This window comes from Anabaena sp. EIM26 (assembly GCF_057568715.1).
In genome coordinates this window covers 2585858-2816543 of the sequence record NZ_CM172472.1, presented here as the reverse complement: position 1 = coordinate 2816543, position 230686 = coordinate 2585858, and the positions used below count along the sequence as shown (strand labels likewise).

General features: G+C 38.4%; 199 protein-coding genes, 4 tRNA genes and 2 pseudogenes (1 of these 205 only partly in view). 99 read left to right on the top strand and 106 right to left on the bottom strand.

Annotation, left to right across the window (positions count from 1 at the left end):
- Positions 1-266: 266 nt before the first annotated feature.
- The gene (locus AC012T_RS12245) at positions 267-4130 is read right to left on the bottom strand and encodes a HEAT repeat domain-containing protein (RefSeq protein WP_487066086.1); all 3864 of its coding nucleotides are present in this window, start codon (positions 4128-4130) and stop codon (positions 267-269) included.
- A gap of 856 nt (positions 4131-4986) precedes the next feature.
- Between AC012T_RS12245 and AC012T_RS12240 the strand changes: the two genes are divergently transcribed.
- From AC012T_RS12240 to murD, 3 genes are all read left to right on the top strand, one after another.
- Complete coding sequence (locus AC012T_RS12240; RefSeq protein ID WP_487066084.1) at positions 4987-5415, top strand: hypothetical protein; 429 nt, start codon at positions 4987-4989, stop codon at positions 5413-5415.
- 480 nt (positions 5416-5895) lie between these two features.
- Positions 5896-8046, top strand: coding sequence for a glycine--tRNA ligase subunit beta (gene glyS / locus AC012T_RS12235; protein ID WP_487066082.1), 2151 nt, complete (start codon positions 5896-5898; stop codon positions 8044-8046).
- Positions 8047-8126: 80 nt separating this feature from the next.
- Entirely contained in the window at positions 8127-9578 is a 1452-nt protein-coding gene (gene murD, locus AC012T_RS12230) for a UDP-N-acetylmuramoyl-L-alanine--D-glutamate ligase (protein WP_487066080.1), read from the top strand.
- Positions 9579-9940: 362 nt separating this feature from the next.
- Here murD and AC012T_RS12225 read toward each other — a convergent pair.
- Positions 9941-10096 (bottom strand): annotated as a pseudogene (locus AC012T_RS12225) (formylglycine-generating enzyme family protein); the annotation flags it as partial.
- 476 nt (positions 10097-10572) lie between these two features.
- On the bottom strand, positions 10573-12231 hold the full coding sequence (locus AC012T_RS12220) for an alpha/beta hydrolase (RefSeq protein ID WP_487066078.1): 1659 nt from the start codon (positions 12229-12231) through the stop codon (positions 10573-10575).
- 248 nt (positions 12232-12479) lie between these two features.
- Here AC012T_RS12220 and AC012T_RS12215 point away from each other — a divergent pair, with 248 nt between their 5' ends.
- A complete protein-coding gene (locus AC012T_RS12215) occupies positions 12480-12917 on the top strand; it encodes a hypothetical protein (RefSeq protein ID WP_487066076.1) in 438 nt (145 codons plus the stop codon).
- Here the strand turns inward: AC012T_RS12215 and AC012T_RS12210 are convergent.
- Positions 12914-13930: a M28 family peptidase gene (locus AC012T_RS12210; RefSeq protein WP_487066074.1), complete on the bottom strand. Its 1017-nt coding sequence runs from the start codon at positions 13928-13930 to the stop codon at positions 12914-12916. The two genes, AC012T_RS12215 and AC012T_RS12210, sit on opposite strands and share 4 nt — an antisense overlap.
- A gap of 142 nt (positions 13931-14072) precedes the next feature.
- On the opposite strand from AC012T_RS12210, the gene AC012T_RS12205 reads away from it, so the two are divergent.
- Both AC012T_RS12205 and AC012T_RS12200 read left to right on the top strand, forming a co-directional pair.
- Entirely contained in the window at positions 14073-15293 is a 1221-nt protein-coding gene (locus AC012T_RS12205) for an urease accessory protein UreH domain-containing protein (RefSeq protein WP_487066072.1), read from the top strand.
- A 280-nt stretch (positions 15294-15573) separates the two neighbouring features.
- Positions 15574-16134, top strand: coding sequence for a hypothetical protein (locus tag AC012T_RS12200; RefSeq protein ID WP_487066070.1), 561 nt, complete (start codon positions 15574-15576; stop codon positions 16132-16134).
- Positions 16135-16187: 53 nt separating this feature from the next.
- Here AC012T_RS12200 and galE read toward each other — a convergent pair whose 3' ends face one another.
- Entirely contained in the window at positions 16188-17186 is a 999-nt protein-coding gene (galE, locus tag AC012T_RS12195; protein ID WP_487066068.1) for a UDP-glucose 4-epimerase GalE, read from the bottom strand.
- 468 nt (positions 17187-17654) lie between these two features.
- Between galE and fraI the strand changes: the two genes are divergently transcribed.
- Entirely contained in the window at positions 17655-18287 is a 633-nt protein-coding gene (gene fraI, locus AC012T_RS12190; protein ID WP_487066066.1) for a septal nanopore formation protein FraI, read from the top strand.
- 171 nt (positions 18288-18458) lie between these two features.
- Here the strand turns inward: fraI and AC012T_RS12185 are convergent, their stop codons facing one another.
- Positions 18459-18599 (bottom strand): hypothetical protein, encoded by a 141-nt coding sequence (locus AC012T_RS12185; protein ID WP_487066064.1) that lies wholly within the window; start codon positions 18597-18599, stop codon positions 18459-18461.
- Between the two features lie 29 nt (positions 18600-18628).
- On the opposite strand from AC012T_RS12185, the gene AC012T_RS12180 reads away from it, so the two are divergent.
- Positions 18629-20380: an ABC transporter ATP-binding protein gene (locus tag AC012T_RS12180; protein ID WP_487066062.1), complete on the top strand. Its 1752-nt coding sequence runs from the start codon at positions 18629-18631 to the stop codon at positions 20378-20380.
- 106 nt (positions 20381-20486) lie between these two features.
- Here AC012T_RS12180 and AC012T_RS12175 read toward each other — a convergent pair whose 3' ends face one another.
- The 10 genes from AC012T_RS12175 to AC012T_RS12130 form a co-directional block, all read right to left on the bottom strand.
- Positions 20487-22676, bottom strand: coding sequence for a lytic transglycosylase domain-containing protein (locus AC012T_RS12175; RefSeq protein WP_487066060.1), 2190 nt, complete (start codon positions 22674-22676; stop codon positions 20487-20489).
- A gap of 377 nt (positions 22677-23053) precedes the next feature.
- Entirely contained in the window at positions 23054-23545 is a 492-nt protein-coding gene (locus AC012T_RS12170; RefSeq protein WP_487066058.1) for a hypothetical protein, read from the bottom strand.
- 272 nt (positions 23546-23817) lie between these two features.
- Complete coding sequence (locus AC012T_RS12165; protein ID WP_487066056.1) at positions 23818-24402, bottom strand: hypothetical protein; 585 nt, start codon at positions 24400-24402, stop codon at positions 23818-23820.
- A 145-nt stretch (positions 24403-24547) separates the two neighbouring features.
- On the bottom strand, positions 24548-26689 hold the full coding sequence (locus AC012T_RS12160) for an NHLP bacteriocin export ABC transporter permease/ATPase subunit (RefSeq protein WP_487066054.1): 2142 nt from the start codon (positions 26687-26689) through the stop codon (positions 24548-24550).
- Positions 26690-26760: 71 nt separating this feature from the next.
- Positions 26761-28884: an NHLP family bacteriocin export ABC transporter peptidase/permease/ATPase subunit gene (locus AC012T_RS12155; RefSeq protein ID WP_487066052.1), complete on the bottom strand. Its 2124-nt coding sequence runs from the start codon at positions 28882-28884 to the stop codon at positions 26761-26763.
- Positions 28885-29263: 379 nt separating this feature from the next.
- The gene (locus AC012T_RS12150) at positions 29264-29425 is read right to left on the bottom strand and encodes a hypothetical protein (RefSeq protein WP_487066050.1); all 162 of its coding nucleotides are present in this window, start codon (positions 29423-29425) and stop codon (positions 29264-29266) included.
- Between the two features lie 298 nt (positions 29426-29723).
- Entirely contained in the window at positions 29724-29933 is a 210-nt protein-coding gene (locus AC012T_RS12145) for a hypothetical protein (protein WP_487066048.1), read from the bottom strand.
- A gap of 238 nt (positions 29934-30171) precedes the next feature.
- Positions 30172-31620 carry an NHLP bacteriocin system secretion protein gene (locus AC012T_RS12140; protein WP_487066046.1) on the bottom strand — a complete coding sequence of 483 codons (1449 nt, stop codon included), beginning with the start codon at positions 31618-31620 and terminating at the stop codon, positions 30172-30174.
- Between the two features lie 135 nt (positions 31621-31755).
- On the bottom strand, positions 31756-33015 hold the full coding sequence (locus AC012T_RS12135) for an FAD-dependent hydroxylase (protein ID WP_487066044.1): 1260 nt from the start codon (positions 33013-33015) through the stop codon (positions 31756-31758).
- Positions 33016-33320: 305 nt separating this feature from the next.
- Positions 33321-34079: a YebC/PmpR family DNA-binding transcriptional regulator gene (locus AC012T_RS12130; RefSeq protein ID WP_487066042.1), complete on the bottom strand. Its 759-nt coding sequence runs from the start codon at positions 34077-34079 to the stop codon at positions 33321-33323.
- 144 nt (positions 34080-34223) lie between these two features.
- Between AC012T_RS12130 and AC012T_RS12125 the strand changes: the two genes are divergently transcribed.
- From AC012T_RS12125 to AC012T_RS12055, 15 genes are all read left to right on the top strand, one after another.
- A complete protein-coding gene (locus tag AC012T_RS12125) occupies positions 34224-35606 on the top strand; it encodes an ABC transporter substrate-binding protein (protein WP_487066040.1) in 1383 nt (460 codons plus the stop codon).
- 148 nt (positions 35607-35754) lie between these two features.
- A complete protein-coding gene (locus tag AC012T_RS12120; protein WP_487066038.1) occupies positions 35755-36492 on the top strand; it encodes a TIGR04255 family protein in 738 nt (245 codons plus the stop codon).
- Positions 36492-36773, top strand: a complete 282-nt coding sequence (locus AC012T_RS12115) for a hypothetical protein (RefSeq protein WP_487066036.1) — start codon at positions 36492-36494, stop codon at positions 36771-36773. Before AC012T_RS12120 ends, AC012T_RS12115 begins: the two co-directional genes overlap by 1 nt.
- Entirely contained in the window at positions 36770-37306 is a 537-nt protein-coding gene (locus AC012T_RS12110) for a hypothetical protein (protein ID WP_487066034.1), read from the top strand. The genes AC012T_RS12115 and AC012T_RS12110 overlap by 4 nt, the downstream gene beginning before the upstream one ends.
- A gap of 267 nt (positions 37307-37573) precedes the next feature.
- The gene (gene ffh, locus AC012T_RS12105) at positions 37574-39022 is read left to right on the top strand and encodes a signal recognition particle protein (RefSeq protein WP_487066032.1); all 1449 of its coding nucleotides are present in this window, start codon (positions 37574-37576) and stop codon (positions 39020-39022) included.
- Positions 39023-39470: 448 nt separating this feature from the next.
- Entirely contained in the window at positions 39471-39731 is a 261-nt protein-coding gene (rpsP, locus tag AC012T_RS12100) for a 30S ribosomal protein S16 (RefSeq protein WP_015214383.1), read from the top strand.
- Between the two features lie 7 nt (positions 39732-39738).
- Positions 39739-40125, top strand: coding sequence for a KH domain-containing protein (locus AC012T_RS12095; RefSeq protein WP_438890133.1), 387 nt, complete (start codon positions 39739-39741; stop codon positions 40123-40125).
- A gap of 319 nt (positions 40126-40444) precedes the next feature.
- Positions 40445-41398: a PhoH family protein gene (locus tag AC012T_RS12090; RefSeq protein WP_487066029.1), complete on the top strand. Its 954-nt coding sequence runs from the start codon at positions 40445-40447 to the stop codon at positions 41396-41398.
- A gap of 39 nt (positions 41399-41437) precedes the next feature.
- A complete protein-coding gene (locus AC012T_RS12085) occupies positions 41438-41845 on the top strand; it encodes a ChuX/HutX family heme-like substrate-binding protein (protein ID WP_487066027.1) in 408 nt (135 codons plus the stop codon).
- A gap of 334 nt (positions 41846-42179) precedes the next feature.
- A complete protein-coding gene (locus AC012T_RS12080) occupies positions 42180-43157 on the top strand; it encodes a hypothetical protein (RefSeq protein WP_487066025.1) in 978 nt (325 codons plus the stop codon).
- A 48-nt stretch (positions 43158-43205) separates the two neighbouring features.
- A complete protein-coding gene (locus tag AC012T_RS12075; protein ID WP_487066023.1) occupies positions 43206-44006 on the top strand; it encodes a DUF6816 family protein in 801 nt (266 codons plus the stop codon).
- A gap of 88 nt (positions 44007-44094) precedes the next feature.
- The gene (locus tag AC012T_RS12070) at positions 44095-45915 is read left to right on the top strand and encodes an ABC transporter ATP-binding protein (RefSeq protein WP_487066021.1); all 1821 of its coding nucleotides are present in this window, start codon (positions 44095-44097) and stop codon (positions 45913-45915) included.
- A 112-nt stretch (positions 45916-46027) separates the two neighbouring features.
- Positions 46028-46113, top strand: a tRNA-Tyr gene (locus AC012T_RS12065).
- Positions 46114-46206: 93 nt separating this feature from the next.
- Positions 46207-46278, top strand: a tRNA-Thr gene (locus tag AC012T_RS12060).
- A 547-nt stretch (positions 46279-46825) separates the two neighbouring features.
- On the top strand, positions 46826-47173 hold the full coding sequence (locus AC012T_RS12055; protein ID WP_487066019.1) for a KGK domain-containing protein: 348 nt from the start codon (positions 46826-46828) through the stop codon (positions 47171-47173).
- 203 nt (positions 47174-47376) lie between these two features.
- Here AC012T_RS12055 and AC012T_RS12050 read toward each other — a convergent pair whose 3' ends face one another.
- Positions 47377-49782 carry a VapE domain-containing protein gene (locus AC012T_RS12050; RefSeq protein WP_487066017.1) on the bottom strand — a complete coding sequence of 802 codons (2406 nt, stop codon included), beginning with the start codon at positions 49780-49782 and terminating at the stop codon, positions 47377-47379.
- 327 nt (positions 49783-50109) lie between these two features.
- A complete protein-coding gene (locus AC012T_RS12045; protein WP_487066015.1) occupies positions 50110-50409 on the bottom strand; it encodes a hypothetical protein in 300 nt (99 codons plus the stop codon).
- 439 nt (positions 50410-50848) lie between these two features.
- On the opposite strand from AC012T_RS12045, the gene AC012T_RS12040 reads away from it, so the two are divergent.
- On the top strand, positions 50849-51052 hold the full coding sequence (locus tag AC012T_RS12040) for a hypothetical protein (RefSeq protein WP_487066013.1): 204 nt from the start codon (positions 50849-50851) through the stop codon (positions 51050-51052).
- Positions 51053-51278: 226 nt separating this feature from the next.
- On the opposite strand, the gene AC012T_RS12035 is transcribed toward AC012T_RS12040, so the two are convergent.
- Both AC012T_RS12035 and AC012T_RS12030 read right to left on the bottom strand, forming a co-directional pair.
- Positions 51279-52472 carry a tyrosine-type recombinase/integrase gene (locus AC012T_RS12035; RefSeq protein ID WP_487066011.1) on the bottom strand — a complete coding sequence of 398 codons (1194 nt, stop codon included), beginning with the start codon at positions 52470-52472 and terminating at the stop codon, positions 51279-51281.
- A gap of 433 nt (positions 52473-52905) precedes the next feature.
- On the bottom strand, positions 52906-54165 hold the full coding sequence (locus tag AC012T_RS12030; protein ID WP_487066009.1) for a glycosyltransferase family protein: 1260 nt from the start codon (positions 54163-54165) through the stop codon (positions 52906-52908).
- Between the two features lie 442 nt (positions 54166-54607).
- On the opposite strand from AC012T_RS12030, the gene AC012T_RS12025 reads away from it, so the two are divergent.
- On the top strand, positions 54608-55015 hold the full coding sequence (locus AC012T_RS12025; RefSeq protein ID WP_487066007.1) for a DUF29 domain-containing protein: 408 nt from the start codon (positions 54608-54610) through the stop codon (positions 55013-55015).
- On the opposite strand, the gene AC012T_RS12020 is transcribed toward AC012T_RS12025, so the two are convergent.
- The 3 genes from AC012T_RS12020 to AC012T_RS12010 all read right to left on the bottom strand — a co-directional run bounded on the left by AC012T_RS12020 (position 54984) and on the right by AC012T_RS12010 (position 57890).
- Complete coding sequence (locus AC012T_RS12020) at positions 54984-55583, bottom strand: hypothetical protein (RefSeq protein ID WP_487066005.1); 600 nt, start codon at positions 55581-55583, stop codon at positions 54984-54986. The two genes, AC012T_RS12025 and AC012T_RS12020, sit on opposite strands and share 32 nt — an antisense overlap.
- Positions 55573-55782: a hypothetical protein gene (locus AC012T_RS12015; RefSeq protein ID WP_487066003.1), complete on the bottom strand. Its 210-nt coding sequence runs from the start codon at positions 55780-55782 to the stop codon at positions 55573-55575. The genes AC012T_RS12020 and AC012T_RS12015 overlap by 11 nt, the downstream gene beginning before the upstream one ends.
- Positions 55783-55910: 128 nt before the next feature.
- The gene (locus tag AC012T_RS12010) at positions 55911-57890 is read right to left on the bottom strand and encodes a DEAD/DEAH box helicase (protein ID WP_487066001.1); all 1980 of its coding nucleotides are present in this window, start codon (positions 57888-57890) and stop codon (positions 55911-55913) included.
- A 182-nt stretch (positions 57891-58072) separates the two neighbouring features.
- Between AC012T_RS12010 and AC012T_RS12005 the strand changes: the two genes are divergently transcribed.
- Positions 58073-58393 (top strand): hypothetical protein, encoded by a 321-nt coding sequence (locus tag AC012T_RS12005; protein WP_487065999.1) that lies wholly within the window; start codon positions 58073-58075, stop codon positions 58391-58393.
- Complete coding sequence (locus tag AC012T_RS12000) at positions 58386-58853, top strand: type II toxin-antitoxin system YhaV family toxin (RefSeq protein ID WP_487065997.1); 468 nt, start codon at positions 58386-58388, stop codon at positions 58851-58853. Before AC012T_RS12005 ends, AC012T_RS12000 begins: the two co-directional genes overlap by 8 nt.
- A gap of 103 nt (positions 58854-58956) precedes the next feature.
- On the opposite strand, the gene pruA is transcribed toward AC012T_RS12000, so the two are convergent.
- Positions 58957-61935 (bottom strand): L-glutamate gamma-semialdehyde dehydrogenase, encoded by a 2979-nt coding sequence (gene pruA / locus AC012T_RS11995; protein ID WP_487065995.1) that lies wholly within the window; start codon positions 61933-61935, stop codon positions 58957-58959.
- Positions 61936-62010: 75 nt separating this feature from the next.
- On the opposite strand from pruA, the gene AC012T_RS11990 reads away from it, so the two are divergent.
- From AC012T_RS11990 to AC012T_RS11975, 4 genes are all read left to right on the top strand, one after another.
- On the top strand, positions 62011-62139 hold the full coding sequence (locus AC012T_RS11990; RefSeq protein WP_487065993.1) for a hypothetical protein: 129 nt from the start codon (positions 62011-62013) through the stop codon (positions 62137-62139).
- A gap of 226 nt (positions 62140-62365) precedes the next feature.
- Positions 62366-63394, top strand: coding sequence for a molybdopterin-dependent oxidoreductase (locus AC012T_RS11985; RefSeq protein ID WP_487065991.1), 1029 nt, complete (start codon positions 62366-62368; stop codon positions 63392-63394).
- Positions 63391-64863 carry an adenylate/guanylate cyclase domain-containing protein gene (locus AC012T_RS11980; RefSeq protein ID WP_487065989.1) on the top strand — a complete coding sequence of 491 codons (1473 nt, stop codon included), beginning with the start codon at positions 63391-63393 and terminating at the stop codon, positions 64861-64863. Before AC012T_RS11985 ends, AC012T_RS11980 begins: the two co-directional genes overlap by 4 nt.
- Positions 64864-64956: 93 nt before the next feature.
- Complete coding sequence (locus tag AC012T_RS11975) at positions 64957-65163, top strand: hypothetical protein (protein ID WP_487065987.1); 207 nt, start codon at positions 64957-64959, stop codon at positions 65161-65163.
- 78 nt (positions 65164-65241) lie between these two features.
- On the opposite strand, the gene AC012T_RS11970 is transcribed toward AC012T_RS11975, so the two are convergent.
- The 5 genes from AC012T_RS11970 to AC012T_RS11950 form a co-directional block, all read right to left on the bottom strand.
- The gene (locus AC012T_RS11970; protein WP_487065985.1) at positions 65242-65610 is read right to left on the bottom strand and encodes a pentapeptide repeat-containing protein; all 369 of its coding nucleotides are present in this window, start codon (positions 65608-65610) and stop codon (positions 65242-65244) included.
- A gap of 953 nt (positions 65611-66563) precedes the next feature.
- Entirely contained in the window at positions 66564-68138 is a 1575-nt protein-coding gene (locus tag AC012T_RS11965) for a hydantoinase B/oxoprolinase family protein (protein WP_487065983.1), read from the bottom strand.
- 147 nt (positions 68139-68285) lie between these two features.
- On the bottom strand, positions 68286-68987 hold the full coding sequence (locus tag AC012T_RS11960; protein ID WP_487065981.1) for a Uma2 family endonuclease: 702 nt from the start codon (positions 68985-68987) through the stop codon (positions 68286-68288).
- 61 nt (positions 68988-69048) lie between these two features.
- Positions 69049-71145 carry a hydantoinase/oxoprolinase family protein gene (locus AC012T_RS11955; RefSeq protein ID WP_487065979.1) on the bottom strand — a complete coding sequence of 699 codons (2097 nt, stop codon included), beginning with the start codon at positions 71143-71145 and terminating at the stop codon, positions 69049-69051.
- A gap of 28 nt (positions 71146-71173) precedes the next feature.
- Positions 71174-72193, bottom strand: a complete 1020-nt coding sequence (locus AC012T_RS11950; RefSeq protein ID WP_487065977.1) for a S66 peptidase family protein — start codon at positions 72191-72193, stop codon at positions 71174-71176.
- Positions 72194-72544: 351 nt separating this feature from the next.
- Here AC012T_RS11950 and AC012T_RS11945 point away from each other — a divergent pair, with 351 nt between their 5' ends.
- From AC012T_RS11945 to AC012T_RS11930, 4 genes are all read left to right on the top strand, one after another.
- Positions 72545-72826 (top strand): hypothetical protein, encoded by a 282-nt coding sequence (locus tag AC012T_RS11945; protein ID WP_323361249.1) that lies wholly within the window; start codon positions 72545-72547, stop codon positions 72824-72826.
- Positions 72827-73127: 301 nt separating this feature from the next.
- A complete protein-coding gene (locus AC012T_RS11940) occupies positions 73128-73493 on the top strand; it encodes a Lin0512 family protein (RefSeq protein ID WP_487065975.1) in 366 nt (121 codons plus the stop codon).
- A 136-nt stretch (positions 73494-73629) separates the two neighbouring features.
- Positions 73630-73968 carry a hypothetical protein gene (locus AC012T_RS11935; RefSeq protein WP_487065973.1) on the top strand — a complete coding sequence of 113 codons (339 nt, stop codon included), beginning with the start codon at positions 73630-73632 and terminating at the stop codon, positions 73966-73968.
- A gap of 541 nt (positions 73969-74509) precedes the next feature.
- Complete coding sequence (locus tag AC012T_RS11930) at positions 74510-75037, top strand: hypothetical protein (RefSeq protein ID WP_487065971.1); 528 nt, start codon at positions 74510-74512, stop codon at positions 75035-75037.
- Between the two features lie 166 nt (positions 75038-75203).
- Here the strand turns inward: AC012T_RS11930 and AC012T_RS11925 are convergent, their stop codons facing one another.
- Positions 75204-76100 carry a bile acid:sodium symporter family protein gene (locus AC012T_RS11925; protein WP_487065969.1) on the bottom strand — a complete coding sequence of 299 codons (897 nt, stop codon included), beginning with the start codon at positions 76098-76100 and terminating at the stop codon, positions 75204-75206.
- Positions 76101-76277: 177 nt separating this feature from the next.
- Between AC012T_RS11925 and AC012T_RS11920 the strand changes: the two genes are divergently transcribed.
- The 3 genes from AC012T_RS11920 to AC012T_RS11910 all read left to right on the top strand — a co-directional run bounded on the left by AC012T_RS11920 (position 76278) and on the right by AC012T_RS11910 (position 78811).
- Positions 76278-76640, top strand: a complete 363-nt coding sequence (locus AC012T_RS11920; protein ID WP_487065967.1) for a hypothetical protein — start codon at positions 76278-76280, stop codon at positions 76638-76640.
- A gap of 70 nt (positions 76641-76710) precedes the next feature.
- Entirely contained in the window at positions 76711-77781 is a 1071-nt protein-coding gene (galK, locus tag AC012T_RS11915; protein WP_487065965.1) for a galactokinase, read from the top strand.
- Between the two features lie 160 nt (positions 77782-77941).
- Positions 77942-78811: a DUF5895 domain-containing protein gene (locus AC012T_RS11910; RefSeq protein WP_487065963.1), complete on the top strand. Its 870-nt coding sequence runs from the start codon at positions 77942-77944 to the stop codon at positions 78809-78811.
- Between the two features lie 143 nt (positions 78812-78954).
- Here AC012T_RS11910 and mltA read toward each other — a convergent pair whose 3' ends face one another.
- The 6 genes from mltA to AC012T_RS11880 all read right to left on the bottom strand — a co-directional run bounded on the left by mltA (position 78955) and on the right by AC012T_RS11880 (position 86718).
- Positions 78955-80166 (bottom strand): murein transglycosylase A, encoded by a 1212-nt coding sequence (gene mltA / locus AC012T_RS11905; protein WP_487066557.1) that lies wholly within the window; start codon positions 80164-80166, stop codon positions 78955-78957.
- Entirely contained in the window at positions 80166-80414 is a 249-nt protein-coding gene (locus AC012T_RS11900; protein ID WP_015214059.1) for a hypothetical protein, read from the bottom strand. The genes mltA and AC012T_RS11900 overlap by 1 nt, the downstream gene beginning before the upstream one ends.
- Before the next feature lie 221 nt (positions 80415-80635).
- Entirely contained in the window at positions 80636-81403 is a 768-nt protein-coding gene (locus tag AC012T_RS11895; RefSeq protein ID WP_487065961.1) for a hypothetical protein, read from the bottom strand.
- Positions 81404-82148: 745 nt separating this feature from the next.
- A complete protein-coding gene (locus AC012T_RS11890; RefSeq protein ID WP_487065959.1) occupies positions 82149-84881 on the bottom strand; it encodes a GAF domain-containing sensor histidine kinase in 2733 nt (910 codons plus the stop codon).
- A gap of 287 nt (positions 84882-85168) precedes the next feature.
- Entirely contained in the window at positions 85169-85642 is a 474-nt protein-coding gene (gene ybiA / locus AC012T_RS11885; RefSeq protein ID WP_487065957.1) for a riboflavin biosynthesis intermediates N-glycosidase, read from the bottom strand.
- 137 nt (positions 85643-85779) lie between these two features.
- Positions 85780-86718, bottom strand: coding sequence for a phosphoribulokinase (locus AC012T_RS11880; RefSeq protein ID WP_487065955.1), 939 nt, complete (start codon positions 86716-86718; stop codon positions 85780-85782).
- Between the two features lie 419 nt (positions 86719-87137).
- Here AC012T_RS11880 and AC012T_RS11875 point away from each other — a divergent pair, with 419 nt between their 5' ends.
- Positions 87138-87800, top strand: coding sequence for a class I SAM-dependent methyltransferase (locus tag AC012T_RS11875; RefSeq protein ID WP_487065953.1), 663 nt, complete (start codon positions 87138-87140; stop codon positions 87798-87800).
- A 186-nt stretch (positions 87801-87986) separates the two neighbouring features.
- On the opposite strand, the gene trhO is transcribed toward AC012T_RS11875, so the two are convergent.
- The gene (trhO, locus tag AC012T_RS11870; protein WP_487065951.1) at positions 87987-88883 is read right to left on the bottom strand and encodes an oxygen-dependent tRNA uridine(34) hydroxylase TrhO; all 897 of its coding nucleotides are present in this window, start codon (positions 88881-88883) and stop codon (positions 87987-87989) included.
- Positions 88884-88906: 23 nt separating this feature from the next.
- The gene (locus AC012T_RS11865) at positions 88907-89539 is read right to left on the bottom strand and encodes a class I SAM-dependent methyltransferase (RefSeq protein WP_487065949.1); all 633 of its coding nucleotides are present in this window, start codon (positions 89537-89539) and stop codon (positions 88907-88909) included.
- 70 nt (positions 89540-89609) lie between these two features.
- Here AC012T_RS11865 and AC012T_RS11860 point away from each other — a divergent pair, with 70 nt between their 5' ends.
- Positions 89610-91022, top strand: coding sequence for a lysophospholipid acyltransferase family protein (locus AC012T_RS11860; RefSeq protein WP_487065947.1), 1413 nt, complete (start codon positions 89610-89612; stop codon positions 91020-91022).
- Between the two features lie 544 nt (positions 91023-91566).
- Complete coding sequence (locus AC012T_RS11855; RefSeq protein ID WP_487065945.1) at positions 91567-91917, top strand: hypothetical protein; 351 nt, start codon at positions 91567-91569, stop codon at positions 91915-91917.
- A gap of 88 nt (positions 91918-92005) precedes the next feature.
- Here the strand turns inward: AC012T_RS11855 and AC012T_RS11850 are convergent, their stop codons facing one another.
- Positions 92006-92992, bottom strand: coding sequence for a cyanophycin synthetase (locus AC012T_RS11850; protein WP_487065943.1), 987 nt, complete (start codon positions 92990-92992; stop codon positions 92006-92008).
- Between the two features lie 582 nt (positions 92993-93574).
- Here AC012T_RS11850 and AC012T_RS11845 point away from each other — a divergent pair.
- On the top strand, positions 93575-93811 hold the full coding sequence (locus AC012T_RS11845) for a hypothetical protein (RefSeq protein ID WP_487065941.1): 237 nt from the start codon (positions 93575-93577) through the stop codon (positions 93809-93811).
- Positions 93812-93945: 134 nt separating this feature from the next.
- On the opposite strand, the gene AC012T_RS11840 is transcribed toward AC012T_RS11845, so the two are convergent.
- The gene (locus AC012T_RS11840; protein WP_487065939.1) at positions 93946-94620 is read right to left on the bottom strand and encodes a 5'-methylthioadenosine/S-adenosylhomocysteine nucleosidase family protein; all 675 of its coding nucleotides are present in this window, start codon (positions 94618-94620) and stop codon (positions 93946-93948) included.
- Between the two features lie 37 nt (positions 94621-94657).
- Here AC012T_RS11840 and AC012T_RS11835 point away from each other — a divergent pair, with 37 nt between their 5' ends.
- Complete coding sequence (locus AC012T_RS11835; RefSeq protein ID WP_487065937.1) at positions 94658-96385, top strand: asparagine synthetase B family protein; 1728 nt, start codon at positions 94658-94660, stop codon at positions 96383-96385.
- Here AC012T_RS11835 and AC012T_RS11830 read toward each other — a convergent pair.
- From AC012T_RS11830 to AC012T_RS11755, 16 genes and pseudogenes are all read right to left on the bottom strand, one after another.
- Entirely contained in the window at positions 96382-97695 is a 1314-nt protein-coding gene (locus AC012T_RS11830) for a toprim domain-containing protein (RefSeq protein WP_487065935.1), read from the bottom strand. The genes AC012T_RS11835 and AC012T_RS11830 overlap by 4 nt on opposite strands.
- A 42-nt stretch (positions 97696-97737) precedes the next feature.
- The gene (locus tag AC012T_RS11825) at positions 97738-99039 is read right to left on the bottom strand and encodes a toprim domain-containing protein (RefSeq protein WP_487065933.1); all 1302 of its coding nucleotides are present in this window, start codon (positions 99037-99039) and stop codon (positions 97738-97740) included.
- 8 nt (positions 99040-99047) lie between these two features.
- Positions 99048-100262, bottom strand: coding sequence for a diaminopimelate decarboxylase family protein (locus AC012T_RS11820; protein ID WP_487065931.1), 1215 nt, complete (start codon positions 100260-100262; stop codon positions 99048-99050).
- Positions 100232-101980, bottom strand: coding sequence for an asparagine synthetase B family protein (locus AC012T_RS11815; protein WP_487065929.1), 1749 nt, complete (start codon positions 101978-101980; stop codon positions 100232-100234). Before AC012T_RS11815 ends, AC012T_RS11820 begins: the two co-directional genes overlap by 31 nt.
- 2 nt (positions 101981-101982) lie before the next feature.
- On the bottom strand, positions 101983-102600 hold the full coding sequence (locus AC012T_RS11810) for a DUF3859 domain-containing protein (RefSeq protein WP_487065927.1): 618 nt from the start codon (positions 102598-102600) through the stop codon (positions 101983-101985).
- 168 nt (positions 102601-102768) lie between these two features.
- Positions 102769-103530 carry a phycobilisome rod-core linker protein CpcG4 gene (gene cpcG4 / locus AC012T_RS11805; RefSeq protein ID WP_487065925.1) on the bottom strand — a complete coding sequence of 254 codons (762 nt, stop codon included), beginning with the start codon at positions 103528-103530 and terminating at the stop codon, positions 102769-102771.
- A 122-nt stretch (positions 103531-103652) separates the two neighbouring features.
- On the bottom strand, positions 103653-104396 hold the full coding sequence (cpcG2, locus tag AC012T_RS11800; protein WP_487065923.1) for a phycobilisome rod-core linker protein CpcG2: 744 nt from the start codon (positions 104394-104396) through the stop codon (positions 103653-103655).
- Between the two features lie 35 nt (positions 104397-104431).
- On the bottom strand, positions 104432-104845 hold the full coding sequence (locus AC012T_RS11795; protein ID WP_487066790.1) for a hypothetical protein: 414 nt from the start codon (positions 104843-104845) through the stop codon (positions 104432-104434).
- Positions 104846-105270, bottom strand: a pseudogene (locus AC012T_RS11790) (phycobilisome rod-core linker polypeptide); the annotation flags it as partial.
- 37 nt (positions 105271-105307) lie between these two features.
- A complete protein-coding gene (gene cpcF / locus AC012T_RS11785) occupies positions 105308-105910 on the bottom strand; it encodes a C-phycocyanin alpha-cysteine-84 phycocyanobilin lyase subunit CpcF (RefSeq protein WP_487065921.1) in 603 nt (200 codons plus the stop codon).
- Between the two features lie 81 nt (positions 105911-105991).
- The gene (gene cpcE / locus AC012T_RS11780; RefSeq protein WP_487065919.1) at positions 105992-106822 is read right to left on the bottom strand and encodes a C-phycocyanin alpha-cysteine-84 phycocyanobilin lyase subunit CpcE; all 831 of its coding nucleotides are present in this window, start codon (positions 106820-106822) and stop codon (positions 105992-105994) included.
- Between the two features lie 11 nt (positions 106823-106833).
- On the bottom strand, positions 106834-107079 hold the full coding sequence (gene cpcD, locus AC012T_RS11775) for a rod-capping linker protein CpcD (RefSeq protein ID WP_487065917.1): 246 nt from the start codon (positions 107077-107079) through the stop codon (positions 106834-106836).
- Positions 107080-107129: 50 nt separating this feature from the next.
- The gene (locus AC012T_RS11770; protein ID WP_015214034.1) at positions 107130-107990 is read right to left on the bottom strand and encodes a phycobilisome linker polypeptide; all 861 of its coding nucleotides are present in this window, start codon (positions 107988-107990) and stop codon (positions 107130-107132) included.
- Between the two features lie 213 nt (positions 107991-108203).
- A complete protein-coding gene (gene cpcA, locus AC012T_RS11765) occupies positions 108204-108692 on the bottom strand; it encodes a C-phycocyanin subunit alpha (RefSeq protein ID WP_487065915.1) in 489 nt (162 codons plus the stop codon).
- Positions 108693-108778: 86 nt separating this feature from the next.
- Positions 108779-109300: a C-phycocyanin subunit beta gene (gene cpcB / locus AC012T_RS11760; protein ID WP_438889415.1), complete on the bottom strand. Its 522-nt coding sequence runs from the start codon at positions 109298-109300 to the stop codon at positions 108779-108781.
- Between the two features lie 701 nt (positions 109301-110001).
- Positions 110002-110922 carry an RluA family pseudouridine synthase gene (locus AC012T_RS11755; RefSeq protein WP_487065913.1) on the bottom strand — a complete coding sequence of 307 codons (921 nt, stop codon included), beginning with the start codon at positions 110920-110922 and terminating at the stop codon, positions 110002-110004.
- Between the two features lie 1056 nt (positions 110923-111978).
- On the opposite strand from AC012T_RS11755, the gene AC012T_RS11750 reads away from it, so the two are divergent.
- The gene (locus AC012T_RS11750; RefSeq protein WP_487065911.1) at positions 111979-113004 is read left to right on the top strand and encodes a response regulator; all 1026 of its coding nucleotides are present in this window, start codon (positions 111979-111981) and stop codon (positions 113002-113004) included.
- A 17-nt stretch (positions 113005-113021) separates the two neighbouring features.
- On the opposite strand, the gene cobA is transcribed toward AC012T_RS11750, so the two are convergent.
- Together cobA and AC012T_RS11740 are read right to left on the bottom strand one after the other, a co-directional pair.
- A complete protein-coding gene (gene cobA, locus AC012T_RS11745) occupies positions 113022-113768 on the bottom strand; it encodes a uroporphyrinogen-III C-methyltransferase (RefSeq protein ID WP_487065909.1) in 747 nt (248 codons plus the stop codon).
- Entirely contained in the window at positions 113761-114492 is a 732-nt protein-coding gene (locus AC012T_RS11740; RefSeq protein WP_487065907.1) for a sirohydrochlorin chelatase, read from the bottom strand. Before AC012T_RS11740 ends, cobA begins: the two co-directional genes overlap by 8 nt.
- Positions 114493-114503: 11 nt before the next feature.
- Between AC012T_RS11740 and AC012T_RS11735 the strand changes: the two genes are divergently transcribed.
- Complete coding sequence (locus AC012T_RS11735; RefSeq protein ID WP_487065905.1) at positions 114504-114692, top strand: hypothetical protein; 189 nt, start codon at positions 114504-114506, stop codon at positions 114690-114692.
- Between the two features lie 176 nt (positions 114693-114868).
- On the opposite strand, the gene AC012T_RS11730 is transcribed toward AC012T_RS11735, so the two are convergent.
- A complete protein-coding gene (locus AC012T_RS11730) occupies positions 114869-115480 on the bottom strand; it encodes a TetR/AcrR family transcriptional regulator (RefSeq protein ID WP_487065903.1) in 612 nt (203 codons plus the stop codon).
- A 76-nt stretch (positions 115481-115556) separates the two neighbouring features.
- Between AC012T_RS11730 and AC012T_RS11725 the strand changes: the two genes are divergently transcribed.
- Positions 115557-116009 carry an acyl-CoA thioesterase gene (locus tag AC012T_RS11725; protein ID WP_487065901.1) on the top strand — a complete coding sequence of 151 codons (453 nt, stop codon included), beginning with the start codon at positions 115557-115559 and terminating at the stop codon, positions 116007-116009.
- Between the two features lie 18 nt (positions 116010-116027).
- Positions 116028-116162 (top strand): hypothetical protein, encoded by a 135-nt coding sequence (locus AC012T_RS11720; protein ID WP_487065899.1) that lies wholly within the window; start codon positions 116028-116030, stop codon positions 116160-116162.
- Between the two features lie 12 nt (positions 116163-116174).
- Here the strand turns inward: AC012T_RS11720 and AC012T_RS11715 are convergent, their stop codons facing one another.
- A complete protein-coding gene (locus AC012T_RS11715; RefSeq protein WP_487066555.1) occupies positions 116175-117692 on the bottom strand; it encodes a protein kinase domain-containing protein in 1518 nt (505 codons plus the stop codon).
- A 53-nt stretch (positions 117693-117745) separates the two neighbouring features.
- Positions 117746-118126: a DUF4359 domain-containing protein gene (locus AC012T_RS11710; protein WP_487065897.1), complete on the bottom strand. Its 381-nt coding sequence runs from the start codon at positions 118124-118126 to the stop codon at positions 117746-117748.
- A gap of 118 nt (positions 118127-118244) precedes the next feature.
- On the opposite strand from AC012T_RS11710, the gene AC012T_RS11705 reads away from it, so the two are divergent.
- Together AC012T_RS11705 and AC012T_RS11700 are read left to right on the top strand one after the other, a co-directional pair.
- Positions 118245-118318: transfer RNA gene (locus tag AC012T_RS11705), tRNA-His, on the top strand.
- A gap of 778 nt (positions 118319-119096) precedes the next feature.
- Complete coding sequence (locus AC012T_RS11700) at positions 119097-121517, top strand: sucrose synthase (RefSeq protein ID WP_487065895.1); 2421 nt, start codon at positions 119097-119099, stop codon at positions 121515-121517.
- Between the two features lie 36 nt (positions 121518-121553).
- On the opposite strand, the gene AC012T_RS11695 is transcribed toward AC012T_RS11700, so the two are convergent.
- Together AC012T_RS11695 and cax are read right to left on the bottom strand one after the other, a co-directional pair.
- A complete protein-coding gene (locus tag AC012T_RS11695) occupies positions 121554-122102 on the bottom strand; it encodes a peptidoglycan-binding domain-containing protein (protein WP_487065893.1) in 549 nt (182 codons plus the stop codon).
- 205 nt (positions 122103-122307) lie between these two features.
- Entirely contained in the window at positions 122308-123426 is a 1119-nt protein-coding gene (gene cax, locus AC012T_RS11690; protein WP_487065891.1) for a calcium/proton exchanger, read from the bottom strand.
- 475 nt (positions 123427-123901) lie between these two features.
- Between cax and AC012T_RS11685 the strand changes: the two genes are divergently transcribed.
- A complete protein-coding gene (locus tag AC012T_RS11685) occupies positions 123902-126601 on the top strand; it encodes a DUF3536 domain-containing protein (protein ID WP_487065889.1) in 2700 nt (899 codons plus the stop codon).
- A 1122-nt stretch (positions 126602-127723) separates the two neighbouring features.
- A complete protein-coding gene (locus AC012T_RS11680) occupies positions 127724-128638 on the top strand; it encodes a DUF4344 domain-containing metallopeptidase (RefSeq protein WP_487065887.1) in 915 nt (304 codons plus the stop codon).
- Between the two features lie 185 nt (positions 128639-128823).
- On the opposite strand, the gene AC012T_RS11675 is transcribed toward AC012T_RS11680, so the two are convergent.
- On the bottom strand, positions 128824-129612 hold the full coding sequence (locus AC012T_RS11675; RefSeq protein WP_487065885.1) for a DUF1868 domain-containing protein: 789 nt from the start codon (positions 129610-129612) through the stop codon (positions 128824-128826).
- Between the two features lie 91 nt (positions 129613-129703).
- Here AC012T_RS11675 and holA point away from each other — a divergent pair, with 91 nt between their 5' ends.
- On the top strand, positions 129704-130693 hold the full coding sequence (gene holA, locus AC012T_RS11670; RefSeq protein WP_487065883.1) for a DNA polymerase III subunit delta: 990 nt from the start codon (positions 129704-129706) through the stop codon (positions 130691-130693).
- 145 nt (positions 130694-130838) lie between these two features.
- Positions 130839-131333, top strand: a complete 495-nt coding sequence (locus AC012T_RS11665) for a DUF4168 domain-containing protein (RefSeq protein ID WP_487065881.1) — start codon at positions 130839-130841, stop codon at positions 131331-131333.
- A 527-nt stretch (positions 131334-131860) separates the two neighbouring features.
- On the opposite strand, the gene AC012T_RS11660 is transcribed toward AC012T_RS11665, so the two are convergent.
- Positions 131861-133855, bottom strand: coding sequence for a BamA/TamA family outer membrane protein (locus AC012T_RS11660; protein ID WP_487065879.1), 1995 nt, complete (start codon positions 133853-133855; stop codon positions 131861-131863).
- A gap of 548 nt (positions 133856-134403) precedes the next feature.
- On the opposite strand from AC012T_RS11660, the gene AC012T_RS11655 reads away from it, so the two are divergent.
- On the top strand, positions 134404-135744 hold the full coding sequence (locus AC012T_RS11655; protein ID WP_487065877.1) for a lipid-A-disaccharide synthase-related protein: 1341 nt from the start codon (positions 134404-134406) through the stop codon (positions 135742-135744).
- Positions 135745-135746: 2 nt separating this feature from the next.
- Here AC012T_RS11655 and AC012T_RS11650 read toward each other — a convergent pair whose 3' ends face one another.
- Positions 135747-136469 carry a response regulator transcription factor gene (locus AC012T_RS11650; protein WP_015214012.1) on the bottom strand — a complete coding sequence of 241 codons (723 nt, stop codon included), beginning with the start codon at positions 136467-136469 and terminating at the stop codon, positions 135747-135749.
- Between the two features lie 604 nt (positions 136470-137073).
- On the opposite strand from AC012T_RS11650, the gene AC012T_RS11645 reads away from it, so the two are divergent.
- From AC012T_RS11645 to AC012T_RS11635, 3 genes are all read left to right on the top strand, one after another.
- Positions 137074-137220: a hypothetical protein gene (locus AC012T_RS11645; RefSeq protein ID WP_487065875.1), complete on the top strand. Its 147-nt coding sequence runs from the start codon at positions 137074-137076 to the stop codon at positions 137218-137220.
- Positions 137221-137520: 300 nt separating this feature from the next.
- On the top strand, positions 137521-138870 hold the full coding sequence (locus AC012T_RS11640) for a sensor histidine kinase (RefSeq protein ID WP_487065873.1): 1350 nt from the start codon (positions 137521-137523) through the stop codon (positions 138868-138870).
- 36 nt (positions 138871-138906) lie between these two features.
- Positions 138907-140031, top strand: coding sequence for a sensor histidine kinase (locus AC012T_RS11635; protein WP_487065871.1), 1125 nt, complete (start codon positions 138907-138909; stop codon positions 140029-140031).
- A 12-nt stretch (positions 140032-140043) separates the two neighbouring features.
- On the opposite strand, the gene AC012T_RS11630 is transcribed toward AC012T_RS11635, so the two are convergent.
- On the bottom strand, positions 140044-140502 hold the full coding sequence (locus AC012T_RS11630) for a response regulator (protein WP_487065869.1): 459 nt from the start codon (positions 140500-140502) through the stop codon (positions 140044-140046).
- 1088 nt (positions 140503-141590) lie between these two features.
- On the opposite strand from AC012T_RS11630, the gene AC012T_RS11625 reads away from it, so the two are divergent.
- The 8 genes from AC012T_RS11625 to AC012T_RS11590 all read left to right on the top strand — a co-directional run bounded on the left by AC012T_RS11625 (position 141591) and on the right by AC012T_RS11590 (position 149388).
- Positions 141591-142796, top strand: a complete 1206-nt coding sequence (locus AC012T_RS11625; RefSeq protein WP_487065867.1) for an AAA family ATPase — start codon at positions 141591-141593, stop codon at positions 142794-142796.
- Positions 142797-142912: 116 nt separating this feature from the next.
- A complete protein-coding gene (locus AC012T_RS11620; protein WP_487065865.1) occupies positions 142913-143404 on the top strand; it encodes a Spy/CpxP family protein refolding chaperone in 492 nt (163 codons plus the stop codon).
- A 4-nt stretch (positions 143405-143408) separates the two neighbouring features.
- Positions 143409-145034, top strand: a complete 1626-nt coding sequence (locus tag AC012T_RS11615; RefSeq protein ID WP_487065863.1) for a DUF1800 domain-containing protein — start codon at positions 143409-143411, stop codon at positions 145032-145034.
- 45 nt (positions 145035-145079) lie between these two features.
- A complete protein-coding gene (locus tag AC012T_RS11610) occupies positions 145080-146306 on the top strand; it encodes a DUF1501 domain-containing protein (RefSeq protein WP_487065861.1) in 1227 nt (408 codons plus the stop codon).
- Between the two features lie 225 nt (positions 146307-146531).
- Positions 146532-147833, top strand: coding sequence for an amino acid permease (locus tag AC012T_RS11605; protein WP_487065859.1), 1302 nt, complete (start codon positions 146532-146534; stop codon positions 147831-147833).
- A 34-nt stretch (positions 147834-147867) separates the two neighbouring features.
- Positions 147868-148281, top strand: a complete 414-nt coding sequence (locus AC012T_RS11600) for a hypothetical protein (protein WP_487065857.1) — start codon at positions 147868-147870, stop codon at positions 148279-148281.
- A gap of 209 nt (positions 148282-148490) precedes the next feature.
- Positions 148491-149036, top strand: coding sequence for an RNA 2'-phosphotransferase (locus AC012T_RS11595; RefSeq protein ID WP_487065855.1), 546 nt, complete (start codon positions 148491-148493; stop codon positions 149034-149036).
- Positions 149037-149115: 79 nt separating this feature from the next.
- A complete protein-coding gene (locus AC012T_RS11590; protein WP_438892092.1) occupies positions 149116-149388 on the top strand; it encodes a GlsB/YeaQ/YmgE family stress response membrane protein in 273 nt (90 codons plus the stop codon).
- 107 nt (positions 149389-149495) lie between these two features.
- On the opposite strand, the gene AC012T_RS11585 is transcribed toward AC012T_RS11590, so the two are convergent.
- The 4 genes from AC012T_RS11585 to AC012T_RS11570 form a co-directional block, all read right to left on the bottom strand.
- Entirely contained in the window at positions 149496-150263 is a 768-nt protein-coding gene (locus AC012T_RS11585; protein ID WP_487065853.1) for a ChaB family protein, read from the bottom strand.
- Between the two features lie 37 nt (positions 150264-150300).
- On the bottom strand, positions 150301-150837 hold the full coding sequence (locus tag AC012T_RS11580) for a Dps family protein (RefSeq protein ID WP_487065851.1): 537 nt from the start codon (positions 150835-150837) through the stop codon (positions 150301-150303).
- A gap of 203 nt (positions 150838-151040) precedes the next feature.
- On the bottom strand, positions 151041-151406 hold the full coding sequence (locus tag AC012T_RS11575; protein WP_487065849.1) for a hypothetical protein: 366 nt from the start codon (positions 151404-151406) through the stop codon (positions 151041-151043).
- A 201-nt stretch (positions 151407-151607) separates the two neighbouring features.
- Positions 151608-151730 (bottom strand): hypothetical protein, encoded by a 123-nt coding sequence (locus AC012T_RS11570; RefSeq protein WP_487065847.1) that lies wholly within the window; start codon positions 151728-151730, stop codon positions 151608-151610.
- A gap of 224 nt (positions 151731-151954) precedes the next feature.
- Between AC012T_RS11570 and AC012T_RS11565 the strand changes: the two genes are divergently transcribed.
- On the top strand, positions 151955-152806 hold the full coding sequence (locus AC012T_RS11565; protein ID WP_487065845.1) for a polysaccharide deacetylase family protein: 852 nt from the start codon (positions 151955-151957) through the stop codon (positions 152804-152806).
- A 532-nt stretch (positions 152807-153338) separates the two neighbouring features.
- Positions 153339-154199 (top strand): polysaccharide deacetylase family protein, encoded by an 861-nt coding sequence (locus AC012T_RS11560; protein ID WP_487065843.1) that lies wholly within the window; start codon positions 153339-153341, stop codon positions 154197-154199.
- Here the strand turns inward: AC012T_RS11560 and AC012T_RS11555 are convergent.
- From AC012T_RS11555 to AC012T_RS11545, 3 genes are all read right to left on the bottom strand, one after another.
- The gene (locus AC012T_RS11555; protein ID WP_487065841.1) at positions 154180-154575 is read right to left on the bottom strand and encodes an alr0857 family protein; all 396 of its coding nucleotides are present in this window, start codon (positions 154573-154575) and stop codon (positions 154180-154182) included. The two genes, AC012T_RS11560 and AC012T_RS11555, sit on opposite strands and share 20 nt — an antisense overlap.
- A gap of 16 nt (positions 154576-154591) precedes the next feature.
- Positions 154592-155110 carry an HNH endonuclease gene (locus AC012T_RS11550; RefSeq protein ID WP_487065839.1) on the bottom strand — a complete coding sequence of 173 codons (519 nt, stop codon included), beginning with the start codon at positions 155108-155110 and terminating at the stop codon, positions 154592-154594.
- Between the two features lie 84 nt (positions 155111-155194).
- On the bottom strand, positions 155195-155428 hold the full coding sequence (locus AC012T_RS11545; RefSeq protein WP_487065837.1) for a hypothetical protein: 234 nt from the start codon (positions 155426-155428) through the stop codon (positions 155195-155197).
- Positions 155429-155511: 83 nt separating this feature from the next.
- Here AC012T_RS11545 and AC012T_RS11540 point away from each other — a divergent pair, with 83 nt between their 5' ends.
- Positions 155512-155847, top strand: coding sequence for a ribbon-helix-helix domain-containing protein (locus AC012T_RS11540; RefSeq protein WP_438892100.1), 336 nt, complete (start codon positions 155512-155514; stop codon positions 155845-155847).
- Between the two features lie 685 nt (positions 155848-156532).
- Positions 156533-158560, top strand: a complete 2028-nt coding sequence (locus tag AC012T_RS11535; RefSeq protein ID WP_487065835.1) for a GAF domain-containing sensor histidine kinase — start codon at positions 156533-156535, stop codon at positions 158558-158560.
- 56 nt (positions 158561-158616) lie between these two features.
- Here the strand turns inward: AC012T_RS11535 and AC012T_RS11530 are convergent, their stop codons facing one another.
- The 3 genes from AC012T_RS11530 to AC012T_RS11520 form a co-directional block, all read right to left on the bottom strand.
- Positions 158617-160290 carry an ABC1 kinase family protein gene (locus tag AC012T_RS11530; RefSeq protein WP_487065833.1) on the bottom strand — a complete coding sequence of 558 codons (1674 nt, stop codon included), beginning with the start codon at positions 160288-160290 and terminating at the stop codon, positions 158617-158619.
- A 200-nt stretch (positions 160291-160490) separates the two neighbouring features.
- Positions 160491-160616, bottom strand: coding sequence for a hypothetical protein (locus tag AC012T_RS11525; protein ID WP_487065831.1), 126 nt, complete (start codon positions 160614-160616; stop codon positions 160491-160493).
- A 406-nt stretch (positions 160617-161022) separates the two neighbouring features.
- A tRNA-Glu gene (locus AC012T_RS11520) sits at positions 161023-161095 on the bottom strand.
- A 339-nt stretch (positions 161096-161434) separates the two neighbouring features.
- Between AC012T_RS11520 and AC012T_RS11515 the strand changes: the two genes are divergently transcribed.
- Positions 161435-163366 (top strand): cation:proton antiporter, encoded by a 1932-nt coding sequence (locus AC012T_RS11515; protein WP_487065829.1) that lies wholly within the window; start codon positions 161435-161437, stop codon positions 163364-163366.
- Here the strand turns inward: AC012T_RS11515 and AC012T_RS11510 are convergent.
- Positions 163318-163968: a cytochrome b N-terminal domain-containing protein gene (locus AC012T_RS11510; RefSeq protein ID WP_487065827.1), complete on the bottom strand. Its 651-nt coding sequence runs from the start codon at positions 163966-163968 to the stop codon at positions 163318-163320. The genes AC012T_RS11515 and AC012T_RS11510 overlap by 49 nt on opposite strands.
- 351 nt (positions 163969-164319) lie before the next feature.
- On the opposite strand from AC012T_RS11510, the gene AC012T_RS11505 reads away from it, so the two are divergent.
- Complete coding sequence (locus AC012T_RS11505; RefSeq protein ID WP_487065825.1) at positions 164320-165735, top strand: energy transducer TonB family protein; 1416 nt, start codon at positions 164320-164322, stop codon at positions 165733-165735.
- Between the two features lie 86 nt (positions 165736-165821).
- On the opposite strand, the gene petJ is transcribed toward AC012T_RS11505, so the two are convergent.
- The 6 genes from petJ to AC012T_RS11475 form a co-directional block, all read right to left on the bottom strand.
- Positions 165822-166196, bottom strand: a complete 375-nt coding sequence (petJ, locus tag AC012T_RS11500; protein ID WP_487065823.1) for a cytochrome c6 PetJ — start codon at positions 166194-166196, stop codon at positions 165822-165824.
- A 282-nt stretch (positions 166197-166478) separates the two neighbouring features.
- Positions 166479-166898: a plastocyanin gene (gene petE / locus AC012T_RS11495; protein WP_487065821.1), complete on the bottom strand. Its 420-nt coding sequence runs from the start codon at positions 166896-166898 to the stop codon at positions 166479-166481.
- Positions 166899-167183: 285 nt separating this feature from the next.
- Positions 167184-167675 carry a photosystem II cytochrome c-550 gene (psbV, locus tag AC012T_RS11490; RefSeq protein ID WP_487065819.1) on the bottom strand — a complete coding sequence of 164 codons (492 nt, stop codon included), beginning with the start codon at positions 167673-167675 and terminating at the stop codon, positions 167184-167186.
- Positions 167676-168011: 336 nt separating this feature from the next.
- Entirely contained in the window at positions 168012-168848 is an 837-nt protein-coding gene (locus AC012T_RS11485) for a carbohydrate ABC transporter permease (RefSeq protein WP_487065817.1), read from the bottom strand.
- A complete protein-coding gene (locus AC012T_RS11480) occupies positions 168845-169753 on the bottom strand; it encodes a carbohydrate ABC transporter permease (RefSeq protein WP_487065815.1) in 909 nt (302 codons plus the stop codon). The genes AC012T_RS11485 and AC012T_RS11480 overlap by 4 nt, the downstream gene beginning before the upstream one ends.
- Before the next feature lie 326 nt (positions 169754-170079).
- Positions 170080-170280: a type II toxin-antitoxin system VapC family toxin gene (locus AC012T_RS11475; RefSeq protein ID WP_487065813.1), complete on the bottom strand. Its 201-nt coding sequence runs from the start codon at positions 170278-170280 to the stop codon at positions 170080-170082.
- A gap of 367 nt (positions 170281-170647) precedes the next feature.
- On the opposite strand from AC012T_RS11475, the gene AC012T_RS11470 reads away from it, so the two are divergent.
- Positions 170648-171895, top strand: a complete 1248-nt coding sequence (locus AC012T_RS11470; protein ID WP_487065811.1) for an ISL3 family transposase — start codon at positions 170648-170650, stop codon at positions 171893-171895.
- 134 nt (positions 171896-172029) lie between these two features.
- Here AC012T_RS11470 and AC012T_RS11465 read toward each other — a convergent pair whose 3' ends face one another.
- The 4 genes from AC012T_RS11465 to AC012T_RS11450 all read right to left on the bottom strand — a co-directional run bounded on the left by AC012T_RS11465 (position 172030) and on the right by AC012T_RS11450 (position 177313).
- The gene (locus AC012T_RS11465; RefSeq protein WP_487065809.1) at positions 172030-174711 is read right to left on the bottom strand and encodes a CHAT domain-containing protein; all 2682 of its coding nucleotides are present in this window, start codon (positions 174709-174711) and stop codon (positions 172030-172032) included.
- Between the two features lie 27 nt (positions 174712-174738).
- The gene (locus AC012T_RS11460; protein ID WP_487065807.1) at positions 174739-175206 is read right to left on the bottom strand and encodes a hypothetical protein; all 468 of its coding nucleotides are present in this window, start codon (positions 175204-175206) and stop codon (positions 174739-174741) included.
- A gap of 60 nt (positions 175207-175266) precedes the next feature.
- The gene (locus AC012T_RS11455; protein WP_487065805.1) at positions 175267-175962 is read right to left on the bottom strand and encodes a hypothetical protein; all 696 of its coding nucleotides are present in this window, start codon (positions 175960-175962) and stop codon (positions 175267-175269) included.
- Between the two features lie 109 nt (positions 175963-176071).
- Complete coding sequence (locus AC012T_RS11450) at positions 176072-177313, bottom strand: ABC transporter substrate-binding protein (RefSeq protein ID WP_487065803.1); 1242 nt, start codon at positions 177311-177313, stop codon at positions 176072-176074.
- 158 nt (positions 177314-177471) lie between these two features.
- Between AC012T_RS11450 and AC012T_RS11445 the strand changes: the two genes are divergently transcribed.
- The gene (locus AC012T_RS11445; RefSeq protein ID WP_487065801.1) at positions 177472-178869 is read left to right on the top strand and encodes an MFS transporter; all 1398 of its coding nucleotides are present in this window, start codon (positions 177472-177474) and stop codon (positions 178867-178869) included.
- Between the two features lie 90 nt (positions 178870-178959).
- On the opposite strand, the gene accD is transcribed toward AC012T_RS11445, so the two are convergent.
- Complete coding sequence (accD, locus tag AC012T_RS11440) at positions 178960-179910, bottom strand: acetyl-CoA carboxylase, carboxyltransferase subunit beta (protein WP_487065799.1); 951 nt, start codon at positions 179908-179910, stop codon at positions 178960-178962.
- A gap of 184 nt (positions 179911-180094) precedes the next feature.
- Here accD and AC012T_RS11435 point away from each other — a divergent pair, with 184 nt between their 5' ends.
- Complete coding sequence (locus tag AC012T_RS11435) at positions 180095-180292, top strand: hypothetical protein (RefSeq protein WP_487065797.1); 198 nt, start codon at positions 180095-180097, stop codon at positions 180290-180292.
- A 72-nt stretch (positions 180293-180364) separates the two neighbouring features.
- Here the strand turns inward: AC012T_RS11435 and AC012T_RS11430 are convergent, their stop codons facing one another.
- The 3 genes from AC012T_RS11430 to leuB form a co-directional block, all read right to left on the bottom strand.
- On the bottom strand, positions 180365-181186 hold the full coding sequence (locus AC012T_RS11430; protein ID WP_487065795.1) for a prepilin peptidase: 822 nt from the start codon (positions 181184-181186) through the stop codon (positions 180365-180367).
- 87 nt (positions 181187-181273) lie between these two features.
- Positions 181274-181534 carry a hypothetical protein gene (locus AC012T_RS11425; RefSeq protein WP_487065793.1) on the bottom strand — a complete coding sequence of 87 codons (261 nt, stop codon included), beginning with the start codon at positions 181532-181534 and terminating at the stop codon, positions 181274-181276.
- A gap of 91 nt (positions 181535-181625) precedes the next feature.
- Positions 181626-182714, bottom strand: a complete 1089-nt coding sequence (gene leuB, locus AC012T_RS11420; protein WP_487065791.1) for a 3-isopropylmalate dehydrogenase — start codon at positions 182712-182714, stop codon at positions 181626-181628.
- A 218-nt stretch (positions 182715-182932) separates the two neighbouring features.
- Between leuB and AC012T_RS11415 the strand changes: the two genes are divergently transcribed.
- The 4 genes from AC012T_RS11415 to AC012T_RS11400 all read left to right on the top strand — a co-directional run bounded on the left by AC012T_RS11415 (position 182933) and on the right by AC012T_RS11400 (position 189385).
- Positions 182933-183787, top strand: coding sequence for a mechanosensitive ion channel family protein (locus AC012T_RS11415; protein ID WP_487065789.1), 855 nt, complete (start codon positions 182933-182935; stop codon positions 183785-183787).
- Positions 183788-184987: 1200 nt separating this feature from the next.
- Complete coding sequence (locus AC012T_RS11410; protein WP_487065787.1) at positions 184988-186247, top strand: calcium-binding protein; 1260 nt, start codon at positions 184988-184990, stop codon at positions 186245-186247.
- 330 nt (positions 186248-186577) lie between these two features.
- Positions 186578-187528 carry an ABC transporter ATP-binding protein gene (locus tag AC012T_RS11405; protein WP_487065785.1) on the top strand — a complete coding sequence of 317 codons (951 nt, stop codon included), beginning with the start codon at positions 186578-186580 and terminating at the stop codon, positions 187526-187528.
- A gap of 42 nt (positions 187529-187570) precedes the next feature.
- On the top strand, positions 187571-189385 hold the full coding sequence (locus AC012T_RS11400) for an ABC transporter permease (RefSeq protein ID WP_487065783.1): 1815 nt from the start codon (positions 187571-187573) through the stop codon (positions 189383-189385).
- A 217-nt stretch (positions 189386-189602) separates the two neighbouring features.
- Here the strand turns inward: AC012T_RS11400 and AC012T_RS11395 are convergent, their stop codons facing one another.
- Entirely contained in the window at positions 189603-190415 is an 813-nt protein-coding gene (locus tag AC012T_RS11395; RefSeq protein ID WP_487065781.1) for a pentapeptide repeat-containing protein, read from the bottom strand.
- Positions 190416-190576: 161 nt separating this feature from the next.
- Here AC012T_RS11395 and AC012T_RS11390 point away from each other — a divergent pair, with 161 nt between their 5' ends.
- On the top strand, positions 190577-191572 hold the full coding sequence (locus tag AC012T_RS11390; RefSeq protein ID WP_487065779.1) for a phosphodiester glycosidase family protein: 996 nt from the start codon (positions 190577-190579) through the stop codon (positions 191570-191572).
- A 575-nt stretch (positions 191573-192147) separates the two neighbouring features.
- Positions 192148-193317 carry a formate-dependent phosphoribosylglycinamide formyltransferase gene (gene purT / locus AC012T_RS11385; protein WP_487065777.1) on the top strand — a complete coding sequence of 390 codons (1170 nt, stop codon included), beginning with the start codon at positions 192148-192150 and terminating at the stop codon, positions 193315-193317.
- Positions 193318-193360: 43 nt separating this feature from the next.
- On the opposite strand, the gene AC012T_RS11380 is transcribed toward purT, so the two are convergent.
- The 3 genes from AC012T_RS11380 to crtH all read right to left on the bottom strand — a co-directional run bounded on the left by AC012T_RS11380 (position 193361) and on the right by crtH (position 196778).
- Complete coding sequence (locus AC012T_RS11380; protein ID WP_487065775.1) at positions 193361-193609, bottom strand: four helix bundle protein; 249 nt, start codon at positions 193607-193609, stop codon at positions 193361-193363.
- 91 nt (positions 193610-193700) lie between these two features.
- On the bottom strand, positions 193701-195110 hold the full coding sequence (locus AC012T_RS11375) for a serine hydrolase (protein ID WP_487065773.1): 1410 nt from the start codon (positions 195108-195110) through the stop codon (positions 193701-193703).
- Between the two features lie 168 nt (positions 195111-195278).
- Positions 195279-196778 (bottom strand): carotenoid isomerase, encoded by a 1500-nt coding sequence (crtH, locus tag AC012T_RS11370; RefSeq protein ID WP_487065771.1) that lies wholly within the window; start codon positions 196776-196778, stop codon positions 195279-195281.
- Positions 196779-197206: 428 nt separating this feature from the next.
- Between crtH and upp the strand changes: the two genes are divergently transcribed.
- The 3 genes from upp (at position 197207) to AC012T_RS11355 (ending at position 198661) form a co-directional block, all read left to right on the top strand.
- A complete protein-coding gene (gene upp / locus AC012T_RS11365) occupies positions 197207-197857 on the top strand; it encodes a uracil phosphoribosyltransferase (RefSeq protein ID WP_487065769.1) in 651 nt (216 codons plus the stop codon).
- Positions 197858-197927: 70 nt separating this feature from the next.
- Positions 197928-198275, top strand: coding sequence for a ssl2009 family thylakoid membrane protein (locus AC012T_RS11360; RefSeq protein ID WP_487065767.1), 348 nt, complete (start codon positions 197928-197930; stop codon positions 198273-198275).
- Between the two features lie 131 nt (positions 198276-198406).
- Positions 198407-198661, top strand: a complete 255-nt coding sequence (locus tag AC012T_RS11355) for a YggT family protein (RefSeq protein ID WP_323310547.1) — start codon at positions 198407-198409, stop codon at positions 198659-198661.
- Positions 198662-198839: 178 nt separating this feature from the next.
- Here the strand turns inward: AC012T_RS11355 and AC012T_RS11350 are convergent, their stop codons facing one another.
- The gene (locus AC012T_RS11350) at positions 198840-199271 is read right to left on the bottom strand and encodes a biotin carboxylase (protein ID WP_487066553.1); all 432 of its coding nucleotides are present in this window, start codon (positions 199269-199271) and stop codon (positions 198840-198842) included.
- A 138-nt stretch (positions 199272-199409) separates the two neighbouring features.
- Here AC012T_RS11350 and AC012T_RS11345 point away from each other — a divergent pair, with 138 nt between their 5' ends.
- The 4 genes from AC012T_RS11345 to AC012T_RS11330 all read left to right on the top strand — a co-directional run bounded on the left by AC012T_RS11345 (position 199410) and on the right by AC012T_RS11330 (position 201473).
- Complete coding sequence (locus AC012T_RS11345; RefSeq protein ID WP_487065765.1) at positions 199410-200021, top strand: hypothetical protein; 612 nt, start codon at positions 199410-199412, stop codon at positions 200019-200021.
- A gap of 195 nt (positions 200022-200216) precedes the next feature.
- Complete coding sequence (locus AC012T_RS11340; RefSeq protein ID WP_487065763.1) at positions 200217-200399, top strand: CsbD family protein; 183 nt, start codon at positions 200217-200219, stop codon at positions 200397-200399.
- Positions 200400-200469: 70 nt separating this feature from the next.
- Complete coding sequence (locus AC012T_RS11335; RefSeq protein ID WP_487065761.1) at positions 200470-200910, top strand: hypothetical protein; 441 nt, start codon at positions 200470-200472, stop codon at positions 200908-200910.
- Between the two features lie 41 nt (positions 200911-200951).
- Positions 200952-201473, top strand: coding sequence for a hypothetical protein (locus AC012T_RS11330; protein ID WP_487065759.1), 522 nt, complete (start codon positions 200952-200954; stop codon positions 201471-201473).
- 201 nt (positions 201474-201674) lie between these two features.
- On the opposite strand, the gene AC012T_RS11325 is transcribed toward AC012T_RS11330, so the two are convergent.
- Both AC012T_RS11325 and pgeF read right to left on the bottom strand, forming a co-directional pair.
- Positions 201675-202790, bottom strand: a complete 1116-nt coding sequence (locus tag AC012T_RS11325) for a ferrochelatase (protein WP_487065757.1) — start codon at positions 202788-202790, stop codon at positions 201675-201677.
- Between the two features lie 351 nt (positions 202791-203141).
- On the bottom strand, positions 203142-203930 hold the full coding sequence (gene pgeF / locus AC012T_RS11320; protein WP_487065755.1) for a peptidoglycan editing factor PgeF: 789 nt from the start codon (positions 203928-203930) through the stop codon (positions 203142-203144).
- A gap of 65 nt (positions 203931-203995) precedes the next feature.
- Between pgeF and AC012T_RS11315 the strand changes: the two genes are divergently transcribed.
- Both AC012T_RS11315 and AC012T_RS11310 read left to right on the top strand, forming a co-directional pair.
- Complete coding sequence (locus AC012T_RS11315; protein WP_487065753.1) at positions 203996-204820, top strand: biotin--[acetyl-CoA-carboxylase] ligase; 825 nt, start codon at positions 203996-203998, stop codon at positions 204818-204820.
- A gap of 38 nt (positions 204821-204858) precedes the next feature.
- A complete protein-coding gene (locus AC012T_RS11310; protein ID WP_487065751.1) occupies positions 204859-206514 on the top strand; it encodes a M23 family metallopeptidase in 1656 nt (551 codons plus the stop codon).
- Between the two features lie 97 nt (positions 206515-206611).
- Here AC012T_RS11310 and AC012T_RS11305 read toward each other — a convergent pair whose 3' ends face one another.
- Complete coding sequence (locus AC012T_RS11305; RefSeq protein WP_487065749.1) at positions 206612-207268, bottom strand: riboflavin synthase; 657 nt, start codon at positions 207266-207268, stop codon at positions 206612-206614.
- A gap of 344 nt (positions 207269-207612) precedes the next feature.
- Between AC012T_RS11305 and AC012T_RS11300 the strand changes: the two genes are divergently transcribed.
- The 3 genes from AC012T_RS11300 to trpD all read left to right on the top strand — a co-directional run bounded on the left by AC012T_RS11300 (position 207613) and on the right by trpD (position 210675).
- The gene (locus AC012T_RS11300) at positions 207613-208110 is read left to right on the top strand and encodes a bifunctional nuclease family protein (RefSeq protein ID WP_015213953.1); all 498 of its coding nucleotides are present in this window, start codon (positions 207613-207615) and stop codon (positions 208108-208110) included.
- Between the two features lie 278 nt (positions 208111-208388).
- Entirely contained in the window at positions 208389-209519 is a 1131-nt protein-coding gene (locus AC012T_RS11295) for an aldo/keto reductase (protein WP_487065747.1), read from the top strand.
- A 97-nt stretch (positions 209520-209616) separates the two neighbouring features.
- Positions 209617-210675 carry an anthranilate phosphoribosyltransferase gene (gene trpD, locus AC012T_RS11290; protein ID WP_487065745.1) on the top strand — a complete coding sequence of 353 codons (1059 nt, stop codon included), beginning with the start codon at positions 209617-209619 and terminating at the stop codon, positions 210673-210675.
- On the opposite strand, the gene AC012T_RS11285 is transcribed toward trpD, so the two are convergent.
- From AC012T_RS11285 to rplU, 3 genes are all read right to left on the bottom strand, one after another.
- On the bottom strand, positions 210605-211660 hold the full coding sequence (locus AC012T_RS11285) for a retropepsin-like aspartic protease family protein (protein ID WP_487065743.1): 1056 nt from the start codon (positions 211658-211660) through the stop codon (positions 210605-210607). The genes trpD and AC012T_RS11285 overlap by 71 nt on opposite strands.
- A 251-nt stretch (positions 211661-211911) precedes the next feature.
- Positions 211912-212190 carry a 50S ribosomal protein L27 gene (gene rpmA, locus AC012T_RS11280; protein WP_323313981.1) on the bottom strand — a complete coding sequence of 93 codons (279 nt, stop codon included), beginning with the start codon at positions 212188-212190 and terminating at the stop codon, positions 211912-211914.
- 31 nt (positions 212191-212221) lie between these two features.
- Positions 212222-212632 carry a 50S ribosomal protein L21 gene (gene rplU, locus AC012T_RS11275; RefSeq protein ID WP_487065741.1) on the bottom strand — a complete coding sequence of 137 codons (411 nt, stop codon included), beginning with the start codon at positions 212630-212632 and terminating at the stop codon, positions 212222-212224.
- Positions 212633-213272: 640 nt separating this feature from the next.
- Here rplU and AC012T_RS11270 point away from each other — a divergent pair.
- From AC012T_RS11270 to AC012T_RS11245, 6 genes are all read left to right on the top strand, one after another.
- Complete coding sequence (locus AC012T_RS11270; RefSeq protein WP_487065739.1) at positions 213273-214364, top strand: nucleotidyltransferase domain-containing protein; 1092 nt, start codon at positions 213273-213275, stop codon at positions 214362-214364.
- Positions 214365-214521: 157 nt separating this feature from the next.
- Positions 214522-215784, top strand: a complete 1263-nt coding sequence (locus tag AC012T_RS11265; RefSeq protein WP_487065737.1) for a proton extrusion protein PcxA — start codon at positions 214522-214524, stop codon at positions 215782-215784.
- A gap of 565 nt (positions 215785-216349) precedes the next feature.
- Entirely contained in the window at positions 216350-217636 is a 1287-nt protein-coding gene (locus AC012T_RS11260) for a hypothetical protein (RefSeq protein ID WP_487065735.1), read from the top strand.
- A gap of 455 nt (positions 217637-218091) precedes the next feature.
- Positions 218092-227544, top strand: coding sequence for an Ig-like domain-containing protein (locus AC012T_RS11255; RefSeq protein WP_487065733.1), 9453 nt, complete (start codon positions 218092-218094; stop codon positions 227542-227544).
- A gap of 5 nt (positions 227545-227549) precedes the next feature.
- Positions 227550-228395: a leucine-rich repeat domain-containing protein gene (locus tag AC012T_RS11250; RefSeq protein WP_487065731.1), complete on the top strand. Its 846-nt coding sequence runs from the start codon at positions 227550-227552 to the stop codon at positions 228393-228395.
- Positions 228396-228416: 21 nt separating this feature from the next.
- Positions 228417-228713 carry a DUF5076 domain-containing protein gene (locus tag AC012T_RS11245; RefSeq protein ID WP_487065729.1) on the top strand — a complete coding sequence of 99 codons (297 nt, stop codon included), beginning with the start codon at positions 228417-228419 and terminating at the stop codon, positions 228711-228713.
- Here the strand turns inward: AC012T_RS11245 and AC012T_RS11240 are convergent.
- Positions 228695-229114, bottom strand: coding sequence for a hypothetical protein (locus AC012T_RS11240; RefSeq protein ID WP_487065727.1), 420 nt, complete (start codon positions 229112-229114; stop codon positions 228695-228697). The two genes, AC012T_RS11245 and AC012T_RS11240, sit on opposite strands and share 19 nt — an antisense overlap.
- Before the next feature lie 6 nt (positions 229115-229120).
- On the opposite strand from AC012T_RS11240, the gene AC012T_RS11235 reads away from it, so the two are divergent.
- The gene (locus AC012T_RS11235) at positions 229121-229699 is read left to right on the top strand and encodes a Uma2 family endonuclease (protein ID WP_487065725.1); all 579 of its coding nucleotides are present in this window, start codon (positions 229121-229123) and stop codon (positions 229697-229699) included.
- Between the two features lie 264 nt (positions 229700-229963).
- On the opposite strand, the gene AC012T_RS11230 is transcribed toward AC012T_RS11235, so the two are convergent.
- Entirely contained in the window at positions 229964-230428 is a 465-nt protein-coding gene (locus tag AC012T_RS11230) for a tellurite resistance TerB family protein (protein ID WP_487065723.1), read from the bottom strand.
- A gap of 221 nt (positions 230429-230649) precedes the next feature.
- Positions 230650-230686: the end of a biosynthetic-type acetolactate synthase large subunit gene (ilvB, locus tag AC012T_RS11225; protein WP_487065721.1), read on the bottom strand. The gene runs 1856 nt beyond the window's last position; the window shows 37 of its 1893 coding nt (coding positions 1857-1893); its start codon lies off the right edge, out of view; its stop codon occupies positions 230650-230652.

Here is a 230686-nt window from a genome sequence, read left to right as displayed (position 1 = left end):
ATAGATTAGACTTGATTGCAAATCTTATTTTTCATGTTTCCAAAAAAACTATATTAAATCAAGGCTTTTACCTCAATTATCTGGACATAAATAGATTAATTATGTCTGGGAATATTCTGAATGAAAGCGGTGTTTTTACGAAAGTGAGATGCTTCCATTGGGCAGGGGGTTAAATATTTGAATCAGCGGTAAATAAGATGAAGCGTGGCAGACGTAATGACTTTAGTTATGTCTGATAAGATAACCTTTAGCACTGTAGAATAGTATTACCCCAATTCCTCTAACCAAGTTTGAATGACTCCTAATAAATTATCCTGTTGAGGCGCAAAACCTCTCAAGGGATATGCTATTGGTGTATCGGTAATCAAGGCGATTTTCAACCAGTCATTCTGTAATTGCTGACAGAAATTAATTAATTCTGGGTGAGGATTGATGTTACAGAAAATGAGGGCAATTTTATCTGTATTTAGATGTTCTCTCAGGGGTTGGAGTTGGTTTTCTAAGTCGAATATATCTTCAATGCTGTTGGCTTTTTGTTTGGGAAAGATTTCGCCATAAATTTTGATTAATATACCTTTGGCTATGGCTTTTTCTGCGGTTTTACCTTCCAGGTTAGCAGCATTGAGGGGGATGGGATAGGTGGTGGAGGTGGGTTGCAGTTGCTTTAATTGGGTATAAATATCGGTGTATTGTTGTTCGAGTTGGTTAAGGGTGGTGGTGTCGGTTGCGTGCCATGCTTGGTAGAATTGGGGATAGGTGAGGTTTTTGGCACATTGCCAGAGGATTGTGAACCAGTTTTCGTAGAGGTCATGATTGTTTTTATAAACTTCATTGGTGAGATGTTTCTTTAAAAATGAGACTGTCATGAAATAGTTATTTTCAGTTTTTATAATTTTGTCTAAAATCTTAGCAACTTTCGTCATATATATCTGATAGAAATCTTCATCCTGAGTGTTATGAAATAGCTGAAATATCTCTGAGATTAAAGTAGCAATCGCCTGTTCATTTTCTACTGCTATTTCTCTTAAAGTCTCAGCAACTCGCTGACGGATAGATTCATTCTGAGTGTCATGAAATAGCCCTGAGATTCCAGTAGCTACTATAAAAAAGGAGGTTAAAGCAGCGATCGCCTGTTCATTTCCTACTGCTATCCTTACTAAACTAACAGCAACACCCCAATGGATAGATTCATCCTGAGTGTCTGTAAGGAGAGAGATTAAAGCAGCGATCGCCTGTTCATTCCCTACTGCTATCTCTCCTAAAATATGAGCAACATTCCAACGGATAGATTCATCCTGAGTGGTATTAAGAAGGGAGATTAAAACAGCGATCGCCTGTTCATTCCCTACTGCTATCTCTCCTAAAATATGAGCAACATTCCAACGGATAGATTCATCCTGAGTGGTATTAAGAAGGGAGATTAAAACAGCGATCACTTGTTCATTCCCTATTGCTATCCTTCCTAAACTACAAGCAACACAAAAACGGATAGATTCATCCTGAGTGTCTATAAGGAGTTTGATTAAAGCAGCGATCGCCGGTTCATTCCCTACATCTATCTTTCCTAGACTTTCAGCAACACAAAAACGGATAGATTCATTCTGAGTGTCTGTAAGGAGTTTGATTAAAGAAGCGATCGCTTGTTCATCCCCTACAGCTATCTCTCCTAAACTCTCAGCAACTTTCCAACGGATAAATTTATCTTGAGTGTCATTAAGAATAGAGATTAAAGCAGCAATCACTGCTTCATTCCCTACTGCTATCTTTCCTAAACTTTCAGCAACTTTCCAACAGGTAACTTTATCCTGAGTGTCATTAAGAATAGAGATTAAAGCAGCGATTGCTTGTTCATTTCCTACTGCTATCTCTCCTAAAATCTCAGCAACTCTCCAACGGATATATTCATACTGATTGTCTGTAAGGAGTTTGATTAAAGCAGCGATCACTTGTTCATTTCCTACTGCTATCTTTCCTAAAATCTTATCAACACTCATACAGATATATTCATCCTGAGTGTCTGTAAGGAGTTTGATTAAAGCAGCAATTGCTTGTTCATTACCTACTGCTATCTTTCCTAAACTCTCAGCAACACTCCCACGAATATCACGAATATATTTAGCCTGAGTATCTGTAAGGAGTTTGATTAAAGCCGGAATTACTCTTTCTATATCAATCAATGATAAAGTTTTTTTTGCATCTTCTGAAATAGAATCAATAAAAATTTGCCATTCTTGTTTTTCCATATTAAAATCACCAAATCCCCATTTGATAATTTTATCTACAATTTCATCAGCAAGGGAACAACTTTTAAACTCAACAATGGCTATACCCGCTTTACAGTAAGCTTGATACCTGTAAAAATTATCTACACTATCTGCAAAATTAACTAATGCTTGGATCAACTCTTCCTTTTTATGATCAATATTTTCTCTTCCTATCCACAATAAAAATATCTCATCCCATTCATTTTCAAAAATACGATATTTCTTACCCTCAACAGGTTTATCAACATGATTTTTAGGTAGAAAATAATCCCTATCGTCAATCACACAAGCTGCAAAATATTCTGCAAAACTCAGGTGAAAGAAAGCATAAACCCTTTCATCAGTTTTTTGATCACGATAAACCCAATTTAACCAACCTAACTTTTCTGCTAATGCAAACTCCTCTAAACTCATGACATCTTTAATCACAGACTCCTTGAGACTGATTTGTTCATCAATCATCCTTAAAGCCAATTTTCCCAAGGCCTGATTTAACTGTTTTCTTTGCGCTGCTGTAGTGCCAAATTCCCCTTTTTTCCATTCATAAGTTGCATCAACAAAACGCTGATACAAATTAGCTTTAGTTTCCGGTAATTCCCCTTGCAAAAAATACCAACTCTGACACAATATTGCCAACCGCAAAGGGTTTTTGACTAAATCAAAAATGCGGCTGTGTTGGGGTGCGGTTAACTTTTGCTGTAACTGTTCCCCTAACTCCGGTTTTTTCTCCTTTTCATACCACTGCTGAATAAAATCTCTCACCTGGACATTACTAAAAGCTAGAGTGCGATAGTAGTCAAAATTAGCTATGGGGTTAGGTTGCCAAACATTGAGACGACAGGTGAGAATTACCCTTGTCCAAATTAACCATCCTTCTAATTGGCTATTGAGTTGGGATAAAGGTGAGTTTTCGGTGGTTTTCATCTCATCCACCCCATCCAACAGCAACCACACTCGCTTATCCTTAAACTGTTGCTGGAAATCTGCCTCTAAAGCGGGTGTAACGGTAATTTGGGAGGGAATAAACTCTAAAGCCTCTTCTAGCCAAGTATGCAGTAAATAGTCTTTTAGGGTTCTATTGTCTAAGCGACTGAGACTAATAAAAATAGGGCTAGGGTAATCAGAATTATCGGCTAAATATTCGGCAATTTTGCTTAACCAAGTGGTTTTTCCTGCCCCTGGTTCTCCAATAATGGCTAAATTTTTGGTTTGCTGGCCAATTACTTCATCAATAAATTGCTTATATTCGTATTGTTTGGTAATTTCTTCTGATTTTAATTCATATTGCTGCATACCCTCATCAGCATCGGGAAAGGGTGTTTCTTCTTTACGTCGTGAGGGTTTGGGTTGAATTAAGCCTAATTCTACAAAGATTTCTATTTCGTGTTTTAATTCGGTGATTTGTCGTCTTAATCGTTGTTGATGTTGCTGCTTTTGTAGCATTTTCTGGCAAACTTCGCGCCAGTTGATTTGTAGTGTTTCGGGTTGGGGTTCAGGTTGATTATTTTGGGTTTGTTGTTGTGCAAGCCATTCAGGATATTTCTCTTCCCAAAGCCATTTATAAGCCTGTTTCCAAGGCTCATTTCCTTTTTGTGGTCTACCTTTTTTTGATTCTATAACGCATTTGTTTTGTTGAAGAATAGGGTAAATATTATTTTTTAATTCATCTTTAATCTTTTGATCTTTAACCTCAATTTTATTTTTAAAAATAATTTTATTGGCAAGTTTCTCATCATTATCAATACTATAGTTGTTCGGGTCAAACCTAACTATAAATATTTGATGTGTATCTCCAGTAAATTCAAATTTCATGGACATCTCTTGCAGAAATTTTTGTTTGAATGTCGTTTCTTCTAGGGATATCATAAATTACGCTTGTTGATTAATTATTTATGGCAATTTTAGTATTCTCAATTAGCTTTATAATACGCCGGGGAATCAATTCCCAGCCTAATAGCCAAAGTCCGTTAAAACGGACTATAAATTTTTATTTATATGTAGGGGTTTAGCATTGCTAAACCCCTATCCATTAAGGCTTTTTGTGTACAGAATTTATATGGCTACACCACACAAGCTATCAAAAATCAAATATAGGAATGCTGTATTTCCAAAATAACATCATCAATCATAATGGGCAAGATTTTTATTAAATTCTAGTAAATTCTTTTTTTTGGATATTTATTTTCTATTTTTTATTTGATTTTATATAAATAATCAAGCAAAAAAACAATAGCGGGAAGTTATAATGGATATCTTTACTCTTCTTTTAACAGTTCTAATCACTTGGGCAATTGAGAAGTCTGCGGATGAGGTTCTATTTTGGGTGATGAAAAAGATAAAAGAAAAATCCTCCGATAATAACCAGGATAACCAGCAATAAAACTTTTCTAACTCATTATTTAGGTGTGATTTGATTGTGGCAATTCTTTACTAGTTAATTTAGAGGGAATAAAAGCAATCATCCAAATCACATTTTTAGCTTTTGATTTCTCTAATTGAGACACACAGTAAGGTGGGTTAATTTTACCCACCATTTATCTCGTATTTTTCCTAATAAAACTGTCAAAAGCATTGATAATGAAATCCATAATTCTTATTATTTTATATTTCATCTAATTCAAAGCTGATTAGGTTGCGTTTTATTGCTGAGATTTGTAGTTTATGAAAATGATTATATAATAATGTGTCTAAAGTTATACTACTTCTAGAGTGGTAATCAATTATGCAAATTAAAGGAATAAGCATTGCTTTAGTTCTGGGTCTTTCTTTGCCCATAGTCGCAGATATTGCCATCCAGAATCAAGCTGTGGCTGGTCTCGCTTTTCCAGATGGAGAATTTTTTGCAGAAAAGGGTCAATCACACACTTGGCATTTAACTCTTTGGGAAGAAAAAGGTAATTATTATTACAAAAATTTAAACCTGAAAACAGGCAAAAAACTTTGTTTAGTTGGTGCTAGAGCATCTGGTACTAAAGCTCGTCCTGTCTTCACCTGGACTAATGGCAAATTTAAATATCAAGTTGCCTGGCAAACTACCCAATCCGATTTGGTACGATTACAGGTAATAAATCCTGCTGGTCAGATGATTTTAAATGAACTTCTGATCCGTCAGCCTGGTGAATTTGAAGATCCCAATGCTACTAAATGTTAGAAGATATTTAGAGGTTGTTTGAAAAGTCTAATTTATTACAGCCCTGGCGACTAGAAGTCGCGGCTATACAAACTAAACCCGCGCAGGCGGGTTAAAAAGACCACCTTTTCATCAGTAGTAGCGTACAGCCTACGGCATCGGAGTAATATTATACTAAAAACGGGTTAAAAGTGTCATTCTGAACGCAGTGAAGAATCTCCGAGATACTTCGCTGCACTACGTTACGCTCAGTATGACATAAGTCCAGATTTCACCCGTTTGCAGTATATATTCGCCCAAAAATTTTCAAACATTCTCTTAGATATAGGCGTGAAAGACAATGTAGAGCGGAGAATCCCGATACATGGAACGTCTCTACATTTTTTCCACCAGATGTCTATTGGAAAAAAGAAAATTCTGCCGAATCAGTTGTACATCGGATACTTCAGCCTGATGGCAAGGTACACTGTTGGAATTGACTGATAAAGTTAAGAGTGACCTATGCCTGCGTTTTTATTAGAAGTTGGAACAGAAGAACTACCTGCAAGCTTTCTTAGTAATGCTATTGTACAATGGCGATCGCGCATTCCCCAAACTCTGGAAGCTAACAGCCTTACATATCAAGCTTTTGAAGTTTATGGAACTCCTCGCAGATTAGCAGTTTTAATCACTGGTTTACCATCTCAACAACCAGATAAAGAAGAAGAAATCAAAGGGCCACCCGCACAAGCAGCCTTTAAAGATGGTCAACCCACTCCCGCAGCAGTCGGTTTTGCTAAAAAACAAGGTGTGGAAGTTGCAGCTTTTGAAATTCGTCCCACGGAAAAAGGTGATTTTGTCTTTATCCAGAAAAAGACTCCCGGCCGTCCAATAGCAGAAATTTTGACAGAACTGGTTCCCCAGTGGATTTGGAATTTAGAAGGAAAGCGGTTAATGCGGTGGGGACATGGAGATGCTAAATTTTCCCGTCCGATTCGCTGGTTGGTGACTTTGTTAGATGGGGATATTTTGCCGTTAGAATTAGAAAATGGCGGTAAAACTGTCAAGAGTAATAGAATATCTCAAGCACATCGCGTTTTACATCCAGAACCTGTAACCATTTCCCACGCGACAGAATATGTAAATACTCTCCGTTCTGCTTTTGTGAATGTTGTCCCAGAAGAACGGGAAAATATCATCAAAGAACAAGTAACAACAGCAGCACAAAAGTTAGGCGGATATACACCAATTTATCCAGATTTATTAGCAGAAGTCATCAATCTTGTTGAATCTCCTAGCGCAGTTATCGGTAAATTTGAAGATGAATTTCTCCAATTACCAACTGAAGTAATTACTACAGTCATGGTAAATCATCAGCGTTATTTCCCTATTTTTAAAACTGCTGATAGCAAAGAGTTATTACCCAATTTTATCACTACTTCTAACGGTGATCCTGCTAAATCAGATATTATCGCCGTCGGTAATGAAAGAGTCATTCGAGCGCGTTTAGCTGATGGTAGATTTTTCTATGAAGCTGATTTAGCTAAACCATTAGAAAGCTTTTTACCTCAATTGGAAAAAGTCACTTTTCAAGAAGATTTAGGTTCAGTGCGGGCGAAAATTGACAGAGTTGTTAATATTGCTAATCTCATCTCTCAACAATTGCAATTAGGAGAAAGTGAAAGCGAGAAAATCAAAAGAGCAGCATTATTGTGTAAGGCTGATTTAGTCACACAAATGGTGTATGAATTCCCAGAATTACAGGGAATTATGGGAGAAAAATATGCTTTAGCTAGTGGGGAAAATGTAGAAGTTGCCACAGCAATAATTGAGCATTATTTACCCAAAAATGCTGATGATATTTTACCCCAAACCCTCACAGGTCAAATTGTCGGTTTAGCTGATAGATTAGATACATTAATCAGTATCTTTGGCTTAGGCTTAATCCCCACAGGTTCATCCGATCCTTTTGCATTACGTCGCGCTGCCAATGCCATAGTTAATATTACATGGTTTGCGAATTTGCAGATTAATTTAGAAAAGCTATTAGAGCAAATAGCTATACATTTTGCTACCACATTTAATAAAGATGCAAAATCTTTAATTTCTACATTACGGGAATTTTTCCTGCAACGGATTCGCACCTTATTACAAGAAGAAAAGCAGATTGATTATGATTTGGTAAATGCAGTTTTGGGAGAAAATGACCCAGAATACACAGAAAGAGCATTGCAGGATTTATTAGATGTACGCGATCGCGCTCTCTACTTGCAACAAATCCGCAAAGACGGTACTTTAGATAAAATCTACGAAACCGTCAACCGTTCTACACGTCTAGCAGCACAAGGTGATTTAGACTTCCAGCAGCTAGAACCCCAGTCTTTAATTAACCCCGAATTATTCCAAAAATCCTCTGAATCTGCATTCTACAATGCTCTGATTGAGTTAGTACCCGAAACCCAAGCAGCACAACAAAACCGTGATTACCTACGATTAGTAGCCGCACTGGAGAAAATTGCTCCCACAGTAAGTAAATTCTTTGATGGTGAAGATAGCGTATTAGTCATGGACTCCAATCCTGAGATTAAGCGAAATCGGTTAAATTTACTGGGATTACTTCGCAATCATGCTCGTGTCATAGCCGACTTTGGTGCGATCGTAAAAAATCTGTAGCAAAAATCAACAAAAACAGGTGTAATTTTTGCTAATTAACGCTACTATAGGGTAGCTTAACCAGGGATGCTACACAGTCTATGCCAGAAGCTATAGTTATTGGATTGGGAAAGTCCGGTGTTGCTGCGGCAAGATTGTTGAAACAGGAAGGCTGGGAGGTGGAGTTAAATGATAGTAGCACCTCCCCGACCCTCCTCAAACAACAACAAGAACTTGCCATTGAAAAAATTCCCGTTAAATTAGGTCACACCCCAGACCTAAATAATACTCATTTACCCAAATTAATAGTTGTTAGTCCCGGTGTCCCTTGGGATATTCCTATCTTAGTCAAAGCACGAGACTTAGGGATTGAAACCATTGGGGAAATGGAACTAGCTTGGCGAAATTTACAAAATATTCCTTGGGTGGGAATTACTGGTACAAACGGTAAAACTACCACCACAGCCTTAACTGCTGCCATTTTTCAAGCCGCCGGATTTAACGCTCCTGCCTGTGGTAACATCGGTTTGGCAGCTTGTGAAGTAGCTTTAGCCAACACGAGTATTGAAGGCGACGACCAAAACCCAATCCAAAATCCAAAATCTAAAATCCAAAATCGTTATGATTGGATAATTGGTGAACTTAGCAGTTATCAAATAGAGTCTTCCGTCACTCTTTCCCCCCGCATTGGTATCTGGACAACCTTCACACCAGATCATTTAGCGCGTCATAAAACTCTAGAAAATTACTACAATATCAAAGCCAAGCTATTAAAAAATTCTCAGTTGCAAATATTCAACGGAGATGATGCCTATTTAAGTAAAATAGGATTAAGTGATTGGCCGAATGCTTATTGGACAAGTGTGAAAGGTAAAGATTTTTTAATTGGTGAAAAAGGCTTTTATATAGAAAATGGTTGGGTAATAGAAAAGTTAAGTTCCACCTCTGCACCCACACCAATTGTAGAAGTTTCAGCTTTGCGAATGGTAGGAGAACATAACCAACAAAATCTCCTTATGTCAGTAGCGGCAGCAAGATTAGCAGGAATTAATATTGATGCAATTTCCCATGCAGTGCGTGAATTTCCTGGTGTTCCTCATCGTTTAGAACATATCTGCACCTGGGAAGGTATTGATTTTATTAATGATAGCAAAGCGACTAATTATGATGCTGCCGAAGTTGGTTTATCATCTGTAAAAAGTCCCGCAATTTTAATTGCTGGTGGTGAAGCTAAAGCAGGTGATGATACTGGTTGGTTAGCCAAAATTCAGGAGAAAGCAGCTGCTGTTGTACTTATTGGTAATGCTGCACCAGCATTTGCTCAACGTCTGCAAGAGGTAGGATATACTAACTTTGAAATTTTGGAAACAATGGAAAAAGCTGTACCCAAATCCGCAGAATTAGCAAAACTCCATCAAGCATCTGTAGTCTTGTTGTCTCCCGCTTGTGCAAGTTTTGACCAATATCCAAATTTTGAAATACGCGGCGATCATTTCCGGCAATTATGTCTTATTGAACAGAATTCAGGAGTCAGGAGTCAGGAATCAGAATAATGTCGGGAAGTGCTGTATAGCAATAGTATTTGAGTTTTGAAACAATCTAAATATTTGTAGGGTGTGTTAGGCAAAGCCGTAACGCACCATCAATCAAACCCACATTCCGTAGGCAAAATTATAAAATATTTATTTAGAGCATGTTTGAAAAGTTTAGGGACGTATAATTTGTCATTCTGTTGGCGTTCACGTAGTGTGCCGTAGGCATAGCGTGGCGTTAGCCATGTGGAGTCTTACGCAACGAAGAATCTGGAGTTTAGCCCACATACTGAGATGCTTCGTTCCTCAGCATGACATGGAAGGAGACTTTTCAAACAACCTCTTAAACCCAAAAAACATTTTTCCCCAAAAAATTTTCTCACATAATGAAATGCTGTGTTAGTTCCGGCTCGACAGGCATATTCCCATTCAGCTTCACTAGGTAAACGATACTCTCTTTTAGTATGTTTTGATAAGCGATCGCAAAACTCAACTGCATTTTTCCAAGAAACAGACTCTACAGGACGGTTATTGCCTTTTTCGCATTTTTAGATCACCAATTTTGTTAAATATTATTTAAGCGCACATTTAGCAGGTAATTTAAGACAAAAAATAATATCGGTGACAAGTAAGGAACTGTAAAATTATTTTTTGTCTATCTGTGAGTTGAATCGAAGATTTAATCCCAACACACGTCACAAAAACTATGCTCTTCATACAGATTTAAACGTTACAGCTATATATAAAGATAGATGAATTATCTATCTTATAAATGATTAAATTTGGCAGAGTCTTTCACTTCTGTGATTAAGGTTTGGCACAACACCAAGCCTTTTTTATACTTTTACTATATCAAACTATAAAGTAAATTGAGCAGTACTTTCGTTCAAAATTAGCCTTGATTGTACTCCTTAAGGAGGATGCTTAAATTACTGAGAGTTTATACACTAGGATATATTTTACCCTGAGTGAAGTCTTGGCTTGGTTTCCCTTCCAAGCCTTTTTATTTTTCTAACTATCTTTTCATCAACCCCATTGCATCCATAGGAATTTGTCTGACTATACTAAATGGAAACAGAGTAGTTGAGGAAATTTGAGCATATTCTGGAGTCAAAAATTCCGCATATTTACTAGCTTCTGGTGTTAACTGTGCTGCCATCGCTAGAGTCACAATTTTCACAAATTTCCGCACATCAGTTGCTTGCTCACCCTTAATTTCTCGACTTGAAAATGGTGTATTTGGTTCTACCTGCTGATTTAAATTGGTATCAGGATCAATAACACTCAAATGTGTAGCACCAACAGCACCAGCAAACCATTTAGGAGTCTGAATTTTAGCAAAGCCTATGACCTGTTCGGTTAAAGGTGGAGTAATTTTATCTGCGGAACTTGCTAAAACGAGGGTGGGAATTTGTACTTTTGTTAAACCAGTTTCACCAAATAATAAAGAAGTGGCTGGATTAAGTGCAACTATTTGTTTAATTCTGGGATCTTGTAATTGATAGCTTTTCTCTGGTAATTCTTTAGCTACACACAGAAAACCTTCAACTATACTCAATTTAGCCGATTTCTGTTCACAGCTTTGTTTGAGGCTTTCAATTTGGAATTCACCACCAGCTAGTGCTAAAGCTGTAGTACCACCAAAAGAGTAACCGACAACCATGACTTTATCTGTTGCAAGTTTCCCTTGGAGTGGGTTATTAGCAGTTTTGTTGATTTTTTCTAATTCATCGACAACAAAACTAATATCACGAGGTCTGTCTAAAAATTCTTGAGGTTTTAGCAACTGGGTTTTATTTTTAGCTGCTAATTCACTGCTAGTTTTATTACTACCAGGATGTTCTAAGGCTGCGACTACATAACCGTGGGATGCGAGATGTTGTGCTAAATAACGCAAATCAGAGCGGGTTGAGCCAAAACCGTGAGAAAAGACAATTACGGGTTTATCGGTATTTGCGGAATTTGGCCAATAAACGTCTACGGTAATATTACGATTGCGCTTGTCGTCATTTAAATTTAAATTGAGAAGTTGAACTTGGCTACTTCCAGTTTGTTGAGGGTCAAGGAAATAAGATGATTTTAGATTACTGGGGGCATTTGGGGGAGCCATAGCCAGCATAAACATTTGAGTCCGCAGAAAAGCCATATTTAAGCTTTTTGCCACATTTAAAGCCTGTGGTACATCAATTTCTAGGCTTTTACTGGGATAAGCAGCAATAAAACTGAGTACAGATAGACCTTGAGGCGAATTAGCACCTAAAATCAATCCCGATCTCAGTGCTTGAACACCAGCCTTATCTTTGCGGCTGATACCGACAGAAATGTCATTGAGAACGGTGCTACCGATTTGAGTATTAAGTAATCTAGTCAGGGTGATGACATTTAGCGGTATTCTTGCTCTCAATCCCCCTACCAAAAATCGGCGTTGTTGTTCTGATAGTCTTTTGGTATAAGTTCCTAAACTAGCGGGTAATTCTCCAATTTCTACCGACTTTTTTAAGTCAGCTAAAGAAGCAGATTCTTCTAATGCTCCATACCGGACAACAACTGTATCTGCTGCTTGCGCTGAAGTGTTTGTTCCTAATAATGGCATGAATGCGATTGCTACCGCAGGTATCGCGCTAAATACACTTGCAACTAGCTTGCTATTTTTCCAACTGTTTCCTGTCAACATTTTTAAACTGCACTTCTACTTAGAGGATTGTAGCTGGTTTTGGTGTGTTTGACCACTATACTTTTGAAAAATATGAAATAAAATAATTGATATATAGCGATCCTATTTGAGTTGAGAACTGATTGATGGGGGCAAGGAATAGGGACTAGGGAAAACAAATCATTCATACATCATTTAGGATTGATATATTATGCCATTATTCTGATTTATCTCCACACAATTTCTATTTCCAAAACTCATTTAAATTTATGCGTAGTCCCTTTATATATGGTTCTATTTTTCTGCTTTCTTGCTTAATTGTTATTATTTGGTGGCCTATAAATGATTCTCCTTGTAGCCTTGTCGATATGCTGAAGTTTAAAAAAACAAATTTTCAAGTTCAAGCAACTCAGGTTGTTGTTAAACCTTGGCTGGGTAAACATCATATATACGCAATATTTAAGGTTCCTGATGAGTACAAAGACAGCAGATTTTTACTCAATGTTCCAGGTAATCGTCAATATTGTTCTAAACCTTTTGGGCATAGCCAAAATTATGATGATGTTTTTGCAGAACCAGGAACTCATTTAATTAAGCACTATATTAGAACTCGTACTGCTGTCAAAATGATTTTTCAAGGTTTGTATTCTGAGCTTAATAATCCCAAAAATTGGACTTTGATATTTCCTAAAATCAAGGTTAATTAAGTTGCTGGTTGAGTTGTTAAAACACCGGATTTTTCCAACAACTTATTAGTTGCATTGACTATAATTTGTGCCGAACCTGTGAAAAAAGCGCGATCAATGTTTTTTGGTAAATCACTTGGTTGGTGGTAATTAGGACTACGCAAATTAGCAGTATCTGTCACTAAAACAGCACCTATACCTTGATACCAAAATGGTGCATGATCACTGCGAAGGGTATCTGGTGTTAATAAGCCTTTAAAGGGTATGGGTAATGTCAGCACTGCGGGTAGATTTTGATTAGTGCTGTTAAAAGCATTTAATAAAGGTAAATGTTCCATATCACCAACTACTGCTAGAAAATCACCTTTATCACTAGGTGGAGTTACAGGTAATCCAGTCGGGTATTGCTGACACCCAGGAGTGTAACAAGCATAACCTACCATATCCATAACAATTACACCTTGGATATTTTTTAACCGTGCTGCTTTGCTCACAAAAGCTTGACTACCTAAAAGTCCTGTTTCTTCTTTGTCAAAAAAAGCTAACTGCAATGTTCTAGGTGCGGCATAATCTGCAAAAAGCCTAGCAACTTCTAATACTACAGCTACACCAGTGGAGTTATCATCTGCACCAGGAGAAAATTCAACTGTATCATAATGAGCAGCGATGAGAATTGCACCAGCGGCTTTGTCAGTTCCTTGTTTTTGGGCAAAAATATTTACACCAGTGGGAAATTTTTCTATTTGGGGTTTCCAGCCAAATTTTCGCAATTGGGTTGTAATATAAGTGCGGGAGTGCGATCGCTCTTTTGAACTAAAACGCTGAAAATTTAACTTCTGAATATGTGTCCAAAGTTGATCAGCCGACACCAATTGCATAGAAGTATTATTTTGTTGTTCTGGCTGTACTTGGGGCTTTTCTATGGGTGTATTGTCAACGATAGGTAAAGTCTCAGGTTGCTGGAAAAAACTGCTAATACCCATCACAACTATTGCACCCGATATCACCAAAAGCAGCCAAAGCCATTTTTTCATGATGATTATTCATGTCTTCCAGACTAAGATAGCGCAACACTTAGTTTGACAGCGTGTCTTTTGACAAAATGACAAATTCACTCTATATTCCCACTCTAGAAAATTTCTGATTTTTCAGAACTCAGGACTCAGGACTTTATTTATGTTAGATTTGCTGTTGATCACAATCCTGGGATTCCTGGGGAGTTTTGGACATTGCTTTGGAATGTGTGGCCCCTTAGCAGTTGCATTTTCCCTTTCCCATCAACAAGAAACTCAGGGTTGGCAACAGCAATTAAAATTTCATACCTTGCTCAACTTAGGACGAATGTTGAGTTATGCTCTAGTAGGTGCGGGTATTGGCGCATTAGGTTCTGTATTAGTCGAAGGTGGACAATTAGCAGGTATTGGTAGCGATTTCCGCCGCTGGATAGCAATTGTTACAGGTTTAATGTTGATTTGGTTCGGTTTAGGACAAGTCAAACCAGATCTATTACCGAGTATTCCCTTATTACACCCCCTATTAAAAGGTAGTTTACATAACCGTTTGAGTGCAGGTATGGTGAAGCTATCTTTACACACAAAATGGTGGACACCAGCCTTATTAGGGATGACATGGGGTTTAATGCCTTGCGGTTTTTTATACGCTGCTCAAATTAAAGCTGCGGCAACAGGTAATTTATGGCATGGTGCAATTACCATGTTAGCTTTTGGCTTAGGAACCCTACCGACGATGTTGGGAGTAGGTGTTTCGACTTCTTTAATGAGTAAAGATCGCCGTAGTCAGTTATTTCGTTTGGGTGGTTGTGTGACATTAATCATCGGTGCAATTACCTTATTGCGGACTGGTGACACAATGGTAGACTACAGTGGACACGCTGCCCTGATATGCTTAATTCTGGCGTTAATTGCTCGTCCCATCAGCAACCTTTGGGCATCACCTATGCGCTATCGTCGTGCTTTAGGAGTGGGGGCTTTTGTGTTGTCGGGAGTACATACTATCCACATGATAGAACACTCCCTAGAATGGAATTTTGCAGCTTTCTGGTTTTTGCCGCCAGAATTTCAATGGGGAATGGGTGCAGGTGCGGTGGCGTTGGTATTAATGATGCCTGCGGCTTGTACAAGTTTTGATTTTCTGCAAAAGTATTTAGGTAAGCATTGGCGACAAATTCATCTTTTGAGCGTTCCCGCTTTGTTATTAAGTGCCATTCATGCAGTATTGATTGGTTCTCATTACCTGGGTGCTTTAAGATTGACTTGGGAGAATAAATTAGCAGCTTTGCTACTAGGAATTATTACTCTTTGTGTGTTGTTAGTGCGATCGCATTATTTTTGGTCAAAGTCCAGTATAGAAAAATTATATGTCCCCCCAAAAAAATAAAGGTGACTGGGGACTGGGGATCTCACAAGGGTAGGTGTTTAATATGAACTGTGAAGGCAGGACTAGGAAGACAAGCAGGTATTGTAGACAAGGAAGATTTTATACGGATAATGGTCTGTTGACGGTCTATTCTTGTTGCTAATCATACAGAGTTTGTCCAGTTTTCCTCCCTTGTCACCTTGTCAGTCTTGTCTCCTAAGTCTTGCCCTCACGACAATCTAAAAAACCTACACCTGTGAGGAATTGAGGACTAGGTAATGGTTTTTACCAATCACGGATTATGAATTACGAATTATTATTTCTGCCCAGTGCTTCTGCCCATACGGTAAAAATAGCAGGTGATGTTGGTGGTACTATCCACATTGAACCCAATGATAACCCCCGTGCTGGTGAACCGGCTCAAACATGGTTTGCTCTCACCCGCAAAGGTGGTAAAGTGCTACCGCTGAAAGAGTGTAATTGCCAGTTGGCTATTTATGCCGAACCGCATACACCAGGAGAACCTGCACTGCTTGAACCTGTTTTGAAACCTGTGCAAGCTGAACGGTATCAAGGCATACCCGGCGCAGAAATTACTTTTCCCAAACCAGGGATTTATGAATTGCAACTGCAAGGTAAACCAGTCACAGAAGCGAATTTTCGACCTTTTGAGTTAAAGTTTCAAGTTACTGTGGCCGCAGGTAAGGCTGTAGCAGCACCACAATCTGTACAAAATGTAGCTGAGACTAATCAACAGCAAAGTACGGCTATAGGATTCATACAGCCTATAATTATCCTGGCAATTACCCTGCTATCTTTAGGTATTGTAATTTTCTTAGTTAAAGCACTAAAAAGAGAGTAATTCCTCAATACTCGGTACTCAATACTCAGTACTCAGTACTCAATACTCGGTACTCACTGATGCCTTTTTTGATGCCAGTTCCAGGCATGAGCGACAATATCTTTAATATCAGGATACTGAGGTTGCCAGCCTAAGATGTTTTTAGCTTTCTCGCTTGTGCCAATGAGAACAGGAGAATCACCGGGACGGCGATCGCATTTTTGCACAGGTATAACCTTTCCTATAACACCCTCAGCAGCAACAATCACCTCTCTAACTGAGAAGCCATTACCATTACCCAAATTGAAAACCTCACTATCTCCACCTTGGAGTAGATATTCCAAACCTAAAATATGAGCATCAGCTAAATCAGTAACATGGATATAATCACGAATGCAAGTACCGTCTGCGGTATCGTAATCAGTACCGAAAATTGAAATTGATTCCCGCTTACCTAAAGCAGTCTGCAACACCAAAGGAATTAGATGAGTTTCTGGATTATGATCCTCACCCAATAATCCATTGGGATCAGCACCAGCTGCATTAAAGTAGCGGAAACACACTGATTTTAAACCGTAAGCCACATCAAAATCCGAGAGAATCCTTTCTACCATCAGCTTAGTAGCGCCATAGGGATTGATAGGATTTTGAGAATGCTCTTCGGTGAGAGGGATAAATTTTGGTACTCCATAGGTAGCACAAGTGGAGGAAAAGACAAATTTTTTAATAGAGGCAGCCAGCATCGCCTCTAAGAGTGTCAAAGTACCTAAAACGTTATTTCGGTAGTATTTAGCAGGATTGGTCACTGATTCGCCCACATAAGTATAGGCAGAAAAGTGCATAACTGCTTCAATATTATGAGTTTTAAAGAGATTATCTAACAGGGGGCGATCTTCTATATCACCTTCAATCAGTTCTACCTGCAAAACCTTTTCTACTAAATCCCGATGCCCATACACCAGATTATCAAGGATGACTACCTGATAGCCAGCTTGCACCAGAGCCAGCACTGCATGAGAACCAATATAACCTGCTCCCCCCGTCACCAAAATGGTAGGTTTTCCCGGCGACATAATTTTTCCTTTCAACGAGTTGACAACGACTACCCAATCAATTTAGTTTACCGAAATAGTGCTGAGTACCGAGTACCGAGTAATGAGTGGGAACCCTATTTAGAACTCAGCACAAATAGGTCTAAAGCCCCTGAATCCATTCATAGAAGAAGGAAAAATATTTATTTTGAGATTATTGCACGAGAAATAATGCTTCCTTGTTTCAATCCCATAACTTTAGTTATGGGGTTACTCAGTACTCGATACTCAGTACTCGGTACTCCTGAATGGTGCTACCTTACTCTTACGAAAAATTCTAAATAATACACTCAGTGTCAAAAAATTGCACTAAAATCACTACGACGGCAGTTTGTGTGTGTGAGGGTTAAGTTATTTTTAAGTCACTTAGCAATTACAGTTTGACGATAAAATCAATCTACTTCTCACCTCCTCTAGACCTGCCGCACCAGAAAATTAGAGAGTTAATCTATGTTTCAATTACTAAGCCGGGTCTTGCTATGGATGCTCATTGCCGCTGTTGTCTTTTCTTTGTTTCAAAAATTTTACCCAACAGTAGACTATTTTGGACGATTTGTTTTATTGGTTGTAGTGGTAGTTTTAATTGTGGCATTTTTAAATCCCAATGAATCAGGGCCTGTAGCTTCCTTGTGGCGCTTTATATCTTTTCCACTCAAGCCTCTGGGAGCTTCGGTATTAATGTTGATTTTCGCTGCTCAAAAAATCAAAGGAGGTGGAATAGACAAGCCGGGAGGACTCTTGGTGGGTTGGGCGCTGACAATTTTGCTGTTATCTAGTACACCAGCTATTGCTTACTTTTTATTGAGGTCTCCAATTGCGGCAATGGCTCCTCCTAGCACATTAGTAGCTATGGGGCCAGCAGCTAATGTTGCTAATAACATCTCCGATGTGATGGGAAATGGCATTATATCGGTGGGAAATATGAAAATCCCTGCCTATCTACTACAAAATCCCGCAGCTATTGAAAGACGCGGATTACTTGTAGAAGATTTTGTACCTCAGGCGGAAACCTTGCAACTCACAACCCAAGTTTGGGAAAGTTATCTGAATCAGGTATACATTTTCTTGCGTGGTCGTTCTTAAGCAGGAGGAAGAAAAATTTTGGATTTTGGATTTTGGCTGGAACTATCTCAAGATTTCCTTTAATCCAAAAATCCTCATTAACAAAGTAACCGGGGCTTGTCAATAGTGACTCTGAACGGAAAACGATGAACAGGAAACAGGTAAGAATTTTACCAATTACCAATTACCAGCCTAAACTAGATAACTAGCAACTGAAGTTAGTGGTGAAGATTCCTTTGACATTCTCCGGGCTAAAGCTACGGAGATTCTTCGTTCAACGAGTAAAGTCCGAGATACGGAACTACGTTGCTTTCCCTCAAGGGTTTTTGGCATATTCTTTATAAAGTTGCAAAATTGCTTGAATGTCACAATCTCGACGGCTTGCTAAACTCGCTGCTTACCTACGTCCCCATTGGCAGGACACGACATTAGGCATTATTGCTTTATTGTCTGTTAATGGGCTGGGTGTTTATATCCCTTTGCTGATTCGCTCTGGGGTTGACCAACTTTCGACAACCTTTAGTTTGGATCAAATACTACGTTATGCAGTAATAATCATCTTGCTCAGTTCAGCAATGTGGCTGATGCGTATGGCTTCCCGCATCTGGATTTTTGGTGTGGGTCGTCAGGTAGAATTTGAACTGAAACAGCGAATTTTTGAACATTTACTCAAACTCGAACCGGCTTATTTTGCCATTAATACTCCTGGTGATTTAATTAATCGAGCTACGAGTGATGTGGACAATATCAGACGGTTGTTGGGTTTTGCGGTATTGAGTTTGGCAAATACTTTCTTTGCTTATGCTCTAACGCTGCCAGTGATGCTGTCAATTAGTGTGGATCTGACGTTAGCTTCTCTGGCAGTTTATCCGTTTATGTTCTTCTTGGTGCATCTGTTTAGCGATCGCTTACGCAAACAACAAGCGGCTGTACAGGAACAGCTTTCAGAAATTAGTGAGCTAATCCAAGAAGATATTAGCGGCATTTCTTTGATTAAAATCTACGCTCAAGAAGAAAACGAGCGTCGCGCTTTCCAAAGGAAAAATCAGGCTCTATTGACTGCTAACCTCACATTGGCAAAAACTAGAAATACTCTCTTTCCTCTCATTGGTGGTTTGGCTAATATCAGTTCCCTCATCATCATTTGGTTGGGAACTATGCGGATATCTGCTGGAACTCTAGCTGTGGGAGATTTTTTGGCGCTATTAATTTATGTAGAACGTCTAGTTTTCCCCACCGCTTTACTAGGATTCACAATTACTACCTACCAACGAGGTGAGGTGAGTATTGACCGTCTGGAGTCGATTCTGAGTGTGAAACCAAAAATTCAAGATCCACCAGATGCTGTAAATCTTTCAGCAAGTAAAGTCAAAGGGGAAGTGACAGCCAAAAATCTCACTTATACCTACCCAGGTGCTAATATTCCAGCTTTAGATCATGTCAACTTTACTATTGCTCCTGGGGAAATTGTGGCCATTGTCGGTGCAATTGGTTCTGGAAAATCAACGTTGGCTAATGCTTTGCCTCGGTTGTTAGATATTGAAGCGGGGCAATTGTTTTTGGATGGTTTGGATATTACTAAAATAACTTTAAATGATTTACGGGGTGCGATCGCTTATGTACCTCAAGATAGTTTTTTGTTTAGCACCACCATTCAAAATAATATCCGCTACGGCGACCCCCTCAGTGAACATCAAGATGTGGAAGCAGTAGCAAATCTTGCCCAAATCGAGGCAGAAATTAACAATTTTCCCCAGCAATATGAAACAATCGTCGGCGAGAGAGGAATCACTCTTTCAGGTGGTCAGCGGCAACGTACAGCCCTAGCTAGAGCCATGTTGATTGATGCCCCAGTCTTGATATTAGATGATGCCCTCTCCAGCGTTGATAATCAAACAGCTACACAAATTCTCAAAAATCTATCTAGTGGTACTCAACAAAAAACAGTAATTTTCATTACCCATCAACTTTCAGCCGCTGCCACATCTGACCGAATTTTGGTCATGGACAAGGGCAAAATTGTCCAAGTAGGTAATCACATGGAACTTGTAGAACAACCAGGTCTATACCAAAAATTGTGGAGTCAGCATCAAGTTGAGGAGTTATTGCATTAGGGAGTTGGTGAGTACCGAGTATTGAGTACCGAGTATTGAGTATTGAGTATTGAGTAAGAATTTTCTCTCCCTGCCTCCTGCCTCCTGCCTCCTGCCTCCTGCTCCCTTACTGTGTTGGTAATTTCGGATGTGTGGCTGAATATTTAGAAACTAAAGCAGAAATCGAGGGGTTATACAGTCGTAGATAATTCCAGTAATTACCAAAAACTTGGCGGACGTAATTTTTGGTTTCGTCAAAAGGAATTTCTTCGACAAACTCATCTGGATCTTGTTTGGGTATAGTTCGCAGCCATTTAGCCACATTACCTGGGCCAGCATTGTAACTAGCGATCGCTAACATGGAGTTATTACCATATTGCTGATGGGTATGATCTAAATACCACGTACCCAGCATCACGTTATCATTCGGGTTTTCCAAATCAATCGTTTTCATATCCACATTGATTTGCGGTGCTATCCATGCCGCTGTACTGGGCATTACCTGCATTAAACCAGTCGCACCCACTACAGACTTAATTTTCGGCTGAAACATCGACTCTTGCCGCATTAAAGCCGTAACTAGCAGAGGATTAAGTTGCCGTGTATTTGACCATTTTTCAATTTCCTGGAGATAGGGAAAAGGATAACGAGCTTGCCAGTATATTTTCTGCTGGCTTAAAGCCTCATATTCGGCTTTTTGGGCTGGTGTTTTCCAATCCTCTAATTTAGAAATTTTGGCAATACCAATCAGATTTTCTCCCTCTGCCAACCGCATTAACCCTTCAGTAAATTGTTCAGCTACACTAGGTTCAGATTTATTCAAAAATTCTGTTTCCCACTGCAACCAAGCATCACGATCTTGACCGAGTAAATACAATTCTTTGAAGGTTTCCGAACCCGCTGTGGGTACAGGACGCTGAGGGGTGACAATTTGTGGTTTCAGCAGCCGTAGGTTATTAAAATCACCTACATCCAAACCCAAAATGCTTGCAGAACGCCATGCGTAATAAGATTGAGGAAATTGACTGAGTACATACTCATATGCAGCGCGAGCTTCTTGCTGTTTCCCTAGTATAGTTGCCCATTTGCCTACCCAAAAACCGGCCCTAGGAGCCAAAATACTGGTAGGATTTTCGGTGGTAATTGGTTGCGCCCATTGCCATGCGCCTGTGTAATCTTGGGCTTTAGCTTTACTTAAAGCGATTTTCCAGCGATATTCTGCTGCTTCGTTAGAAGTGCTGTACTTACCTAATAGTAATTTCCAAGTTGCGTTTGCTGACTGGTTATCTTTCAGAGTTTCCTGTAATTTAGCTTTTTGTACCAGTGCTGTTGGTGCTTGTTCAGGAAATTTATTAATGATTTGATCAAGATAGGGTATTGCAGCTTTCCCTGGGGCTATTTCTGCTAGTCTGAGCAGAGCGGTTCCTGTTTCTGTCGCTGTAGGAAATTGTTGTACCTGTTGTTTATAGAGAGCAACTGCTTTGTCTCGTTCTTTATTTAACTGTACACCTCTGGCGATGCGATAGAGGTTACGGGCTGTTTTGGGTGCTTTAGTATAAGCGGTAGCTGCCTTGGTAAATTGATTATTATCCCAGTAGGCTGAACCAATTAGTTCCCACTCAGCGGGTGTAAGTTGAGACTGTTTAAGCAGCGGATCTAAAATACCGACAATTCCCGGTTTATCAGAGGCATATTTAGCCAAGATTAATCTTAATTTAGGCTGATTGGGATTATCTTGTAAGCGTTTGCGGATAATTTCCCAGGTGAGGGGATGGGAAGGAAATTGTGCGATCGCTGTATCATTGAGTTTTGGTAGCCCAATTAAATATATGGCTTTTACTGCTGCCGCTTCCTGGGGATAATCTTTCAATACTTTTCGCCGCAGATCCGAAGCCTTACCTTTCTCCCCCAGCATATCCTCTGCCTGGGCTTGTTTGAGCAAAATATATGGTGCTAAAGCAGGATATTCTTTTTCCAGTCCTGTCAGTAAACTCAGAGCTTTTTTCCCTTGGTCAGTTTCAATGTAATCACTGGCCAAAAGATAACGGGCCCGTTCCCTATCTGGTGAACTTCCTGTTTGAGCAATTTCCTCTAGTTTAGCTGCCCGCTCTGGTAATAATTGAGACACCAAGCTAAATACAGGTGACTTAGCTTGATTACCCTCAAATAGTTTCTCAGGCTGACTCTGACTTAATTTCAACCATTGACTCAGGGTTTTTCCAGCTTGCGGGGCTGATACCATACCCCCGACTAAAAAGGCACATAATCCTGCACCAGCAATCAGATAAATTTGCTTGTTTTGTAGTTTCTTCAGCATGGATACCCGCTGTTCGTAGCGTCTCAAAGAGAAAGTTTCTAATCAATTTTCTGCAACTTTAACACTACTAGCGCGAAATGTTATCACTTTTGAGTTACAAATTTGAGCTTTTTTGAGAAAAAACGTCAATCAATTTTGGATTTACGTTAGCGAAGCGTACGCAGCGCAGCGAGTATTTTGGATTTTGGATTGACTCCAGCCTAAAGTGTGTAGCTTGAGGATTTTAGATTGGCTATTTTGGATTAATTCTGCCCTGAAGGGGCGGGGCTTGTACCGAAAATTCCCAATCCAAAATCTAAAATCCAAAATCTAAAATTTTTTGGTCAGGAGTCAGAAATCAGGAGAATTTTCAAATCAGGAATTAACTCGTTCTTAATTTAACAGTTGGTATTGGGAATATCTATATTGAATATAGATTTATTGCTTTGGCTGCTGGTAGGATAAAAAATAATATCCCGGTTCAAAACTCGCAGATGACTAATTAACACTTCTATAGGGTTTATCCCCCGATTCATTAACCAAATTGACCAACCAATCAGTTTCAGAGTATTGAAAAATGATGTGCGAGTTAACCATTCGTGAAATGCAACACGAGCCTCATCTAAAAGAGCATCATACTCTGCTATGATTTCTGTATCATGGAACATTGGCGAATTAATACCATGAATTCCACTTACCTGATGTTTTCCCATTTTAATTCTTGGTAAACAGGAAACTTCAAGATGATATAAATCATGGAAACAAAGTAAATCATCATGTATGTGTATAAGCCTACCTCCTATTTTTACACGTTCTTTGCTGATGCAACCTAACATTTTTTTGACTGATAAATCTATCCAAATTTGCGAAGGAGGAATAAGTTTGTCCATAGAGAGATGACAATTTATTTTAGTTTGGGTAATTAGTAGGTTTTTTAGGTTGTTAAGCTATAGATTAACAGCAATAATTTGTAAGTTCTCAAAATAATACGCTTGATATCCAGCAAAGTTATCTATAACTATGCCAAAAATATCTTGTGTTATCAAATATAATTTATTCCAAATTCCAAAGATGTCAAGCCTATATACAACATCAAAAAATCCAGAAAAATAATTTTAAATTGTAATTATACGCAATAATAATCCAGAAACTAAGATATTTTTTACTTTGATAATAAATTAAACGAATCACAAAAACCACCAATACTCTTAACTAAATATTTTTGCTTATTTTTACTAGTTTCTACACTGACTTGATATAGTCTCTTGTCAACTAAAAATATTCTTTGTTTAACAATCAAATCACCAGGTTTAGTATAGTTAACTTCTCTGCCTGAATATTTACCTAAACTAATTTTTTCTTCACTGATTAAGGTACTTTTTGAATTCTGTAAGGCTGTTTTTTTACCAGTATTTATAGCTTCTTCTACAAGATTATTCCGCTTCAGTAGTTCGATATAATCATCTGGATAGTCAATATAAGCAACTGTATATTTAACATCATCCTGTGGACGCTCTACAGTAAATACATTTACTTCCACGATGCCATTTTTAGTCTTGATTTTTTGTTTAGTTTCTGTGGGTTTACCAGGCATTAAAATACTAAAGTTACCTTCTGGAGAAGAAAATATTTTCCATATGGACTGAGCTATTATTAACGGCTGATTAGCTGATACAGTTTGTGTGATTGTGTATCCACTGAATAAAACAAATACTGCAAGAGAGTAATGTAAGAATCGGGCTTTCATAAGACTTAATGATTTATTGTATGGAATGCCAATACTATTTCTTATAGCTTAATTTTATACCAAAATTATACATTTAGATAGATGAAATTTTTACTAAACGTACTATGGTGATTTTTAGAATCTCCCGCTACACCATTTAAGCGGGTCAAGTCATCTGTCGTGTCATCAAATCAGCAAATAAGCCCTCCACCGCCGCTAAATCCTCAAAATTCCCCTGCTGTACTATTTTCCCAGATTGCAATACATAAATCCTATCTGCATGACGAATGGTACTCAAGCGATGGGCAATCACCACACGAGTTACTCCCAATTGTTCTAAAGTGTGAGTAACGATCGCTTGGGTACGATTATCCAATGCAGATGTCGCTTCGTCAAACAACAAAATCTGCGGCTTATGTACCAAAGCACGGGCAATAAACAACCTCTGTCGCTGTCCCCCGGAAAGATTGTTGCCCCCTTCGGAAATAATAGTATGTATCCCCATCGGCATAGCTTGAATATCATCGGCTAATCCAGCCATCTGCAACGCTGTCCAGGCTTGATCTTGGGTGACAATTGCGCCCCCAGCAATATTCTCCCAAATTGAACCACTCATAATTCGGCCATTTTGCAGCACTACTCCTAACTGTCGCCGCACCGCGACAATATCCAATCCTGATAAATCTCTACCGTCATAGGATATTATTCCCTCTACTGGAGTTTCAAATCCCAACAGCAATCTCACAATAGTGGATTTGCCACTTCCCGATGCTCCGACAATGGCAATAAACTCACCAGCTTGGGCTTCCAGGGTGATATTATCTAAAACTAAAGCACTATCCGAGCGGTAGCGAAAGCAAACTTGGTTTAATTTTAGTTGACCGGAAAGCCTTCCAGGATGGAATTTGTGAGCGTCAACTTCTGGCTTTGTTTGCAAAATAGGTTGGGCGCGTTCCCACAAAATTGTGATATCCAAGATATCAATCAAGGTGTTGCTTAATCCCGTGGCGCTGGTGATAAATGTACCAAAAGCGGTATTAAACGCCAGAAATGTGCCAGTAGATAATCCTGTTTCTCTCGCAGACTGTCCTATTAAAGATACACTCAAGCCAAACAGCAGCATTGAACTGATTACTGGCAGCATAAAATTAAAAGCGGTGAGTATATCTTCCATTAACTGGGTACTTAACATCAGTTTTACCTGCTGAGTGTATTTTTTTGCCCAATAGGCAAATGCCTCTGATTCAGCAGCCGCAACTCGCAATTTTGAGACTCCACCAATTAACTGCACCGTCAGTCCAAAGATTTCTCCCGAAAGCTGTTGGAGGGGACGAATTTTTTTGCGGGTAATCATACCCGATACAGTAGTAATAATCACTGCTACTAACGCTACTGCGATCGCTACTAAGGCTAGAGGGAAACTATAAATTAACAACAGTCCCAGATTTAGCAGGGAGAATAAACTGGTAAATAGCGATCGCAAAATACTCCCACTAAGTCGATTGCGAATTTCAGTAACTGCTGAGACCCGATTGTGTAAATCTCCTGTGGAATATTGGCTAAAAAAGGCGGGTTTCAGCTTCAGCAGTCGATCCCAAACAGCAGCTTGAGTATCAAAACTAACTTTGGTTTGCAATCTGAGGATGACAAAACTTTGAGCTAATTGGAATATCATCACCCCAAAACTACTCGCTAACAACCCTAAACCCATCTGAATTAATAACTTGTGGTTCGCGTCAGGTATTGCATAGTCAATAAGAATACCTGTGATCTGTGGCGTAAACATTCCCAACAAAGTGGCAATTACTCCCACCCAGAAGATTTTTAGCAAGTCTGAGGTACTACCTCTCAGAGAAAATTGCAGAATATCCAGGACTGTAATTTCTTTGTCTGGTAAAGGACGATAAAAGGTGTAGGCAATGGGGGCTAGGTTGGCAGCAATGTGGCGATTGACAAGGGTGCGTGTCAATTCTACCGGGTCTAGTATTTCATACTTGGTAGCTTTAACGGGTAGGAGAGCAACAGGAATATTTTCTTCTTCAGTAAAAGCCAGAAGAGTACCACAATCTGTTTTCCACCAGTTGGGGGTGAGAGTGACTCGACGAGTGCGGAAACCAGAAGCGCGGGCAATTCCCTCTAGGGTTTCATGGACTCCGTTAAGATTTTCGGATTTCGCGGCAGGAAGAATGTGGATACCCAATGCTTTCCCCACTGCACCCGCAGCAATAAGTAGGGGAGTTTCTCCTTGGGGAAGGTTAACAGTGGGATTAAGGATTGAAGCTAGTTCTTGTAGGGCTTTTTCTGTCATGGGACATGGAGTTTTACCATGTTCTCAATTTTACTAGATTGGAGAAAGTTAGCAGATTATAGCAAATGCCGCTAACTTTCTTCTGAACGAATTAAACGCTGATAAACTCCCCCTTGTTGCCATAATTCTTCATGAGTTCCGCGCTGCACCACCTGACCCGCTTCCAAAACAATAATTTCATCACAATCTCGAATGGTACTCAAGCGGTGTGCCACCAAAATACAACTACAGTTGCGCTGATGCAGATTTTCCACAATAATTTGTTCTGTCTGGGTATCCAAAGCCGAAGTCGCCTCATCCATCACCAAAATTGCCGGATTTTTCACCAAAGCGCGGGCAATTTCTAACCGTTGGCGCTGTCCTCCACTTAAATTTATACCCCCTTCCCGCAATTCCCCGTCGTATCCCCCTGGAATTGCTATCACAGTTTCATGAATAGCCGCATCCTTACAGGCTTTGATTAATTGCTCATCTGGAACTTTAGCATTCCATAAAGTCAAATTATCCCGTATTGTACCCCCAAACAGAAAGATATCCTGCTCCACTAATGATAGGGAACTTGCCAAAACTTCTCGTGGAATTTGACTTCTGGGAGTTCCATCTAAGAGAATCTCCCCCTCCCACGGTTGATAAAGTCCACAGATGAGTTTAGCGAGGGTAGATTTTCCCGAACCACTCGCACCTACCAAAGCTACTTTTTGCCCTGGTTGCAAAGATAGACTAAAATTCTCAATCAATGGTGGATCAACATAAGAATAGCCAAAGGTGATATTCCGTAACTCTATATAACCCTTTAAATTTTGGATTTTGGATTTTGGATTTTGGATTTCTTTCTTTGTCTCCACTTCTGGATCTAGGGAATTACCTAACACATCATCTAAACGATTTAAATCTCCTTCTAATTCCTGGAGGGTAGTACCGAGATTTACCAGGGTATTAACAGGTTGCTGAAAACTTAGCATTAAGCTTTGAAAAGCCACCAACATCCCGATGCTGAGGTTTCCATCCATGACTCGCCAACCCCCAAGCACTAAGATAAACATTGAGGTTAAAGAGGTGAGTAATATTGGCAAAACCCCTAATATCTGATTTGAAACTTCTAACTCTTGCTGGGCGCTAACGGCTTTGGCATAATATCCAGACCATCGGGTAAAGAAATCCGATTCCAATGCTGATGCTTTCAATGTTTCCATACTCTGAAGCGCCGCAATACTGACTCCATCGGCTTTCCCCCAATCTTGCACTAAGCGCATATTTGCATCTGCCCGATATCTACCTACCCATTGCAAAGCCAACCCGTTGATAGCTGCAAAACAGATACCAATTAAGGTCAGTACTCCGTCATAGGTAAACATCACCACAGCGTAGAATAATATCATTACTGCATCAATGACTGTGGTTGCCAATTGCCCAGAAAGGATCTGAGCCACTTTATTATTTAAACTGGCACGATTGCTGACTTCTCCGCCATATCTTTGGGCATAAAATCTCACAGGTAATCTCAGGATATGCCACATGAAGCGCGTGGACATTCCTACAGCTAGTTTAATCCTCAGTTTTCGTAAATAGCGCAGTCGCAGCAGGGTCAGCAGTCCTTGCAATAAGGTGGTGAGGAACATTCCTAAAATCAGAGGACGTAGCCATTCAGTGCGATTTTCCACCAGCACCTGATCTACAAATATCTGACTGAAAACGGGAATTACTAAACCGGGTAGTACGAGTAAAAATCCTGCCAAAATACAATATAAAATGGCTCCAAGTGAATTTTGCAAGCGATCGCTCAATGAGAGGATAATGCTAGGTTTGCGTCCTCCTTTGAGGAAGTCTGCACCCGGTTCCATCACCAGCACCACCCCAGTAAACCCCTGATCAAATTCCTCCCAATCAACTCTGCGGGGGCCTGTAGCGGGGTCATTGAGGAACACCCAATTTTTACTCAATCCTTCTACAACTAGAAAGTGGTTGAAGTTCCAAAAAACGATGTAAGGGGGAGATAATTCTCGCAGTTGTTCTAATTCAGCTTTGAAACCTCCGGCTTCCATTCCGTAGCGTTGGGCAGCAAGAATGATATTCGAGGCTTTGCTTCCATCACGGGAAACTCCGCACTCAATCCGCAGTTCGGCTAAAGGAACAATGCGATCGTAGTAAGCAAGTATAATAGCTAAGGAAGCCGCACCGCATTCGACCGCTTCCATTTGTAAAACAGTAGGAGTTCTGATACGCACTTTTGGGCGGTATAACAGTTAAGTTCAATTCATCGTATCAAAAATATTGCGGTTTCAGGCAGAGAAAATTATCACTCAGAATTCATACGTATCCCTAGAGAAAATGCCACAGGACATAGAAAAGGGTTTTTGACCTTTTGGAACGCTCTGCGGCTAAGTACTTATTCAGGCAATAAATCTTGATCAGAGTTCTCCAATTAAAAAAAATATCCCAAAATTTCTTAAGGGCAAGATGCCCATCCCACAAGATTGGATCATCTTTTTTGTGGAGTTCTCTAAAAGACTGTATTGCTCATGTGTTAAAGTTTTATACAACATTGATTCAACAACGGATAATTGATAAAACTATTTAAACTGCGCGAGTAAAACCACTGTTATCGTTAGGATCAGGATTAGTGTATTGAGTACGGAAGCCACCAGCAACTTGTTGAAGATTGCTGTCGTCGATTTGATTCAACAATGTAGACGCTTGCTCTAATTTGCTTGATTTTTGGGTTTTTTGTAGTTTCATTTTTTGGTTCCTTAATTGTTGCAGAATGAACATTTCTCATTCCTGTGTTTTTCTTCAAATAAGAAAAGGCTGTTTTCGGAAAAGACTGAAACTCTTATTGTTATTAACTTTCAAAAGCTGTGAGCAATTTTTCCAGAGTCGATGCCATCCCTTGATAAGGTATGACAACGACTAGATGTTGCAGATACACTGGTGTATATAGTCAGTTAATGCCTGCCTAAAAATTACTCCAGATTTATTGTTTTCACGGTTAAACTTCCGAGCCGTGTAAGTATGCAATTATACTGTTTGTAGACAGTTAGACTTGATTTTTGTAGATAGTTAGACTTGATTTCCACAATCCGTCAGATGACGTGCAAGTAGTAGTAGTTTGTCCTGCTACCGTCGTATCGCGTGTACAAGTAATGACGACACTACCACCGTTAACTTGATGTAAATCGTCGATTTGATTTAACAATGTAGATGCTTGCTCTAATTTGCTTAACTTTTTGGTTTTTTGTAGTTTCATTTTTTGGTTCCTTAATTGTTACAGAATGAACATCTCTCATTCCTGTCTTTTCCTTCAAATACGAGAATGCTGTTTTCGGAAAAACTGAAAATTTTATTAGTAAAATGTTAAATTTTCTGCATCATTTCTTATACAAATTAAGGTTTCTGGGATTTTTTGCCTAGATTTTGCATATCAGGTGCTGAAGAACCGTATTTAGAGCTTTTACAAGTTTTACCACTCAAGAGAATTAAAGGCTTCAATTAATTCCACTCCACTCTTTTAAAATTGGTAGTAAAAAGGTGATTGGTGCTGTTTCTTCTACCGTGACTTTAGCTGTAACCGTTGTCCCCAATGTTAATTTAGTATTCGGACCATTTGAGGATGACCATTGATAACCACTAACGGTATTGGGGTTAAGATTCAACTTGGCCATGACTTCAATTTTGCCACCTTCAGATCCAATTAACTTATTAACTACTTCTGAATTACCAACTACAGAAGTTGCTCCTTCTCGTGTAATTGGTAATGGAGAAACAGCAATAACTTCACCAACAATACTGCCAAATCTTTCCCGTTTGATAGTATCTGGCGTGACTAAAATTTTCATTCCTGGTTGAATTTGTTTACCATCTTCAACTGCAAAATAAATCACACCAGATTCTAAACCTTCATTTTTTTGACCTGCCATTTGCATCGTTCCTAAGCGGGTTCCTGGTTCAACAACCTGCCCAGTAGTAGCAGTAATTTCCACAATACAACCTGCGTGTGAACTTTTTATTTGACTATTATCAGTAACCCTTTGTTCTAGTTGAGCAATTTCTCGTTGCACATCTTGGAGTTCTTTTTCTCTGGTTTGAGTATTTTCTAAATTATCTTGTTCTATTCGTTTATCGCGAGTTGCTAATTCCTCTAATTCGGCTTGAAATTTAGTAATTTCATTGAGATTATTGAGATACTTTTGCTGAGTTTCTACTTCTTGCAGTTGTAATTGTTGTAATTGTGATTGAATGTTGGTGACAGATTGCAAGGCTTGACGATAATCTTGTTCTGCTTGCAGCAAAGTGTCTTGAGAAATAGCGCCAACTTGGATTAGCTGTTGTCGATTTTGTAGTCTCGTGGCAAAAATTGGAGATAATTGTTGAGCATCACGCAATTGTTGTTGTAAGCTATTACGCTGTTGTTTAATTGATATCAACCCTTGTTTTTGCAACATAGGAGTTAGAGCTTGAGAATTTTGTAATTGTTGCTGTAAGCTAATTCGTTGAGATGCGATCGCTTCTTTTTCCAAACTAGTCCTTTGCATTCTTACCAAACGAGTTTCTAAATTTTGTTGTCGCAACTGAGTTAATTTTCCCCGTCGTTGTTGGAGTTGTTTTCGCTCTTGGGATGGGTCAACTGTTGCCAATACTTCATCTTTTTTGACACATTGTCCATCTCGAATATTCAGAGCTTGTAACTGCCCAGAAATTGGTGATTGAAATTGCAGAATTCGTCGGGGATTAATCAGCACACCCTGGCCTGTTACCGTCATGGGTAGCCTGCCAAATACACTCCAGAGCAAACCCACACTCACTAGAATCCCTAACATACCCAATGGTAGCCAATCTTGTGGTTTGACGACCTGCACAACCCGATCTAGCTGTTCTGGGGAAGATAGGCGTTCTAAGGATTTTTTTCGGAATAGGTGTTCTTTGTTAATAGCCAAAATTATTGCGTAAGAATTCAGGAGTCAGGAGCGGAGCCGGTTAGAATGCTTAGGAAATAAGGAGTCTAGTTTAAGTGGTCTAATTGAACTAAGAATCCCCGTGTTTTTATACCGAGGAGTGTCAATTAGTAATATTTACCGCTTTGCTAATTCTGGAGTTTTCCCTTTTAATCCAATCATTAATTTGAGCGCAAATATTTTTAGCATTGGAATTCGCTGCATTAACCATAAACCCAAACGTCGGATAATTACCACTGGTAAGAAGTTATTAGAAAATACTCGATCTAATAAATCAGTGAAACCTAAAATTGTGAGATTTTCGTTTTTTCTCCAGTGTTCATATTTTTTGAGAACCTGGATATTACCAATATCTTCACCTGCTTGGTGTGCTGTTTGAATGACTTCGGCTAAAGCTGCTGCGTCACGAATACCTAAGTTTAAACCTTGTCCACCGACGGGGTGACAGTTATGTGCTGCGTCACCAACTAAAGCCAAACGGGGGAGAACATAGCGATCGCTCTGCATCAACTGTACCTGAAAAATAAAGCGATCGCCCAATAATTCCAATTTACCCATCTGATTACCATACCGCTTGGTCAATTCAGCTAAAAATTCCTCATCATTTAAAGCACACAAAGCCTTTGCTTCTTCATGCGGTGCAGTCCAAACAATCCGACAACGGTTCCCCGGTAACGGTAAAATTGCAAAAGGGCCACTAGACCAAAATTTCTCGTAAGCTGTATAGTTATGGCATTTTTCAGGCTTGACAAAAGCCACAATACATGATTGCCAATATTTCCAACCCTTAGTTTTAATTCCCGCTGCTTGACGAATTGGTGAACGAGAACCATCTGCTGCCACTAGCAACTGAGTACGAATTGTTCGATTCTCACCATCAACTTTAAGGTTAATAGTAACTATATCTTGCTCATTTTGCGTATTTACCACTTCGGCTGGACACAAATAAGTTACATTTGCACAACCTTGCACAAATTCCTGTAACGGTTCTAACAGCGCATAATGTTCAGCCACATAACCTAATTCTGGTGTCCCTAAATCAGAAGTTTGGAACTTCACCACATCAGGATAGTCAGCGTCAGACAAACGCACCTGGCTGTATCTAGCGATATTAGGCAGAATTTTCTCCCAAATGCCAATTCCTTGGAAAATTCGTGCCGAAAGCATATGTACAGCATAAGCCTGACCTTTAGCGACTGCGGCTGATGTCACCTTAGCCTCAATTAGCAGTATACTTAAGCCAGAGTCTTTTAAAGCAGCAGCGGTGGTTAAGCCAACAATCCCACCACCGACAATTACCAAATCATAATCATATCCACGATTATCTGCGGGAGTGTGGGGAGACGCAAGGGTTTGAGTAAGCTGGGTAAGTGGCATTGTTAAGATAGATGACAGCATTTTACCTATTATTTTTACGCAAGTCCCCTCAGAGAGCAAGTTCAGTAGCAAACTATCGCTAAATCCAAAATGTGCTATCAAACATCAAAAGGCTTTTACTCCTGACTCCTGCCTCCTGCCTCCTGCCTCCTGCCTCCTGCCTCCTGCCTCCTGCCTCCGAACTCCGAACTCCGAACTCCGAACTCCTGCCTCCGAACTCCTGCCTCCGAACTCCGAACTCCGAACTCCGAACTCCGAACTCCGAACTCCGAACTCCGAACTCCGAACTCCGAACTCCTGCTGTATTAAGCCATACTCAAAGCCATAAGATTATCAGCCATTTCAAAGTTAGCTGTGACATTCTGCACATCATCTAACCCTTCTAGAATATCAATTAATTTCAGAAGAGATTTAGCCTGATCGGTATCTGTGACTTCTACCTGATTTCCCGGAATCCAACGCAACTCTACATCTGTAACTTTAAAGCCTTTTTCTTTGAGTGTTTGACTCAGTTTCTCTAAGTTTCCTATCTCGGTCAACACCTCAGCCGTTTCATCTGCAATCATCTCATAAGATTCAGCATCACCTTCAAAAGAAGCTTCTAAAAGCTGTTCTTCATCCTCAATTCCTGCAACTACACAAACCCCTTTTTGGGAAAACATCCAACTAACACAACCTATTTCTCCCAGATTTCCACCGTTTTTACTAAAAGCTACCCGCAAATCTGCTGCTGTACGATTGCGATTATCTGTTAAAGCTTCAATTAAAATCGCTACACCACCGGGTCCGTAACCTTCATAGCGAATATCTTCTAAACTGGAGTTATCACCGCCAAGAGTACCTGCACCTTTAGCGATCGCTCTTTCGATATTATCATTGGGAATCCCCGCCGCCTTAGCTTTATCAATCGCTGTCCGCAGTTGAAAGTTGCCTGCCGGATCTGGTACACCATTCCTAGCAGCCACAATAATCGCCCGCGATAGCTGAGTAAAGATATTTCCCCTTTTAGCATCTACTACTGCTTTCTGGCGCTTAATAGTTGCCCATTTACTATGTCCTGACATAAACAAAGAAAAATATTAACACTCTCTTCAAACATAGAATATATCTAGCTTTGACTTAGATGCAAATATCAGGTTGAGCCACTGCGGTTATTTGCTGGTCACATCTTGGACTAAGATGATTGTGCAAGTTCTCAAGTTCTCACGATGAAATTGCGTAAATTTACTAATTATCTGCATCAATTTTGCATTTTCCGTCACTTCCGACGCAAATCCAAGAAATCACTATATTACTTTAGTAGTTTCTTGCTGATGCTGTTTATGGTCATATTTTCTTTAGGTGGATGTAACTTTATCCAATCATCTAATAAAGTCAGTTATGTTACCTTGTGGCATGGTGTAAATCCACCACAAAATCGGGATGTATTGCAAAAGTTAGTCAACAAATTTAATCAAGCTCACTCAGAGATTCACGTAGAATCTTTGTATGTAGGGCAACAAGATCAGCAAATGCCCAAGATTTTAGCCGCAGTGGTCGGGAATGCACCACCTGATTTATTGTGGTTTAATCCGACAATTACTGGACAATTAGTTGAACTGGGCGCATTGATACCATTAGATGAAAAATTAGCTAATTCTCCAGTCAAAGAAGAAATTGATCCTGCCTTGTATACATCAATGCAATACAAAGAGCAAATTTGGTCAGTTCCCTTTGCTACCAATAATGTCGGTGTTTATTACCGTCCCAGTTTGTTCAAAGCCGCAGGAATTACTGAGTTACCGCAGACTTGGGAAGAGTTGCGACAAGCTGCGAAAAAATTAACTCGTGATACCAATGGAGATGGACAGATCAATCAACATGGAATGCTGTTACCTGGTGGAAAGGGAGAATTTACAGTTTTTACCTGGTTGCCTTTTATGTGGAGTGGTGGTGGTAAATTGGTACAGGGTAACGGTCAGAGTGCAGCAGATGTGGTTTTGGCAGATAATCAAGGAGCGATGCCTGCGGCGAGCGGAGCGATCGCAGCTTTGCAATTTTGGCAAGATTTAATTACAGATAATACTGCATTACTATCAGTCCCAGAACGGGGTTATGAAATCGAAAGCTTGGTTAATGGCAAAGTGGCAATGCAGGTAACAGGCCCTTGGAGTTTGGGAGAATTGAAACAAAGTGGCATAGATTTTGCTGTTTTTCCCATTCCTGTGCAGCAAGAACCGGCTACCGTCATTGGTGGTGAAAATCTATTCCTGTTTAAAACTACCCCAGAAAGAGAAAAAGCCGCTTTTAAATTTGCTGAATATACCTTAAGTGCAGATTTCCAAACAGAACTAGCTTTGGGAACTGGTTATTTACCTGTCAATATTAAATCTCGTCAAAGTCCTAAATATCAAGAATTCCTGAACCAACAACCACAGATCAAGGTATTTTTAGAACAGGCAAAACACGGACATTCACGTCCCATCTTTCCCGGTTATACTCGCATTTCTGACAGTTTAGGACGCGCAATTGAATCGGTATTATTAGGTAAAAGTTCCCCAGAATTAGCCTTGAAAGCAGCCCAGCAACGCTTAGATTTAATTTTCAAGTAATTACTGCTGAAATTGGGTTAATGACCTAGCACAAACTGACTTGTGTCTGCCCTTAAGTATATATGTTCTATAAAAGCATCCCGGAAGATTTAGAAAGAACTGTAACCTGTATTGTCCTAATGAATAAGACAGTTTACAATAATATAGTATGCAAGCCAGAAAACACTACCCACACGCTCCAATCACCGAAGCAGTAATTGACATACAAGCTCAACTACCACCAAAAGTTAAGCTTGAAGCTTTGTTGCAAATATATTCAAGCATTCAAGCAGAGTATCCAATGCGTGAAGATATGTTCATTTTACACGGGGAAATGATTGTAGGTGCTAGTGTGGGGGCGACAGCAAGTCAATCCCACATGGGCTATAGAGCCTTAAGTAGTGACCAAAAGCATATTTTACAAATGCGCTTGGATGGATTTACTTTAAGTCGTTTAGCCCCATATGACTGTTGGGAAACATTCCGAGATGAAGCCAAGCGACTATGGAGTACATATCAGTCGTTGACCAATCCACAAGCTATTACTAGATTAGCCATCAGGTACATTAACAGGTTAGATATTCCTCTACCTGTTGGTGATTTACAAGAATATTTAAGGACATTTCCTGAAGTTTCTACTGACTTATCTCAAGGACTAAGTGGCTACTTTATGCAGCTACAAATTCCACAAGAGAATTTAGCAGCAATGCTAGTTCTTAACCAAGCAATTGTTCCCCCACCTACAGAAAAATTTGTTTCTATACTCTTAGATTTAGACATATTTGTAGAACAAAATATTCCTAACAATGACACAGTAATGTGGGAAATGCTGGAACAAATGCACAAACAAAATAATCAAGCCTTTGAAGCTTGTATTACAGAACGCACAAGGGAGTTGATTAACTAATGGCTACTATTACAACCCCACAACTTCATAAGAATCTTAGTCCACCAAAACTACTTGTTTTAGATTCAAAAGCAAGTTCACAATTGCAAAGTCCAGAGGGACGCAAAATAGATGAAATTTTGCACAATTTGACGTTTATTAAACAATATTTAGAATCTTTGCCAACAAGCATGGAAATAGATCATAATCCTGTGCCACCCAAACGCTCAGAACGTGTAATTATGCGTGCTAAATTAAAAGGGCGTGGAAAACCTCTGCCATATCCTCTAGACGAAGAATGACCATAGAAAATTTCTGGGTGCAAATAAATGAAGCTGCACTCAGGCAAGGAGATTTCCTTCCTGGGTGTCTTGTACCAATACCAGTGTTTGACCCTACAAAATTTGGAAAAAATAGCTCAACTCAAGAAGTAGAACTAGAAATAGAGGAATACGATTTAATTATTTTAACTCAAAGCTGTGACTTAGAAAATTCAAAAATAAGTCAAGTATTATTATGTCCAATTTACTCAATTCCAGAATATGAGGAAGCTAACCCAGCATTTAAAACTAAAGGTGTATGGAACGAAGTTTTAAAAGGTAGAAAAGAGGGTTTATATTTACTTGCTTCACCTACTAATCCAGACAATAATAGAGAAGCACTAGTGGTCGATTTTAGACAAATATATAGTTTGCCTTATGATTATGTTTTAAAAAACGCAACAGAATTAGGATTTAGGTGGCGGTTAAAATCTCCTTATTTAGAACACTTTTCTCAAGCCTTCGCAAGATTATTTATGCGGGTTGGTTTACCATCTTCAATTCCGCGTTTTTAGTAACAGAAAAATGACCACAACAATATGGTGTGTAGGGGAATAACTAGCCCCAAAACAAAGGATGCAGAGAAAATAAATTTATTGATGCAGCGTCCCAACACCATTTTTTACTTTTGACTTCCGCGTAGCAATTACTCATCTATTGCGACAGTTGGAGCAAAAACTACTAAGCTGGTAATATAGCACATTAAAACTTTACCGGAAAACCTGAAGCGCAAGACCAGCGGTTCAGATTTTTTCTCTGTCTAACTACGTTGTAAATACATTATGTTTGATGCACTATCTGACCGTTTAGAGTCTGCCTGGAAAAAACTGCGGGGACAAGATAAAATATCCCAATCTAACATTCAAGACGCTTTGCGGGAAGTGCGCCGCGCCTTGTTGGAGGCAGATGTGAACCTCCAGGTAGTCAAAGATTTTATTGCCGAGGTCGAAACCAAAGCTCAGGGATCTGAAGTAATTTCCGGTGTGCGTCCTGACCAACAGTTTATCAAAATTGTCTACGATGAACTGGTACAGGTGATGGGGGAAGAAAATGTTCCCCTAGCCGAAGTTGAAGGTAAAACTACAGTCGTACTCATGGCTGGGTTACAGGGTACTGGTAAAACCACTGCTACAGCTAAGTTAGCCTTACATTTACGGAAATTAAATCGTAGTTGTTTATTAGTGGCAACAGACGTATATCGTCCCGCAGCAATTGATCAGCTGTTGACACTAGGTAAGCAAATTGATGTACCTGTGTTTGAATTGGGCAGCGACGCTGATCCTGTGGAAATTGCCCGTCAAGGTGTGGAACGCGCTAGAGCAGAAGGCATTAATACAGTTATTGTAGATACGGCTGGACGCTTACAAATCGACCAAGAGATGATGGGGGAATTAGCCCGCATTAAGTCAACTATCGAACCTGATGAAACTCTGTTAGTTGTGGACTCAATGACGGGTCAAGAAGCTGCAAATCTGACTCGTACCTTTCACGATCAAATCGGCATTACTGGGGCAATCCTGACCAAATTAGACGGTGATAGCCGTGGTGGTGCAGCACTGTCAGTACGGCAAATTTCCGGTGCGCCGATTAAGTTTGTTGGTGTGGGTGAAAAGGTAGAGGCGCTACAACCTTTTTATCCTGAACGGATGGCTTCCCGGATTCTGGGTATGGGTGATGTTTTGACCTTGGTAGAAAAAGCCCAAGAAGAAATTGACTTGGCAGATGCCGAGCAAATGCAAGCGAAAATTTTGTCGGCGAAGTTCGATTTTACCGATTTTCTCAAGCAGATGCGGCTGCTGAAAAATATGGGTTCCCTGGGTGGGATCATGAAGATGATTCCGGGTATGAACAAGCTTTCTGATGACCAGTTGAAGCAGGGTGAAACCCAGCTAAAACGGTGTGAGGCGATGATTAATTCTATGACACGCCAAGAACGCCTTGATCCAGATTTGTTGTCTAGTTCTCCTAGTCGGCGGCGGCGAATTGCTTCTGGTGCTGGTTATAGAGAGGCAGATGTCAGTAAATTGGTGGCTGATTTCCAAAAAATGCGATCGCTCATGCAACAAATGGGTCAAGGTAACTTCCCCGGTATGCCAGGAATGTTCGGCGGCGGCAACCCCCTAGCAGCAGGTAATAATCCCGGTGCCGGCTGGCGCGGTTATCCTGGTGGCGCAGCACCCGCGAAAAAGAAAAAGAAAGAGAAAAAGAAAAAGGGTTTTGGCACTCTGTGAAAATAGGTGACAGGTGAGAGGTGACAGGTGACAGAGGGAAAATGAGGGAAATGGGCGAGAGATGGTGGAGTTCTCTAATTATCGTTCTTGTACCTTCTTCCATCCTTATATCTTTTGCTCTTTCTTATCTTTCTTATTAACTGTCACCTGTCACCTGTTCCCTGTCACCTTCCTCCTGTCACCTTCCCCCTTGCTACCTTCTTCTCCTATTAACTGTCACCTGTCACCTGTTCCCTGTCACCTTCCTCCTGTCACCTTCCTCCTTGTACCTTCTTCTCCTATTAACTGTCACCTGTCACCTGTTCCCTGTCACCTTCCCCATTAATGCCTAGCAAGTGCTAAAATTGTCATTTCAGCATCAGAAGTTTTGAATAGAGTCCGTCTAGGCTAGTCACTTCTTCCTCAACCAGTCACCAAATAACTATAAACAGGAGAAAAAATTCTCAACATGATCAAACTGCGCTTGAAGCGATTCGGTAAAAAGCGGGAAGCAAGTTACCGCATTATTGCTATTAACGACCTTTCTCGCCGTGATGGTCGTCCCCTAGAAGAACTAGGTTTTTACAACCCCAGAACAGATGAAGTACGACTAGACGTTCCCGGTATTGTCAAGCGACTACAACAAGGGGCCCAACCCACCGACACCGTTCGTCGCATCCTCGTAAAAGCTAATGTTTTTGAACAGGTCCGTGCAACAGCCGCATCATAAGCTTGAAATGAAATCACCAACAGCCAGTCCTGACTATGTGGGACTGGTTCAGTTTCTTGTCCAACCGTTTTTAGAATCTCCAGAGTCTTTAAGCGTCGATTGTGAAATTTCTCCCACCCTCAAAAGGGCTTGGATTCGCATCGCCTTTGAAGCCACAGACAAAGGAAAAGTCTTTGGTCGGGGTGGACGCAATATTCAGGCGATTCGCACGGTAATTGCAGCAGCAGCAGAATTGGCGGGGCAATCAGTACACCTGGATATTTACGGCAGCAACTCCCAAAGTCGGGAGGGTATGTCTTTTGATGAAGAGCAGGAAGAAAGAATACCGCCACCAAAATCGAGAGAAAGAAGTGGAAATGTTCCCATGCCTGTTGCTAAACCTCGGTTTCGCTAGGTTCACACTGGGAAATTTACACAGAGTCAGTCAGTGATCAATTCTGGGAAAAATGTAGACAGGTGGCAACAAGATTGTCAAATACTTGCGGAATCTCTCGTTGCTATAACGGAGTTGTTAGTAAAGTATAGACATCTGTTGCCAGCCTACTCTCAGAATTAAAATAATTCATAATTCGTCGTTTGTAATTCGTATAGGCATATTTTTAAGTTAAGATACTGTAAATACTTATAAAGATTTAAAAAATTATTTTGCTGCTTTCTTCAGAGAAATATCGTCATTTGTCAAGAACTGTTCCTCAACTAATTGTAAAAAAACTATGGCAGGTGCTTTAACAATTCAACTGCCTAACATTCCCAGTGCGATCGCTCTAGGGGGATATGGGGAAGCAAATCTCAAATTCCTATCTCAACAAACAGGAGCTAGTTTAGTTCTACGCGGACAGGAACTGCTGATTACGGGAACAGACAAACAAGTTGAACTCACGGCGCAATTAGTGCGATCGCTCGAAAGTCTATGGAGTAAAGGCAATAATATCTCAACTGCTGATATTTTAACAGCCCGTCAAGCCCTAGAGAGCGATCGGCAAGGCGAACTCCAAGACCTACAGCGAGACATCCTCTCCAAAACTCGCCGTGGTCAAGAAATCCGCGCCAAAACCTTTCGTCAAAGACAATACATCGAATCCATCCGCAAGCGTGACCTCACCTTTGGTATTGGCCCTGCGGGAACAGGTAAAACCTATCTCGCCGTTGTTATAGCCGTTCAAGAACTCCTCGCTAATCAATTTGAACGCATAATTTTAACTCGTCCCGCAGTAGAAGCCGGTGAAAGACTAGGATTTTTACCTGGAGACTTACAACAAAAAGTAGATCCCTATCTCCGTCCCCTTTATGACGCTATTCATGAATTCATCGACCCCGAAAAAGTCCCCAACTTAATAGAACGTGGTGTAATTGAAGTAGCACCACTTGCCTATATGCGGGGACGTACATTAAACAACGCCTTTGTAATTGTCGATGAAGCTCAAAATACCACACCTGCCCAGATGAAAATGGTTTTAACTCGCTTGGGTTTTGGTTCACGCATGGTAATTACAGGAGACATCACCCAAACCGATTTGCCAATTCACCAACAATCAGGATTAACCATAGCTTTACAAATTTTGAAACACGTTGAAGGCATCGCCTTTTGTGAATTTACCCAAAAAGATGTAGTTCGTCATCCTCTAGTACAACGTATTGTTGCCGCTTACGAACAACATGAAAAATAGTCAACTAGTCATCAGTTATTAGAAATAAAAAACCAGCTTATGAGTACAACCTTGAGAGAATTTATAGAAGCTTGTCAAAACTTAGGAAATGTCAGGCTCATTGTCACCAGCAGCGCCACTGTCTTAGAAGCAAGATGTAAAATAGAAAAACTATTTTATGCTGAATTACTCAAAGGCAAATATGCAAATATGCACACTGATGACTTTGAATTTCACTTGAACATGGATAAAATTACCCAAGTGAAATTTGAAACAGGTGAAGCAAAAAGAGGCAATTTTACAACTTACGCAATTCGGCTTTTAGATGAAAAACAAGAACCTGCATTAAGCATATTTCTACAATGGGGTAAACCCGGTGAATATGAACCAGGTCAAGTAGAAAATTGGCAAGCTTTACGGGAGAAATATGGAGAAGTTTGGCAACCTTTACCCATCGAAACTTTGTAATTTAATCTCTAAATCCCCTTTTTCCCTCGTTCCCAGTCTCTGACTGGGAATGCCCATTAGAGGCTCCGCCTCCCTTAAATAAATAATAAGTAATAAATAATAAATTAACACTTATAAGCAATAGTGACATACTCCACACACTCCCTTTCAGGTGAGTGTGGGCTTCTCAGTGACTCCTCTCTAAATCTTCCTAAAATCTAATAGTCGTATGTTCAAAAACGTAAGTTTCAATTTTTTCTTTTACTGCTAAAGAAATTTAGTACTGGTGTTTAGACAGTGACCTGTGGTAGCTTAAGTGAAGTAAAGTACTCAGTACATAACTAAACAGGTTCTTATGAATGAATGGAAAATTATTGAATCTCTGCCTGGCAAAATTGTCACTCAGGAAGACTTACGCATCAAAGGAAGCTGGATAGCTCCCTTGCTTCTGGTGCTTCCTGGTTTAGTGCCAATTTGGTTGGGGATACCAATTTTACCTGCAACGATTTTTTGCCAACCTGTAGGTATAAGTTCACTCCAGTGTAAAAAAAAGCAAGAATTTTTGGGAATTCCCATTCAAAGCCAATCGTATACCCAACCAGCATCAAAGCCCAAGCCTAGCACTGAAGTTATACCAGGCAATACCCTTTTAGTTTCCATTGGAGTTACCTGGATAGGTGGATTAGGATCGATATTGCTGTTGTCGGCTTGGTTTACGGTCACTCTAACGACTTGCACCCTTGAAAGAACAACAAACCAGATTTCTATCAGCAAAAAGACTGCTCTCCGTCAACGTGTGACTACTTACCTCTCTTCAGAAGTGCAAGAACTGATGCTGAAACTTCCCAGTAGTCCTACAACAATTGAGGGTTTTGCTGGTGGTGTAGTGAAAATTAAACTAACAACCCATTCAGGTAAATCTCTGCTGCTTTACTCCCAAACTTATGACCATTTACCCCAGGATGACAAGCTGTTAGTTGGTCTAAGTCAGCTACTTAATTTACCCTACAAGCTAGTTCTAGATTTGGGATTAGAGGTTTGGAAGTTTGAATCAAACGGGAAAATCACCACCCATAAGTTAGGTAAATGCTTTGCAGAATACACGTTTAAAGATATTGCTGGGGTGGAAATAGAAACTCTGGAAGAAGGCAAGAATGCCAATAATATCTGCCGTTATCGAGTCAACTTAGTTACAATTGATGGAAAAAGATTACCCGTTTCCGAGTTTATTAGTGAAGACTTAGATGCAACTAATACCAGTTATGCCAAAATCTGGGCTAACCAAGTGAGCGATCGCTTACGTCAGTTTGCCAATTTTCCTGCTGTACAATAAGGCTATGTGTCACAATTTGTCTTATGCACAAACTAAAACAGTAATTTTATGTTTTTTATCAGAGTGCTTCGCAGCTTTTTTTTAATGCTTTTACTCCTACTAGGAAATGGAGAAGCACAAGCTGGCGAATTAGCAACCCGTTTAGCAAACTTTCCACAATGGGAAAAATTAACATCAGTCAAAATAGCCAAAGGTGATTTAGTATATCCTGATTGGATGGCTGGAACTTGGCAAGTTACCAGTACCTTAGTAGATTTAGCCGCACCTTTAGCACCAGATATCATTACACCTGGTTTTGAAGGAAATCGTCTTCAACTAAATCAACCTATTACTTTTTCAGTCAGATTTGTGAAAATTAAACCGCAAATCTCAGGTTTAAAACTTATTCCTAAAATAGATAATCAATCACAAATATTAGTAGCTGATAGAGTATTTAACAGCCTGAATTTATCCAGAGCTTACTTAGGAAATGATACAATTTTATCAGTTAAAATAGATCCAGAATCTCCTAATCGTCAAATTACCTTTTTGCGTGGAGAACGTCAATTAGTTTCTATTGTCACCGCACGCGCCACAGAAAATACACCTGATCATAAATTTATCACCACAGAAGTATTTCAACAATTATTTAAAGGTAGTTCTCGTCCCTATTTCAATACTGTAGAATCTACAACAGCCTACCATCAACTTTCGGCATCTAACCCAGTAATTGAAGCAGATCAAGTTACTGCTGTTTACCTTTCTCCCCAAGATCCTGATTATTTTACCGCAGGTTCTCGACCAGTAGCACTTTATCGTTATCATCTCGACTTTTTCCCATTAGCACAACCAAATATTTCTCAAGAATGATTTCATCGTTTCACTATTGACATGCGTGTATTACAAGTGTAGCATAAATATTCCCAGCTAAAACTCATGCTTTGGGATGGTGTGCATTATGGCAAATTTTCGAGACATTATTAATTATTTTTCTCCCTATTGGAAGCTGAGTATTTTCAGCCTTACTGCATCCAGTCTTTACGAAATTATTGATTTAATCGTACCTTATGCGATTGGACAAATTTTGAATGTTTTGTCGAATCAACCTTTAGATAAACCAATACAAGGAGCGATAAATAGTTTTTCAAATATCACAAATTATCCAGTTAGTCAAACTTTATCATTAACTGTATTACTGGGGCTAATATTTATTGTCACTGTAGTTAGAGCGCCAACACAACCTTGGTTAACTAGTTGGTTTCACTGGGATATAGCTTTAAGATCACGTCGAGATAAAACCAAAACAGCTATCAGCAAAATTCTCACCCTTCCACTGGAATTTTACGATGAAAATAATCCTGGACGCATTGCTGGAAGAGTAGCTAGAGGACTTTTTAACCATACTTGGGGTTATCCTGAAATTGCTGGACAACTGATTCCTAAACTTTTCCGTGTGGTGGGAATATTTGTATTTATCGCTTTTATTGATTGGAGAATTGCTGGTGTATTTGTAATTTCCTTTGTTGTTATCCTTAGCTTTACTTTAAGACAATTAAAGAGGCTAGTTCGGTACGAATCAAATTTGGATAAATACATGGAAAATACCGAAAGCCGCACTTCTGAAATTATCACTAACATCAAAACAGTGAAAGCTTTTGCCACAGAATCCCAGGAACTAGAAAGACAAAAACAGCGGTTGCATCGAGAACTAATATCAGTTGATTATCGACTCCATAAAGGTTATGTCAAACTTGGTACATGGCAAAGAACTGTCATCCAGTTTTGCATATTTATGATTCTTGGTTTGACTCTAGTAGCTACAGTAAATGGTAAAATTTCTCTAGGTCATTTTATTATGACTTTGACTCTTTCTAGTATGGCTTATTCTGAGTTAGAACCTATTAGCAACTTAGCAGAATCTTTCGCACGTCGCTATTCTGCTATGGTGCGGTTTCACGAATTTTTGCAAACACCATCAGGAATAGATTCAGATGGACTTTTGACAGACATAAATCAGAAAAAGCCGCCATATAAATTTACTGGTAAGCTGGAATTTTCTCAAATCAGTTTTGGATATGATAGCAATCGTCAAGTTTTGCAAGAAATTAACTTGTTAATTGAGCCATATCAAACAGTGGCGTTAGTGGGAAAATCAGGTTCTGGTAAGTCTACTTTAATCAAGTTGCTATTGCGTTACTTTGAACCACAAACAGGGCTGATTTTGATTGATGGTGAAGATATTCGTAACTTAGATGTAGGCAATTATAGACGCAGATTAGCGATCGTCCACCAGGAAGTAGACATTTTCAACGGTACAATTTTGGATAACCTCAAATATGGTAGACCAGAAGCGACCTTTGAGCAGGTGCAGGAAGCCTGTAGAATCGCCAGACTTGATGAAGTAGTTCAACACCTACCCCAAGGTTATTACACCGTTGTGGGGGAAAGAGGGGTGAGGTTATCGGGGGGGCAAAGACAGCGTTTAGGAATTGCTAGGGCGTTGCTGGTGGAACCAGACGTTTTAATTTTTGACGAAGCTACCTCTAGCCTAGATTATGAATCTGAGCGTTCCATACAACTCGCTATGCGCTCAATTCAGGGAACTCGCACCACAATTATTATCGCCCACCGTCTCAGCACAGTCAGGGAAGCCGATAAAATCGTAGTTCTTGATCAGGGAAAAATTGCCGAAGTCGGTAGCCACGCTGAATTATTACTTCAAGAAGGCATTTACCACCGCTTACACTCCCTGCAAGAAACAGGAAACTTGATTGATTAATTCCCTAAAACCCTTTTGGAGTAAGCTATTTGAGTTTTTCACAAAAATCTTTTCCCCAAACCCTTGCCAGATTTTAAAACTGGTGCTATTGTTGTTAATCGTGGGACACAGCGGGTCGATGTCCGAGTGGTTAAAGGAGACGGACTGTAAATCCGTTGGCTTACGCCTACGCTGGTTCAAATCCAGCTCGGCCCACCACTTTTAGAGATGTGAGTTACAATAGCTGAGTGTCGAGTAAACTTCTCAGCTTTGTAACTTGTAACTCGCAATCTAAGTTAAGTTTTAGTTTTTGCCCGTGTGGCTCAGTGGTAGAGCACACCCTTGGTAAGGGTGAGGTCACGAGTTCAATCCTCGTCACGGGCTTTTAAAAGAAAGGTTGTTGTATGTGGGTTCTAGAAGTTTACTTGATGAAAGAGAACTCTTTTGTACTTGTGAATAACAGGATTCTACCACTTTTCTACCAGGTAGGCTTTTGTATGAATTGGGATTGATAAGTTTTCCTTTTGCGATCGCTAGTAAAGCTAGAGATTTTACTTATAGGTGCAATTGATAAGTAAAATCTTAGATTTTTAACAGGACATTGAGAATTTACTTATCAGACAATAAAAAAGCGCTACGAATATTTTCGTAACACTAATTTAGATGGGGTAGGGTATGTCATGTTTGAGTCGTAATACAATTCTGTTATACAAAGCGTAATAGGAATTGCAATAGGACTGTTTTTTGCTCGTAATAGGATTTGTATTAGGATTTGTAATAGGGAATTGTAATACATTCAGGAAACTACCCTAGGACATACCCCAGGGAGAATTTATTTTTGGTCAACAGTTAGTTTTTTGTTTAGTGCCAATGGGTATTGGATGAGAAGCTTACGTTTACCCTGCTTTGTTGCCAATTGGAGTTAACTTAGATGAGTAATCGCATTGTTTTGAAAAAACACGATGTTGTCAGTATGGATAAAGCATCCAATCCTATGCAGGTTAAAACGTTTGAAGTAATTGATTTAATGCTGAATCTAATAAACAGATGTGGGAGGGATGGACTGACTTCACAAATGCTTACCGATTGGATTGGTAACGGTATTCCGTGTGAGGTTTTACAAGCTAATAAAATCGGCTGGCTATATGGGAAGGTCAAATTATCCCTAGAATTTATACCAGACGAAGTAGAAGAGGAACTACAAGAAACAGCATTACTCCCACCTGCTAAAGAAAAATCACCATTAGATGACCTCCGAGCCGAACTTCTGAGCAACTAATAATTACACGGGTATTATCTATAAAACACAAACTCTCTCATATCACAAGATGCAAGAGGGTTTTATCGTAAGGGGCAACGGCTGGAATTTTTGACCACTAGCAAGCTCATCTACAAAACCTTTTTTTAACAGGTTAAGGTATTAAAAAATCTTTTTGTAGATGAACTCGCTAAGGGCATCTCATTTCAGCCGTTTTCGATGTCCTAAAAGGTATGCCTAGAATCCTGTAGCGGTAAAACTACATCCCAGTTATTTACCGTGGCTTTATCGTGGTGTTTTAGATGAGCAGTTGCAACCTTTTTAGTAAAACCTCCAAACGTCTTACCTGACGTTGGCGCGTGTTCTACCTGCCACATCTTACCATCACCACCTACAATCTTTACAAGCTCGTTGCCATAGCAAGCCCAAAAACCTATTTGCACACGCCAAGGCTCTGATTTTGTTTCACAAGATTTTTGATTTTCAACAGTAAGTTCAGTAAGGTTTAGCTGAAACCCTTGTGCATCATAGCTTACTGAACTCTTTACTGTTGCCTTACTGTTCTCCTCGTTCGGTAAGGTTTTTGTATTAGGGTGTGACACTTCCCTTACCGTTGTCTGATTATCGGTAAGGTATGGGTAAGACAACAGTAAGTTATGTTCTACATGGGTTTCGGCGTTTCTTACTGAACTTACTGTTAAATCATCAACTTTGTCTAGAAACCAACCCGATTTTGTTTTCCCTAGTTCTGATACCCATCTTTTGTCATTCACATAACCAATGCGTGTTAATTCACTGGCTATAGGCTGCCATTCATTCCGCTTGGGATTACGACCGTCTTCTGTGGGGTTTATTCCCCAAAATATTTCCTTAAGAGTCACAAACCGCTTTAATTCTTCACTGGTTTTGCTAACTCTACAAGCTTCTCTCACGTCTTCAGAGATTGGGTCATAGTCAGTATATTTTTCATTGTTGGCAGCACTGGCTATTTGTTCATCTTCTGACAATTCATAAGAGTATCCAGATGCAAATAGATTGTATGCACAAGCCCAAATTAAATCCCTGTATCCAGGTAAGGATTTAACATCTATTTTCCCTGGTATGTTTACAACCCAAAAACGAGTATGTCCTGTGGGGTCTAGAAGGATATCTTGTTTGTTAGTAGATGCAACTAAAACCGAACGTCTATGTAGTGTGGTTGACGATCTAGCATAAGGTAGTACTATCTTGTCAAAAGAATCGCTAATTATAGCCTTGAGGTTCGCTACATCTGTTTTTCTGTATACCTTATCAAATTCAGCTATCTCATTAATCCATGCTGAATGCAAAGACATTAAATCGTGTTTATCGGTAGTACCTTTGTAGGAACTATTAAAGAATTTATCGCTAGATAACTCTCTCCAAAAACTACTTTTACCAGCGTCTTGTTTACCATAAAACACGCATACCCGTTTAAAGAAACAACCAGGTTTGAATACTCTAGTCACAGCAGCTACTAAGGTTTTGACGATAAAGGTTAGCTGCAATTTGTCTTGCACTCCGGTAATATCACTAAGCATCTTATGGAGTTCAGACAATGCTGTCTCTGTATCTACATTTGCCGCTTTATCCTTAACAGAATTAAGGTATTCAACAACGGGGTGATATGCTTTCTGCATAGCAACATCTATCAAGTAAGCAATCGCATAGTTTTTGGAGAGTTCTAGCCCGACTTCCCTGCTGATATCTATAAAACAATTATCAACATAATATTCTGCACCGTCCTTTTCTATCTCATTAGTCATCTGATTTAATCTGATACGATTACCGTAAAATTCAGACAACTGGTTGACTATCTCAGCATGGCTTTTTCTGTTAGGCGTTCTACCTTTCTTGCTATTTTTAGTCTTTGAGGTATCCCCAAACTTATCGACGTATTCATCTAGAGTGTATGCTTTTTCTAGTACTTCCCTAAAAGCTTCTATCCCATTCTTACTGATAAAGTCATCCATTCCCTTACCTTGTTCTACAGCCCATAAACCTGTTATTAGTTTAACAGTGCAACCCAGGTTAGTTAAATACAGTGCTAGTTCTATAGATGCTTTATGCACATCTGGGTTGGTAGCACAATCAGCGTCATAACCTATGATGAATTTTCTTATACCGCAGTCGTAAAGCTCCTGTAAGGTAGGTACTAATTTCTTATTGCCATCATCATCACGGGTTAAGCTATTCCAGATACCAGTAGAGCCAACTGTAAATATGCCCTCGCTACATCCTTTTGTTGCTTTAAAGTATCCTTCAGTGATTAATACCTCTACGTCTTCTAGTTTTGTTTCACCTCTCTCTATACGCTTTCCGACAAAAGCAGCATAATCCTTGCTATCAGGGCAAATGGGGATATATACATCAGCTTTTGTCCCTGGTGCAGATTTATAACGTCTCGTTTTACCTGGCTTATCTGGGTCGGGCTGTGGGTCGTCATATCTGTATTGAGGTTGATTGCCATTGAATCCTACCTCCCATGCTTGAATGCTTTCTACTCGCCTAACGTTATGCTTTAACCATTCAACTTTGATGTCTCTTTGTCTGGATAGCTGCTCTAGTTTCTCTATGCTTGTTTCGCGGTTGAATATTGATGGTAATGCCATGAGTCTTTCTCCAGTTGTATGCTGTGAAACTGGAAATAATCAGAAAAATGTATATAACGGTGGCAAATTTTATCTCAGTTTGTAGTACAATTCTGTATAACAACTCAGATAGCTGGCTGAAAAAGCAGGGCTGTTAAAGCCTTGGGAATTATGGTATAGTTGACCATAATTAGAATATTTTTCAGTCCACCAATTATTTAGTTGTTTCTGACTACTCCCGGTTAAAGAGTTGAATTATCGACCCGTCGTGATTGCAGTCACTAAGGTCAAGTTTAAAGAATAGGATACCATGCCTCAACTGAAGGCGTGGTATTTGCGTTTTTAGGGTTATTCATCCTCAGCGTTTGCATATATCCCCTTAAAGTCGATTCCTAAGCCGTCCAACCGTTCTCTGATTGACGCTGATAGCTTTCTGGCTTGCTCATACCGTGGCGATGTCTTCTTTACCTCACAGGTTGCTTCCCATGTGGCAATCTCACTGTCTAACTCAGCCAGGAACAGATACAGGTCATCAAGCTTGCTGGCAATGGGAACGGGAACCCATTTCTGAACCGTATCAGCACCATATTTTTTACTTCTGCCACCACCGGGGTTACGCTTTCCGGCTTTGGGTACTCCTCTGGGCATAGTCTTAGATCCAAGTAATGTTTTTAGAGATCGCTCTGACATCCTGGTTATCGAGTAGAGATCGTCAAATCGCTCGAATACCCTCTGTGACTGAGTTATCTTATTGATATCACAGAAACAAGAGAAAGGTAAAGAGTACATGAATACTACAGTCTTATTGTTGTGACGAAATAAGATGTTATACAGTATATGGATAGCGGTTATTTCCTGGGATAGCATTTTATGGATAGCAGAAAAACATCGCTATGGTACAAATGCACTCTAGTCAAAGTAAGCCGGTATGGATAGTATAAAAATAATTTAATGCCCAATATATAGATGTGATTCAGACATCTATATATCAGGACTTCCCAACTTGATTACCCAAGTGAGCAATATAATGATACACGTTTCAAACATCAATTCCAGATTGATTGATATTCATGACGCTATCAACGATGTGGACAACACACGATGTATACTACACGTTTTGCGTGATGAATTAAACGATATAGACGGTGATACAGGCTTGGTTCATGAGGTGCTAGACCTTCACGAGGCGCGGTTTGATAAGAAGATGAGCGAGCTACAAGACTTAATCATTAATCTGAGAGCCGATATTGACGCGCAGGGAAAGCAACCTATCCTTACCCTAGTCGGCTGAAAGGTGGGTCAATTCACACACATTACATCTAGCTAAATAAACAGTTAACCGATAAGTGAAACACTTTGAGACTACAAAAAAATCAGGGTTTTGCTTATCGGTTAATTATTGGGAGGTAGACATTTAAGTTGTAATACAAAATCGTTATACAAATTGTAATAGGAATCGTAATAGAAAAATGTATTACGTTTGGAAAACATACCCTAGCCTACCTCAATGACAGCAACTAAATCTCTGGCAACTCAATCTCGTCATTACTAGCCAAATAATGCTTCATAATCGTCTCTGGACTATTCCCTACAATACTAGCAATAGTTTTAATATCTACTCCATCTCGTAACATCCAAGTGATAAAACTATGCCTTAGATCATAAAATGTTAACTCTTTTGATATGAGCTTTTGATTGCACAATTTACTTATAATTGACTGCCAATACCTACTATGGAAATTGTGACTATCAATATACTTACCTTCATAGCTAGGGAATATCAAATTATCCTCATTGGATATTCTTGGTAGGCTATCAATAAATTCTATCATCTGTTTATTGCAAGGAAACATTCTAGCATCTACACCATTTTTAGTCCCTGATAACAATTGACCGCTAGTATATCGCTTACTAAAGATAATTTTATTGTGCTTGATATCATTCCAGGTTAAAGCTATAGCTTCACTAGGTCTGCATCCTGTTCTAATTCTGAACTCAATATAACCAGCATAATACGCACTTGAATAGGCTGATTTGTCTTTATCAAATCTTCCATCTCTGAAAGCTTCTAGTATTATCTTTGCCTCAGCCTTGGAGTATATCTGAATGCTTCTAGTTTCTGTTTCTAGGATTGATAGCAGAGTAGAGAAGGGGTTGTTAGCATTTTTTACGTTGCCTAGTTTGATTGCTAGGTTTACAGCAGTTCTGATGCTTGATAGCGGTGTATGAATATATCCGTCTGAATATTTAGATTGTAACCATGCTAAAAGCTTATCTGCATTGCATAGTTGTAAGCATTCACTAGGACATTCCGATAGCCATCTGTTTACAGGTATCCATCTATTTTTAAAAGTAGATTGAGGTACGTCTAGTTTAAGTGCTTTATAGCTTTCCCATATTTCCTTTAGATTTGGTTCTGAGTGTATAGGTGTTATTTCTATAAGCTTAGGTTGGCTTTGTTTTGCTAAACCATATTTAACCAAGGTGCTATCAAAATTACCACGGTAATAGTCTGACTCTATTTCTTTGCATAACGCTAAAGTTGAATTTATGCCCTCATTGGTAAAAGCATAGGTGTACTTACAAAATGCGATATCGCGCTTTCTGCACCTGATACGTAACCTTGTTTTATCAACCTCTATTTTTAGGATGTCTAGCTTTTGATTAGCCCGTTCTAATGCTTTTTCTAATTTGTTGCTGCTTGATTGCATTTTTGTACCTACCTAAGTAAATACAAAAGAGTTTCTATACCAAATTTCTACCTATAAGATATTTCTCAGCTATTCCCACGAAACACCTATCAACCCATCGTTTTACTACTGTTTCACTTTGGTAAGGGTGAGGTCACGAGTTCAATCCTCGTCACGGGCTTTTAAAAAGCATCGAAAAATCAATAATTTAAACTAGTTGCATAAATTGGCTGTACTTTAGCATTGTATCAAATATTAAAGGGACTTCCAAATAAAAAAATGTACAAAGATTTCTTGTGGTGCGGTCCAAAAGCCCGCAAATTATCAAGCAAAATTTCATAGAAGTTGAAACTGAAACTCGTTATTATATTGCTTCCTTCACGGCTGCTGTAGGTCGCTAGACCTAAGCAAGAAAAACTTAAACTTCCTGTAGATATTTCCCGGTAAAATGTCTCTATAATAACTCTTCCTTTACCAAAGTTGCTAATTTAATTGCAGCACCACCTTCACCTCTCACACTGCGTAATTTATCGCGCATAGTAGCCAATTTTTCGGGATTTTCTAAAAAGTCTAAAACCATTTCTCCAACTTCTTGCGGTTTAAGTTTTCCTAAAAGTTCTGGTACTATTTCTGCTTGCGCCCAAATATTTGGCCAGGATAATAAACCTATGCGTTTGAGAAAAAACCAATTAATCAATTTAGCAAAATTTGTACCTACTCCTGGTAAATTTGCCAACAACCCCGGTAAACCATCCCAAGAACGCATTGAATCCATTTGTTGAGTTGGTAATAAAACAATCATTGGTATGCCTAAAGCACCAAGTTCAGCAGTGTTTGCACCAACTGTAGTTAAGCAAATACTGCACTGAGATAATAATTCATAAGCTGGATTTTCTTGGTACAACTCCACAGTTAATCCTGTCTCTGTTTTTAATATTGGCTTACCTTGTTCGGGAATAATTAAGGCTGCACTATTAGCACCAAAAATTTCTATAAATGGGTTTTTTTGGGGATTTGCAAAACTCGCTAAAGTTTGTAAGTCTAAAGTTGGTGCAACAGGAATAACGAATTTAGTTAGAGGTTTTTTGGTATGAATATATTCAGCAATAGCTAAGGTTAAAGGTACACCTTGGGTTAATTTCGCAGCTTTTGAACCTGGTAAAATCCCAATCATTTCAATTTTAGATTCTTGATTTTGGATTTTGGATTTGAGGTGATCTTGTGCTGCTGCTTCTAACATCAAATCACCGACAACGGTAAATTTATGAGCATATTTGGGTGAGACATTTTCTGCAACTTTTGCTTTCATGACCCCAAAACGGTCGATTAAATTATGCCAACGGGCTTCCCATTCAGCGTATACTACTGTTTTATATCCCAGTTTTTTACCAATAATAACGGGGAAAACTTGATCACCACCGAGAAATACAACTATACCTTTACTTCTCCAGTCCCAATTATCTGCGGTTTTTCCCCAAAGTAGAAATTGCCAAAAATGTGATGCGGCTTGGACTCTATCAACTTCTGGGTAAGAAAGTGCGATCGCTCTCTCTTTGCCACTAGCATGGGGACAAGGTGATAAAATTACAGAAATTCTGACAACATCACGTTCATCACCTAATTGTTCTCTTAACGCTTTCACTACCGGACGCACCCAGGTTGTTACTTCCCCTGGTCCATTGGATAAAATCAGGATATCTATTGGTGTTTTCATCTTTATGTATATAATTAATTGGGCGTTGCTGAGTGCAAGTCTGATTTTATCTCACGCAGAGACGCAGAGGTGCGGAGAGTTAAGAGTTTAAGATAAGTGTTTAAGCGAACTTTATAAAGTATATATTTTTTTAGGCAATTTATATTTTTACATTAAAGATGCGTAATAGTTGCGCTTTTATATCTAGACATAATCATGCGATCGTCTTATTGTGAGAATAAAGCAATGATTGGCGTATCTATGAAGACAACTATAATATTGAAAATAGCTCTAATTCCTATCTTGACTATATCTACCCTTTTATCTGTATCCAAGAAAGCACTAGCTGATTACTTAAGAAGTGAGGGTAGGGGTGGTGATTGTCTTTATGAATTATAGTCTACTGATGATGGTAGTAAATACTACTTGAAAATTTGGTCTGATAAAGCAGATCCAAGACTTTTTGCTTTGGACAACAGATACAGTTGCTAAACTGAAAACGCATGATTTTGATCAACTTGATTTAGAAAATTTAATAGAGGAAATTGAGAGTTTAGGACGCTCTGAAAAAAAAGAACTAAAAAGCCGACTCTTGATTCTTCTAGAACATTTACTAAAAAGATTGTACATCAACGCACCCAATGACTATCGTGGTTGGGAAATTACTATTGATGAACAAAGACGACAAATAGAACTAGAACTTGAAGACTCTCCCAGTCTCAAAACTATCTGGGAAGAAGCTTTTAATAGTGCTTGGAGACTTGCACTCAAAGGGGTTCGCAAAAATTATCCGCAAGTCACATTTCCTGATGTATGGCCGTATCCTAATGATATAGACTCTATTTTAGATTGCGATTTTTGGAAATTATAATTATTGGTAATTGGTGATTGGTAATTTTCCGAATCAGGATATCCAGATTAATAGCGTTCATGAATTGATTTACATTCCCAAAACATTCCAGCCCCACTGTTAAAATTTGCTCATTTGGCATCATTAATTCCCAATAAGCAAGCTCAGAATCATCTTCTAAATTTAAATTTGGGTCTAAAATCAGTTCACAACCACCCTCAAAGGATAAAGTCAATTTAAAATTATTATTAGGATTAATTACAAAATCAGTTAGTTTTTTATTTTCTAATACTTTTACAGAATCTATAAAAACCTGGGCAGATGAATCAAGTGTTAAAAATCTTAGAGTATATCCACGTTTTCCGTCCATTACTTTGATTAAATAATTTGTTGCTCTGGTATTAAGTTGCCAAGTTCCTTTGCGTAAATGTCTTAATTTAGGATGATTATAGGCAGACATTTCACCAAAATCTAACCGTAATTCATCACCATAACTAAATGTAACCTGATTGCAAGTTTCTCCTATAATTTTTTGAGTAATTTGATTTAGATTTGGTTGAGAATTAGCAACTCCTATATTAGTATTCATAATTAATATCCTCTAAAAATTCTTTAGCTTTCTGACGGAGTTCTAGATAAGTAAAATCACCTCTATCGTTTAAAGTTCCACCATAACCATTTCTTTTTTCTTCCTCCAGAAATATACCAAAGGCATTTCTTAATTCTGCAGACATCCGAAATTCTCTAGCAATTGAATCAACTTGTTTAATATCATCTTTTTTACCCATAAATATGGAGAAACCCTGATTCTATGTCCTGTATGAATTTTAGGCTTTATGCCAGGATTAAAATTGTCTTTTCAAAAGAGCTACACCCAAATAAAATAGTAATATTGAAGTCAAAGGAGAATAAAAACCTATATAAGTTGCCGCTCAACATTCTGCACTGCTCTAAGTGCATCTTGCATTATAGGAGCATTTTGTTCAGGTATGGAACTATAAACAGCTAAAAATTGCTTTGCACGGGTAGCAGCTACATAAAACAGGGAACGTTTTTTTATAGTGTTTTGATCTCCTCCATCTGGATTAATAACATACACAATATTAGCATCATATCCTTTAGTATCCCAAACCAATGCAACATTGATGGTTTGCGGCTCAACTGCTAATTTCATGCGTTTTTCTTGACTGCTAATATCCTCTCCACTACGACGGTTTACCCTATTGCCAAACTTTGCATACAATATATTAGATATCTCTTGTACCATATTTTTGCTAAAACACTGGATTAATACACCTCCTTTCAGGACATTCTCTAAACCCTGAGCAGAAAAAAGTTGATCGAGGTCTTCAACAACAGCATTACAGCATTCTTGGTTAGAATTAAACTGACGCACTTCTGGTGTTGTTTCTCCAGGGAAAACACAGAAATTACAACTAATCCAATTCCGACCATTTTCCATATACTTTTCTGTAATTAAGGATCTTTCTTTAAGTTTATTAAGGCTCATTAAACGCTCCAGTTCAACCCTACTGGTATCATCAATGGAATCTCCCAAACAGGTATTAAAAGTAAAGTCAACTAATTTTTTAGAGGTTCTGACACAGCTTGATAAAAAATGCTCAATAGGTCGTTGGCTATTGACTCGTTTTAAAACAAGGTCTTTGATTCCAAATATGTTTTGAAGATCATCATAGAAAATGTATATACTTTTAGATTTAGTTTTTGAACCACTACGACATAGATTAATAATCAAATTATATTCTTCTTGACTAATATCTTGTCCCTCATCAACAAATATAATATCAAATATTCCTGTATAATTGTTAAGATAATCAAATATTTTTTTAGCCCGCTCATTACTTTCCTTAATTCCCTTAAGTGAAAGACCTTTATTCATCATCTTTCGATCATAAAGTTCATCTTTTAATGTTGAAAGATTGTGAATCCATACATAATCTCTATAAAATGATTTGGGTAAAGGTGGAATATTAATAGGTGTATTTACAGCAGATTGAATTTCATCAGCCAGAAGTTTATTTATATAATTATTGTGGTGATAAACTAATATAGATGGATAGTCACCATGTCTAACTCGAAATGTTGCTGCTAAGTGTGGTACTAATTGACCAAGAATAATAGTTTTTCCACTACCTGCTACACCACGAAAAATATGTGTCCTTCCCAGTGTAAGAGCAGATTCATTATTAGCTTCTTGAACCAATTCTTGAAATACCAATTCTTGAGTAGGAAAGAGAATTTTTCCACCTTGATTAATTCGTTCAAGTAACTTGTTAGCCTCTTGTATTACTTCAGAGTTTTGAGTATTAGTAGTGGTTTTAGGTTCTGAATTAGTTTGTTTTGAATCTGCCGATTGAGATGCTTGTGTGCTATTTTTAGTCTTAAATTTCTGTTTATTTAAAAATTCTTGACGAAAATAATGATGCACTTTGTTTAGTAACATCTCTGTCAGAGCTTGCATATAGGGAGTCATAACTACTCCCACTACAGGTGGAGTCAAAAGAGGTGTTAGAATTTGAACCAATTGTGACCATACTAATTCACCAGCAAGCTGTCCATAAATCATTACTGTTGCAACGTTTAGCATATATTTACGATTGACAGTATATTCTGGGTTATAAATATGTGCTATTGCCAATCCTCCTATAATCTGACATGGGATGTATACTATAACGCCGGGCGCACCAAATGAATTTAACGATCCAGCAGCTATAATAAGTTCATGAATAACACGCTGTTTGACCTCTTCTACAACTTCTTCCATTTCATCAATAGTTCGATTTGACCAATTACTGTTAAAAATTGTTTTGAATAACTCTGAGTTTTGCTCTATTTTTGCAGGTAAGTTAAAAGCTAAATCACGTGCATCCTGCATGGATGAGATGACTCGGTTATAAAGACTAGCAATCTTATTAAAAAATCCCATAAAGAGGTGGTTTGTCTAATGTTGTCTGTAGCATAATATCATTTTTTACAAATCCTCTATAGTCAATAACTATTGATAAATCCTCATTGATTATTGTTATAATGTAATTACATCATGTACATACACAACAAATGAGCAACTCCTACAATATTCGTAGTACCAAAATTGGTAATAGTGCAGGGTTTAGACTTCCTGCTGATTTTTATCGTGAACATCCCCAATTTGCGAATGCAGATGGTTGGATTGAAGTTTTATCACCTGATACAGCAATTGTGCGAATTGTTCCTCAATTGCATGATGATGAAGATGCAGAAGACTCGCTATTAATGCGGCTGTTTCTTGATTTTGCTACCACAGAAGCATTGAAAAATAATACATTACAACCTTATACAACAGAAATGTCTGAAGCTGCTCATCAACTAATTGAAGGTGTGCAATTAGACGATGAATAAATTTGTTAGTAATGGTTGGGAAATATATTTTAATCCTCAATTATTTGGTAGTCAATATCAAGTATTATCAAATCGCGTTACTAATTTGCGAGAACAATTATCAGAATCAGAGTTTAAAACTCATGCAACGGTAAAACTTTTTGCAGCCATTACGATAGCAATTGAAACTAAAATTCCTGCTGATCCTTTTGCTAGTCATTTTGCTTTAACTGGTGCATTAAAACGCTATAGTCGAGTCAAAAAACTGGGTTTACCAGAACGATATCGGCTATTTTTTCGGGTGTTTGATACTCCCCAATTAAAAGCAATTGTGATTTTGTGGTTGGGGTTTCCGCGAAAAGAAGGTGCTAAGGATGACTGTTATAATGTGTTTACTAAAATGGTAACAAGAGGGACATTTCCAGATAGTTTAGATGAATTGTTAGCAGATTGTGAGATAAATGGGGATAATCTGGAGTAGTAACAGTAGCTTGGGTTTTGTCACGGTAAGTCCAACTTTGTATTTTAAATCTATGTCAAAGCGAGCAATAGAGGTTTAGCAATGCTAAACCCCTACAAATTAGTTATTCTGCACCCTCAATAGGTGCAAAACCTTGACGCTGAATGTTTTCTGTCACCGTTTTTGGTTCTAAGAATTGCAACAGATAATCAGGCCCTCCAGCTTTAGAACCCACACCAGAAAGCTTAAACCCACCAAAAGGTTGACGGGCAACTATTGCCCCGGTAATATTCCGGTTAATGTATAAATTCCCAACTTCAAAATCTGCTTGCGCTTGTTCAATATGGGAAGGTGTCCGAGAATAAAGTCCACCAGTTAAAGCGTAATTTGTGCCGTTGGCAACTTCTAAAGCTTCTTGAAAATCCTTAACTCTAATTACCGCTAACACAGGTCCAAATATTTCTTGCTGGGCTATTATCCCATTTGCAGGTACTTCCGAAAAAATTACAGGGCCGATAAAATAACCTTGGGTTGGTGCGGGTAATTCCAAAGCGACTTTTGCTTCTTCTTTTCCTTTTTGAATATACTCCAAAATGCGATCGCGCGAATTAGCATCAATCACAGGGCCAACTTGGGTACTTGGTAATTCTGTTTCTCCAATATTCAACGATTTCGTCGCTTCTACTAACCTTTCGACAAAAGCATCATAAATCGGTTCAAGAACAATCACTCGTGAACAAGCAGAACATTTTTGACCACTATAACCAAAAGCAGATTGGACAACTCCGACAACAGCTTGGTCTAAATCAGCACTTTCATCCACAATAATTGCATTTTTCCCACCCATCTCCGCAATTACCTTTTTCATATGCTTTTGACCGGGTTTAAGAATTGCAGCTTCTGCGTAAATTCTACAGCCTACTTCTTGAGAACCAGTAAAAGCAATGACATGAGTATCCGGATGATTGACCAAATAAGCACCGACTTGAGAACCTTTACCAGGGACGTATTGAAAAACACCTTTAGGGATGCCGGCTTCTATTAAAATTTCTGTAAATTTAGCAGTAATTACAGAAGAAGTTTCCGCAGGTTTGAGTAAAGTGCAGTTTCCTGAAACCAAAGCAGCGACAGTCATACCGCAAGCGATAGCCAAAGGAAAATTCCAGGGAGAAATTACAACAGCGATTCCTTTCGGCTGGTAAATATAACGATTATTCTCCCCCGAAACGTCATAAATTACACCTTTATCCAGCCGTTCCATTTCATCAGCATAATAAAGACAAAAATCAATCGCTTCCGAAACTTCCGCGTCAGCTTCCTTAACAGGTTTTCCTACTTCTAAAACTATCCAAGCAGAAAGTTCAGCGCGTCTTTCCTCCATTAACTCCCCAGCTTTCCGCAAAATATCAGCACGTTGTTTAACTGGGGTTTTCTTCCAAGCGGGAAAAGCAGCTTTAGCAAACTTCATTGCTTCCTCAGCTTGTTCAATATTCAGAAGTCCAATTTTCCCAACCACCTGACTAAAATTAGAAGGATTAAGAGAATCAACAAACGTCGTCGTATTTACATATTCCCCATTAATCAACGGTAAATAAGTTTTTCCTAATTGCTGACGGACATTTTTAAAAGCTTGATTTGACGTTCTTCTTTTTTCCTCTTCTGCAAAATCCGTATCTGCTACACCGAAGAACCCCCCCTCAGTCCCCCCCGCAAGCGAGGGGGAAGCTGGAACTGGAATTGGTGGTGCTAACAACTCCTCAACCGGACGATTTTCCAAATTTTGCCGTAAAAAGGAACTATTTGCGGTGTTTTCTAATAACCGACGAATTAAATAAGCCATTCCGGGGAGAAGTTCACCGTAGGGACAATAAACTCGCACACGATAACCTTTATCTACCAAAGCTTTGGCTATTTTATCACCCATGCCGTAGAGGACTTGCATTTCAAACCGACGACGGGGGACTTGGAGAGTTTCTGCAATAGCGATAGCGCGAGATTGCGATCGCACATTATGACTGCCTATGGCAGAATACACATACTCATGATTTTCTAGCAATATCTGCGTAATCGTCTCAAAATTCGCATCTGTAGCCGCTTTATCATTGTAAACCGGTTGCTGCCAATGTTTTTGAGCCGCTTTGATAGTTTCCTGATCCCAATACGCACCTTTAACCAAACGAACAGTTAGAGGATAACCCCGTTGTTTTAACCAAGCAATGATATCTCTAGCATCTTGTTCACTATCACGCAGATATGCTTGAATAGTCATGCCAATATCAGTACGTTGACGAAATTCCTCTTCTAGCAAAAGTTTTTTGAGAATATTGAAAGTAATATCCTTATATGCATACTGTTCCATATCAAAATGGACTGCTGCACCCAACTCTTTCGCCCGACGTAGTAAAATACGAATGCGATCGCTCACCCGTTCCTCACTACCTTGAGCATCCAAAGGATCAAACTGTGAATAAAACGCTGTTAACTTCACCGAAACCTGAACCTTGGGAATATTCTCACCCTCAGCTTCATCAATAGCCGGAATTTTCGTCCATTTTTGCGAAGCCTCCACCAATTGCTGCATCAACTCCAAGTATCTTTCTAAATAAGACTGCGCTTCTGTTTCCGTAATTACCGCTTCACCAAGTAAATCAATAGTGAAAGCCATCTTGTCCTTTCGCAGTCTCTCAACCGTTTTGATAACTTGTTTAATATTTTCCCCAGAAATATACTTATGTGCCAAAGTTTCCACAGCCGTTCCCACAGTTGTCGCTGCTACCTGTCCCGGCATAGAATCAGGATTAGCAAAATTTAGCATCCCTTTCAAAGCTGCGGGTAATTCTACAGACTCATCTCCCAAATATTCTTGTAAATGAGACGCAATTTCTGATTTACTATGTAAAGCGGGTAAAGTATCAATAAAGCGAAAAAGTTGCACCCTTAACCCAGGATTACTCATAGCCCAGTCGAGTAATTTATCATCCCAACGCATTTGATCCCGTAAAGCAGCCAAAAAAGAGCGATTTTCTTGAGTAGCAGCAAGAACCTGTTTAGCGATTTCTTGGGTTTTCGCTTCGTAACTACTGTTTTCTACTTGTAATACCACTGAAATTAAACTCCTTAATTTAAGATTATCTATGGAAGCCGGTGACAGGTGACAGGTGACAGAAAAAAGATAAATATGCTCCGAATCAACAATTACCAATTCAATACTGTTCGGTTAAGGATTTTAGTAGGTTGGGTTGAACAAAGTGAAACCCAACAAACCCCTGTAAATGTTGGGTTTCGTTCCTCAACCCAACCTACATAATTTTATTGTTTTAAGCTTAACCGACAAGTATTGATTACCAATTACCCATTACCCATTACCCATTACCCATTACCCATTACCCATTGTGACGTTTTCATCATTTAGTAGCCACAAAGGTCACATTTTTGTGGAGAATCTCTAATCATCGTGTAAAAATGTATTACAGTGCTGCCCGTAAAGTAGCCAACCCCAGTTTACAAACCTTCTTAAAGTAGTAGTTTTAGATGTGGTTGTATTGAATGTCTGGAAAAACTTGGCCTTAGCATCTTTAGGGATAGCTATAGTCTGCTTGGTAGGTTGCACAAAAAAGCCGACAGATCAACAATTGGAAGTATGGCGCAAAGAAGCGGTTACGCGCAATAGGCAAATTCTGGCAGATAACGACAAAAACAATCAGCAGCGTCAATGGAATTTAGTTATTCAGGGTGAGACAACAACTGGTAAACCTGTAACCTTAAATTGGCAACAGATACAAAATTTAGCTCAAGCTAATATCAATACAGTTGATGCAAATAACATCGTTAACCCAAATCAGGTATTTAAATTTAGCGGAATATCTATAGCCACACTGTTGCAAAAGTTTGGTATTCAAGCAGGAGTAACTGAAGTAACTTTTGTCTCTTACGATGCTTATCAAGTCACAATCAAAATAGAAGACTTGCTCACTTACCCAATCATTTTAGCACTTACCAGAAATAATCAACAAATTCAGCGTAGTCAAGGAGGTCCGATTTATTTAGTCTTTCCTTATACCCAGCATCAGGAACTCAAACAAAAATATGATGAAGGTATGTGGGCATTTTACGTCACCGATATCATAGTTGGTACAGAAAAAGCCTTAGTGCGAGTGGGTCAGCGTGAATTTAACTTAGCAGACCTAGATAAATTACCTCAAGTTACCCTGACACAAAAAGTTGGTTATCGAGTCTGGTGGCCAAGTAACAAGGTTACGCTACAAGGTGTCAGAGTGCGCGATGTTTTGTCCTTAGCTGGTGTTAACTTAACCCCAAAGGGATCTGTGGTTATAAGTGGTAAACCAGCAGTTTACCGGAAAACTACAGAAGCAATAAATTTAACTGCTAAAGAAGTACTCGACTGTGATATTCTCTTAGCTACCAGATGGGATAACGACAAAAAACCAATTTCATCGAAAATGGGTGGCCCAGTGACTCTAGCTTTTGGTGAAAACTGTCAAGCAGAAACCAAGCAACTCAAATGGGTGACTTTTGTAGAAGAATTGACTGTAAAGCCATGAAATCTTTCGTTTTACGTTCTTCAATTCGCACCCAGATCATGGCTTCTACCACCCTCCTGATTCTGGCTTTAATTGGTGCGATCGTTACGGTTTGGGCAAAAAGTGAAAGTACTCTTTACCACCAAGAAAAACTAAATGATGCTAGAATTCTTTCTAAGGTATTAAGTTCTACCTACGCCAACGAAGTATCGGAGGAGAACTGGAGTCAAATTCGTTTAAATATAGATTTGCTGTTGAGAGAAAATGATGATTTTATCTATGTCTTAGTATCTGATTCCAATCAAAACAATCAGATTGCTGCCGCTTCTCCTAACGAATTTCAAAACAATTATATCCCTGATATTGTATCCCTCAATGTCACCAATGCTGCCATAAATTCCTCCGAAAAAACTCACGTTGTCGAAACATTTATTCTCCGAGATATTTATTTTGCTGATAAGTTGCGAGCTAAACGTGGTGAAAAGGTGATGGAGGTAGCATCAGATATTCAAACACTATCTGGTCGAAAACTTGGCAAATTAAGAATAGGTATATCCTTACGAAAAATCAATCGTGCTGTCACCAATGCAGTCAATCAGGCTTTGAGAGTGGGTTTTGTCGGACTCAATGTAGGCTGGATATGTGCATATTTCTTAGCACAACATTTAAGTGATCCAGTACGCCGTTTACAAGTTAGTGTTGCTAAAATCGCCGGCGGAGATTTACAGCATCGTGCAGATATTCATTCTCGTGCAGATGAAATTGGCGCTTTGGCAACTTCAGTAAATGAAATGTCTGCTGCATTGCAGATATCATTTAGCAAATTGAAAAAAACTTTAGATTCTTTTGAAAGATTTGTTCCTAATAAGTTTATCTCAGTTATTGCTCCCCAAGGAATAGAAAACATTGAAGTAGGTGCAGCTTCAACCAGGAGAATGACGATTTTATTCTGTGATATTCGCGGTTATACCTCAATGTCTGAAGCAATGGAACCTATAGAAATCTTTAGGTTTTTGAATGACTATTTGGCTTGTATGGGAAAAGCCATAGATGAAGCAGGGGGATTTATTGATAAATATATTGGTGATGCTATTATGGCGTTATTTGACGATGGGAATACAGACTGCGCTTTACACGCCGCAATTTTAATGCAACAGGCTTTAGATAAGTTTAATGATGAGCGAAGTATACAGACAGGACAAACTGGTTTACCAAGAATTAGTGTTGGCATTGGTATTCATCGTGGTACAGTAGTTATGGGTACAGTGGGTTTTACCTCCCGCATTGATTCTACCGTGATCGGTGATGCAGTTAATGTTGCCTCCCGAATTGAGGGGCTAACTAAGCAATATGGATGTAATATTCTCATCACAGAGTCAGTAGTGAGAAACTTATCTTGTCCTGAATCTTTTTCTTTGAGACTAATAGATAAATCAGTGAAAGTCAAAGGCAAAGATGAAGCAATATCTATTTATGAAGTAAAAGCATAATTTGGTAAAAATTCAGGAGTCAGGAGTATTCTCTATTCTCATTATTTACATAATTTTAAATTCGTAATTAAACGCACAAGAAACTAAAATTTTATGGATAGTACAAAACTAGCACAATATCTAGAAGCCACAGGGGGCATTTCTAAACCTTGGTTATTAGTTCAATTAAGGCTGCAAAAACTAAAAGAACGGCGAGATACAATATCAACACAGGTTTATGAGCAAGAATTAGCAGATATTCTCCAAGATTTGATGAATTTGGGTGAATGGTGGCGAGGAATTGAGGATCAGGTATTTTAGGAAATAATGCGTACTGGGGAGTGCATTAAATTTTTTGAAAAAAATTTAAATAATGATTAGCCCTTCCTACCAAGTAACTTAAAACTTCCGCATATTATGAATAACCGGGTCAAAACCTCTCGCAAAGCGTGTGCTGTCGTCATAACAAGCACCCGTTAAATTTGCACCGTATAACTTAGTATAGTGCAGTGTAGCGCCCCGGAGATTTGCCTCACACAGATTAACACCACACAAATTAGCCCTAGTCAGATTAGCCTTAGCCAAATTAGCCCTACTCAAATCTGCTCCCCACAATTTAGCTCTAGCAAGATTAGCTTCACTTAAATCTGCTCCCCACAAATTGATTCCTGGTAAATAGGCATCAATCAACTTGACTCTATTTAACTGAGCAGATGGAAAATATCTCTCTCCTGCGACATAGCGTCGTTTAATATCTTCAGCATCCATATGTATTCCCAGAGCGATCGCAATAAAAGTAAATTCTATATCTGACTTAGCTACAAAAATAGCCAGCTTCTATTATCTCTAGCACAGCACAGCGGAAATAAAGCTACCATACCCAATCAACAAAAAAAGTTCAAAAACTGCTCAAACTAGTTTGGCTAAATAAACCCTGTATTTTCCTATCTCTAACAGTGCTAACGAAAACAAACAAATTAATACCAGAAAAATAACCTTTGCTTCTTTATACACGAAAAAGCGCCTGAGTCCTTTTTGCTTACTCAAGCGCTCCCCCGTATAACTTTATACCATATCACTGTGTAATGCAACATTTGGAATCCGCAACATTGCTATTAGGGGAAGCACTGCCAGGATAACCTGTAACAAACATAATGTGAAGTGGTATCACTCCTTGCATTCATTAAGAATATCTCTTTTAAAACCAAATAGCTAGTGTGGAGAGTGACACTTTATTAACTGACACGAGTTAAAAATGGCTCAATCGTTATGGTAGCTAACAAGACAAAGCCCAACAGTAAAAATTTCTCAGACGTAGTATAAAAAATCTAGATACCTTGATAAATCAGTTAAACTTTACCCAATCGAACCATTAAGTGACGAAATATAATTTGTAGTCTGATTTACTTAACTATGCCAGTCATTAGTCCCCCAAGTATCAGCATAAAACCCCCTTGGATATTCACATTAAGCCTTTTTAGACAGCTAAAATTCACAATCTCCACCAATATTGAATGTATCTTTTATCCACCCAAACTCTAAAAATTTTGCCTTTGTAGCGCTTGTGCCTATTTGTTCAACATCGTGATGGAACCAGAGTTAACATAGCTACAAATCACAAGCATAAAAAAGCTACACATTGCCTTTTAGCACTAAATACTGAACCACCGCATCATCAAACCTCAGTTAATACTCAATATTTTTCTAATTAACCGTAAGTTTTAAGAAGGAGGAGTAAGAATATTTGCTCCAAATCCTCCCCCACCAGGAGTTTCAATTACAAAAATATCTCCAGGTTGCATTTCTACAGTTGCTGTACTGCCTAAATCTTCATCAGTTCCATTTTGACGTTGTACCCAATTGCGTCCTAGTTGTCCAGTTTCTCCACCATTTAAGCCAAAGGGAGGAACCAAGCGATGACTAGAGAGAATATTAGCCGTCATAGGTTCTAAAAACTTAATTCGACGGATAACCCCATTACCCCCCGAATATTTTCCCTTCCCCCCACTATGGGGACGTAAATTAAAGCTTTCTACTTGTACAGGATAACGAGTTTCCAAAACTTCAGGATCTGTCAAGCGAGAGTTAGTCATGTGGGTATGAACTGCATCAGTACCATCAAAATTAGCTCCTGCTCCAGAACCACCGCAAATAGTTTCATAATATTGATATTTTTGATTACCAAAAGTAAAATTATTCATTGTCCCTTGGGAAGCAGCCATCACACCCAAAGCACCATATAAAGCATCGACAATAGTTTGAGAAGTTTCTACATTTCCTGCTACTACTGCTGCTGGATAAATTGGATTCAACATACAACCTTCAGGAATAATAATTTCTAATGGTTTGAGACAACCAGCATTGAGGGGAATATTATCATCAACCAAAGTCCGAAAAACATATAAAACTGCTGCTTGAGTGACAGCCTTGGGAGCATTGAAATTACTATTTAATTGTGCAGATGTGCCAGTAAAATCAATTTTAGCACTACGATTTTCTCGATCAATTATCACTTTAACTTGAATTTTAGCTCCGCTATCCATTTCATAAATAAATTCACCATCTTTGAGAACATCAATTGCTCGTCTGACTGATTCTTCAGCATTATCTTGAACAAACTGCATATAAGCTTTAACTGTTTCTAGTCCATATTGTTTGACCATTTTCTCAAGTTCTTTTACTCCCCTTTCATTAGCAGCAATTTGTGCTTTAAAATCGGCAATATTTTGGTCAGGATTACGGCTAGGATAAGGATGATTTTGCAGAAAATCTCTCACTGCTGTTTCTTGAAAATTACCCTGTGCAACCAAGAGAAAATTATCAAAAATAATTCCTTCTTCTGCCACTGTGGTACTGTGAGGAGGCATAGAACCGGGAGTGATACCACCTATATCAGCTTGGTGTCCACGAGAAGCAACAAAAAAGAGAGGATTGGGAATATTTTCTCTACTCTCCAGAAAAACGGGGGTAATGGCTGTGACATCAGGTAAATGAGTTCCACCGTTATAGGGGTTATTTGATAAATAGACATTTCCCGGTTTGATTGTATCCCCTTGATCATTAATTAAACAGCGAACACTTTCACTCATTGAGCCTAAATGTACGGGAATATGGGGAGCATTCGCAACTAATAGACCAGACGCATCAAAAATAGCACAGGAAAAATCTAGCCGTTCTTTAATATTGACTGATGTCGCTGTGTTTTGCAGAACAATTCCCATTTGTTCAGCGATAAATTGATAGAGATTTTTGAATATTTCTAAACGTACAGGATCTGCTTGATATGTGGTATGCATGATAATTTGTCACTACATAATTTTTAATATGCTTAGATGAGATATATCAGTTTATTTGTAACTTTTTTTTCGTAGGCATAACCCAACAAATTCTTGATAAATGTTGGGTTTTCTTGCGTCAACCCAACCTACATTTTCAGTGATCGTTTAAATGGTATCTGGGTCAATATTTAATTCCCGCAATTTAGCCGCTAATCGTTCGGCTCGTTGAGTTTCATATTCTGCTCTTTGAATTTCATTCTCTGCGGTTTCTTCAGGTGTAGGTACTAAATTTCCTTCTGGTGTGAAATAACGTAATAAACCTTGATGAATTCCCAAATATAAGTCTAATTGTTCACTCCATAAATGTCCTTTTTCGTTAGCTTTTACAGGTTGATATTTTCCATTTATTAACTGAAAACCTACAAATTCTAATGTATAGGGGTCAAACCAAAAGTATTCCGGTGTGCGGAAAGTTTCTTGATAAAGTTCTTTTTTAGATTCCCTATCAGTCTTTGCTGTTGTTGGTGAGAGAATTTCGACAATTACATGAGGATATTTACCATTTTCTTCCCACACTACCCAACTTTTGCGAGTTTTGCATTCAGTTCCTAAAACTACAAAAAAATCAGGCCCACGAAAATTTTCTGTTTTTTTCTGGTTAGGACTATAGTAAATGCTCAAATTTCCTGCTGCATAGAAATCAGTTCTTTCTTTCCACAACCATTTAAGACATTTGATTAAGAGTATAATTTGCTCTAGATGTAGTTCTGTTTCCACGGGAGGTTCATCACTATATAAATCGCTGGGAGGAAAAATTACATCTTCAGAGATATTTTGTTCATCTACTAATTCTTGAGTAATCATCATGATATGATACCAAGTAGTTATTTGTTTAGTTTAGCATTAATTACAGGCGCTATAAATATCACTAAAAAACACGTTCTAAGATCAAATAGTTACGTTTTGTTAATTTCGCTTTCCAGTTAGGTTCAACTACAATTGTGCTAATTTTTTCGATAATGATTGCAGTACCATTTATACAATCTCCTGGTTGTAAATCTTCCCGACGATAAACTGGCGTATCATGCCATCTTTCATCAGTAAACATTTGGACTATTTTCATGGGTTGTGGAAGTTCCTCTGCAAGGCGTTTACGAATAATTAATGGTTCTTCAGGCGTATCCATTTTTTGTATTACTTCTAATGAAATGGATTCTATAATTAAGGTTTTTTCTATTTGAATGAACCCATAACGTGATTTATGTTCAATTTCAAAATTTCGTTGCATTACTGCCACATCTGATGCGAAATCAACGGTTAAAATAGAGTTAGTTCCTTCATATTTTAAATTAACTTTTTTAACTACTTCTTCTAAATTATTTGCTTCCTGAGTTAATTCACTTTTGGCTTGGGTTTCCAAAAATGCCATTAATTGCTGTAATTGAGGAATTAATGTTTGATGTAAAGGTTGTTCTACTCCTATAATTTTGGTTGCTCTCACATCAGCTAAACCCATTCCATAAGCAGATAAAACACCAGCAAAAGGGTGAAGAAATATTTTTTTTATCCCTAAAGTATCAGCAATTAAACAAGCAACTTGTCCTCCTGCTCCACCAAAACAACAAAGCACATATTGATTAACATCATAGCCACGTTGGAGGCTGATTTTTTTAATAGCATTGGCCATATTTTCAACAGCAATTGCAATAAAGCCAGATGCTACTTGTTCAGGAGTTCGATAGTTTCCTGTGACAGATGTAATTTTTTCTGCTAGTTGAATAAATTTCTGAATGACAATTTCTTGATCTAGAGGTAATTTACCTTCATTACCAAAAACTGCGGGAAAATATTGAGGCTGAATTTTTCCTAAGATGACATTAGCATCTGTCACTGTTAATTGTCCACCACGTCGATAACAAGCAGGCCCAGGATTTGAACCAGCGGATTCTGGCCCAACACGATAACTAGAACCATCAAAGAATAAAATTGAACCACCACCGGCAGCAATGGTGTTAATTGCTAAGACGGGAACTTGCATCCGCACACCTGCAATTTCTGAATCTAATTGTCTTTCATATTCCCCTTTAAAATGTGCAACATCTGTACTTGTTCCACCCATATCAAAGGTAATAACTAAATCAAAACCTGCTCTTTTACTAGTTTGTACTGCACCAACAATACCACCAGCAGGGCCACTTAAAATACTATCTTTACCTTGAAAGTTTGCCGCGTTGGTTAACCCTCCATCAGATTTCATAAACATTAATTTAACATTGGGTAAGTGACTAGCCACTTGGTTAACATAGCGACGGAGAATAGGAGTTAAATAGGCATCGACAACTGTTGTATCTCCTCGACTTACGAGTTTCATTAATGGACTAACTTGATGTGATACAGAAATTTGTGTAAATCCGATTTCTTCTGCAATTTGGGCTATTTGTTGTTCATGGTGGGGATAGCGATCGCTGTGCATGAATACAATGGCACAACTCCTAATTCCTGTATTATAAACTGCCTGTAAATCTGTTTTAACTTGCTCAATATTGACGGAGGTTAATTCATTGCCTTTTGCATCATATCGTTCATTTACTTCAATTACTTGTTCATAAAGCATTGTTGGTAAAATGATATTTCGAGCAAAGATGTTAGGACGGTTTTGGTAGCCAATTCTCAGCGCATCTCTAAAGCCTTTAGTAATAATTAAGACGACTCTATCTCCATGCCTTTCTAAGAGCGCATTAGTAGCTACTGTTGTCCCCATTTTGATTACTTTTATTGTTTGATCAGGAATGGGTTCATTAGCAGATAGTCCGATAATATCCCGAATTCCTTGGATCACTGCATCTTGATATTGTTCAGGATTTTCGGAAAGTAATTTATAGACTATTATCCATTGCTGGTTAGGTAGAGGGACAATTAAAAACCGTTCCGTATGTTTTGAAAGTCTGTCTATAATTATCTGATTATTGGTAATAGCAACGATATCTGTAAATGTCCCACCCCTATCTGCAAATATTTTTAACATTATTCAACTTCCTCAATTGCATTATGAATTAAGTTACAGCAGCTTCTAACATTTTAATTGTGCCATTATCAGCGTCTATTTCTACCTCTAAACCTACAGGCACTGTAAATTTGTCTTTAATATGACCAATCATAGAGCCATACCAAGCGGGAATTCCTAAAGGTTGGATATGATGTTTGAGGATTTGGATTAATGTAAATGCTGGTTCATCTCCTGGTTGACAATTTGTGCATTGTCCAAAAATAAACCCAGAAATTTGATTGAGAATTCCAGCATTTTTTAATTGTGTCAGCATTCTGTCTATCCGATAAATATCTTCACCTATATCTTCCACAAATAAAATGCTTTGATACCATGATGGTAAATAAGGTGAACCCACCATAGCAGCTACAATTGATAAATTACCACCAATAAGTTTACCTTGAGCTTTTCCTGGGTTAATTGTTGCTATTTTTCCTTCATTAGTGGGGGTGTTCTGCATGATTAATTTTTCGCCATCAAATAAAATATTTTTAAAGTAATCAACTGTAAATTGATTCCATGTAGAAGTAGCAACTGCACCATGAAATGTAATTAATCGACTGCGAGCATTAATAGCTAATAATAAAGAAGTAATATCGCTGTAACCTATAATTATTTTAGGATTTTTACGAATGAGGGGATAATTAAGTAACGGTAAAATACGATTACAACCCCAACCGCCACGCATGGACATAATTGCTTTTACAGAATTGTCTATAAACATGGTATGAATATCTTGGGCGCGATCGCGATCTTTTCCGGCTAAATAGCCATGACGATCTAAAATATGTGCGCCTGTTATGACTTTCAGCCCTAACTTGGTCAAAGTTTGTTGTGCCGTTTCGATGTCTTTAGGTTCGATAATACCAGCCGGGGCTATTAATCCTACGGTATCACCTATTTTTAGATGTGGTGGTTTGATGATGATGTTTGGTGAAGTCTGAATTTCGGCGAGAACTGGGGCAATGTGGGTGGCTATGGTGGTTAATCCCAATGTGGTGAGAAATTGACGACGGTTGATGCTCATGGAGTATGTAGGCGAAACAATTACGACAACGAAGTTTCCAAGCTGAGGGAAAATTTGACAATGTTAATCTTAAAGATTTCTTAAGAAATTATCCAAAAAAATTGCCCCTCATAATGGTAAATCAAAGAACGTGTAAAACAGAGATTTAGCAAAAAAATAGCAGAATTTGAACAGGTATTCTATTGTTGTCGTGTATTCTCTGGGCGCACTCTGAGCAGGAAAAAAAGAAGCCCAAATTGTAAAATTGACTATAGCTGATATACTAATCCTATGATAGGTCGCTCAAGTGTCACACTTAGCAATATCACAAAATGGTGTTTATCTAAGCACGTATTTAAACGTGTATAAACTATGGAAACTACTGCAAATTTAATTCCAGAATTTGAACAATTATTTCGACAAAAACTCAAACTAAATAATTGTAAACTCAAAAAGAAAAGACAAGAGAATAATTATGAAATTACTACTCCATCTAAAGATGTTTTTTTGATGTATTGGTGTGAATTTCCAGAAATTAACTTGATCTATCAACATATAGGAGTACGCACAGCACAGACTGGAGTTTATGAAAAGGCTATCCGCTCTCATATTAATTTTTGTGTCACTAGCATTAAGGATAAACCACTCTCTTAATTAAGATTCTTGGTAATACCTTTACTATTCAAATAACAAATAGAATCATATATTATACTCTCGTCAGGTTTTTTGTAAGCATTTCAGTCATTGGTAGGACTAAAGCTGCGTGTCATAGGAAATATCTATGTTTATGGCGCGTCAGATATCCAATATCTGTTTATTTGCAGGATTAACGAACGTCTGACGCACCCTACAAAGTAAGCCAGTTGCGTAAGTTCTGATTGGCTTTAAACTGACTGATGGTTTGGTAAGATAACCGGCGAGAGTTTACTAATTTGGATGTAAATACTTTTTATTTATGGCACTGAAACGCTTTATTATCGAAATGGGTATGGGTATAGACCAGCATGGACAGGAACCGACAGTAGCAGCAGCGAGAGCGGTTAGAAATGCGATCGCTCATAATGCCTTGCTTGGTATTATGGAAGTAGCAGGGCTAAAAGATCCTAATGATATGATTGTAGAAGTCAAGGTCGCAGTTCCTTACCCTGAACAAGTACGGGAAGCAGAGGTATTAGCCGTACTCCCCTTTGGTCGCAAAACCCTTACTGTAGAGGCCGGAGGAATGGTAGTGGACGGATTAGCAATTCCTGCACTCAACGATAAAAATGACGAAATGTTAATAGCAGTTGCAGCAGTGACAGTTTTAGTTGAAACTGAATAACCAAATTTGAGATTATTGCAGGCAAGTTAGTAATCGACCTTGAATTTCTGCGCTAAAATAAAGCTAAAATAAATTTATCGGGATCATCTCTGGCGGTAGATTCAATTCACAATCTATCTTCATCACTTCAGTTATAATGCCATCAGAGCCTCATAAATCACTCGAAATCCAGGATATCATCGGACTCAAAGCGCAACACTTTGCAGACTTAATTAGAACTGCACAGTTGGTTTTTGATCCTGCTGCGGGACTTTCTGGAAGAAATGTAGAAATTGACTGGGAAAACTTTGGTATTCCTGTTGATGTAGCAGATAATCTCAAAGAACTTGGTCAAGAATATCAGTATTCTTCTCCTCACCTTCCTCCTGAAGTTGTGTGGAGTAAGTTAACCACCGAAACTCGTATTTGGTTCATTGAAAATAAAAATAGTTTGTGGCGGTTTGAAGAACTTTTTCCTGCGCTTGACGAAGACTAAAAAGCTGAATAAATTTCAGCAATACGTTTTGAAAATAGGATGTAATAATTTTGTATCCTATTTTCTATTTTTGCTATTTTAATTAAATGCTCTAGTAAATGCTCTAGAGTTCTCCAATTAAAAAAATATCCCAAAATTTCTTGTGGTGCGGGCATCTTGCCCGCTAATAATACAAGGTTGGGTTGAACAAAGTGAAAACCAACAAACCCTGGTAAATGTTGGTTGATGCCTCCGGCACACTATGTGACCGACAAGTATTGTATAGGAATCATATTTGATTTTTGAAAAAATACGTAGGGTGCGTAAATCCCTTGCGGGCATGACTATGCTTAGAGTGACAACATAACGCACTATTAATCAAATTTACGGTGCGTTACGGCTTTGCCTAACACACCCTACAAATATTTAGATGGGTTCAAAACTCAAATACTATTGCTATAGAAACTGGTAAGGGTAGCGTTGATGATTTTTAAATCTCAACCCGGAATAGAGCTAAAAGTGATGGAATTAAGTACTAACTAATCTTTGAGAAAAGATACGTATGAAGATTTCTGCTGTGAGACTTTTACTAACTTCTTTTTGGTTGATATTTGGCTTCTTTGCTACAAATTTACAAAAAATTAATAGCGTTTTAGCAGAAGCGCCCTTAGAAACTTCTCAGTTAATTAATAGTCAAAAAATTACTATCAATAAATCTGAGTTCGGGGTCAGAATAGTTGATGCTAAGGGTAAAGTTAATTTTTTTCCTACCACTAAAGTACCACTAAAACAAGGTGATACTTATGGTTGGCAGATTAAACTTAAAAATTACCGGGGTAAAGTCAAATGGCGTGAAGTTTTGCGTTTACCTAAAGCACCAGAAACATGGGCTACACAAGAAGATGATAATTTTTCTATCTCCGCCGATGGAACAACAGCTATTACAAAACGTACACAAACTTCTAGCGATGGTGTAATTGAGAATTTTTGGAAAATAGCTCCTGGAGATCCTCTTGGTAAACATAAGATAGAGGTTTATGTTGATGAGCATTTAATTGCCGCTTTTGAGTTTGAAACAGTAGAGTTTTAGCAAAAAAATCAAAAAAGTCTGAATGGTCGAATTTACACCATATTGCAGGTAAATAAAGCTATCAAATATCCTCTGATTATTACGTAGCGGTAATTCATGAATTACCGCTACTTTCATTCTATTTTGCGTAAGTAATGAAGATGCTAAAGCCTGATTTATCTCCATATTAAACCTTACTTTCTAAAGGTTCCCGAACTGGGTTAGTTGCAGCCAACCTTCTCCCGTAGCGAATAGCAATCCACCCGGTGATATACATAAATAAGCTGTAAACCGCAGCGGGTATAGCCATATCAGGATTGTTGAGTAATCCGGCAGTAATAGCGATCGCTAATGTACCATTTTGAATCCCCACTTCAATGCCAATGCAGATTTGTTGAGGAGTGTTGAGTTTAAACAGCTTGCTAACATAAAACCCCGCCAGCATTGAGATCACATTCAACAGTAAAACGCCAACTCCAACTTGAACAATAAAGCCAGGGATACGATTCCACTCACGAATCACAAGCAAGAGAATAATTAGCGCCAGGAAACCAACTGCGAGGCGGTTAGTCACTTTTTCCAGACGACGAGCAACTTCTGGAAATATTTGTCGGAAAACCATTCCTAACCCAATAGGCACAAGCGTGATCAGAAAAATTTGTACTATTGTTGCCCCAATGGGTAGAGCGATCGCAGCAGTTTGTCCGATAAAGTGCTGATATGCTAGGTTTCCCAACACCGGAATGGTAAATACTGTAATCAAACTGCTAAAAGCCGTCAGCGTCACAGAGAGAGCAATATCACCTTTAGCGAGAAATGTAACTATATTCGAGGATGCCCCACCTGGACAAAGTGCTATGATCATTAATCCCATAGCGATCGCAGGTTGCATGGGGACAACTTTAGCAATAACAAAACCAATAATAGGTAAAAAAACTAATTGACTAATCAAGCCAATGGAGACAGCTTTGGGATATTTCTTTACACGCTGGAAATCTTCTGGTACAAGAGATAAACCCATTCCTAGCATAATGATGGCTAGAGCGATCGGTAAAACAACCGCACTCAAAAAGCTTGCTTCCATAATCAATTTTGTCTGAATTACACAAAAAGATAATATCAGACTGTTTCTACATGATTTGCATCCGCATAAATTAACGAAAGGGTTGGTACAAAGAAACTTCAGTTCACAACCTCAGACAGACGCAGACAGGCACAGAGAAACTTGATAATTATCTGTAGGTGTTTGTGTTTATCCCCTATGAATGAAGAAGTCTCCGCCAAGTTGGAACTAATGAGACAAACCCTAGCTGAAACCGAAACCCAGGCTATACGTTTACGCGGTACAGATTGGTCAGAACATGGATTTCCCCATGCTATCCGTGAACATCATCAGGGAGGAACTACAGGATATTTAGCCAGAGAAATTGTGGCAACTCCAACTACTACCGATACTTTAGCCGCAGGCATGGCTGTTGCTTGGAACCCAAGTTTAGCCGGGGCAAAGGTGGAAGATACTTTTGTAATTCTTGAGGATGGGAAGTTAGAGAATTTGACTTTTGACCCGAATTTTCCCAGTGTAGAGGTAGAAAGGCGATCGCGTCCTGTCCCTTTAGGAAAATAGGCTTTTGCCTCTTTGCCTCTACCCTGCGGGATCTCTAAGAGGGATTGCGCGAAACAAAAACAAAAAGATTATGAATTTTGAAGAAATATTCAATACAATACCCGAAACAGAAGCCAGTGCGCCAGGTAGGGTAAATTTACTCGGTGAACATACCGACTATAACGATGGTTTTGTGCTGCCAACTGCCATTCCTCAAAGCACAACCGTATTACTGGGTATGAGTAGAGATAACGCACACCACTTTTATTCAGAAAATTTAAATGAGCAAGTCACTATATTAGATACGCACCATTCACCATCTGGATTTGCCAGCTATATTTATGGCTGTATTGAAGTCTTAAAAACCGCAGGCTACACAATACCATCTCTGTTGGTGTATGTGAAATCATCTGTGCCTATAGGTTCGGGTTTATCTAGCAGTGCGGCTTTAGAAGTGGCAACATTGAGAGCAATACGTCAACTTTTTGATCTCCCTCTCAATGATGTGGAAATTGCCCAACTCGCCCAACAAGCAGAAATTCACTATGCTGGTGTGCAATGCGGCATTATGGATCAAATGGCTGCTAGTCTGGCGGATAGCAAACATATTTTATTTTTAGATACCCGTACTCTAGAACGCTATCTCGTGCCTTTTCCTCCTGGAACTGAGATTATAGTCATAGATAGCGGTGTACCGCGCACACTTGCCACTAGTGGTTATAATCAGCGTCGGGCTGAATGTGAAGAGGCAGCGCATTTGTTGGGAGTAAAGGCACTTCGAGATATTACTGATCCCAAGATTATAGAAACATTATCTCAACCGTTATGCGATCGCGCCCGTCATGTAGTAACAGAAAATAATCGCGTTTTGGAAGCTTTACAGGAAGTTACACCTGAGCGATTTGGAGAGTTGATGAACGCTTCCCATGCCAGTTTACGGGATGATTACGAAGTTTCTGTACCTGCGCTGGATACTTTGGTAGAAATTTTGCAGAATACAGTAGGAGTATTTGGTGCAAGGCTGACAGGAGCAGGTTTTGGAGGAGCTTGCGTAGCTTTAGTGTCATCAGGTAAAGGAAGAGAGATTGCCACAAAAGTAGTTGAAGAATACAAATATACAGGTTACAACGGCAAAATTTTAGTACCTACAATACTCATGTAGCGGTTATATCCGGCTGTCCCTGCTGAGGCTGAAATCGACAATGTTTAAACTGAAATTGTTAAAATCTAATTCAGAAAGTGCCTGATATCTGAGATGGATGGTACAAAATATGGTACAAGAGATAGACTTGTAAAATTAAGCACTTTGATATTTTCAAATCATGAAAGCATCTGCCCAGTTCGACTTTGAAGACGAAAAATTTAACGCCCCTCCTTCCCAAGTGCTTCCCTGGGGTTTGATGATCAATCCTCGCTATGGTACGGATGGTTTACAAAGCTATGGTTTAGCAATTAGCCGCGATAACGCTCAAGCTGTTGGTTTTCAACCTGATGAAAATTGGCAACAGGTAGAGCATGAATTTAGTTCGGGAATGGAAACTGTTTTTATTAGCACTACTCCCAGATTAGTAATTGTAAGGCGCGGGCCATTATCTGTTAAAGACAGAGAAACTGGCATGAAATTGGGTACTTTTAAAGATAATTATGATGCTTTTTTAGCTGATAAAGTTAAATTTAAAACTTTTACCCGCCATCTCATTTTTTTAGTAGGTGAAGATAAAAAGTTTTTACATGAATCACCTCTGCAATTAACTCTTAGTGGTTCAGCAGGAGCTAGTTTTGGTAAAAATTATTCTGAATATCAGCAGGGTAGACCTATCGGTGGTTTTGTCGCGGAATTAGAAAAGGCTTATGCTTCCTTTCAAAAGAAACCTGTAACTCCAAAGGGTCCTTTATTCCATGCTCATGGAATTTTTTGCCCAATTATTGAATGTGAAGAAAGAGGAATTGAGCCGAATACGGCTTTGGTGGCTTCAACGGTGGATTACAAACATCCCACGGTTTCAACTTTAACTGATTATATGATTGCCTCAGATTCTCCTGAGTCGGCAATTATTTGTAAGGCTTTTGAAGAACACAAGGATTTTGGTAAGGAAGTTATTAAACCAGAAGTTTCTAAGGTGGAAATGGCTGGTGTTACCAATTCTTATGTGTATGCAGATGATGATGAATTTGGTTATCCACCATATTAGAGACTGGGAAGAAGGCGACAGGTGACAGGGAAGAAGGTGACAGGTGACAGGGAACAGGTGACAGTGAAGAAGAACTGAGTACCGAGTACCGAGTACTGAGTACCGAGTAAAAATTTTCTCTCCTGCCTCCTGCCTCCTGCCTCTTATTTGAGTAATAAATAATACAGTGAACCGTTGCCGCCTGTGATGCCGGCGCGATCGCCTGCTAGTTGACCAGTTCCCATAAAATAATCTACTCTTCCTGGCCCTTTAATCGCACTACCTGTATCTTGATCTAAGACAAAACGACTAACTCTCCGAGGCTGCAATCTTCCTCCACCAGCAGGATAAGGAAATGAGTTGTTAATCAACGCTAGTGCGCCAGGTGGCATGAGAGACTTATCTGTGGCTATGGAACGCTCTGCTGTTACAGGTACACTAATGCTGCCTGTAGCTGCTGCACCGTTAGTTTCTTGAAAGAAAACAAATCTTTCCCAGCGTGGTAAATAATTATTCATCTCCCTGGGATTTTGACGGAAATAACTCAGTAACTTGGGCATGGTTAAACCGCTAAGTGGCAATTTACCATCTTTTGCTAGTTCTCCCCCGATGCTAGTCCAAGGATAATCTGTTCCTCCAGCAAAGCCTACAGAGGTTCTTCTACCATTGGTTAATTTAATTTGGGCAGAACCTTGGATATGGATCATATATGCATCCATGCGATTGCGGAACCAAAGCATCTCTAAGCCACGCAATTTGCTTTTATTACCCAATAAACCATCTTTACCTTCCAAATCAACTCGTTTTGGATGAGGTTTAGCCCATTCTTTAAAGTTAGCCGGTGCTTTATACAAGGGATATTTATATGTTGAAGTTCTCACCCGGCTGGCAGTATACTCCGGCTCATAATAAGCTGTGAATTTAACAGTACCTTTGCCATCGTTGCCTACAGACTGATAAAAAACAAACTCCCGTCGGACAGCGGCTTGTAGTTCGGCCGCTGACTTGGAACTAACAACAAGTTGCCGGAAGCGTAACAAACTCCGACGGACACGATCTAGAGTAATCTCTTTAATTGGATAATTTTGATAAATAGCGATCGCTTTACTGGTTCCCAAGTAACGCAAACTATGATCAATGGAAGTTAACAGTGCTTGTCTATCTCCTTGTTGACCCCAGAGTTGCTCATCCCAACCCAAGCAACCTTGGGTGTTACAAGCATTTTCCACATTCACAGGTTGGAGTGCTGGTAAAACTTCTGGAGTAGTCGGTATTGGTATCGGCAGTGTAGTCGGAACTTGAGCAACAACTGACCAAAGTGGATTTACAAGGGCAATTCCCAGACTCAAAGACAGCAAAGCAAAGGTTTTTCTCATCATCTTTCAATACTAGAGCTAAAAATCGGTTCTACCCGAATGCCAACAATCCGGGATGGACGCACCACCATATATTCGCCTTGAATATTCTTAATCGGTACGCTAATAAAATCATTAGAAGCTGACTTTGGCACAAGCTCCCCACTATACCACTTCTGAAACTCTTGAATCGTAGGAAAACGCACTTCTTCCCGATGTCCGCTATCCAAAAGGAGGAAAACGGCATATTCGTTTGGAGTTCTAGGCATAAATTCACATCATTTTAAATACATCCAACCTATTGTTAACCACGTCGGCCTCCTATGAAAAGGGTAAGCACACGGGAAAAGTATCAGATGTACCAAAATCATGAGTGTTCAGAACTTTTACTTCGCATCACGACGCTGGCCTCCCCAGAAATAGTTCCCAAAAAGTAGGAGATTGGGGAAAGGGGGCAGGGGGAAAGATAAATACTCTCCCCATTCAGCCTCTAAAATAATTTGAATCGTGCTAACTGGGTTTCAATAGCCCCTGTGAGGATTTTATTTAATTCTGCCTTGTCTTGAAATTGTAAAATTTGCTGCAAGGGTAAATCAAAGGGAAATTGCCCTTCTAATTCTGGACGTTGCATTTGTGCTAATAAAATTTGTTCAACCCGCTTAGTTGCGATCGCATAACCAATTTCTACGCAGACATTGGGACTAGGCATTAGTTGATGGGTTTCTTTGTTATCAATGCTTGTTATGGCTGTAGTGTCGCCGATAAATAATAAACTCTTGCGAATTTTCCGCATCATGGCACGGTTTAGCCGCAGAGGTGCATTGCTAGGACGGGATGATTCTATTAATGTTAGGGGCAAACGCGAGCGCAGGTTTAAAGTTTTCAAACTTTCTTGCAGTTCTTCTCTGAGTAAATCACTCGCTGCGGCATACTCCGTTTGATAGCAGAAAAAAATCGTTGGTTCTAACTGAGCTAACAACGCTTGCTTAGTAAAGTATATTTCATGACTAATCAAGTCAATGTTAGCTACACAATAACCACCGCTACCCTCAATATAAAATTCAGTGTTTTCACCTTCCAAATAGCGCCTAAACCAAGTTGAAGCTTTAACTTCATCACTTTCTTCCAAAAAATCCGCACGCAGTCCAGTTTTGAGTAAACTTTTTTTACTCAAGCGAATGTCTGGAGGACGTTTTTCCAATTCTGTAATTGGCTCATAATCTTGTAGATACCACGCTCTGAGCGCAATAATTGACATAAGGCGCTATTTTAAGTGTCTGTTGCTATTCAATTGTAGTACAAACTTACGCCTAATGCTGGGGACTGATAGCACCTGAGTTCGGAGTTAGGAGTTCGGTGTTCGGAGACGCTATGCGAACGGAGAAAGTATTTCCTGGAAGTCCCTACAAGCAACTTTTTTTCTTGCCTATTCCTTGTTACACACAACAACACCCAACATCTACTAACTTGGTTTTTCCCTCTTCTTATTTTTTGATTCTATCTTGGGATGTAGTACGTTTCATCACTTTAATAAACAATGAAAACCACATACATTGCCCCCTGATTTTAATCTTTGGAGGGAATATCAGCGTTCGCGTTGGGTGTTGTGTTGTTTTGACGAGACAGATAGGAATTTAACAGCGGTTTTGACCTCTTTTTACTTTTCAACTCTAGCTGTTTGATCTGCCAGGGAAGCTAGTTCCTTTTGCTTCTATATTTAGGATATCACCTGTAGATAGAGGTGCTAATTTTCTTCATTAAACTTTACTTTTTGAGCAACTATATTATTGATTGAATTAAAATCAACTACCTTCTTCCTTCTTATTCCTTCCTTCCTTCTTTCTTCCTTCTTATTCCTAACTCCGAACTCCTGACTCCTGACTCCGAACTCCGAACTCCGAACTCCTAACCCCTAACTCCTGACTCCTGACTCCGAACTCCTGACTCCTGACTCCTGACTCCTGACTCCTGACTCCGAACTCCGAACTCCGAACTCCTAACCCCTAACTATTTTTTTCTCTTGTCAATTTCAGGGGAATTTCAATCCAGAATTCTGTACCTTTGCCTGGTGCGGATATACACTCCATTAGTCCACCATGTTTTTCGACAACGATTTGGTAACTAATTGCTAATCCTAGTCCTGTACCCTTGCCTACAGGCTTAGTAGTAAAAAATGGGTCAAAAATACGCTTTTTAACTTCCTCACTCATACCTGGTCCATTATCTGCAATGCTAATTAACAGATAGGAATTTTCTGCTGAGACTCTGGTGGAAATACGAATAGTTGGTAAAGGTCTGATATCGGCGGATTTTGGACTTTCTTCTACTTGATCAGTCAAGACATCAATAGCATTGTTAATAACATTCATGAATACCTGATTCATTTGTCCGGCATAGCATTCTACCTTTGGTAAGTCACCATAGTCTTTCATGACTTCAATCCCAGGAAAATGGCTATGTGGTTTGAGCCGATGTTGCAAAATCAGTAAGGTGTTATCAATGCCTTCGTGTAAGTCAACTCGCTTGTTTTCAGCTTCATCAAGACGGGAAAAGTTGCGTAATGACAAGACTATGGAACGGATGCGATCTGAACCTAGTTTCATTGATGACATGATCTTTGGTAGGTCTTGAATCACAAAGTTAAAGTCTATAGTTTCCATAGTTTCACGAATCTCAGCTATAGGGTCAGGATAGTGGGATTGGTAGAGTTGTAAAAGCTTGAGTATGTCTTCTGTGTAATTACTGGCATGACAAAGGTTGCCGTAGATAAAGTTGACAGGGTTGTTGATTTCGTGAGCTATACCTGCAACTAACTGTCCTAAACCAGACATTTTTTCTGTTTGAATTAATTTAGACTGGGTTTCTTGGAGTTGATGCAGTGTATGCTCCAGTTGTGTAGCTTTAGCTATCGCTTCGGCTTCGGCGCTACAGCTTTGTTGGTAGAGTTGGGCTTGCTGAATTGCGATCGCAGCTTGGTCTGCTAACTGTTGTAACAAATCAATTTCTGCATCTTGCCAATTTCGCGGTGATTCACAGTGATGGGCAATTAATAAACCCCATAGTTGGGTTTCCATTTTAATAGGTACGATTAAATTGGCTTGGATTTGTATACTTTCCAAGAATTCTCGATGGCAAGGACTTAATATATCTGTATATACATTGTCAATTGCTCGCACTCTGCCCCGTAAGTAGAGACGGGCATACTCTTCAGGAAAGCATTCTGATGGTAACTGCAAGCCCAAAACCGATGGCCAATTACCATTAACTTCTTCGACTATTACCTCACCATTACCTTCATTCAGTAATTGATAAATCAGTACTCGGTCAGAATTGAGTAGAGGACGAACTTCTTGGACGATGGTTTGTAGGATTTGATTCAAGTCCAAAGTTCTACGAATCTGATCTGTAACTTGTTTGAGTGCTTTAGTCAGCAGCAGAGTTTTTTCTATTTCAGCGGTTTGTTCCTGTACTCTCACTTCTAGGTTAGAATTCAGCAACTGTAGTTGTTGATATGTTTGCTGCTGCTGAATTGCCATGGCAAAGTTATGAGATAAAGCTTTTCCTAGGGCTATATCTTCCGGTTTCCATGCAGGTGCTTGTCCTTTTTTTTCTTCTCGCCAAAGTTCAAAGGAAAGACGTGGTAATTCTTGATGCTTATTAGGATCTAATCTTCCTGCCCAGAGAACTTCACTATCTAATTCTGGGCGAAAAATGCTTAATACACCAATGAAATTTTCGCGGTAGTGGAGGGGAATGATCATTAGTCCCCGAATTCGAGTGGACTGAAAGGCTAGGGCTAAAACTCTGAAATCAGGTTGTTTATAAAGGTCAGAAATTGACCAAATTTGACCGGGTTTGTACTCAGATATCCAGTTTTGCCAGACAGGATGTTGTTCAATGGCAATATTTTCTAGTTCATAAGTTAGTTGTGGTTGTTCACCATAGGTATATATTTCTTGACTTTGTTGAATATAAAGCCTGCCACCAATACCATTAAAGGATGTAATTGTTGCTTCTAGTGCTTCTTGTAGTTGGATTGTAGGTAGTTGATGTAATAGGGTTGTGACTTGATTAATGATGGCTTCTTGCCTCTGCTTGGCTCTAGCTTCGCTGAGGAGGTTACTTTGAGAAATAGCGATCGCCACTTGATCGGCTACTTGGGTGACTACTTTGAGTTCTTGTTTTAAAATCGTTCGCGTTTGACTATCGTGGGATACCAGTAATCCCCACAGTTTTGGTTGTGTCGATTGTCCTGTGGGGTCGTATTCTAAAATTGGGACTGCAAAGGAAGATTTTACACCCATGGTCTTTAAATATTGAAGATGACATGGATCTGCTTGTCGATAGTGAATATTCTCTGTAGGTAATGGTTTACCGTTTTTTGCCGACTTTAGCGGCGACAACCCAATTGTTCCCGCAGTTACATCTACTATTGAGCGTTGTCTTGTTAATAAGAACATCTCTTTAGCTGATGCTGGAATGTCAGTGGCAGGAAAATGAAGTCCTAATAATGATGGTAGGCAATTGTTATTAATAGATTCTGCAATGACTTCACCGCTACCATCAGTATCAAACCGATATATCTTGACTCGATCTGTTCGCAAGAATAAACGCACTTCGGTAACAGTTGAAGTTAAAATTTCTTGGAGATCCAGCGAACGCCGAATCTGCTTAATCATTTTGTGCAATAAATTTTCTTGCTGCAAACCATCTGGCTGATCTTCGCTAAACGTCATTACTAATATTCGCCTTCTCAAAAATATTTTTTTTAATTTTCCCCTGATGTAAAGTTATGGCAGAAACCTTTGTAGATTTATTGCCTTTTTTTACTAAAGTTTATCTTAATCTACATAGTATAACTAAGAAATTTCAAATCTCAATTTTTCGGCTATTTTCAGTAATATCACTTAAACTATTCTGGCTTTTAAAGTTATTGTTGTAATAAGATTAATAAATATTTAAACAGCAAGGTTGATTCTATTGCCGTCAACTGCAACCCCATGACAATTGTAAATCTTTTTACTTATGAATTGGTGATTACTGGCAAAGACAATAACTGACGGATTTCTTCACGTACACTCATGAGAATTATTCCTAGATGATTTTGACCTGTTTTATTCGCACCACAGCCCCAAAAATAATCTGTGGGTGAATTTTCCACCAAAATCTCATCACCTGTTACCAAAAGAACTTTGCGAATTTCTGGATGAGTAGTAAACTTTTTCCTGACAGCTGATCGCATCACATCAATTTTGACTATTTCCCAGTCTGGACGAAGTTTGCGAGTGCTGCAACGTCCTAAGGCAGCCGCTTCTTCAGGGGTAGCAGAGGCATGGATTAATGGTATAATAACCTCATCTTTACTGCCAACAAACTTTTGTGCTTGATAGTAATGCTCAACTGTTGGCCAGTGAGTACCCTGTACTTCGATAGGGTGAGGAGAGAAGTTAGAAAAACAGCCATATGGCTGCCAAACCTTGTAAAAGTAAATGGTCATATTAAAAGCAACCTTACAACTGGGAAGCCTCCCAATAGCGATCATCGCACAACTACTGCTATTGCTGATCTATCTATCAGGATATGAAAGGCTGCTGTTGAATGCCAGAAAAGGGTAGATCAGCCCATTCCTATGTATTATTGGTAAATTTGCGTAGCTTTGAGCATATGATAAGTAATAATTAGCTGTGTAAGTGCGAGGGGATAACTTTGCAAAGTCTCCCCGGTTGTGCCTGCGATTTTTCCTAATTCTGGATTAATTTCGCGATCGCATATATTTTTTAAGTAAGGCATATCCGAACACATAATATGCTCTATCTTCGTCACCTGTTCCAAAGTAGCGTGACCATCAACTTCTAATACATCTACCGGTTTACCCATATCTCTGTCTAGTCCCAGACGCACCGCTGATTGAGAATTACCATTACCAGCATCAAGAATCTGGGTAAAATCGGGATGGGGAATAGATGGACGTAGTACCAAACGTACATTTAACTGACCATTGGTTCCATCTTCATCCTCGTTAGCAGGATAAAAACTCACCACAATATCCGACCATTGACGCTGGGGACGGATAAAAGCGTCTGAATCTGGTTCTCGTTTTTCTAGCTCTGCTAATACCTGTTCTGGCGTATAACCGCGCTTTTGTGTATCCCGCTTAACTTTCCAATCAGCGCGGAGTGATTCAGGAGGTGCAAGATAAACTTTTACATCATAAGCATCACGAGCAGCACGGGTAGAATAACCCAATAAACCCTCAATAATTACAAATTTATTCGGTTTGATATATTGTGGCGCTTCAAATGTACCTGTTTTGTGACTGTAAACTGGTTTGAGAATTGGCTGTCCTGTGCGTAGCAACGATAGATGTTGCTGCATAATATCTAAATGGTTGCAGTCAGGATGGAGAGCGGTAATCCCAATTTCTGCCCGTTGTTGGCGATCATAACGATGGTAGTCATCTGTACAGATGAGGGTAACATTTTCTGGGCCAAGTACCTGAGCAATTCCTCTAGTCAGTGTCGTTTTACCAGCGGCGCTGTCACCAACAATACCAAGAATAATTGGACGGCTCATTTATATTCCCCTCTCACAACAGATAGTTTAGTGATTGAATTTCCACAGATTAGATTTCATTTTAGAAGGGAAGTTGACAATTAATTCATGCCGGGACTATGGATGAAACATCTCTACACAATCGTCAGAATTCAGGAGTCAGGAGTCAAGAGTCAGGAGTCAAAATGCTTATGAAATGAAGGATAGAGAAAAGTGATTTTTTATCAAAATCATCAAATTTGACTAAAAAAGCCTTTATTCTCATGACTTGAACTATTCTTGATCCTGAATACTTACACACAATCAAAGAAGTGTGGCTTATGATGATGTTCGTGTACTTAATCTTACTTATTGGGTCTGGTAATTGGTAAGAGTAAAGATCAATTAGAATACTGAAGCGGTTTGAGTTTTTACAGCAGAATTAATCAAGCAGATAAATTATGAGTAAACAAACAATTGGCTTAGAACAAGATTTGTATAATTATTTACTATCGGTTTCCTTACGAGAACCAGAAGTTTTAACTCAACTGCGTCAAGAAACTGCCCAACTGCCAATGGCTATGATGCAGATTTCGCCGGAACAGGGACAGTTTATGGCGTTGTTGGTGAAGATTTTAGGAGCTAAAAAAACTTTAGATATAGGTGTATTTACGGGTTATAGTTCTTTGGTGGTGGCTTTAGCCTTACCAGCAGATGGGAAAATTGTCGCCTGTGATGTGAGTGAAGAATATACAAGCATTGGTCGGCGTTATTGGCAACAAGCAGGAATTGCAGATAAAATTGATTTGCGGATTGCTCCAGCTTTGGAAAGTTTAGATCAATTGCTGGCAGCAGGGGAAGGGGAAACCTTTGATTTTGCGTTTATTGATGCTGACAAGGGGAACTATGAGAACTATTATGAGCGATCGCTCCAATTAATTCGACCAGGTGGACTAATTGCTGTTGATAATGTTCTGTGGTCTGGCAAGGTTGCAGATCCCGAAGTGCAGGATAATCAAACTAAGAAGATTCGCACCTTTAATCAAAAGTTACATGAAGATTCGCGGGTTGATCTGAGTTTAGTACCTATCGCTGATGGTTTGACTTTGGCTAGGAAGATTTAAACGCAGAGACAGTTCCTGAGTATTGAGTACCGAGTACCGAGTATTGATTATTGAGTTCAGGGGAAACAATTAAATTTCTCCTGTTCCCTATTCCCTATTCCCTATTCCCTATTCCCTATTCCCTATTCCCTATTCCCTATTCCCTATTACCAACTAGTAATTTAAATAAGTACCGTAAAGCCTATTTCATTTTGATTTTTCTAATTTGTAGTGTTTCCATTTCTGTTGTTGTCGTCTTCTTTTTTCCTCGGTCATGTTATCAAAACAGTAGGGGCAAGAAATACCTTCTTCATATTTGGGAGAGGTTTTATCATCTTCAGCAATGGGATGACCACAACAGAAGCATAATTCATAAGTTCCCTCTTCTAAGCCATGACGAACAGCAATCCGGTCATCAAAAACGAAGCATTCTCCTTCCCATAAACTTTCTTCGCTGGGGACTTCTTCTAAATATTTGAGAATGCCGCCTTTAAGGTGATAGACTTCTGCAAAGCCTTGGGAAAGCATATAAGATGAGGCTTTTTCGCAGCGAATGCCACCAGTACAAAATAAGGCAACTTTTTTGTGTTTGCTGGGGTCAAGTTGTTGACTTACATATTCGGGAAATTCTCGGAATATTTGCGTTTGCGGATTTTCTGCTCTTTTAAATGTACCGATTTTCACTTCATAATCATTGCGGGTATCAATTACTGTTACTTCTGGGTCGGAAATCAAATCATTCCACTGCTGAGGACTGATGTAAGTACCAACTTTTTGATTGGGGTCAACTTCTGGTATTCCTAAAGTCACAATTTCTTGCTTCAACCGCACTTTCATTTTTTCAAAAGGTGGTGTGTCGGTGTAAGATTCTTTATGTTCTAAATCTGCTAAACGCGGGTCAGTACGAAGAAACGCCAGAACAGCATCAATTGCCTGACGTGAACCAGCAATAGTACCATTAATACCTTCTTGGGCAAGTAAAATTGTTCCCTTAATGCCTTGTTCCTGACAGCAGGAAAGCAGGGTTGTTTGCATTTCGGCAACATCAGGTAAACTAACAAATTTATACAGTGCAGCTACAACTAAAATATTTTTTGGTGTCATCGGTTCGAGTCTGCTAATCTGCATTAATTATGTCGGAAAACTAGTGACAGGTTATTTGCTGGCATTGAGCAAGTTTTGTGCAAGGTCAAATTTTGAGCGTTAGCTGCTGCGACAACATCCTCTAAATTACGCACTCCCCACTCTGGGTTTTGTGCTTGTAATGACTCATCAAAAGCCTCGTTACTAGGTGCTGTATGTTTGCCGTTTTGTTTGTATGGGCCATACAAGTAGAGAATACCACCTGATGGCAGAATCCGCCCAGCACCAGCCATGAGTCCTAAACCGGCTGACCAAGGGGAAATATGAATCATGTTAATGTTAACAATGGCGACAATTGGTGAGTCTGGAAATTTGTCTTTCTCCACTGGCCAAATTGGCTGACTAGCATCAAGTTCCAACGGTGGGTAAATATTATCACTTTTGAATTCTTCTGTCCAAGCTTTAATACTGTCGCGTAATAAGGGGTTAGGGTCAGAAGGTAGCCATTGACGGGGTTTGAGGCTGGGGGCAAAAAAAACAGCGTGTTCTCCTGTACCACTGGCGACTTCCAAAATAGTGCCACTTGCAGGTAATACTTGTAAAAGCACCTCTAAGATGGCTTCGCGGTTGCGTTGGGTTGCTGGTGCAAATTGTTTTTGGTCTGGTGATGTGTTCATCTAAATTCCTGAAAGGTGTCAAAATCGAGTAAAGTCCTCTTTATTATTGTCATATCTGCGGGAGAACAAATTGCCTAAATCAATTCATTCCACCCAACCACCACTCAAATTCATTCCCCCACGTTTTAACGCCTTGATACTCAAGATTACTTCTTGGGTTCTTCCGTTCATTCTCCAGGTGAGAACTAGACCTTGGCTACCGGCTGGTATTGTGAAGATTGAAGCCAAAAATGCTGAAATATTAGGCAAATTATACCAAGAATTTCAAGGGGGGAAAATTCGTTTTATCATCGCATTTCGTCACCCTGAAGTAGAAGATCCGCTCTCTATGTTGTATCTACTAACACGCATAGTTCCCAAGGTGGCGAGAGAAAAGGGGATTTCTCTACAATACCCAGTACACAGTCATTTTATGTATGAACGGGGAATGACGCTATGGGCAGGAAATTGGTTAGGCTGGTTATTTTCTGGGCTTGGTGGTGTACCTGTTCGCAGAGGAAGACGAGTAGACAGAAATTCTATTCAAATAGCGCGGGATTTATTGGCTAATGCTAAATTTCCGATTGCGATCGCACCAGAAGGAGGTACAAATGGTCATAGTGGCATTGTTAGCCCTCTAGAACCAGGTGTAGCACAGTTGGGTTTTTGGTGTGTGGAAGATTTACAAAAAGCTAATCGGGAAGAAAATGTTTTTATTATCCCCATAGGGATTAAATATAGTTACGTTAATCCACCTTGGCAAAAAATAGATTGGCTGTTATCTAAATTAGAAACTGATAGCGGTTTACCAATTCCAGAAATTAGTCAAACTGGAAATCAACTAGAAGAATTGTTATATCAACGCCTTTGTCGTTTGGCTGCATATTTAATTGCAGAAATGGAAGAATTTTATCGCCGTTTCTATCATCGAGATTTACCAGAAATTATACCGGAGGAAACAGTCACTCCTAATGAAGTCTTAATTATTAGATTACACCGTTTAATGGATACAGCTTTACAAATTACAGAAGAGTATTTTAACGTTCAAGCCCAAGGTAACTTGATTGATAGATGTCGTCGTTTAGAAGAAGCTGGGTGGAATTACATTTATCGGGATGATATCGACGATATTGAAAGTTTACCACCTCTCAAACGTGGTCTAGCTGACTGGGTAGCAGAAGAAGCAGATTTGAGAATGCAACACATGAGAATTGCAGAAAGTTTTGTAGCTGTGACTGCTAATTATATTCAAGAAAAACAGACTGCGGAAAGGTTTGCAGAAACGGCATTATTAATGTTTGATATGTTATCGCGTATTCAAGAATCTACTTTACCAGGAAGACCGCGTTTAGGTTTAAAACAGGCAATGATTATTGTTGGTGAACCGATTTCTGTAAGTGAACGGTGGGAGAGTTGTCAGGGAAATAAACAAGCATTACGAAAGGGTGTTAGTGATTTGACAAAGGATTTGCAGGTGGCTTTAGAGGAATTAATTAAGGATTAAAAAGCCAAATAAATCCTGTAGAGACGTTCCATGGAACGTCTCTACAACCAGGAATAAAGCGCATCTTCATAAAGAAACGGTATGATATCATGTCTGCCTAATCACTTGCGATAAAATATAAGTACCCAAGCAAAATTAATTGTACATATTGATTGAAAACAAGAATGTCTGTATTCCTTACCTGATCCCTATTCTCTATTCCCTGTTCCCTTAATTTAAATTAGCACTCTCAGCCAGCAAGTGCTAATTTATGAATAAATTTTAAAACCTGTAATTGAGGTTGTAATTCTACATTTTTATAGTTATAGTTGAATGTAGTAGAGCAATATTACCGAAGTAATTTCTTCCTTAAACTCAGATTTCTGTGCCATTAAACAAGGGAGCATCCCAATGAAAGCAAAAACATCGAAAATTGTCATTCTGAGCGGAACGGAGTGAAGCGCAGAATCTCGCGAGATGCTGAACGAAGCGCAGCGTAGTGAAGCATGACACTAAACTTACATATTTGGGATGCTTTTTTAAACAACACGTTTGGAGGGCTGGAATGACATATTCTTTTGACATTGTAGGGGTATCTCCAGTTTTGTACTTTTTCAATCATCAACGGCAGAGTTGGGAAAAACCCCAACCAGAAGGTGTTGAATATTTGGGAACCCAGACTTGTACGCTAGATGCATTTCTAAAATCTGTGGAATCGGTTCCACCAATTGGAAGTTGGAATTTAGATCAAGTACTAGACACGGTAATTCAATTTTGGGTGAATAATGCAGAAAGTATTCAATATTGGCAAGCAAGGTTAAAAGATGCAGGAAGAGATAATTTACTAGTAGCTAGAATTGCAGATATCAAAGCTTTACAAGCTGAATTTGAATCTCTGCTAGGTAGAAATTGGTGAATTTATTCCATCTTGGATTTTAGATTTTAGGTTGGGAATTTCTCTGTGTGTCTGAGTGCTGTTGCCATTATTTTTTAAATTGGTGAACTTAGTCATTTTCTAAAGCTTGGAGAACTTTTAAATATAAGTCTTCTACTTTTTTGGCTTGCGTTTCACCACTGGCAGCATAATGAGATAATCCAGGAGAGCCATTTACTTCGAGCAGTGTGTAATCTACTATTGGCTGTGTAATGTCGCTAGTAAGTATATCCACACCTGCTAATCTTAGTCCCATGTCTTTTGTAATATTGATGGATAATTTCTGAAAGTCAGCATGGATAGTTTCAGCATAATCTACTGATTCACCGCCACTTGATAAATTAGCATTATCTAAGAGATATACAATAGTATTTTCAGGAATAATACTTTCAAAACTTAAATTCTGTTTTTGTAATTTTTGATGAATTCGGAAATCATTAAAATCAATAATTTTTTTTCTCCCCTGCTGGATAAATTTTTCTTGCTTGTGGTGCATAAGTTGTAGAATATTAGATTTACCATCACCGGTGATAAATAAAGGAATTCTTTGATAAGCTGCCATAACTTGATTATCTAATACCACAATTCTATAGTCATTACCGCTATAAAATCTTTCTACAATTAATCCTGAATTATTGGCTAAAATTTTCTCGGCTACTTCGTAGTATTCTGCTTGATTATCAACTTTGGTTACTAATATTCCTTGACTGAGATTCAGCGGCTTGACAATTAATGGAAATCCTAGTTTATTAGCATAATTAAAGCCATCATCAATATTTCTAGGGTTGGATAATTTATTACATATTTGAGCATTAAAAAATGTTTGTCCCTCTGGAACTCGATATCCAAATTGCCTGAGAAAAAAGTTAGAGTATGCTTTATCTTTAGCTAAATGTGCTGAACCAAAGCCGTTAATATTTAATTTGTTAGAACTAAAGCATGATTTTTTGCCATTTTTAAATGTAATATGTCCAACTAATTCATATTCTGGTTCTACTAAGATTACTGCTTCTATTTGAGATGCTACTTTTTGCAGTATTGATGTTAGTAATGCCATTTTAGTTTGCCAAATTTATGGGTACGTAGTTATTTTACCGAATTCAGTCTAATTTGCCAGGACTTACGCAAAACATCAAGAAGGTAGGGGTAATTCATGAATTACCCCTACGAAAGAATCAGGTTTCTGATTACTTCGTGCGTAAGTCCTATTTGCATAAGTCTTGGTAGATAAAATACAAAATTATGGTAGCTTATACTGAATAAACTAGGAAGGTATATTTTTTATAGTTCTAAAAGTTACAAGTTTAAATTGATAGGAGATCCCGGCACAGTACTGATTCTTTTTCTAATTCGCTCTATAAATAATACAAATACTGAGATTTTTTTAGATTTAAATTCAGATTCCTAGAGTCTGTAATCTTTGTTGGTAGAGTTAACTTAGTTTGTGTATCCTGACAACTCTATAAGCTGCATTTATCTCAGTTTTGTTGCTTAATATGAGTCATGTTGTTGCACTAAGTATTGACAATCCAAGAATTATGTAATAACAAGGTGGCATCATCAATTAAAGGCGCTAGTATTATCCCCCCTAAGAGACACACTAACGCCATTCACTAAATTTCATACGGATAATATAATCATGCCACAAAACACAGATTACAAAGATACCAAATCAGAAAATCAGGCAATTACTTACAGAAATCGGCTGAATGGTTGGGCTATAGCTCGTATGGTAGCAGATCAGCAACGGGTGATTGTGGCTAGATTCCGTAGTCGGTCAGATGCAGATGGATATATTCAGCACTTACGTGAATTAACACCTACTGCTTCTTTCGAGATTGTTTTTGATTCTCAACGTGACGAAGTTGTGATTTAAATTTTCAATTATGGATACCGTTGACAATTCAAAAATAGTTGATATTTAGAGCCTAAATTCGGTTGATAGTAATTGTATAATCAGGCTTCTAGACTTTTTTGAGATTTGTCAACGGTGTTTCATTAGTAGTAATTTTACGGTGTTAGTAAACGAGAAGCTACTTTCTCTAATACTTTGAGTCCCTGTAAGGAACCGCTAATCAGTCGAGTAGCAGCTAAGGGTTGACGGATTAATGCCCAAGTTAGGGGTAAAGGTTGGAGGGAACCATCAGCTGCGATCGCTGATGTGAGGTCAGGTATATCATGGAGAGAATCGTCGCTGACGACTCGTAGCATTGCTACTGATACCCCAAGGGGCTGGAAAAATTCTAATGCGGCTAATCCTTCCATATCGACAACATCAGCACCAAATTTTTGATGTAAATTACGTTTTTCTTCAGCAGACGAGATCATGCGATCGCTTGTTAGTCCCTTCACAAAATATACTGTACCCTCAATTTGGCGATGTATCTCCCTGGAGTAGGTAAAATCGCACGTTTGTATATTTTCGTGATCAACACAATCTCGATAAAAAACAACATCACCAACTCTGTGACGCTGATTTAAGCTGCCACATAAACCCATCAGTAGCACTCGCTGATTTAGCTGATTTAAATTTTGGCAATTTAAAGCTAAAAATTGGCGTAGTGGTTGCACACCCATCGGAATTGCGATCACCTGGGGTTGATAACCAGTAACGCGACTTAAACCGCGACAAACAGCTTGGTATTCTGCTCCTTGGGGTACTAAAATTGTGTGAATCAGGTGCATATTTTCAATTATCGGGAAAAAGGTAAATCTATATCCGATGCTATTTAATTTTTTAAAACCCCCTGAATCTGCTATTTCAGGTGTGGAAATAAAGCCTAGTTGGTATGTAGGATGGGGCAGGTTAGAGAGTTTAACAGAAGATGTAATTTGGCAAGATGAGCAATTTGCAGTTATTTCTGCACCAGCACACTTGGCAATTAGTCCGACAAAAAGGTTTGTGGTAGTTGGGGATGTGTGGCTAAGTAACCGGGGGGAATTACTGCGAAAATTGGGAATAGAGATTAATGATCATTGCAGTAATCAACAACTGGTGGCACAACTTTGGGAAAAATACGGTTCTCAGTGTTTAACCCTATTAGTGGGGATGTTTGGGCTAGTAATTTGGGATTGTGAACAACAGGTATTGTGGTTAGGGCGCGATCGCATCGGTAGCCAAACACTATATTACACCACCACTGGTTTAACTCGCTGGATATCCCCCAAATTAAGAACTCTAAACCCTTTTCACTCCCATGATTTAGATTTAGTCGCATTGCGAGATTACCTCTGTTGCGCTTTCGTCCCCGGAGACAGAACACTTTGGCAAAACGTCAGAGAAATGCGTCCCGGAACCTTAATGCAAATGCCAACAGAGCGAATTTATCATTATTGGCAACTACAAGAACAGATTACAGATAGCAATCAACCTTTAGAATGGTATAGTACAAAACTGCGTTCTTTACTTGAGCAAGTTGTACAGGAATATTTACCACAAAATGAACCTGTGGGAGTTTTCTTATCAGGTGGTTTAGATTCAAGTAGCATTACAGCATTAGCCGCAAAACTTCATACCGCACCAGTTCATACTTATTCAATTCATTTTGGTACAGAAACTGCCAATGAATTAGAATTTTCTAATTTAGTTGCTCAACATTGCCAAACCCAACACCACATTTTAGAAATCACCTTCCAGGATATGTGGGAACGTCTACCAGAAACAATGGCTTACTTAGACGATCCTATCGGTGATCCATTAACAGTCCCAAACCTACTATTAGGAAAAATGGCAAGGGAAAATGTACAACTTACCCTCAATGGAGAAGGTGGAGATCCTTGCTTTGGTGGCCCTAAAAATCAGCCAATGTTAATTAATAGTTTATATGGTTCTATTAATAAACAAGATTCATTACAAGCATATTTATTTTCTTTCCAAAAATGTGCATTAGATTTATCACAACTTTTACAACCAAAAATTTGGCAAAATCTCAAAAATGAACCATCTATATTTTCTGCTGACTTAAATTCCAATGCCAATTATTTGAATAGATTAATGGCATTAAACATTAAATTTAAAGGTGCAGATCAGATTTTAACAAAAGTCAATAACTTAACTCAAGCCGCAGATTTACAAGGATTATCACCATTATTTGATCAGCGAATAGTAGAATTAAGTATGCAAATTCCCCCTGAATACAAACTTTCAGGAGTCGAGGAAAAAGCCGTACTCAAAAAAGCAGTTAGCGATATTTTACCAGATACCATTATTCATCGTCCTAAAAGTGGCATGATGGTTCCCGTACAACTAGGATTTAAAAAATATTGGCAACGGGAAGCTAGGACATTGTTGTTAAATAAAAATAGTGCGATTTCACCTTATATTAATCGTGATATCTTGCGTAATTGGTTAGATTTTAAAGGAGACGTTTGGGGAAGATATGGTGTTAAACTATGGTTATTGGTAAGTTTAGAAATTTGGTTACAGGTAAATAAACAAGTAAAAAATTAACCAAAACTTTCAACTATATAAATATCATTTCTCTCATCATCATCTTCTCTTGATAAATCCACATTACCAGAAATACCGCTTCTGAGAATTTTAATTAACATCTGCGGAGTAAAAGATTCCAATTCTACAAAATTACCAGCATCTAACCAAGCTAATCCTTCAGCAGATAAAGTTTGACGAATTTCGCTAGGTAATTCGTGGGATTTAGTAGCTACAGATGCTGCATTTTGAACAAAAAATCCCCTTTTGCTAGTAAGAATTTGATGAGGTAGTAAACCCACATCAATAATAGTCACATCACTATTTAAAAACCAATTCTTACTGGTGCGGAGATGATGTACCAAACTTACACCTTGAGGACTACAATCATGAAGAGTGAAAACTTTTAAATTTGGGTTTCTGCGTAGCATTTCCATTGTTATCTCGAAAATGCTGTGAGGATAACCATCAATACTGAGAATTGCACAGTTATTTTCAAAATGGAAATTGTTAGCAATTAATAATTGTGCGATGGTAGAACTATCACAAACCACTAATCTATCAAAACTATAAGCAGTCACATCGGGGTTTATAGATACAGATGCTCTAGGTTCTTGTGCTACTTGTTCTTGTTGCAAAGGTAAAAGTTTATCAAAATTACCATTAATTTCCTGCCATTTTTCTAACCAGATATCTAAATTTGACTGAGGAATAAAAAATTGTTGAATAGTGGTTGCAGGATTAATCTTAATATATCCTAAAAGTAGAGAAACAGTTCCCAAAATACTAACACTAATAGTTAGTGGTTTGTTTGGGAATAATAAACTATTAAAAAAAAGTCCTACTAATAAAACAAAAATACCAACAATTTTTAAAGAATGCTGACTGGCCTTGCGCCCATTATAGTTAAGAAAATTAGATTTTGTCTCTGTATATAAATAAAAGATGACAGCTACTTGATAAATTAAATTAGCAATTATAAAACAATGGAGTTTGGATAATACTGAATTGGTTATTACTACAAGCATTGATCCCAAGAAGAAAGTTGCCAAAAAATTATAACTTGTATAACAAGATAGAAATTCAATCAATGTAAATCTCTGACGACGAAACCGATAATCTAAAAAATATAGTAATTGTTTGGGTGTAAAGTACAAGGTGTTACTAGCTGAAATATCAGTTATTGTTTTAGCAAAATATGGATCTGTAATTTTTAAATCACCCATTGCTGTTGGTTCAAAAGCAAAAGGATGATTGCATTTTTTACATTTTCCTTGGTTTGCCATTCTCTCTTTGAGGTTGTTTTCAGTTCCGCACTTAATACACTTCATAATTATGCTTGAATTTTAGATTAAATTTAACTCAATAATTAATCAACCAAAACTTTCCACCATATAAATATCATTACTAGAATCACCAATTAAAATCATACTATTATCATCTGTTTCTAAATTCAGACTTCCCGAAATACCACTTCGCAGCACTTTAATTAGCATTTGCGGAGTGAAAGATTCCAACTCTACAAAATTACCAGCATCTAACCAAGCCAACTCTTCTTTAGATAAACTTTGACGAACTTCTAAAGGTAATTCTTGAGATTTTTTAGCTAAAGAAGCTGCATTTTGTACAAACATTCCCCGCTTATTAGCCAGAATTTGACGAGGTAATAAACCCACATCAATAATTTTCACATTGCTGTTCAGAAACCAACTCTCACTAGTGCGGAGACGATGCAATAAACTAATCCCTTTGGGACTACAATCATGAAGAGCAAAAATTTGTAAATCAGGGTTTCGTCGTAGCATTTCCATTGTAGTGTTAAAAATGCTTTGGGGATAACCATTAATACTAAGAATGGCACAATTATTTTCAAAGTGGAAATTATTAGCGATTAATAATTGAGCAATAGTAGCACTATCACAAACAATTAACCTATCAAAACTGTAAGCTGTAACATCCGGGTTAATAGATGTAGGTGTGATTTGTTCTTGTGGTATAGATAAAAGTGTCTCTATTTTACCATTGATTTGTTGCCACATTTTTAACCAACCATCTAGATAAGGTTGGGTAACTAAAAATTCCTGTGGTAAATTTCCTACTTTACCTAACTGTCTAGTTCCTAAGAATATTGACAACATTCCTAAAATCACGACAATAGAAAAAAGTGAAAAATAATTAAATATAAACAAACTTGCTGGTATTCCTACTAACAAAATTATCACTCCCAGAATTTGTAAAATTCTAGCACTTGCTTTGCGACTAGAAGTGATTAACTTTCTTGATTTAGTGTTATTAAATAAATATAATATTATAGCTGCTTGATAAACTAAGTTAGCAATCAGAAAAGAATTAGGTAAAAAAATATTTGTTAGTCCTCCAAAAAAGCCAGTTACCCAAATATTTAAAAATAAATACAAACCGATAAATGCAGCTATGTGAAATCCTTTTTTGCGGATACGACGATCTAAAAAATACAAAAGTTGTTTAGTTGTAAAATATAAAGTGTTATTAGCAGAAATATCAGCTAATATTTTCGCAAACATAGGATCTGTAATTTTCACAGTTCCCATTGCTGTTGGTTCAAAAGCAAAAGGATGATTACATTGTTTACATCTTCCTTGATTTGCTGTCCTGTCTTTGAGATTATTATCAGTTCTACAGTTAATACATTTCATGGTTTTGGTTATGGGTTAATAATTTGATTATTCAGTAAAACGCTGTAATCTTCCCGTTTTCTAATTAAGCGATGTTTCCCATTTTCTAATAACACTTCTGCTGGTTTAGGACGGTGTAAAAAATGTGAAGACATAGCATAACCATAAGCACCGACATCTAAAATAGCGATCATATCCCCAATTTCTAAAGCGGGAAGTTGACAATTTTTTCCTAAATAATCTCGTGAATAAGTTGTATTTCCACAAACATCAGTTATGTAATTTTCGGAAGTTGAATTTTTCCAAGTAACAATTTCCCGATAACCACCATGTACAGAAGGTACAGAAAGATTAGCAATAGTAGAATCAACACCAATAATTTGTTTTTCTCCTTGCCATTTCACAGATACAACCTTAGCTAACATAGTGCCACAACCAGCTATAGCAGCGCGTCCAGGTTCAATAATTAAATTAATATTTTTATCTAAATTCCTAATTTTCTTACTTAACTCATCTCCAAATATTTGCCAATTAAAAGCCGCACCTTGACGATGATATGGATAACCAAAACCACCACCAAAATCTAAATATTTCCAATCTGGTAATTTTTTTGCAGTTTCTAAAATATTATCAATAACAGCCGTAAAAGCATCTGTTGCATTAGTTCCCGTTCCCCGATAAAAATGTAACCCCGAAACTTTTAAACCTACTGTATTAGTAATAGCAACAGCTTGGGGAAATTCCTCAGTACGCACACCGATACGACTATCTTCCACAACATTCAAACGTAAACCAATATTTAACTTTTCCTCTTCGCGTCTCTGCGTCTCTGCGTGAGACAAACAAACCTCACACAACAAACGTAATTGAGAAATACTATCTAAATTGAGAGTAGTCACACCCCAATCTAAAACCTGGAACATTTCTTGATGATTTAAATTACTGCCACTATAAACAATATCACGGGGATGAAAACCCGCATTTAAACCCAAATAAATATCTCCTGGGGTATTAGCATGAAGTCCCCAACCAGCATTTTTAAATATCTTCAATAATGCAATATTGCCATTTGTGACACTAGCGAAATGAAACCTTGTGTGGGGATAATTAACAGCTTTAGTAATATGTGAAATAGTTTGACGTAAAATATTGCTATCATAGACATACAAAGGAGAACCGTAAATTTCCAATAACTCCTGAGCAAGGTTGAGTGCTAAATTTGGAATTGCTTGTAATTTTTCCATAACCAGCTAGGTAAGATAAATGGATGATTCCAAGACTTTGTACCTAATTTTTCACCGAGAACGTGATTACGCCAAAGTTGCCACATTACCAGCAACCAAAGACTCTCACCCACACGTCGTCCTTGAATTGCTCCTCCTAATTGTCCTGTAACAATTTGTGATGCAATATCAGGGTAAAAAATATTTTCTGCATTTAGTATACCTGGATTTAACCAATTACCGATGTCATGCCAAAAATCATTTAAACACCAGGAGGTTAAGGGAACACCCATACCCCGCTTTTGTCTCCAAACGATTTCCGGTGGTAGCCAATTTTCTACTGCACGTTTAAGGATATATTTCTCACAAGCACCGTGTAAACAGAGTTCACCAGATAGCTGAAAAGTCCATTCTGCTAAAATTAAATCACAAAAGAGCGATCGCACTCCCAACCCATGAGCAAACCCCAACGCAGTCGCACGAGGATGGATATTCTGCGCTCCCTTTAGCATCAAACTGGCACGGCGGAGGCGATGCAGTAAAGAAGGGCAAAAATGACTATCCAGAGCATCCAAAAGCCATTCCTGAGCATCTAAACCCTGAATCTGTGCATATATCTCTGGCTGATAAACCCTCTCTTCATACCCCCAAAAACGATGAAAAGTGCGGAGATATTGTTGAATAAAACCTTCTGCTTTATTGGGATGTTCACCTTGATAAATACCAGCAGCAATCAAAGGTTTATTAGTCCAACCAGCAAATAATTGATCACCACCTTCACCATTAAAAATAACCTGAGTTTCTTGACTAGCAACTTGATTAAGGAGATATAAAGGAACAGTCACCCCATCACCAAAAGGTAAATCTAAAGCTTTAATAGTAGGAACAAGAGCATTTTTAATATTATTTGGACTTGCGTCAACCTTAACTAAAGGAATCTTGAGAAATTCTGCAACTTTTTCTGCATAAGGATATTCAGAAATACCAAACTTACCAAAATCCAAAGTGTAAGCGCGAACTTTTACCCCAGCTTGTACCAACAAAGCCGCAACAACCGAAGAATCTAAACCCCCAGAAAGAAAAACCCCCACAGGTTCATCTGCTAAATCAGCAACTTGCTTTTCTGCCGAATTTTTCAATAAAACTTGTAATTGAGAAACTGCGGTATTTTCATCCTGAATCTGTTCCTTTGATTCACACCATTGATAAATATTGCAAAATTGAGGAGAACCCACATCTTCCCAAACTACCTCAGTACCCGCAGAGACAGCAAAGATTTCATTAACAGGTGTCAAAGGATTAGGAACATAAGAAAAACAACCATAACCATATAAACCAGAAATACTAACTTCCGGTTTTTCAATAACTTCTAAAAGTAATTTTAGCTGAGAAGCAAACCAAATCGCCCCTCCTTGCTGAGTCCAAAATAAAGAAACCTTTCCAAAAGGTTCCCTACCCAAAATCAATCTATCTTCTTCTAACCTTACCCAAACATCAAGATTATCAAAAACCCTAGCCGCAGAAATACCCGCAATAGTATCTTCCGGTAACAACGGTACAGACTCACACCCAACATAAACAACATTCCAAACAAACTTTTCCCCCTCACCTTCTTCCTTTGCGCCTTTGCGCGACGGACACTTTGCACAAGTCGGGAGACCCGCCCATGCAAGTGTCCTCCTCTGCGTGAGCCTTTCTTGCCCATAACCCCAATACCCAATAAAATGATAGGGAAACATAACTATTGAACCGCAAATGTTTCATCGCTAATTTTCCTACCTTCGAGCAACATTTCCACCTGCCAATCACCAACAGGTGCAGCAGAATTAATAGTATAACGACAGTAAGTATCCCAAGGAGAAGTTTTAACCTCACGGGTTTGATATTTATTTTGCTTGACAATTAGACCACTAGGGTCAATCCAATTACAAGCAAGAGATAGCTTTTTACCTATAGGTACATCTTTCAAAGTCACACGATAAAAAACTTCTGGATTAGTTTGCCGAGAGATAGTTTTAAGATTAGCATTATCAGCTAAAGTAATGCGGTCTTGTTGTGCAGAAACATTAGCTAATAAAGAAGTTTGCTGTTGATTAAAAAATATTGTTGATGCGATAATTACTATAATAGCCACAACCACCCCAGAAATAATCAACTTATTTCGACGTTGCTGCACTTCCAAAGCTTGACGACGACGTAATTGAATCAAAGCTTCATCTAATAACTCTGGTGCTAAATTCAAATCTTGTAAAATTTCTCTAACTTGCTGTTGGTCGAGTTCTGCTTCTCGACGTAATTGCAGTCCTTGAACTTCAGCAATGATTTTATTTAATTGCTCTTGAGTAAGTCGTTGATTCATTGCTCTTTCCAATTACCAATTACCAATTACCAATTACCATTCAAAAATTCAAAAGGTCTAGTTTTCACTTAACATCACACCTAGTCAACAGAAAACCTGCAAACCTGTTGTCATATTAATGTAAAAACCAGACCCAGTAGGAGATGTCACTTAATCAGACTACGAATCTTAGCGTCTACCACGATAAGGAACTGCATTCATGTAATCAATGTCAAATGCAGACAGTTTTTGAGCGTAGTTACCCTTACCAGATACTGACGCAGCTAAATCTGCAAATTTGCGAGGATCGCCTTCTGCCATGCGCTTTTCTTGCGCCTTGCGAGTGTAGTATTTCTCCACAGTAAAGCGCCAGTCTGTTCTGACTGTACCTGCTGTTTCTTGGAAGTCCACACCATAACGAGGAGTCACCAAGTTGTAGGGACGACCTACTCCGCGCTTGCGTTGGTAAGGTACAGTATTATCACCAAAGCTGTTGCTGTACTCTTCACTGTCTATTAAAGCATCAACAAAGCCGCTAAATCCCTTAGTCCCAATCACAATAGACCAAGCAATTTCTTCTTCTTTGTTGTAAGCACAACGACCCAACAAGCGCTTGAGAGTGATGTCTACTAAACGATAGTTGTTGTTAACAGAAACAACTAAACGATAGAAAGCCTCAGATTGAGCTAAACCCCGAATGAAGTCCCGGACTGAGAGAGAGCCATTTTTCAGTTGAGATTCTAGAGTCCCTTGACGGTTAAACTTGAGAATTTCATGTTCGCTGAAAACTTGGCGATAACTTGCCCAAATGATGCTTTGAATGTCAGTGTAAGAACTAACATCTTCTAAGCGATAGATATATGGAGTATCTTCATTTGTGTCAGCAACGCCGAAACTGCTAACCCGGTGGTTTTGACTGCTTGGTTTGTATTGAAGTAATGGCAGTGCCATGCTGCGTCTTTCCTCTTGTTAATAAATTCGACTTTGAAAACGGAAACAGGATTGATTACTCAACTTCCTCATTCACGCTTTAACTATTTTCCCGCATTAGGTAACACACCTAATTAGGAGATTTAGCGCACAGGGAAACTGGCACTAGGACTGATAGAAACAGGAATACCTTGGGGTACTGTTTCCCTGGTGGTATTGGGAATTTTAATGTTAGCTGTGCTAACTGGTGTATGGGTGACAGTCCTGATACTAACGGAAGCAGCCATTTTCATGAAGTCACTAATACTACCAGGCTTATACCGTGCATCTTCCAGTTTGTCACGCCAGTAGTTAGCGTAGCGTGGTGTTACCAAATTAAATGGTCTATCTTTATAACGTCGGCGTTGGTAGGGAACTATATTTTCACCAAAGCTGCTTTGATACTCTTCAGAATCTAGCAGAGCATCAACAAAACCACCCCAACCAACGGTAGCAATTTTGATTGACCAAGCGATTTCTTCATCTTTATTGTAAGGCGCACGACCTAACAACCGCTTTAGTCCCAATTCTACTAAGCGATAGTTGGAGTTAGTCTGAATTACCAAACTTTGGAAGGCTTCAGATTTAGCCAAACCTCGGATAAAGTCGCGGACGGTGATAGCTTTGTTCTTCACCTGAGATTCTAAATTATTCTGACGGTAGAATTTCAGAATCACGTGTTCGCTGAACAACTGCCGATAAGCTGCCCAAATTAATTCTTCGACTTCACCACCCGCAGCAGAGTCTTCTATGCGGTAAATTTTGGGGGTGTCTTCGTTGGGAACTTCGTAACCAGAAACTCGCTGGTTCTGAGAACTGGGTTTATATTCTAGTAAAGGTATTGCCATATTTCAGGATTTTTGTGATTTGTGAGTTGTCAGTTCTAATTCATCTGGTTGCCAGGTATGTAACGATAAGGCAAAGCAACTGCAACTGGTTTAACAGTTGGTTGTTCTGTACCTATCTCGCGGGTGGTGTTGGGAATCTCCATTGTGGTGATTTGAGAACTAACTGAGGCCATTATGCGCTGATAGTTACGTTCAGTGGTGATAATCTTCCCAGCCATGGCAAAGAAGTTAGCAGGAATTGCTTTCCGAATATCTTCTGTGGTTAGAGTTCCTGAGGTACGGGTGCTGTAGAAGGAACGACCAGCCAGTCCCCGAATGCTTTGAGCATCACGCCAATATTCATTGTACCGGGGATTAACCAGGTTAAAAGGTCTGGAACCGTAACGGCGACGTTGGAAAGGTACAATGTCATCACCAAAATTTTCCAAGTATTCGCTAGAGTCTAACAAGGCATCAATGAAGCCATGTAACCCTTTGGTAGCAATAACAATAGACCAAGCAATTTCTTCGTCTTTGTTATAAGCAGCTCTCCTAAAAACCGCTTTAAGGTGATGTCAACTAAGCGATAGTTGGAGTTTGTGTCTGCTACTTGGGTGCGGTATACATCTGATTTACCCAAACCCCGGATAAAATCGCGGACGTTAATTGCCCGATTCCGCAGTTGCGATTCTAAAAAGCTTTGACGATAGCTTTCTAAAATTAGGTGTTCGCTAAAAATCTGCCGATATCCTGCCCAGATGATGGCATCAATGTCTGCATCTGATGTAGCAGTATTTAAGCGATAAATGGTTGGTGTATCTTCGTTGGGTACTTCGTAGCCATCTACCCGCTGATTTTGGGAGGAGGGTGAATATTCTAACAGTGGTATTGACATCTTTACTTTTACCTTTTTTTATGCTATAAAAAGCAACTTATTGACTATAAGCCAACTGTACGCGGGCGCGAACTGCCTTTTCAACATCAGTAGCCAGCATTTCTTGGAGTCTAGTCATGATGGATTGTCTTACTTCGGCAATTTTTGCTAAAGCTTGTAAACCGACAACGGCAGCATAACGAATTGACCAGTCTGTGTCTTGGGAAATGAACAGCAGTGTATCTAAGGCGCGGTTGATAGCGGTGAGATTTTCGGGAAAATCTAACTTATGCCAGTGTAAGTTGCCAAGTCCCTTAGCGGCTGCACGGCGGACACTGGGGGAAAAGTCAGTGGCTGCGACTGTGATTAATACGTCTATTGCACGGGGATCTGCGATCGCTGCTAATGTGCGAATCGAATAAGCCCGTGCGCCATAGTTATAATCATCTATTTGATCGAGTAATTGGGGTACTGCTATTTCTCCCAATTCGGTTAGTCCATCTGCTGCCACTACTGCGGCTGTTGGGTTGTTATAACCGAAAACGGCAATTAAGGTGGAAATTGCGGCTGGATCTTTAGCTGCTGTCAGATTTTTGACTGCCGTCACCATTTGGGCTGGTGTTTCTGCCAGAGTGACAGCACGAATTAGTTCCTCAGTCATTGCTCAACCATCAATGATTAATAGTCAATAGTCATTGGTTGTTAATCATTTAAATAATGACTAATAACTAATGACTAATGACTATAAGAGTGAATCCATCAGGTTCATTACCCGGATTGCCTCTTCAGAAACGGTCAAAGAATCTAACTTTTCTAGAAGTTGATGCTCTAACAATCCTTTGAGGGCTATGAGTTTGAAGCTATTTTCTGCTTTAGCCTGGGCGATCGCTTCTGCTGCTGCTAAATACCCTATTGCCCCTAAGTCACCCAAAACAACGCGACGCAACTTTAAATCACCTTCGTCCAACATTTTCACCAATAGCTCACCATAACTAGTGTCTTGTGTGAGTTGATACATGGCTCTAGCTGCGGAGCATTGTACTCGTGGGACTGAATGCTTTAAAAAAGGCTTAATTAGGTCGATAGCTTCAGTTGCACAAAGCTCTCCCAAGGCTTCTAACACCGCTTCATAAGGCTGGGTGAGATGAGGACGACCGGGTACTTGCACGGCTTGGGCAACACCCCCATCTAGTAATTTAATCAGTGTTGGTATTGCTGTTGTGTCGCGCAGCATTTCCAGAGATTGGGCTGCTGCTTCACGCACATAAAAATCAGAGCATTCCAAGCATTTTATTAATGCTGGTACGGCTTTGGAGTTACCCAATTTACCAAGCGCCCTGGCTGCATTGCGTCGTAAGGGATAACCTCCAAGTTCTGTTTTGTCGGCTTCATCTTCTAACGCTGCTATTAGTGCGTCTACAGCTTCTAGCTGACTGACTCGAAACTTACCCAGCCACCAAGCAGCATAATAGCGGAGACTTAAATCTGATGATTGCAGATTAGCGATTGCTAGCTCTGGTGTTAGCTGTGGCCCGTTTTCGGCAGAATGTTTTTCTGCACTGGGTTCTATCATTGCCAGGGCGTTTAGTTTTCCTCTGCTGAAGTTAGCGGCTCAATCTTGATGATTCTGCCACCGAGACGGGTAATCCGCTGCATTTCTTCGTTCATGCGGCCGTAGGGTACGGTAATAAATACGCTACCACTACGACGGATGTTGAATTGATTCTTGTCAGTTTCTTGATTTTGTCGCAAGCCTATAACTTCGTAACGAAATACCCGGCTTGCAGATGAAGAAACGCTACCAGCGCCAAGTGTGGTTTGACCGAACATTACTTCTAAATCTCCTCTTGATGAGTTTTGCTGATCAACAGCAATTTACCTTACGTTGATATGACGCTGACGATTTTGCCACCTAGACGGTGAATTTGCTGCATTTTGTCTAGCAGTCTTTCGTAAGGGACAATATATACTGTGCTGCTTCGTCGCACGCTGGGGTAGCCTAGACCGCGAATACCTGCTACTTCAACTCGGTAAGTGCGATCTGATTGCCCTACTGCATTACCTAAATTTTGCTTAGGAGCATTATCCGCAGATGCACGGAAACTCCAGTTATTGTTGCTGCCAGAAGGACCAACAACTGAGGAAGATGTATTACTAGCCAATTCCCGCGCTAACCGAGATTTAGAGCCTTCAACTTGAGCAGTATCGCTGTTGGCATAACCACGGTATAAACGGAACATCCGGGTAAAACCAGCGGCACTTTGTCCAGCTTGAAAATCAAACCCGCGATAATAGGGAACTACATTCTCGCCGAAGCTATTTTGATACTCCTGAGAATCAATGTAGGAGTCAATTTCAGCGTCGTAACCTTGGTTAATATATAAGTCTAGGTGATAAGTCACTTCCGACTCATTGTATGGTGCGCGACCCAACAAATGTTTATAGTTGAGTTCGATCAACCGAGTTTGAAAACTGTTATAGAAAAATTTTGCTTTGTAGAGTTCTGATTTGGCAACGCTCCGCACGAACTCACGCACTGTAAAATTGCGATCGCGCAACAGTGATTCTGCGCTGACCAGGCGATCTGATGCCAAAATATAGTCGTTTCCTAAGACTTGCCGATAAACGGCTTGGATCACCAATTCGACTTCTTCGCGGCTGGCGTTGGGGCGCAGTTCAACTCGACGTGCCTCGCTAAAAGGCTCTGTTCCCAGCCTAGATGCTGCTGTTGTAATTGCCATTTTTTTTCCCCTATTTATTTACACTACGGTTTTTATCACCGAGTGCTGGCTGAATAAAGCTTGTTATTTATACCTACATAAAACTATGCCCGGGGCGAGATCCAACTGCTAGGTGATCCAGTGCGGTCTTGGGTACTTCCCCACGAACCACTGGCTAACCCCGTAGGGTTGATTTCATCCAGCATTTGCATCCCTCTCCGGGCATGACGCTATCTAGCTTAGAGCGTTGATTGCGTAGTCAATGTAGGTGTTAGCTTCGTTAGCAGCTTGACCGCTCAAGCCATGATTGCCTTTGATGTACTTCAGAGCTTCTACGTACCAGCTGGGAGACAAATCAAACGCGCTGTTGATTTCAGACAAGCCAGCAATCAAGAATTCATCCAAAGGACCTGTACCACCAGCAACTAAGCTATAGGTAACGATGCGTAGGTAGTGACCAACGTCACGAGCGCACTTGGACTTACCACGGCTATCAGATGCAAATTGAGTGCCTGGTGTAGATGTGGTGTAAGGGAATTTTTGGTATACAGCACTGGTTGCGCCATCAACCAATTTTTGAGCGTTAGCTGTCAAACCACGAGCAGCTTCCATACTAGCAACGGCACGTACAAAACGTCCGTTAACAGCTTGTAATTCGGTGTTGCTCAGGAAACGTCCTTGGGTATCAGCAGCTGCGATCGCTTCGGTAATTGGTGTTTTCATGTTTTCTTATCTCCTTGATTGTTTCTTAGCTTTTTTTTACTTGGAGAAAATCTCCAACTTTTCGCCGTATCGGCTATTTGAAGTTATTACGCAACAGCCGCAGCAGCGCGATCAAAATAGCTAGCCAATTCAGAAACTAAAGAGCTGCAATCACCCTTGGTGATACCGTTAGGATCGTTAACGATGGAGATTGCTGCATCTTTCATTTTGCCAACACCCTTAGCTACAGAAGCACCGGGAGTACCCAAAGCTTGGTAGGTTTCGCGCAAACCGTTCAAGCAACGATCATCTAAAACACTAGCGTCACCAGCCAATGCTGCATAGGTAACATAGCGTAAGATGATTTCCATGTCGCGCAAGCAAGCAGCCATGCGACGGTTGGTGTAAGCGTTACCACCAGGAGCGATCAAGTTAGGTTCGTCTTCAAACAAAGAACGAGCTGCGTTGGTAACAATATCTTTAGCGTTGCTGGTGATGCGGTTAACTGTATCCAAACGCTTGCTGCCTGCGCTAACAACTGCGGTTAAAGCATCTAGTTGTTCGATGCTTAGGAATTCGCCTCTAGCATCAGCTTGAGAAACAACCTTGGAAAATACATCTAATGTCATGGACTCTAAATCTCCTAATTACTTAGTTGAGAGATGTTTTGATTAAAACTGCGGATGTTTTATCAATTTAGAAACGGCTGACAACGAACTGCAATTAAACTGTCTCTCGACTTGGGTTCTCACTTCCTTGGCAATGATGATGAGCCATAAATATGAGAATCAGAGTGAATTTTATGAGAAACACGCAAATCTAATGAACTAGTTGCATCGTTTAACTTTGGTCTGTTGTTTAACCCCTTCAGCTTATGTTTATACAATGCTATAGATCCTTTATTTGTTACAAATTATGAATAAATAAGTTGAGGGAATAAGAAAAGCCCCAAATCCTTCACATACAAGGAGTCTGACTGAGAAAAGTCTGATATTTTCGTTACAAAACTTCATTAAACTCGTTAATAATAGAAAATTTTCAGCGGTTAAGAATGTTTTAATAATTCCAAAAATCCATATCAGAACTAACTTTGACTGATTTTTACAGTTTTCCCGCTTTTAGTAGTTTTTGTTACAGAATGTAAAATTTACATTTCTAAATGTTTTCAAAATTATTTATGAGTCTCTGGAAAATTCCCCCCTGGGGGGATTTAGGAGTTCGGAGTTCGGATTTAGGATTTAGGAGTCAGGAGTCAGGAGTCAGGAGTCAGGAGGAAATTTAATTGTTTCTCCTGAACTCAATACTCGGTACTCAGTTTCCTAATCCCTAGTCACCTACGACGCAAAACTTGGAGCAAAGTTGTAAATGTATGGGGAAGATTTGCGGTTACTTCAATGGCAACTCCAGAGATGGGATGTTTTAACTTAAGTTGCCAAGCGTGTAATGCTTGACCGGGCAAATTTACCCCTACGGAACGACCAGCACCATAAACTGAGTCACCGACGATGGGATGACCAAGTTTGGCGCTATGGACACGAATTTGATGAGTACGTCCTGTTTCTAGTTGGAAGTGGATTAACGTGTAGTTGCCGAGGCGTTCTCGGACTTGCCAATGGGTGATTGCTGATCTTCCCCCTTCTGCAATGGGGATGATTGCCATTTTTTTACGGTCTTGGGGATTGCGACCAATGGGTAGGTCAATAATCCCATTTTCCGTTTTTGGGACACCATAAATCACCCCTAAATACTCTCTCTTGGCAGTTTTTGCTTGCAGTTGTGCTTGTAGGCTTTGATAAGCAAGATCTGTTTTAGCGATCGCGATCGCACCAGTAGTATCCTTATCCAGCCTGTGAACAATTCCCGGACGTTGTACACCACCAATTCCCGGTAAATTGGGACAATGTGCTAATAAAGCATTGACTAAAGTTCCATCAGGATGACCAGGTGCAGGATGAACTACCAAACCTGCGGGTTTATTGAGAATTATTAACTGGTCGTCTTCGTAGAGAATATCTAAGGGGATATCTTCTGCTACCAATTTCAAAGGTTGCACTGCGGGAATTTCTAAGGAAATGCGATCGCCTGCTTGGAGATGAATCTTTTTGGAAGTGCAAATCTTGTTATTAACCTGCACATGACCCTTTTCAATTAACTGTTGAACACGGGAACGTGATACATCTGGCAATTCTTCGGACAAATAGCGATCCAGGCGTTCACTTTTTTCTTCGACTAGGAGATTAATAGCGGTCACAATTGGTTAATTTTAAACTTTTAGATGTGTGAGAGTGTTACTGATGAAGCAGGAGGCCGTCTTGCTGGAAGTAGAAGGAAAGAAAGCAAGTGTTATCAGCTTTTATAAATTTTTTTGACTGGATAGTTATTTTTGCCATGCTTTACCAGGTGAGATTTTAGGATTTTCAGATTATGGCATTATCCATAAACATCCTGATAGTTAATGACTAAAGCTGAAAAGAATAAAACGAACACCGCACTAGACCGGAATCGCTGGATGATAACATAGTACAGTGGTGATTACCTATTATAGAGTGTAATACCATTTTAAATTTTGGGTTAAGCCTGAGATATTTATTTGTAATAAATTTGAGCTTGATAGTTGTCACCATTGTGTTTCCAACTGGTATAATCACTAGTAAATTTAATCAGATATAATCTGATGCCATGAGAAATACCTGGTAAAATATATTCATCAGGAAAAAAATCATTTTTACTATTAACTTCAATTTTTTATAATTGGTTTAAAATACTTTTTTATTTCTCTGACAAATCTATAGTAACCTGAATTTAGTAAGTAATTATTGAGCATCTACGATTTATCTAAAAATGGCTATTTTTTAGATATTTACCATCCTCCTCAAACCTAGCTGCAAAAAAAAGCCTCAAACTGTAACTCTAGAAACGCTAAAATCATTTCTGTCTATGTAACTGTAGCAGTTATTTATGTTGTAGAAAATTCTCTCCCCTAGATCAGCAAGAAATGCTGTGTGATTTTCAACAACTGCGAGAAAGTAAGAGATTTAAAATCTTAGATGAGCCAGGTTAGCGAAAAATACAGAAAGTCAGCCTGATTTTTGGCATACTCTTTTCTGGGTTTTTCAGCCTTTGACATTTGGGAGTGGGGTGTGGGGTGTTGGGTATTGTGTATTTAGAGTAGAGGCTTGCTATACTCACCACAATGTAAACCGCTATCTTGATCTGGCAGTACGTCCAAAAAGACCGGTGTGAATCCCCAACGGGTGATTCACAAATTCTAATTTGCAAATTTTTATTTGATGTTAAAGCCGTGCTAATGAAAACGCTTCCTATAAGTAGATACAGATTTTTCCAAAAGCTACAGCCCCTATCCCTCTTGAAAAAAATCACCAGTAAGTCTGTTACTGGTTGTCTACAAGTATTTAGCACTTCCGGGGCTTGGTCAATATATGTACAAGAGGGTAAGCTGATTTATGCCTGCTACTCAGAGCAAATGTTTGAGCCGCTATATAGAAACTTACAGCGGTTAAGTCAACACAATTCCACTCTTCCTAGAGAGATTAACGAGCAGTTGCAGACAATATTTGAAAAGGGTGTTGAAAATCAGACAATACCGAATCCAGATTATTTAGCTATTTGCTGGCTAGTTAATGAGAAATATCTTAGCCCCTTACAAGCGGCAATGCTGATTGAGCAATTGTCTTTAGAGTTTTTAGATTCATTTCTGAAAATAGAAGAAGGGAGTTATGAGTTTATCCCTGAGAGTTTTCTGGATGATTTACCCAAGTTTTGCCATTTGAACTTGCGCTTATTAGTCGAAAAGTGTGAAGCGGGTGTAAAAGTATCTCCAGAGCAATTTTGGCAGTATAATCAGCCAAAAACAAGTTCAACGATTGAAGTACAATTGCCTCCAATCGGTAATAGATTAGTAACTGCGGACAGACATAAACCAACTTATGCACGACCTACTGGCAAAAAGAATTACACTATTTTTTGTGTAGATGATAGCCCTGTAGTTCTAAATACTATTAGAGGTTTTTTAGATGAACAAATATTTTCTGTAATGGGTGTTACAGATTCTTTAAAAGCTTTAGTAGAAATTTTCCGCGTCAAACCAGACATGATTTTGTTGGATGCGTCCATGCCTAATTTAGATGGATATGAAATATGTGCTTTATTGCGGAAACAAGCATCTTTTAGAAATACACCGGTGATTATGGTGACAGAAAAACCTAGCTTAGTAGATAGAGCTAAAGCGAAGCTAGTGAGAGCTTCTGGTTGTATGACTAAGCCTGTTAATCAAGGTGATTTACTCAGAATCATTTTTCAGCACATGGTTTAATTTTTGCTCGCTTGAGACTACTGTGGACGACACCCAGACAGTATACTGTGCATCTTCACGACCGATCCAATTACTGCGATCGCTGGGGCGCTAAATCCAGTCTCTTCTACTTGCTCGACGATTGTTCCTAACTGACCAATTAATTCTTCTTGTTCTGGACGAGTACCCCATCGTACCAAACCAATTAGAGTCTCTGCACTTAATCCAGCTATGCTAAGTTGTTCCACGATATAAGGTAGATTGTGGATACCCATATAAATGACGATTGTTTCTGAGCCTTGAGCGATCGCTTGCCAGTTAACTTTCGGACGATATTTTCCCGCAGACTCGTGACCCGTTACAAATGTCACTGACGAACTATACAGACGATGAGTAAGGGGAATACCAGCATAAGCCGCCGCCGCAATTCCGGCTGTGATCCCTGGCACAACCTCTACATCAATTCCCGCTTCTAGTAATTCTGCCATTTCTTCGCCACCACGCCCAAATATAAAGGGATCTCCACCTTTCAAGCGCACGACGATGGCATGATCCTGAGCTTTTTCAATCAATAAATGATTGGTTTCTTCCTGCAACAGTGAATGTCTCCCCATGCGCTTACCTGCGTTAATTTGCTCGGCTTGGGGATTAATCATAGCCAAAACTGCCGGACTGACTAAGGCATCATATATAACTACATCTGCACATTCCAACAGACCTTTGCCTTTGAGGGTCATGAGTCCGGGATCTCCGGGGCCTGCACCTATTAAATAAACTTTACCCAAAAACTTTTTCCCCTTCTGTTGCTAAATCCCAGATTAAATCAGCTAGTTCTGTACTTATTCCTAGAGGCTGTGCCAATTTGAACGTTACTCCAGGGAATTGTAATTTTAACTCTTCTACTGCACGAGCGATCGCATCTGTTATCCCACCAGTGAATAAAAAATATGGCAAAATTGCAATTTGCTCATAACCAGCAGCAACTAATTCTTTTACCCTTGATTCTAAACTAGGAGCTACAGCCCAATAAGCAGCTACTGCTCCCAAATTCATGGCTAGAGTTTCAACTGGCTGTTGAGAACCAGAACGACGGCTACCATGAGCTAACAAAATCGCTGCCTCTACTTTTATAGTAGCGATCGCTTGAGTGAATAATTTTCCTAAATCTGGGTGATTACCTAAATACGGTTTCAGGTCAATGACTATATCTTCACCAAGTGCTTTTTGAGCCAGTGCCACTTCTGCGGGAATATCTGTCATTACATGAACTCCCGGAACCAGAAACAAGGGGACAATTTTTAGGCATTTATACCCCAAAGCCAAAGCAGTTTCAGCGAATTGTTGAATCTGCTGATGTAAAGGTTGGATATTTAACTCTAAAGTCGCTATACCTACCAAATTTTCACCATTTGGTAACTTCTGACTAATCAGCTTTGCCAGTTGCTGCATAGCAATCTCTGGACGTGGATCACGACTACCGTGAGACAATAAAAGATAAGCAGATAACATGAGGTATTTATATGAAAGAATTCATGAGTGTTTTAGAAGGGTTAGTGGATCAGCTAACACTAGGTGCAATTCTAGAGATGCTAGAACGAATATGCCACAAAAAAGCGGAAAATCTCAGAACTCATTGGCAGGATGAAGAAAACGCCAAATTGTGGGAAAAAGCTGCTAAACAGATCGAAAATATCAACGTTGATATCTGATTGATCAATTTAAGTGTAATTGTCCTCGAAGATATCGGAATCAGATGAAGACTATGATTTTCACAGTTTTCTGATATATATTCATGCCTGTTGATGCTTAGAAAATATCCTGCGCCTAGAATTGGGATAGTTGTAAGCGATCGCAGAAAGCCTTAAGATTCTGTCCAAGTATTTATTTACTCATCATTTTCCCCAATTGCCGCAAGTAGAGATGCGATCGCTTTTTCAATCCGTTGCCATCCGCTTGGTGAACTGAAATCAATTCCTAAAAATGTGTCGTTAACTTTGGTTCGTAGAACTAGATAAACAATTCCCGCAATCAAAACCGCACTGATAGCAGGGATATCTTTATCTGGTGGGAAGGAATACTTTTGCTTCAGAAATTCTAAACTCTCAATTGCTACCTGATCTCGCACTGTTGCTAACTCATGGGTTAACTCATTACCTTCAAGCAGTTCCCAGCGCACAATTTCTTGAGTGATTGGTCGTTCTTGTAAGTCATGCAGGAAGTGCGTCAGCAACAAAACCATCGCATCAGCCAGTGATTTATCATCAAAAACCTTTTCATCTGCAATTAACTCTGCAACTGTAATCCAGTAGTTACCTTCTTTGCCAAAAGTTTGTAACAACGAGGGAAGATTCTCAAAATATCGGTAAATCAAAACCTTATCAACCCCTGCTTCACGAGCGATCGCATTCACCCCTAGTTGCTTAAAACCTGATTCTGCCAGAAGTTTACCAACCGCAGATAGAATTCGTGCCTTCGTCTCTTCTTTGTCTCGCGCCATAAATCCTTCTCATCTACTTGTCACCAATTGGTGACTATGATACTATGTCACTGAGTGGTGACTTATAAGATTGAAAATGCAAAAAATTTCCTTTGAGTTAGAGGTGTATTCTTTCCACATTGATTTTATTGGTCATGTTAACAACATTGTTTATATTCAGTGGATGGAAATTGGCCGGACAAAACTACTGGAAGCGGTTGAGATGCCAACACAGAAAATCTTTCAGCAAGGGTTTGCTCCGGTTTTGGTTCAAACCAATATCACCTACAAATTACCGCTCTATTTGGGCGAACGTGTACAAGCAGAAATGTGGATTTCTGAACTAAAAAATGCCTCTGCTATTATGCAGTTTTGTTTCTATAACGAACAGAAAATATTAGCCGCAGAGGGATGGCAGAAAGGATTGTTTGTGGATACAAAAACAATGCGCCCAAGGCGGTTACGTCCAGAGGAACGTTCTTTGTTTTTACCTTATGTACACTCCCAAGTAGATGCTCAAAGCGCTAAGTTGCTGGTTGATATTGCGTAAATTTAAGGAAATCTGATTATGAATCTTGAACTCAAACATCAGAGGTTATTGAAAATTGGGTTAACTGGTTTAGCGATATTAGGATTTATTTTCTGGTCAGCATTAATCCCCAAAAAGTGGCGGCGAGAATCTAGCCTGACTGATAATATCTAATCTTAATATCAATTACTCATTACCCAACAACTTTGTAGCCAAAGTATTCATATGTGTCCATAATTTAGTGCCACCAACCCAATTATGTGAAGGTAAACGTCCTTTAGGTGCTGACGACATAAAAAATAAATTGTGAGTAGGAGAGTTAGATGTAATTAAATTCCAACCTACAGCACCGCAAAACTGACTGTAATCTCTGCCACAATTTTCATAAATTTGGATCTGCACAGTGAAACCAAAATGACCTTGACTATATTTTGTCCATAATTGGTCAATTATCTGTAAGTCTTCATTAGGCAATTTTTCTAAATCACTTTTAAATAAATAGCTTTTCACAGGCTTAGATAAAGATTTACACATCACTACCCAAGTCTCTTCATCCGCTTGTTGCCATTGCTTAGTCATTAGTAAATTACGTAAATGCTTGTAATCAACTCCTGTGGATGAATGTAGAGTATTTGGCTGTTTTTTAACTGGTTTTGCTTCTACGTTGATTGCAGCTAAAACTTCTGTAGCCGATTGATAGCGTTGGGAAAGGGCATTTTGGAGGAGTTTATCAAGAATTGCGCCCAAACGGTCGGAAATATTATTGCCATTCGGTAAATAATTTTGCCATATCCAGCGATCGCTTGTCACGTCAAACAACTCAAAGGGAGAAATACCAGTTAACAAATAAATGCAACTCACACCCAAACTGTAGAGATCACTTGCTGGTAAAGCTTTACCCCGCATTTGTTCAGGAGCCATATATTCGGCACTACCCACTGTTGTCCCCGTATTTACCAAAGCTGTAGCAGTGATTTGTTTAGCAACTCCAAAGTCAATTAACACTATCTCTCCAGGTGCAGAGTTGTTGGTGCGATTTGCTGCCTTGATATTACTAGCTGGTAAGATTTTCCTTCGCTGTTGTTGAAGAGACAGAGATTCCAGTCCACCAATAGTCATGGTAGAACCTTTATTTAATAATGCAGCGTTGGTAATTGGTTGAGGATCTTCAGATTCATTCCCAGCTACAGGAGTATATCTTCGCATGATATTTGCTGGTTTAATATCCCGATGAATCACCTGTCGAGCATGAATAAATTGCAGCACAGGTAATAAATTTTTAAGCAATTGCCAAATATCAACTTCACCAAATACACCTTGTTCTTCCAATTCCTGCGCTAAAGTCCGCCCCACAATTAATTCCTGCACCAAATACAACTGACTTTCTTGTTCAAAGTGTGCCAATAATCGAGGAATTTGGGGATGTTGCAATTCATCTAAACGCACCGCTTCCTGATGAAATAATTGCACAACCTTTGTAAAAGTTGCTCTATTCGTATCTGAAAAATAAAGTTGTTTGATTACACACCTAGGTTTTGACGGCAAATGCTCATCTACAGCCAAAAATGTTCTGCCAAATCCACCGCTACCAATGGGATAAAGCGCCCGATAGCGTTCTTTGAGTAATAATGGCTTACCACATTTGCGACAAAATCGACTAGTATCTGGATTCTGTGGATATAGACAAGCAGTACAAAAACTCATCATTAGTCATTGGTCACTGTGAAAAACTCTTCCTTCACCTGTTCCCTGTCACCTCATCGCTGCTCGGCCTTATAAGTATAAAACTTGTCCAACGCTCCTACAGTTTCAAACTTATAGTTAGGTAATAAATTATCAAGCTTAATTTCAGTGCTATAAACACTAAAAACAATATAATTTTGCCTTTTTGTCGTACTAGCAATAATATCTCGCATTTGTGGGTTAACTGACTCAATTAACTTATCGCAATTAAATTGTATGAGATTTTGCAAGAAATTCGGTGTTTTTTTGCAAACATCCGTTTTTAAGTAGGTTGTCAGCCGTTGCACTGCATACTCTTCATATTCAGCCTGTTGAGGATTTGTCTTGGCCATCGTCACTCCCAAGACGGCGATTCCTGCCGCTCCTACAGATGTAATAATAGTCCAGACTTTCATATACTCTCGATTGTGATGTGGTCTTTATACTATTAAAGATTACAAAGAAATCAACTCAATTTCTGGCAAAAAATATTGACCATTTTTCCGAAGGCGTGCTATACTCAAGTAGTGAATGGCGAGCGTAGCCAAGTGGTTAAGGCAGTGGTTTGTGGTACCACCATTTCGCGGGTTCAAGTCCCGTCGTTCGCCCTTAAATATCTAAAATGCTCTACAGCAAATAGATTTATTACTTAAAAATGGAAGCTGATGCACTTAATTAATCAATCAGCTTCCATCTTTGCTGTTATTAAACGCACATTAAGCCTTAGAAAATTCCTAAAAGAAAGATGAAACTTAGCCCACAAAAGATAAGAAACGTGATGATCATCATGTTGCCTATACTGTGGTCAGGAGCTGTTAAGTTTTGTGTATTGTCAGCCATAGGTTATCGACCAGATATTAATGACTTTAATTGTAGAAATTATAACCAATATCAATCAGCAATTTAGTAGAAGATATCAAAAATTAATTTTAATTTATTTAAGTTAAAAATAGCTATTATTTCTAACCCAAGTTGCTGGTAATTGGTGATAAATTCCTAGACTCATCCTGTTCATCCTTAAATCCTGGAAATCCTGATTCTGACAAAAATAAAACTTTACGTAGTTTTATGCCTGATGTATTATGCGTATTTAATAAAAAGATAAGTATGAGAATTTTATCATCAAGTTAATCTTTGTTTAAGTACAACCAAAGGTTATAAATCATAAGAGGTAGAAGTCTGAGTTATGTTGTTGAAAATCGCTACCAGACATCTATCAAAAGTTAGAAAAAAGGTACTCCTGCCGTTAGATACCAAAATAGTGTGATATAGATAATTTAGTTCAATATCAACACGTTCTATCTATTTACTAAACCTTCAATACTCAGAAAATATATTGAGACGTGTTGGTCTACTTTGCAAAAAAAATATTATTTTGTGTTTGTCATGTCTGAATTACTCCAAACATTACTAGACAGTGAAGAAAAAGTTGATTTACGTTTATTTATGAGTGATTTACGCCAGCAAGATAAGAAATACTGGCTCAGGAACGATACAATTAATGTTTATAGTGATTACTGTTCTAAATACTCTAAATCTGAGCAGTTCTGCACCGACTCAAATTTAGGCAAACTAATTTACTATACCCAGGAGATTATTCAAGAAGAATCAAGCTTCTGTTTCATCATCCGTCCGAAGATTGCGAGTCAGGAAGTTTATCGGCTGACGGAAGAATTGGACGTTATCCCAATGACGGTACAGGAGTTATTGGATTTGCGTGACCGGTTCGTGAACAAATTTCATCCCCAAGATGGTGATCTGTTAGAACTTGATTTTGGCCCGTTTTATGATTATTCCCCGGCCATTCGTGACCCGAAAAATATAGGTAAAGGGGTACAATTCCTCAACCGTTATCTATCTAGCAAGATATTCCAAGATCCAAAAGAATGGCTAGAAAGCTTATTTAATTTTTTGCGCTTGCATCACTATAACGGCGTGCAGTTGTTAATCAACGATCGCATTCAATCACGGCAACAACTTTCTGTACAAATCAAGAAAGCCATAGCTTTAGTAAGCGATCGCTCTAAAAATGAACCCTACGAACAATTCCGGTTTCAATTGCAGATGATTGGTTTTGAACCTGGTTGGGGAAACACAGCCGGACGTGTGCAAGATACTCTCAACATTCTGGATGAACTAATTGATTCTCCTGATCCGCAAACTCTCGAAGGTTTCATCTCCCGTCTGCCGATTATTTTTAAAATTGTTTTAGTTTCTGCTCATGGTTGGTTTGGACAAGAAGGAGTTTTAGGTCGTCCTGATACTGGAGGACAGGTAGTTTATGTCCTTGATCAAGCTAAAAGTCTAGAAAAACAGCTGCAAGAAGATGCAATGTTAGCTGGTTTAGAAGGCTTAAATGTCCAACCAAAAGTAATTATTCTCACCCGCTTAATTCCTAATAGTGATGGTACTTTGTGTAACCAAAGGCTAGAAAAAGTTCACGGTTCAGAAAACGCCTGGATTTTGCGTGTACCTCTGCGGGAATTTAATCCCAACATGACTCAAAACTGGATTTCTCGGTTTGAGTTTTGGCCTTATTTAGAAACCTTTGCTATTGATTCAGAAAGAGAACTATTAGCAGAATTACAAGGTAGACCCGACTTAATCGTGGGTAACTATTCTGATGGTAACTTAGTGGCATTTTTACTAGCGCGACGGATGAAAGTCACCCAGTGTAATATTGCCCATGCGTTGGAAAAATCTAAATACCTGTTTAGTAACCTCTATTGGCAGGATTTAGATGATAAATATCATTTCTCTTTACAATTTACTGCTGATTTAATCGCCATGAACGCTGCTAATTTTGTCGTCAGCAGCACTTATCAAGAAATTGTCGGTACAGGCGACAGCGTGGGACAGTATGAATCTTACAAATGTTTCACCATGCCAGATTTATATCATGTAGTCAATGGCATAGAATTATTTAGCCCGAAATTTAATGTTGTGCCACCTGGGGTAAATGAGAATTATTATTTCCCTTATACCAGGAAGCAAGACAGAGTAGAAAGTGATAGTCTACGGCTAGAAGAAATTCTCTTTACTCTAGAAGACCCGTCCCAAATATTTGGTAAACTCGATGACCCTAGCAAGCGTCCGTTATTTTCAATGGCACGTCTTGACCGAATCAAAAATTTAACTGGGTTAGCAGAATGCTTTGGTAAAAGTCCAGAATTGCAGGAGCATTGCAACTTAATTTTAGTAGCGGGTAAATTGCGTGTAGAAGAATCAGGAGATAATGAAGAACGAGATGAAATTATCAGACTCTATCACATAATTGACGAATATAATCTCCACGGCAAAATTCGCTGGTTAGGTGTGCGCTTAACCAAAAGTGATTCTGGGGAAATTTACCGCGTTATTGCTGAACACCAAGGAATATTTGTACAGCCGGCTTTATTTGAAGCTTTTGGTTTGACAATTTTGGAAGCGATGATTTCGGGATTGCCAACTTTTGCTACCCAATTTGGTGGACCACAGGAAATTATTCAGGATCAGGTGAATGGTTTTTATATTAACCCTACAAATTTAGAAGAAACAGCCGCTAAAATTCTGGAGTTTGTGAGTAAATGTGATCATAATCCTAATTATTGGTCGGAAATTTCTCAGCACGCAATAGAGCGAGTTTATAGTACTTATACTTGGAAGATTCACACTACCAAACTACTATCATTGGCACGGATTTATGGCTTCTGGAATTTTAGCTCCAAGGAGAATCGTGAAGATTTATTGCGCTATCTAGAGGCTTTATTCTATCTAATTTACAAACCCAGGGCGCAGCACTTATTAGAACAGCATAAATATCGCTAAGTTCTTGTGGGACAGGTATCTTGCCCGTCCCAGTGATTAAATTGACAACTCCCACCAAGTTCTTTGACCGACTATACCATCTACTAATAAACTGCGCTGATTTTGAAAGGCTTTGATAGCTGCCTCTGTCAGAGGCCCAAATATGCCATCAATTCGGATACCGTAGCCGTTGGATACTAACAACCGCTGCATAATTCTTACAGATATACCTGAGCTACCAAAACGTAAAGTTGGCATAGGTTGTCTATTATATCCTTGATATCGTGCTAATATCTGCTCTTTGGTGGGGAGATCCTTGGCATCGGCTAAGTTCAAAGATATTGAGGACAGGTGCTTTTGTCGGATTTGCTTTAATATTTTATCTCGCTTGATGGCGATCGCAGAAATTTTAGATTTCTCTCTTCCATTTGTTTCTATAAATTCCGGTGGAGTGATTTGAGAAGTTGAAACTAACGGAGATAATTGACTAATGCTTGACTTCTGCACGCCATTTTCGATCTGAAATGGTCGTTGCTCCGGCAAATGGGGCAAATTTGGTTGTGTGGTGCTTAAAACGCCCGTCATTAGCAGGCCAATTTCAGTCATCGTAGTTCATCTCATATCTTGCACCTATAAGGATAAACCAGGAGTAGACAAACAAATAAGATAAAACTATGACTCCTTAAAAAAATTATTTCCAGTAATATTCAGTGCTGACTTCACTAATGTAGCGTTATTACGAATTAATAATTAATTATTTTATGTTTGTGTCCAAAGCAATAGTAGACATCGCTCTGGACACTGGATTGATCTAACCCATAGTGTCAACAACTGGATGGAAATAGAAGGCGAAACCCAAGACCGTATAGGCAGCTAAGAGTAAAGTTCCTTCCAACCAATTAGACTTACCATCAGAACTAATGCTATTGGCAATTAACACCGATACTGCCACTGCCACCAATTCAAAGGGATTGAAATCTAAATCCATCGGCTGACCTAATATCCGCCCGGCAATCACTAAAACAGGGGCTACGAATAGGGCAATCTGCATACTAGATCCTACAGCCACAGATAGAGAAAGATCCATCTTATCTTTCATTGCTACGGTGACAGCTGTAGCGTGTTCTGCGGCGTTACCAACAATGGGCAATAAAATCACCCCTGTAAAGAGTGATGTTAAACCTAATTTGGATGTAGCTACTTCTAGAGTATCAACTAGCAATTCTGACTCTAGGGCTACTAGCAGGGTACATACTAGCAATACACCAGTCCAAAGCCAAAGATTTGGTTTTTCTTCAGCGATTTCTTCTATTGTTGCATCTGTATCTGCGGCTTCTATCTCTATCTCTGCTACACCCACATCATATAAATAGGCATGGGTTTTCATGGAAAATAGCAGTGTTAAACCATAAACCAGAATTAAAACGACAGCAACGGCAAGAGAAAGATTCTGCACTGTTCTTTCGTTAATGCCGATTGACGTGTAGTTCATCGCTGTTGGTAATAAAATGGCAATCACTGCCAAATTCATTGATGAAGCATTTACTCGTGCTACAACTGATTGAAATGTTTGCTCTTTGTAGCGTAGTCCACCCAAAAGCATGGAAAAACCCATGACTAAGAGTAAATTACTAATAATCGAGCCTGTGATGCTGGCTTTAACAACATCTATTAGCCCGGCATTGAGGGCAACTAAAGCAATAATCAGTTCTGTAGCGTTACCAAAGGTGGCGTTTAATAACCCTCCTAATGATGGCCCCACGACTACGGCAATTTCTTCTGTGGCTGTACCCATCCAAGCTGCTAAGGGGAGAATTGCTAGTCCAGCGGCAATGAAAACTATTAAGTCTCCCCATTCCAGGAAGTGAGCGGTTAACGAGATTGGTATAAACAGTAACAAAATTGCAAAAATGATGTTTTTAGCTGACATTTTTGATCTCGAATTTTGGGTATCAGATGCCTATGATACTCTCAACTGTCCGTGAAGCTATTCAGAAATTTCACTGTTTGTCAGATGGCAGCAGAGATCTAAAATAAGATGGCGATTTAATTAGTAGTTGCAATCTTTTGTTGTAAAACTATGACTTCACGCCAGGATTTCATCACCAACATAGGTTTTAATGGATTAAAAGAGTATTAGTTTTCTTGGCTGATTGGCGTTGCTAGTGATAAAATTCACAGTATGTATCTTGATTCTATAATTAATTGATGCTCTTTTGCATTTGGGGACATGACTGCGCGATAATGCAGATTTCCCGTCAGATTAAGACTATTTTGCCGAAATTCCGATTCAGCTTGATTTCAATGATGTTGTTTATACCGGATTTTGTGAAAAAACAACCGTAAAAATGTTCCTATAACTATACTTTCGCTACAAATACAATTTTACTTGGGATACAAATATCATGACTTCTGCTGCTGAAACGCCAGTTAGCTCTGGCTCAAAATTGCAATTAAACCAAGATTCTCAACATACCCTAAATAACGATCCCCTAAAACAATCTCAGGGGGTATATGTAACGGTACATGGTCATTTTTACCAGCCCCCAAGAGAAAATCCTTATTTAGATGCAATTGAACGCCAACCCAGTGCTGCACCTTTCCATGATTGGAATGAACGCATTCATTGGGAATGCTATCGCCCCAATGCCTTTGCCAGAGTGTTAAATGACCGTAATGAATTGGTGGGGATCGTCAATAATTATGAATACATGAGCTTTAATATCGGTCCAACGCTGATGTCGTGGTTGGAACGTTACGATATGGAAGTTTATGAGCGAATTTTGGAGGCTGATGCAAAGAGTAGTCAAAGATTGCATGGTCATGGGAATGCGATCGCTCAAGTATACAATCACATCATCATGCCTCTGGCCAATGAAAGAGATAAACATACCCAAATTCGCTGGGGTAAAGAAGATTTCAAATCCAGATTTGGCCGTGATCCCGAAGGTATCTGGCTGGCTGAAACTGCTGTGGATTATGCCACTCTACAAGCTTTAGTGGATGAGGATATTCGCTTTATTGTCCTCGCACCATCCCAAGCCCAACGCTGTCGCCCTTTGGGAACTCAAGACGATCCCCAACCGCAATGGCATGAAGTAGGTGGTAGTCAAATTGATCCCACCCGTCCCTATCGTTGTTATTTAAAACCATCTCTGAGTATTGCCTCTTCTCCTCTGAGTTCAACTAACGCGACCAACTCAGATAAAACCGAAGGTTTACCTTATATTGATATCTTCTTCTACGATGGCCCGATTTCGCGGGATATGGGCTTTAGTGATGTGGTTTATAATTCTCATCACTTCGCAGGTAGGGTTGGTGCAGCAGTGCGCGGGGATCATCGTCAGTCCCAATTGATATCTGTGGCTACAGATGGGGAAACCTTTGGACATCATAAAAAGGGAACTGAGAAAACCTTAGCTTATGCGTTTATTGACGAGTTTCCTCGCCACGGTTGGACGGTAACAAATTTTGCTCACTACTTGAGTTTAAATCCTCCCAGTTGGGAAGTGGAATTAAAGTCAATTACAGCTTGGAGTTGCGCCCACGGTGTAGACAGATGGCAGGATGATTGTGGTTGTGGTGGGGAAGGGGGTGTATGGCATCAACAATGGCGAAGACCGTTGCGGAATGCTTTAAACTGGCTGCGGGATCAGTTAATTGAGGTGTATGAGGAAGAAGGGGGCAAATTATTTCGTGATCCCTGGTTAGCAAGGGATGAATATATTCAAATTTTGCGCGATCGCTCTCCGGCCAATGTTACTCGCTTTCTCTCCCAACATCAAACCCACAAACTCACAGCCACAGAACAAATAGATGCTTTGCGTTTATTGGAAATGCAGCGTCATGCTTTGTTCATGTTCACCAGTTGCGGCTGGTTTTTTGAAGAAATATCCCGCCCCGAAGGCACACAAATTCTCCGTTATGCCTCCCGTGCTTTAGAATTAGCTGGGGATGTGGCTGGTGTACAGTTAGAAAAAGGCTTCCTCAAACATTTGGGTTTAGCCCCTAGTAATGTTGAACAGTTTAAGCATGGTGCAGAAATTTATCGTCAATTGGTGCTAACTGCCCAAATCGGGTTTAAACAAGTTGCTGCCCATTACGCCATTACTTCCCTATTTAACAATCACAACAATGCACCTGCGGTACAGGATGGGGATGAACACCTCAAAGCTTACCAAAAGCGCGTTTATTGCTATACCGCCCATGAACTAGATTATCAAATGCAACGTATGGGCGCGTTGAGTATGGCAGTAGGACAATTAAAACTAGTATCAGAAATTACTTGGGAAAGTGAAAATTTAGTGTTTGCGGTTCTGCATTTAGGCGGTTGGGATTTCCATTGCTGCATTCAAGCATTTACGGGCAGACGTGATTATACACACTTGAAAGAAAAGTTATTTGCATCTTTACAACAAGCAAGCGCGGCTCACGCTATCTTGGTGATGACGCAACTTTTGGGAGATGAAGCCTTTAGTTTACAGAATTTATTTGCAGAAGAACGCCACCGGATTATGCGGCTGTTAAGTCAGGAAACACTAACAAGACTCGACCAATTGTATACCCAAGCATATCGTGAAAATTACGGTGTGATTATGGCGTTTCATCGGGATGAGTTAGAAGTCCCCCAAGAATTGCAGGTAGCAGCGGAGATTGCTTTAAGCTATCGCTGTATGATGACATTAAAATCACTGGATCAAGATATTACCGAACCGCAACTCAGTTGGAATCACATATTAGAATTAGAAGCGATCGCTACCGAAGCCAAAAATCTGCGTTGTCAGCTAAATATACCTGAAGGTAAGCAGATCTTAGAACAGTTAATTGTGCGTTCTCTAGGACAACTTCTGCACGATGCTAATGGTTCTTTTGGTACAGATATCCAACGTTTAGAAAAACTCATTGATGTAGGATATCAGCTAAATCTAGGTATTTCCTTAGAAAAATCCCAAGAACTCTACTTTAGCTATTTGCATCATCATATAATCCCCCTGTGTCTTAGCAACTTTAACAATCCAGCAGAAGCTAATCAATGTAGTCAATTGTTAAAACTAGGACAAAAATTAGCAGTAGATGTCAGCATGATTTTGAAAAAGTTGGCTTAGGAATGTAAAGATTAACTGATACCAATTCTGTGTAAAGTTGCGCCAAATAAATACCGTAGAGACGTTCCATGGAACGTCTCTACATCCGTGAATAAAGCGCATCCTCATAAAGAAATGGTATGAGATGGGAATGATAGTTCAAAAGCATCAATTCTTCCTATGCTTTTAATCGTAAGTAAATCGATAATAATTCAAATCTCTATCCATTGCACAACCATACTTAGGGCTTGCTGCAAAAGTCTTTCCGTTAGGGCTAGGATTCAGGAGTCAGGAGTCAGGAGTCAGAAAGAAGAATTAGAAGGAGATCAGAATATTCTCAAATCTGGGTAAATGAACGGTTTTTGATGCTTTCATCGCTTATTTCTTGCACTTTTTCCAACTTTTTTAGCTTGAAACTTTTGATATATCTAGGTTCTTGGTTTATATGCCTAACGGCACGCTCCGCGGTAAGCGAAGCTATGCCCGCAGGGCTTTACAGCAAACCATACTTACAAATGTGCGTCTTTGTTGATAGAGATTTTTTGGCAATTTCACCACAAATATAGCGTTATTGGCTTGTATATTGAGATTAACCGCCTCAGTGACTTTTTTGAAACTTTTCTCAAGTATTCAAGCCAAACACAAAAATAAATCCCCTTGCACCCTTACCTCTTCCTCAAACTTCTCAGTATTGTTTGTAATTGTTGCAACTAAACTCTATTTGGCTGAGACTTATGCAAATGTCACAATCAATGCAAGATTTTAGGGTGCGACAAACTCCATAATTTGATAATAATCAACAGATTTTCGGCATCTGAGACACCTTATTAGTATACTATTTGCGTAAGTCTTATAGCTGATACAGCACTTTGCAGGTAAGGGTTAAATATTGTTATTTTTTTTCTAGTTATAATTCAAAGGCTTAAGGATAAATACTGAGGCATTTTTAACCACACAAGAATAAACTGTATTATTTATTGTTATCCGTTTCCGTGAAGATTTTTCCCCTAACGTAAGAATTCAGGAGTCAGGAGAAAGAAGAATATTTTTCTCTTCTGTTTGCTATAGAAAACATTCTGTATCCTGAATCCTTACCCCCTAACTAAATAATTTATTCTTCACAACTACTTATTTATGTTTTCCTTGTTTAAACCTTTACAATCAATTGATCTGAGACTAAAAATTTTAACATTAATAAGTATTTTAACTATTGTGATAACGTTATTATTTATCAATACCAGTTTGAATCAAGATTATTCAAAAATTAGTAACAATAATATAGCCCAAACAACAAGTATTAATCAGCTAGATTATCAAGGAAAATTCAAAGTTGTTTATACTGCTTTACAGCGCAAGCATTCTATTGACAGACAACAGAGATTGCAAAAATATCAGTCATTTGAAAAACTAGCCCAAAAATTGAATACAGTTTTAATCATGCCTAATGATATCCAAATTATTTTGGGTGATTGTGGTGCTGTGAATGCCTATTATAAACCTTCTGAACATAGTATTACTATTTGCTATGAATTAATAGATAGGTTCACAGATGTATTTATGAACCACTATCAATCAAAGAGACTAAATATCAATCTATCCGAAGTAGTTAATAAAGTTAATCGTCGGGTAGCAGGTACGACTATTTTTACTTTTTTTCATGAATTGGGACATACCTTGATCGATGAATTAGATTTACCTGTAACTGGCAAAGAAGAAGATACTGTTGATGAATTTTCTACAATTTTTTTGTCAGAATGGGGACAAGAATATGCGGCTTTGGCATCTGCTATCCAGTTTGGATTATCTGGAAATCGGGAAATAGAAATTGTTAGTAAAGATTTATCTTTTTGGGATGAACATTCTTTGAATTACCAAAGATTTTATAATATTATCTGTTTGGTATATGGGAAAAATCCACAAGCATATGATGTTTTAGTAAAAAAAATAGGTATCCCTGCTCAAAGACAAAATATGTGCCGAATAGATTACAATAGGAAACTTAAAGCTTGGCGGACTTTACTAAGCCCTCATTTAAGAGCAGGTATGAATTTATTGTAAATTTAATTTAGAGCAGAAAACAGGGTTGAGAATCTCTTGATACAGTGGATTGCAGATCAATGAGGTACAGAATCTAAATTCAAAGCCAGTTGTACTCCTGACTCCGAACTCCGAACTCCTGACTCCTGAATTTTAGAATTACTTCTAATTCGTAATTAATCAGTTAATTACGAATTAGAAATAAATCAAAAATCTAAACTTATCCAGTCTGGTTGACGATAATAGTGTGTCATGTTATCAAATTTCCGCAATTCAACTCTATTGATTAAAATTTCTGGAAAATTTAATAACCATTGTTGATTTAACTCAGACAACATAGTGCTGAGTTTTGTGCGGTCTAATTCTGTGGGAATTTCCCCAAAATAGCCTAATGTAATATGGGCTGTAAAGTTATAATGCTGCTCAATTCCCAAGCCCATTAATTTACGATTTTGATAAATTAGTCGGCGAAGTTGAATTATCTCCTCATAGCTGCGCTCATCTTTGGGTATTAAACAAACACCTACAGCCCTTGGCATCACGATCAGTCCCAGCAGTTGCCAAGAAATGGGATTATTTGCCTTTGTCATGGATTCTTGATACTGTTGAAACAAGTCACCTAGACAAGAGTTAAGTTCTTCGGCAAATTGGGGATTTTTTTCAGTGGCATGAATGAAAGCATGATCCCAGATGAGGTCAGCTACGGTGACATGAAAGCTGGCCGGAGGTACAGGTACAATCAAATCGCAGTTGAGTGGTAATTCTAAAAGCGATCGCTGATAAGACTCTATTTGACTGTAAAAATCAGCGTTTTCTGTATCTTCTGCCGCAGGTGGAGTAATCAGCGTATAGCCAGGAAAAGGTGCTGGTTCTCTGATTCCAGAATTTGGCTGAAATTTAGAAGATTCCTGAATGTGCTGAACTTGGGATTTGTAAGCTTCTGGTAGCGTCATGCGGGCTACCCGATTTAAGTAGGTTTGGTAGTTGTCGTCCAATCTTCATTGCCTCGCGATCTCTTGATAGATTGTAGGGAAAATTAGACCATTTTGGGTTTTTGATTTTGGTCGTGTTCGGGGGGATTTATTTATGCCAATTTATGTTTACTGGGGTGAGGATGATTTTGCGATTGAAAAAGCGGTGGCTGTTTTGCGCGATCGCATTCTTGATCCTCTCTGGACTAGTTTTAATTATACCGCCTTCCCCCCGGATCAACCCGATGCTATCATTCAGGCTTTAAATCAAGTCATGACACCTACCTTTGGTGCAGGTGGACGCTTAGTTTGGTTGATCAATACCACTCTGTGTCAACAGTGTCCAGAGAATGTCCTAGGGGAATTACAACGCACTTTAGCCGTAATTCCTGAAGACTCATTTTTATTGCTTACCAGCCGCAACAAGCCTGACGAACGCCTCAAAGCTACAAAATTTTTGAAACAATTCGCTCAGGAGTTCCGGGAATTTCCCCTCATTCCTCCCTGGAAAACGGAATTATTGGTGCAAGCTGTCAATCAAGCGGCTCAAACTGTGGGTGTGAAACTAACTTCCCAAACTGCGGAACTGTTAGCAGAATCTATAGGTAACGATACCAGGCTTCTCTACACGGAAATGGAGAAATTGCGACTTTTCACTGAAGGTAGTAACAAACCTTTAGACGTAAAAACAGTAACTCAGCTAGTTAGAAATACTACTCAAAATACCTTACAATTAGCAGCAGCGATTAGAACTGGAGATACAGCTAAAGCTTTAGGGATTGTTGCTGATTTGATGAATGCCTCTGAACCTGGGTTGCGGATAGTTGCAACTTTAATTGGTCAGTTTCGTACTTGGCTATGGGTAAAGATTATGATGGAAGGTGGAGAGCGAAATCCTCAAGCGATCGCAAAAGCTGCCGAAATCGCTAACCCCAAACGCATCTATTTTTTACAACAAGAAGTTAATTCTCTTTCTGTACAGCAATTAATTTCATCTTTGCCCCTACTACTGGAATTAGAAGTTAGCCTTAAACAAGGGGCATCAGAAACCTCAATACTCCAAACTAAAGTTATCGAACTTTGCCAAGTATGTCAGAGAAGGTAACTGGGGATTGGTGATTGGTGATTCTCACCTGTTCCCTATTCCCTGTAAAAATTTAGCTGATTTCGGGTTTACTGGAACTTCTTCTTCCTAAAATAATTCAAATCCACTATCATACCTCTAACATATATTCTGTGTCATCTATCGTATGCAGGAAAATTACTTTGTCCTTTTCCGAACACAAATCAGGCAAGTACTGTCTCAGTCCTTGGTATTTGCAACTCTGACTACCACTGGTGTAATTATTAGCACTTTGGGATTGGGTGCCAAAGCTGATGCTCAAGCCTTGACAGTTAACAATGCAGAAGTTACCAAGTATGCCGAATCTGTATTAGCAATGGAACCAAAACGGCAGCAAGCCTTTGAGGAGATTAAAAAACTGATTGGTGGAAAAGATATTCCCACAATTGTTTGCAACGAACCCAACAGTATGAACTCCCTACCCAACAAGGCCAAGGATATAGCAGTTAATTACTGCAACGATTCTCAAAAAATTGTTGAAGAAAATGGCTTAAAGATTGATCGCTTCAATAGAATTACTGTAGAACTCCAAACTAACAGTGCTTTAAAACAACAGGTATATAATACTCTACTACGTTTACAGAAAGTCTCTGATCCTAAGTCGGGTGCTTCTGCTCCTTAAGCCATCATTTACTTATGAGGATGGGCTTTATTCACAGATGTAGAGACGTTCCATACAACGTCTCTACTGTATTGATTTGAAGCTATGTGAGCAAGTCAAACTCAGAACAGAAAGCAGACAAAGAAGGCATTATCCCTCTATCTATTTGGGTCTTTCTTTTCTTTTTTGTCCTTGGCATCTTTTTTAGGCTTTTTAGTTTCTTTATTACTTTTATGCTCTTTTGACATTAGTTTTATCCAATGAGGTTAACCTACTTAGGTAGGGGCAAAAAATATAACTATATTAAGAAGCGTCAAGGGCAGGAGAAAAGAGAAAAACCTTTACTCTTTAACCTTTTCCCTACAAAACTTAAAATAGTATTGTTTAATGCCACCTATTTACTTAATTGAAGCATAAACAAACTATCATTAAACATGATTTTGAATGCTCCAGGACTTACGCACAACAGAACGAAAGTAGCGGTAATTCATGAATTACCGCTACGTAATAATAAGGTTTTCAGCCACATCTAGCGTCAGCCCTATGCTCTAAAACCGTTGACCTATGCCAATATGCACTCGGCTATCTCCTTGGTCATTAATTCCATAATCAGCCCGAATTAAGCCCAAAGGTGAGTCAACCCGCACCCCTGCACCATAACCAAAACCATTTCCAGGCTTATTCCGATCACCCGCAGGATCTCCTATAACAGTGTCACCAGAACCTAAATCTGAAGCAAAGTCTGCAAAAATTACACCCCCAGCGATGGGGAAGATGGGAAAGCGATATTCGGCAGAAGCTAACACATAACTGCGTCCACTAGCCACTTTACCAGCATCATAACCACGCACCGAATTAGAACCACCCAAATTGAAGGTTTCGTAAGGTGGTAAATCACCAATTACAGTTCCAGCTTGCAGATTTAAAGCAAATACTTGTGGCTTGTTGCTGTTAAATAAGTTAACTGGCATAAACTGACTGTAATTGCCCCGGAGACGATTCATAGAAATCTGACCGTGACCAACAGGAACAGATTGTTCGGTGGTGAAACTGAGGAGAGAACCTTGAGTTGGCTTATTAGGGTTATCGCGTTCGTCTTTGGTGGCTGTGAAAGATACGGTAGTCAGGTCATCAATTCCATTGCCACTAAAAGATAATTGGTTGTTATTGGCATCTTTTGGGGTGATATTACCTTTGCGATCGCGGATGGAGACACGAGTATAATTAAGACCTAAAGAAGCATCCCAGCCATCAACCTCTTGCTGAATACTCACTCCACCACCAATCCTGCCTTCCCTTACTTTGTCACCATTTTCTAGCTTGATAGTATCGTCGAAAGTATCTGAAAGTTCCCTTCTACGGAATGTCTTGATGTTATATCCAAAGCGATCGGGGGTAGTTGCGCGATAGGGACTGTTAAAATTAGTATTAAACAGTACATCCTGTCTATTAACTTCAATATTTGCGGCCAATGTATCATTGACACCGCCAACATTTTGATCTTTATAGCTGACAATGACTGATATCCCATCATCAGCATTGTAACCACCACCCAAGTTAACCGATCGCGCCCCAACTTCTTGGAGTTCGTAGATTAAATCGGCTTTGCTTGCATCCCCTTCAAAAGCAACATTGACGGTTTTAAATAAACCCAATTTATATAAATTTTGTACATCTTGACGGGCTAATTTGTCTTGAAAGACTTGACCTGGTTGCAACTTGAGTTGCTGTCGGAGAAATTCAGTTTGAGTACGTCCCTTGACTGGGTTGCCTTTACTATCAACTTTTTCCCCCTCTTCAGTCAAAAAGCGAAATTTAACATCAGCTACCAAACCTTCAGCCACATTAACTGTAAGAATACCTTGGCGGCTGGGTTTAATTGATAGTACTCTACCTAAGGTATAACCGTTTTCTGTGTACCACTGATTAATTTTTTGGACTATTTCCTGGAGTTTGGCTGGACTAATATCTTTACCAATCTGATTTTGAAAACTTTCTAAGGCTACTTTATAATTAAGTACCTTTGCACCAGATAATTGTAAGGCTTGTACGACTACTGGCTTGACTTGATACACCACATTCAAGCCAGCGGATGTATTACTACTGTTAACATTGGCACTCGCAAATAAACCAGTATCTAAAATTGCTGTTACATCTTTTTGGAGTTGGGTTTGACTGGTATTACCGCCTATTTGGGTTTTAATAACTTTGCGAATTATCTGCTCTAATTCTGGATTAGCACCAACTATCTGGACATTGGTGGCAATAACTACTAAATTGTTATCTGTAGTCAAGTTGTTATTGATATTGTTCGGTACAACCACAGGCTGAGAGCTAAATTCTATGGCATAAGTAGTTTCTGGAGATGCTAGGGTTTCTACCTGTGCTGTTTGATTTTCCACAAATGGGACGACGACAACATCACTTGTTGCGTTTACTTCCTCCTCATTTGTGGTTTGATTTGGTACAGCACTTGCTTTGTGAGTGATATTACTAGCAACTAAAGTAGCTAAGGTAAAAATTGCCGCAGAGGAAACTCGCATAATTAATATTGATTAATTTAATTAACTGGTAGTTAGTTGCAGTCAGGGCAAGTCCTGGGGATAATGCTAATTTCTAGCTTTTTGCCGATTTATATCCCTATGCCAGTAAATCAAGAGACTGTTAATTGTAATTTTTTGTTTCTTGTCAATTATTCCTAATGCCTAACACAGATTTAATGAGTATTTATATCTAGGCAATCTAGAGATTTTTTACCAGATGATATTTGGGGCTTGCTGAATAAACCAAAAACCTACATATATCAACAGTTTCAGGCTAAAAAAGTTGGATAAGGTGCAAGAAATAAGCGATGAAAGTATCAAAAACCGTTCATTTACCCAGATTTGAGAATATTCTGATCTCCTTCTAATTCTTTCTCCTGACTCCTGACTCCTGACTCCTGACTCCTAGCCCTAAAGGAACAACTTTCTCAGCAAGCCCTATTTAGGTTGATTTAGTGCGATCGACAATACTTATTATCAGATTTTATGATCACAAATTGCAATACTCTGCAAATATTACTAATCTAAAATCCAAAATCTAAAATTCTATGAGTGATTTATCCCAATTACCTTTAGTTGCCAACTCTTCAGATACTGCTTCTCGGTTACAGTTACTAGTTTTAAGTAATGGTCATGGAGAAGATGTTATTGCTGTCCGCATTTTACAAGAATTGCAACGGCTATCTTCACCACCAGATATCTTTGCTTTACCGATAGTTGGTGAAGGACGTGCTTATCAACAATTGAATGTGCCTTGTATTGGTTCGGTGCGAAGTATGCCTTCTGGTGGTTTTATTTACATGGATAGTCGGCAATTGATGCGTGATGTCCGTGGTGGTTTGGTGCAATTGACTTGGACTCAAATTCAAGCTATTCGTCGTTGGGTGAGTTCGCAAACGAAATTAGGTCATAACAAGGCTATTTTAGCGGTGGGAGATATTGTCCCGCTGTTGTTTGCTGCTGTCAGTGGTGCTAATTATGCTTTTGTGGGGACGGCAAAATCTGAATATTATGTGCGGGATGAGGTGGGTTTGTTACCCAGGAAGTCAAAATCGGCACGTTGGGAAAATTTTTCTGGTTCCATTTACCATCCTTGGGAAAGGTTTTTGATGAGTCGTCGTCGTTGTTGTGCTGTGTTTCCTAGAGATTCGCTGACGACGCAAATATTAAAAAAGTGGTCAATTCCAGCTTTTGATTTGGGGAATCCGATGATGGATGGTTTGGAATCGACTTTGAGAACTCCAAGATTTTATGGTGCTGATGCTGAACAACAAGAAATTGTTCGTCCTTTGATGGTGACTTTGCTGCCTGGTTCCCGTGGGACTGAGGCTTATGCTAACTGGGAGATCATCATGATTGCTGTATCTGCTATGATTGCTAGTTGGCAGGAACGAGATTTGGTATTTTTAGGTGCGATCGCTCCTGGTCTAGATAGCAATATTTTATCTCAAACTTTGCAAATCCACGGCTGGCAAAGATCTACAGTCTCTCCTGTGCAGCTTTCTGACCCTGATTGTATAACCTTTAAACAAAAAAATGCTTATTTAATTCTCACTCAAGCCGCTTACAATGACTGCTTACATTTAGGAGATTTAGCGATCGCAATGGCAGGAACAGCAACAGAACAATTTATTGGTTTAGGCAAACCTGCGATCGCTATTCCTGGTCAAGGCCCTCAATATAACCCTGCTTTTGCTGAAGCGCAAAGTCGTCTTTTAGGAGTCTCTTTAACTGTGGTGAACCAACCAGCAGAAGTTCTCCAAGTGGTACAATCCCTATTCAAAAATCCCGACCTGATCCAAACAATTGCCGAAAATGGCGTTCAACGCATGGGACAACCTGGTGCAGCGAAACGGATTGCCGAATGTTTACAAGACAGATTAGGTTGAAATTAACCTACCAACCCAGAACGCAAAGCCCGAACCGCAGCTTGAGTACGGTCATCCGCACACAGTTTATTTAAAATATTGCGGACGTGAGTTTTGACTGTTCCCACTGTGATGTAAAGCTTTTCCGCAATTTGTCCATTACTACAACCAGCTACAATCAACTCTAAAATTTCTAATTCCCGTTGAGTCAGAGGATAGGTTTCCAATACCTGTTCATACTCTGTAGCCAACGCCTCGATTTTTACAGTCTTTGGTTTATCAGATGCCAGACTCTCTCCAGGTATACCCAAACGCATCTTCTTGAGTACCACATTAGCGATCGCTGGATCAATCCAAGAATTACCAGCATGAGTCGCTTGTATAGCCTCAGTCAATTTATTAATACTTGTTTCCTTCATATAATAAGAATCTGCCCCTGCTGCAAAAGCCGCTAGAACCGCATCTTCTGTATGATCCATTGTCAAAATCAAAATTTTTGTATTTGTTTGTCCAGTTTCTGCTTGATAACGCTTAAACTTGCGGGTTAGTTCAATCCCGTCCATATCCGGTAAACCAATATCTACTACCGCCACATCTGGTTTAGTCGTTTCCAAAAGTTTTAAACCTTGGGTCGCATTTGCCGCTTCCCCAATAACTCTTAATCCGCTGTGTGACTGCAATGCAGCCCTTAGTCCCATACGGGTTAAATCATGATCCTCAATTAAAAGAATGCTAATTTCACTCATCGTTACACCTAACTAGAATATCTGACTGCTTATTTAAAGTTAAAACTTTTTGTAAGTATTTGATCTTATTTCTCCAAACCAAAGATAGATGATATTTAGTTTCACTTGCATCTGTCGATAGAAATAATCAAGTTGATTTGTTTTATGTTGGGTAGAAGTAAAAATCTAGCTACGGATATATGGCTATTATTTTTTAAAACATGAAATATGGAGACTAATGTGCAATTATCTGACCTCTTTGTCATGACTTAACCATAATTTATCAACTTTTAAGTTCATAATTACACAATGCAACAACTAATAAAGGGTAAAATGAATCTCGCTAAAAACTAGCATAGCACACTAAAGCATAGTTAGATTTTCTTAAGAAAATCTCAGATTATCCTGTTAGTAGCAAACCATAGTCAAAAAGGAATAAAAGTTATTTAAACAAACTAAGTAAAATTCAAGATAAACATCAGAGCTTACTTTTAATTCAACTTTAAATTTTTTTTAGAACTCCCACTCTCAAAATATGCACTTAAAACTAGTTAATAGTAAATGAGTCAAACAATTTTGGATTTTAGACTTTGTTGCGATACTTTCCTACAAAAAGCTACGCGAAATGATTTTAGATTTTGAATTAACCCTACGGATAAATCTAGACCCTTGTAGCATCAATGAATCGTCAATACAGAGAAATATTCTAGTGGGTAAAACTGCTCAAGCTTTTGGTACACAATGTTTATATGCAACTCTCACTAATGGCTGAAGACGGTGAATCATCTGCTCATTTACAATTGTGTTGAGATGGATAAAGTATTTTATTTTACTTTATATCGACCCTGCCTAATTTAGAAGAGAATAATTTTCATCTAGATAATGGAAGAAAGGAGGACGATAAATTTAATTTCATGAACATCAATTTAGATTAGATTATGTGTAAAATCCTTAAATTACTCTATATCTATATCTGATGATACACAAAAATTTTGAATTCTGTAGTTACATATTTTTCACATGGAAATGCTGTAAATCAAAATTATTGAACAGCGAAAATAAATAAAAACTGATGGAAGAGACGCTGAAAATTTTGGTTGTAGATGATGACGAAGTAGATCGCATGGCAGTTCGGTTAGCCCTGACGAAAGCAGGCGTTTATATGGAATTGTGTGAGGTCAGTGATAGTAATAATGCACTCTCTGCCCTCAAAAGGACTAACTTCGACTGCGTGTTTCTAGGTTATCACTTACCAAACCAAGATAGCTTAATTTTAATTAACAAACTACGCTCTTCAGAAATCAAAGTTCCTTTAGTCATCCTCACTGCGCCAGAAGATGAACAAATTGCTATTGAATTAATGGCAGCAGGTGCTACAGATTATATTGTTAAGTCCAAACTATCCTCGGTAAATTTGGCACAGATTTTGCGGAGTTCGATTCGATTATACAACGCACAAATCAAGGCAGACTTAGCATATCAGAAGTTAAAAGAAAGTCATGAACAACTAATTAATCAAAACCAAGAATTGGAGAAACAACGGCAACAAATTCAGGCACAAAATTTAAAACTTTTGGAAGCAACACGGCTAAAATCACAATTTTTAGCAACCATATCCCATGAATTACGAACACCAATGAATGCTATCATTGGTTTTTCCCAAATCCTGTTACGTCCCAAATTTGGTCAACTTACTCATCAGCAAGCGGATATGGTGGAACGGATTCTCAATAATGGTAAGCATTTGTTAATGCTGCTCAATGAAGTATTAGATTTTTCTAAACTAGAATCTGGCAGATTAGAGCTAAAACCTGAAATATTTGACCTCTCAAAAATAGTTAATAATACCGTATTAGAAATACGTTCCTTAGCCGAAGCAAAAAAGTTATCCTTGCTTGTAGAAATAGACTTAAAAAATACTTTAGTATTTAATGATCCAATCCGAGTACATCAGATTTTAATCAACCTTCTTTCCAATGCAGTTAAATTTACCGAATATGGAAGTATTTGGGTAGAAATCAGAGAAATTACTGCCAAAAATCAGATTACAATTACTATCCGAGATACAGGAATTGGCATTTCTCCTCAAGATTTTCAACATATTTTTGAAGCATTTCGACAAATAGATCAAGGTATTAGTCGTAAATATCCTGGAACAGGTTTGGGTCTAGCAATTATTAATTCATTAGTGCAAATGATGGGGGGAAAAATATTTCTAGAAAGTCAATTAGGAGTAGGTTCAATATTTAAAATTGAATTACCTCGTCAAATAACATCAACACCTAGTTCTCATCCAGGAGATAATTATAGTTTCAGTTTAAGTAGTGGCGATGGTTTGTTTTATTCTGCTCAAAATCCACCCGAATTTCCACCATCTCAATCTAGCCAAGCTGTGATGGGTTATCCTCACTTAACAATGTAGATTAATTGAGATTCATTTCAAAAAAGTTGCTAAATTATGTCTGTTGTCAAGATTGATAAAGTTGATCGTATCCTCGCCGTTGATGATACTAGAGATAATCTAATTTTAGTGCAAACAATTTTAGAAAGCGAGGGCTATGAAATTGACTTAGTATCAGATGGTGCAACCGCTTTACAAAAAGTATTACAATCTCCGCCTGATCTGATTCTACTAGATGTCATGATGCCAGGGATGGATGGTTATGAAGTCACACGTAGAATTCGTCATCATGCCGATCTCAGCTATATTCCCATCTTGTTAATTACAGCCTTTCACGAATCTAGCGTAGTGGAAGGATTAGATGCTGGTGCTGATGATTTTATTCGTAAACCATTTGATACGGATGAACTACTAGCCAGAGTGCGATCGCTCTTGCGGCTTAAACACAGCATTGACGAACAGCAAAAAATGACCCGTCAGCGAGAAGACTTTGTATCTCGTCTCACCCATGACTTACGCACACCCTTAGTAGCAGCGGATCGAATGTTAGCTTTGTTTCAACAGGAAACTTTTTGTAAAATATCTCCAGAAATGAAACAAGCCATTTCTGTGATGATTCGCAGTAACCAAAATTTAATGCAAATGGTCAACACCTTACTAGAAGTTTATCGCTTTGAGGCAGGTAAAAAGACCTTAAATTTGGAAAAATGCAACTTACAGGAAATAGCCGCAGAAGTAATTAGTGAACTAACTCCCCTTGCTCATGAGAAAAATTTGACTCTTAAATTAGATACTCATCAATTAGACCAGCTAAGTAATCATGCTGGAATTATTATTGGCGATAGACTAGAACTACGACGAGTGTTGAATAACTTAATCGGTAATGCAATCAAGTTCACAGATACAGGTGGTGTCGAAATCCGCATTTTGGAAACCTTATCCACCAAGACCAAGCACAGTGGAATCTTAATTGAAGTTGCAGACACAGGTTATGGAATTTCCCCGGACGATCAAGCAACAGTTTTTGAAAGATTTCGTCAAGGTAGAAACAAAAGATCCGGTAGTGGCTTAGGACTGCATCTATCACAACGAATTGTAGAAGCACACGGTGGAAAAATAGAACTTTCCTCAGAATTAGGTAAAGGTAGTATATTCACAGTGAGACTACCTAAAGAAAATTGATGACCTTATTACCTAATTTTCCTGACATACTTCAAACTCCAAATAAGGCTCGATTTTATCATCCAGCAAATGACAAATGATCGCCTCTAAATCCTCAAGCATATAGGGTTTGCTAATATAGTCATTAAAACCGGCTCTGAGGATACGCTCTTGGTGTTCTCGACCAGTTAAAGCTGTAACTGCAATTACTGGAATATTGCAAGTTAGAGGCTCGCGTTTTAGATATCGAGCAACATCTAGTCCATTCAGACTAGGTAACAAAATATCTAACAAAATCAAGTCTGGCTGATGCTCTTTTGCTACTAATAGTGTGGTGGAACTGTCCGATTGACAAATAAACCTGCACCCCAGTAACTCTAGAGCATAACTAAGTAAAAGTAGACTATCATCATGATCCTCGACTACCAAAATCAAAGGTGGCTGAGAGCTTTGCTTCTTTTCATCACTCATGAATGAATGTGTCAGATACATCTCTTCTCCAGAAAATTAAATTGGGATTTATCATCTTTCTAGTAAAAACAATAATCCCGCGAGCCATAGGAGATTGCTTATTCAGGATTAGCTAGTGTATTGCTGGCGCTCAGTTGATAATTTTTCCCGGCATCAAAAAGGAAAGAAAAACTCAATCTGAATAGCTTTAGCAGACACACCTTGATTATATGCAAAATTGCAGAATATTTTCCTAATAGTTTTACAATAACTTTATATATAAAAATTAGATAGTTATTTATATTAGTATTAATAATAACTACTTTGTAAGTATTATTTCACAACTAAAACTTGATTTACAGCATACAAACCAGTATGAAAATACACTACTCAATTGATATAATAGAAATTTTACTAACCTTTTCACAGTAGCCTGAAATATCTATTAATATATAGCGATCCTATTTGAGTTGAGAACTGATTGGTGGGGGCAGGGAATAGGGAACAGGGGGAAAGAAAGCGTTCATAAATCATTTAGGATTGCTGTATCTTGATGACTGCAATACAGTCATTTACCAATTTATCTTAAATTAAATAAATTAGGCTCTCCGGTACTTTTTATGCTAAATTACCAAGTCGATAAGAGAGAACAGAGAACCACTATAGCAATAAATATACATTAATAAGTTGGTAAAAAAGTTAGCTAATCCCCACTGGAACGTAAATATTTTCAGCATAATACTTGACATAGTGGTGCTTATGTATTATATGTAGTATTTAAATGGGTGATACGCTCATTATTTAACTCTTTTCCTAGTTAATTTGGGTAATTTCCCAGCTTAATAACTTTTAAATTATGTAAACTTATGTAATATTATTTTTGTTTTCCAAAATTGAGAAAAATTACTTAACCTTACCACTTGTGTTCTCTAACAGTTACAGGTAATAAAAACTAGGAGATTAGCTTAAAAGTAAAATATGTGTAATAATTTACCCATAGAGTTTCTTGGCAATAAGAAATAATTTTGTTTTGGGAACTAACACACAGGTAGTTTATAGTACGATCAAACTTTTCCATCATCTCCTGCATTATTACCAAATAACTTAACCCTCACTAAATTGCATCAAATATGGATTTTGATTATTTCAGAAGTAATGACGACAATAATTCCAAGAATAACAATCGGCAAAACTTACTCTCTAATGGTTGGCGGCCATTTCAACGTGACTTTGATTGGGGCTATTTCCAGCAAATTATATTTCATGATACCCATGAGTTAACCCAAAAAACTATTAATCTAGCAAGTTATTATGCAGATGCGTTAGCCAGAAAAGATTATGCTTGGTGGGCAAATATATTAAATCTAGCTTCAGAATATACTCGTGGTGAATTGCAAAAATATTGGAATTTTATTACACCTGATGCAATAACGCCTGACCATCGCTACAAGGATGTTTTAACTACAGAAACACCCATTGTCCAATTTGTGAGTCGTAATAGTATCCCCATTGATTATGTTTTGAATTTATTGCAAGAAATTACAGTTTTGAGGGTTTTACGTTTATTAGAACGTCCTGATATTATTACTCAATATTACTCAGAGAGAGATTTCTATTTTCCCGCAGAAAAATTTGTTAATTGGGAACGACTAGATGTCATCAATACTGTTTATGCTTACTGGTCTAAATACGATATTTGGTTACAGATTGATCCTTATGATCGTGGACGAAGACAATATACTTTAATGTCTCAAAATCTAGCGCCATTAATTAATAAAGCGACTTATGATTTAGCTGTGATGTTGAGTGGATATCAAAGTCGTGTTGGTAAAGTTTATAATCAATTTCCCATTCGTACATTTCCCCAAGAAATTCAAGACTTTAGTGACTCAGTTCAACAAGCAGTTCTCAATCAGAACCAATTAGCCGTTGTAGTACATGGAGAACCGGGTACAGGTAAAACAGCATGGACGCAATCAGTAGCCAAGGAAATTTTAGTACCTTTAGGCTATGTAATTTTTATTTTGGATCATGATGCTATTACTAATTTTGTTCCTCCAAATTACTTAGAAAGGATTTGTATAATCATCAATGAAGCCGATAACTTAGCTCAAGATAGAGCTTCGGAAGTAGCACAATATAACAACAAAACTGAACATATTTTAGCTTTGTTAGATGGAACTTTATACCAAAGTGTCATAGATGAATCTGGTGTACAGATGAAGCAGCATTTAGTGGTATTGATGACTTGTAATACTACAGAAAGATTAGATCCAGCTATGTTACGGAAAGGCAGGGTGGACTTAATGTGCGAGTTTACACAGCGGTTTGTTTAAAAAATCAATTGAAAAAGAGAGGAAACAAATTTTGATTAATTACCGTCACATTCTCCCGTAAGAATGTAGGTACTACTACATAATTTAATGTACATCTTTCCAGGAGTTAAAACTGAATGTTGTTAAATCGTATTTCTGTAATGACACTGTTGATTTTGACTTTAGGTAGTACTGCGGCATTTGCCCAGTCTAATCCCACTCCTACTTCTACATCAACTCCTACTCCCACACCTACTAAAAAGCCCGCTCCCAATTTGGAGTATCCAGGGGGATTACCCAAAGACTTGAATTTAACGCCTAAGCAACTGGAGCAAGTTAGAGAAATTCGCAGAAATAATCCGGTTAGAGAACGTATACAAAAAAAGAGAGAAGAACTGCGTCAAGCACAACAGGAATTTTTGAAACTCATGGCGGGGAATGCTAGTAAGCAGGATGTAAATACTAAATATCGTCAAATTAATAATCTCAGAGAGCAAATAGCTAATGCAGAGTATCAAGATGATCTAGAGATTAGGGAAATTTTAAATTCAACACAACGCCAGAAATGGGTTGAACATATACAAAAACGTTTTCCTGCTCCTCCAAATCCCTCAACACAACCAAAATAAGGCTATGACCTTAATCAGGAATAAATATTGGGTTTTGTCACTGTTGCTGTTATTAGGAAGCGTTATTCCTAGTGATGCGGCAACTACAACCGTAAATCCCAAGGTTCTGCATATCATTAATCGTTTGAGCTTTGGTCCTGCACCTGGGGATATTCAAAAAGTTGAATCTATGGGTGTAGAGAACTATATTAAACAGCAACTCTCCCCTGATTCTATTTCTGAGTTGGAAAGTTTGACTCGTAAACTTTCACAAATGAAGACTCTAAATTTTAATGTGGTACAACTTTGGCAATATTCCACAAAGATTCCGGGCGGAGTACTATCAAGTCAAGAAAAAAAGCAAGCTATCATCAAGCAATCTAGGCAAATTAGTAATGAAGCAATCCAGTCTAGATTGTTAAGGGCTACTAGCAGTCACCGCCAACTTCAAGAAGTGATGGTGGATTTTTGGTATAACCATTTCAATGTGGATGCTAATAAAGGACGAAATCGCATTTGGGTAGGTGCTTATGAGCAAGAAGCGATTCGTCCTTATGCTTTGGGCAAATTCCGGGATTTATTAGGAGCAACGGCACACCATCCGGCGATGTTACTTTATTTAGATAATGCTAAAAATAAAGTTTCTAATCGTCCAAATGCTAAGGGTAAAGCCGAGGGTCTAAATGAAAATTATGCCCGTGAGTTGATGGAACTACACACCTTGGGAGTAGATGGTGGTTATACTCAACAAGATGTGATTGCTTTAGCACGAATTTTGAGTGGTTGGGGGATTGTTAATAATTCTCATCAGGATAAGAGTGATGGATTTGAATTTAATTCCAAACATCATGATTTTAATGACAAAGTTCTTTTAGGTTACAAAATTAAAGGCAGTGGTAAGGCTGAGGGGGAAGAAGCTTTAGATATTTTGGCTCGCAATCCGGCTACTGCTCGTCATATTAGTTACAAGTTAGCTCAGTATTTTGTGAATGATAATCCTCCAGAAACTTTAGTTAAAAAACTGGCACAGCGATATCTGGCGACTGACGGTAATATTCGTGATGTACTGAATACTTTATTTCAGAGTTCTGAATTTTGGGACGAGAAGAACTTTAACAGCAAGTTTAAAACACCCTACCAATATGCAGTTTCAGTAGTTCGGGCAACGGGGATGGAATTGAATAATACCAAATCAATTTTGGAATTTTTCAAGCAGTCAGCGATGCCTCTCTATAAATGTCCAACTCCAGACGGTTATAAAAATACTAAAGAAGCTTGGTTAAATCCTGATGCGATGACTCGACGGCTGAGTTTTGCGACTGCGATCGCTAATGGTAGTTTAAAAATATCCAGCTTACCACCGCAAAACAATCCAGACAAAGCAAAAGCACCAAAACCCAGAAAAACCATCCCACCTGCTGGAAATGGTGATTTAACCATATTTAAACCAACACGACGACAGATGAAACCAGGTAAACCAAAAAGGGTGCAACAAAGAAAAGCTAATCAGCCCATACCTGTAGATTATGAACAACTGATTAATACATTGGGTAATTCATTTTCTCCTCAAACCCAAAAAGCGATCGCATCAAGTCCACTAGAAATTCGTAGCGGTTTAATCTTAGGTAGCCCAGAATTTATGCGGCGTTAGGCTGATAATTCGTAATTAGGAACACTCTTCCCAGTCCCCAAGCTTATGAAAAGACGTGATTTTCTCATCCAAACCGGGCTATTTTCCACTTCACTTATTACCACTATTGGTAGTAATGCTTGGGTTGCCCATTCAGCTACTCCTAAAAATAACCCAAAACGCTTAATAGTCATCTTTTTGAGAGGTGGAGTGGATGGTTTAAACATCGTCGTTCCCTATTCAGAAACAGCTTATTATCAAGCTAGACCAAAAATAGCCATTCCCCAACCTGGTAAAGAAGGGGGAGTGATAGATTTAGATGGTCGCTTCGGATTACATCCTGTATTATCTCCGTTAATACCTTTTTGGGAAAAAGGCAATTTAGCATTTGTTCATGCTTGCGGTGTAACTGACTCGACTCGTTCCCACTTTGACGCTCAAAAATATATGGAAAGTGGAACTCCCGGTAACAAAGGGACTAGAGATGGTTGGATGAATCGTTTACTGGGAGTGATAGCGAAAAAAACGCCTGTGCAAGCTGTAACCGTGGGACAAAACACACCTTGGATTTTGTATGGTCAGATGCCCATAGCCAATTTACCATCAGGGGCAAATCCTAAACAACGGCTGTTGATAGATCGTCCCCAAGTAGCAACGGCATTTGATCAACTCTACAGTGGCAACGATAGCCTCAGTCAAACCTATCGTCAAGGCAGAATGGCGCGTGAAGCGATTATGAAAGACTTGGATCAGGAAATGACCATGGCCAACAATGGAGCGCCTTTACCTGATGGTTTTGCTAAAGATGCGAGCAGATTAGCACAACTGATGGCGAGAGATTCCAGAATCGAATTAGGATTTATGGCTTTAGGTGGTTGGGATACTCACGCTAATCAAGGTAGCACCCAGGGAACATTAGCTCAGAATTTGGGCAAATTGGGCAAAGGTTTAGCAGCTTTGGCTCAAGGTTTGGGCAATGTTTATCAAAATACGACCATTGTTGTCATGTCTGAATTTGGTCGCACTGTGCGCCAAAATAATAACGGTGGTACAGATCATGGACATGGTAACGTTGTCTGGGTTTTGGGTGGTAATGTTAAAGGTGGCAAAGTTTATGGAGAATGGCCTGGTTTGTCAGCATCCCAATTGTATGAGAAAAGAGATTTAGCGATCGCTACAGATTTTCGTGATGTAATTTCTACAGTGCTGCAACGTCATATTAATTTAAATTCCAGCCAACTCAATCAAGTCTTACCAAATTACAAACCCACTCAAAAAATAGCATTACTTTAACAGTTATCAATTGTAGGCATATCTCGTTCCCAGTTTCCAACGGGGAATATCATCACAGAAGCTTTGGCGCTGCCGTCAATCAAGGCAGACCCCTATCACATTCTAGAGTATGGGAACAAGAAATAAAAGGTGAGAATTAGCGTAAATCAAGGATTTTTGCTACAATTATTTACATAAATTCATATCTTCTTCCCGTTTTGGGCAGATATTTGAGCAAAAATCTCTATGAAGACAGTTCTCCAATCAGAACAAAAGCAAATCACTAGATTATTTTCTCACCTGGAATTTGATGGAAATAAATTAAATCATCAACCAGGTAGCGTCTTAGGAAGCACTGCTTTGATTGCTGGAACTACCATTGGGGCTGGTATTCTTGCCCTACCTGCGGTGACTTTACCATCTGGGATTTTACCATCTACAATTCTCATCATTGCGGTTTGGTTATACACATTATTTTCAGGCTTGTTAATTGCAGAAGTGACATTAAATGTCATGAGTGCAGAGGGCATTTCCAGCATAGGTTTTTTGGCAATAGTAGAAAAGACATTAGGTAAATTAGGAGCGAGAATTGCTGGTGGTACATACTTGTTTATGCACTATGCACTTTTAGTTGCATATATTAGCAAAGGTGGAGAAATTTTAGTATCGGTATTAACTAAAATCACCGGTTCAGCAACTAGTTTACCTAACTGGATAGGAACAACAACTTTTACCCTCTTATTTGGCGGTATCCTGTATTTAGGAAAAGAAAAATTTATTCAGAAACTAAACAGTGCCTTTGTGGCAATTGTGATTATTTCTTTCATCGGGTTATTATTATTAGGATCAGGGCAAGTAAAAAGTTCACAGTTTTTATTTCAAAATTGGAATGCCGTGGGGAGTGCAGTTTCAGTTATCTGTGTCGCTCTTTTTTATCATAATGTTGTACCTGTAGTGGTGACACAACTAGAAGGTGATATACCGAAAATTAGAAAATCCATCATTATTGGTTCTGCCATTCCCCTAATTATGTTCTTGGCTTGGAATGCCGTAATTCTGGGCAGTGTTAGTCCCAATATGCTAGAGAATCATTTAGAAAATGGCAGTATTTTTGATCCTTTGCAAATTCTGCGTTCTGGTGGAGCAGGAGAATTTTTAGGATTAGTATTAACTGTATTTTCAGAGTTTGCAATTATCACCTCATTTATCGGTTTTGTTTATGGGTTGGTGGATTTCTTTAAAGATATTTCTCGAATGACAAAAGGTGAACTTTCCCGTTTACCTATGTTCTCACTTGTTTTATTTCCCCCAATGAGTTTAGGCACAATAAATCCCACCATTTTTTTTACTGCACTGGATTATACGGGAATCTTCAGCATTTCGGTTTTAGGTGGAATTATTCCCGCAGTTATGAGTTGGAAACAACAAAACCAACAAAACTTAACAAATGGTATTTATCAATCTCTGATACCGGGTGGTAAAATCACATTAACTCTCATGATTACAGTTGCATTAGCCTTAATAATCAAACAAGTTTTATCAATTTAATACCTATTAAATACTAAATACCAATTTAAAGCTTATGCATCCAAAATCTCCTTTGCAGTTGACGAAAGGGGCATTTTTACGTTTAAGCCTGTTATTTGTGGCAATGCTTGGGTTTGTTGTGTGGTTGAATCAGTCTGGTTCTTTGGAAAATGCCCAACTTTTAGAAACCCTTTACAAGCAAGGAAATTACATTGAGGCAGTATTATGGGGTTTATTTGCTTTGGGGTTTATAGCGTATAGCTACAAACGAGATTCACTGATTGCTAAACGCAAAAATCAAATTACATCGGTAATTTTTCTTTTGTTTGGATTATCTGATATTGTCGAAGTTCAAACAGGAGCATGGTGGAACCCTTGGTGGTTATTTCTCTGGAAAGCAAGCTGTGTTTTAGGTTTTATAATTTGTTTTTGTGACTATTTAAAAAGCCATTATTCCAAAAATCATTAATTCATTTTTTTGTTGTAAGGATTCAGGATAAAGAATGTTTTATAGAGCAGGGAACAGAAGAGAAAAATATTCTTCTGACTCCGAACTCCGAACTCCTGACTCCTGACTCCTGACTCCTGACTCCTGACTCCTGACTCCTGACTCCTGACTCCGAACTCCGAACTCCGAACTCCGAACTCCTGAATTCTTACTTTTTATTTTTATTTAAAATGAGTAATTCTCGCTTAGTGAAAATTAGTAAATTTCTGAGTAAATATTTACGTCACACACCAGAAGAAATAGGTATTAAATTATCTCCTGGTGGTTGGGTTGCTGTGGATGAACTTCTAATAGCTTGCACTAATCACAAATTTCCTATTACTCGTGAAGAATTAGAAGAAGTAGTTGCTACCAGTGATAAAAAACGTTTTGCTTTTGATTCTACATTGACTCTGATTCGTGCTAGTCAAGGACACAGTACACAAGTTGATTTGCAATTAAAACCTGTTGTACCTCCAAAAGTGCTGTATCACGGCACAGGAAAAACATCTGTAGATGCAATTATGCAAACAGGAATTTCTAAAATGTCACGTCATCATGTACATTTATCATCTGACATTGCCACAGCTAAAGTAGTGGGTGCAAGGCATGGAAAACCCGTTATTTTAGCTGTAGATGCTGGTGTGATGTATGCAGCAGGTTATATTTTTTATTGTTCTGATAATGGTGTTTGGTTAGTAGATCATGTACCACCTGAATATTTACACTGCATTTAGTTTTAAATATGTCCTTTGACAGACTTCGTGAGTAGATAAAATTACTAATCTATGGATAGGAATTTTCATGAATTAGACTATGAATATTATTGCTTGGATAATTCTAGGACTTATTGCCGGAGCGATCGCTAAAGCTATTTATCCTGGTCGTCAAGGTGGAGGTATATTAGCAACCATGATTTTAGGTATGGTTGGTGCTTTTGTTGGTGGAACTTTAGTAACTCTTTTAGAAACAGGAACATTACAATTTACAGCCGCAACTCTGAGTATTCCTGGCATAATTGTGGCTATTATTGGCGCAATAGTTGCAATTTTTCTGTGGGGTTTGTTTACTGGACGTACTAGTTATTAGGTGGAATGTGGCTAAAGCCAATATGATATAAAATAACCTTTAGTCAGCGATGAAAAGGTAATGAGTTTTACCCCATTACCTGTTACTAATTCTTTAATTGCCAGAAATTAAACTCTAACTTTTTCTTTGGACAAGATACCATTTTCATCTTCATCAAATTGTTGATGAACCGCATCCCAGCCGGCTTGTTCAGATGTAAATTCGTCGCTAGTTTCATTCAATATGGCATTATATCGCTGAATGAATACTTGCTGCGCTCCTGGTGATAGATGAGCGCGAACTTCAGGAGATAAATCTTCTGGGCTGTTACATGGGCCAGGACAAGCATGAGCCAGGGTTTTATCACTTGTGTGAATTTCTTCAGCACCAGCACTTTCTAATAGCAATTGAAATTCACCTGTGCGATCGCTCGGAATTTCTGCCATTAATAAGAATTCTCCAGCTTGTAAGCGGGTTTGATAAATTGCCGCTTTCTCTTCTGGCATCCCCATAGCCGTGAAAACCGACACTAAACCAGCACCTGCACTACCTGCGATCGCACCACTCGCAGCCCCCAACAACACCGCACCAATTGGCCCTGCTGCCACAATTGGCCCCACAAAGGGAATAAATAACACGCCTACACCTGTCAGCAAGCTCAAGAAAGAACCGAACAAAGAACCAAAAACTGCCCCTGTTCTCAAACCCCCTAGAATTACATCCCGCTTAGTAATAAAACCAGAAATTCGCGTTTCTGACTGGAAATTTCGACCCATTACCGAAATATGATCCTTCGGTATACCTCTATCTAGTAAACGGCGAATTACATCATCAACTTGTTTCTGCTCTCTTAATACAGCCGAAATTGTCCGTTCTGCTTGATATCCTTCTGACACTTGTATACTCCTTCTACTTGTTATTAACAACTCTCAACTACACACCAACTGGAACTTTAGTTTCTAATTGTTCTTGTCTATCTGGTTCTAATGACTCCCCTTGAATAAATGAGCGCAGCATCCAAGCCATCTCCTCATGTTCTTCCATTAATTCAGTCAAAAAGTCAGCAGAACCCTGATCATGAAACTCTTCACTACACCGATCTACATGACTTCTTAAGTTGCGAATAACCTGCTCATGATCTTCCACTAATCGAGTTACCATCCCCGTTGCTGTGGGAATTTCACCACTATGTTCTTTGAGCGTAGCAAGCTTGAGAAATCCTTCCATTGTGCCAGTTGGATAACCTCCTAACTTACGAATTCTTTCCGCTAATTCATCAATATTTTCAGTCAATTCTTCGTATTGTTCTTCCCAAAGTTCATGTAAGGTACGGAACTGAGGCCCAACAACATCCCAATGATACTTTTTAGTTTTTACTACCAGGACATAAGAATCTGCTAAATCTTGATTTAACAAATTCATCACACCGTAACGCTGTTCTTCTGTCAAGCCAATGTTAATTTTAGTCATTAATCTCGTAGTCTATTAGTACTTACAATATAAGTTGTCATAATCTCGATATAATCCACATCAATCAATAGAAATATTAATATTTATTTTCTTGTATATCTAAAGAAACATTCTGATTTTATTTACTTAAATAACTAAAAATATAACTCCAATAAATAGGGTCAATTCCAATGTATATATTGACCCTAAGCCATTAATAATATTTACTTGTTTCCGCCTGTAACTTTTTCCAAAAAACCTTCTACTTCCTGTTCTACTGAAGTCGCATTTTGTGAATTTTCGGGACGCTTCATTTTGTCAATATCAGCATCTCCCTGAACTTCATTAAGCCCTCTCCTTGTTTTTTCTTGCGTTTCTTTAAGTCCTATCGGTGGAGCTTTAGCTGCTTCATCAGTTTTGCGTTGGGTTTCCAATAGCTGCGTTGTTGCTTCTGTGGGTTCACTTTGATAACTACTGATAGCTAAAGCAGGAGAAGCACTAAATAAAAAGATGAAGGCACAGGCAAAAGCCATGAATATAAATCTGGATGCTAACTGCAATCTAGATATAGCAAAATCAAGAATCTTCATTATGATATTTTCGCGCTTTATATTTCTACTTGTAGAGTAGTTTAAATAACTATTTATTTCATCAATCTTCAGATATAATTTGCCTTGATCATAAATTAGATAAATTCACTCTTTAGATATATACAATAGTGTTTGTGATGTTTCGATTATTTTCATATTCAAGGCATTGTTTTTGATACTCTTGACAATATTACAGTCTTGCTATACAGCCATAGCTAACCCCATAAAGATTCCTTTTACCCTATCTTTGAGTATTTCTTTGCTCACTTTATCTTGTTGATCGCACGCACTACTAAAGCTAGAATAATATAAGCTATAAGACATATTTCCTGAGATAGATTGCTGCTTAAAAACCTCTAATCAATTTTCTGATATAGCCTTTCCCCTTAGTAAAGGGAGGGTGCGCTACAGCACGGGTGGGGTGTATTTCATGAGCTTGGGAATTGCTATAATTCTTCTATCCGCTTTACTCCTACACCGCGTCTAAATTTTCTGTTAAAACTGTAAAAGTTCAAATTTCTAACCTGTGATATATTTCACAGAAATTTATGCTGCCAAGTGATAATTACACTTCCACAAACAACTACAAAAAAACAATAAGAATAATTACTGTTGCCATAATAGTATCCTCTCTAACTGCTTGTACCAGTAATCCAAATCCACCACAATTAAAAACCAACAGCGAAGCCGTGGGAGTTTCCATTCCTGAAAATCAAGCAAATATCAAATCTCAACCAACGGCTAAAATCAAAACCCTGAATTTTACCGTTCCTGCTAAATTCCAAGGAAAGACAGTTTATAAAGTCGAACCCAAAAATAACGAAAAAGTTATTGCTTTAACTATTGATGATGGTCCTTGGCCAAAAACCACAGTAGAAATGTTAGATATCCTTAAACAAAATGATGTAAAAGCCACATTCTTTTGGGTAGGAAGTTCCTTACAAGCCAATAAAGAAATAGCTAAACGAGTTGTAGCTGAAGGTCACGCTATTGGTAATCATACGTGGAATCATTTATATAAACGTATGGATGCAGCCACAGCCAAACGTGAAATTGAAAGAACAAATGAATTAATCTATAAAACAACAGGTGTAAAAACATCTATTTTCCGTCCCCCCGGAGGCTATTTAAACAACGGATTAGCCGCTTATGCTAAAAATCAAAAAAATTCCGTTGTCATGTGGTCAGTAACTTCAGCAGATACTGATCCTCGTGCAAAATATCAAGTATTCGTTAAAAATGTTCTTAGAGATGCTAAACCCGGCGCAATTGTTTTAATGCACGATGGTGGAGGAAATCGAGAAAGAACTGTCAAAGCCTTACCAGAAATCATCAATGGACTGAAACAACAAGGATATAGATTTGTCACTATTCCCGAATTATTAGAAATAGAAAAATAGCTAATAACCCAAGTTGCTAATCATCTAGTTGAGGTTGGTCTTATATCATAGTGTTTCCTAATCACATGAGGTACATCATAGTCCCCTCATCGCTTGCAGGGAGAGGGTTGGGGATCACAAGGGTAGGTATTTTACATTGTCGTGAGGCTTAACGGGTGACAAGGGAGAAAAGCCGTACAAAAATATGTATATTTAGTAACAAAAATACTCCGTTAAAAGACTATTTTGAGTATAAAATCTTCCTGGTCTACTTTCCCTCCTTGTCTTCCCAGTCCTGCCTTCACAGATCATATTAAAAACCTGCCCTTGTGAGAGGGGTTGGGGTTTTTGTACATCACTCCATCGAGAACTGCTATAACTTACGTTAACGTGAGTTCGGTGTTAGGAGTTAGGAGTTTCTCCTTTGGAGACGCTACGCGAACGGAGTTATGATTTTTAAGGGCGAGAGAATAAGGGTTTGAGACTCCTACTTGTGGCGAGTTTTCCACAAATTATCTTATGTCGAACTCACGTTACGTTAATACAGAAAATCATGCCCAAAAATAAACTCAACAAAATACAAAATATTATTGCCGCTGTCGTCATCATTCTCTTGATTATCTCTGGAATAATCACATTACCTAAAATACCAGAAATCTCACTCACTAATCTCAATGCAATTCCTGTAACTCCCTCACCCTGTCAACTGAATGACCAATTACAGCCACCAGCTAACAGCGCAAATATAACTTTTAATATCCCAGATAAATCTCAAGCTCAAATCTATCGTCGAGTCAAACCAAAGAACAATGAAAAAGTTATTGCTTTAACTATTGATGATGGTCCCTGGCCAACAACAACTTTAGCAATGTTAGATATCTTTAAACAAAATGATGTCAAAGCTACATTTTTTTGGGTAGGAGCTTCTTTAAAAAATAATCGGGAAATTGCCAAACAACTTGTAGCGGCAGGACACGCTATTGGTAATCATACATGGCATCATTCGACTAAACCCATGAACCCGGTAACAGCCAAAAACGAAATTGAATGCACTGCTCAACTTATTTACACTACTACAGGAGTAAAAACATCCTTATTTCGTCCTGCTGGTGGTAGGTTAAATAACGGATTATCCGCTTACGCCAAAACTCAAAACTATGCCATTTTTAAGTGGTCAGTAAATTCAGGTGATACTAATTCATCAAACCCACAATTTATTGTTAATAATGTTCTCAAAGGTGCGAAACCAGGTGCTGTTGTGTTATTGCATGATGGTCGGGGCGATCGCACTCAAACGGTAAAAGCCTTGCCAGAAATCATCCACGGACTCAAACAGCAAGGCTACCGATTTGTCACACTTCCCAAATTGCTGGAAATGCAACGATCAAGTTCAATCAACATTCAGCACTTTTGACAGCAGCATCAGCTTGAGCCTCATTCCAAAGTTTGTTTAAGAAGAATTCAGTGCGATCGCTCATTGTTGTCACAAACACACCCACAGCATCATCTTCACCATCTGATAACCAAGAACCCCGCAAAGTGACTTCCAGATATTCAGCATCACAGGTAGACAACACGATGATTTCACCATCATTTCGTTGCACCTCCATCTTCAGCCTTTCTACTCCCGGTAAATCAACAGGAAGCAAAAAGGAAGCCGTGCTAGGTTCAAAATGTAGAGGTTGACCAATACGTAGTGCCAAAATTACTCTTTGCGCCACCCATTCTTCTAGTGACAGAGTAAGACACTCTAAATTAAAGCTCCCTTCAGTGTAAGTTAATTTCAGCATTCCTTATGCTCTCCTGTTATTCCAGGTTTGCTTGTAGATCTATCCAGAACTGTTCCGCAAAATAAACAGCTGGGTGGACTGGTGCTTTTGGCTTGGTACGCAATTGCATTCCAACTTCAGCGATCGCTTTATCGCCTTTACGAGAATTACATCTTTCACAGGCTGTGACTACGTTACTCCAAGAATGAGAACCGCCTTTAGAACGCGGAATCACATGATCTAATGTCAGACGTTTGTTAGTACCGCAATATTGACAACTGTGATGATCTCGTCGCAGTACTTCCCGCCGATTTACTGGGGGAACTCTCCACATCCTCTCAGCCGCAGCGATTTTCAACCGGATGTGCTTTGGTACAGATAACACTAAGCTAGGTGAGTGAACTAACCATCCCCCTTCTGAGGAAAAGTCTAGTGGTTCAGCTTTATTCGTTACTAACAACACAATCGCTCGTTTAATATTGACCCGACACAGTGGTAAATAATTTTGAGAAAACACCACTACGGATTGCTCTAAAACTTGTATGGCGCTCGTCACAGCCCGACTCCTTATTAAAAAACCCCCGCTTCTGATTTGGTGGAAGCGGGGGTTAGAAATTGACCTGATACTTTTCTGGTCTTATTACGGTACAGCATTTATTCGCTTGTACCTCCCGCTTCTGGTATCTATTTGTGGTTTACTAATCAGCCCATTAAAACTGATATATCTAAAATCATCATTACCCTCTGTGTTTTGCCTTTGATGCTGGCTACCATCGGCCATAAATAGATACTCCACTCCCACAGCAGCAAATTCCCAATTGGCTTGGCAATTGGCGGGATATGAAGAGGTAGAGATGGGGTAAAAGGATTTCACAGAAAATTTCACCTATTGAACATTTCTTTAAACATACTACACTTGTATTACTATCCTGTCTATACCCATAAGGAGAAAAAATCATGCATACCATCGCACGCACCCCAACCACTGACATGGAAGTTACCAGCATCCGCTTGGAGCGCGAACTTAAAGATAAACTCAAGGAGATAGCTGGCAATCAAGGATATCAAGCCCTCATCCGAGATATCCTCTGGAATTATGTCCAGCAAAAATCAGGTGAATGGAAACCCAGATTTTCCCGTGCTGATATTCGAGCTAGTATACCGGCTACAGCCCAACAAGAAGAACGCTGTGTACTCACAGGCACATTAATTCAAGCTCAACAGCCTATGTTATTGGCGCTAACTAAGAATGGCGATATGGTTCCTCTAAGTGTCGAGAGTCTGGCTGAGTAACGAGTGGTGAGGGAAACTTTCTACTGTTTAATGATTTCTGCCAGCCTGCGCCAGTCTTAATATTTCAGTCAATGCAACCTGGTTTTCCTAAGAGTAACTAGGTTGCACTCCGTTAAATTGGGTTTTGATTTATTTTTTTGGATCGGGCGACAGGTACAGATAACCTTTACATACCAAAATTTCTCTTATTTATTCAAAAATGTTCTCAGTACCCTGCCCATTGCTATAAATCAACTCGGTAAACCCAGAATACCCAAAATTGTATTTCGTGGACTGTTACCGACTTATCCAGTATTAACTCGGATACCAACTATGATATTTCTTGTGTAATTATAGAGAAATTACGGTTTATGTAAAGTTACAGACACGATATCCTAGTCATGAGGCTATAAACTAATTCAACCTCAAAATGCTGATATATTAAGTGGCTCTTAGAATATGGGCAAAAAATTGATGCCTAATTACTACTAAAGGTAGAGAAGACTTGCCTTTTAGCCTCGTAGCAGTTTTTCAGTTACAAAAATTCACTGCTTTGTCCGCTAATACCTAGATTGATATGGCTGTTAAAAAACAGTAACTGAAATATAAATAATTAAGATTTAACGGAAAATCTTCATAAATGACTCAGGATTCATCAGATTGTTAGCATTTTTGTATCGGATGATCATCCACTAGTGTACCAGTAATGAAAAAGCGTTTATTGTCATTCCCACAATACGTAAATGATGTAGAAAAACTACAAAAATACCCCACCCATCTGATGCAGCAACAGGACAAAACAGGCCATGCTTTGGTGCAGGATATTAATCATATCATTGCCAATAGTGCAAATCCATCCTTGATGCTGCAAGAAATTGCTCACTTACTGGGATTAGCATTTAAAGTAGATTGCTGCTGTCTATTAGCCGTCACAGGTGATGAATCGGCTGAAATATCTACAGCTAATTGGTGTAGTGAAGAATATCTGGAATTATCACACTCCAGCGAAATATTATCAATGGAACAGTTGATGATGAGTTCACCAGTTGTACAATGTGCATCTGAACCATTGACTATTGATGATATTTCCATAATTCAAAAAAATCTAGTAATTGGGTGTCAATCTTTATCAGTCCCGATTAAATCGGTTTTAGCAATTCCCACGCGATTTAATGGGCAACAGAACGGTGTAATTAGCCTGATAAAATTCCAACCTTATGATTGGAATGAATCAGAAAAACAATTACTAAAGGTAGTAGCGTTATCTTGTGCGATCGCTTTAGCTCAAATATCACAAATACATCTGCTATCGACTCAAAAACAGTATCTGCAAAAGACTAGCCAGCATCAAAGTTTAATTAAGCAATTAACTATACTAAGTCTTAGTAACTTGGAGTTGAATCAAATGCTCCAGTTGGTGATTTCATCGACTGCTGAATCTTTAGAAGCAGATCGAGGTTTATTGATTTTATTGAAATACGCAGACCCAATGTTTAGGAATCGTCCAAAAAAGCAAATTCCTAAAGCCAAAGCTACTATAGTTGGGGAATGGAGTAAGACTAACAGCGTTTCTGCCACTGCTTTAGAAAAATTAGAGCAGTCTTTTTGGTTATCAGATTGTAGTTTATGTCAGCGTGTATTTGTAGAATCGGGGAAACCGATTATGATTGATAATTTTACAGAACTAAAAGATGATTGGCAACCAAATCCATTATTTGCTACTGAGGAGTTTCCTACCACACTGTTAATGCCATTGGAAAATCAAGGCAAAGTTTTAGGTTTTGTGGTTTTACAGCAAGAAACTGCTCGCAATTGGCAACCTGCGGAATTGAACCTGGTGGAAATGGTCTGCGCTCAATTGAGTAATGCCATAATTCAGTCACAGACACTACGACAAGTCCAAAATTTAGTAGATGAACGAACAGAGCAACTGAAGCGGAGTTTGGAAGTACAGGCAAAATTGTATGAAAAAACAAAGCAATATGTTGAGCAGTTACAACAATTAAATGAACTCAAAGATGAATTTGTCAGCAATATTAGCGATCGCTTGCGTTATCCCCTGACAAATATGCGAATGTCCATTCGTAACCTACGCTTGCCAGGAATTTCAGCAGATCGTCAATCTCGATATCTAGATATTCTAGAATCCGAATGTACTAAAGAAATTAACTTGATTAATGACCTACTGACCCTCCAAAAACTTGAATCTCATCAAGAAGCACCACAATTTGAAACTATAGATTTAAATACTAAGATTAATGAGTTTGTCGCTGGTGTTGAAAAGCAACTGACGGAGAAGGAATTAACTATCACCGTGGATTTACCCAAGGAGCCATTAACGCTCCAAACTGAAATTGAGAGTTTTGAGCGCATTTTGCAAGAACTTTTTACTAATGTCAGTAAATACTCGGAACGTGATACTGTTGTCCATTTACAAGCCAGTCACAAAGTCGAACAAGAAATTGATCAAGTTATTATTAAAGTGACTAATACAGGGCGTGGCATCTCACAAGAAGAAGCAGCCTATATTTTTGACAAGTTCCGTCGTGGTAAAGGACGTTGGACACCAGGTACAGGCTTGGGATTAGCGTTAGTCAAATCTCTAGTGCAGCATTTGCAGGGTGCGATCGCTATTGAAAGTACTCCAATTACAGACTCCCCTCTCAGCGAAATTTGTTTTACCCTCACTCTCCCTCAGTTTTCCTCACCAACTCAACCATATTCCCAACAATAATTACAAAAAAATACAACGGGATTTTGACCAAGCTATAAAAGTGATACTTAAGCCAGCTACTTTTTACTCAATTTTTCTATTTTCTCGATAACTGCTAATTTCATTAGGGATTTAACTAATAAATATAGACAAAAACTACATACACAAAAAATAGCAATCGCCCAATTATTATACTTAGCGATCATCAAAATTAATCCTGTCAACATACTAAATCCTGTTAAGCAAGCATAAATTAAGGTTTTGACTGCTAGATAAATTCGTCTTAATATGCGATCGCTTTCAACATTTTTAACTCTTAACTGTAACTCTCCTCTTTCAACTCTTTCTTCTAATTTTTTAACTAAAACTTCAGTTTTATTCGGTTTTGTCAATTGATATTGAATAAAATCCCTTGCTTGTCTGCTTAATTGGGCGATAGAATTTCCTTTACTTTTTGTAGTTGCCAGGCTTTTAACAAATGATTGGGCTGATGCTGTAGGATTATATTTAGGATCTAAAGTCCTAGCAATACCATCTAATGTGGTTAAAGCTTTTAAAATAAATGTCATTTGAGCAGGTAGGCGAAATGGTTGCTGTTCAAACATTTCATAAAGTTCACTTTTTAACTCGCCTAATGCCCTAATATCCAAGGGTTTATCGGTGAACTTATCTAATAAAAATGTGATTAATCTTCTCACTGGGGTCATATCTGGGATAGGTTCAAGTAATCCCATACTCATTAGAGTATTTACCACTTCATCACTATCCTTTTTTAACACCGCAAAAAAGGTTTTAATCATCTGATCTTTATCCAAAGTTCTGATTTCTGCCATCATGCCAAAATCATAGAATATGATACTACCATCTGGATTGACTGCCATATTCCCTGGATGAGGATCAACTTGGAAAAATCCATCTTGTAATAACTGTTTTAAATAACAACAAATACCCGTTTCATTTACCTTATTAATATTAATTCCACAAGCTTCTAAAGCGGCTTTATCATTTATTTTAATTCCTGGTCTATATTCTAAAGTTAATATCTTAGTTGTGGTATATTGCCAATATACTTTAGGCACAACAATACGCGGATATTCATAAAAATTCTCCCTAAATCTATCAGAATTTTTGCCCTCTTGAATATAATCAATTTCTTGAAATAACAAATTAAAAAACTCATCATAAATCGCTTCTAAATTATATTTTTTAACCTGAACAAAATATTTATTGCAAAACTTGATTAACTGTAATAATATCTTAAAATCTAACTTAAATAAAGTCTCTAAACCCGGACGTTGTACTTTGATAACAACTTCTTCGCTAGTGTATAATTTAGCTCTATGAACTTGACCTAAACTAGCAGCAGCCAAAGGATTCAATTCAAATTCTTGATAGATAAATTGTAAAGGTTTACCTAATTCTAACTCAATCATAGCGATCGCTTCTTGACTACTAAAAGCCGGAACTTGATCCTGTAAAGTTCCTAAAGCTTCCACATACTCTAAAGGTAATAAATCAGCACGAGTTGATAAAGTTTGACCGATTTTAATAAAGGTAGGCCCTAAATTAATTAAAGTATTAACCAACCAAGTAGCCCGGTTTTTTTTATGTTCTAAAGAATCTTGAGGAAAAATACTATCCCACCAAAGAAATAACATAAATTTCCCCGCAGCCATAAAAATGTCGATTTTTCGAGATAAAGCCGAATATCTAGTTTTTTGCCAACGAAATTTTTGAGCTTTTGCTATCATAAATATCAACAAAAATAGTAAGCATTCAAGGGGTGTAAATAAACCGAAAAACAACCCCAAAAAATAAATTCATAAAAATTAAGCCGCTTTCAGCAAGTCAGAATCATCAGAGCAAGTAAGCTATTGTCCATTTAATTTGTATAAATCTGGCGGGCAAGATGCCCACCCCACAGGATTTAAGCATTTTAGGATTATCCAATCTAGATGCGTAACAGCTTAGTAGCTACTGGAAGTAAAGAAAGAATGGTTGTACCACCACAAGCAGCAACAGCCTCAATCATAAACTCCAAAACTTGAGGTTTTTGAGATTTAATGGTTATAAGCACAGTTAGTATCTGCTTAACTAAAACACTACCAGCCTCGGTTTGAGAGCCGAAACTGGTACATTACCAGATGTTTGCGCTTTGAATATGAGTCTCTCCTCAATCTTCGGGAGGTATCTGCTCTAAGTGATTGACGCGCTTATGTTCCATGTCGCTTAATTTATCAGATTTTGAGGGTAATTTTTGGCTCTTTCTTTTCTACCCCCTTGAATGCTTATACTGATTAATGGCAATATCCATTATTTAACACTGCTTCACCAAATACTGACAATTCAACGTTATGGCGATTAGTCAACGTGCGAATGAATAAGCATTGTGTAAATCTATAGTTTAGAAAAAGTTAGCTTTTAGGCAAAAAAGAAATCTACTAAACTTCTTCCACCTATCTAAATTATCTATACATTTAAAGTACCCCCAGGGGAATTCGAATCCCCGTTACCTCCGTGAAAGGGAGGTGTCCTAGGCCTCTAGACGATGGGGGCATTGGACTCAGACTTTTTATAAAGTAACGGATTTTTCAGAGATTGTCAACAAATTTGGCAAAAAAATTTTGAACAGCATCTAAATCAGTAGGAAATTAGAAAAATATCATGGCGTAAGCCATACTTCTGATAGCACAGGGCGGCGTTAGCCATACTCCTGTATTCTGGTTAAACACAGCCTATTTGGTCGCCAACTAGCTAAACAAGATGTACCATAAAAGACTAAGCACAAAAGAATCTCTTAATTTCTTAACGATGGGTGTGCTGTTGTACCCTGTAAAGTGAGTATTTATGATTCTTTACAAAGGATTTTGAAATCAATCTCTCAAAATCTACAACATGGAAGCATCTTTTGAAATTACCTTACAGATGGTGTTTACAGTCCTTGCTGGCATTAGCGCCCAAGTAATGGCTGCATACCTCAAGCTACCTAGCATCGTCTTATTACTTCTGTTAGGCATCCTATTAGGCGCTGATGGTATTGGATTATTACATCCCCACATACTAGGAACTGGAGTAGAAGTCATCGTCTCTCTAGCAACGGCAATTATTTTATTTGAGGGTGGACTCAAATTAGATTTGCGGGAGTTGAGCAGAGTTTCAGTCAGTTTGCAATTACTAGTCACCCTGGGAACGCTAATAACTCTCCTGGGTGGGAGTATGGCAGCTCACTGGCTGGGAGAATTTCCTTGGAATATAGCTTTTCTCTATGCTTCCATAGTCGTTGTTACAGGGCCAACAGTTGTTGGGCCCCTACTCAAACAAATCAACGTAGATAGACAAGTAGCAACGCTGTTGGAAGGTGAAGGGGTTTTAATCGATCCAGTGGGTGCTATTCTTGCCTACGTTGTCCTGGATACAATTTTAAATGGTGATGCTGACCCTATTAACGCCATTATTGGTTTACTAATGCGTTTGGGTGTGGGCGCTGCCATTGGGGGCGTTGGCGGCTACTTGATGAGTTGGATTTTTAAACGCGCTAATTTTCTCTCGTTTGAACTGAAAAACTTAGTAGTCCTAGCAGTTCTGTGGGGTTTATTTACTCTAGCGCAGACTATTCGGAGTGAGTCAGGAATTATGACTACTGTCGTTGCTGGTGCAGTATTTGCCAACTCATCAGTTCCTGAAGAACGGCTGTTAAAAAGCTTTAAAAATCAGCTGACAATTCTCAGCGTCTCTGTACTGTTTATCCTTCTAGCCGCTGACCTATCTATTGCCAGTGTATTGGCTTTGGGTTGGGGTAGTTTATTTACTGTTTTGGTATTAATGTTCGTTGTTCGCCCCATTAACGTTCTGTTATGTACTTGGAATAGTAATCTTAATTGGCGACAGAAACTGTTTTTAAGTTGGGTTGCCCCTAGAGGAATCGTTTCTGCCTCTGTGGCTTCTTTATTTGCTATTTCCCTGACCCAGCGAGGTGTTAATGGTGGTGATGCGATTAAAGCTTTGGTGTTCTTGACAATTATGATGACGGTTTTTTGTCAAGGGTTAACAGCAGGCTGGTTGGTTAAGTGGTTACGAATCACTTCTAAAGATGCAACTGGGGCGCTGATAGTTGGTTGTAATCCCTTGAGTTTGTTAATTGCCCGATTTTTTCAAGAACGGGGAGAAAGCGTGATCATGATTGATACTGACTCCCAATATTTTGCTCAAGCTGAAGCTCAAAATTTGCGGGTAATTGCTAGTAGTGCGCTTGATGCAACAGTTTTAGAAGAAGCGGGAATTGCTTCTATGGGAACTTTTTTGGCGATGACTAATAATGGGGAGGTGAATTTTGTTTTAGCACAACGGGCTGCTGAGGAATTTAGTCCACCTCGTGTTTTAGCAGTTTTTCCCCGTGATCCTCAAAGTTCTAATTCAAATAGTAAGGTTGATCAGGCTTTTATATCCGATTTACCGATTAAAACTTGGCAAGAGTATTTGAACGATGGCAGGGTGAAATTGGGGACTACGACTTTAAATGAGGAGGAATTTGCTAGTCAGCAGGAGCATATACAAGAAAAGATTCGTAATGGGCTGTTGGTGCCATTGTTAATAGAACGAGAAGGTCGTCTACAGGTGATGTCCGCAAATCAGGATTGGGAAATTGGCGATCGCATTATCTACTTGTTACACGATTCTCGACCGAACCTGTTAAAACGCTTATCTGGTGCGAGTCAGTCTACACCCCTGTCCTTGGAAAAGTTAGCGGAGGTAGAAGAATTACCCACCGCTAAATTGTCTCAACTTTCTGCTAGTGAGGCATCTGCTAATGAACTATCTAGTAATTGAAGTCCGCTGTTCTCCTGAGACATTTCCCACTCTTGCCATAACAAGGCAGACAAATGTACTAAAGCCAAAATGATAGTTGTAGCTCCAATCACGTAGCTGTGCAGGCTATAAAGATGTTGCACTGTTAGAGTGTTAATCGCCCCTCCACCAACTAAAATGTCTCGTAGTTGTCCACCAATGACAGGAATTGCTTCTATTGTGCCTAGCTCAATTTGAAATCGCCAGTATCCTAATTGATCCCAACCAATCAGCATGGCTGTCCAGTTTAAACCAATGGCACTTAATGTTAATAAAATGCCACTGATCCAAGCAGTCAGCCAACTCTGACGAAATTGCCGACCTAAAAACATGACGACGAGATTAATGAGTGCGATCGCAATAACAGCGTTACCAGCAATTTCATGAGTTGTATAAAATAACCAGCCATAGGGTACTTGCGTCTTAATCATCTGCAATGAATGATAAGCACCACCTGCTGTAGGTTCGTAGTAAAAAGACAGTAAAACTCCCGTTGAGGTGTAAATGAGGCTCAGAGTCAAAATTACGACAGATAAAATTGTCGCCAGTCGCCGCAAAAACCGCTCAAATAAGGTAATTTGCATGGACAAACCTCTATTCTAATTAATTGTGTATTTATATAACAATTATAATCAATTTTTTAATACAACTTTAAATTATAACTAATTTAGGCAAAAAAGTAAAAACTTAAGATTAATTGAACCGTCCTGTTTTGAATGCCAATATAAGAAGTTATTATTTGGTTAGAGGAACCCATCTCTGAAGATGGCAATATAATCGAAAAAGATAAAATAGCTAGTAAAGCACGGCAGAAATGGTTCAGTAGTTAGCAAGAGACAAAAAGTAGATTTGATCAGTGTTACAGTCTTCTATCTCCTGCCTTCTGCCTTCTTAGACTAGTCAAATGCAACTGAGCCGAGTGAACGATAACAGCTATGTCTTACGTCTCCATACTGAAAAATATACCAGAAATATTAAGTCAACCAACTGGGATAGCAGCTATAGCCTCTCTTGGCATCCACGGTGCTATCGCTTTGATTGTTCCCTTAATGCCTGTTGATTCCAAATCTGCAAAAACTGATTCATCTCAAGCGCAAGCGGTCGGATTAATGGAATTGAGTCCATCTGACCAAAGTCGGTTGCCACAAACTATCGATCCATCCCAAGTTGCATTACAAACACCGCAATTGCCGCTACAACAGCAACTGCCTCCGACAAACTTGAGCAGTCAATCAACAATAATGCCACCCTTGGAGCCACCTTTATCTAGCCAGCAAGTACTGCCACCCATCCCCCAATCATCTGCCAACTATAATCTTTCTTACTTGCCTAGAAGGCAACCCGTCCAGAGATTTGCTAGAAACGATTTTCGGACGCAAATTTCTAATTTTCGAGTTCCTAAAAGTACATTTTCTCCCTCAGTTTCCCCTTTTGTTGATGACCTAGATGCCAAAATTAAAGAAACCCAAGCACTGAATATCAATAGGTTGCCACAAGTTCAGGCAGATAATAAATTTGCAGAACCGCTAAATAACCCATCTCCTGACCCGATTGATATTGGCTCTAGAACAACAGGATCGGGAACTGCTCAACCACAAGAAATCCAGTTGGGTGATAATGGAGTTCAAATTGCGGCAAATTCTCCATCTGACTTGGCTCCTGAACAATCTTTTTCAGGTAAAGGTGAATTAGCATCAGCACCAAGAGGGTTAATGCCATCCCCAGAAACTACAACGAGGCAACAACCAGAACGGACTAATTTCAATCGGTCTGATTCACAAGCCCTGAAAAGAGAAGAGTTATTGGCTAACCTCAACTCTTACAATGCCCTCAGAAAAACAATTCAGCAAGAATATCCCAACGTTAAAGAACAAGCAGTCATTCGTGAAACTATCTCGACAGATCAACGAGGTATGGAAGGTACTGTTGTGGGTCGCTTGGTGATAGATCCTGATGGCAAGGTTTTAGATATCAAGTTTCAAGATCGGTCAGTAGCTCCTCAACTACAATCGAAAACTAGGGAATTTTTTAGCGCTAATCCACCTAAAGTTTTCAAGCAGACTAGTTCTTATCCATTCCAATTACGGTTTCAGAAAAATAACGATAGCAATAATACTCAGGAAACGACTGTAAAAATCCAGCCTTTACAGAATCAAGATTCTCAAACAGTATCTCAACCAGAAGACAGAAAAAATCAGTCGAATGCTCAATCTGTGGTGATTCCCAACCCTTCTCCAATATCCGTTGGGGAAAATCAGCCTCCAGTCTCTACGCAATCTACTCAAAAGCTAATCCAAAATTTACGTCAAATTAAGGAAGAAAGACAAGAAAAGTCAAATAAAAAACAATAAAATTATTGTGGTCAGGCTGCCGCTATCAACGCGAGTAGCCTTTGCATTACTTAAATTCCGCTGTTATTAGGACTGAACACTCAGCCCTACTCGCTTTTCCAGCCTTTTTCAGCTTTTTGGAAAACATAAGCTGCTGCTTCTATAATTTCTTGATTGCTCAACTTGTTCTTGAAGGTGGGCATAGCACCTTTTCCGTTTTGTATTTGGTGGATAATTGCCTGGATAGGTTCAGTGTCATAATTTTCCAGGTATTTTGCTAATGCTTCCTTTTCTAAAGTTTTATGTTCGACCAGAATGTTAGTGCCTCCAATATGGCAAGAAGCACAGTTAGCGTTAAATATTTTTCTACCGTTAAATGTTTCTGTTGCTAAGGCTGGATAAATAATTATTGAGTTAAAAAGAGTGATGCTTGCGGCGAGCGAAGCGATCGCTAACAATAAAATTAGTAAACGTATTTTCAAGAAACTTTCCTCGCACCAGTATTCTGCCACTGCACAACTGTTGCTAGTAAATATATCCAGGGCTAATAGCAGCCTCAAATATTTAGTTACATCTCCAGTTATTAGCTATTACGTATAATATAATACGAAATTCCCTTGGTTAAAAATTTGATAAAAATTAGCGGTAACTAGCTTAATCCCTCTCTAATTACCTGGGGATACAACTCGTTACCGCTTCTTATCAAGAGTTTCTGCCACTTAATAAGCGAAAAAAAATTATCTGGTGTTCAGGCAGAAAGTTTTTTAGCCTTCAACAATGATTTTACCAGCCATACCAGCACCACGGTGAGGAGTGCAATAGAAATTGTATTCACCGGCAGGTGCATCTGCGGCAAAAGTTGTTGTTACTTTCTGTCCAGGATTCAACAGCAATTTATTGTGAGATAGAGATGCAGCTAAAGCTTTATCTTGAGCAGGGTTTTTGGCAGGATCAAAAACAACATTATGGGGAGCAAGTTTGTTGTTAACCCATTCAATTGTGTCCCCTGCTTTAATTGTCAACTTACTGGGTTGAAATTGTAACAATCCTTTATCACTACCCAATTTGACCTGAAATGTTTCAGCGGATGCTGTGGGAGCAAAAACAGTAAAGCTGCTCACAACTAAAAGAACGGTCAATACAGCTAGAGTTAAGCGTCTCCAACTTGCTGCAATTAATTTCATGGCTCTCTCCTGAGATATAGTTTTATTTTCCTGTTCCCATTTTAAATACAATCAACACCAAATATGACAATCTGTCATAGATGATTTTTTTTTTAAACCAAAAGACAAAGTTCCCAGTCCTGCTTCCAGAGAACAAATTCAAGCAAAAACCGAAATCATCTGTAACTAATGATCAAGGTTGTGCTTAAATGCACTCAAGTAACACGACTGGGAACTGAGATTTTTTATACTCAGGGCAATATTATTGCCCTACTTCATTTGTTACAGAGGCTAGTCAGGAAAAATTTAGTAATAAATTTTACCGCCACCCCATTTTGTACCAACGACTTTTGGTTGGATGAGAATGTGACCTGCGATCGCTTTTAAGTCATCATCTGTCAGGTTTCTCATTTCTGTAAAGATATCAGCGCTCTTAATACTGGGATGTATTTCAGAAATCTCTTCTTCACCGTCGTAGGTTGTAGGATTGTTCATGTAGTCTACTAACCCTGCAATGTTGTCACGTTTTGGTGTAGCCCCTGCCAAAGCTTGTGGTTCTAGTCCCACGTTTTGGTTAGTCTTAGTTACGCCCCCAGCATGACATTGAGCGCAAGTATCATTAAATAAGCGTTTACCTTTTTCCAGTTCTTTGACGCTGATGACAACAGTATCACCTTGTTCATTCAATGGCACTGTGCGGGTAGCTTTATCCACTTCCACCGCTGTTGCACTACCAACAAGCATCTGAAAAGTTAGCAAAACAGTAATTACAACAACACCAATTAGTCTTCTAAACATATTTCCCCTCTCAGTTTTTAATGCTCAACACAACTAAGACACGAATAGTTCCAAAAGCATAGATATTTATCTGATGCTAAAAGTTTGCCGGGTATAAAGCCGACGGGGAGAACTAGAACACCCCTAATCCCTGGGCTAAAAGCTGTCGGGATTACTTTACGTAAAATGTTCTCGCTATCATTAACATCAGCATGAATCAGTTTACCATTAGCTGCTCTATGCTGTTGCTGAACTGAGTTTCTCCATAAGTAAGAATAGGGTCAAGAGCGGTTATGAGAATGGGGAAATTTGATTTTTTGATACAAATCTTTATAAATAAATTTACAAATTGCAAAGTTAACCTTTTCCCCCTGTAAAAGTTACGCCTTGAATAAAGTAGCGGTTGAAAAAGGCGTAAATTCCCAAAGCTGGTAGGGTGAATATCATTGAAGCTGCCATGATGTAATTCCAATAGCTGATGTATTGACCTTTAAAGCTATTTAACCCTAGGGGTAGGGTAAACATTTCTGGGTCAAATAAAATCACTAGAGGCAGTATAAAATTATTCCAACTGCCCATAAATACAAAAACAGCCTGTGCTGCTAGTGCTGGTTTTGCTAGAGGTAAAACAACATCTCGGAAAATTTCCCAGGTGTTAAAACCATCTAATTGGGCTGCTTCTTCTAATTCTTGGGGAAAATTGACGAAAAACTGCCGCATCATAAAGATAAAGGTGGCGTTTACCATGCTGGGTACAATCATCCCTTGGTAAGAATTGAGCCAACCTAACGCTTTTAAAATCAAAAATGTGGGAATTAGGGTAATTTGTGCGGGTACTGCGAGTACAGCTAGAATCAGGAAGAACCAAAAACGTTTACCGACAAAGCGCAGTCTAGCTAAGGCATAACCAGCCATTGAATTGAGAATTAAGTTTAAAAGCGTGACGCTGAGTGCGATCGCTATACTATTGAATAACCAGCGGAAAAATAGCGGTTCTTGGAAAAAGATTTGCTTGTAGTTATCAAAAGTAAAATTTTTGGGGATGAAATTTGGCTCACCACTGATGATTTCTGACAGCGGTTTAAATGATGCAGAAAGCGCCCAGAGGAAAGGAATCAGGGTAATTAGGGCATAAATTGACAAAAAGAGGTATAAAAGGGGTTTAAGACAGAGAAAGCGAGAGATATGAGTCAAATCCTGTCACCTCCGAAGACTTTCCGCTGAATTAGAGTGATAGTAATGATGACTGCTGCGAGTAAAAATGCCACAGCCGCTGCATATCCTAATTGTAAATTTCTAAATACGGCTTGATAAATTAGCAATACCACTGTCAAAGTTGCATTATTAGGGCCACCAGTCCCACCAGAGAAAATATAAGATTGGTCAAATAGTTGAAAAGTGCCAATTATCCCCACTGTCACCACAAAAAACGTCACAGGTTGCAGCCAGGGAAGAGTAATGAAAAGAAATCTTTCCCACCAATTTGCACCATCTAATTCTGCCGCTTCATAAAGTGTTTGGGGGATATCTTGTAAAGCTGCTAAATAAATCACCATATAAAAAGGTGCAGTTGACCAAATATTCATCATCATGATGCCTTTGAGTGCAACTGCTGGATCTCCTAACCAGTTATACTTAGGTAATCCGATCAAAGCGAGAAAATCATTTAGTAATCCATCGGTGTTATAAATCCACATAAAGATGAGTGTTAACACCGCAGAAGATGTGACTGTGGGTAAAAAATAAAGAATACGCCACCAGCTTTTACCACGAATACCAGAATTTAAAGTTACAGCTAAAATTAAAGCTAAAATAGTTTGACTGGGAACAACAATAGCAACATATTCTGCGGTGTTTTTTAAAGCAATCCAAACCTGTTCATCTTCTAACAAACGGATGAAATTGCGAAAGCCAATAAATTTATAATCAATACCGCCTAAAAGTTGAACTTTGTGGAGAGAAAGAAATACAGCGTAGAGAATTGGTAAAACTACAAAAGTCCCTAAAACGAGAATTGTGGGCATCATAAAAATATACCCTGTTAGGTTTTCTGTAATTTTCCAGCGTTGGTTTCTGCGTTGTCTATTGATGGGAAACACAACTAAACCTCGACAATCTTCTATAATGTTAAGACTTTGGTTATAGTTTGAAACATCAGAGTGTTCCTGATATTTTCCTAATAAAAATTATCGTAAATCTTCTACCCAACACAAATAATTAAACAGCTTATCGTTAGACAGTGCATTATAAAATCGTTCATCAGCCGTTACCATTTGACAATCGTTATTCACCGCTAAAGCTAGATATACACAATAATAAACAATACACAATCATAAACAGCCTGCTGAACTCTTACGGCAATTTCCAAGGACATTGGCATTAAAGAAGAAGATAAGCAAATTTGCAAAGGTAATCCTAAAAGTAATTATAAATCATTTTGAGCATCATCTAAAGTCATTTCTCTTCGACGTACACGCTTCCATAAAATATTTCCAATTTCTGGAAAAAAGAAATCAGGAACTAATAATTGATAATTTGGTTTATTTAAACGTAATGCTGCTTGTGAATGGATTTCCGGTAACACCCATTTAATTCCGAAATTTGCATCTACCACAAATTTACTCAACGGTTTCTATCCTCTCCTAAAAGTTCAACACTGTCACTGAAAGTTTTACCTAAATGATGTTGACGTGCAGCATCTATTTTCGCCCACGCTTGTGATTGAGCAGATTCTTCATTGACTAATTCAGCCTCTACAAAATTTTCTAAAATTGCCTTGACTTCATCTTCTAAACTGCGGTTATGGCTTTGAGCTAAAACCTGTAATTTTGGCTCTTCATTACCTATTATGCCAAATTATTAGCAGTAGGCATAAAATACTATTAAAAAACATATTAAAAACTGACTAAAAGTCTTACAGGTATTGACATATGAACAATATATATTGTTAAGTATAAATACAATTAACCGTATTTTTAGATAAAGTTAGAGTTATGACTGGCAAAAGAGATATTAAAATTCTCACAGAGCTTCTTGATTTAGATGATGTAAAAGTCATATCACATCGTCTTCATAGTGGGATTGGAATGATTTTACAAACCGAATCAAAAAAGTCATATGGTACTTGCCCCAACTGTGGCACAAAAAGCCATAAATTACATCAAAACCATCACCACATTATTAAAGACTTACCTTTTGGAGAAAAGCCAGTATTTTTAGAAATTAATAGACGACAGTTCAAATGTGCTGTATGTAAAAAACCGTTTAGCGAAGACCTAGATTTTGTCAGAAAAAAAAGGACTTTTACAAAGCGACTGGCACATAAGACAATACAAGAAGTTTTAGAGAATGATATTCATAGTGTAGCGTCAAAAGGTATAGTGACAACGGAAGAAATAGAACGGATGCTAAAAGATGCATCCGAAACATTACCCAATTTAAAACCTCTGAACTTAAAAAGACTTGGACTTGATGAAATAGCTCTGATTAAAGGCAAAGGTAATTACTGTGCAGTCTTAATAGATTTAGATACATCTCAACTAATTACTATATTAAATGGACGTACGCAAGAAATAATCAAGAAAACTCTTATGGAATGGGGATTTGAGGTTTTAGAACAAATAGAAGAAGTCAGTATAGATTTGTGGCAAGGCTATAAAAATTTAGTCATAGAATTAATGCCAAATGCCCAGGTAGTAGCAGATAGATTTCATGTAATGGCACAGATAAATAAAGAACTAGATACACAAAGAAAAAAAGAAAAACGCAGCGTAGAAGAGTTAATTAAAAAAGCAAATTCAGCAGAAGAAAAATCTAAATATGAACAAATATTATCAGGTCTGAAAAATAGTAAATATCCCTTACTTAAGAATGAAGAGAATTTAAATGAGGAGCAATTACACAAACTTATTCAAATTCAAAATGTATCCCCTGTATTGAAAGTAATGCATGAACTGAAAGAGAAAATTAGAACGATTTTTAATAATACTCGTGATTGGTATACGGGAGTCTTTAAACTGGGTATGTGGCTATCAAAAGCTAAAAAATATTTCCCAAATAGTAACAATACTATTATTCGTTGGTTTGATGAAATTATTGCTTACTTTGATAACCGAACAACTAGTGGTACTGTAGAAGGAATTAATAACAAACTTAAGCTGATCAAACGTTCTAGTTATGGGTTTAGAAACTTTGACAATTTCCGAGTTAGATGTTTACTTAATTGGCATCTATATTATTAGTTTAGCATAGCAACTACTGAAGAGCCGTAATTTTTCTAATACGTAAGGATTAATATTTCCTAGTATAACCTGAGTTGTCATATTACCTCACTATGGGTATTTTTGTAGATTGGGTTAAACACAGTGAAACTTTATTATAAGCCTTGGCAAATAAAAGCAGACCAGTATCGGGGATGAGAAAAGGGGAAGTTTGATTCAAAAGTTTTAATTTTTCGTTTGATAAGTCTATTAATTTTTGTATAAGCAATATATTGATTCTCCCATTGTGAATCTTTATCCAAATTCCGAGAATATTGTTTTTGAAGTTCTTTTTCTTTTACTTCTGTTTGATTTAATATATTTTCTAAATCTGCTTTGCTCAGTTCCCTTAGTTTAATTTGCGCTTGTTTTAGTGCTTTAGGTCTATTTTTAACTACTTGTCTCTGTTCATAATAAAAAATTGAAAACAACGCCGTAGCTAAATCATCAACTATCCATAAGGAACTAACAACATTTATAGCACCAGCACATAAAAAGCCTGTGGAAAGAGTAAGAATATCATCAGTTAAAGTGGGTGTACCTAAATTGGTTTCGCAGCAAGAGAGAAACACCTCTATAAGTTGAGGTAAACGCCAGCCTGGTGACATCAATTGTCCTAAAGTAATATTACCATCAGCTAATATTAATTCTGATTCTAAGGGATTATCAAGACGAGATTGAGCATGGTGACAAGAGTGGAGAAATTGAACTTGTTCAGCTAATTGACGATAATTTTCACGAGTTGCTTGACGACTACCAATTAATCTTTTTTCTGCTGGAATATTATACATTTTAGCGATTTGTTCACCTTCCCATCTCGCACAGTGTAGATCATCTGTTGCGTCTTCTATAGTTCCATATTGTAGAAAATTGACATCTAATGTTTCTAACTCTTGGCGTTTTTGGTTTTGGTGACAAAAATCTAAAATTTGACAACTGGGAGTATAACGAATTAGGAATTTATCTACTAAATATTCCTGATATTGTCCTGTAGGTAAAGCTGCAAAGGGAATTTGATGTAATAACAGATGAGGAACAATAATTAATTCGTCTATTCCTTGAAGATGTTGGTTAATTAGTTCTGATAATTGCAACCGTTCAGAAAGTTCACGCAAAATAGTTTCAAGTTGAATTTCCCATTTTTCAAAATCATTTGTATAAGTTAATAACCAATCTTGATAAATCCATTGTTGGAATTTTTCTAAACTTTGTCCTGTGCAGGTGTGAAGGATTATTTTATTTTTTCTGACTATAAAAATATGGGTATCAGTGTTTGTAGTGTAGAAGCTGATAATTGCTGTATTTGGATGCTCAATTAGCTGCTGAATTTCTGAGAGACTGAGAGGAGTAACTTGAATTTCTCCAGCTAAAATGGGATCTTCTCGTCTGATTTTTTCCCAAAGTTGTTGTTTTTTACTTTCTAAAGATGCTATTTTTTCATTGTATACTTCCCAAGCTGCGCGTGTTTCACTGCGGTTATTTTCTGATTGATACCTTTGGCATTCTAGATAAATCTTGTCTTCTAATTCTTTATATTTCTGCAATAAACCTCGAACTTTTTGCGGAATATCCTCTTTCAGATTGTATATTTTTCCTGCCATTAAGTCTACCAGACGTTGAGAACGGGAGCGTTCAGAGTATTCAAAGGCTTTATCTATTTGTCCAGCATTGATACAGGCTTGTACAATGTTTTGATAAATATAGATGTAATCTTTTAAGATTAATTGACGATGATCTTCCGAATTTGACCAAGTTCTAATTTTTTCAACCGCTTCAATAGCATTACTATAACCCTCAATAGCAGTTTCCCAGAGTTCATGTTTAAAAGCTAACTTTCCAAGGTTACAACCAACAATATGTAAGCTTTTGATGTTATTATTATTTTTAAAGATATTTAGAGCTAGTCTATAACAGTCTATTGCGGAATCAATTTTTTCTAGTGTTTCGTAAGCAATGGCTAAGTTATTTTGAACCTGAGCATATTCAAAAGGAAAAACATCAGAATCATACACTTCTAAAGCTTGGTTATAAGCTATCAATGCCAAATTCAAATTTTCTTCTTTATCTTCTTTCTTTATTTGGCTTCTTTCACTATATATAGTCCCCAAATTCATTTGACATTTTGCCCATTCATTAAGATATCGGTTTTGTTTCAATATATCTAAAATATCATTATTATAAGCTGCAATTGCTAATTCTAAATAGATATCTTTCTCACTTAGATCATGTGAAATTTCTTCAGTTATGATTTCAGAATATGCTTTTCCTAGAGTAGCTTTTGCTAAAGCCCAATTTTTACCAAATTCTTTTGTTTTAAAGACTTCTAAGGCAAAATTACAATACGTGATAGCTTTATCTATGTTTTTTTTCTTATCAGAAGTACAAACATTATGAAATTTATCCATATAAAGATTTGATAAATTTAAATTATTTATACCCCAATCTTCTGTATCACGCTTAAAAACAAGTTCAATAATTTCGCAACAAACAATCGCAATTTCTAAATTATTAGTCTGATTTCCATTTTTTAACTCTCTAATAATTTCGCTAAATTTAGCAAGATTTAAAGCTTCTTTATGAGCAATATTTGGTTCTAGCTTTAATAATTTTTCCGTAGCCCAATTTCTGAGTATATCTGAAAAATTGTGATCTAGTTTGTCTAAATTATCTTCTAGAATTTTTATTTGTAGATCAGATTTATTTTCTCTAATCGTCCATAACATCTTACGCAAAAAATCTAGATAATCTCTGCGTTTTAATTCACATTTTTTTTGTTTATTACCAAATCCATTAGCCATATTTATTCCAGCATCACTAAATTATACTTACCCCAAAATCTCTGTCAACTTATCCAGCAAATCTTCCGCTAAATTCAACAACTCAATTTCATCAATCTTTTCATGACTAGAACTGCGATTACTTCCCGCAACCGCAACACCATCAACTAATAAATCCTTCGCAGCAAAAATCCTGTCATTCTCTGTTAATTGACTCAAACAATATTCTAAACCTTCAATAATTTCTAAAACAGATTTATTCTGTAACTTTTCCCGTACCTTCACCGCAACTGCATCATCACTTTCTAAAAAAGTTGTCATTTTTTCAATATAACTTGGTTCATCTTCATCATCTCCCCAAGTTTCTAACCAATCACTATCTATATTTTCAAAATATAAATCTGCTGCATCCAGCCCATATTTCATGATATCATCTTGTAATTGTTGGGCAGCTTTTACAGATTGTAAAAAATTCTCTAATCTTTGTTGACGTTCAGTTAGTTTTTGGTTAACCATAATTACTTACCTTCTCAGAACTATTACTATACAAAACCTCTAAATTAAACTGACTAAAAACTATAAATTTAATTTGTGATAAATACCGATATTCAAATTATCGCTATTATCTAGGGATTTATTAACTATCTGATTTATAAAATCGCTTTCACGAGGATTATAGCTTATAAATAATCCTCTTTCTATTCCCCAAAAAATTAGAGTATTTTCCCAATCATCAGATTTGGTTTGTGAAAACTCTTGAGATTGGCTAGTGAGTTGAATACAAAGGGGCTTATCTTGAGTGCTACTAACAATTATATCAGTGGCCATTGAAAAATCAGCAATAAATCTGGTTACAACTTTAGCGTCTCGTTTCTGAATGATATTAATTATAGAATCAATAAGTTTTCCATCATCCTGACTAAACTTACCCCCCATCATTTCACTTCTCCAACGGAAAAACTTGGTATCTTCTTTACTCAACCACTGGGGAAATAAATAACCATACCAATACTTTAGCGTGGGTGGCAGTGAATCTAAAGCTAACTGTCGTTCTTCCTTAGAAGGTAAGGATTTAAGTTTTAACCAAGCGTCAGCATCCTGAATAAACTGTTGTAAGAATAATAAAACAAAACGCTTAGAACGTAATGTACCAGGTTTAACTCCTTTAATCCAAAGATTAATCTGGTTTAACCTGATTACTAAAAATGGATCTATGGTTGATGCTTTCTCAGTAAGGAACTTGAGCGTTTCTTTAATATCTTGTGGCTGCAAAAATCTACACCTGATAAATTGAGTTTATTTTATACATTCTAGTATAATTTGCTTTTTATTAACATAATAAAAAGCAAATTAATATTTATTAACTTATAAAATCACAAATTTACTCCATCATTTTAATCTGCTGATTAGCGTTATTCTGCGCCTTTAACATCGCCTGATTTAATGGCTGTTCACCCAACAAGGCACTTAAAAATTGATTCTCAAAATTATTCACAATTGCGGCTGGATATTCCCCTACTTGCCAAGGTGTAGCGTAATTAACTCCCGCGACTAAAGCAGACCTTAAAGGATCTTGATCATAGCCCAATTTCTCCGCTACAGATTTCCTTGTTGGTAAAGCAAAACCTGTTCCTGTCCACTTTTGCATTCCTTCTTTGCCGGTGAGATAAGAAATTAATTCCCAAGCTGCTTTTTTATGTTTTGTTTGTTTATTCATTACATAGGCAACAGTAAAAACCATTGTGCCTTTTTTGTTATTAATTTTTGGAACTTCTGCTGTTGCAAAATTTATCTGCGGAAAAGTTTCTTGAAGATAAGGAATAGCCCAGTTACCTTCTATCACCATTGATACTTTACCTTGACCAAACATATCACTACCAGAACTAGCACCAACATCAGATGGAAGGGCTGAAGTTTGTTTTTCTCGATATTGGTCGATTACCAAATTTAAACCTTTTAAAGCTGCTTCACTAGCAAAATCTGCATAACCATTTTTATTAATTACTTTTCCACCAAAAGCTTTAATTTTATAAGCCTGACGTGCTAATTCGGGACTTTCTCCAAAACCGTATTTGTTGATTTTATCTGTTAACATTTGAGAATAAAATTGTAGTTCATCCCAATTAGTTGGGGGACTTTTTAAATCTGTGTTAGTGAATGCTTTTTTGTTATAAAATAAAGCTAGTGTAGAATAGTCTTTAGGAAAACCGTATATATGATTTTTGTATTTAAAGCTGTTAAGTAAATTTTTTTCAAAGTCTGCTAAATCAAATTCAGGTTTAATGTAACTATCTAGAGGTTCTAAAACATTTTTACTCATCAAAAAAGGAGCTTCTAACGCATCTAGATAAAATACATCAGGTGCGGCTTCTCCAATTAAGCGGGTTTTAATTACATCCATGTATTGGTCAGAAATTACCTCATATTTAACTTTGATAGTTGGATGTTTGGTTTCAAAGTCTTGTAATACTTGTTGGAGAAGTTTTTGTTCTACAGGGGAACCGCCCCAACCACTGAGTTTAATGGTGACTGATGATGTACTGGGTGGTTGTAAACGGTGACAACTAATAAAGATAGTTGCGATTAATAATCCCCAAAAATATAACCATTTGCGCTTGTTCAAAGACCGATAAAAGTTTTTATTTATTCTTTTATAGCTGCTGTAACTCAGGACTGATATTTAATTAATCTAAATTTTTGTTGAGAAATAATAGATAAAATAACAAATAATTGTCATTCACTTAATTTGTGCTATCTTGCGTCATCTGTAGATGATATTTTATGGACTCTGTTCAAGTTGAAACAGTTGCATCTTTAAATCTGGAAATTCCTCAGATTGATTCATTAACAACAGTCTTATCTTCTCAATCTAAATCTAGCTTTCGTTTTCCTAAAAATGCTATTCGTACCAGTTTACAAGCTTCTACTTTAGATGCTATTTTTGCCACAATTTTTTCTATTACTACTGGGGGAATTTTACTGAGTAACTTTTTGGTGGAGTTGGATGCTAGTCCAGTTATTTTTGGTATGCTTTCCTCAATTCCCATGCTGGCAAATCTGATTCAGCCGTTAGGTGCTTATATTTCAGAACGCACTTCTAGCCGTTTTCAGTATTCCGCGCTTGTTTATGGGCTTTCTCGGCTGTTGTGGCTGATTTTAGTAATAGGTATTGTTGGTAAGAGTTGGGGAGTTATAAATTCTCAACAGTTGGTGATATTAACTCTGTTAATCGTTTTTTTTAGTCATATTTGCGGTGGATTGGGAAGCGCATCGTGGATGAGTTGGTTAGCAATAATTGTTCCCCGACGGTTGCGTGGGAGGTATTTTGGAATCCGCAATAGTGCTACCAGTTTGACTAGTTTGTTGTGTGTACCTTTGGCTGGTTTGGTTATTTCCCATTGGTATGGGGGAACTCTCCAAGGTTATGGGGTGGTTTTGTTTGTGGGGATTTTGTTTGGGTTAGTTAGTTTGGGATGTCAGTATTTCAAAATTGATGTTAATCCCCAATTACAAAACACTTATATAGTTGATTCTCCAAACAGCAAAAATGATCTGGTATCAATTCCTGAAAAGCAATGGGACGATAAAATCTGGAAAAACTCTAATTTTTGGATATTTATACTGTATTTCAGTTTATGGATGCTGGCTTTTAATCTCTGCGCCCCTTTTGTTAATCTTTATTTGTTAGAAACTTTAAATGTAGATGTGGGTTGGGTGACGGTTTATAGTAGTCTGCAAGCGGGAGCAAATCTGCTGATGGTTGTGCTGTGGGGTAAGTTAGCAGATAAGGTGGGAAATCGCCCAATTTTGATATTTGTGGGGATTATTGTGGCTGTTACACCTTTGTTGTGGTTCGGAATTGGTAACAGTAATTTAGATGTTTGGTTGTGGCTACCACTATTACATCTTTTTGTCGGTGGTACTGGGGCGGCTGTGGATTTATGTAATAACAATATGCAAATTGGGATTACACCGCTGAGGAATCAATCTATCTATTTTGCGATCGCAGCTGCTATTGCTGGAGTAACTGGTGCATTAGGAACAACTATTGGCGGTTTTATCGCCCAATCTCCGCATTTTGGCGGTTTATTAGGTTTATTTGCCTTCTCTACTATATTCAGATTAGCAGCATTAACACCGCTGATTTTTGTCAAAGAACAGGGAAGAGGTGACAGGTGACAGGTGACAGATGGAAAAAGGCAATGGAAAAAGGCAAAAGAAACATAAATATTACTCCTCTGCCCCCCTGCCCCTCTGCCTCCTGCCCCCCTACTCTGCAACAGTAGAAGTCAAACTCATGGTTTCCCACAAAACCATATTGGGTGCGGTTGGGATAGGCTGGTGTAAAGCTATTAGTTGTGCCAAAGTGTTCTTTAATTGGGTACGGGGAACAATATCATCCACAAACCCATGCTTGAGTAAATCTTCAGCGGTTTGGAAATCTTCGGGTAGTTTCTCTCTCAAGGTTTGTTCAATTACTCGTCTGCCAGCAAAACCGATTGTGGCTTTTGGTTCAGCAATGATGATATCACCCAACATGGCAAAGCTGGCTGTAACGCCGCCTGTGGTTGGATTAGTTAAAATGGGAATGTATAATAAACGGGCATCTTGATGGCGTTGTAAGGCGGCGGATATTTTCGCCATTTGCATTAAGGAAAGCATCCCTTCTTGCATTCTCGCACCACCGGATGTGCAGATGATAACTACAGGATAGCGGCGTTGTGTGGCTTGTTCAATCATGCGGGTGAGTTTTTCACCAACAACGGAACCCATGCTACCACCCATAAACCGGAAGTCCATGACTCCCAAAGCGATGGGTAAACCGTTAATTTGACCTATACCGGTTTTGACTGCATCTATTAAACCAATTTTTTCTTGGGTTTCCCGCAAGCGATCGCTATAAAGTTTGCGATCGCGAAATTGTAAGGGATCTGTTGGTCGCAAATTCTCATCTAAAGGCTTCCAGGTATTTGCATCAATTAATTGACGGATACGTTCATCACTATCTACCCGATTATGATGACCACAGTCCACACAAACCATTTGATTGGCTTTCAGGTCTTTTGCATAACTTAAAACACCACATTTGGGGCATTTATGCCACAAACCATCAGCAATTTCCCTTTCTTGGCGTTCTAAGCTGGTAGATCCTGATTTACGCCGATTTGCGAACCAATCAAATAAAGACTTTAAACCGCGTGATTCTTCGTTGTTTGCCATTTTTATCTTATTTAAGTAGGTACTAGGTCACAAACAGGTCAATCAATTTAGAATTTTAGATTTGAGATTGACCTTACCCGCTTTTAAGGTGGGTGTAAAAAATTGTTTGACTACGTTATCAAAATTGCCCTTGTTAACAAGTCAAACCCTATGGGAGTATATTTTGCTTGTCAGTTTAATGACAATGATTTTGCCAATAATTAAGTCTATTACTGCCGTCTTAGTGGACTTTATTATATCAAGGTATTGGCAAAGCCTAAAGAATCAAAACCCCCAATTAGAATACTTTTTTATCCCCATTAATCAGGATTTTGCTAATTTATCAGCAGCCAGAATCTATGGCATTAGTGGTATTTGCCAACTGCATATTTGGGGAGAGTAATACCAGTCATAAGCTAATATTACCAAAATATAAAGAGCAAATGGGGTAATGAAGGTTACATTCATATTCTTTTCAAGATACAGGAACAAACAAACGCAGGTAGTGCGACAAAATAGTTTCACCGCTAAAAACAGCAATTACCGCTCCCATAGCTAAGAAAGGCCCAAAAGGCATCTTTTGTCCTATTTTATGACGTGAGAGCATAATTGCGCCTCCACCAACTAAAACTCCCAAGGTGCAAGCCATAAAACCAGCTATTAATAAATACTTCCAACCTAACCAAGCTCCCATCATGGCTGCTAATTTTGCATCACCTGCACCCATGACAGCTTTACCATAGGCTAGGGAACCAAGAATTGAGATACTATCAAACAACCATAAACCCATGACAGCACCGAATATACCAAGCATTAAGTAGTTTGCCACTCCTACCCAGCTATTTGTTGATAAATAACCAACACCCATTTGAAAGATTAAGCCCAATATCAACCCGGATTGAGTCAGTGGGTTAGGTAAGGTCATTGTATCCCAATCTACAAGGGATAGTGCCAACAACCAACTACAAAAAGCCCAATAACCGATGGTTAAAATTGAAAATTGAAAGACCCAAAATACGATTAAAAATATTATGCCTGTTATCCCCTCGACTAAGGGATAACGGCGAGAAATCTTGCTTTTACAATATCGGCATCGACCTTTTAACCACAACCAACCCAAAACCGGTACATTATCGTAAGATTTGAGCTTATTTAAGCAATGAGGGCAACGAGAAGGCGGCCAAAGTACTGATAATCCAGCAGGTAGACGATAAACTACAACATTGATAAAGCTACCGATTGATGCACCTAAAGCAAAGACAATGATACTCCCAGGGACGAAGATCAAAATGTCCATATAGTATTTTGTCCATTAGTTATTAGTTATTGGTCATTAGTTATTGGTCATTGGTCATTGGTTAATTTCTCCTCTGTTCCCTGTTCCCTAGTACATATACGATTCTATCTGATTCAATGGTATAAAACACTCTTGTGGTAATAGTACTGGATGTTGAGTAAAAATCACCTTACCCCGATGAGTTACTAGACTAATTGCTACTCCTGAAGGTTGCCCAACAATTTCGGGATGTACTTCACAGTAGGTATAGTAGATGTATCCAGCGGCTTTAATTACGGTGGGATCAACCAAAGGCATCTGGTTTTTTGGGGCGGGAAAATTCGCCTGTCCTTGTTGTGTAACGTACACTATGGGTGTTTATGTAATTTATAGATTTGCTTCTAGTTTATCCGAAACTTATAGCAAAGAATGTTAAAATCCCCAACGTTAAATGAGGAAATTATTCTGCTTCTAGGATTTGAATTAATGCATTGCCCATAGCGCGACAACCCAAAAGATTCATGCCTTCAGACATAATATCTCCTGTGCGATCGCCTTGTTGTAAAACTTGTAACACTCCATTTTCAATCAAATCCGCCGCTTCTGGTTGATTTAAGGCATAACGTAACATCATCGCTGCGCTCAAAATCTGTGCTAAAGGGTTAGCTTTATCAAGTCCAGCAATATCCGGGGCTGAACCGTGAACGGGTTCATAGACACCAGGGCCAGAAGCACCCAAACTCGCAGAAGGCAACATTCCAATGCTACCAGTGAGCATAGCCGCTGCATCAGAAAGAATATCACCAAATAAATTCCCTGTCACAATTGTGTCAAATTGTTTAGGAGCGCGTACTAATTGCATTGCTGCATTATCAACATATAAGTGTGATAATTCAATATCTGGATATTCGGCGGACAATTTAGTGATACATTCTCGCCACAGTTGAGATACCTCTAACACATTAGCTTTATCTACCGAACAGAGTTTTCCTCCCCGTTTCCGCGCTGTTTCAAAAGCTACTTTGCCAATTCTGTCAATTTCTGATTCGGTGTAAACCATTGTATTTACACCACGTTTTTCACCTGTTTCTGTAGCAAAAATGCCCTTGGGCTTGCCAAAATAAATCCCGCCTGTGAGTTCTCGCACCACCATAATATCTACGCCTTCCACTACTTCCCGTTTTAAGGTGGAAGCATCAATTAACTGGGGTAAAATTTTCGCAGGACGCAAATTTGCAAAAAGTTCTAAACCTGCACGTAGTCCTAATAAACCTGCTTCTGGGCGTAAATGAGAAGGTAGGGAATCCCATTTGTAACCACCAATAGCAGCAAGTAAGACGGCATCGCTATCGCGGCACATATCCAAGGTAGCAGCTGGTAGGGGTTCACCCGTTGCGTCAATTGCTGCACCACCAATTAAAGCTGTTTGAAAGTCAAATTTAATATCAAAGCGATTACCGACGACTTTCAGCACGTCTACCGCTACGGCCATAATTTCGGGGCCAATGCCATCGCCGGGAAGTAGTGTAATACGGTAGTTCTGAGTCATAGCTAAATTTGATGATGTAAAAATTGAGGTGGACTAAATATCATACCTAGAAATCGTACCAAGATAATTTTTCTTTTGCTGAATATTGCAATAATTAAGAAATATTGCCAATTTTAAACAAAGTTCTGTTAAAAAATTAAAAAAATATATCTATACACCTTTTTACTCTAATTAGCTGTATTTTGATTGTGTTAAATACATAAACAACAAAATAATTTATGGATTTCCAGCAGATTAGCAAAGTTGCGGTCGAACTGTTAACTACTTTTGGACTTAAAGTAGTCGGTGCAATTCTTCTCTGGGTAATTGGCCAAAAATTGATTGAGTTTGGCGTAAGGTTATTAAGACGTGCTTTTAGAAGCCAAAGCGTTGAACCAACCCTAATAAGCTATCTGTTAAATATCATTGCTATAACTTTAAGAATTGTTCTAGTTGTGGCAATTCTTGGCTTCTTTGGTGTTGAAACAACCTCCTTTGCGGCATTACTGGCTGCGGTTGGTATTGCCATTGGTGCGGCATGGGGAGGACTGTTGGCAAACTTTGCCGCAGGTGCATTTTTAATTATTTTCCAACCATTCAAAGTTGGTGATTTTATCACTGCTGGCGGTGTGACAGGTACCGTTGTAGAAATTGGATTGTTTACAACTACTTTAAATACACCAGATAATGTGATGACAATTGTGGCAAATAACAAAATATTTGCTGATAACATCCAGAATTATTCCACTAATCCTTACCGTCGTGTGGATTTATTAGCTCAACTAGCTCATGATGTTGATCATAATCAAGCGATCGCACTTTTGAAAACCAGAATCAGCCAAATTCCTAACGTGCTGAAAGATCCAGCACCAGATGTAGAAATTCTCACCTTTAACCTGGCTGGCCCGGTTCTAGCAGTACGTCCATATTGCAATAATGATCACTACTGGCAAGTGTATTTCGACACCAATAAAATTATCCGTGAAAGCTTTGGAGAAGCTGGTTATCCAGTTCCCGAACAGCGTTATACGGTCAATGGTTCATCTCCAAATGGAGGCAACGTTTTGATCTCCATGCCATCAGAAATAGGGTAAATATTCAGATAAAACTTTTTTCTCAGCTGAGTTTAAAGGGTTTGTACCAATTTTATGTGAGCCTATCCAGAATCATGAACTCAATTTAATTATCCGTCTTTATCTGTATTGATCTATGTTTCTCTGCGGTTAATTATTATTGATACATTATTCTATGCCACTTCATATCAATTTGGTATTAGAGAAAATGGAATTTAAAAAGTTTCAATATTTAAGAACAGGTAGGGTTTACACCTTACCTATTTTATTGGCTCTACGGTACTTGTTATGGTAAATTACCAAGTCGATAAGAGGGAACTCTTAACAGGGGAAAAGAGACAAGATTTTGCAATGATGTTAAAAATTCTGCATCATTTCTTATACAAATTAAGGTTTCTGGAATTTTTTGCCTGGATTTTGCATATTAGGTACTGAAGAACTATTTTATTTACCAATACTTCTATGAAAATCTCATGTAATTGAGAAAGTCAAAAACAATACCTGACATCCCGGAGAGTATTTAATATTAAAAAAATTGCTATGAGACAGACCCAAATATATTCAAATTTGGCATATATATTATTTGTTGCCTTAAATTTTAGTGAAAAATAAATAATAAATAAAGCATATTATATCCAATATGAAGAGTATGTAAAAAATGAATATTCAATCTAGATAATGGAAAAAGATAGATTATTATGTATTTAATAAATAAACTTGGTCTTGCTGGATATCAAGCTAAAATACACCAAAGTCACAAAATTAACTTCAGGAGCAATAAATTAAACTATTATTGCGTTAGTTAATTAAAGTTTTGCTTGAAGTTTTCAGAAAGATCAATCATAAGGCGAACTTTCAATACAATTTCAGGGAAGAGAGCAGTTCGCACAATATTAGAAGTAAGGAGTCAAGATTTATAATCCAGAATGTTTGTCAGAACCAGGATATCCATCTTAGATAATTTCATATCCCATCACTCCAATATCTGACAAGCAATGTTAATTCTGGATCATCTATTCTGAATCCTTACTATTAATCTACAAGTACATACACGGCAATTTATATTTTCTATACCAGGTAGCCATAGGATTTGTCATTCAAATTAGTAATTGACAAATTGGATGTAGCGTTCGTCTATCAGAAATGACTTTTGGGTATTTTTCGCGTTTTAAATTAGCAAGACCTAGTTTCCGAACAACCTGATTAAAATTCGGAGAAATTATGGCAATTATCTTTGGTGATGAAAATCCAAATAAGTTGGTTGGAACAGCTGATCATGACATTATTGATGGTCTAGGGGGAAATGACATTCTTAAAGGTAAAGATAGCAATGATACCCTTGAAGGTAGAGCGGGTAATGACAATCTACAAGGTAACAACGGCGACGATTCATTATACGGGCATAATGGCAACGACGTACTAGATGGTGGAGTTGGCAACGATTTCCTGATGGGTGGAGCAGGTAACGACACTTACATAGTTGATAGTACAGGAGATGTTGTCAGTGAGAACAATGGATACGGTCAAGACGCAGGTGGTACTGATATAGTCAAGTCTTCTGTAACTTGGACTTTGGGTGATTATGTTGAAAACCTTGTCCTCACAGCCACAGATAGCATTAATGGTACAGGTAACGCCCTCAACAATATCATCAAAGGTAACAGTGCCAATAATATTCTCTATGGTGAGGGTGGCAATGACATTATTGAGGGTAACGATGGCGATGATGTGCTTCAGGGTGGTGATGGCAACGACGTACTAGATGGTGGAGTTGGCAACGATACACTCTATGGCGGTGCAGGTAACGACACTTACATAGTTGATAGTACAGGAGACGTTGTTAGTGAGGATAACGGCTCTGGTGGGGACGCAGGTGGTACTGATATAGTCAAGTCTTCTGTAACTTGGACTTTGGGTGATTATGTTGAAAACCTTGTCCTCACAGCCACAGATAGCATTAATGGTACAGGTAACGCCCTCAACAATATCATCAAAGGCAATAGTGCCAATAATATTCTCTATGGTGAGGGTGGCAATGACATTATTGAGGGTAACGATGGCGATGATGTGCTTCAGGGTGGTAATGGCAACGATGTACTAAGGGGTGAAGTTGGCAACGATACACTCTTTGGTGGTGCAGGTAACGACACACTCATTGGTGGTGAAGGTGCTGATATCTTTGGCTTCAATAGTTTCACTGATAGCGTTGATAATATTAAGGACTTCAATGTAGCTGAAGACTTTCTTCAAATATATCCGCCTGGTTTTGGTGGAGGGTTAACTGTATCCCCACTTGATCCTAATCAATTTACCATTGGTTCTGGTGCGACGACCGGTGAGCAGCGATTTATCTATAACAATAGTACAGGCGCACTTTTCTTTGACCAAGATGGAAATGGTACTGCATTTGCTCAGACGCAATTCGCACAGTTATCTACAGGACTATCCCTCAGTGCAGCAAATTTCATTGTTTTAGTCTGATTGTGATCTCAAATTCTGTTGTCTAGATTTGACAGGACTCTAGCAGAGAAAGTATAAATTAATCCTGTGAGAATCCATCTCTTCAACAACATGAAGGGGTGGTTTTTCCCCATTAATCCAGATTCATGCACAGTATTTATCTGTGATAGCGCAGCGTGACGTAAGTCATGGACTGGGTTTAAGGGTGTAGAAGTTTTCCGGTATTCGACCTTAATTTTTTTATAATTTTACATCAAGAATAAAGCCTGTTTCCATTTCCGAAACCAAAGTAGATGCAGCTGTAGACACAGGTTAGCTTAACTGTTAAACACAAGCCGCATCTTAAGCGTGATGGTAAAAGATATAGCAATTAGTACCCGTGGATTAACTAAGCAATTTGAACGACACGTTGCAGTGAACGATGTTGACTTAGAAATTCAGATGGGCGAAGTTTACGGATTAATTGGCCCCAATGGTGCAGGTAAAACAACTTTAATTAGAATGTTAGCCGCAGCAGAAGAACCAACTACAGGAGAAATTTATATTAATGGCGATCGCTTACTTCGTGATCAAAGCAACTCCAAACTCAAGCGTCACCTGGGTTACTTACCCGATGACTACCCACTCTATGAAGATTTAACAGTCTGGGATTATCTAGATTATTTTGCTCGTTTATATCGCTTGCGGGAACCACGACGCACACAACGTCTACACGAAGTTTTAGAACTCATCCAACTGGGTAATAAGCGTAACAGCATGATTTCTACCCTCTCACGGGGGATGAAACAGCGTTTAAGTTTAGCCCGCACCATCATCCACGAACCAATTTTACTACTTCTAGACGAGCCGGTTTCTGGTCTTGATCCCATTGCGAGAATGCAGTTTCGGGAAATTATCAAAGCTTTGCGAGAAGCGGGAATGACAATATTAATTTCTTCCCATGTTCTTAGCGACTTAGCCGAATTGTGTACTTCCGTGGGCATCATGGAATTAGGCTTTTTGGTAGAAAGTGCTTCACTACAGCACCTTTATCAACGTTTAGCCCGACAGCAGATTTTATTCTCAACTTTGGGCAACATAGATGCATTGGTGAATGAACTTAAAAATTATCCCTTGGTGGAAGAGTGGGAAATACTACCTAGTAAAAATAGTGTGCGGGTGAATTTTTCGGGAACACAGGAAGATTGCGCTGAATTATTGCGATCGCTTATCAGTACAGGGATACCCTTAACTGACTTTCATTGCACCCAAGAAGACCTAGAAACTATTTTCTTAAAATTAGGTCATAAACAAGCATCCTAATTAGTTAATAATTCTCAGTTTTAAATTTTGGAGATTTTTTCTATGATGGTCAATTTTATAGACAGAGTAGGTGAATGGAATCCCCAACTATTTCGAGAACTGAAAGGACGATTTAAACCTTTTAACGTCCTAATTGCTGTTGCATCATCCTTACTACTGCAACTCATTGTTTTTCTATTTCAATTACGAGAATTTCCCGATGATAAATACTCTCTTAGGGCAAATTATTGTACTTTGCAACAAGGATATCACAACCAAGAGCAACAACTTTACCAACAGCAAAACCTACTCAACCAAAAAATAGCTAACTATCAACAAATTAAATTATCCGACACTACCTTAATTTCACAATTGGAAGCAGAGGTTAAGCAAGTTGGAACACAAATAACTAACTTGCAAAATTATTTGTCTAATAATATTTGTCCTCCTGATCAAATTAACTGGCAATTATGGTGGAGGAATCATTGGGAATATTTCTTTTTAACATTTAGTGTCATCTTTGTTTTTACACTATTAGTTGCTGGAACTTATTCACTCATCAGTGACTTAGCTAAAGAAGAACAACGTGGAACACTGAATTTTATTCGTCTTAGTCCACAGTCAGAAACTACTATTTTGACTGGAAAAATTATCGGAGTTCCGAGTTTAATTTATCTTTTTGTACTGACAGCCATTCCTCTACATTTCTGGGCTGGACATTCTGCCAAAATCGCCTCTAGTCATATTTTCAGTTACTACACAATTCTTGTTGCTAGTAGCATTTTCTTTTACAGTGCTGCACTTCTATTTGGTTTAGTTAGTCGCTGGTTTAGCAGTTTTCAACCTTGGTTGGGTAGCGGTGCTGTCCTCTTGTTCTTGTTTCTGACAATGACAATAGTATCGTCTTACACTAATATCAATAATCCCTTAGCTTGGTTTCGATTGTTCAGCCCTTGGGAGATTACAGCTTATCTATTTCCTAACTTGTTTCGTGTATATAACGGTTCTGCCATGGAAAATTTGCAAATTTTCTATGTACCAATTGGAAAAAGTTTAGTTAGCTTAGTTGGCATTCATTTAATCAATTATGGGATTTGCACCTATGGTATTTGGCAAGCAATGAAACGCTGCTTCCGTAATCCCAATGCCACTATCTTGAGCAAGGGACAAAGTTATTTATTTATAGCTTTTTCTCAGTTCATGTTTATCGGATTAGCAATGCAAGATATTACACGGGGACAAAATACAGATTTTATCGCTTTAGTAGCACTTCTCAACTTAGCTTTAGTTCTCTGCTTAATTGCTATTCTCTCACCTCATCGTCAAACTGTCCAAGATTGGGCAAGATATCGACACCAAAATCATAGAAATAAATCTTTATGGCAAGATTTATTTTCAGGTGAAAAAAGCCCTGCACTAGTGGCAATAGCAATTAACTTAGTAATTGCTACTATACCTTTGATAGTTTGGATTTCACTATTATCAGAAAATTCATTCACTAGCGACTTTGGGAAGCTTAAAGCATTTTTAGCTATCGCTTTATCTGTTAGTTTAATGATGATTTGTGCTACTATTGCTCAGTTAATGTTGTTGCTTAAAAATCCCAAGCGCCATATTTTTGCAATTGGTACTGTGGCTGTAGTCATGTTTTTACCACCCATTATTTTCCAATTTCTTGGTATCTACGCTTCCAAAAATCCAACTATTTGGCTATTTTCTACCTTTCCTTGGGCAGCCATAGAATACTCTGAAGCTACAACAATTTTCATGGCATTACTGGCTGAATTTACTGTTTTAGCGTTGTTTAACTTTCAATTAACAAGACAAGTGAGAGTTTTAGGTGAATCAGCAACCAAGGCATTATTAGCAGCAAGGTAATGATGCACAATTAAAATTCAAATATTACCAAATTTCAACCGTCGGTATAAGTGTTTATCGGCGGTTAAATTTTGTAATAAAAAATTAATGTGGAGAACATAAAAATACCTGAGTTCGGTGTTAAGAGTTTCTCTTTTGGAGACGCTACGCGAACGGAGTTATGATTTTTAAGAGCGAAAGAATAAGGGTTTGAAACTTCTTAAAAGGAAAATTTCAGTTAGTCGAATTTTGCATCCAATAAATTTGCATATTGAAATGAGGTCATACCAACGCTATTAATTTCTTGGATGACTTGAGTAAAACATAACAAACTCATTCCAACCATAATTAAAGCCAGAATTGTATAACATATTCCCAATATTAAATTTCCCGAACTTAAATAAATGGCTGACAAACTACTAATTAAAAATGCTAATCCATAATTATTGATTGACCCAGCCATAGCGATCGCAATATTTGTCAGAGTATTTCCCATAATTTTTCCCAAAAAACCTGGAGATGGGGAACCAAGTATAAAACAGATAGCCGCAGAAATTATTGCGGCTATTGCTGCGGATGCGATCGCTAATTGAGGATTGTTATCTGTGCTGCTACCACCGTAATAAAAACCCAATAATGCTGCTGATGCAGCACCTGAGATAATTTTCATCAATCGTTGCCAAATTAAGCTATTTTGGAGTAAGCTTGCGATCGCGCTACTCAATCCCGCTACTACCAAGCTGACAAATAAAGCGATTTTAAACGACCAAGTAATATCATCTGGTGTCTTCTCAACAACACCAAAACTCATTGCAGTGATGGCTATAAAACTAGCGATCGCAACAAATACAGCAACTACCATCAATATTATTGTCAACTTCGGACTGCGACCAATTTTGGCACCTAAAAAATTAGCATTTTGTAACTGTGCGTAACTGAAGTTACAACCTCGAATATCTGCACCTCGAAAATCTGCACCCTGTAGTTCGAGTCCTTGAAAGGAACGATTTTGTAAGTTGCAATTGACAAAGTTACGGTCTTGTTGATTCATAAAGTTGGCTCAAGCAAATTTTTCACACATCAATTAAATTTATCAGGTAAATTTATCAGGAGATCGCATTTCCTTCTACGTTTTACGATAAGATTGCTTTCTGCCTCCTGCTTTGTCATAACGACAATTTTCAACACCGACCTACTTAAAGTCCTAAAACAATGTTTATCATAGCTAATTTACTTAGATATTTAGATAGATATTCAAATCACTATTCCCAAAAACAAAAATACTTTACCCTGGCTGGAGGGATTTTACTTGCTTCCCCGTTAATTTATTATAATTGGTTGCATTTTCTTCGCCCCAATCTCATTGATGAAAAACGAGAGCTATTCAAAGGTGTTATTTATCAGCGTTATTCCAAATCAACTCCACGCTCCTTATTAATTCATATTGTTACTATCGATCTGACAACACCGAAAATCAAGCCTTTTGTTACACCAGGAATCGAACTAGGGGATAGTGAAACAATTGCCCAAACAGTTCCAGAATTTTTAACTAAATATAAATTACAAATAGCGATAAATGGTAGCTATTTTCATCCATTTAGAGAAAATACACCTTGGGATTTCTATCCCCGCAGTAGGGAAAATACTTTTGTACTGGGGCAATTAATTTCCAATAGTAAAATCTATTCTGAACCAGAGAAAAATTGGTCTGTTTTATGTTTCGACCGCAATAATCGAGTGCAAATTCCTGGAAGTATAAGTTGCCCTTCGGGTACGGTTAATGGGATAGCGGGTGAAGAAGTATTAATATTTCAAAATCAAGTCAAAAATAGCTTTTATCTCCAAAAATATGCGTCGAAAACGAAAGAAACAAAAGAAAAAGACTTGAAAATAGATAAACCCTATCCCCGTGCTGCTGTTGGTATAGATAAAGAAGGAAAAAAATTATGGTTGGTATTAGTTGATGGAAAACAACCTTTGTATAGCGAAGGGATGACTAAAGCCGAATTGACAAAATTATTTGTGGATTTGGGTGTTTACAGCGCTCTAAATTTAGATGGGGGAGGTTCTACAACTCTGGCTATTTCCACTACCAATAGCAAAAATAACGATGTGAAACTATTAAACGCAGTCATCCATACTAAATTACCAATGCGCGATCGTCCTGTCGCCAATCATTTAGGTTTTTATGCTGAAAATTCACCCTAGAAATTGCTAGGAGAAAATCTAATAATTGTCACTGTTGTTTGTTCAACAAAAAAGAATTATTTATGGACTTACACCTTCTAGTATTTGACTACGAACTTTTTTCTATATTTTCTAAGTCTGTTAACCAACTCTTATCTGCTTATTCATACAGTAATAGTAATATAGCAATCCTAAATAAGATATGAACACCTCTTTTTCTCTACCTCTGCGCTCTCTGCGTCTCTGCGGTATGGCTATAGCTTGCGTGACGACGTAGGAGTCATACGCCACGCTACGCGAACGTTTTAAAAATTCCGTTCATAAATCAAATAGGATTGCTATATTGACAATTCTGTTAAACAGGCTTTGATTCTTGCTTGATTTTTAAAACTATCGTTTTTAACTAACTAGTAATGTGTTGAATGTGGGTTAAAATTATTTAGGACTTACGCAAATGTTACACTCAAGGTATCTTTAGAGTATGTCAAATTCCAACATTTGGTAACAATCAACCAATTTTTAGCATCTGACTCACCTGACTAAATAATGCCAGTTGCATAAGTTCTGTTATTGATGGATATAACCCTAATAAAGTCATGAAAAATTCGCTAAAACTACCCCAAAAGTTAATGCTGCTAGGTGCAGGAGAACTAGGCAAAGAATTTGTAATTGCTGCACAACGTTTAGGTAACTATGTTATTGCTGTGGACCGTTATGCAAATGCTCCCGCTATGCAGGTTGCTGATTGTGCAGAAGTTATTTCTATGCTTAGTGCTGAGGATTTAGAAACGGTTGTTAACAAACACCAGCCTGATTTTATTATTCCCGAAATTGAAGCAATTAGAACCGAGAAATTACAGGAATTTGAGAACCGAGGAATTACAGTAATTCCTACTGCGGCGGCAACTAATTACACGATGAATCGTGATAGAATTAGAGAATTAGCGCATCAAAAATTAGGAATTAGAACAGCTAAATATGGTTATGCAGTAACTTTAGAAGAATTAATTGCCATTTCTGATCAAATTGGCTTTCCTAATGTTGTCAAACCTGTAATGTCATCTTCTGGAAAAGGTCAATCTGTAGTAAAAGATAGAACAGAAGTTGAGAAAGCTTGGAATTATGCTATTTCTAATTCTCGTGGTGATAGTCAAAAAGTAATTGTGGAAGAGTTTATTAACTTTGAAATCGAGATTACTTTACTCACAATTAAACAGTGGGACGCACCGACAATTTTCTGTTCTCCCATTGGACATCGCCAAGAAAGAGGAGATTATCAAGAATCTTGGCAACCAGCAGCTATTTCTGAAGATAAAATATTAGCATCTCAAGCAATAGCGAAAAAAGTTACTGATGCTTTGGGTGGTGCGGGAATTTTTGGAGTTGAATTTTTTATTACTAAAGATGAAGTAATTTTTTCTGAACTTTCTCCCAGACCTCATGATACAGGTATGGTAACATTAATTTCCCAAAATTTGAATGAATTTGAATTACATCTGCGGGCGATTTTAGGCTTGCCTATTCCCCACATAGAACAGTTAGGTTTTTCTGCAAGTGCAGTTATTTTAGCTTCTGAAAAATCTGATTCTATTGCTTTTACTGGTGTTGCTGATGCCTTGGCAGAAAAAGATGTAGATATTAAGCTATTTGGTAAACCTACTGCTCATCCCTATCGACGTATGGGTGTGGCTGTGGCTAAAGGTGCTGATGAGAAAGAAGCAAGGGAAAAGGCAACAAGGGCAGCTAATAAAGTTAAATTAGTTTGATATCCTGGAACCTCACCCCCAGACCCTGACAGGGGTAGGTTTTTTACACTTGGGTGAAGGTTGGACAAGGAAGATAAGGAAGGAAAGTAGACAAGGGAGTGTGAAGAGAAGTTTTTCTCCACGCCTCTGCGAAGTTCGTACAAACTGAACGGGAGGAACGACGTATTTGGTCAATCAATTTTGGATTTTGGATTGACGTTAGCGAAGTGTACGCAGCGCAGCGAGTATTTTGGATTATCCTCTCCTTTAAAGAAGAGGCTTGAAGGTGAAAAACATTTGTATTTTTCTCCATAAATGGAGAGGATTGAAACCTTACTTTTAGATTTTAGACTTTGAATTCAATCTAAAATCCAAAATCTAAAAGCTAAAATTTTCAGTCAATTCTATCTAGTAAAACTGTGATCAGAATCAACTGAAGCAACAGGGATTTGTTGATTTAGGTAGTCATAAACTAATCGAGAAACTGCTTGAATAAATTCTCTACCCCTGACATCTTTATAAGGACGTTTAACAAAAATTGCTGCTAAATAATGCTTACCATTAGGCATTGTTACAAACCCAGCATTACCAATCAGAAAGCCAATGTCGCCAGTTTTGTGAGCGATAATAGCACCTTTGCCCAAACCAGCAGGAAGCAATGTACGAGTTTTGGTATGGCGCAAAATATCTAAAGCTTGTTCTTTGCTTCGGCTAGAAACTAATTTGTCATTTACTAACAAAGCCAATGCACGCGCCATGTCTTGGGAACTGGTGGTATTAGTTCCTTTAAAGTCACCTAAAAGATGACGAATGACTGTATTTTTCAGCCCCCAACTACGAAAACGCCCATTGAGTTGTGCTGCTCCACCTAAACGATCAATAATCATGTTGGTGGCGGTGTTATCGCTAATGACGATCATTTTGGTGATGGTTTCCAAAGCTGTGTATTTTTTTCCCACTCGCTCATATTGCATCACTCCTGAACCATTTGTAACTAAATCACGCCGCATGGTTAGTTGGTCATTTAGGCTGACTCTACCTGCGTCTAATTCTTGAAAAAAGGCCAGAAGAATAGGCAGTTTAATGGTGCTGGCAGCTGGAAAAATGCGATCGCCCCCGATATCTAAATAATCACCATTATCCAAATCCAAAAAGAACATCCCCGTTTGCAGAAAACTGTAACGATTCATTAATGCTTTAATCTGCGGCTCTAAACCCTTCATAGGCGAATGTAAAGGAACCACACCAGCAAACAGCTTACTATCAGAAAGATTTGGCGCAGCCTTAATTTCTGGGGTATTCAGCCTCATGACAGGTTTAGGTAAACGTACAGAAAGATTAGCTGATTTTTTAACAGTAGGGGAAACCTGAATTTGAGGACTATTTAGTCTGCTGAAATTTTGTTTGATAGGCTTGGGTAACTGCACAGACCAATTATTAACTGATTCTTGTTGCAGTTTTACCTGTGCGGGGTCGAAGGTATAACTAGGTGCTAAGGTAACTACAATACGGGTATTACCTGGGTTAATTTGTGCTATTTTCACTTCTCTAATTATTACCCCCACCCTTTGACTAACTGGAGAAGATCCCAGAGTAACTCCTGGTAAGTCAATAACTAAACGATTAGGGTTAGCAAGCTGTACTTGCGGTTGTACCTGTTCATCTGTGGAAAACTTGAGATGATTACGGTTACTGTCAAAATACCAACTAGCAATAGTCGCTGCTTTGACGGTTGAACCAAATAGGAAAACACTTAAAAAACTGGATAAAAGCCAGCTTGCTTGGAAAAAATTGGTTTTGTGTGTGAGTTGCATGAGTGAGGAGTTATCGAAAAGAAGACGAAAAGCAATTGCTCGCTATTAAAACACAATATGCAAAATTTGCATCACTCATCCGCCAAAAAGTCAAACAATTTTAGATTTTAGATTTTGGATTAACCTCAAGAATAAATCTGGAAGTCCCTAACATCAAGAAATCATTGGTCAAAGTCCCAAATCGACAGCAATGCGATGAGCGCAAGCAAACCCAGAAAACGCTACTGCATTCAAACCTTGACCAGGAAAGGTACTATCTCCCACACAATACAGCCCAGGAATAGCTGTACGATTAAAAGGCATTCCCAACAACCCCCATAATTTACGCCTGGGTATAGGGCCATAAGTGCCATCTATGCGACCTAAAAAACGACGGTGGGTCAGCGGTGTTCCCACCTCTAGATAATCTAACCCAACATCTAAACCAGGAAAAATCTTTTCTAGTCGTTCAATAATTCTTCCTGCTGCTTGTTCTTTCTTGCTTTCATATTCACTTGGTGTAAGTCCTTGCCAATCCGTTATCCAGTGTGGTGTAAAAGCATGGATAATGTGGTATCCTTTGGGGGCTAAATCTGGGTCAAGTAGTGTGGGAATAGAAACGAAAATTGTTCCTTCAGCCAACTCCATTTTTTGCCAATCTTCTAGCAAAATGTGATGACACTCTGTAGCAGCCTGTAAAACTGATGCTTTTACCCCCAGATGTAAACTTAAAAAACTAGGCGATTTTTTATATTTTTGTTGCCAATTCTTCTCATTAATGGGTATTTTCTCTGACGGTAGTAATTTTTCAAAAGTATCCCACCGGGTAGCATTAGATACGACACGTTTGGCATTATAAACTTTACCATTAGCTAATTGAACACCTACAGCTTGTCCTTGTTCAGTGATAATTTTTGTCACTTTAGCTTGGTACTGAATTTTACCTCCAGTTTTTTCTAAACCCTCGACTAATTTTTGAGCAATTTTTCCTACTCCACCTTTGGGATAGTTCACTCCTCCATAGTGTCTATCCGAAAAAACCATGCCAGCGTTAATCATTGGTGTCATTGCTGCTGGAACTACTGACCAGCAATAACACTCTATATCAATAAATTTTAATAACAGCGGATCTTGAATATAACGCTTTGCTAAATCTCCTACATTCAAGGGTAAATACTTAGCTAAACCCAGACAAGCTAGAGGATGTTTTAAGAATACTCGCAGTAAATATCCTGGTTCTTCTAATGACAGCAATTCAAAGCTATTCAGATAATTAAAAACTTTTTGGCACTCATCATAAAAGCGCCGAATCCCTTGTTTTTCATGGGGAAAATAAGCTGTCAGATTTTGTAAAAATTTTTCATAATTTTGGTCAATTTTAATATCTAAATCGTTAGGTAGATGATAATGAATCTGCACCGGATCTGCTATTGATTCTAAGCTGACATTCACAGCTTCTAAAGCGCGGGTGAGTAAGTTAGTTGTCCCTTTTTTCCCTAAACCAAAAATCATTGATGCACCAACATCAAATGTATATCCTTGGTGTTGAAAATAACTAGCACTACCTCCGGGAATGAGATAACTTTCCAGCACCAGGACTTTAGCTCCTTTCGCTGCTAATTGTGTGGCTGTTACTAAACCACCAATTCCAGAACCAATAACAATGACATCAAATAATTCGTAATTCATAATTTGTAATTCGTAATAGAGTCTATGGCAGGATTTATGAGCGTAATTCATAATACCGCTACGTGGAAGTAAGCAATTTAAGAAAGCCTACGGCAGGATATATAAACTTAATTCAAATGTATTTGAACTTACTTTGATTTTATTGGATAATACGCAAATAAAAATTACATTCCTCAAAATAATCAAAAAAAAGAGGGACAAACCTGCTGCTGCTGGCTATCCCGTCTGCCGATCCTTTAAAGAGAGGAGAACACTAAATAATAATATAGCGTTGATTGAGAATATATGTCAACTACTAATGCAAAAAAGTCTCAACAATCTAAATGAACCTGAGCATCACCCAAGCAAAGTTGGGATCAGCCACTCACTGGAAAGAGTATGATGTTGTATCAGTTCCCATATAAATTAAAGGCTGCCCATTTCTTGCTATGACACAACAATTGCTTGTTTATGTCCCACCTCATCCGCTAATCAAGCACTGGTTGGCAGTAGCTCGTGATGTGGCTACGCCTCCAGTATTATTTCGTGCTGCTATCACTGAGTTAGGAAGATGGTTAACTTATGAAGCGGCTAGAGATTGGTTGCCGACTCTAGAGACAACTGTAGAGAGTCCATTGGCTCCTTGTCCAGCAACTTTAATTGATGCACAAGTACCGGTGGCAGTTGTGCCGATTCTCCGGGCTGGTTTAGGCTTACTAGAGGGAGCGCAGACATTGTTGCCTTTGGCAAAAATTTACCATTTGGGTTTGGTGCGAAATGAGGAAACTTTAGAACCCTCTTGTTATCTAAATAAATTACCAGAAAAATTTGACCCGGAAACACGGGTGTTAATTACCGATCCGATGTTGGCAACAGGAGGGTCTATAATGGCAGCAATGGCAGAATTGACGAAAAGAGGTGTTGAACCAGCGTTGACAAGGATTGTTTGCGTTGTGGCTGCACCACCAGCTTTGCAAAAGTTGAGTGCTGATTATCCTGGTTTAACAGTTTACAGCGCGACTATTGATGGGGTGGTAAATGATCAGGGATATATTGTGCCGGGATTGGGGGATGCAGGCGATCGCATTTTTGGGACTTAGGCTAGGATGCAGTTAAAGCATGAAAATAGCTTAAATACTTTGAAACTTGCAGATTGAAGGCGGTAAAAATATGAGTCAAAAAGATGGTTTTGCCAGCGGGTTTTTATTGGGGACTCTTGTTGGTGGAGTAGTTGGTGGTGTGTTGGGTGCGGTGCTGGCATCTCGACGGGATGCACAACTAGCAGATGAGGAGATAGAACTCTCTGATAGCTCCATCGAAGGAAATAAAATGGCAGCTAAAAGACGGCAAATGAGATCCGCAGCGAATGAGGGTTTAGAAATGGAAACGGCCAGGCGATCGCTAGAAGATAAAATTGCTCAACTGAATGCCACAATTGATGATGTGCGAAACCAGTTGGGAAATGTCAACGGCACTTCATCTCGGTCAGTTGAAGGTTCCGTCTCTCAGGACTCTTGAAAAGCTTCTGTTACATAGCGAAATCAGGAATTCTCATCAATATAGACGCTATTTGCAGACTCAATGCCATTGACTCAATTAAAATCAATCATAAGACCGTTATTGTCATTTAGCAGGAAACTCACCCATCTATGTATTTACTGTTTAACACATTAGCTACCTTTATTACCATCTATGGTTATTTGCTAATTAGCCGGGTTTTATTGACCTGGTTCCCGCAAATTAACTGGTATAACCAACCATTTGCTGCTTTGAGCCAGATAACTGATCCTTATTTGAATCTGTTCCGCTCAATTATTCCCCCATTAGGTGGTATGGATTTTTCTCCAATGGTAGCGATTATACTACTCCAAGTTCTAGGTAGTGGATTGCAAGGTTTTATGTAACCGCTGATTGGCAATCGCTCTACATTCAAATCAAAAATGTTAGGTCTGGGCTAACTAGCCCAGATTTACAGCAGAATTCAGGAGTCAGGAGTCAGAATTCAGGAGTCAGGAGTAAAACTGGCTTTGTGTATAGGTTTAAATTTAGATTTTTTACCTCCTAACTACGCAAACTGCTGTATTAGCGTCTGACTTGTCCACTAAAACCAGTAGCTTTAAACTGCTTCAGCTGTAATGGAGTTGGCTGATTTGCAGGTACAGAAATTCTGAACTCAAAATCACTGATACCTGGGGGAACTTCGGCAATTGAACCGATACGGGTACGATTTTGCATAACCGAATCATTGTTAGCATCATAGATGCGTCCAAAAATATCTGCATCGTAAACTGTTTTGTAAGTGCTATTTTCTGCTTTCCCTGTGACAATAAAGCAACTTGCGGCTGCTGAACCGCTACTAATAACAGCACCTTTTGCTAATTCTGCTGGACAATCTTGATAAGAGACATCAAATAGTCTAATTTGTGTCAGCGCTACAGCCGGGGGACTAAACACCCAGGCCAGAACAACAATTAAACCAGAAACGAAGATAAAAGTGAGCGATCGCAACCGCATAAAACACACCATCACTTTATTAAAAGATTATACCTAACTTTTAACCTCAGCTTACCTGAATTTTACAGTTAAGGAATTGGAAACTTATATTTAAGATTGTCATAATTGTAAAGATAGACCTTCAATTGCTAGTATCCTATGACGACCGATGAGATTGAAGCAGCCTTGCGAACAGCCTTTAAACGTTGTGATGCAGCCAGCTGTCCTCTCACTGATATGCAGAAACAAATATTACTGCAAATAGTCGAGCAAATTCAGAGAAACTCAACCTTTCCGGTATCAGATATTGCCAATCCCTTAGATGAACTGACTCCAGAGGAGTTGGAAGCATTTTTACAGTTCGTCAAAGCAGAAGAAGAACAAAACCGCACTTGGAAGGTGCAGTTGCTCAATGATTGGTTGTTGGCACAAGATTCGGGAAAAGTGCAATTTATTCGCCAACGCTATGGCTTACAGTGGTTGAATCGGGTTGAATCATACCATTTTGACAAGTATTCTTATTTTGAAGAAGCACTACAGTTAAAAATAGGCGATCGCATAGAAGTTTCTAATGCACTCTGGGAATGGATATCAGAAGATGACTCCTCTCAGCGGGAATGGTTTCCTTGTATGGTCATCAAGGTTGATGAAATCCGTGATGGTGATGATACCTTTACCAGTTGCCTCATTCGCTTCTTTAACGGCACTGAGTATGAAATTCAAGGCATCTTTGAATGGAATCGCTATAATTGGCGTTGGCCGCAGAAGTAAAATAAATAACTAAGCTAGAGAATCAGAAAATAACCTACACCTCATTTACTTCTCTAAGCATTTGGTAATTTTATTATTCAAAAATATATTTCTTTCTATATAGATAGACAACATAAATTGTATATCTTATGAGGGAAGCCTTTACCTATTTTTTTAGATAAATTGGGTAGGTAATCATCAAAAAAGGCAATCTAAATGAGCTTAGAAGAACGGGCTAAAGCCACAGCTAAAAATATTGAGGGTAAAGCCCAAGAAGCAGCAGGAAATGTAACTGGTGATCCAAAAGATCAAGCTGAAGGTAAAGCTAAACAGGCAGAAAGTCAAGTACGCCACGCTGCCGAAGATGTAAAGGATAATGTCAAGGAAAAACTTGATTAGATAAATTTAAAATTCGTAGTTGCATAAAAAAATCAACTACGAATAAAAATTGTTCGATGAGGAGGTAAATATGATTCTGCTTCAGCAGATACGGCAACTTTTGATGCCTTTGATATTAATTTTAGTATTAACTTTAACTACTGCTTGTGGTGGAGGAACAGTTACAAAAGCTGATCGTACAACCACACCATCAGCTATTGGTAGAGATGTAACCTATGCAGAATTAGAGCGTGGTAATACCCCAGGAGGACAGACTTTTGGTAAGTGGGTAGTGCAGACTTCTAAAGGATTAGTCCAAGATGCTTATGTGCGAGATAATAACAAACTAGGTGTGGTTATTTCTCCTCAAGTACAACCGAATGAAATCAAACCATTAGCAAAATCTTTAGCACAAGGCTTTCATAAGAATTTTCCTAATCAAGATGTAAAAGTCTTGATCTATGCTCCTGATAAAAAACTGATTTTGACTGCTGATTATGATACCCAGAGCAACCAAGTCAAGTATAGCTAGAGAAATTAATTAAAACTTGCTCACAAAAGGAGATATATCAAGTGGCAAATAGTGAACAATATAGACGTGAAGTTCTGAAAGATTTAGCAACAGGAAATGTTGAATCTTTAGATAATACTCCAGTCGATACGACAAATGAATATCAAAGCTTTGATGATTTCGCACAGAGGACAACAACAGACCAACGTCGGCAATTATTTAATCAATCTTTACAACCCGAACGTATCCCCCCCAGCGAAATGGAGCCAGAATTGCAAAAAGCAATTTCTCAAATTAAACCCAATGAACGGGATGATGTTGCCAGGGCTTTTTTCAAACAGTTAAAAGAACGAGGACTAGAGGATAAACGTTTAGAACAACAATTAAATCTTTCTACCCACCACCCTAACCGCATGACTGCTGATGATGTCAGTAAAATTGCATCTTTCGCGTATCACAACCATCCTGATGTTTTTCGTGAGGTGTTAGCAGAACAACCAGGAATTATGAAGTTTCTTAGTAATCCTATTGTCGCTGGAATTATCGGGATTGCAGCAGCTAAATGGTTGGGAAGTCGGAAGTAATAGGTTTTGAAACCTGCTTTGAATGGGAACAATAAAATAAAAAATGTAGGGGTAACGCACAGTGCTAAATCCCTACATTTTTGTCACACTACTAAAAAATAGGATGATTTATTTTTTGGTAGTCCCTAACATATATCTGGTGAAAATTAATTTTTGTAGAGATGTTCCATTGAACATCTCTACATTTTTTGTCAGAGATATCTAATGGTGATGATGATGGTGAGTTATTGCTAATTCACGATTAACTTGCGTACCTTCTGCTTCCATCAATTTGGCAATATGAGCATTTGCCCATTCAGCAGCCATTTCTAGAAATTGAGGATGATCATTCACACAAGGCATTTGTAAATAATCAACACCAGAATACTGTTTTTCTAAATCATGAATGATGTGATGAACATCTAACAGCGTTTCATGGTTTTCTGTGGCAAAGCCAATAGGCATGAAAATGATCACCTTTGCACCCAATAAAATTAGGTTTTGGGCTGCTTGGGTGGCATTTGGCTGAGTCCATTCAATTAGCGGTGTGTCGTGATTGAGCCAACCTACAGAAATTAAAGGATATCTGTTAATTAACTCATTTCTGACCAATTCGTAAAGCGCTTGACTTTCATCAATTCCTGATGTGAATCCTTTGGCTTTGTGAGGACAGCCGTGATTCATCAACACGATACCAATTTGGGAAGGTAGGTAAGCTGCTGCTAGATTAGCTTGAATTTTCTCTTCAACCAAATGCGCCAATAAATGAATATATTCCGGTTCGTTATAAAATGAAGGAATATATCTTTGTGCTTTTACCCAATGTTCATCACCATCAGCTAATTCGACCAGAGCATTGTTAACTTGCTCAATGGCAATACCACTGGTAAAGATGGAATCTACTACCAAGAGTGGGTAAATGAGAATTTTGCTAAAGCCTTGCTTTTTAATTTCGGCTAAAACTTGATTTGGCAAAAAAGGAGCGCAAAAGTTAAAGGCTTTGAAAACTTGGACACCACTGCCCCATTTGTGTTGTAATTCGTGTTCAATACCAGCGCGTTGCTGTTCAAAGATGGCATTGTGCGGGGAGATAAAATCGTGGTGAGTATGTCCCCATTCATGACGATCAAATAATGCCAACAGTTTTGCTAGGGGGGGATAAATCCAGGTGGGAACGGGTGCGAATTTTGCTGTAAGTAGATTTAAAGCTTGTTCGTTATAGTTAGCAAAATCTTCGTAGCTTTCGACTTCGCCATAGCCCATGAGTAATACGGCTACGCGGTCTTGGCTGGGTAAATGCTCGTGGGTATGTTGCAGTTTTTCTGGAGTTGCAACCACAATTAAATCCTCAATATAACCAAAATGGAGATAGCGAACTAGGAAAATGCTAGATCGTTCATCTTATTCGTAGCATAATATCCCATCCAGGGGGATAGGATAAACATAAACATAAAAATATACATCTAAGGGCATAATATGCTTACTCCCACATAGAGGAGTTTGTATATTTGTTTGCCTGACGCTGATATAACTCAAATTGTGCTGAGTGCGGAGTGTTGTTACTTAGTAACCTGAGTTCGATATAAGATAATTTGTGTAAAATTCCCCCCAGTAAGAGTCTCAAACCCTTATTCTCTCGCTCTTAAAAATCATCACTCCGTTCGCGTAGCGTCTCCGAACTCAGGTAATTTAGATAGCAGATGCTGAAAAACTGACAATTCCTGACCATTGCACCTTTTTTTCTTTTTCCCGACGGTAAGAAAAGAAATGTTCTGGGGTTTGATAGGTACAATAGGGTGCGATCGCAATTTGTTCTCCACTAATCCCCAATTGCTCCAACTGTAAAGCATTGATTCGACGCACATCTAAACGCACCTTTCCCGGCTCTGGATCTGCCAATAAAGGTGAATCCGGTAAATCGTGTAAAGCAGCAACAATATTTTCTAGGTCATTATGTGGTAAAATAGTGCTTCCAATTTCCGCAGCCACTTCCACGGAAACTTGGTAAACTTCGCCCGCAATCGCTGGCCCCATAGCAATTCGCAAATCTGCTAATTCGCTGCCTTGGGATTGCATACGAGCGATCGCTTGGGGGACAATCTTCGCTGCTGTACCCCGCCAACCAGCGTGTAAAGCCGCCACCTGTCCGATTTTTATATCCCCAATCAACACAGGTGTACAATCAGCACTCGCTACCCAAATTGCTTGTAAAGCTTGCTCACTAATTAAACCATCTGCCAAAGCCAGATCATCATCACTATTTTGTAACTGTTCATCTACCTCTTGAGGGGTTAAAACAGTATTGCCATGTACCTGTTGTAAACGATAAGCTAAAGCCTGCGGTTGCAGCACTTTTGTTAACTCATGTGGCGGACGAGGCCAAAATTGCTGGGTAAAAAAACCGTGATGCCAAGGTTCTAAGAGATTACAAGTGAGGTAAGGTAGACCTTCCCAATTGTGCCAGTGCCAAGTGTGCATCTTCAACCTCACCTAAACAAAAAATTAAAAACTGTCAATCAATGCTAACGTGAACAACAGGATTTATGGGAACAGCTGTGGAATTTAATCAGCAACTTCTGGTAAATACTCTGAAAGCAGAGCGAGAACATTCATATTTACCATTTTCTCTACATATTTTTGACAGCTTAACCTCAACTAATCAAACTGCGTGGAACCTGCTCAAGGAAGGAGCAAAACCAGGATGTGTAGTTATAGCCACCCAACAAACCGCTGGTAAGGGACAATGGGGAAGACAGTGGCTATCTCCTTCTGGCGGTCTATATCTCTCGGTTGCCATTACTCCTAAACTAGAAGCTACTGAAAGCTACCAATTAACTTTGGCTACCGCCTGGGGAATTGCAGCCCAATTACGAAAGTGTGATGTGAGGGTGGGGATAAAATGGCCGAATGATTTAGTATTAGATGGTCGTAAACTAGGCGGCATTTTAACGGAGACAAAAATCCACAAAGGACAAATTACCCAAGCTGTAATTGGTGTTGGCATTAACTGGGCTAACCCCGTACCCCAAACCGGCATCAATTTAGAATTGTGGCAAGGTTCCCAGAATTTTAGACCCATTCCTTCTCTAGAAATTCTCGCCTCCACAGTTTTACTGGGAATAGAATCCGGTCTAGAGTGTCTTACCATCGAAGGAATAAACATACTTTTGTCTCGTTATGTTGATTTACTTACAAACATGGGTGATGAAGTGTATGTGAATAATCTTTTAGGCACTGTAGTGGGGGTAACACCTCAAGGAAATCTCCGCTTAAAAATGGCTGGATATAATACGCAGGAACTGATAACACCAGAAATTTCTGTCGAACCCGGTACAATTAGCTTGGGTTATTGCAAAACTTCTGTTTAACTTTTTTAGACTTAAATTACACACAACTGAGAGAAGAAATGACGCAGCGCCATAAATCTGCCCATAACCGCTTGGATTATTTGCGGACTCAAGGTTTAACAAAACGACGCTTTGCGTCTAAATTATCAGCACGGAGTCTCTGTTTTTTAAGCAGCGTTAGCCTCCTTAGTAGTGGTTTCGTTCTTGCTCAAACAGAAACATCAGTAGATAACATTGTTCCAACTATTGAAAGTTCTCAACCAATTGCAGTTGCAGAACCCGTAAAAAAAGATACTCCTGTATCAGAAGTACGTTCACAATCCGATTTTGCAGAACGCCGAGTTAGACTCAGAAAAAAACTCACCCAGGAAAATGTTTCCCAACCAACAAAACCAGTCAGAATTGCTCAACCTAAAGTAGAAAATTCTGAACCGGCAGTCATCATTAGAACTTCTAAACCTAAAGTAGAGAATTCTGAACCGACAGTTACTGTCAGAACTTCTAAACCCAAAGTAGAGAATTCTAAACCGACAGTCACCGTTAGAACTTCTAAACCCAAAGTTGAAAGTTCACAAGCTGAAAAACCTCAGATTCCTGCCAACTCAGTACCCGAAAAAGCCGCAGAAGTTGCTAAACCAGCAAATAACGGCACAACGGCGAGAAAAAACAAGGATTACAACAACTCATACATTGATCCTACAGATTACAACGGTACTGCAACTGGTAACTATGAAGCACCCAGTTCTGTAGTCGTTACAGAACGCGCTGGTGGCTGTCGAGCCGTTTTTTCAGAGAGAGAAATTGCTGCTGGTGCTTGCGGTAAAAAAGCAACTGACACTCCCCGCGTAGCTGATTCTCCTAAAAAATCAGCACCCAATTGGATCAAAAAAAGTGAAACCGCTAGTTTAGAAAAAGCGCCCACCGCCCAGCGAGTAGCCACTGAGTCTAGCCAAAAAACCCAGAGTGTAGTTGAGACTGTTGCTAGTGCGGTGAATAATAAAAATTGGGTGACTCCCAAAAGTAGTACTAGCACTCATACAAAGACTGCATATCGTCCTAATCGGTTTATTCCTCAACCCAGTGAATTTAGTAGTAGTACAACCGTAAGCGCTACCCCCATTGCCCCCAGCTTTGGGACTTTACCCGCACCAATGGCTGAAGGTAAGGTTGCACCCCGCCCCAGTACAGTCTCTTATGACTTTGCACTGGCATCGGTTTTACCACAGGTTTCTTACAATAGTACCCTTGCCTATCGTGGCGGTTCTGGGATGATGTTCCCCTTGTCTGTTGCTGCGCCCATCACTTCTTTGTTTGGCTGGCGCGTTCATCCAATTACAGGGGATAGACGGTTCCACGCTGGTACAGACTTAGGTGCGCCCACAGGAACACCCATTTTAGCCGCTGCTAAAGGTCAAGTAGAGACTGCTAACTGGATGGGTGGTTATGGTTTAGCCGTAACCATTAATCACACTTCTGCTCAACAAAGTCTCTACGGTCATATGTCAGAAATCTTTGTTAGCCCTGGTCAATGGGTAGAACCAGGAACTGTCATTGGCCGGGTTGGTAGCACTGGCAATTCTACAGGCCCCCACCTGCACTTTGAAATCCGCCACATGACCCAAAATGGTTGGGTTGCTGTTGACCCAGGTGTACAACTACAAGCAGGTCTCAACAACTTGCTGCAAAACACACGGACAGCACAAGTTCCTCAATAGAAGGCAGGGGAGCAGGTGACAGGTGACAGAAAAAGGCAGAAGGTAGAAGAAATATAAATACTCTTACCTCTGTTCCCTGTTCCCTGTTCCCTGACTCCTATAAATACCCGTGTTCTGCTAAAAATGCAGGTGTAACATCCTCTTGATGGTGTTTTTGACCCGGAGAGAGGAATTTTTCGACGTATTTGCCGAGGATATCTCCTTCCAGATTCACATAACTGCCAGGAACTAAATAGTTGAGATTAGTTTCGGCATAGGTTACAGGAATCACTGCTACTGTAAATTGTGAGTGCTGGGGTTCATAAGCAGCTATGGTGAGGCTGATGCCATTGACAGCGATGCTACCTTTGGGGACGATATAGCGATCGCACTCAGCTGATGCCGCAAAGGTCATTTCCCAAGAACTAGCTGTTTGTTCTACAGAAATTAATTCACCAATCCCGTCTACATGACCCATCACGAAATGACCACCGACTTTACCCCCCACTCGCAGCGACGTTTCTATGTTGACATATCTGGCTTGGGTTTCTTCTCTACCTAAAGTTGTGCGGTGTAGGGTTTCTGGTGAAGCAGTGGCAATAAAGCCATCTTTTAAAATTTCTTCGACTGTCAGACATATACCATCTACCGCTACACTATCGCCATAAGTCAAATCAGCCAAAATTGTATCTGACTTGCTGACAAAAGTAATCTGCCAAAAATCGTTCTCTAAGGGTTTGATTGTACCTAATCCTTGAATTAATCCTGTAAACACGGTTTTTCTGCCAAACTAATTCTATTTATTGCTTAATTTTGGCGGAAATTAACTAATAATTCTGCCAAAAAATGTAAAAACTTTGAATATAATTTCTGGCATCTTTTTTTGGTAGATGAACATTAACACATTCACATCAATCTCAAGGCATACTTGGGTAAGACGATAATTCTTTTGGGAGAGCAATTTGGCTTACTCTGGTGTTCACTACAAGTTCGGAGTTTAATAGAAGCAATTATAGAGAAGAAAAGCCCTATGTTTACTTCGGTTTCAGAAAAACCCAATCAAGGGTATTATTTTCCACATAGCACTCAAGCACTTAAAGAATTTTTGAGGGTTAGCCAATGATTGAAATGAAAGTCGCTGGTATAGCATTAGATGCCATAACCCGCAGCCCGATTGTATTACTGAAAGATGGCTCAGATCGTCGGGCTTTACCAATTTATATCGGTCAAGAACAGGCTAGGGCTATTATGGGTGCTATGGAGCATCAAAAACCACCTAGACCCCTCACCCATGACCTAATTGTGAATATTTTGGAAGTCTGGAATATGACCTTAGAAAAGGTGATTATTCATTCTTTGCAAAAGGATACATTTTACGCTGCTTTGATTGTGCAGCAAGGTGAGGTCAAAAAAGAAATTGATGCTCGTCCTAGTGATGCGATCGCAATTGCCCTCCGTACAAATACTCCTATCTGGGTTATGGAAGAGGTAGTAGCTGATGCTTCTATTCCCGTTGATCGAGATGCTGATGAAGCTGAACAGCAAGCTTTCCGCGAATTCATTTCCAATCTTCGTCCTGAAGATTTGATTAAACGATTTGATAATAGTGATAGTTAAGAGGTGACAGTTGACAGGTGACAGTTGACAGGTGACAGTTGACAGGTGACAGTTGACAGGTGACAGTTGACAGGTGACAGTTGACAGTTGACAGGTGACAGTTGACAGGTGACAGGGTTAAAAGTTTGTTTGTGTTTAAGTTTTATCATTAGTTAATGTCCTAATCACCTAGAAAGTTGCTATAAATGTAAGGGTTTAGCATTGCGCTTTACCCCTACTAATTTAATTAACCTCATCATGAAATATAAAATCTTCACAACATAAATCCAAACTGATTTATGCAACACCGACGTTTTGGTAAAACTAATTTACACTTCTCTGTTTTTTCTTTGGGAACAATGCGTTATTTGGATAACGTCGAAAATGCTCAAAAAACCATTGAAAAAGCTTTATTTTTGGGAATTAATCACATTGAAACAGCCAGGGGTTACGGTAAAAGCGAAGAATATTTAGGTACGGCGCTCAAAGCTGGTTTATCAGTACCCAGAAACCAACTATATATCACTACTAAAATTCCCCCCACTCGCGACGCTGATACCATGCATCAGTATATTAATGAATCATTACAACGCTTGAATTTAGATTATCTTGATTGTTTGGGTATTCACGGTTTAAACACCCAAGAACATCTAGAATGGGTACAAGCGAAAAATGGCTGTATGCAAGCTGTAAAAGCAGCAGTAAATGATGGCAGAGTCAAACACGTTGGTTTTTCTACCCATGCTTCATTAGATATAATTCTGGCAGCAATTAATACAGGTTTGTTTGAATTTATTAATTTACATTATTATTATTTTTTCCAACGCAACGCTGCTGCTATTGATTTAGCTACAGAAAAAGATATGGGTATTTTTATTATTTCTCCTGCGGATAAAGGAGGAAGACTTTATACACCACCCTCAACTTTAAAAGAACTCTGTCAGCCATTTACACCTTTAGAATTAAACTATAGATTTTTATTGAGTGACAACCGCATTACAACTTTGAGTTTAGGTGCGGCAACTCCAGAAGAATTAATTACACCTTTAGGATTTGCTGATGATATTAGTAAATTAACATCAGCAGAAATTAATGTTTTGGAAAAATTAGAAACTCAACAAAGAAAGATTTTAAATACTGATAAATGTAGTCAGTGTTATGATTGTTTACCTTGTCCAGAAAATATCAATATTCCGGAAATTCTCAGATTGAGAAATTTAGCAGTAGCTTATGATATGAACGATTATGGCAAATATCGTTACGGAATGTTTGAAAATGCCGGTCATTGGTTCCCAGGAATGAAGGGTAATCGTTGCACAGAATGCGGTGATTGTTTGCCTAAATGTCCTGAAAATTTAGATATTCCAGCTTTGTTAGCAGATACCCATGAGAGATTAAATGGAAAAGCAGGAAGAAGATTGTGGGGTTAATCTAGCGATCGCACAAAACAAAAATCTTGATCGGAATCGAAAGCTGCCCATTTTTCGGTAGGATAACTCCCAGTTCGATCAACTGAAAACCTAAGTCATGACTACTTCCTCAGTTCCTATAAATTGGTCTATTTTGCTGCAACAATTATTAGACCGGCAATCATTATCCCGTACTCAAGCAGCAGATTTGATGCAAGGATGGATAAATGAAGCGATTCCCCCAGAGTTATCGGGAGCAATTTTAACAGCATTGCATTTCAAAGGCGTTTCTGCTGAAGAATTAACAGGAATGGCGGAAGTATTAAAATCTCTCTCTGCTGTACCAACAAACAAGGGCGGGGATACCCCGCCCCTACAGCTGATTGATACCTGTGGGACTGGTGGAGATGGGGCATCAACTTTTAATATTTCTACAGCGGTGGCTTTTGTGGCTGCTGCTGCTGGTGTACCCGTTGCTAAACATGGTAGTCGTTCTGCCTCTAGTTTGACGGGAAGTGCTGACGTTTTAGAAGCATTGGGTGTTAATTTGAATGCTGCTAGTGACAAGGTGCAAGCAGCAGTAAAAGAGGTGGGAATTACCTTTTTATTTGCCCCTGGTTGGCATCCAGCAATGAAAGCAGTTGCACCGTTGCGGAGAAGTTTGAAGGTGCGGACTGTGTTTAATTTACTTGGCCCTTTGGTAAATCCCTTGCGCCCTACTGGCCAGGTGATTGGGGTGTTTGATTCCCAACTGATAGCAACGATCGCTCAAGCATTAAACCAATTGGGAACACAGACGGCAATTGTACTGCATGGACGGGAAAAATTAGATGAAGCGGGGTTAGGGGATATTACTGATTTAGCAGTATTATCAGATGGTGAAGTACAGTTAACCACTGTTAATCCTCAAGAAATCGGGATCACACCTGCGCCAATAACAGCCTTGAAGGGTGGGGATGTCCAAGAGAATGCTCAAATTCTCAAGGACGTGTTGCAAGGAAAGGGAACTCAAGCACAACAGGATGCAGTGGCGTTAAATGCTTCCTTAGCTCTACAAGTAGCTGGTACAGTTCCGCTGCTGAACCATGCTCAAGGTGTGAATTTAGCTAGGGAAATTTTACAAAGCGGTAGCCCCTGGAAAAAGTTGGCACAGTTAGTTGAATTCCTGCGCGATTAATTTCTGAGCGTTGTTGGGGGCGGAATTCGACAACATTGCGTTTGATAGTAACGTCGTAGTTGCCAAAAAAGTCATGTCCTAGTAGTCCTGTTTCTAGTTCTACACCAGCGATCGCAACAGGAACTTTATTCACCATTACCCCCCCAACTTCCATCGAATCCAGATAGCCAACCGGAAATTCCACAGATTTGGAACTGACGGTATTAGCCCTAGCTTTCCCCACTGGTACTACACCCAAAGCGTTTGCTACCTGTTGAGTAATCACAGTCCCACTTGCCCCTGTATCTACGATCATCTCAAATCGCTGTCTACCATTAAAGGTAACTTCTACAATGGGCGTGCCACCAAGTCGCCGCTTAATAGGTGCTATAAACACCTCGTTATTTTGGGCGAGGAGTTCTGATGAAGGGAAAATCGGCTGGGGTGGTGGTAGTGGTTGCACTTGTCTAGTGGGAAAGGGAGTTGAGTAACGTTGTACTTTTGGTTGGGGAACAACAACAACAACCTTTTGCCTGGGTATGACTGGAGATGGGACGCTGCTAGGATTGGCTTTCTGTCTGGCTAATTGAACTTGACGTTGATATTCGGCAATTTGTCTTTGCGCGAAGGGAAAATTGGGGCTGTCTTGTCTTACCTGTTTCAAAAGAGCGATCGCATCCTGAAACTGACTCGCCACCAAATTCCAATCATCTGAAGATTGAGCAGATTTACTAATATTCAACCCTCCCGTAGCCTTATCCAGCGCCAATTCTAAAGCACTTGGTTCAGTTACTGACTCTTCGGTTTGCTGTGGTTTTGGGCTGGCTGGCAGCAGCATTGGCTTCCTGGTGGGCGGCTGTACAGCTGCCAAATTACCAATAGGCACAGATTGCTTATCACCATCGGTCGTCGTTATCTGTTTGTTTTCACTACAGGCAACAGTCACAACAGCTAGACTACCGGAGAGAAAAATTAGGGCTGCGCGGGATAAAAAAGACTCAAGCATAATCACTTTCAGGTTAACCGCCCTGGCTCTCTCCAAGTGTACCCCTCCCAAAGAAAAAGATGCTCTAGCTTGAATTATTTAATTTTTAATTAATTTCAGTAATCACCTGAACAAAAATCTCTAACCATGCTCTCAGGAACTTAACGTCATCTTTTGCTCTCAAGTTTAAAAACGCTAAAATTCCTATATTTTTGTCAATGATCATCAATTATTGACTAATGACCATTGACTAATGACTAAGTAACTAATACTTAACTTGCTACTGCTTCAACAGCAACAACTGGATAAACACTCACTTTTTTCCGGGTTTTACCCTTTCTTTCAAAGGTAACTACACCATCAACTAAAGCAAACAGAGTATCATCGTTGCCGATACCAACATTATTACCAGGGTGAATTTTAGTACCGCGCTGACGGATAAGAATATTGCCCGCACGTACAACTTGACCACCAAAGCGTTTTACGCCCAGACGTTGAGCATTAGAATCGCGACCGTTACGCGTACTACCCGTTCCTTTCTTATGAGCCATAATGTCCTCTTAATTTATTTACTTCTGTTTATTATTCAGCTGCAACAGCTTCTCCAGCAGGAGCGCTGTCCACAATATTGGGAGTTTCCGCAGTGGTTGGTGCTTCTTCATACACCAAAACCGCACCGTTGAGGTTAATGGAGTTAATCAAAAGTCTGGTGATTTCCTGGCGATGTCCGCGTTTTTTGCGGGTTTTCTTCTTCGGCTTCATTTTATAGACCAGGACTTTACGACCTCTAAAGTGCCGCATTACCGTCCCCTCTACAGTTGCACCTGCCACTAGTGGCTGCCCAATAGAGACTTCACCCTCGTGCTGCACCAGTAATACTGCGTCTATTGTAACTTTTTCATCTGGTTCAACACTCAGCAGTTCAATATCGTAAAATCGACCCGCTTCGACTTTAATCTGTTTGCCGCCAGTTTCAATAATTGCGTAAGTCATCGAGTTGTCCTTGAAGTTGCCGTACAGGTAGCTGGCTTTTATCTCCTGTAGAGACAATATTTTTAGCTTTTTATCGCTTTTGCCAGCTTTTTAAGAATGTCTACCTGATCCGAGCAGGTAATTAGACAGACAATCTAATATTTTACTGTAATCAATATCATTAAGTCAAGCAAATTAACAATAATAAATTTTGTCTGCAAAATTTGACCTCATCACCGGAATCGTGAAGTTTACCTGTGTAGTTAACACAGACACAGACAGAAAAACATTTTACACATCTGAGCAGCCGCTAGAATTGCTCAGATTTTTTTTAGCTTCTATTATAGAATATGGTTCCGTTAAAATCAGGACTTACACAAAACAGAACGGAAGCAGGGGTAATTTATGAATTACCCCTACGCAAGAATCAAGTTTTGATTTCAATCTTGCGTAAGTTCTAAAAATAAACCGTAGAGGCACTATATCAACCAATATTTGAGTAAAAAATACAATTTTAGAGAACACCACAAAATAAATTATCCAATTTCACTGAATCAAAACAACTTTTTCATCCCCCTGTCCCTGCCAAACAATGGGATACTTTTTATTTGGAAGTCTTTTATCTTAATGGATGCCTTGCCACAACTTACCCATGAAGTTTATGAAAAGAATAGAAGTTGAACAAAGAACTATTTTTGTAGGTTTAGCTGGTAGTCACGGCTATGGCTTAAATCGTCCTGATTCAGATTATGACTATCGAGGAGTATTTATTGCCCCTAAGCGTTACTATTTAGGATTTGATAGTATAGAACAAAAAGATACAGGTTGGGATGAACCAGGAATTTTTCCGTTTATAGATGGCAATCAAGATACAGTAATTTATGAACTTAGAAAAGTTTTACATTTACTCGCAGGAGCAAATCCCAATGTTTTAGAATTGCTCTGGTTGCCTACCTATCCTATGATCACAAAAATTGGTGAGCATTTAATAAACAACAGGCAAATATTTTTAAGTAAAAAAGTTAAACATACTTATTCTGGTTATGCTTTTGCCCAAATTAAAAAAATGGAAACCCATCGCAAGTGGTTGTTAAATCCACCAGCAAAAAAACCCATCCCTTCTGATTTTGGCATAGAAGACGAAGCCCCACTAAGCAAAGATGAGCTAAATGCTTTTTTAGAATATCTTTATATCTTAATTAGAGGAAAAATTGAATTTCTAGAAGAATCTGAACAATTATATACATTATTGACAGCAGATGTTGATTTTAAAGGTTTATTGAAACAATATACCTTAGCAGATGAAGCTTTAGAATATACACAAAATCTCACCAATAGCCGCAAAGACTTTATTCGGCTGCTGCAAAAAAGTCAAAGTTATCAAATCGCCTTAAGAGAATGGAAAGCTTATCTATCTTGGCAGGAAAATAGAAATCCTGCTAGAGCAGAAATGGAAAAAAATTCTGGTTATGACTTAAAACATGGGATGCACTGTATTAGATTACTACGTAGTGGTTTAGAAATATTACAGCAAGGAGAAGTAATTGTAGATAGAAAAATAGCTGGTGATGTTGATGATTTAAAAGCTATTCTCAGAGGAGATTATACCTATGATCAATTAATGAAAATAGCTGAGAATTTAGTCACTCAAATGGATATTTTTTATGAACAATCAACCCTACCTCATAAACCTGATTTAGAGCAAATTAATGATTTGTGTATGGAATTAGTAGAAATGCAAGGTTGGCAATAAAGCAACTCCTTATACTCTCCCTGTCTGGAGCGCCTCTGCGTGATAGAAATCATCCTGTATTTAGGATTGCTATAGTTAAAAAAATCTGTAATTAGCTTTTAACTATTGCCAATAATAATTTAAAATAAAAGTCTGTTCATATCTTAAAATATCTGCGATGAAAGAGTCATATTTTATCCTAAAAATAAGATTAATTAGCCAAAAAACGACAGAATACTGGCGTTTATTTAATCGCTGGTTTTTAAATACTCCAGAAAGAGCTATATTAGAAGCTTATCAAGCTGCTCAAGCGATTCAAAATATTGAAGTTAACCAGTTTAATGGCAAAAAAATTGCTCCCGAATCAGAGAATTATACTGAAAATGTGATGGCTTTCTGGCAAGGAAATCTGAATAGAAAATTAGCTATCATTAAAGTGAGATTAGCAGAATTTCAATTAGGACTTAAATTAGTCAATACTACAAATCCAGATTTATTAGAAAAGCTTAAGTTTATTGATGAAGTCATATCTAAGTATATCGCACCAGATGAAATAAATACCCCAATACGACAAATTAATCTTCAAACAGTTAAAAACGATGTAAATTCATCTGATACAGATGTTATTAAAGCACCATTTATATCTCAAAAAACTGGTGTGTTACCGAGATCAATTGGTAAAACAGTTAGTAAAATAACTAATGAATTTACACCAAATGCAGAAGCAGAATTTGTCAGAAACTATCGAATTTCTAGAAATAGGACAAGAAGAACAATTAAATTTTTATTAATGCTGATTATTGTACCACTATTAACTCATCATTTTTCTAAGCAACTATTAGTATTTCCTTTAGTAGAACACCTTAGAGGTGAAAATACAGAGCAAATTTTTATGAATTCGGAAATGGAGGAAAAAGCACTCCATGAATTAAAGAATTTTGAAAACTTATTGAAATTGAAAACTCTAATACAACAAACACCAGAAATTTCACCAGAAAAAATCACAACACAGGTTAAAAATAAAGCCTTGGAGGTAGCAGAAGAGTTTCGCAATCAAAGCAGCAGCGCTATTAGTAATGTCTTTGCTGATTTAATATCACTAATTTCCTTTGCTATAGTTGTTGCTTTCAATAAAAAAAATATTATTTTTGTTCAGTCTTTTATAGATGAAATTGTCTACGGGTTAAGCGACAGTGCTAAGGCTTTTTTAATTATTTTGCTTACAGATATGTTCGTTGGTTTTCACTCACCACATGGGTGGGAAATCCTTTTGGAAGGAACGGCTAAACATTTGGGTTTATCCGCAACTAGAAGCGGAATCTTTCTATTTATTGCTACGTTTCCGGTAATTTTAAATACTATATTTAAATACTGGATATTCCGTTATCTCAGTCGCTTATCTCCTTCAGCATTAGCTACATTGAAAGAAATGGATGAATGATATATAGGAATCATATTTGATTTTTGAAAAAATACGTAGGGTGCGTAAAGCCCTTACCGGCATGGCTATGCTGTAAATTTGATTAATGGTGCGTTATGGCTTTTCCTAATACACCTTACAAATACTACAAATACTTAGATTGTTTCAAAGCTCAAATACTATTGCTACAGCATTTCCTAGTCTAATGAAATACAAAATTATCTGCGTTTAATTATTAACCTAAGTTGTTAGTCATCTATTTTAGGCTGGTAATTCGTAAAATTCTTGATTAAACTCTACACGATGATTCGTGAAAATATTTTATTTCTCTCTGTTTTCTCTGCGGTTAAATCATTTTAACACATGATAGGGAAATGCTATAACAATTTCATCCAGATATCAACAATTTTTCATGAATTCAGAGAAAGATTTAGTGCAAATTCTCTGATTTTCTGCTACTAATTGGGATTGGTAATTACTTTTATGGCTACAGACAAAAGTAATTAAGAATACAAACGTATAATGCACTGTTAAGCATTACCTTCAGCACACAGATCATTTTAGAAATTTACTTCTTTTTAAGCTTATGAGTATCTTCTGCAATCGTAAATTCCAAATCACAGCAGGCATCGCTACTTTCTTAGTAGTTAGCTTGGTTCATCAACATCTATATGCACAACCAGAACCTCACCAAAGCAATACATCTAACTTAAGCAGAATCCAGCCTGAAAAAAATATTAAAACTAAAGCTGTTCTGAATGAAACACCACTGAATAATTTAACTAATCAGCCCATATCTGATTTAAATATTAGTCAGAATACCCAAGCTACATCTATCTTCTATTCTGTGATTGATGAATGGAAAAAATATAAATATAGTGTAAATGGTAAACACGTTTTAAAATCAGCAAAGTTACCAACTACAAAAATTAATTTTAATCAAGCTGATTTACTAATGGTTCTCACTAATACGAGAAAATATTACCAAGATTATGCTCAAGCAGACCCAGATATTTCTCGAAATGGATTATTATTAAGCCAAGGGGTTACAGTCGAAGATATTATCAAAACTTTGGATTTTATGATTGTAGTTTTACAGGAGGATATTAGTAATAATCGCCCTACTCGGTTAGAAGATCCAAATTTTATTAATGCTAATTTCCGAGTTATCAAATGGTCTGCTTATAATCCTGATCAACCCAAACAAAAACAACTAAGAATTACAAAATATGCCGTTTTTACTCATCCTGGCTCTCGCACAAAAACAGCTAAATATAACATTCCTATTTATAGTTTAAAAGAAAAATATGCTGCCGATAATTTCTACACTAAATACACCAAGCAAGATGTTTTAAAAGGTATTTATGAACCTGGCGGTAAGGAATTTGGTAAAGTTGAACCTCTAGCATATTTAACCCGTGAAGGTTTAGAAGAAGCTTTGATGGAGGGAACAATCCTCATTAATTTTACAGATGGTTCAAAAGCATTTTTTAATGTGGATAGAAACAATGGCATATCTTATGTGAGTGGATTAAAAGCCACATCGCAAAAGCGTTATTGGTATTTTAGAAAAGTTGATGAAATCAAAGGTTATGGACACAAGATAGATGCCAAAATATCTATCAAACCAGGCGTTACTTTTGCTGGTGATGTCCTAAATATTGGTTTAGGAAGAGTGATTGTGATGGAGTATAATCAAGGTGGCAGAAAACGTCTACAAATGGGAGTAATTGCAGATACAGGTGGGGCGTTTTTACCAAATCTTGGACAACTCGATTTTCTAGCAGGTATTTTTGAAAATAAAAAAGATTTTGGGCAGCATATTCAGCAATTACCCTCCTATGCTACCGCATATATTTTGGTGAAGAAGTAGAAAGCCTCAAGCCAGATATTTATGCACAGGTTAACAGTTCTGAGTAAAAGAAAGCAATAATCATAGATGACGGTTGTACTGAAAGACAACCGTCAAGTTTTCATTTGCATTTGCCTAAAGTGAGCCACATTGCACATACAACCTTAATAACCAATTATACATTGTGTATTTTATTGTTACGAAACCTTACAATATCAGTAAGAATATTTACACTCAATATATTGCATATACAAGTACATTGACTGTATATTACACATATTGCAATGTTTTGCAGCTAAATAGTGTGTTGTACTAATGATGGGTTAAAAAATAGTTTTTTCTGCAAGTTTAGTTGGTACATACATACTTTATTTGTATAGCTTCTGATTTCTAATCAGAGGTTAATTTTCACATTGGGAATGCGCTCATTAAATTACTAACAATCAACAATAAATTCAGAAACACAAAAAGGATTTATGGATAACTTACACATTAACGATAATTCACTATTTACAGCTTCTCAGTTTATTAGTGCTAATACACCAGATACCTTACAGAATATTACTCACCATTTATCTACGCAACAAGGGGATTTTTACCTAATTCCTGATTCCGTTCCTACCGTTACACCTAGTGAATATCTCGCTCAGGAAATTATTCCCGCTACCCAACTAGCACTGCAAAACTTTTTAAATGACCCTAATTTTGATGAGAAAATGCAGATAGCTTTTGGCTATGGCTGTAATTTAGAATTAGGTCATAGTCTAATTAAAAATTTAGCATCGGGGCAATTAATTCCTCATATTGAAATTCTGCCCCAGTCTCAGCTAAATGCTGAAGGTGCTTTTGGTGAAAATACTATTTTTATATCTCAAGAATTATTAAATTCAGAAATTGATAATTCCGAGTTGGCAGTTAATGTTTTATTAGAAGAAACAGGACACCTTCTCGATTCCCAGTTAAATATTATTGATGCCCCAGGGGATGAAGGCGCTATTTTTGCTCATCTTGTCCAAAATCAATCTTTAAGTTCTGCTGAATTAACAGCATTAAAAACTGAAAATGATCATGGCATTTTCACCTTAAATGATCAAAGTATTGCTGTAGAACACGCAGATTTAGAACCAGGAAGATTTCTCGTAGCTAATACTGGTAACATCACTATAGACTTCTTGGCAGATGCAGGAAGTTACCGCAGTGAAATGGCTTTATTTAGCCTAGAGGGAATGTCTAACTTTACCCTTGGCTCTGTTGAATTTATCAAAGAAGCTGCTAGTCGGGCATTGAGTAATTCTGCATTAGGTTATGTAGTCATAATTGATCAAAATGAAGGTGCAAAATTTACAGGAGATTTAGGAGAAAGTAATAAAAATCAGGGGAATTATTCAGGAAGCAAAATCTATAATTTCACGCCTGGGGATACAGTAGCCATGATGTTAGTTCCCCAAGGAACTGTGAGAGAGATTTTTGATAATCCTAATGTCAGTGATAACAAGCGTCCTTTATTTTCCATCGCGGCTGCTAACCCTAATAATGCTGTACAACTAGGAGAATTAGTATCAGGAACATTTGCTTGGGAAGATATTAGAATTGACCAAAATACAGACGCAGATTACAACGATATTATCTTTAAAATTCAAGGTGCGACAGGAACAGCAGTAGACTTAGGAGAACTATTTGCTTCAGGTAAAGATTGGCGAAATCTTCCCTTAGCGCTAGAAATTATTGCCTTTAGCAGTACAGATTTAACAGCTATATTATCTGAAGATACAGGAATTAGTAATTTAGATAGAATTACCAATAATCCAGAAATTTCTGGTTCTGTAAATAATGCTGGTAATATTAGCAAATTCCAAGCACAATTCAGCGATGGTAATAATTTTGTTGATATTTTATCAGAACTAAAAGCCAATGGTAGCTTTGTTTTAGATAGAGACAAATTAACTCAAATCAAAGGTAGTCAATTAGCAGATGGAGAATATCAATTAAATCTGCGTACTGAAGATACATTTGGTAATGTTGACGAATTTTTAGTTCAATTTATCTTAGATACAACCAAACCAGATACTCCAACTGATATAGGTTTAAAAAATGATAGTGATACAGTCACAAATCAAAATACACCAACTATTACAGGTAAAGGAGAAAATGGTGCATTAATAGAACTATTTAACGGACAAAATAAATTAGGACAAACAACAGTTGTGAATGGTTTTTGGGAAATTACCACATCTCAAATTACCGATGGATTGAAAAATTTAACTATCACAGTAACTGATATTAGTGGTAATAAAAGTGATGCTAGTAATACAGAATTTACCATTGATTCAGCCTTACCGCAAATCAATATTACCAATCCTCAAACTAATGCAACATTAAATCCAGGTGCAAGATTGCAAGGTACAGTTAATGGTACAGGTTCTCAGATTGATAAATTAAGTTATCAATTTGGTGATAGTAGTGAAATTAATGTACCAGTGAATCCTCAAGGTTCGTTTGATATTGAGTTGAATTTAACAGGTTTAACTGGAGAACAAAACCTGATTATTAAAGCAGTTGATTTAGCAGGAAATAGCACAGAAACGACTCAAGTCGTAGTTGTAAGTTCAAATATTACATCACCTTTAACACCAGGATTCATGCTGGATACAATGTTTGATTCTGCCCCTATAGGTGATTCTTATACAACCTTTGAAACAGTCAATCTTATAGGACAAACAGAAGCAAATGCAACAGTAACATTACAAGAAACAGGAACATCAATTACTGCTGATGCTGCGGGTAAATTTGTATTTACTGATGTGGTATTAACATTAGGTGATAATTCCTTTACTGTTGCTGCACAAAATATCGCTGGAAATACCAGCACATTTACCACAATTATCAAACGAGTTGAACAAGATAATAGTGATGTGGTATTAGATTGGAATGGGATTTTATTAAATGCCATTTATGAAGATAAGACAGCACCACCTGTAGCTTCTCGGAACATGGCAATTACCCAAGCTGCGGTTTTTGATGCTATAAATACAATTACTGGAACTTACGAAAACTATCACTTCACAGGAATAGCACCCACAGAAATATCAGCAGCAGCAGCAGCAGTATCAGCAGCATATCAAGTTTTAGTTAATCTTTATCCTGAACAAAAAGACTATTTTGATAATGCTTTAACTGCTTCTTTAGCAGAAATTACCGATGGTACAGCAGAAGATAATGGTGTGACATTCGGACGCACTGTAGCTGATGATATTTTAGCTTTAAGAAGTACAGATGGTTGGGATAATACTGTTACATATACACCAGGAACTAACCCCGGAGAATGGCAACCAACCGCCCCAGCTTTTGCGGATGCTTTGTTACCACAATGGGGACAAATTACACCATTTGCATTAACCAGTGGCAATCAATTCCGTCCTGATGGCGCACCAGCTTTAAATAGTGCTGATTATACCACAGAATTTAATCAAGTTAAAGATTTAGGCAGTAAAAATAGCACAACTCGTACTGCTGAACAAACAGAAATTGCTAAATTCTGGGCTGATGGTGCAGGTACATTTACACCTCCTGGACATTGGAATCAAATCGCTCAAAATGTCACTGCTGAAACAGACAATTCTTTAGTAGATAATGCCCGTGTATTTGCCTTATTAAATATTTCCTTAGCTGATGCGGGAATTGCGGCTTGGGATGCTAAATATACTTATGATTTCTGGCGACCAATTACCGCTATTCAAAATGCAGATATTGATGGTAATAATGATACCATTGCTGATGCCAATTGGACACCTTTATTAACTACTCCACCTTTCCCAGAATATATTTCTGGACATAGCACCTTTAGCGGTGCTGCGGAAACTATATTAACAGGATTGTTGGGTAATAATGTCAGCTTTAGGACTAATTCTTTAGGAACTCCTGGTATTTATCGCCAATTTACTAACTTTACCACCGCAGCAAATGAAGCGGGTATTAGTCGCATTTATGGAGGTATTCATTTCAATTCTGCCAATGTGGAAGGGTTAGCAACTGGTAAAAATGTGGGTAATTACATTCTGCAAAACTTGTTAGCACCAATTAGTGAACCCGTACAACAGTTAACTGTGATGCCGGGAGAACAGTTAAAACTGGAATCTCAAGAGATATTTGGTAAAAATGCCAATTTTGCCCTTGAAAGTGAGCAAGACTTGCCTATAGGTAATTTAGACAGTGATGGCACACTAATTTTTAAACCGGCACCCTCACAAATAGGCACTTATGATTTTACATTGGTAGCTAGAGATGGAACACAAGTTACAACTAAGAAATTTAACTTATCTGTTGTTGCTGATACTGAAATCACAACTAGAATTAGTGGTGTAATTCAGAATATTGCACAAGAACCCTTGGCAGGTGTAAAAGTTAAAATCGGTGATATATCTACTACCACAGCAGCAGATGGTTCATTTACCTTGACTTTGACTGAACCACCATCGAACGATGCAGCATTGATAATTGAACCCGGTCAACAAGTCAATAATGTTGTTTATCCATCTATTGCTGAAAAATTGCCTTTAGTGTTGGGACATAATGTTTATGCAAATGTGAAAAACATTATTGATCGTCCCATTTATTTACCACCCATTGACATTACCAACGCCAAAAAAATTGACCCAAGTGTTACTCAAACCGTTACCAGTGAAGCTATACCAGGGTCAGGGGTAACAGTATTTGCTAATAGTTTATTTGACCAACAAAATCAACCATATACGGGTCTTTTAAGTATTACTACAGTTCCCACAGAACTGACTCCGGCTGCATTACCAGAAAATCTGCGTCCTGATTTGGTGGTGACTATTCAACCAGGGGAAATGGTCTTTACTACTCCTGCACCTTTGAGTTTACCCAATCTGGCTGGATATGCACCGGGTACGGAAATGGATTTATGGTCTATTAATCCCCAAACAGGAAATTTTGACAGTGTTGGTAAAGGGCGGGTTAGTGCTGATGGTAGTGTGATTGAAACTATTGATGGTGGTATTCGTAATAGTAGTTGGCATTTCTTCGCACCACCCGCACCAACCCCGAATAATCCTGATGATGATGACCGCAACCCAGATGATGGTTGTGATGAATGTAAGGCTACAGCACCAGGAACTTCGGAAGTAGAATTACACTCAGGGGCAGTAATAGAAACCCATGATTTAGTAGCTTATCAATCTTTAGGAATTAATCGCGGTATCAGTTTACGTTACGATTCAGAACGAGCAGATGCAAGACCAATTCTGCATTTTGGTTATAACAATGTCCCCAATGATTCTAACCTCAGATTAATGGCTGAGTTAACGATTAAACGTGGTGATTTTGAGTTAGAAGTACCGGGTTTTGCTGGCGGTGAGTTTGGATTAAATGGTGGTGAACATTTCTGGTCTATTCCTAATGGTGGTGGCAAGATTGATGCGGCACTACAAGCAGATTTAAGGACTTTAGATTCTGGTCGTTATGATTATGATTTGACCACTGGTTTGTTGCGCTTCAATAATAATCAGTTGAATGGTTCTACTTCTACCACTGAGGGTAAATTCCTGCATATCAATACTAGCAATAGTGCCTTTGGTAGTGGTTGGGGATTAGCTGGTTTACAAGAGTTAGTTATTAATCCTGATGATTCGGTAATTATTATTGATGGTGATGGTAGTGAATTATTGTTTGAAAAGAATGCAGATAATAGTTATGATTCACCAGTTGGCGATTTTTCGACTTTAGAACGTTTAAATAATGGTACTTTCCGTCGCACGATGACAGATCAGACGGTTTATAGCTTCAATGGGGACAATCTGTTAACAAACATCCGGGATTCTGTTGGAAATGAGACCGAATACATCTATGAAAATCGCCGTTTGATAAAAATGGTTGATCCGGTAGGTTTAGAAACAACCTTTACCTACACCAATAATAGGATTACACAAATAACAGATCCAGCTGGTCGTAACACTCAATTAACCTATGATACTAATGGTAATTTAATTAAAATAACTGACCCTGATGCTACAAGTCGCACTTGGGAATATGACGCAGACCATCACATGATAGCTGAGGTTGACAAGCGAGGTAATAAAGAACAAACTTTCTATGATTTTGCAGGAAGGGCAGATCGAGCAATTCGTAAAGATGGTTCTGAATTAGATTTTGATCCTGTACAAGTCCAAGGTTTGTATGCACCAAATCAAACTATTGACCCTGTAAATGCACCTGTCGCTTTCCAATTAGGGGAAGTTTCATCTATCTACACAGATGCGAATGGTAAGCAGATTTTTAATGTTTTAGATCAGTCTGGACAGATAGTTTCTTCTTCTGATGAAGTTGGGTTATTACCTTCTGTTAAACGGAATGAAGATAATTTAGTGACTCAACAAACTGATGCAAGAGGTAACGTTACTTCCTTTACTTATGATAATAATGGTAATGTCTTGAGCATTCAAGATTCACTGTCGTTTAGCACAAAAAATGCAGGAGGCAATGTTTTGATTGTTAATGGAGCTAGTACAGCTAGTACCAATAACCTAACAAAACTCTTGCAAGAAGCTGGTTTCAAGACTACAGTATCTAGCAGTTTACCAATAGATATAACTGGGTTCTCTGAAATTTGGGACACCCGATATGATACTCAGATTACGGATACTGAAGTCACAGAATATCTTTCTTTCTTGAACGTTGGTGGTGATCTATTTTTAATTGGAGAAAATCAATCTTTTCCAACTCGTAATAACTCAATCATTGATTTCATTAATCAAGCAGGTGGAGGTCAATTAAACTTTGTTGCCCTTCCTTTTATCAGTAACGTAAGTCAATCTGTTCTTGCTCCATTTGATAACCCTAATCCGATTTCTGACGGTAATGTAGGCTATAATGCACCTGGTGGATTCTCTGGTTCAGGAAATGGAAAATTTATTACTATAGATACCTCTAATAATGGAACAGCGGTAACTTTTGATCAAGGTGATCTTAAAAATGCTCTTAAAGGAGAATTGAAAGTTATCTTGGATATTAATTTTACGGAGGCAATTTATGATCAACCTGATTCCCAGAATTTCCTGAAAAATTTGATTCAGTCAAACGCTACTCCTCGCAAGTTTACTTATGATCCAAAATTCAACCAACTCACCAGCAAAATTGATGAGTTAGGTCATCAAACCCTATATCAAATTGACCCGAATAATGGCAACTTGCTATCTCTAACTCAAGTAGTTGGTGAAGTTGGTGGGGATGATGATATTATTACCCAATTTACCTACACAAATAACGGATTAGTTGACCTCATTACTGACCCTCTAGGACGCATTACTGATAGTGATTATGATGCTAATGGTCGTTTAATTTCCATCATCTACGCTAAGGGAACAGCAGATGAAGCTAAACGCCAATTTGAATATGATTTAGCAGGAAATCAAACCGCAGTTATTGATGAAAATGGTAATTTTACCCAATTTGAATATGATGCTCTGAATCGGTTAGTTAAAATAATTGAAGCTGACCCCGATGGTGCTGGTCTTTTAACTTCTCCCATTACTACCTATAGCTATGATGCTGATGGGAATTTGATATCGACTACTGATGCTGTAGGTAATGTGAATCAGAATACCTACGATAAGTTGAATCGTTTAGTTGAAAATATTGACGAACTGAATCAGGAGACTAGCTATAGTTATGATTCTTTGGGTAATTTACTTTCAGTGGTTGATCCTTTAGGGAATGAAACTGAGAATAAATATGATGCTCGGAATCGTTTGATTGAGACAGTTGCTCCTGATAGTGGAATTACTAAATTTACTTACGATTTGAGTAATAATCTCACGTCTGTTACTGACCCTGTAGATAATCAAACTACCTTTACTTATGATGCCAGAAATCGCCTGATTAATGAAACCGACCCATTAGGAAAAGCTACTCAATATCAGTATGATTCGGTTAATAATTTGATTGCGAAAACTGACCGTAATGATCGCCAGACTGAGTTTAAATATGATGACATCAATCGTCTGACTCAGGAAATGTGGGTGGGAACTGACCAGGTAATTAATTACAACTATGATAAGGCTAGTAACCAAACTGCTGTAGTAGATAAATATAGTGCTTTAACTTATAGTCATGATAGCCGCAATCGCATTCTAAGTGTTGATAATGTAGGAACTCCCAATACGCCTCATGTTCTTTTGACTTACACCTATGATGATACTAGTAATCCCCTCACTCTTACTGATACTATCAATGGCGTAACAGGTGGTACTAATTCGTACACTTATGATGCTCTCAATCGTCTCATCAAACTCACACAAATAGGAAATGGAGTTAGTGATAAACGAGTTGATTTTAATTACAATGCTTTTGGTCAATCTACTTCAGTTAATTGTTACGCTAACCTAACTGGAACTCAGTTAGTAGCTGCGACTTCCTATACTTACGATAATATTGGACGACTAAACAGTCTGACTCATAACAACGGCAGTATAGATATTGCCTTTTATAACTTTGCTTATAATCCTACTAGCCGGATTAGTCAAATCACAGATATTGACGGTGTTACTAACTATACGTATGACCAGCGAAATCAATTGATTGAAGCTAATCACACTAATGCTAACAATCCTGATGAGTCCTACAGCTATGATGCCAATGGCAACCGCATCAGTTCTAGCATTCATGGAGATGATTATCAAACAGGTGCAGGAAACCGTTTAACTTCTGATGGAATTTACAATTACGAATACGACAATGAAGGAAATTTGAGCCGGAGGATGGAGATATTGACAGGTAATTTGCGTGAATTCCAATGGGATTATCGTAACCGTCTTGTTGCAGTCATTGACAAAGATAATACTGGAAACCAGATTCAACAGGTTGATTTTACCTATGATGTCTTTGATCGTCGCATTGCTAAAGCAGTAGATACCAATCTTCAGGATACGGTTCCTGCTGTAGTCACACACTTTATTTATGAAGGAGGCGAAGTACACTTAGAATTTGTAGATAAAGATGGTATATCAAGTGTCAATCAGCCAGTTTTGGATAAGCGATATCTCCACAGTTTTGAGGTTGATCAAGTCCTTGCTCAAGAAGAAGCTAATGGCAATGTATTCTGGCATTTAGGTGACAAGTTGGGTACTGTCCGTGATTTGGTAGATAGTGCAGGTAATTTAGTTAATCATCTTACTTATGATTCCTTTGGCAACGTTATCGCTCAAATTAATTCTACCGTTCATAGCCGTTATCAATTTACTGGACGTGAATTTGACAGTGAAACTGGGTTATATTACTATCGAGCGCGTTATTACGACTCAGCTACAGGGAATTTTATTAGTAATGATCCAATTGGTTTTGCTAGTGGTGATGTCAACCTGTATAGATACGTCCGCAATGATACAATTAATTCTCTAGATCCAACAGGATTAATTCTAGATACCATAATAGATGTTGGGTCTATTCTCTACGATCTTTATCGCATTGGTAAAGATAATGTCTTCGGTAGTTGCGATAATTTAGGTGAGAATCTCACTGCTTTGGGACTTGATGCTGCTGGTGCTTTAATCCCATTTGCAACAGGTTTAGGTCCTGCATCTCGTGTTGCTGCTCATGGAGATGACCTTGTTAAGGGTACTAAGAAAATCACTGAAGGAATTTATGATTTTCATGCTACCTCTTCCAAGCGTTATGTAGGTCAATCAAATGATATTGATCGACGACTTCAAGAACATATTAAAAGTGGAAAACTTAATTCAAGTGAACTTCCCAATGCTAACCGAACAGACGTTCCTGGAGGTAAAACCCAAAGAGAAATTGCCGAACAACGAAGAATTGATGAACTTGGTGGCATTAGAAACCCAGATGGTAGTAAAAATCTTGAGAATAAAGTGAATCCAATTGGACCAAATCGCAGACATTTACTTGATTAATAACTATGACATCTAACTTTCTCATTGAATCAGGAAAATACGGAGAAAGACTAGTTGTAACAGCTTCATGGAGTGAGGATATCAGCCAATATATCCTTGCTCATAACATTTCTGAGTTACACCTAAATTATGCTAAAGGGTGGAAAGGAAAAGATTTATCATTCTTATCTGCTCTTTCGCACCTAAAAGCATTCTCTATTATCGACTGGACTATAGATGATATCTCTCCAGTCAATAATTTACACTTGTTGCGAAGTTTAGAAATTAGTACATACTGTAAAAGCCCAATTAATTTTGAAGAATTTCCCTATTTGGAACAGTGTGGATTAAGGTGGAGAGCAAAAGCAAAATCACTTTTTAATCAAAAAGCTCTCAAAAGATTGTTTATTGACAACTACTCAGAAAAAGATACTTCTAAATTCTCCAATTTAACTGAATTAGAATCTTTATCATTAGCTAATTCTCCAACTCGAAGTCTTCAGGGATTAAGTCACCTCTATAAACTAAGGTTTTTGGGACTGTACAATTTAAGAAAATTAGAATCTATTACAGGGATTGAATTTTTAATTAATTTGGAAGAGCTAGAAATAAATGGTTGTTCTTCACTAGAATGCATTAGTGAAATCGCTACTCTTTCCCAGTTAAATAAGTTAGAATTATGTGACAATAAAGATATTGATTCACTCAAACCATTAGAAAAGTTAAATAAATTAGAATCTGTACTTTTTTACGGTTCTACGAACATAATAGACGGTGATTTATCTTCATTGATAAAACTTAGCCAAATTTCTAATATATCATTCCAAGATAGACCCCATTATTCTCACAAAAAAATTGAATTTTGTAGCTAAATAGTCATTTAATATAAAATTATGGATAATATCAATCAACAATTATCAATTCCAGAAAAAGCTCAAGAAGATTCCAACTCATTTGAGTTAGTAAGAGTTTGGATAGCTCAGAAAAATCAGCATTCCACTATTCGTACTGGAGTGTGGGATGATCCAGCAGCATGGGGAATTTTTCTCGCAGATTTAGCTCATCATATAGTTAATTCATATGAACCCAAGAATGAGTCAGAAAAAACTGCTATTCTGCAACGCATAAAACTTGCCTTTAACTTAGAACTTGATGTCCCAACAGATGAACCTCAAGGCGAAAACTTATAATCAGTCGATCGCTTTTCGGGAATGTGGGGTGCGATCGCTTCTGGGGTGTGAGAGTGCGATCGCTTTTCGGGAATGTGGGGTGCGATCGCTTTTTGGGGATGTGAGGGGTGCGATCGCTTTTTGGGAATGTTGGGAGGGCGATCGCTTTTGGGAATGTGGGGTGCGATCGCTGTTTTGGGGATGTGAGGGGGCGATCGCTTTTGGGAATGTGGAAGGTGCGATCGCTTTTTGGGGATGTGGGAGTGCGATCGCTTTTCGGGAATGTGGGAGGCGATCGCTGTTGGGGATGTGCGATCGCCTTTTGGGGATGTGGGAGAGCGATAGCGCAAGCGCTGACTTGTCAGTTCGCTTTGGTAATGTGGGGAGTGCGCTGTTAAAATTAAAAAGGTTTGAGAAGGCATAAAGCTATGACTATTGCAGCAATTAAACCCACAACTATTGCAGAATTTTTACAACTGCCCGAAACAGAACCTGCTTCTGAATTTATTCATGGACAAATCATACAGAAACCAATGCCTCAAGGGGAACATAGCCAACTTCAGATCGATCTATGCGAAACTATTAATCAAATTACTAAACCTCAAAAAATTGCTAAAGCTTTTCCAGAACTACGCTGTATTTTTGGTGGGTTAGCGATCGTTCCAGATATAGCCGTATTTCGTTGGGAGCGAATCCCTCGCTTTCCATCAGGACGCATCGCTAATCGTTTTGAAATCCATCCAGATTGGGCTATTGAAATTCTCTCTCCCGATCAGAGATATAAACAAGTCCTAGCCAAATTACTACACTGTGCTGAGTATGGTACTGAGTTGGGTTGGTTGCTTGATCCTGAAGATGAAAGTATTTTAGTCGTAGATAGCGATCGCCGAGTTAGGGAACTTAAAAATAGCGATGCCTACGGCGAGCGCAGCTATCGCTTACCAGTTCTTACAGGGGTTGAATTAGATATAACTGTTCAAGAAGTATTTAGCTGGTTAAATTTATAACATAATCCCTTTTTGGGATGTGGGAGAGCGATCGCGCCAGCGCTGACTTGTCCCGTAAGTAAATTAAATATAGCGTTTCTGCGTTGGGTGCAATGTCAGGACTCATGACTTTGCCATAGCCATACACGCAAAAAGCCCACGATAGCCAGAAAAATGCTACCCATGAGCTATATCAACTTTATTTAGCTGACAATGACAAAGCAAATAACTTGCTGAGAGTTGGTAATATTACCAATACTAGAAATTTAGATAGACCAAGAATTATTATTCCTCTTCTTCTTCGTCTTCATATTCCTCGAAGACTTCATCTATCAGTTCTTCTGCTCGCTCATCGGAAATCTTCAATATTTCCTGAAGTTCAAAGAGATACTCTTGCTCTGCGTCGAGTGTTTCTTCGTCCATGCCTACAACTAAGAGCGCAATGACGTATGCAATTTCACGGAAATCTTTATCTGGTAAAGATGCGATCGCACCAGCAATGAGATTTTCTACTTCTGTTTCTTTAATCACTGTGTTGACTTTTACTGTCAACTTGTCAAAGTCTTTCTCAGCGTAATCTTCAAACATTCCAATACCATCAAACATTTCCGGTAATGGATATTCTTCGGTGGAAATAATCCCTTCACCATCAGCAGCGGCTGAAAAAAGTCCAATGATAGCAAGTGCTACTTCTGGTTCTAGCTTCACCGCAGTGCTACTGGGGCTGTTGAGCAACTGACTTTTAGACATGATGATCCTTTGGATTGAGCTAACTTATAAAGATTCCCAAATCATTGCAGAAAATCACAGAGACTGTTACTTTTTTTCATACAACTAACCTACAGGGATAATTTTTTAACGCCAAGGTAATATTTTATTGATTAATGTGGGGAAATATCTTCTATCACAAAAATGTAAATATGTAAATAAAGTAAGGGCGTATGCAATACGCCTCTACTGAAGTTCAGAATCTACAATTTATTTCCACATTCAGCACAGAAATTATGG

Coding starts and splice junctions, on each gene's coding strand:
- AC012T_RS12245 (WP_487066086.1), bottom strand. CDS start 4,130: ATGATATCCCTAGAAGAAACGACATTCAAACAAAAATTTCTGCAAGAG.
- AC012T_RS12240 (WP_487066084.1), top strand. CDS start 4,987: ATGCAAATTAAAGGAATAAGCATTGCTTTAGTTCTGGGTCTTTCTTTG.
- glyS (WP_487066082.1), top strand. CDS start 5,896: ATGCCTGCGTTTTTATTAGAAGTTGGAACAGAAGAACTACCTGCAAGC.
- murD (WP_487066080.1), top strand. CDS start 8,127: ATGCCAGAAGCTATAGTTATTGGATTGGGAAAGTCCGGTGTTGCTGCG.
- AC012T_RS12220 (WP_487066078.1), bottom strand. CDS start 12,231: ATGTTGACAGGAAACAGTTGGAAAAATAGCAAGCTAGTTGCAAGTGTA.
- AC012T_RS12215 (WP_487066076.1), top strand. CDS start 12,480: ATGCGTAGTCCCTTTATATATGGTTCTATTTTTCTGCTTTCTTGCTTA.
- AC012T_RS12210 (WP_487066074.1), bottom strand. CDS start 13,930: ATGAAAAAATGGCTTTGGCTGCTTTTGGTGATATCGGGTGCAATAGTT.
- AC012T_RS12205 (WP_487066072.1), top strand. CDS start 14,073: ATGTTAGATTTGCTGTTGATCACAATCCTGGGATTCCTGGGGAGTTTT.
- AC012T_RS12200 (WP_487066070.1), top strand. CDS start 15,574: ATGAATTACGAATTATTATTTCTGCCCAGTGCTTCTGCCCATACGGTA.
- galE (WP_487066068.1), bottom strand. CDS start 17,186: ATGTCGCCGGGAAAACCTACCATTTTGGTGACGGGGGGAGCAGGTTAT.
- fraI (WP_487066066.1), top strand. CDS start 17,655: ATGTTTCAATTACTAAGCCGGGTCTTGCTATGGATGCTCATTGCCGCT.
- AC012T_RS12185 (WP_487066064.1), bottom strand. CDS start 18,599: ATGCCAAAAACCCTTGAGGGAAAGCAACGTAGTTCCGTATCTCGGACT.
- AC012T_RS12180 (WP_487066062.1), top strand. CDS start 18,629: ATGTCACAATCTCGACGGCTTGCTAAACTCGCTGCTTACCTACGTCCC.
- AC012T_RS12175 (WP_487066060.1), bottom strand. CDS start 22,676: ATGCTGAAGAAACTACAAAACAAGCAAATTTATCTGATTGCTGGTGCA.
- AC012T_RS12170 (WP_487066058.1), bottom strand. CDS start 23,545: ATGGACAAACTTATTCCTCCTTCGCAAATTTGGATAGATTTATCAGTC.
- AC012T_RS12165 (WP_487066056.1), bottom strand. CDS start 24,402: ATGAAAGCCCGATTCTTACATTACTCTCTTGCAGTATTTGTTTTATTC.
- AC012T_RS12160 (WP_487066054.1), bottom strand. CDS start 26,689: ATGACAGAAAAAGCCCTACAAGAACTAGCTTCAATCCTTAATCCCACT.
- AC012T_RS12155 (WP_487066052.1), bottom strand. CDS start 28,884: ATGGAAGCGGTCGAATGCGGTGCGGCTTCCTTAGCTATTATACTTGCT.
- AC012T_RS12150 (WP_487066050.1), bottom strand. CDS start 29,425: ATGAAACTACAAAAAACCCAAAAATCAAGCAAATTAGAGCAAGCGTCT.
- AC012T_RS12145 (WP_487066048.1), bottom strand. CDS start 29,933: ATGAAACTACAAAAAACCAAAAAGTTAAGCAAATTAGAGCAAGCATCT.
- AC012T_RS12135 (WP_487066044.1), bottom strand. CDS start 33,015: ATGCCACTTACCCAGCTTACTCAAACCCTTGCGTCTCCCCACACTCCC.
- AC012T_RS12130 (WP_487066042.1), bottom strand. CDS start 34,079: ATGTCAGGACATAGTAAATGGGCAACTATTAAGCGCCAGAAAGCAGTA.
- AC012T_RS12125 (WP_487066040.1), top strand. CDS start 34,224: ATGAAATTGCGTAAATTTACTAATTATCTGCATCAATTTTGCATTTTC.
- AC012T_RS12120 (WP_487066038.1), top strand. CDS start 35,755: ATGCAAGCCAGAAAACACTACCCACACGCTCCAATCACCGAAGCAGTA.
- AC012T_RS12115 (WP_487066036.1), top strand. CDS start 36,492: ATGGCTACTATTACAACCCCACAACTTCATAAGAATCTTAGTCCACCA.
- AC012T_RS12110 (WP_487066034.1), top strand. CDS start 36,770: ATGACCATAGAAAATTTCTGGGTGCAAATAAATGAAGCTGCACTCAGG.
- ffh (WP_487066032.1), top strand. CDS start 37,574: ATGTTTGATGCACTATCTGACCGTTTAGAGTCTGCCTGGAAAAAACTG.
- rpsP (WP_015214383.1), top strand. CDS start 39,471: ATGATCAAACTGCGCTTGAAGCGATTCGGTAAAAAGCGGGAAGCAAGT.
- AC012T_RS12095 (WP_438890133.1), top strand. CDS start 39,739: ATGAAATCACCAACAGCCAGTCCTGACTATGTGGGACTGGTTCAGTTT.
- AC012T_RS12090 (WP_487066029.1), top strand. CDS start 40,445: ATGGCAGGTGCTTTAACAATTCAACTGCCTAACATTCCCAGTGCGATC.
- AC012T_RS12085 (WP_487066027.1), top strand. CDS start 41,438: ATGAGTACAACCTTGAGAGAATTTATAGAAGCTTGTCAAAACTTAGGA.
- AC012T_RS12080 (WP_487066025.1), top strand. CDS start 42,180: ATGAATGAATGGAAAATTATTGAATCTCTGCCTGGCAAAATTGTCACT.
- AC012T_RS12075 (WP_487066023.1), top strand. CDS start 43,206: ATGTTTTTTATCAGAGTGCTTCGCAGCTTTTTTTTAATGCTTTTACTC.
- AC012T_RS12070 (WP_487066021.1), top strand. CDS start 44,095: ATGGCAAATTTTCGAGACATTATTAATTATTTTTCTCCCTATTGGAAG.
- AC012T_RS12055 (WP_487066019.1), top strand. CDS start 46,826: ATGAGTAATCGCATTGTTTTGAAAAAACACGATGTTGTCAGTATGGAT.
- AC012T_RS12050 (WP_487066017.1), bottom strand. CDS start 49,782: ATGGCATTACCATCAATATTCAACCGCGAAACAAGCATAGAGAAACTA.
- AC012T_RS12045 (WP_487066015.1), bottom strand. CDS start 50,409: ATGCCCAGAGGAGTACCCAAAGCCGGAAAGCGTAACCCCGGTGGTGGC.
- AC012T_RS12035 (WP_487066011.1), bottom strand. CDS start 52,472: ATGCAATCAAGCAGCAACAAATTAGAAAAAGCATTAGAACGGGCTAAT.
- AC012T_RS12030 (WP_487066009.1), bottom strand. CDS start 54,165: ATGAAAACACCAATAGATATCCTGATTTTATCCAATGGACCAGGGGAA.
- AC012T_RS12020 (WP_487066005.1), bottom strand. CDS start 55,583: ATGAATACTAATATAGGAGTTGCTAATTCTCAACCAAATCTAAATCAA.
- AC012T_RS12015 (WP_487066003.1), bottom strand. CDS start 55,782: ATGGGTAAAAAAGATGATATTAAACAAGTTGATTCAATTGCTAGAGAA.
- AC012T_RS12010 (WP_487066001.1), bottom strand. CDS start 57,890: ATGCAGGATGCACGTGATTTAGCTTTTAACTTACCTGCAAAAATAGAG.
- AC012T_RS12005 (WP_487065999.1), top strand. CDS start 58,073: ATGAGCAACTCCTACAATATTCGTAGTACCAAAATTGGTAATAGTGCA.
- AC012T_RS12000 (WP_487065997.1), top strand. CDS start 58,386: ATGAATAAATTTGTTAGTAATGGTTGGGAAATATATTTTAATCCTCAA.
- AC012T_RS11990 (WP_487065993.1), top strand. CDS start 62,011: ATGCTCCGAATCAACAATTACCAATTCAATACTGTTCGGTTAAGGATT.
- AC012T_RS11980 (WP_487065989.1), top strand. CDS start 63,391: ATGAAATCTTTCGTTTTACGTTCTTCAATTCGCACCCAGATCATGGCT.
- AC012T_RS11975 (WP_487065987.1), top strand. CDS start 64,957: ATGGATAGTACAAAACTAGCACAATATCTAGAAGCCACAGGGGGCATT.
- AC012T_RS11970 (WP_487065985.1), bottom strand. CDS start 65,610: ATGGATGCTGAAGATATTAAACGACGCTATGTCGCAGGAGAGAGATAT.
- AC012T_RS11965 (WP_487065983.1), bottom strand. CDS start 68,138: ATGCATACCACATATCAAGCAGATCCTGTACGTTTAGAAATATTCAAA.
- AC012T_RS11960 (WP_487065981.1), bottom strand. CDS start 68,987: ATGATGATTACTCAAGAATTAGTAGATGAACAAAATATCTCTGAAGAT.
- AC012T_RS11955 (WP_487065979.1), bottom strand. CDS start 71,145: ATGTTAAAAATATTTGCAGATAGGGGTGGGACATTTACAGATATCGTT.
- AC012T_RS11950 (WP_487065977.1), bottom strand. CDS start 72,193: ATGAGCATCAACCGTCGTCAATTTCTCACCACATTGGGATTAACCACC.
- AC012T_RS11945 (WP_323361249.1), top strand. CDS start 72,545: ATGGAAACTACTGCAAATTTAATTCCAGAATTTGAACAATTATTTCGA.
- AC012T_RS11940 (WP_487065975.1), top strand. CDS start 73,128: ATGGCACTGAAACGCTTTATTATCGAAATGGGTATGGGTATAGACCAG.
- AC012T_RS11935 (WP_487065973.1), top strand. CDS start 73,630: ATGCCATCAGAGCCTCATAAATCACTCGAAATCCAGGATATCATCGGA.
- AC012T_RS11930 (WP_487065971.1), top strand. CDS start 74,510: ATGAAGATTTCTGCTGTGAGACTTTTACTAACTTCTTTTTGGTTGATA.
- AC012T_RS11925 (WP_487065969.1), bottom strand. CDS start 76,100: ATGGAAGCAAGCTTTTTGAGTGCGGTTGTTTTACCGATCGCTCTAGCC.
- AC012T_RS11920 (WP_487065967.1), top strand. CDS start 76,278: ATGAATGAAGAAGTCTCCGCCAAGTTGGAACTAATGAGACAAACCCTA.
- galK (WP_487065965.1), top strand. CDS start 76,711: ATGAATTTTGAAGAAATATTCAATACAATACCCGAAACAGAAGCCAGT.
- AC012T_RS11910 (WP_487065963.1), top strand. CDS start 77,942: ATGAAAGCATCTGCCCAGTTCGACTTTGAAGACGAAAAATTTAACGCC.
- mltA (WP_487066557.1), bottom strand. CDS start 80,166: ATGAGAAAAACCTTTGCTTTGCTGTCTTTGAGTCTGGGAATTGCCCTT.
- AC012T_RS11900 (WP_015214059.1), bottom strand. CDS start 80,414: ATGCCTAGAACTCCAAACGAATATGCCGTTTTCCTCCTTTTGGATAGC.
- AC012T_RS11895 (WP_487065961.1), bottom strand. CDS start 81,403: ATGTCAATTATTGCGCTCAGAGCGTGGTATCTACAAGATTATGAGCCA.
- AC012T_RS11890 (WP_487065959.1), bottom strand. CDS start 84,881: ATGACGTTTAGCGAAGATCAGCCAGATGGTTTGCAGCAAGAAAATTTA.
- ybiA (WP_487065957.1), bottom strand. CDS start 85,642: ATGACCATTTACTTTTACAAGGTTTGGCAGCCATATGGCTGTTTTTCT.
- AC012T_RS11880 (WP_487065955.1), bottom strand. CDS start 86,718: ATGAGCCGTCCAATTATTCTTGGTATTGTTGGTGACAGCGCCGCTGGT.
- AC012T_RS11875 (WP_487065953.1), top strand. CDS start 87,138: ATGAGTAAACAAACAATTGGCTTAGAACAAGATTTGTATAATTATTTA.
- trhO (WP_487065951.1), bottom strand. CDS start 88,883: ATGACACCAAAAAATATTTTAGTTGTAGCTGCACTGTATAAATTTGTT.
- AC012T_RS11865 (WP_487065949.1), bottom strand. CDS start 89,539: ATGAACACATCACCAGACCAAAAACAATTTGCACCAGCAACCCAACGC.
- AC012T_RS11855 (WP_487065945.1), top strand. CDS start 91,567: ATGACATATTCTTTTGACATTGTAGGGGTATCTCCAGTTTTGTACTTT.
- AC012T_RS11850 (WP_487065943.1), bottom strand. CDS start 92,992: ATGGCATTACTAACATCAATACTGCAAAAAGTAGCATCTCAAATAGAA.
- AC012T_RS11845 (WP_487065941.1), top strand. CDS start 93,575: ATGCCACAAAACACAGATTACAAAGATACCAAATCAGAAAATCAGGCA.
- AC012T_RS11840 (WP_487065939.1), bottom strand. CDS start 94,620: ATGCACCTGATTCACACAATTTTAGTACCCCAAGGAGCAGAATACCAA.
- AC012T_RS11835 (WP_487065937.1), top strand. CDS start 94,658: ATGCTATTTAATTTTTTAAAACCCCCTGAATCTGCTATTTCAGGTGTG.
- AC012T_RS11830 (WP_487065935.1), bottom strand. CDS start 97,695: ATGAAGTGTATTAAGTGCGGAACTGAAAACAACCTCAAAGAGAGAATG.
- AC012T_RS11825 (WP_487065933.1), bottom strand. CDS start 99,039: ATGAAATGTATTAACTGTAGAACTGATAATAATCTCAAAGACAGGACA.
- AC012T_RS11820 (WP_487065931.1), bottom strand. CDS start 100,262: ATGGAAAAATTACAAGCAATTCCAAATTTAGCACTCAACCTTGCTCAG.
- AC012T_RS11815 (WP_487065929.1), bottom strand. CDS start 101,980: ATGTTTCCCTATCATTTTATTGGGTATTGGGGTTATGGGCAAGAAAGG.
- AC012T_RS11810 (WP_487065927.1), bottom strand. CDS start 102,600: ATGAATCAACGACTTACTCAAGAGCAATTAAATAAAATCATTGCTGAA.
- cpcG4 (WP_487065925.1), bottom strand. CDS start 103,530: ATGGCACTGCCATTACTTCAATACAAACCAAGCAGTCAAAACCACCGG.
- cpcG2 (WP_487065923.1), bottom strand. CDS start 104,396: ATGGCAATACCTTTACTAGAATATAAACCCAGTTCTCAGAACCAGCGA.
- cpcF (WP_487065921.1), bottom strand. CDS start 105,910: ATGACTGAGGAACTAATTCGTGCTGTCACTCTGGCAGAAACACCAGCC.
- cpcE (WP_487065919.1), bottom strand. CDS start 106,822: ATGATAGAACCCAGTGCAGAAAAACATTCTGCCGAAAACGGGCCACAG.
- cpcD (WP_487065917.1), bottom strand. CDS start 107,079: ATGTTCGGTCAAACCACACTTGGCGCTGGTAGCGTTTCTTCATCTGCA.
- AC012T_RS11770 (WP_015214034.1), bottom strand. CDS start 107,990: ATGGCAATTACAACAGCAGCATCTAGGCTGGGAACAGAGCCTTTTAGC.
- cpcA (WP_487065915.1), bottom strand. CDS start 108,692: ATGAAAACACCAATTACCGAAGCGATCGCAGCTGCTGATACCCAAGGA.
- cpcB (WP_438889415.1), bottom strand. CDS start 109,300: ATGACATTAGATGTATTTTCCAAGGTTGTTTCTCAAGCTGATGCTAGA.
- AC012T_RS11750 (WP_487065911.1), top strand. CDS start 111,979: ATGAAAACGCTTCCTATAAGTAGATACAGATTTTTCCAAAAGCTACAG.
- AC012T_RS11740 (WP_487065907.1), bottom strand. CDS start 114,492: ATGTTATCTGCTTATCTTTTATTGTCTCACGGTAGTCGTGATCCACGT.
- AC012T_RS11735 (WP_487065905.1), top strand. CDS start 114,504: ATGAAAGAATTCATGAGTGTTTTAGAAGGGTTAGTGGATCAGCTAACA.
- AC012T_RS11730 (WP_487065903.1), bottom strand. CDS start 115,480: ATGGCGCGAGACAAAGAAGAGACGAAGGCACGAATTCTATCTGCGGTT.
- AC012T_RS11725 (WP_487065901.1), top strand. CDS start 115,557: ATGCAAAAAATTTCCTTTGAGTTAGAGGTGTATTCTTTCCACATTGAT.
- AC012T_RS11720 (WP_487065899.1), top strand. CDS start 116,028: ATGAATCTTGAACTCAAACATCAGAGGTTATTGAAAATTGGGTTAACT.
- AC012T_RS11715 (WP_487066555.1), bottom strand. CDS start 117,692: ATGAGTTTTTGTACTGCTTGTCTATATCCACAGAATCCAGATACTAGT.
- AC012T_RS11710 (WP_487065897.1), bottom strand. CDS start 118,126: ATGAAAGTCTGGACTATTATTACATCTGTAGGAGCGGCAGGAATCGCC.
- AC012T_RS11700 (WP_487065895.1), top strand. CDS start 119,097: ATGTCTGAATTACTCCAAACATTACTAGACAGTGAAGAAAAAGTTGAT.
- AC012T_RS11695 (WP_487065893.1), bottom strand. CDS start 122,102: ATGACTGAAATTGGCCTGCTAATGACGGGCGTTTTAAGCACCACACAA.
- cax (WP_487065891.1), bottom strand. CDS start 123,426: ATGTCAGCTAAAAACATCATTTTTGCAATTTTGTTACTGTTTATACCA.
- AC012T_RS11685 (WP_487065889.1), top strand. CDS start 123,902: ATGACTTCTGCTGCTGAAACGCCAGTTAGCTCTGGCTCAAAATTGCAA.
- holA (WP_487065883.1), top strand. CDS start 129,704: ATGCCAATTTATGTTTACTGGGGTGAGGATGATTTTGCGATTGAAAAA.
- AC012T_RS11665 (WP_487065881.1), top strand. CDS start 130,839: ATGCAGGAAAATTACTTTGTCCTTTTCCGAACACAAATCAGGCAAGTA.
- AC012T_RS11660 (WP_487065879.1), bottom strand. CDS start 133,855: ATGCGAGTTTCCTCTGCGGCAATTTTTACCTTAGCTACTTTAGTTGCT.
- AC012T_RS11655 (WP_487065877.1), top strand. CDS start 134,404: ATGAGTGATTTATCCCAATTACCTTTAGTTGCCAACTCTTCAGATACT.
- AC012T_RS11650 (WP_015214012.1), bottom strand. CDS start 136,469: ATGAGTGAAATTAGCATTCTTTTAATTGAGGATCATGATTTAACCCGT.
- AC012T_RS11645 (WP_487065875.1), top strand. CDS start 137,074: ATGATTTTAGATTTTGAATTAACCCTACGGATAAATCTAGACCCTTGT.
- AC012T_RS11640 (WP_487065873.1), top strand. CDS start 137,521: ATGGAAGAGACGCTGAAAATTTTGGTTGTAGATGATGACGAAGTAGAT.
- AC012T_RS11635 (WP_487065871.1), top strand. CDS start 138,907: ATGTCTGTTGTCAAGATTGATAAAGTTGATCGTATCCTCGCCGTTGAT.
- AC012T_RS11630 (WP_487065869.1), bottom strand. CDS start 140,502: ATGTATCTGACACATTCATTCATGAGTGATGAAAAGAAGCAAAGCTCT.
- AC012T_RS11625 (WP_487065867.1), top strand. CDS start 141,591: ATGGATTTTGATTATTTCAGAAGTAATGACGACAATAATTCCAAGAAT.
- AC012T_RS11620 (WP_487065865.1), top strand. CDS start 142,913: ATGTTGTTAAATCGTATTTCTGTAATGACACTGTTGATTTTGACTTTA.
- AC012T_RS11615 (WP_487065863.1), top strand. CDS start 143,409: ATGACCTTAATCAGGAATAAATATTGGGTTTTGTCACTGTTGCTGTTA.
- AC012T_RS11610 (WP_487065861.1), top strand. CDS start 145,080: ATGAAAAGACGTGATTTTCTCATCCAAACCGGGCTATTTTCCACTTCA.
- AC012T_RS11605 (WP_487065859.1), top strand. CDS start 146,532: ATGAAGACAGTTCTCCAATCAGAACAAAAGCAAATCACTAGATTATTT.
- AC012T_RS11600 (WP_487065857.1), top strand. CDS start 147,868: ATGCATCCAAAATCTCCTTTGCAGTTGACGAAAGGGGCATTTTTACGT.
- AC012T_RS11595 (WP_487065855.1), top strand. CDS start 148,491: ATGAGTAATTCTCGCTTAGTGAAAATTAGTAAATTTCTGAGTAAATAT.
- AC012T_RS11590 (WP_438892092.1), top strand. CDS start 149,116: ATGAATATTATTGCTTGGATAATTCTAGGACTTATTGCCGGAGCGATC.
- AC012T_RS11580 (WP_487065851.1), bottom strand. CDS start 150,837: ATGACTAAAATTAACATTGGCTTGACAGAAGAACAGCGTTACGGTGTG.
- AC012T_RS11575 (WP_487065849.1), bottom strand. CDS start 151,406: ATGAAGATTCTTGATTTTGCTATATCTAGATTGCAGTTAGCATCCAGA.
- AC012T_RS11570 (WP_487065847.1), bottom strand. CDS start 151,730: ATGTCTTATAGCTTATATTATTCTAGCTTTAGTAGTGCGTGCGATCAA.
- AC012T_RS11565 (WP_487065845.1), top strand. CDS start 151,955: ATGCTGCCAAGTGATAATTACACTTCCACAAACAACTACAAAAAAACA.
- AC012T_RS11560 (WP_487065843.1), top strand. CDS start 153,339: ATGCCCAAAAATAAACTCAACAAAATACAAAATATTATTGCCGCTGTC.
- AC012T_RS11555 (WP_487065841.1), bottom strand. CDS start 154,575: ATGCTGAAATTAACTTACACTGAAGGGAGCTTTAATTTAGAGTGTCTT.
- AC012T_RS11540 (WP_438892100.1), top strand. CDS start 155,512: ATGCATACCATCGCACGCACCCCAACCACTGACATGGAAGTTACCAGC.
- AC012T_RS11535 (WP_487065835.1), top strand. CDS start 156,533: ATGAAAAAGCGTTTATTGTCATTCCCACAATACGTAAATGATGTAGAA.
- AC012T_RS11530 (WP_487065833.1), bottom strand. CDS start 160,290: ATGATAGCAAAAGCTCAAAAATTTCGTTGGCAAAAAACTAGATATTCG.
- AC012T_RS11515 (WP_487065829.1), top strand. CDS start 161,435: ATGGAAGCATCTTTTGAAATTACCTTACAGATGGTGTTTACAGTCCTT.
- AC012T_RS11510 (WP_487065827.1), bottom strand. CDS start 163,968: ATGCAAATTACCTTATTTGAGCGGTTTTTGCGGCGACTGGCGACAATT.
- AC012T_RS11505 (WP_487065825.1), top strand. CDS start 164,320: ATGTCTTACGTCTCCATACTGAAAAATATACCAGAAATATTAAGTCAA.
- petE (WP_487065821.1), bottom strand. CDS start 166,898: ATGAAATTAATTGCAGCAAGTTGGAGACGCTTAACTCTAGCTGTATTG.
- psbV (WP_487065819.1), bottom strand. CDS start 167,675: ATGTTTAGAAGACTAATTGGTGTTGTTGTAATTACTGTTTTGCTAACT.
- AC012T_RS11470 (WP_487065811.1), top strand. CDS start 170,648: ATGACTGGCAAAAGAGATATTAAAATTCTCACAGAGCTTCTTGATTTA.
- AC012T_RS11465 (WP_487065809.1), bottom strand. CDS start 174,711: ATGGCTAATGGATTTGGTAATAAACAAAAAAAATGTGAATTAAAACGC.
- AC012T_RS11460 (WP_487065807.1), bottom strand. CDS start 175,206: ATGGTTAACCAAAAACTAACTGAACGTCAACAAAGATTAGAGAATTTT.
- AC012T_RS11445 (WP_487065801.1), top strand. CDS start 177,472: ATGGACTCTGTTCAAGTTGAAACAGTTGCATCTTTAAATCTGGAAATT.
- accD (WP_487065799.1), bottom strand. CDS start 179,910: ATGGCAAACAACGAAGAATCACGCGGTTTAAAGTCTTTATTTGATTGG.
- AC012T_RS11435 (WP_487065797.1), top strand. CDS start 180,095: ATGATTTTGCCAATAATTAAGTCTATTACTGCCGTCTTAGTGGACTTT.
- AC012T_RS11430 (WP_487065795.1), bottom strand. CDS start 181,186: ATGGACATTTTGATCTTCGTCCCTGGGAGTATCATTGTCTTTGCTTTA.
- leuB (WP_487065791.1), bottom strand. CDS start 182,714: ATGACTCAGAACTACCGTATTACACTACTTCCCGGCGATGGCATTGGC.
- AC012T_RS11415 (WP_487065789.1), top strand. CDS start 182,933: ATGGATTTCCAGCAGATTAGCAAAGTTGCGGTCGAACTGTTAACTACT.
- AC012T_RS11410 (WP_487065787.1), top strand. CDS start 184,988: ATGGCAATTATCTTTGGTGATGAAAATCCAAATAAGTTGGTTGGAACA.
- AC012T_RS11405 (WP_487065785.1), top strand. CDS start 186,578: ATGGTAAAAGATATAGCAATTAGTACCCGTGGATTAACTAAGCAATTT.
- AC012T_RS11400 (WP_487065783.1), top strand. CDS start 187,571: ATGATGGTCAATTTTATAGACAGAGTAGGTGAATGGAATCCCCAACTA.
- AC012T_RS11395 (WP_487065781.1), bottom strand. CDS start 190,415: ATGAATCAACAAGACCGTAACTTTGTCAATTGCAACTTACAAAATCGT.
- AC012T_RS11390 (WP_487065779.1), top strand. CDS start 190,577: ATGTTTATCATAGCTAATTTACTTAGATATTTAGATAGATATTCAAAT.
- purT (WP_487065777.1), top strand. CDS start 192,148: ATGAAAAATTCGCTAAAACTACCCCAAAAGTTAATGCTGCTAGGTGCA.
- AC012T_RS11380 (WP_487065775.1), bottom strand. CDS start 193,609: ATGGAGAAAAATACAAATGTTTTTCACCTTCAAGCCTCTTCTTTAAAG.
- AC012T_RS11375 (WP_487065773.1), bottom strand. CDS start 195,110: ATGCAACTCACACACAAAACCAATTTTTTCCAAGCAAGCTGGCTTTTA.
- crtH (WP_487065771.1), bottom strand. CDS start 196,778: ATGAATTACGAATTATTTGATGTCATTGTTATTGGTTCTGGAATTGGT.
- upp (WP_487065769.1), top strand. CDS start 197,207: ATGACACAACAATTGCTTGTTTATGTCCCACCTCATCCGCTAATCAAG.
- AC012T_RS11360 (WP_487065767.1), top strand. CDS start 197,928: ATGAGTCAAAAAGATGGTTTTGCCAGCGGGTTTTTATTGGGGACTCTT.
- AC012T_RS11355 (WP_323310547.1), top strand. CDS start 198,407: ATGTATTTACTGTTTAACACATTAGCTACCTTTATTACCATCTATGGT.
- AC012T_RS11350 (WP_487066553.1), bottom strand. CDS start 199,271: ATGCGGTTGCGATCGCTCACTTTTATCTTCGTTTCTGGTTTAATTGTT.
- AC012T_RS11345 (WP_487065765.1), top strand. CDS start 199,410: ATGACGACCGATGAGATTGAAGCAGCCTTGCGAACAGCCTTTAAACGT.
- AC012T_RS11340 (WP_487065763.1), top strand. CDS start 200,217: ATGAGCTTAGAAGAACGGGCTAAAGCCACAGCTAAAAATATTGAGGGT.
- AC012T_RS11335 (WP_487065761.1), top strand. CDS start 200,470: ATGATTCTGCTTCAGCAGATACGGCAACTTTTGATGCCTTTGATATTA.
- pgeF (WP_487065755.1), bottom strand. CDS start 203,930: ATGCACACTTGGCACTGGCACAATTGGGAAGGTCTACCTTACCTCACT.
- AC012T_RS11315 (WP_487065753.1), top strand. CDS start 203,996: ATGGGAACAGCTGTGGAATTTAATCAGCAACTTCTGGTAAATACTCTG.
- AC012T_RS11310 (WP_487065751.1), top strand. CDS start 204,859: ATGACGCAGCGCCATAAATCTGCCCATAACCGCTTGGATTATTTGCGG.
- AC012T_RS11300 (WP_015213953.1), top strand. CDS start 207,613: ATGATTGAAATGAAAGTCGCTGGTATAGCATTAGATGCCATAACCCGC.
- AC012T_RS11295 (WP_487065747.1), top strand. CDS start 208,389: ATGCAACACCGACGTTTTGGTAAAACTAATTTACACTTCTCTGTTTTT.
- trpD (WP_487065745.1), top strand. CDS start 209,617: ATGACTACTTCCTCAGTTCCTATAAATTGGTCTATTTTGCTGCAACAA.
- AC012T_RS11285 (WP_487065743.1), bottom strand. CDS start 211,660: ATGCTTGAGTCTTTTTTATCCCGCGCAGCCCTAATTTTTCTCTCCGGT.
- rpmA (WP_323313981.1), bottom strand. CDS start 212,190: ATGGCTCATAAGAAAGGAACGGGTAGTACGCGTAACGGTCGCGATTCT.
- rplU (WP_487065741.1), bottom strand. CDS start 212,632: ATGACTTACGCAATTATTGAAACTGGCGGCAAACAGATTAAAGTCGAA.
- AC012T_RS11270 (WP_487065739.1), top strand. CDS start 213,273: ATGAAAAGAATAGAAGTTGAACAAAGAACTATTTTTGTAGGTTTAGCT.
- AC012T_RS11265 (WP_487065737.1), top strand. CDS start 214,522: ATGAAAGAGTCATATTTTATCCTAAAAATAAGATTAATTAGCCAAAAA.
- AC012T_RS11260 (WP_487065735.1), top strand. CDS start 216,350: ATGAGTATCTTCTGCAATCGTAAATTCCAAATCACAGCAGGCATCGCT.
- AC012T_RS11255 (WP_487065733.1), top strand. CDS start 218,092: ATGGATAACTTACACATTAACGATAATTCACTATTTACAGCTTCTCAG.
- AC012T_RS11250 (WP_487065731.1), top strand. CDS start 227,550: ATGACATCTAACTTTCTCATTGAATCAGGAAAATACGGAGAAAGACTA.
- AC012T_RS11245 (WP_487065729.1), top strand. CDS start 228,417: ATGGATAATATCAATCAACAATTATCAATTCCAGAAAAAGCTCAAGAA.
- AC012T_RS11240 (WP_487065727.1), bottom strand. CDS start 229,114: ATGCCTTCTCAAACCTTTTTAATTTTAACAGCGCACTCCCCACATTAC.
- AC012T_RS11235 (WP_487065725.1), top strand. CDS start 229,121: ATGACTATTGCAGCAATTAAACCCACAACTATTGCAGAATTTTTACAA.
- AC012T_RS11230 (WP_487065723.1), bottom strand. CDS start 230,428: ATGTCTAAAAGTCAGTTGCTCAACAGCCCCAGTAGCACTGCGGTGAAG.